This window comes from Dermabacter sp. HMSC06F07 (genome assembly GCF_001807345.1).
Classification (GTDB): Bacteria; Actinomycetota; Actinomycetes; order Actinomycetales; family Dermabacteraceae; genus Dermabacter; species Dermabacter hominis.
In genome coordinates, this window is record NZ_KV788588.1 from 230,687 (window position 1) to 461,372 (window position 230,686).

Annotated in this window: 206 protein-coding genes, 4 tRNA genes and 1 pseudogene (2 of these 211 cut by a window edge); 64 read left to right on the plus strand and 147 right to left on the minus strand. The window is 63.1% G+C overall.

The features are described from left to right. The 3 genes in view from zwf to aroD are tightly spaced (at most 55 nt apart) and all read left to right on the plus strand, a layout consistent with a single transcriptional unit that may run on beyond the window. Positions 1-759, plus strand: the 3' portion of a protein-coding gene (zwf, locus tag HMPREF3157_RS08140; protein WP_016664603.1) for a glucose-6-phosphate dehydrogenase. 780 nt of this gene lie to the left of the window's left edge; 759 of the gene's 1,539 nt are visible here — the last part of the coding sequence; its start codon lies off the left edge, out of view; it ends in the stop codon at positions 757-759. Next, the gene (gene pgl / locus HMPREF3157_RS08145; RefSeq protein WP_070436067.1) at positions 756-2,453 is read left to right on the plus strand and encodes a 6-phosphogluconolactonase; all 1,698 of its coding nucleotides are present in this window, start codon (positions 756-758) and stop codon (positions 2,451-2,453) included. Before zwf ends, pgl begins: the two co-directional genes overlap by 4 nt. Positions 2,454-2,508: 55 nt before the next feature. Then, entirely contained in the window at positions 2,509-3,285 is a 777-nt protein-coding gene (gene aroD / locus HMPREF3157_RS08150; protein WP_070436068.1) for a type I 3-dehydroquinate dehydratase, read from the plus strand. A gap of 160 nt (positions 3,286-3,445) precedes the next feature. Here the strand turns inward: aroD and secG are convergent, their stop codons facing one another. The 9 genes from secG to uvrA form a co-directional block, all read right to left on the minus strand. Then, complete coding sequence (secG, locus tag HMPREF3157_RS08155; RefSeq protein WP_061211971.1) at positions 3,446-3,688, minus strand: preprotein translocase subunit SecG; 243 nt, start codon at positions 3,686-3,688, stop codon at positions 3,446-3,448. A 108-nt stretch (positions 3,689-3,796) separates the two neighbouring features. After that, on the minus strand, positions 3,797-4,579 hold the full coding sequence (gene tpiA / locus HMPREF3157_RS08160; RefSeq protein WP_083288160.1) for a triose-phosphate isomerase: 783 nt from the start codon (positions 4,577-4,579) through the stop codon (positions 3,797-3,799). A gap of 2 nt (positions 4,580-4,581) precedes the next feature. After that, entirely contained in the window at positions 4,582-5,778 is a 1,197-nt protein-coding gene (gene pgk / locus HMPREF3157_RS08165; protein WP_070436069.1) for a phosphoglycerate kinase, read from the minus strand. A 147-nt stretch (positions 5,779-5,925) separates the two neighbouring features. Next, on the minus strand, positions 5,926-6,930 hold the full coding sequence (gap, locus tag HMPREF3157_RS08170; protein ID WP_061211973.1) for a type I glyceraldehyde-3-phosphate dehydrogenase: 1,005 nt from the start codon (positions 6,928-6,930) through the stop codon (positions 5,926-5,928). A gap of 163 nt (positions 6,931-7,093) precedes the next feature. Continuing rightward, entirely contained in the window at positions 7,094-8,077 is a 984-nt protein-coding gene (gene whiA, locus HMPREF3157_RS08175) for a DNA-binding protein WhiA (RefSeq protein ID WP_016664610.1), read from the minus strand. Between the two features lies 1 nt (position 8,078). Further along, positions 8,079-9,059 carry a gluconeogenesis factor YvcK family protein gene (yvcK, locus tag HMPREF3157_RS08180; protein ID WP_070436070.1) on the minus strand — a complete coding sequence of 327 codons (981 nt, stop codon included), beginning with the start codon at positions 9,057-9,059 and terminating at the stop codon, positions 8,079-8,081. A gap of 42 nt (positions 9,060-9,101) precedes the next feature. Next, positions 9,102-10,004, minus strand: a complete 903-nt coding sequence (gene rapZ, locus HMPREF3157_RS08185; RefSeq protein WP_070436267.1) for an RNase adapter RapZ — start codon at positions 10,002-10,004, stop codon at positions 9,102-9,104. A gap of 13 nt (positions 10,005-10,017) precedes the next feature. Beyond that, positions 10,018-11,934, minus strand: a complete 1,917-nt coding sequence (gene uvrC, locus HMPREF3157_RS08190) for an excinuclease ABC subunit UvrC (protein WP_070436071.1) — start codon at positions 11,932-11,934, stop codon at positions 10,018-10,020. Then, positions 11,934-14,768, minus strand: coding sequence for an excinuclease ABC subunit UvrA (gene uvrA, locus HMPREF3157_RS08195; RefSeq protein WP_070436072.1), 2,835 nt, complete (start codon positions 14,766-14,768; stop codon positions 11,934-11,936). The genes uvrC and uvrA overlap by 1 nt, the downstream gene beginning before the upstream one ends. A gap of 50 nt (positions 14,769-14,818) precedes the next feature. Between uvrA and HMPREF3157_RS08200 the strand changes: the two genes are divergently transcribed. Continuing rightward, positions 14,819-15,511, plus strand: coding sequence for an MBL fold metallo-hydrolase (locus HMPREF3157_RS08200; protein WP_016664615.1), 693 nt, complete (start codon positions 14,819-14,821; stop codon positions 15,509-15,511). Between the two features lie 108 nt (positions 15,512-15,619). Here HMPREF3157_RS08200 and HMPREF3157_RS08205 read toward each other — a convergent pair whose 3' ends face one another. The 3 genes from HMPREF3157_RS08205 to coaE form a co-directional block, all read right to left on the minus strand. Next, a complete protein-coding gene (locus HMPREF3157_RS08205) occupies positions 15,620-15,994 on the minus strand; it encodes a YbhB/YbcL family Raf kinase inhibitor-like protein (RefSeq protein ID WP_210386284.1) in 375 nt (124 codons plus the stop codon). 91 nt (positions 15,995-16,085) lie between these two features. Next, the gene (gene uvrB / locus HMPREF3157_RS08210; RefSeq protein ID WP_070436073.1) at positions 16,086-18,185 is read right to left on the minus strand and encodes an excinuclease ABC subunit UvrB; all 2,100 of its coding nucleotides are present in this window, start codon (positions 18,183-18,185) and stop codon (positions 16,086-16,088) included. A 22-nt stretch (positions 18,186-18,207) separates the two neighbouring features. Continuing rightward, positions 18,208-18,882 (minus strand): dephospho-CoA kinase, encoded by a 675-nt coding sequence (gene coaE / locus HMPREF3157_RS08215; RefSeq protein ID WP_070436074.1) that lies wholly within the window; start codon positions 18,880-18,882, stop codon positions 18,208-18,210. A 79-nt stretch (positions 18,883-18,961) separates the two neighbouring features. Here coaE and HMPREF3157_RS08220 point away from each other — a divergent pair, with 79 nt between their 5' ends. Further along, positions 18,962-19,768 carry a trimeric intracellular cation channel family protein gene (locus tag HMPREF3157_RS08220; protein WP_070436075.1) on the plus strand — a complete coding sequence of 269 codons (807 nt, stop codon included), beginning with the start codon at positions 18,962-18,964 and terminating at the stop codon, positions 19,766-19,768. Positions 19,769-19,784: 16 nt separating this feature from the next. Here the strand turns inward: HMPREF3157_RS08220 and aroB are convergent, their stop codons facing one another. The 5 genes from aroB to polA all read right to left on the minus strand — a co-directional run bounded on the left by aroB (position 19,785) and on the right by polA (position 27,352). Beyond that, positions 19,785-20,882 carry a 3-dehydroquinate synthase gene (aroB, locus tag HMPREF3157_RS08225; RefSeq protein WP_082738753.1) on the minus strand — a complete coding sequence of 366 codons (1,098 nt, stop codon included), beginning with the start codon at positions 20,880-20,882 and terminating at the stop codon, positions 19,785-19,787. Positions 20,883-20,894: 12 nt separating this feature from the next. Then, positions 20,895-21,488, minus strand: coding sequence for a shikimate kinase (locus HMPREF3157_RS08230; RefSeq protein WP_061211982.1), 594 nt, complete (start codon positions 21,486-21,488; stop codon positions 20,895-20,897). Then, complete coding sequence (aroC, locus tag HMPREF3157_RS08235; protein ID WP_070436076.1) at positions 21,485-22,720, minus strand: chorismate synthase; 1,236 nt, start codon at positions 22,718-22,720, stop codon at positions 21,485-21,487. Before aroC ends, HMPREF3157_RS08230 begins: the two co-directional genes overlap by 4 nt. Before the next feature lie 129 nt (positions 22,721-22,849). Continuing rightward, positions 22,850-24,313 carry a 30S ribosomal protein S1 gene (gene rpsA, locus HMPREF3157_RS08240; RefSeq protein ID WP_061211984.1) on the minus strand — a complete coding sequence of 488 codons (1,464 nt, stop codon included), beginning with the start codon at positions 24,311-24,313 and terminating at the stop codon, positions 22,850-22,852. 354 nt (positions 24,314-24,667) lie between these two features. Continuing rightward, positions 24,668-27,352 carry a DNA polymerase I gene (gene polA, locus HMPREF3157_RS08245; protein WP_070436077.1) on the minus strand — a complete coding sequence of 895 codons (2,685 nt, stop codon included), beginning with the start codon at positions 27,350-27,352 and terminating at the stop codon, positions 24,668-24,670. Positions 27,353-27,377: 25 nt separating this feature from the next. On the opposite strand from polA, the gene HMPREF3157_RS08250 reads away from it, so the two are divergent. Then, positions 27,378-27,842 carry a PaaI family thioesterase gene (locus HMPREF3157_RS08250; RefSeq protein WP_051120656.1) on the plus strand — a complete coding sequence of 155 codons (465 nt, stop codon included), beginning with the start codon at positions 27,378-27,380 and terminating at the stop codon, positions 27,840-27,842. Here HMPREF3157_RS08250 and HMPREF3157_RS08255 read toward each other — a convergent pair. Beyond that, the gene (locus tag HMPREF3157_RS08255; RefSeq protein ID WP_051120657.1) at positions 27,839-28,477 is read right to left on the minus strand and encodes an ANTAR domain-containing response regulator; all 639 of its coding nucleotides are present in this window, start codon (positions 28,475-28,477) and stop codon (positions 27,839-27,841) included. The genes HMPREF3157_RS08250 and HMPREF3157_RS08255 overlap by 4 nt on opposite strands. Before the next feature lie 206 nt (positions 28,478-28,683). Here HMPREF3157_RS08255 and HMPREF3157_RS08260 point away from each other — a divergent pair. Further along, positions 28,684-28,765 (plus strand) — tRNA-Leu (locus HMPREF3157_RS08260). Between the two features lie 59 nt (positions 28,766-28,824). Here HMPREF3157_RS08260 and pyk read toward each other — a convergent pair. The 17 genes from pyk to abc-f form a co-directional block, all read right to left on the minus strand. Continuing rightward, positions 28,825-30,303 carry a pyruvate kinase gene (gene pyk / locus HMPREF3157_RS08265; RefSeq protein WP_070436078.1) on the minus strand — a complete coding sequence of 493 codons (1,479 nt, stop codon included), beginning with the start codon at positions 30,301-30,303 and terminating at the stop codon, positions 28,825-28,827. A gap of 141 nt (positions 30,304-30,444) precedes the next feature. Next, positions 30,445-31,380, minus strand: coding sequence for a prolipoprotein diacylglyceryl transferase (gene lgt / locus HMPREF3157_RS08270; RefSeq protein WP_016664628.1), 936 nt, complete (start codon positions 31,378-31,380; stop codon positions 30,445-30,447). Beyond that, positions 31,377-32,183 (minus strand): tryptophan synthase subunit alpha, encoded by an 807-nt coding sequence (gene trpA, locus HMPREF3157_RS08275; protein WP_016664629.1) that lies wholly within the window; start codon positions 32,181-32,183, stop codon positions 31,377-31,379. Before trpA ends, lgt begins: the two co-directional genes overlap by 4 nt. A gap of 1 nt (position 32,184) precedes the next feature. Beyond that, positions 32,185-33,456 (minus strand): tryptophan synthase subunit beta, encoded by a 1,272-nt coding sequence (gene trpB / locus HMPREF3157_RS08280; protein WP_016664630.1) that lies wholly within the window; start codon positions 33,454-33,456, stop codon positions 32,185-32,187. 31 nt (positions 33,457-33,487) lie between these two features. After that, complete coding sequence (gene trpC / locus HMPREF3157_RS08285; protein WP_070436079.1) at positions 33,488-34,291, minus strand: indole-3-glycerol phosphate synthase TrpC; 804 nt, start codon at positions 34,289-34,291, stop codon at positions 33,488-33,490. A 93-nt stretch (positions 34,292-34,384) separates the two neighbouring features. Further along, a complete protein-coding gene (locus tag HMPREF3157_RS08290; protein ID WP_070436080.1) occupies positions 34,385-34,612 on the minus strand; it encodes an HGxxPAAW family protein in 228 nt (75 codons plus the stop codon). Between the two features lie 102 nt (positions 34,613-34,714). Further along, the gene (locus HMPREF3157_RS08295) at positions 34,715-35,335 is read right to left on the minus strand and encodes a Trp biosynthesis-associated membrane protein (protein WP_070436081.1); all 621 of its coding nucleotides are present in this window, start codon (positions 35,333-35,335) and stop codon (positions 34,715-34,717) included. Then, entirely contained in the window at positions 35,335-36,921 is a 1,587-nt protein-coding gene (locus tag HMPREF3157_RS08300; protein WP_371440686.1) for an anthranilate synthase component I, read from the minus strand. Before HMPREF3157_RS08300 ends, HMPREF3157_RS08295 begins: the two co-directional genes overlap by 1 nt. Before the next feature lie 32 nt (positions 36,922-36,953). Next, complete coding sequence (gene metK / locus HMPREF3157_RS08305) at positions 36,954-38,159, minus strand: methionine adenosyltransferase (protein WP_034373288.1); 1,206 nt, start codon at positions 38,157-38,159, stop codon at positions 36,954-36,956. A gap of 52 nt (positions 38,160-38,211) precedes the next feature. Then, positions 38,212-39,474: a bifunctional phosphopantothenoylcysteine decarboxylase/phosphopantothenate--cysteine ligase CoaBC gene (gene coaBC, locus HMPREF3157_RS08310; protein WP_070436082.1), complete on the minus strand. Its 1,263-nt coding sequence runs from the start codon at positions 39,472-39,474 to the stop codon at positions 38,212-38,214. 15 nt (positions 39,475-39,489) lie between these two features. Next, positions 39,490-39,831 carry a DNA-directed RNA polymerase subunit omega gene (gene rpoZ, locus HMPREF3157_RS08315; protein ID WP_016664637.1) on the minus strand — a complete coding sequence of 114 codons (342 nt, stop codon included), beginning with the start codon at positions 39,829-39,831 and terminating at the stop codon, positions 39,490-39,492. Between the two features lie 114 nt (positions 39,832-39,945). Continuing rightward, a complete protein-coding gene (gene gmk / locus HMPREF3157_RS08320) occupies positions 39,946-40,533 on the minus strand; it encodes a guanylate kinase (protein WP_141740659.1) in 588 nt (195 codons plus the stop codon). Continuing rightward, positions 40,530-40,856, minus strand: coding sequence for an integration host factor, actinobacterial type (gene mihF / locus HMPREF3157_RS08325; RefSeq protein WP_016664639.1), 327 nt, complete (start codon positions 40,854-40,856; stop codon positions 40,530-40,532). Before mihF ends, gmk begins: the two co-directional genes overlap by 4 nt. A gap of 253 nt (positions 40,857-41,109) precedes the next feature. Next, positions 41,110-41,679 carry a bifunctional pyr operon transcriptional regulator/uracil phosphoribosyltransferase PyrR gene (gene pyrR / locus HMPREF3157_RS08330; protein ID WP_070436083.1) on the minus strand — a complete coding sequence of 190 codons (570 nt, stop codon included), beginning with the start codon at positions 41,677-41,679 and terminating at the stop codon, positions 41,110-41,112. Between the two features lie 14 nt (positions 41,680-41,693). Further along, positions 41,694-42,197, minus strand: coding sequence for a transcription antitermination factor NusB (nusB, locus tag HMPREF3157_RS08335; protein ID WP_016664641.1), 504 nt, complete (start codon positions 42,195-42,197; stop codon positions 41,694-41,696). A gap of 1 nt (position 42,198) precedes the next feature. Continuing rightward, complete coding sequence (gene efp, locus HMPREF3157_RS08340) at positions 42,199-42,756, minus strand: elongation factor P (RefSeq protein WP_016664642.1); 558 nt, start codon at positions 42,754-42,756, stop codon at positions 42,199-42,201. Positions 42,757-42,877: 121 nt separating this feature from the next. Beyond that, entirely contained in the window at positions 42,878-44,482 is a 1,605-nt protein-coding gene (gene abc-f / locus HMPREF3157_RS08345) for a ribosomal protection-like ABC-F family protein (protein ID WP_016664643.1), read from the minus strand. Positions 44,483-44,719: 237 nt separating this feature from the next. On the opposite strand from abc-f, the gene ald reads away from it, so the two are divergent. Both ald and HMPREF3157_RS08355 read left to right on the plus strand, forming a co-directional pair. Then, a complete protein-coding gene (gene ald / locus HMPREF3157_RS08350) occupies positions 44,720-45,847 on the plus strand; it encodes an alanine dehydrogenase (RefSeq protein ID WP_342668113.1) in 1,128 nt (375 codons plus the stop codon). Between the two features lie 138 nt (positions 45,848-45,985). Beyond that, the gene (locus HMPREF3157_RS08355; RefSeq protein ID WP_016664645.1) at positions 45,986-47,251 is read left to right on the plus strand and encodes a dicarboxylate/amino acid:cation symporter; all 1,266 of its coding nucleotides are present in this window, start codon (positions 45,986-45,988) and stop codon (positions 47,249-47,251) included. Positions 47,252-47,330: 79 nt separating this feature from the next. On the opposite strand, the gene HMPREF3157_RS08360 is transcribed toward HMPREF3157_RS08355, so the two are convergent. The 6 genes from HMPREF3157_RS08360 to HMPREF3157_RS08385 are packed head-to-tail and all read right to left on the minus strand — an operon-like array spanning position 47,331 to position 52,211. Further along, positions 47,331-47,651, minus strand: a complete 321-nt coding sequence (locus tag HMPREF3157_RS08360) for a metal-sulfur cluster assembly factor (RefSeq protein WP_016664646.1) — start codon at positions 47,649-47,651, stop codon at positions 47,331-47,333. 32 nt (positions 47,652-47,683) lie between these two features. Beyond that, positions 47,684-48,436 (minus strand): Fe-S cluster assembly ATPase SufC, encoded by a 753-nt coding sequence (sufC, locus tag HMPREF3157_RS08365; RefSeq protein WP_016664647.1) that lies wholly within the window; start codon positions 48,434-48,436, stop codon positions 47,684-47,686. A 15-nt stretch (positions 48,437-48,451) separates the two neighbouring features. Beyond that, a complete protein-coding gene (locus HMPREF3157_RS08370; protein WP_034373298.1) occupies positions 48,452-48,787 on the minus strand; it encodes a non-heme iron oxygenase ferredoxin subunit in 336 nt (111 codons plus the stop codon). Next, the gene (sufD, locus tag HMPREF3157_RS08375) at positions 48,788-49,981 is read right to left on the minus strand and encodes a Fe-S cluster assembly protein SufD (protein ID WP_034373302.1); all 1,194 of its coding nucleotides are present in this window, start codon (positions 49,979-49,981) and stop codon (positions 48,788-48,790) included. Beyond that, positions 49,981-51,408, minus strand: a complete 1,428-nt coding sequence (gene sufB / locus HMPREF3157_RS08380) for a Fe-S cluster assembly protein SufB (RefSeq protein WP_016664650.1) — start codon at positions 51,406-51,408, stop codon at positions 49,981-49,983. The genes sufD and sufB overlap by 1 nt, the downstream gene beginning before the upstream one ends. Beyond that, positions 51,405-52,211 carry a helix-turn-helix transcriptional regulator gene (locus HMPREF3157_RS08385; RefSeq protein ID WP_070436084.1) on the minus strand — a complete coding sequence of 269 codons (807 nt, stop codon included), beginning with the start codon at positions 52,209-52,211 and terminating at the stop codon, positions 51,405-51,407. The genes sufB and HMPREF3157_RS08385 overlap by 4 nt, the downstream gene beginning before the upstream one ends. A 185-nt stretch (positions 52,212-52,396) precedes the next feature. Here HMPREF3157_RS08385 and HMPREF3157_RS08390 point away from each other — a divergent pair, with 185 nt between their 5' ends. From HMPREF3157_RS08390 to HMPREF3157_RS08410, 5 genes are all read left to right on the plus strand, one after another. Then, positions 52,397-53,293, plus strand: a complete 897-nt coding sequence (locus tag HMPREF3157_RS08390) for an ABC transporter ATP-binding protein (protein WP_070436085.1) — start codon at positions 52,397-52,399, stop codon at positions 53,291-53,293. Then, a complete protein-coding gene (locus HMPREF3157_RS08395) occupies positions 53,290-54,081 on the plus strand; it encodes an ABC transporter permease (protein WP_016664653.1) in 792 nt (263 codons plus the stop codon). Before HMPREF3157_RS08390 ends, HMPREF3157_RS08395 begins: the two co-directional genes overlap by 4 nt. A 37-nt stretch (positions 54,082-54,118) precedes the next feature. Continuing rightward, the gene (locus tag HMPREF3157_RS08400) at positions 54,119-55,087 is read left to right on the plus strand and encodes a COX15/CtaA family protein (RefSeq protein WP_016664654.1); all 969 of its coding nucleotides are present in this window, start codon (positions 54,119-54,121) and stop codon (positions 55,085-55,087) included. After that, entirely contained in the window at positions 55,084-55,872 is a 789-nt protein-coding gene (gene map, locus HMPREF3157_RS08405) for a type I methionyl aminopeptidase (protein ID WP_016664655.1), read from the plus strand. Before HMPREF3157_RS08400 ends, map begins: the two co-directional genes overlap by 4 nt. Before the next feature lie 265 nt (positions 55,873-56,137). Then, on the plus strand, positions 56,138-58,378 hold the full coding sequence (locus HMPREF3157_RS08410; RefSeq protein WP_016664656.1) for a CAP domain-containing protein: 2,241 nt from the start codon (positions 56,138-56,140) through the stop codon (positions 58,376-58,378). A gap of 502 nt (positions 58,379-58,880) precedes the next feature. Here the strand turns inward: HMPREF3157_RS08410 and acnA are convergent. Genes acnA through HMPREF3157_RS08425 form a run of 3 tightly spaced genes read right to left on the minus strand, consistent with a single transcriptional unit; the run spans position 58,881 to position 64,912 of the window. After that, positions 58,881-61,541: an aconitate hydratase AcnA gene (gene acnA, locus HMPREF3157_RS08415; RefSeq protein WP_070436086.1), complete on the minus strand. Its 2,661-nt coding sequence runs from the start codon at positions 61,539-61,541 to the stop codon at positions 58,881-58,883. 39 nt (positions 61,542-61,580) lie between these two features. Further along, positions 61,581-62,906, minus strand: coding sequence for a class I SAM-dependent RNA methyltransferase (locus HMPREF3157_RS08420; protein ID WP_070436087.1), 1,326 nt, complete (start codon positions 62,904-62,906; stop codon positions 61,581-61,583). A 41-nt stretch (positions 62,907-62,947) separates the two neighbouring features. Beyond that, positions 62,948-64,912 (minus strand): APC family permease, encoded by a 1,965-nt coding sequence (locus HMPREF3157_RS08425; RefSeq protein ID WP_070436088.1) that lies wholly within the window; start codon positions 64,910-64,912, stop codon positions 62,948-62,950. 144 nt (positions 64,913-65,056) lie between these two features. Here HMPREF3157_RS08425 and HMPREF3157_RS08430 point away from each other — a divergent pair, with 144 nt between their 5' ends. Together HMPREF3157_RS08430 and HMPREF3157_RS08435 are read left to right on the plus strand one after the other, a co-directional pair. Next, positions 65,057-65,725 (plus strand): potassium channel family protein, encoded by a 669-nt coding sequence (locus HMPREF3157_RS08430; RefSeq protein WP_016664660.1) that lies wholly within the window; start codon positions 65,057-65,059, stop codon positions 65,723-65,725. Then, the gene (locus HMPREF3157_RS08435) at positions 65,722-66,432 is read left to right on the plus strand and encodes a potassium channel family protein (protein WP_034373330.1); all 711 of its coding nucleotides are present in this window, start codon (positions 65,722-65,724) and stop codon (positions 66,430-66,432) included. The genes HMPREF3157_RS08430 and HMPREF3157_RS08435 overlap by 4 nt, the downstream gene beginning before the upstream one ends. A 40-nt stretch (positions 66,433-66,472) precedes the next feature. Here the strand turns inward: HMPREF3157_RS08435 and HMPREF3157_RS08440 are convergent, their stop codons facing one another. The 4 genes from HMPREF3157_RS08440 to dut are packed head-to-tail and all read right to left on the minus strand — an operon-like array spanning position 66,473 to position 68,720. Continuing rightward, entirely contained in the window at positions 66,473-67,171 is a 699-nt protein-coding gene (locus tag HMPREF3157_RS08440; protein ID WP_016664662.1) for a DUF3159 domain-containing protein, read from the minus strand. Continuing rightward, complete coding sequence (locus HMPREF3157_RS08445) at positions 67,168-67,530, minus strand: OB-fold nucleic acid binding domain-containing protein (RefSeq protein WP_070436089.1); 363 nt, start codon at positions 67,528-67,530, stop codon at positions 67,168-67,170. The genes HMPREF3157_RS08440 and HMPREF3157_RS08445 overlap by 4 nt, the downstream gene beginning before the upstream one ends. 3 nt (positions 67,531-67,533) lie before the next feature. Beyond that, complete coding sequence (locus HMPREF3157_RS08450) at positions 67,534-68,217, minus strand: DUF3710 domain-containing protein (RefSeq protein WP_034373338.1); 684 nt, start codon at positions 68,215-68,217, stop codon at positions 67,534-67,536. Between the two features lie 2 nt (positions 68,218-68,219). Beyond that, entirely contained in the window at positions 68,220-68,720 is a 501-nt protein-coding gene (gene dut, locus HMPREF3157_RS08455) for a dUTP diphosphatase (RefSeq protein WP_034373341.1), read from the minus strand. Positions 68,721-68,834: 114 nt separating this feature from the next. Here dut and HMPREF3157_RS08460 point away from each other — a divergent pair, with 114 nt between their 5' ends. After that, positions 68,835-69,323: a DUF3093 domain-containing protein gene (locus HMPREF3157_RS08460; RefSeq protein ID WP_070436090.1), complete on the plus strand. Its 489-nt coding sequence runs from the start codon at positions 68,835-68,837 to the stop codon at positions 69,321-69,323. Between the two features lie 14 nt (positions 69,324-69,337). On the opposite strand, the gene HMPREF3157_RS08465 is transcribed toward HMPREF3157_RS08460, so the two are convergent. Then, entirely contained in the window at positions 69,338-69,640 is a 303-nt protein-coding gene (locus HMPREF3157_RS08465; RefSeq protein WP_016664667.1) for a DUF4193 domain-containing protein, read from the minus strand. Between the two features lie 244 nt (positions 69,641-69,884). Here HMPREF3157_RS08465 and sepH point away from each other — a divergent pair, with 244 nt between their 5' ends. Next, complete coding sequence (gene sepH / locus HMPREF3157_RS08470; RefSeq protein ID WP_070436091.1) at positions 69,885-71,168, plus strand: septation protein SepH; 1,284 nt, start codon at positions 69,885-69,887, stop codon at positions 71,166-71,168. Positions 71,169-71,190: 22 nt separating this feature from the next. Here sepH and HMPREF3157_RS08475 read toward each other — a convergent pair whose 3' ends face one another. From HMPREF3157_RS08475 to HMPREF3157_RS08485, 3 genes are read right to left on the minus strand one after another with little or no spacing between them, the layout of a single operon-like run. Next, positions 71,191-72,285, minus strand: a complete 1,095-nt coding sequence (locus tag HMPREF3157_RS08475; protein ID WP_070436092.1) for an alkaline phosphatase family protein — start codon at positions 72,283-72,285, stop codon at positions 71,191-71,193. Then, entirely contained in the window at positions 72,282-72,839 is a 558-nt protein-coding gene (locus tag HMPREF3157_RS08480) for a DUF5998 family protein (protein ID WP_016664670.1), read from the minus strand. The genes HMPREF3157_RS08475 and HMPREF3157_RS08480 overlap by 4 nt, the downstream gene beginning before the upstream one ends. After that, positions 72,836-75,283, minus strand: a complete 2,448-nt coding sequence (locus HMPREF3157_RS08485; protein WP_070436093.1) for a GNAT family N-acetyltransferase — start codon at positions 75,281-75,283, stop codon at positions 72,836-72,838. The genes HMPREF3157_RS08480 and HMPREF3157_RS08485 overlap by 4 nt, the downstream gene beginning before the upstream one ends. A gap of 62 nt (positions 75,284-75,345) precedes the next feature. On the opposite strand from HMPREF3157_RS08485, the gene HMPREF3157_RS08490 reads away from it, so the two are divergent. Together HMPREF3157_RS08490 and HMPREF3157_RS08495 are read left to right on the plus strand one after the other, a co-directional pair. Continuing rightward, positions 75,346-77,808 (plus strand): DNA gyrase/topoisomerase IV subunit A, encoded by a 2,463-nt coding sequence (locus HMPREF3157_RS08490; RefSeq protein ID WP_070436094.1) that lies wholly within the window; start codon positions 75,346-75,348, stop codon positions 77,806-77,808. Beyond that, the gene (locus tag HMPREF3157_RS08495; protein WP_070436095.1) at positions 77,805-78,674 is read left to right on the plus strand and encodes a D-hexose-6-phosphate mutarotase; all 870 of its coding nucleotides are present in this window, start codon (positions 77,805-77,807) and stop codon (positions 78,672-78,674) included. Before HMPREF3157_RS08490 ends, HMPREF3157_RS08495 begins: the two co-directional genes overlap by 4 nt. A gap of 3 nt (positions 78,675-78,677) precedes the next feature. On the opposite strand, the gene HMPREF3157_RS08500 is transcribed toward HMPREF3157_RS08495, so the two are convergent. Beyond that, a complete protein-coding gene (locus HMPREF3157_RS08500) occupies positions 78,678-80,795 on the minus strand; it encodes a DNA gyrase/topoisomerase IV subunit B (RefSeq protein ID WP_070436096.1) in 2,118 nt (705 codons plus the stop codon). A gap of 150 nt (positions 80,796-80,945) precedes the next feature. Between HMPREF3157_RS08500 and HMPREF3157_RS08505 the strand changes: the two genes are divergently transcribed. Beyond that, on the plus strand, positions 80,946-81,146 hold the full coding sequence (locus HMPREF3157_RS08505; RefSeq protein WP_070436097.1) for a DUF7455 domain-containing protein: 201 nt from the start codon (positions 80,946-80,948) through the stop codon (positions 81,144-81,146). Between the two features lie 90 nt (positions 81,147-81,236). On the opposite strand, the gene HMPREF3157_RS08510 is transcribed toward HMPREF3157_RS08505, so the two are convergent. From HMPREF3157_RS08510 to HMPREF3157_RS08520, 3 genes are all read right to left on the minus strand, one after another. After that, positions 81,237-82,760, minus strand: a complete 1,524-nt coding sequence (locus tag HMPREF3157_RS08510; RefSeq protein WP_168161704.1) for an RNA polymerase sigma factor — start codon at positions 82,758-82,760, stop codon at positions 81,237-81,239. 127 nt (positions 82,761-82,887) lie between these two features. Beyond that, positions 82,888-83,313 carry a universal stress protein gene (locus HMPREF3157_RS08515; RefSeq protein WP_070436098.1) on the minus strand — a complete coding sequence of 142 codons (426 nt, stop codon included), beginning with the start codon at positions 83,311-83,313 and terminating at the stop codon, positions 82,888-82,890. A 138-nt stretch (positions 83,314-83,451) separates the two neighbouring features. Further along, the gene (locus HMPREF3157_RS08520) at positions 83,452-84,684 is read right to left on the minus strand and encodes a hypothetical protein (protein WP_070436099.1); all 1,233 of its coding nucleotides are present in this window, start codon (positions 84,682-84,684) and stop codon (positions 83,452-83,454) included. A gap of 161 nt (positions 84,685-84,845) precedes the next feature. Between HMPREF3157_RS08520 and HMPREF3157_RS08525 the strand changes: the two genes are divergently transcribed. Then, positions 84,846-85,928: a polyprenyl synthetase family protein gene (locus HMPREF3157_RS08525; RefSeq protein WP_070436100.1), complete on the plus strand. Its 1,083-nt coding sequence runs from the start codon at positions 84,846-84,848 to the stop codon at positions 85,926-85,928. A gap of 51 nt (positions 85,929-85,979) precedes the next feature. Here the strand turns inward: HMPREF3157_RS08525 and HMPREF3157_RS08530 are convergent, their stop codons facing one another. Next, positions 85,980-86,354, minus strand: a complete 375-nt coding sequence (locus HMPREF3157_RS08530; RefSeq protein WP_246816562.1) for an Rv2175c family DNA-binding protein — start codon at positions 86,352-86,354, stop codon at positions 85,980-85,982. A 64-nt stretch (positions 86,355-86,418) separates the two neighbouring features. On the opposite strand from HMPREF3157_RS08530, the gene pknB reads away from it, so the two are divergent. Continuing rightward, positions 86,419-88,548: a Stk1 family PASTA domain-containing Ser/Thr kinase gene (pknB, locus tag HMPREF3157_RS08535; RefSeq protein WP_070436101.1), complete on the plus strand. Its 2,130-nt coding sequence runs from the start codon at positions 86,419-86,421 to the stop codon at positions 88,546-88,548. A gap of 6 nt (positions 88,549-88,554) precedes the next feature. On the opposite strand, the gene HMPREF3157_RS08540 is transcribed toward pknB, so the two are convergent. Both HMPREF3157_RS08540 and HMPREF3157_RS08545 read right to left on the minus strand, forming a co-directional pair. Further along, on the minus strand, positions 88,555-89,955 hold the full coding sequence (locus HMPREF3157_RS08540; RefSeq protein ID WP_034374929.1) for a class II 3-deoxy-7-phosphoheptulonate synthase: 1,401 nt from the start codon (positions 89,953-89,955) through the stop codon (positions 88,555-88,557). Positions 89,956-90,025: 70 nt separating this feature from the next. Next, on the minus strand, positions 90,026-90,751 hold the full coding sequence (locus HMPREF3157_RS08545) for a lysophospholipid acyltransferase family protein (RefSeq protein ID WP_070436102.1): 726 nt from the start codon (positions 90,749-90,751) through the stop codon (positions 90,026-90,028). A gap of 133 nt (positions 90,752-90,884) precedes the next feature. Here HMPREF3157_RS08545 and HMPREF3157_RS08550 point away from each other — a divergent pair, with 133 nt between their 5' ends. Together HMPREF3157_RS08550 and HMPREF3157_RS08555 are read left to right on the plus strand one after the other, a co-directional pair. Then, positions 90,885-92,684, plus strand: a complete 1,800-nt coding sequence (locus HMPREF3157_RS08550; protein WP_070436103.1) for an AMP-dependent synthetase/ligase — start codon at positions 90,885-90,887, stop codon at positions 92,682-92,684. Between the two features lie 24 nt (positions 92,685-92,708). Further along, positions 92,709-94,469 carry a DEDD exonuclease domain-containing protein gene (locus HMPREF3157_RS08555; RefSeq protein ID WP_083288128.1) on the plus strand — a complete coding sequence of 587 codons (1,761 nt, stop codon included), beginning with the start codon at positions 92,709-92,711 and terminating at the stop codon, positions 94,467-94,469. Here HMPREF3157_RS08555 and trpD read toward each other — a convergent pair. After that, positions 94,420-95,517: an anthranilate phosphoribosyltransferase gene (gene trpD, locus HMPREF3157_RS08560; RefSeq protein ID WP_141740662.1), complete on the minus strand. Its 1,098-nt coding sequence runs from the start codon at positions 95,515-95,517 to the stop codon at positions 94,420-94,422. The genes HMPREF3157_RS08555 and trpD overlap by 50 nt on opposite strands. A 228-nt stretch (positions 95,518-95,745) precedes the next feature. On the opposite strand from trpD, the gene HMPREF3157_RS08565 reads away from it, so the two are divergent. From HMPREF3157_RS08565 to HMPREF3157_RS08580, 4 genes are read left to right on the plus strand one after another with little or no spacing between them, the layout of a single operon-like run. After that, on the plus strand, positions 95,746-96,432 hold the full coding sequence (locus HMPREF3157_RS08565; RefSeq protein ID WP_016664687.1) for an aa3-type cytochrome oxidase subunit III: 687 nt from the start codon (positions 95,746-95,748) through the stop codon (positions 96,430-96,432). 48 nt (positions 96,433-96,480) lie between these two features. Then, positions 96,481-97,281 carry a cytochrome bc1 complex diheme cytochrome c subunit gene (locus HMPREF3157_RS08570; RefSeq protein ID WP_016664688.1) on the plus strand — a complete coding sequence of 267 codons (801 nt, stop codon included), beginning with the start codon at positions 96,481-96,483 and terminating at the stop codon, positions 97,279-97,281. 5 nt (positions 97,282-97,286) lie between these two features. Beyond that, positions 97,287-98,363 carry a cytochrome bc1 complex Rieske iron-sulfur subunit gene (locus tag HMPREF3157_RS08575; RefSeq protein ID WP_070436274.1) on the plus strand — a complete coding sequence of 359 codons (1,077 nt, stop codon included), beginning with the start codon at positions 97,287-97,289 and terminating at the stop codon, positions 98,361-98,363. A 6-nt stretch (positions 98,364-98,369) separates the two neighbouring features. Beyond that, on the plus strand, positions 98,370-100,001 hold the full coding sequence (locus tag HMPREF3157_RS08580) for a cytochrome bc1 complex cytochrome b subunit (RefSeq protein WP_070436104.1): 1,632 nt from the start codon (positions 98,370-98,372) through the stop codon (positions 99,999-100,001). An 844-nt stretch (positions 100,002-100,845) separates the two neighbouring features. Here HMPREF3157_RS08580 and HMPREF3157_RS08585 read toward each other — a convergent pair. The 5 genes from HMPREF3157_RS08585 to HMPREF3157_RS08605 form a co-directional block, all read right to left on the minus strand. Next, on the minus strand, positions 100,846-101,262 hold the full coding sequence (locus HMPREF3157_RS08585) for an aa3-type cytochrome oxidase subunit IV (RefSeq protein ID WP_016664693.1): 417 nt from the start codon (positions 101,260-101,262) through the stop codon (positions 100,846-100,848). 2 nt (positions 101,263-101,264) lie between these two features. After that, positions 101,265-102,977, minus strand: coding sequence for an aa3-type cytochrome oxidase subunit I (ctaD, locus tag HMPREF3157_RS08590; RefSeq protein ID WP_070436105.1), 1,713 nt, complete (start codon positions 102,975-102,977; stop codon positions 101,265-101,267). Beyond that, complete coding sequence (coxB, locus tag HMPREF3157_RS08595) at positions 102,974-103,882, minus strand: aa3-type cytochrome oxidase subunit II (protein WP_070436106.1); 909 nt, start codon at positions 103,880-103,882, stop codon at positions 102,974-102,976. Before coxB ends, ctaD begins: the two co-directional genes overlap by 4 nt. A gap of 336 nt (positions 103,883-104,218) precedes the next feature. Next, entirely contained in the window at positions 104,219-104,575 is a 357-nt protein-coding gene (locus HMPREF3157_RS08600) for a HesB/IscA family protein (RefSeq protein ID WP_016664696.1), read from the minus strand. A gap of 43 nt (positions 104,576-104,618) precedes the next feature. Then, positions 104,619-105,992 (minus strand): dipeptidase, encoded by a 1,374-nt coding sequence (locus HMPREF3157_RS08605; RefSeq protein WP_070436107.1) that lies wholly within the window; start codon positions 105,990-105,992, stop codon positions 104,619-104,621. Positions 105,993-106,124: 132 nt separating this feature from the next. Here HMPREF3157_RS08605 and HMPREF3157_RS08610 point away from each other — a divergent pair, with 132 nt between their 5' ends. Beyond that, entirely contained in the window at positions 106,125-106,724 is a 600-nt protein-coding gene (locus HMPREF3157_RS08610) for a DUF3043 domain-containing protein (RefSeq protein WP_016664698.1), read from the plus strand. A gap of 74 nt (positions 106,725-106,798) precedes the next feature. Here HMPREF3157_RS08610 and aspS read toward each other — a convergent pair whose 3' ends face one another. Then, the gene (gene aspS / locus HMPREF3157_RS08615; protein ID WP_070436108.1) at positions 106,799-108,610 is read right to left on the minus strand and encodes an aspartate--tRNA ligase; all 1,812 of its coding nucleotides are present in this window, start codon (positions 108,608-108,610) and stop codon (positions 106,799-106,801) included. 930 nt (positions 108,611-109,540) lie between these two features. Here aspS and HMPREF3157_RS08625 point away from each other — a divergent pair. Then, positions 109,541-111,439 (plus strand): DEAD/DEAH box helicase, encoded by a 1,899-nt coding sequence (locus HMPREF3157_RS08625; RefSeq protein WP_070436275.1) that lies wholly within the window; start codon positions 109,541-109,543, stop codon positions 111,437-111,439. 99 nt (positions 111,440-111,538) lie between these two features. Here the strand turns inward: HMPREF3157_RS08625 and HMPREF3157_RS08630 are convergent, their stop codons facing one another. Further along, positions 111,539-111,892, minus strand: a complete 354-nt coding sequence (locus HMPREF3157_RS08630; RefSeq protein ID WP_070436109.1) for a sigma factor-like helix-turn-helix DNA-binding protein — start codon at positions 111,890-111,892, stop codon at positions 111,539-111,541. Positions 111,893-112,045: 153 nt separating this feature from the next. Here HMPREF3157_RS08630 and HMPREF3157_RS10560 point away from each other — a divergent pair, with 153 nt between their 5' ends. Together HMPREF3157_RS10560 and HMPREF3157_RS08635 are read left to right on the plus strand one after the other, a co-directional pair. Next, on the plus strand, positions 112,046-112,210 hold the full coding sequence (locus tag HMPREF3157_RS10560) for a hypothetical protein (RefSeq protein ID WP_016664704.1): 165 nt from the start codon (positions 112,046-112,048) through the stop codon (positions 112,208-112,210). 14 nt (positions 112,211-112,224) lie between these two features. Further along, complete coding sequence (locus HMPREF3157_RS08635) at positions 112,225-113,058, plus strand: SDR family NAD(P)-dependent oxidoreductase (RefSeq protein WP_070436110.1); 834 nt, start codon at positions 112,225-112,227, stop codon at positions 113,056-113,058. Between the two features lie 59 nt (positions 113,059-113,117). On the opposite strand, the gene HMPREF3157_RS08640 is transcribed toward HMPREF3157_RS08635, so the two are convergent. Together HMPREF3157_RS08640 and HMPREF3157_RS10825 are read right to left on the minus strand one after the other, a co-directional pair. After that, positions 113,118-113,714, minus strand: coding sequence for a cation diffusion facilitator family transporter (locus HMPREF3157_RS08640; RefSeq protein ID WP_246816563.1), 597 nt, complete (start codon positions 113,712-113,714; stop codon positions 113,118-113,120). Continuing rightward, on the minus strand, positions 113,711-114,142 hold the full coding sequence (locus tag HMPREF3157_RS10825; protein WP_070436112.1) for a pyrimidine dimer DNA glycosylase/endonuclease V: 432 nt from the start codon (positions 114,140-114,142) through the stop codon (positions 113,711-113,713). Before HMPREF3157_RS10825 ends, HMPREF3157_RS08640 begins: the two co-directional genes overlap by 4 nt. 152 nt (positions 114,143-114,294) lie before the next feature. On the opposite strand from HMPREF3157_RS10825, the gene HMPREF3157_RS08650 reads away from it, so the two are divergent. Genes HMPREF3157_RS08650 through pepT form a run of 3 tightly spaced genes read left to right on the plus strand, consistent with a single transcriptional unit; the run spans position 114,295 to position 116,917 of the window. Further along, positions 114,295-114,975 (plus strand): hypothetical protein, encoded by a 681-nt coding sequence (locus tag HMPREF3157_RS08650; protein ID WP_070436113.1) that lies wholly within the window; start codon positions 114,295-114,297, stop codon positions 114,973-114,975. A gap of 35 nt (positions 114,976-115,010) precedes the next feature. Beyond that, positions 115,011-115,637 carry a hypothetical protein gene (locus HMPREF3157_RS08655; RefSeq protein WP_141740665.1) on the plus strand — a complete coding sequence of 209 codons (627 nt, stop codon included), beginning with the start codon at positions 115,011-115,013 and terminating at the stop codon, positions 115,635-115,637. Between the two features lie 26 nt (positions 115,638-115,663). After that, on the plus strand, positions 115,664-116,917 hold the full coding sequence (gene pepT, locus HMPREF3157_RS08660; protein WP_070436115.1) for a peptidase T: 1,254 nt from the start codon (positions 115,664-115,666) through the stop codon (positions 116,915-116,917). Positions 116,918-116,996: 79 nt separating this feature from the next. Here pepT and HMPREF3157_RS08665 read toward each other — a convergent pair whose 3' ends face one another. The 18 genes from HMPREF3157_RS08665 to HMPREF3157_RS08750 form a co-directional block, all read right to left on the minus strand. Then, complete coding sequence (locus HMPREF3157_RS08665; protein WP_070436116.1) at positions 116,997-119,651, minus strand: esterase-like activity of phytase family protein; 2,655 nt, start codon at positions 119,649-119,651, stop codon at positions 116,997-116,999. A 193-nt stretch (positions 119,652-119,844) separates the two neighbouring features. Beyond that, on the minus strand, positions 119,845-121,872 hold the full coding sequence (locus HMPREF3157_RS08670) for a S9 family peptidase (RefSeq protein WP_070436117.1): 2,028 nt from the start codon (positions 121,870-121,872) through the stop codon (positions 119,845-119,847). Between the two features lie 138 nt (positions 121,873-122,010). Then, a complete protein-coding gene (locus tag HMPREF3157_RS10940) occupies positions 122,011-122,625 on the minus strand; it encodes a S8 family serine peptidase (RefSeq protein WP_371440688.1) in 615 nt (204 codons plus the stop codon). A 158-nt stretch (positions 122,626-122,783) separates the two neighbouring features. After that, complete coding sequence (locus HMPREF3157_RS08680) at positions 122,784-123,035, minus strand: hypothetical protein (RefSeq protein ID WP_141740666.1); 252 nt, start codon at positions 123,033-123,035, stop codon at positions 122,784-122,786. A gap of 66 nt (positions 123,036-123,101) precedes the next feature. Beyond that, positions 123,102-123,887 (minus strand): hypothetical protein, encoded by a 786-nt coding sequence (locus HMPREF3157_RS08685; protein ID WP_070436120.1) that lies wholly within the window; start codon positions 123,885-123,887, stop codon positions 123,102-123,104. A gap of 365 nt (positions 123,888-124,252) precedes the next feature. Continuing rightward, positions 124,253-124,528, minus strand: a complete 276-nt coding sequence (locus HMPREF3157_RS08690) for a hypothetical protein (RefSeq protein WP_210386285.1) — start codon at positions 124,526-124,528, stop codon at positions 124,253-124,255. 22 nt (positions 124,529-124,550) lie between these two features. Further along, positions 124,551-124,623 (minus strand) — tRNA-Ala (locus tag HMPREF3157_RS08695). A 45-nt stretch (positions 124,624-124,668) separates the two neighbouring features. Next, positions 124,669-125,310, minus strand: a complete 642-nt coding sequence (locus tag HMPREF3157_RS08700; protein ID WP_070436121.1) for a histidine phosphatase family protein — start codon at positions 125,308-125,310, stop codon at positions 124,669-124,671. Continuing rightward, positions 125,310-125,699 carry a ribosome silencing factor gene (rsfS, locus tag HMPREF3157_RS08705; RefSeq protein WP_061211780.1) on the minus strand — a complete coding sequence of 130 codons (390 nt, stop codon included), beginning with the start codon at positions 125,697-125,699 and terminating at the stop codon, positions 125,310-125,312. The genes HMPREF3157_RS08700 and rsfS overlap by 1 nt, the downstream gene beginning before the upstream one ends. After that, a complete protein-coding gene (locus HMPREF3157_RS08710) occupies positions 125,696-126,724 on the minus strand; it encodes a hypothetical protein (RefSeq protein ID WP_070436122.1) in 1,029 nt (342 codons plus the stop codon). Before HMPREF3157_RS08710 ends, rsfS begins: the two co-directional genes overlap by 4 nt. Further along, positions 126,711-127,319, minus strand: a complete 609-nt coding sequence (gene nadD / locus HMPREF3157_RS08715) for a nicotinate-nucleotide adenylyltransferase (RefSeq protein ID WP_074296568.1) — start codon at positions 127,317-127,319, stop codon at positions 126,711-126,713. Before nadD ends, HMPREF3157_RS08710 begins: the two co-directional genes overlap by 14 nt. Positions 127,320-127,329: 10 nt before the next feature. After that, positions 127,330-127,539, minus strand: a complete 210-nt coding sequence (locus HMPREF3157_RS08720) for a hypothetical protein (RefSeq protein ID WP_070436123.1) — start codon at positions 127,537-127,539, stop codon at positions 127,330-127,332. Between the two features lie 88 nt (positions 127,540-127,627). Continuing rightward, on the minus strand, positions 127,628-128,908 hold the full coding sequence (locus HMPREF3157_RS08725) for a glutamate-5-semialdehyde dehydrogenase (RefSeq protein WP_070436276.1): 1,281 nt from the start codon (positions 128,906-128,908) through the stop codon (positions 127,628-127,630). Between the two features lie 37 nt (positions 128,909-128,945). Continuing rightward, positions 128,946-130,118, minus strand: coding sequence for a glutamate 5-kinase (proB, locus tag HMPREF3157_RS08730; RefSeq protein WP_070436124.1), 1,173 nt, complete (start codon positions 130,116-130,118; stop codon positions 128,946-128,948). Then, positions 130,118-131,656, minus strand: a complete 1,539-nt coding sequence (gene obgE / locus HMPREF3157_RS08735) for a GTPase ObgE (RefSeq protein WP_070436125.1) — start codon at positions 131,654-131,656, stop codon at positions 130,118-130,120. The genes proB and obgE overlap by 1 nt, the downstream gene beginning before the upstream one ends. A 148-nt stretch (positions 131,657-131,804) precedes the next feature. After that, positions 131,805-132,059, minus strand: a complete 255-nt coding sequence (gene rpmA, locus HMPREF3157_RS08740; RefSeq protein WP_034373440.1) for a 50S ribosomal protein L27 — start codon at positions 132,057-132,059, stop codon at positions 131,805-131,807. Between the two features lie 33 nt (positions 132,060-132,092). Then, positions 132,093-132,401, minus strand: a complete 309-nt coding sequence (gene rplU / locus HMPREF3157_RS08745; RefSeq protein WP_016664727.1) for a 50S ribosomal protein L21 — start codon at positions 132,399-132,401, stop codon at positions 132,093-132,095. A 241-nt stretch (positions 132,402-132,642) separates the two neighbouring features. Continuing rightward, entirely contained in the window at positions 132,643-135,609 is a 2,967-nt protein-coding gene (locus tag HMPREF3157_RS08750) for an Rne/Rng family ribonuclease (RefSeq protein ID WP_070436126.1), read from the minus strand. A gap of 513 nt (positions 135,610-136,122) precedes the next feature. Between HMPREF3157_RS08750 and HMPREF3157_RS08755 the strand changes: the two genes are divergently transcribed. The 5 genes from HMPREF3157_RS08755 to HMPREF3157_RS08775 all read left to right on the plus strand — a co-directional run bounded on the left by HMPREF3157_RS08755 (position 136,123) and on the right by HMPREF3157_RS08775 (position 143,537). Then, on the plus strand, positions 136,123-137,697 hold the full coding sequence (locus tag HMPREF3157_RS08755; RefSeq protein ID WP_070436127.1) for a cytochrome ubiquinol oxidase subunit I: 1,575 nt from the start codon (positions 136,123-136,125) through the stop codon (positions 137,695-137,697). A 19-nt stretch (positions 137,698-137,716) separates the two neighbouring features. Then, positions 137,717-138,805, plus strand: a complete 1,089-nt coding sequence (gene cydB, locus HMPREF3157_RS08760) for a cytochrome d ubiquinol oxidase subunit II (RefSeq protein ID WP_070436128.1) — start codon at positions 137,717-137,719, stop codon at positions 138,803-138,805. Positions 138,806-138,878: 73 nt separating this feature from the next. Further along, complete coding sequence (gene cydD, locus HMPREF3157_RS08765) at positions 138,879-140,531, plus strand: thiol reductant ABC exporter subunit CydD (RefSeq protein WP_083288163.1); 1,653 nt, start codon at positions 138,879-138,881, stop codon at positions 140,529-140,531. Next, positions 140,528-142,381 (plus strand): thiol reductant ABC exporter subunit CydC, encoded by a 1,854-nt coding sequence (cydC, locus tag HMPREF3157_RS08770; protein ID WP_070436130.1) that lies wholly within the window; start codon positions 140,528-140,530, stop codon positions 142,379-142,381. The genes cydD and cydC overlap by 4 nt, the downstream gene beginning before the upstream one ends. Continuing rightward, positions 142,356-143,537, plus strand: a complete 1,182-nt coding sequence (locus tag HMPREF3157_RS08775) for a sensor histidine kinase (protein WP_070436131.1) — start codon at positions 142,356-142,358, stop codon at positions 143,535-143,537. Before cydC ends, HMPREF3157_RS08775 begins: the two co-directional genes overlap by 26 nt. Positions 143,538-143,552: 15 nt before the next feature. On the opposite strand, the gene HMPREF3157_RS08780 is transcribed toward HMPREF3157_RS08775, so the two are convergent. The 4 genes from HMPREF3157_RS08780 to HMPREF3157_RS08790 all read right to left on the minus strand — a co-directional run bounded on the left by HMPREF3157_RS08780 (position 143,553) and on the right by HMPREF3157_RS08790 (position 146,497). Further along, entirely contained in the window at positions 143,553-144,143 is a 591-nt protein-coding gene (locus tag HMPREF3157_RS08780) for a response regulator (RefSeq protein ID WP_070436277.1), read from the minus strand. Positions 144,144-144,329: 186 nt separating this feature from the next. After that, on the minus strand, positions 144,330-144,569 hold the full coding sequence (locus tag HMPREF3157_RS10945) for a zinc finger domain-containing protein (protein ID WP_083288130.1): 240 nt from the start codon (positions 144,567-144,569) through the stop codon (positions 144,330-144,332). Between the two features lie 479 nt (positions 144,570-145,048). Then, positions 145,049-145,966 (minus strand): cytochrome c biogenesis CcdA family protein, encoded by a 918-nt coding sequence (locus tag HMPREF3157_RS08785; protein ID WP_070436132.1) that lies wholly within the window; start codon positions 145,964-145,966, stop codon positions 145,049-145,051. Between the two features lie 3 nt (positions 145,967-145,969). After that, positions 145,970-146,497, minus strand: a complete 528-nt coding sequence (locus tag HMPREF3157_RS08790; RefSeq protein ID WP_070436133.1) for a TlpA family protein disulfide reductase — start codon at positions 146,495-146,497, stop codon at positions 145,970-145,972. Positions 146,498-146,571: 74 nt separating this feature from the next. On the opposite strand from HMPREF3157_RS08790, the gene HMPREF3157_RS10565 reads away from it, so the two are divergent. Next, positions 146,572-146,784, plus strand: coding sequence for a hypothetical protein (locus HMPREF3157_RS10565; RefSeq protein WP_070436134.1), 213 nt, complete (start codon positions 146,572-146,574; stop codon positions 146,782-146,784). A gap of 35 nt (positions 146,785-146,819) precedes the next feature. On the opposite strand, the gene merB is transcribed toward HMPREF3157_RS10565, so the two are convergent. Both merB and merA read right to left on the minus strand, forming a co-directional pair. Further along, the gene (merB, locus tag HMPREF3157_RS08800) at positions 146,820-147,482 is read right to left on the minus strand and encodes an organomercurial lyase MerB (protein WP_070436135.1); all 663 of its coding nucleotides are present in this window, start codon (positions 147,480-147,482) and stop codon (positions 146,820-146,822) included. A gap of 50 nt (positions 147,483-147,532) precedes the next feature. Continuing rightward, positions 147,533-148,954, minus strand: coding sequence for a mercury(II) reductase (merA, locus tag HMPREF3157_RS08805; RefSeq protein WP_070436136.1), 1,422 nt, complete (start codon positions 148,952-148,954; stop codon positions 147,533-147,535). Positions 148,955-149,058: 104 nt separating this feature from the next. On the opposite strand from merA, the gene HMPREF3157_RS08810 reads away from it, so the two are divergent. Next, positions 149,059-149,448, plus strand: coding sequence for a heavy metal-responsive transcriptional regulator (locus HMPREF3157_RS08810; protein WP_070436137.1), 390 nt, complete (start codon positions 149,059-149,061; stop codon positions 149,446-149,448). Between the two features lie 327 nt (positions 149,449-149,775). Here the strand turns inward: HMPREF3157_RS08810 and mutM (HMPREF3157_RS08815) are convergent. The 7 genes and pseudogenes from mutM (HMPREF3157_RS08815) to HMPREF3157_RS08845 all read right to left on the minus strand — a co-directional run bounded on the left by mutM (HMPREF3157_RS08815) (position 149,776) and on the right by HMPREF3157_RS08845 (position 156,363). Next, a pseudogene (gene mutM, locus HMPREF3157_RS08815) lies at positions 149,776-150,614 on the minus strand (bifunctional DNA-formamidopyrimidine glycosylase/DNA-(apurinic or apyrimidinic site) lyase). Then, positions 150,607-151,650, minus strand: a complete 1,044-nt coding sequence (gene mutM / locus HMPREF3157_RS08820) for a bifunctional DNA-formamidopyrimidine glycosylase/DNA-(apurinic or apyrimidinic site) lyase (protein ID WP_246816565.1) — start codon at positions 151,648-151,650, stop codon at positions 150,607-150,609. Before mutM (HMPREF3157_RS08820) ends, mutM (HMPREF3157_RS08815) begins: the two are co-directional and overlap by 8 nt. Before the next feature lie 12 nt (positions 151,651-151,662). Further along, complete coding sequence (gene rnc / locus HMPREF3157_RS08825; protein ID WP_083288132.1) at positions 151,663-152,412, minus strand: ribonuclease III; 750 nt, start codon at positions 152,410-152,412, stop codon at positions 151,663-151,665. Continuing rightward, on the minus strand, positions 152,409-153,029 hold the full coding sequence (locus HMPREF3157_RS08830; RefSeq protein WP_083288133.1) for a YceD family protein: 621 nt from the start codon (positions 153,027-153,029) through the stop codon (positions 152,409-152,411). The genes rnc and HMPREF3157_RS08830 overlap by 4 nt, the downstream gene beginning before the upstream one ends. Then, entirely contained in the window at positions 153,026-153,541 is a 516-nt protein-coding gene (coaD, locus tag HMPREF3157_RS08835; RefSeq protein ID WP_070436138.1) for a pantetheine-phosphate adenylyltransferase, read from the minus strand. The genes HMPREF3157_RS08830 and coaD overlap by 4 nt, the downstream gene beginning before the upstream one ends. Before the next feature lie 9 nt (positions 153,542-153,550). After that, positions 153,551-154,132: an RsmD family RNA methyltransferase gene (locus HMPREF3157_RS08840; RefSeq protein ID WP_070436139.1), complete on the minus strand. Its 582-nt coding sequence runs from the start codon at positions 154,130-154,132 to the stop codon at positions 153,551-153,553. A gap of 2 nt (positions 154,133-154,134) precedes the next feature. Beyond that, positions 154,135-156,363 carry an ATP-dependent DNA helicase RecG gene (locus tag HMPREF3157_RS08845; protein ID WP_070436140.1) on the minus strand — a complete coding sequence of 743 codons (2,229 nt, stop codon included), beginning with the start codon at positions 156,361-156,363 and terminating at the stop codon, positions 154,135-154,137. A 213-nt stretch (positions 156,364-156,576) separates the two neighbouring features. On the opposite strand from HMPREF3157_RS08845, the gene rpmB reads away from it, so the two are divergent. Next, a complete protein-coding gene (gene rpmB / locus HMPREF3157_RS08850) occupies positions 156,577-156,768 on the plus strand; it encodes a 50S ribosomal protein L28 (RefSeq protein WP_016664741.1) in 192 nt (63 codons plus the stop codon). A gap of 131 nt (positions 156,769-156,899) precedes the next feature. On the opposite strand, the gene HMPREF3157_RS08855 is transcribed toward rpmB, so the two are convergent. From HMPREF3157_RS08855 to HMPREF3157_RS08865, 3 genes are read right to left on the minus strand one after another with little or no spacing between them, the layout of a single operon-like run. Beyond that, complete coding sequence (locus HMPREF3157_RS08855) at positions 156,900-157,559, minus strand: class I SAM-dependent DNA methyltransferase (protein ID WP_083288134.1); 660 nt, start codon at positions 157,557-157,559, stop codon at positions 156,900-156,902. A gap of 9 nt (positions 157,560-157,568) precedes the next feature. Next, positions 157,569-158,597, minus strand: coding sequence for a thiamine-phosphate kinase (gene thiL / locus HMPREF3157_RS08860; protein WP_070436141.1), 1,029 nt, complete (start codon positions 158,595-158,597; stop codon positions 157,569-157,571). Beyond that, complete coding sequence (locus HMPREF3157_RS08865) at positions 158,598-159,689, minus strand: GNAT family N-acetyltransferase (RefSeq protein WP_051120663.1); 1,092 nt, start codon at positions 159,687-159,689, stop codon at positions 158,598-158,600. 66 nt (positions 159,690-159,755) lie between these two features. Here HMPREF3157_RS08865 and HMPREF3157_RS08870 point away from each other — a divergent pair, with 66 nt between their 5' ends. After that, positions 159,756-160,286 (plus strand): DUF3515 family protein, encoded by a 531-nt coding sequence (locus HMPREF3157_RS08870; RefSeq protein WP_070436281.1) that lies wholly within the window; start codon positions 159,756-159,758, stop codon positions 160,284-160,286. A 3-nt stretch (positions 160,287-160,289) separates the two neighbouring features. Here the strand turns inward: HMPREF3157_RS08870 and HMPREF3157_RS08875 are convergent, their stop codons facing one another. The 6 genes from HMPREF3157_RS08875 to leuC all read right to left on the minus strand — a co-directional run bounded on the left by HMPREF3157_RS08875 (position 160,290) and on the right by leuC (position 166,545). Next, positions 160,290-161,390: a D-alanine--D-alanine ligase family protein gene (locus tag HMPREF3157_RS08875; protein ID WP_070436142.1), complete on the minus strand. Its 1,101-nt coding sequence runs from the start codon at positions 161,388-161,390 to the stop codon at positions 160,290-160,292. A 10-nt stretch (positions 161,391-161,400) separates the two neighbouring features. Further along, positions 161,401-162,420, minus strand: a complete 1,020-nt coding sequence (locus HMPREF3157_RS08880; protein WP_256365835.1) for an NAD(P)H-dependent glycerol-3-phosphate dehydrogenase — start codon at positions 162,418-162,420, stop codon at positions 161,401-161,403. Then, on the minus strand, positions 162,404-162,997 hold the full coding sequence (locus tag HMPREF3157_RS08885) for a hypothetical protein (RefSeq protein WP_070436143.1): 594 nt from the start codon (positions 162,995-162,997) through the stop codon (positions 162,404-162,406). The genes HMPREF3157_RS08880 and HMPREF3157_RS08885 overlap by 17 nt, the downstream gene beginning before the upstream one ends. Before the next feature lie 33 nt (positions 162,998-163,030). Further along, the gene (gene murA / locus HMPREF3157_RS08890; protein ID WP_016664749.1) at positions 163,031-164,347 is read right to left on the minus strand and encodes a UDP-N-acetylglucosamine 1-carboxyvinyltransferase; all 1,317 of its coding nucleotides are present in this window, start codon (positions 164,345-164,347) and stop codon (positions 163,031-163,033) included. A 116-nt stretch (positions 164,348-164,463) separates the two neighbouring features. Beyond that, the gene (leuD, locus tag HMPREF3157_RS08895; protein ID WP_070436144.1) at positions 164,464-165,075 is read right to left on the minus strand and encodes a 3-isopropylmalate dehydratase small subunit; all 612 of its coding nucleotides are present in this window, start codon (positions 165,073-165,075) and stop codon (positions 164,464-164,466) included. Between the two features lie 33 nt (positions 165,076-165,108). Further along, positions 165,109-166,545: a 3-isopropylmalate dehydratase large subunit gene (gene leuC / locus HMPREF3157_RS08900; protein WP_070436145.1), complete on the minus strand. Its 1,437-nt coding sequence runs from the start codon at positions 166,543-166,545 to the stop codon at positions 165,109-165,111. Positions 166,546-166,691: 146 nt separating this feature from the next. Here leuC and HMPREF3157_RS08905 point away from each other — a divergent pair, with 146 nt between their 5' ends. Continuing rightward, positions 166,692-167,411 (plus strand): IclR family transcriptional regulator, encoded by a 720-nt coding sequence (locus HMPREF3157_RS08905; RefSeq protein WP_040387009.1) that lies wholly within the window; start codon positions 166,692-166,694, stop codon positions 167,409-167,411. Between the two features lie 26 nt (positions 167,412-167,437). Here HMPREF3157_RS08905 and HMPREF3157_RS08910 read toward each other — a convergent pair whose 3' ends face one another. From HMPREF3157_RS08910 to HMPREF3157_RS08960, 11 genes are all read right to left on the minus strand, one after another. Then, entirely contained in the window at positions 167,438-168,256 is an 819-nt protein-coding gene (locus HMPREF3157_RS08910; protein ID WP_070436146.1) for a universal stress protein, read from the minus strand. Between the two features lie 128 nt (positions 168,257-168,384). After that, positions 168,385-168,457, minus strand: a tRNA-Glu gene (locus HMPREF3157_RS08915). Positions 168,458-168,533: 76 nt separating this feature from the next. Next, positions 168,534-168,605 (minus strand) — tRNA-Gln (locus HMPREF3157_RS08920). A gap of 138 nt (positions 168,606-168,743) precedes the next feature. Beyond that, on the minus strand, positions 168,744-169,904 hold the full coding sequence (locus HMPREF3157_RS08925) for a hydroxymethylglutaryl-CoA synthase (RefSeq protein ID WP_070436147.1): 1,161 nt from the start codon (positions 169,902-169,904) through the stop codon (positions 168,744-168,746). Further along, positions 169,901-170,962 (minus strand): hydroxymethylglutaryl-CoA reductase, encoded by a 1,062-nt coding sequence (locus HMPREF3157_RS08930; RefSeq protein WP_070436148.1) that lies wholly within the window; start codon positions 170,960-170,962, stop codon positions 169,901-169,903. The genes HMPREF3157_RS08925 and HMPREF3157_RS08930 overlap by 4 nt, the downstream gene beginning before the upstream one ends. Beyond that, a complete protein-coding gene (gene fni, locus HMPREF3157_RS08935) occupies positions 170,955-172,040 on the minus strand; it encodes a type 2 isopentenyl-diphosphate Delta-isomerase (RefSeq protein ID WP_070436149.1) in 1,086 nt (361 codons plus the stop codon). Before fni ends, HMPREF3157_RS08930 begins: the two co-directional genes overlap by 8 nt. Next, positions 172,033-173,160 carry a phosphomevalonate kinase gene (locus HMPREF3157_RS08940; RefSeq protein ID WP_061211747.1) on the minus strand — a complete coding sequence of 376 codons (1,128 nt, stop codon included), beginning with the start codon at positions 173,158-173,160 and terminating at the stop codon, positions 172,033-172,035. The genes fni and HMPREF3157_RS08940 overlap by 8 nt, the downstream gene beginning before the upstream one ends. After that, positions 173,157-174,149, minus strand: coding sequence for a diphosphomevalonate decarboxylase (mvaD, locus tag HMPREF3157_RS08945; RefSeq protein ID WP_061211746.1), 993 nt, complete (start codon positions 174,147-174,149; stop codon positions 173,157-173,159). Before mvaD ends, HMPREF3157_RS08940 begins: the two co-directional genes overlap by 4 nt. After that, the gene (mvk, locus tag HMPREF3157_RS08950; protein WP_070436150.1) at positions 174,146-175,318 is read right to left on the minus strand and encodes a mevalonate kinase; all 1,173 of its coding nucleotides are present in this window, start codon (positions 175,316-175,318) and stop codon (positions 174,146-174,148) included. Before mvk ends, mvaD begins: the two co-directional genes overlap by 4 nt. After that, complete coding sequence (gene gltX, locus HMPREF3157_RS08955) at positions 175,315-176,841, minus strand: glutamate--tRNA ligase (protein WP_070436283.1); 1,527 nt, start codon at positions 176,839-176,841, stop codon at positions 175,315-175,317. Before gltX ends, mvk begins: the two co-directional genes overlap by 4 nt. Before the next feature lie 66 nt (positions 176,842-176,907). After that, the gene (locus tag HMPREF3157_RS08960) at positions 176,908-177,699 is read right to left on the minus strand and encodes a fumarylacetoacetate hydrolase family protein (protein WP_070436151.1); all 792 of its coding nucleotides are present in this window, start codon (positions 177,697-177,699) and stop codon (positions 176,908-176,910) included. 219 nt (positions 177,700-177,918) lie between these two features. On the opposite strand from HMPREF3157_RS08960, the gene HMPREF3157_RS08965 reads away from it, so the two are divergent. The 9 genes from HMPREF3157_RS08965 (at position 177,919) to HMPREF3157_RS09005 (ending at position 186,971) form a co-directional block, all read left to right on the plus strand. Then, positions 177,919-178,845, plus strand: a complete 927-nt coding sequence (locus HMPREF3157_RS08965) for a 3-methyladenine DNA glycosylase (RefSeq protein WP_070436284.1) — start codon at positions 177,919-177,921, stop codon at positions 178,843-178,845. Positions 178,846-178,893: 48 nt separating this feature from the next. Next, a complete protein-coding gene (locus HMPREF3157_RS08970; protein ID WP_016664763.1) occupies positions 178,894-179,715 on the plus strand; it encodes an endonuclease/exonuclease/phosphatase family protein in 822 nt (273 codons plus the stop codon). Between the two features lie 34 nt (positions 179,716-179,749). Next, positions 179,750-182,305, plus strand: a complete 2,556-nt coding sequence (locus HMPREF3157_RS08975; RefSeq protein WP_070436152.1) for a DEAD/DEAH box helicase — start codon at positions 179,750-179,752, stop codon at positions 182,303-182,305. Continuing rightward, the gene (locus HMPREF3157_RS08980) at positions 182,302-182,820 is read left to right on the plus strand and encodes a PTS sugar transporter subunit IIA (protein WP_070436153.1); all 519 of its coding nucleotides are present in this window, start codon (positions 182,302-182,304) and stop codon (positions 182,818-182,820) included. Before HMPREF3157_RS08975 ends, HMPREF3157_RS08980 begins: the two co-directional genes overlap by 4 nt. A gap of 38 nt (positions 182,821-182,858) precedes the next feature. Continuing rightward, a complete protein-coding gene (locus tag HMPREF3157_RS10570; protein ID WP_083288139.1) occupies positions 182,859-183,533 on the plus strand; it encodes a LexA family protein in 675 nt (224 codons plus the stop codon). Between the two features lie 743 nt (positions 183,534-184,276). Further along, entirely contained in the window at positions 184,277-184,636 is a 360-nt protein-coding gene (locus HMPREF3157_RS08990; RefSeq protein WP_070436154.1) for a Cd(II)/Pb(II)-sensing metalloregulatory transcriptional regulator CmtR, read from the plus strand. Continuing rightward, entirely contained in the window at positions 184,633-185,235 is a 603-nt protein-coding gene (locus HMPREF3157_RS08995) for a cadmium resistance transporter (RefSeq protein ID WP_070436155.1), read from the plus strand. The genes HMPREF3157_RS08990 and HMPREF3157_RS08995 overlap by 4 nt, the downstream gene beginning before the upstream one ends. A gap of 429 nt (positions 185,236-185,664) precedes the next feature. After that, positions 185,665-186,039, plus strand: coding sequence for an ArsR/SmtB family transcription factor (locus HMPREF3157_RS09000; protein WP_070436156.1), 375 nt, complete (start codon positions 185,665-185,667; stop codon positions 186,037-186,039). Continuing rightward, positions 186,039-186,971 (plus strand): cation diffusion facilitator family transporter, encoded by a 933-nt coding sequence (locus HMPREF3157_RS09005; RefSeq protein ID WP_070436157.1) that lies wholly within the window; start codon positions 186,039-186,041, stop codon positions 186,969-186,971. Before HMPREF3157_RS09000 ends, HMPREF3157_RS09005 begins: the two co-directional genes overlap by 1 nt. A 102-nt stretch (positions 186,972-187,073) precedes the next feature. Here the strand turns inward: HMPREF3157_RS09005 and HMPREF3157_RS10950 are convergent, their stop codons facing one another. The 15 genes from HMPREF3157_RS10950 to HMPREF3157_RS09080 all read right to left on the minus strand — a co-directional run bounded on the left by HMPREF3157_RS10950 (position 187,074) and on the right by HMPREF3157_RS09080 (position 207,613). Beyond that, positions 187,074-187,538, minus strand: a complete 465-nt coding sequence (locus HMPREF3157_RS10950; RefSeq protein ID WP_275438549.1) for a C40 family peptidase — start codon at positions 187,536-187,538, stop codon at positions 187,074-187,076. A gap of 446 nt (positions 187,539-187,984) precedes the next feature. Next, the gene (cimA, locus tag HMPREF3157_RS09015; RefSeq protein ID WP_070436158.1) at positions 187,985-189,598 is read right to left on the minus strand and encodes a citramalate synthase; all 1,614 of its coding nucleotides are present in this window, start codon (positions 189,596-189,598) and stop codon (positions 187,985-187,987) included. 52 nt (positions 189,599-189,650) lie between these two features. Further along, positions 189,651-190,733: a branched-chain amino acid aminotransferase gene (locus tag HMPREF3157_RS09020; RefSeq protein WP_070436159.1), complete on the minus strand. Its 1,083-nt coding sequence runs from the start codon at positions 190,731-190,733 to the stop codon at positions 189,651-189,653. A gap of 41 nt (positions 190,734-190,774) precedes the next feature. Further along, on the minus strand, positions 190,775-191,830 hold the full coding sequence (locus tag HMPREF3157_RS09025; protein ID WP_070436160.1) for a 3-isopropylmalate dehydrogenase: 1,056 nt from the start codon (positions 191,828-191,830) through the stop codon (positions 190,775-190,777). A 44-nt stretch (positions 191,831-191,874) separates the two neighbouring features. Next, positions 191,875-192,897, minus strand: coding sequence for a ketol-acid reductoisomerase (ilvC, locus tag HMPREF3157_RS09030; RefSeq protein ID WP_371440689.1), 1,023 nt, complete (start codon positions 192,895-192,897; stop codon positions 191,875-191,877). 138 nt (positions 192,898-193,035) lie between these two features. Then, positions 193,036-193,566, minus strand: coding sequence for an acetolactate synthase small subunit (gene ilvN, locus HMPREF3157_RS09035; RefSeq protein ID WP_034373537.1), 531 nt, complete (start codon positions 193,564-193,566; stop codon positions 193,036-193,038). Positions 193,567-193,568: 2 nt separating this feature from the next. Further along, positions 193,569-195,323: an acetolactate synthase large subunit gene (locus HMPREF3157_RS09040; RefSeq protein WP_070436162.1), complete on the minus strand. Its 1,755-nt coding sequence runs from the start codon at positions 195,321-195,323 to the stop codon at positions 193,569-193,571. A 218-nt stretch (positions 195,324-195,541) separates the two neighbouring features. After that, a complete protein-coding gene (gene ilvD, locus HMPREF3157_RS09045) occupies positions 195,542-197,374 on the minus strand; it encodes a dihydroxy-acid dehydratase (protein WP_070436163.1) in 1,833 nt (610 codons plus the stop codon). 89 nt (positions 197,375-197,463) lie between these two features. Continuing rightward, positions 197,464-199,059, minus strand: a complete 1,596-nt coding sequence (locus HMPREF3157_RS09050; RefSeq protein ID WP_070436164.1) for an alanine/glycine:cation symporter family protein — start codon at positions 199,057-199,059, stop codon at positions 197,464-197,466. A 248-nt stretch (positions 199,060-199,307) separates the two neighbouring features. After that, complete coding sequence (locus tag HMPREF3157_RS09055) at positions 199,308-200,897, minus strand: alanine/glycine:cation symporter family protein (protein ID WP_070436165.1); 1,590 nt, start codon at positions 200,895-200,897, stop codon at positions 199,308-199,310. A 117-nt stretch (positions 200,898-201,014) separates the two neighbouring features. Further along, the gene (gene gatB / locus HMPREF3157_RS09060) at positions 201,015-202,526 is read right to left on the minus strand and encodes an Asp-tRNA(Asn)/Glu-tRNA(Gln) amidotransferase subunit GatB (protein ID WP_083286219.1); all 1,512 of its coding nucleotides are present in this window, start codon (positions 202,524-202,526) and stop codon (positions 201,015-201,017) included. Continuing rightward, positions 202,523-204,028, minus strand: a complete 1,506-nt coding sequence (gene gatA / locus HMPREF3157_RS09065; protein ID WP_070436166.1) for an Asp-tRNA(Asn)/Glu-tRNA(Gln) amidotransferase subunit GatA — start codon at positions 204,026-204,028, stop codon at positions 202,523-202,525. The genes gatB and gatA overlap by 4 nt, the downstream gene beginning before the upstream one ends. 3 nt (positions 204,029-204,031) lie before the next feature. Continuing rightward, the gene (gene gatC, locus HMPREF3157_RS09070; protein ID WP_034374975.1) at positions 204,032-204,328 is read right to left on the minus strand and encodes an Asp-tRNA(Asn)/Glu-tRNA(Gln) amidotransferase subunit GatC; all 297 of its coding nucleotides are present in this window, start codon (positions 204,326-204,328) and stop codon (positions 204,032-204,034) included. A 17-nt stretch (positions 204,329-204,345) separates the two neighbouring features. Then, complete coding sequence (gene ligA / locus HMPREF3157_RS09075; protein WP_083288140.1) at positions 204,346-206,760, minus strand: NAD-dependent DNA ligase LigA; 2,415 nt, start codon at positions 206,758-206,760, stop codon at positions 204,346-204,348. 4 nt (positions 206,761-206,764) lie between these two features. Then, on the minus strand, positions 206,765-207,613 hold the full coding sequence (locus tag HMPREF3157_RS09080) for a hypothetical protein (protein ID WP_070436167.1): 849 nt from the start codon (positions 207,611-207,613) through the stop codon (positions 206,765-206,767). A gap of 160 nt (positions 207,614-207,773) precedes the next feature. Here HMPREF3157_RS09080 and HMPREF3157_RS09085 point away from each other — a divergent pair, with 160 nt between their 5' ends. From HMPREF3157_RS09085 to HMPREF3157_RS09105, 5 genes are read left to right on the plus strand one after another with little or no spacing between them, the layout of a single operon-like run. Continuing rightward, on the plus strand, positions 207,774-208,490 hold the full coding sequence (locus HMPREF3157_RS09085; RefSeq protein WP_070436168.1) for a DUF4129 domain-containing protein: 717 nt from the start codon (positions 207,774-207,776) through the stop codon (positions 208,488-208,490). Beyond that, positions 208,487-209,050 (plus strand): hypothetical protein, encoded by a 564-nt coding sequence (locus HMPREF3157_RS09090; RefSeq protein ID WP_070436169.1) that lies wholly within the window; start codon positions 208,487-208,489, stop codon positions 209,048-209,050. Before HMPREF3157_RS09085 ends, HMPREF3157_RS09090 begins: the two co-directional genes overlap by 4 nt. Next, positions 209,047-210,012, plus strand: coding sequence for an AAA family ATPase (locus HMPREF3157_RS09095; RefSeq protein ID WP_016664789.1), 966 nt, complete (start codon positions 209,047-209,049; stop codon positions 210,010-210,012). Before HMPREF3157_RS09090 ends, HMPREF3157_RS09095 begins: the two co-directional genes overlap by 4 nt. A gap of 2 nt (positions 210,013-210,014) precedes the next feature. Continuing rightward, positions 210,015-211,244 (plus strand): DUF58 domain-containing protein, encoded by a 1,230-nt coding sequence (locus HMPREF3157_RS09100; RefSeq protein ID WP_070436170.1) that lies wholly within the window; start codon positions 210,015-210,017, stop codon positions 211,242-211,244. Beyond that, on the plus strand, positions 211,241-211,822 hold the full coding sequence (locus HMPREF3157_RS09105; protein WP_070436171.1) for a hypothetical protein: 582 nt from the start codon (positions 211,241-211,243) through the stop codon (positions 211,820-211,822). The genes HMPREF3157_RS09100 and HMPREF3157_RS09105 overlap by 4 nt, the downstream gene beginning before the upstream one ends. A 23-nt stretch (positions 211,823-211,845) precedes the next feature. Here HMPREF3157_RS09105 and HMPREF3157_RS09110 read toward each other — a convergent pair whose 3' ends face one another. The 9 genes from HMPREF3157_RS09110 to HMPREF3157_RS09150 form a co-directional block, all read right to left on the minus strand. Continuing rightward, on the minus strand, positions 211,846-212,934 hold the full coding sequence (locus tag HMPREF3157_RS09110; RefSeq protein WP_070436172.1) for a hypothetical protein: 1,089 nt from the start codon (positions 212,932-212,934) through the stop codon (positions 211,846-211,848). Further along, on the minus strand, positions 212,931-214,034 hold the full coding sequence (mnmA, locus tag HMPREF3157_RS09115; protein WP_070436173.1) for a tRNA 2-thiouridine(34) synthase MnmA: 1,104 nt from the start codon (positions 214,032-214,034) through the stop codon (positions 212,931-212,933). Before mnmA ends, HMPREF3157_RS09110 begins: the two co-directional genes overlap by 4 nt. Positions 214,035-214,128: 94 nt before the next feature. After that, positions 214,129-215,262, minus strand: coding sequence for a cysteine desulfurase family protein (locus HMPREF3157_RS09120; RefSeq protein WP_070436174.1), 1,134 nt, complete (start codon positions 215,260-215,262; stop codon positions 214,129-214,131). Next, positions 215,256-216,137: a hypothetical protein gene (locus tag HMPREF3157_RS09125; RefSeq protein WP_070436175.1), complete on the minus strand. Its 882-nt coding sequence runs from the start codon at positions 216,135-216,137 to the stop codon at positions 215,256-215,258. The genes HMPREF3157_RS09120 and HMPREF3157_RS09125 overlap by 7 nt, the downstream gene beginning before the upstream one ends. A gap of 2 nt (positions 216,138-216,139) precedes the next feature. Then, complete coding sequence (locus HMPREF3157_RS09130; RefSeq protein WP_070436176.1) at positions 216,140-217,150, minus strand: vWA domain-containing protein; 1,011 nt, start codon at positions 217,148-217,150, stop codon at positions 216,140-216,142. Further along, complete coding sequence (locus HMPREF3157_RS09135; protein ID WP_246816566.1) at positions 217,147-218,163, minus strand: vWA domain-containing protein; 1,017 nt, start codon at positions 218,161-218,163, stop codon at positions 217,147-217,149. Before HMPREF3157_RS09135 ends, HMPREF3157_RS09130 begins: the two co-directional genes overlap by 4 nt. After that, positions 218,160-218,624 carry a hypothetical protein gene (locus HMPREF3157_RS09140; protein ID WP_070436177.1) on the minus strand — a complete coding sequence of 155 codons (465 nt, stop codon included), beginning with the start codon at positions 218,622-218,624 and terminating at the stop codon, positions 218,160-218,162. Before HMPREF3157_RS09140 ends, HMPREF3157_RS09135 begins: the two co-directional genes overlap by 4 nt. Further along, entirely contained in the window at positions 218,611-219,504 is an 894-nt protein-coding gene (locus tag HMPREF3157_RS09145; RefSeq protein WP_016664799.1) for a DUF58 domain-containing protein, read from the minus strand. The genes HMPREF3157_RS09140 and HMPREF3157_RS09145 overlap by 14 nt, the downstream gene beginning before the upstream one ends. Positions 219,505-219,512: 8 nt before the next feature. Beyond that, a complete protein-coding gene (locus HMPREF3157_RS09150; RefSeq protein WP_070436178.1) occupies positions 219,513-220,580 on the minus strand; it encodes an AAA family ATPase in 1,068 nt (355 codons plus the stop codon). A 134-nt stretch (positions 220,581-220,714) separates the two neighbouring features. Here HMPREF3157_RS09150 and glgX point away from each other — a divergent pair, with 134 nt between their 5' ends. The 3 genes from glgX to glgB are packed head-to-tail and all read left to right on the plus strand — an operon-like array spanning position 220,715 to position 227,201. Continuing rightward, positions 220,715-222,916 carry a glycogen debranching protein GlgX gene (glgX, locus tag HMPREF3157_RS09155; RefSeq protein WP_083288142.1) on the plus strand — a complete coding sequence of 734 codons (2,202 nt, stop codon included), beginning with the start codon at positions 220,715-220,717 and terminating at the stop codon, positions 222,914-222,916. 37 nt (positions 222,917-222,953) lie between these two features. Continuing rightward, entirely contained in the window at positions 222,954-224,972 is a 2,019-nt protein-coding gene (locus tag HMPREF3157_RS09160) for an alpha-1,4-glucan--maltose-1-phosphate maltosyltransferase (RefSeq protein WP_070436180.1), read from the plus strand. 24 nt (positions 224,973-224,996) lie between these two features. Then, positions 224,997-227,201, plus strand: a complete 2,205-nt coding sequence (gene glgB, locus HMPREF3157_RS09165) for a 1,4-alpha-glucan branching protein GlgB (protein ID WP_016664803.1) — start codon at positions 224,997-224,999, stop codon at positions 227,199-227,201. 79 nt (positions 227,202-227,280) lie between these two features. Here the strand turns inward: glgB and HMPREF3157_RS09170 are convergent, their stop codons facing one another. From HMPREF3157_RS09170 to HMPREF3157_RS09180, 3 genes are read right to left on the minus strand one after another with little or no spacing between them, the layout of a single operon-like run. Then, positions 227,281-228,153: a co-chaperone YbbN gene (locus HMPREF3157_RS09170; protein WP_016664804.1), complete on the minus strand. Its 873-nt coding sequence runs from the start codon at positions 228,151-228,153 to the stop codon at positions 227,281-227,283. Between the two features lie 34 nt (positions 228,154-228,187). Further along, positions 228,188-229,222, minus strand: coding sequence for a DUF8094 domain-containing protein (locus tag HMPREF3157_RS09175; RefSeq protein ID WP_016664805.1), 1,035 nt, complete (start codon positions 229,220-229,222; stop codon positions 228,188-228,190). After that, positions 229,219-230,436 (minus strand): hypothetical protein, encoded by a 1,218-nt coding sequence (locus tag HMPREF3157_RS09180; protein ID WP_016664806.1) that lies wholly within the window; start codon positions 230,434-230,436, stop codon positions 229,219-229,221. Before HMPREF3157_RS09180 ends, HMPREF3157_RS09175 begins: the two co-directional genes overlap by 4 nt. Positions 230,437-230,601: 165 nt before the next feature. On the opposite strand from HMPREF3157_RS09180, the gene nucS reads away from it, so the two are divergent. Then, positions 230,602-230,686: the 5' portion of an endonuclease NucS gene (gene nucS / locus HMPREF3157_RS09185; protein WP_040386579.1), read on the plus strand. The gene runs 599 nt beyond the window's last position; 85 of the gene's 684 nt are visible here — the first part of the coding sequence; its start codon is at positions 230,602-230,604; the stop codon falls past the right edge of the window.

Consider the following 230,686-nt stretch of genomic DNA (forward strand, 5'->3'; position numbering starts at 1 on the left):
GACGTCATCCAGAACCACTTGCTCCAGCTTCTTGCCCTGACGGCCATGGAAGAACCCATCACGTTCGATGCTGCCGAGCTTCGTAATGAAAAAGAAAAGGTCCTCGCCGCAGTCGAACTGCCAGAGGATCTCGCCGAAGGCACCGCCCGTGGTCAGTACGTCGGCGGCTGGCAAGGCGGCGAACAGGTCAACGGCTACCTCGAAGAGAACGGTATCTCGCCCGACTCGACTACCGAGACTTTCGCGGCGATCAAGCTCAAGGTCAATACTCGCCGCTGGGCCGGCGTGCCGTTCTACCTCCGTGCGGGCAAGCGCCTCGGGCGGCGCGTCACGGAAATCGCGATTGTCTATAAGCAGGTGCCGTTCCTTCCCTTCCGCGATACCGACACCGTAGACCTCGGCCAAAACGCGGTCGTCATCCGCGTCCAGCCGGATGAAGGTGTGACAATGCGTTTTGGCTCGAAGGTTCCCGGTACCCAAATGGAAGTGCGCGATGTCAACATGGACTTCGCGTACGGATCGACATTCACGGAGGAATCCCCCGAGGCCTATGAACGCCTCATTCTTGACGTTCTGCGTGGCGCTCCCCCTCTCTTCCCCCGTCAAAAGGAAGTGGAGCTCTCCTGGAAGATCCTCGACCCCATCCTCGAGTTCTGGGATGAGCATATGCCGCCCGCCCCGTACCGTTCAGGCACATGGGGCCCGCAGACTGCACACGACATGATGGCCCGCGACGGCCGCACTTGGAGGCGTCCATGATTTCGACACTTGAGAACACGACAGCTTCGCAGATCGGCGCTAAGCTTCGCGATTTGCGCGAAGAGGACGGACTCATTTCCCTCAACCGCGTCGCGACGCTCGTCATCGTGACGCACACCGGCTCGCTCGACGAGCCGATCCAAGCCGCGGTGCGGGCAAGCCAAGAGCATCCAGCACGGATCATTGTGATCGTGACCGAGCACGACTCGGATCGCGATGCCCTCGATGCGGAAATCCGGGTGGGTACGGATGCCGGCGCGGGCGAGGTCATCATTTTGCGCGCGCACGGACGCGTGAATGCTGGCCTCGACACGCTCATCACGCCGCTTCTACTTCCCGATGCCCCCATCGTCACGTGGTGGCCTTACACTCCGCCGGCCTCACCGTCGCAGGATCCGCTCGGTGCAATCGCGCAGCGCCGCATCACCGACGTCTACCAGTGTGAAAGCCCGAAGTCGTCCCTTCTGCGTCTCGCCCGCGGCTACAAGTCGGGCGATTCCGATCTGTCGTGGTCGCGCATCACCAACTGGCGCGGTCTCGTCGCAACCGCGTACGACTACCCGCCCGCAGGTACGCCGAAAGCCATCACTATCGAAGGGCTCGAAAACAATCCGTCGTCGCTGCTCATGCAGGCCTGGCTCCAGCGCTCGCTCGGCGAAGATGTTCCGGTCGAATTTAAGGTCGTCAAAGCCGATCACGGCCTGAGCGCCGTGACCCTTCACCGCGACGACGGCGATATCCGCCTTATGCGCTCGAGTGAGGAGGGCATCACGATGAGCCTTCCCGGCAACAATGACGACCAGTTCGTGACGATGCCGAAGCGCACCATGTACGACCTGCTGAGCGAGGAGCTTCGCCGTCTCGACCCCGATGACGTGTACGGCGATGTCCTCGCCGCGGCATTCCCGCTGACCGGTGACCCGAACAGTTTCGCGGTGGGCAAGCCCGAGTCGTCCAACGTTGTCTCGGACGATATGGATGCCGTCGTGAAGGCCGTGGCGAAGGATGCCGTGGCTCGGATCGCCGCCGCTATTGAGGAGCGCGGTATCGCCCACCTCGTTCTCACGGGCGGGCGTGCAGGAACGGCGACGGCGGAGCGCATCGCTATCTCGCTTGAGTTCGCTGAGGTCGACACGTCGAAGCTGCACGTCTGGTGGGGTGACGAACGCTTCGTCGCGACGAAGTCCTCGGACCGCAACGATCGCCCCGTGATCTCGGCGTTGACGACCGGCGCGGGTATCCCCGTGTACAACGTGCATACGATTCCCGGTTCCGACGCCGGTATGAGCCTTAATGAGGCGGCCGCGTGGTACGGGCAGCAGCTCACGATCCAGGGAAGCGATTCAGCGTTCACGACACAGGGCGAGGCCTACTTCGATGTGCTTTTGCTCGGGGTCGGCCCTGACGGCCACGTCGCCTCGCTTTTCCCGGAGCACCGGGATGCTCGGGCGACATCGGCCTACGCGGTTCCCGTGCGCAATTCCCCGAAGCCACCGTCGGAGCGCATTTCGCTTTCTTGGCCTGTGCTCAATAGCGCGCGTCACGTGTCCTTCCTTGTCGCGGGTTTCGATAAGGCGCAGGCGGTAAAGACGGCGCATGGGAAGGTCGATGCTGCGGCCTGCCCGGCCTCGGCGGTGCGGGGTACGGAATCGACGACGTGGTTCCTGGACAAGGAAGCAGCGCACTTCCTGTAAGCCACGAGTGCGAGCCACAGCTGTGGATCGCGGTGAAGAAAGGCGAACGAAAGTCATGACGACGGGCGTGATGATTGGCGAAGTCAGCCTCGGTGAAGGCCACAGGACGGCGATCATCGCGCCCGTGCTCGGTTCAAGCGTGAGCGTACTAAGGGAGCACGCGGCGCTGGCGCGAGAGGTACCCGTGGACATCCTCGAGGTGCGTCTCGATCATCTCCTGGGCGGGGCCGACGTTCCCTTGGCCCAGGCCGAGAGCACCATTATCGATGCGCTCCGCGCTGTTCGCGCGGCCGCTCCCTCGCATCCGCTGCTCGCGACGATCCGCACCGCGAGCGAGGGTGGCACGTGGAGCGTTACCGACGACGTTTACGCCGAACTGCTCGGGGCAATCGCGAAATCCGGTCTCGCCGAGGCACTCGATGTCGAGATCGCGCGGCATCCCGCTGCCATCAGCTCCGTTCTCGAAGCTACCGAGACCTCTGGCATTCCCGTTGTCCTCTCGCGTCACTACTTCGAGTCCACTCCCCCGCGCGAGGCGATGCTCGCGATGCTCGAATACATGACGACCCTCGCACCCCCGCAGCGGGCCATCGCGAAACTCGCGGTGATGCCGCAATGTCCCGAGGATGTCCTCGCCCTTCTCAGCGCAAGCCTCGACGCGAAGAGGCGCCTTGAGCACCCGCTCATCACGATAGCGATGGGGCATCTAGGCAGGGTAAGCCGGCTCGCAGGCGAAGTATTCGGATCCGACGCAAGCTTTGCCACCGTCGGAGCTCAATCCGCCCCGGGGCAGCTCAGCGCCAGCACCCTCGCGCTTTTGCTTGATCGGTAGTCTTTCTTTCCCGGGGCCCACTCCGATCAGCCGATTGAAGGGGCGCAGAGGAGAGTGAAAACTGGCTCGAGGGAAAGAAAAACACCCGGGTGACATCGAAGTACACCCGGGTGCAAAAAGAATCAGTGTGGGAGAAACGGCGCGAGGCGCGCCAGGATCCCTACATGAATCGCTCAACCACGGCGATACCGATCGCCGAGCCAAGCCACACCACGCCCACGACGGTCGTAATGATGTTGAGGTTGCGTTCCGCAACGCCCGAAGAGCCCGCACCGGTCGAAATGCCGCCGCCGAACATGTCGGAGAGGCCACCGCCACGCCCCTTGTGCATGAGGATAAACATCATGAGCAAGAGGCTCGTGATCGCAAGAACCACGAAGAGAGCGATCTTGAGAATTTCCATGACCGGGAGATTCCTTCGGTTGACATAGGGGAAACGAGGTTAACAATACGCTACACGGCCCAGCGTAAGGCCGAGCCGCGTAGCGAGGTTCTCACTTCGTGAGGGAAATCAATCAGCGACGTTGTAGGTGGCGATCTTCGCGAACTCATCGGCCTTGAGCGATGCACCACCAACGAGTGCACCGTCAACGTCAGCCTGCTGCATGAGGTCAACGATCGAGGAGGACTTCACGGAGCCGCCGTAGAGCACGCGCACCGAATCGGCAACCTCGTCGCCGAACTTCGTACGGAGCAGATCGCGGATCTCGCAGCACACTTCCTGCGCGTCTTCGCTCGTCGCGACTTCGCCGGTGCCGATCGCCCACACGGGCTCGTAGGCAATGACGATCTTCTTGACGTCCTCGGCCGAGAGGCCTTCGATGCCACCTTCGACCTGAGCGAGGGTGTATTCGACGTGCTTGCCGGCCTTGCGCTCCTCGAGCGGCTCGCCTACGCAGAGAATCGGCGAAAGATCGTTCGCGAGTGCAGCCCTGACCTTGGCATTGGTCACCTGCTCGGTCTCGCCGTGGTACTGCCGGCGCTCCGAGTGGCCAACAGCTGCGTAGGTTGCACCGAGAGCCTTGAGCATCGCGCCCGAGACTTCGCCCGTGTACGCGCCAGATTCGTGCTCGGAAATGTCCTGACCGCCGTACACAATCCCGGAACCCGAACCATCGAGAACAGTCTGAACAGTGCGGATGTCAACAAACGGAGGAAGAACAGCAACCTCGATGGCATCGGCCTTGTGGCCGGCCTCCTTGAGGTTCTCGACGAGGTCCTCAAGGAGCGCCTGCGCCTCGATGTAGGTGAGGTTCATCTTCCAGTTGCCTGCAATAAGCGGTGTACGAGTCATGATCACTTCTCCTCAAGAATGGCGATACCCGGCAGCTCCTTGCCCTCGATAAGCTCGAGGCTCGCACCGCCACCGGTGGAAATGTGCGAGTAGCGCGCTTCGTCGAAGCCGAGGTTGCGGATCGCGGACGCGGAATCGCCGCCACCCACGACCGTGTAGCCCGGGCAGTCGGCGAGCGCTTCGGCGATAGCTTTGGTGCCGTCTGCGTAGAGTTCAAACTCGAATACGCCCATCGGGCCGTTCCAGAAGACCGTGCCGGCATCGCCGAGCTTCGAGGCGAACAGCTCGCGGGTCTTCGGGCCGATGTCGAGGCCTTCCTTTTCGGCCGGGATTTCGTTCGAGGGCACGACGTCGGCGGGGCCGTCCGGCCCGAAGTTCTCGGACACGACGTTGTCGACCGGAAGGACAATCTCGACGCCCGATTCCTCGGCGCGCTTGAGGTAGCCCTTCACCGTCTCCACCTGGTCATCTTCAAGGAGCGACTTGCCTACCTCGTGGCCAAGGGCCTTCTGGAAGGTGTAGCTCATGCCGCCGCCGATCAGGAGGCGATCGGCTTTCCCGAGGAGGTTATCGATCACGCCGAGCTTGTCGGAAACCTTCGAGCCGCCGAGAATCACGACGAACGGGCGTGCCGGCTCATCGGTCACCTTGCGAAGCGACGCGACCTCCTTTTCGACGAGCGAGCCCGCCGCAGCCGGCAGGAGCTTAGCCACGTCGTACACGGACGCCTGCTTGCGGTGGACAACACCGAAACCGTCGGAAACGAAGGCGTCAGCGAGCGCGGCGAGTTCCTTCGCGAAGGCCTCGCGCTCTGCCTGGTCCTTGCTCGTTTCGCCGGCGTTGAAGCGGACGTTTTCGAGAACGGCCACATCGCCGTCGCCGAGGCTTTCGACCGTCTGCTTGGCGCTCTCGCCAACGGTGTCCGTCGCAAACGCGACCGGCGCCTCGAGGAGCTCGCTCAGCCGATCCACGGCGGGCTTGAGGGAGAACTTGGGATCCGGCGCGCCCTTGGGACGGCCGAGGTGAGCGGTCACAATGACACGCGCGCCCTTCTCGCGAAGAGCGTTGATGGTCGGCAGCGAAGCACGAATACGGCCATCATCCGTGATGGTCGTGCCGTCGAGCGGAACGTTGAGATCGGCGCGTACGAGAACGCGCTTGCCGGCGAGATCGCCGAGTGAATCGATGGTCTTAAGCATGGGTCACATCCTCATAAAAAGGGCGGGGTGGCGATTGCGCACCCCGGTGGGGCCTTTCAGCCCCAGGTGAACGAAGGGCCCGCGCCCACAGCGCTGCCGTGACGCGGACCCTTCGTTGAGGTACTCAAGAATGAGCGGAGGGGAGAATCAGAGCTTCTCGCCCATAAGGACGGTCAGGTCAACGAGGCGGTTCGAGTAACCCCACTCGTTGTCGTACCACGACACGACCTTGACCTGGTTGCCGATGACCTTGGTGCAGCCGGCATCGAAGATCGAGCTGTGCGGATCGGTCTCGATGTCCTTCGAGACGATCGGATCCTCGGTGTAGGCGAGAACGCCCTTGAGCGGGCCCTCTGCGGCCTTCTTCACGGCAGCGTTGATCTCCTCGACGGAAACCTCGCGCTCAGCCTCGAAGGTGAGGTCGACGACCGAGCCGGTCGGCGTGGGAACGCGGAGCGCGTAACCGTCGAACTTGCCCTTGAGCTCGGGGAGCACGAGAGCAACCGCAGCAGCGGCGCCGGTCTTCGTGGGGATGATGTTGAGGGCTGCGGCGCGAGCACGGCGCAGGTCCTTATGGGGCGCATCGAGGATGCGCTGGTCACCCGTGTACGCGTGCACCGTCGTCATAAGGCCCTTGACGATGCCGAATTCATCGTTGAGAACCTTTGCGAGCGGGGCGAGGCAGTTGGTCGTGCACGAGGCGTTCGAGACCACGTGATGGTTCTCAGCGTCGTAGTCGCCCTCGTTCACGCCAACGACGAAGGTCGCGTCAACGTTCTTGCCGGGAGCCGAGATGATGACCTTCTTGACGGTATCGCCGAGGTGAGCCTTGGCCTTCTCAGCATCGGTGAAGAGACCGGTCGACTCAACGACGACCTCAGCGCCAACCGACGCCCAATCGATAGCAGCCGGATCCTTTTCCGAGAACACCTTGATCGACTTGCCGTCGATGGTGATCGAATCCTCGGTGGACTCAACCTCGCCGTCGAAGCGGCCAAGGATCGAGTCGTACTTCACGAGGTGCGAGAGGGTCTTGGTGTCGGTGAGGTCGTTGACAGCAACGATCTCGATGTCGGCGCCCTGCTCGAATGCAGCGCGCGCGAAGTTACGGCCGATACGACCGAATCCGTTAATACCAACCTTTACGGTCACAGTTCCTCCTTGGTGCACGGCGGCGTTTCCGCCGTGTGGGACTGGGCTTCGCGCACCTCCTTGTACGCATGGATCCCGCGTGTGCGGGTTGGCTCGATTCTATCAACATTGTGATGCGAGGCTCATAGGAACCTGGGGAGCCACAAGCGGCTCAGCGCGCTTTTTATTCCGCATCTAACATTTCGGGACCAAGGTTTGCCTCGGTTCCAGGAATGCCGCGTTCCTCGGCAGTTTTATCAGCGAGGGCGAGAAGCCGACGGATCCTCCCTGCCACGGCGTCCTTGGTCATGGGCGGATCGGCGAGTTGGCCGAGTTCCTCGAGACTTGCCTGACGGTGTTCGAGGCGGAGAAGACCTGCGGCACGTAAGTGATCGGGAATGTCGTCGCCGAGAATTTCGATCGCCCTTTCGACGCGGGCGCCTGCGGCAACGGCGGCACGCGCCGACCGGCGCAGATTTGCATCGTCAAAATTGGCGAGGCGGTTTGCGGTCGCCCGCACTTCCCGCTTTGAGCGCTTGTCGTTCCAGAGCGCCGCAGTTTTTTCGGCCCCCATGAGCGCGAGCATGTGGCCGATTGCTTCGCCGTCGCGAATCACCACGCGGTCTGTCCCGCGTACTTCTTTCGATTTCGCTTGGATGCCGAGCCTCCGGGCCGATCCCACCATCGCGAGTGCGACTTCGGAGCCGGGGCACGTGAGTTCAAGCGCGGCACTTCGGCCTGGTTCGGTGAGACTTCCGTGAGCGAGGAAAGCTCCTCGCCATGCAGCAGCCTGATCCTCTGTGCTCCCGCCAACGACGAGCGGCGGCAGGCCCCGTACGGGCCTCGACCGCGCATCGAGAAGGCCGGTTTGTTTCGCGAAGATCGCGCCATCGGAAAGCACGCGCACGATGTAGCGCGTCGAGCGTCGGATCCCCGACGCAGCGAGGACGGTGACTTCGCTCGGGTGCCCGTAGAGATCGGCGACGTAGGTCTTGAGTCGGCGGGCACTCGCCGACTGGTCGAGTTCGGCCTCGATCGACACCCGGCCACCAACGAGGTGGAGGCCTCCCGCAAAGCGCAAAAGGGTCGCCACCTCGGCTTTACGTGCGCTTACGCGAGTCACGTCGAGGTGGGAAAGCTCCTCCTTGACATCGGCAGTCAGGGCCATCTCAGTCCTTCCATGGGTGGGTGAAAACGCCATTAAACACGTCGCGATACGCGGTGGCGAGCCGAAGCGGATCGTGAGTGGGGGCTCCGTCATCCGTGGACACCGTGCGCATGAGAACGTCGATTCCACGTTCGTGGGCGGCGGCAACGAGCGCCTTTCCGCCGTCGCGTTCGACGGAAGGATCGGCGACGAGCGCATTGAACCTGAGCTCCGGGGCCGCGTCACACACGATGGCGAGCAGATCAGTGCTCGTGAGGCCGACGGTTTCCGAGCGCCCCGCGGCGAGGTTCATCGTCAGCACTTTGCGTGCGTTCGTGTGCGTAATGGCGTCACGAAGTTCAGCGATCTTCACGTGCGGGAGGACGGAGGTGTACCAGCTACCGGGACCGATCACGAGCCATTCGGCCTCGTCGATCGAGTCGAGCACCTCGCGTGCGATCTGAGGTTCGGGCGGAATGATGCGCAGGTCCTCGACGTGGCCGGTGGTGGCGGCGACATCCGCCTGGCCGCGGATCGTGCGAAGTTCTTCGCCCGGGAAAGATACGAGCGCCTCGATATCGAGGGGCTCGAGCGCCATCGGAAGAACACGACCGGAAGTACCAAGAAGCTCCCCGACGTAGTCGAGTGCGGCGATGGGATCGTCGAGTAGCTGCCAGAGGGCGACGATGAGAAGGTTTCCGAGCGAGTGGCCATTGATCTCACCATCCGAGGTGAAGCGATGCTGCACGACATCGCGCCACGTCACTCCCCACTCCGAGTCCTCGCACAGGGCCGACAGCGCCATGCGGAGGTCGCCGGGTGGAAGGATCGGGAGCTCGGCACGCAGCCGGCCCGAGGAACCGCCGTTGTCCGCGACGGTCACCACTGCGGTGAGATCACGGGTGAGGTGGCGCAGCGCGTTAAGACTCGCTGATAGGCCGTGACCGCCGCCAAAGGCCACCACTTTGGGCCCCCGCGTGCGCGAACGCAGGGGCGTGGGCATGAGTGAGGACGTACGCCTCGGGACGTTGGCATTCACGGCGCTTTACTCTCTACCGAGATCGCGGTGGCGCACGCGCACCGGGTAGCCAAGCTTCCGAAGCTCATCGCCGATGGTCTCCGCGACCGCAACGGAGCGGTGCTTACCTCCCGTACAACCGATGGCGACGGCGGCGAATTGCTTGTTTTCCTCGCGGTAGCCGCGCAGTACGGGAATCAACATCTCGACGTAACGACTGATGAATTCCTTTGCGTTCGCTTGCTCCAAAACGTAGTCGGCAACCTCGCTATCGATGCCGCGCTTGTCGCGAAGCTCCGGCACCCAGTACGGGTTCGGAAGAAATCGCACGTCGGCAACGTAGTCCGATTCGATGGGTATGCCGTATTTAAAGCCGAAGCTCATGACGTTGACAGTCACGGTGTGGTCGTCCCCTTTGCCGAACTCCTTGCGCATGCGCATCGAGAGCTGGTGGACGTTCAGCGGCGAGGTGTCGATGACGATATCGGCCATCCGTCGCAGCGGAGCAAGCTGCTCTCGTTCGCGGCGGATCCCTTCGAGCACGCCCTCCTCGCCCTGGAGAGGGTGGGGGCGGCGAACCGAGTCGAACCGGCGCACGAGCGTGTTCTGATCGGCGCTGAGGAACACGAGGCGCGTGCGCACTTCCTGTTTCCGGAGGTCCTCGATAACTTCGGGAAGGTCATTGAAGAAGGGGCCGGAACGCGGGTCGGTGACGACGGCGAATCGATTCGCGCGACCGACGGCCTGAGACTGAAGGTCGAACAGGGTGCGGATCAGTTGCGGCGCGATGTTGTACACGACGTACCAGCCCATGTCTTCGAGAGCATGGGCTGCCGTCTCCCTGCCTGCACCCGCAAGCCCAGTGATGATCACGATTTCCGGGGCAATACCGCTCTGGTCCGACGGCTGCTCTGTCTCACCGTTGCCCAGCTCTTGCTTGTTCTCACTCAAGAATCTCTCCCGTCGTCATGTTCACCGCGGGGGCCCGCTCTTCGGATTGTAGTGCGGCGTGGATATTCGCCGCGAGTGCAGGGCCAATTCCAGGGACGCCTTCGAGGTCCTCGACTCGCGCCTTGCGAATCGCGTCGACGGTCGTGAAACGGTCAAGGAGCGCACGTCGCCGACTGGGCCCCAGGCCGGGGATCTCATCGAGCACGCTTTCGTGCATCGAGCGGCCTCGTTTGGAGCGGTGAAACGTGATGGCAAAGCGGTGTGCTTCGTCGCGCAGGCGCTGGATGAGAAAGAGCGCTTCGGATGTGCGCGGGAGAATGAGCGGGTAGTCCTCATCGGGCAGCCACACTTCCTCGAGACGCTTAGCGATGCCGATCAGGGCAATATCGGTGACACCCAGTTCATCCATGACGCGTTTGGCGGCATTGACCTGAGGTAAGCCACCGTCAACGATGATGAGGTTCGGTGGGTAAGCGAATCGAGTCGCGGACGGATCAACCACGTCACCGTTTGCCCGGGCTTCCTTCTGCTCGAGGTGGTGGCGAAGCCGCCGACGCAGCACGTCCTGCATGCTCGCCGTGTCGTCACGCGCTGCGTCCCCGGAGATCGAGAAACGGCGATACTCGCTCTTGCGTGGGAGACCGTCTTCGAACACGACCATCGAGCCGACGACGTTTGTGCCCTGCGAATGCGAGATATCGAAGCATTCGATGCGAAGCGGCGCGTCTTCCATATCGAGCGCTTCGCCGAGATCTTCGAGCGCTTTGGAACGGGAGGTGAGGTCGCCTGTCCGGCGCAGTTTCCCGAGTCGCATGGCTTCCTTCGCATTTGCGCTTACCGTCTCAAGAAGCGCTTTCTTTTCACCCCGCCGAGGCACCCGTATATCGATGCTTTGACGGCCAAGGAGCGCGCGAATCTCATCGGGACGGGACGGCATGTGTGTCACGAGAATCTCGTGCGGTGCGCGCGTATCGGTCCCCTCGTAGAGCTGCGTGAGTGCCCGTTCCATGAGCTCAGCCGGGCTTGAATCATCCAAGAGCTCGGCAACCCACCCTCGTTGGCCCCGGATGCGCCCGCCTCTCACGTGAAAGACCTGCACGCTTGCCTCGAGCTCGTCGAGTTCGAGAGCGACGAGATCGGCATCGGTCGCGTCTGCAAGCACCACCGAGTTCTTTTCCATGACCTTTTCGAGCGCGGCAAGATCGTCGCGATACCGGGCTGCGGCCTCGTAGTCCAGCGCGGCGGCAGCTTCCTTCATTTTGGTACGCCGTTCGCGAACAAAAGCCCCGGTATTGCCGTCCATAAACGCCACGAGGTTTTCGGCGAGTGCCCGGTGCTCCTCGATACTCACGTTGCCTACGCACGGCGCGGCGCATTTGCCAATGAAGCCGAGCAGGCACGGCCTGCCCGAGCGTTCCGCCCGGTTGTACACGCCCTGGGTACACGTGCGCACGGGAAAGACTCGCAACAGAAGGTCGAGAGTTTCGCGAATGGCCCACACGTGTGCGTACGGTCCAAAGGAACGATCCGTTTTGTGGCGCTCTTTGCGCGTGATCATCGCGCGCGGCACCTGATTACCCATCGTCACGACGAGGAACGGGTACGACTTGTCATCGCGGAACTTCACGTTGAAGCGCGGGTCAAATTCCTTGATCCAGGTGTATTCGAGCGTGAGTGCCTCGACATCGCTCGTGACGACCGTCCACTGCACCTGGCTTGCGGTGGTCACCATTTTCTGGGTGCGCGGGTGGAGGTTCGCGAGATCCTGAAAATAGTTGCCGAGCCTTTGGCGAAGATTCTTCGCCTTCCCCACGTAGATGACCCTCGAATCGGGGTCGAGGAACCGGTAGACGCCAGGATCCGTCGGAATAGACCCCGGCGCCGGCCGGTACGTCGCCGGATCCGCCATTACAGGAGCTCCCGCAGGAACTGCCCCGTAAACGACTCGTCGACCTTCGCGACGTCTTCGGGCGTGCCGGTCGCGATCACACGGCCGCCCCCGCTGCCGCCCTCCGGACCGAGGTCGATGAGGTAGTCAGCGCTCTTAATAACGTCGAGATTGTGCTCGATCACGACGACCGAGTTGCCCTTGTCCACGAGTCCCTGAAGCACCGAAAGGAGCTTCTTGATGTCCTCGAAGTGCAAGCCGGTCGTCGGCTCGTCCAGCACGTAAATCGTCCGACCCTTCGAGCGCTTGTGCAGTTCGGCAGCGAGCTTCACACGCTGCGCTTCGCCGCCCGAGAGCGTCGTCGCGGACTGCCCGAGCCGCACATACCCGAGGCCAACCTCGACGAGCGTCGACAACTGGCGGTGGATGGCGGGAACCGCCTCGAAAAACTCGACGGCCTCCGAGATCGGCATGTCGAGCACCTCGGCCACGTTCTTGCCTTTGAAGCGCACCTGGAGTGTTTCTGAGTTGTAGCGCGCGCCATGGCACACCTCGCACTTCACGTACACGTCCGGAAGGAAGTTCATCTCGATCTTGATCGTTCCGTCACCGGCGCAGTTCTCGCATCGCCCGCCCTTGACGTTGAACGAGAAGCGTCCGGCCTTGTAACCGCGCACCTTCGCCTCGCTCGTTTGAGCAAAGAGGGTACGAATGCGATCCCAAACCCCCGTATACGTGGCCGGATTCGAGCGCGGCGTACGGCCGATCGGGGACTGGTCGACGTGGACGACCTTGTCGAGGTGCTCGAGGCCTTCGACACGCGTATGCCGGCCGGGGACGACGCGAGCGCGGTTGAGGTTCTTTGCGAGCACCCGGTAAAGAATGTCGTTGACGAGGGTCGACTTACCCGATCCGGACACTCCTGTCACGGCTGTGAAAAGGCCGAGCGGCACCGTCACATTCACGCCCTGAAGGTTGTTTTCGCGCGCATTCACGACCTTCAACACACGACCGGGGTCCACCTTCCGGCGCTCTTTCGGTACATCGATCGTGCGCTCACCACTCAGGTACTGCCCGGTGATAGAGCGGGACTCCTCGAGGAGCCCCTCGTACGCGCCCGAATACACAACCTCGCCGCCGTATTCACCGGCGTTGGGGCCGATATCGACGATCCAGTCGGCCGTGCGGAGCGTGTCCTCATCGTGCTCGACAACGATGAGGGTATTGCCGAGGTCGCGAAGCCGAACGAGGGTGTGGATGAGCCTCTGGTTATCGCGCTGGTGGAGCCCGATCGATGGCTCATCGAGCACATACAAAACTCCCACGAGGCCCGAGCCAATCTGAGTCGCGAGGCGGATGCGCTGCGCCTCTCCCCCGGACAGGGTTCCGGCGGCACGCGAGAGGTTGAGGTAGTTCAGTCCCACGTCGACGAGGAAGCCGAGCCGTGCGTGGATTTCGCGGAGAATCTCGTCGGCAATCACGAGGTCGCGCGAGGAGAACTCGACGCCCTCGAGGAAGGCCTTCGCCTCGCCAATCGGAAGATCCGAGAACTCGGCGATCGACTTTCCACCGATGGTGATGGACAGGACTTCGGGGCGAAGCCTGCGACCCTGGCACGCGGGGCACGGCGCGTGCCGCATGAACTGCTCGTAGCGTTCGCGGGCCCAATCGGATTCGGTGTCCTCGTGACGGCGCTTGAGGTAGTACATGACTCCCTCAAAGCCTGTCGAATAGCGGCGCTCGCGCCCGAACCGGTTGCGGTAGCGCACGTGCACTTTGAAATTGTGTCCGTTGAGAAGAGCGTCCTTGGCGTCGTCCGGGAGATCCTTCCACGGCGTGTCCATCGAGAAACCAAGCTCGCTCGCAAGGGCACTCATCACCTGCTGGTGGTGGTCGGCGCTGCCGAGGGTCCACGGCGCAATCGCCCCTTCCGCGAGCGTCGCCGATTCATCAGGGATCACGAGGTCCGGGTCGATTTCAAGTCGCGTGCCGATACCCGCACATTCGGGACACGCGCCGTAGGGGGCGTTAAAGGAGAACGACCGCGGCTCGATTTCCTCGAGCTCGAGCGGGTGCTCGTTGGGGCACGCGCGCTTCTCAGAAAATCGGCGCGTGCGCTCGGGCGAGCCCTCCTCTTCATCCACGAAGTCAGCGATGACAACGCCGTCTGCAAGCCGTGTCGCGGTTTCCACCGAGTCCGTTAGTCGCGTGCGCGACCCGCTCTTCACCGCAAGGCGATCAACGATGACCTCGATCGTGTGCTTCTTCGTTTTCGCGAGCGAGATGTCCTCCGAAAGACGCATCACCTCGCCGTCAATGCGTGCACGGGAGAAGCCCTGCGATTGAAGGGAGCTTAAAAGGTCGGTGTGTTCGCCTTTGCGGCCCTTAATGACGGGCGCAAGAAGCTGGAAACGGGTGCCTTCGGGATAGGCAAGAAGAGCATCGACCATTTGCTCTGCGCTCTGAGAAGAGATCTCAGCCCCGCACGTCGGGCAGTGCTGCACGCCCGTGCGCGCATAGAGCAAACGCAGGTAGTCATGAATTTCCGTGATCGTGCCCACGGTCGAGCGCGGGTTGCGGTTCGTCGACTTCTGGTCGATCGACACTGCGGGCGAAAGCCCCTCGATAAACTCGACCTTCGGCTTGTCCATCTGGCCAAGGAACTGGCGCGCGTAGCTTGAGAGGGACTCGACGTATCGGCGCTGCCCCTCGGCAAAAATCGTATCGAAGGCAAGAGAGGACTTTCCCGAGCCGGAAAGCCCAGAAAACACCACGAGCGCATTGCGGGGGATCTCGAGGTCGACGTTCTTGAGGTTGTGTTCGCGCGCACCGCGCACAATCAATGCATCAGTCACCTGGACAATTCTAGGAGCCGCTTCTGAAAAGCGAAGGTGCTCGCCGTAGCATGGTGAGTATGAGCACCCTCAAAAATCAGTACACGGGCAGCGTCACGAGCGGCGGGGAAAGCGACGTGCGAACCCTTGGCTCGCTCGTCATTCGCAAAGCCTCCGTCGGCCCCCTCGACAACAATGCGTACCTTCTCACGTGCAGGGTCTCGGGCGCCCAGCTCCTGATCGACGCCGCGGCCGATGCCCCGCGTCTCATGCGCCTCATCAGGGAGGGCTCCCCCACTTCCCGCCTCGACTCGATCCTCACGACTCACTCGCACCACGATCACGTTGGCGCGCTCGCGCAGGTGCGCGCTGCGACCCAGGCAAAAACTTTCGCGGGCGCCAAGGACGCCCCGGAGATCCCGACGCCGACGGATGTTCCGCTGAAGAACGGCGACACCATCAGAGTCGGCGTGAACGATCTCGAGATCGTCGCACTTCGCGGCCACACTCCCGGTTCGGTAGCCGCCATCTACTGGGGGCAGGCCGACGGCACCCACGTTTTTACCGGCGACTCCCTTTTTCCCGGCGGCGTGGGCGCCACGCGGGGGGATTCTGAGCGCTTTACCTCGCTGCTCAACGATGTCGAAGAGCGCCTTTTCGACGTGTTGCCTGACGAAACGTGGGTGTATCCGGGGCATGGCGAGGACACCACGATTGGTGCCGAGCGCCCGCATCTTGCCGAGTGGCGCGAGCGCGGCTGGTGAGTCGCCTCCCTAGTTGGCGCTGCCGGTCAGTTTGAACCTACCGGTGATGCTCGCCGAGTCGAGTTGGTTCGCAAAGATCGCGAAACGAACCTGGGCCTGCGTAGCTCCCTAGGGAATCTCGAGTTTCTCGACTGAGAGTGCGTGAACGGTGTGGATGTAGCGGTGCACGCGCCCTTCGGGTGGGCATGGTCCGCCGTAGCCTGAAAAGCCGTAGTCGTTCGCCCATTCACGGGCCGCCTCGGGCAGGCTCTCCCCCTCGGCAAGACCTGCCATGCTTGCGGGGATATCGAAGGCGATCCAGTGCCAGAAGCCGGAGCCTGTAGGAGCATCCGGGTCGAAAACGGTGAGAGCGAACGAACGTGTCCCCTCGGGGGCGTCAGTCCACGAGAGGTCGGGGTGGAGATTGTCGCCACCCGCGGCGTGCTCAGCAAAACGCACGGGAATTGTCTCGCCCTCGCCAAAAGCTTGAGTGGTAATACGCATGGGTCTCCTTGCATACGGTCGATGTGTGGGAGCCGAGCGGCGCTGCACGGAGTAATCCGGACATCGTACTCGGTTATGCGTTCATTGCCACCTAAGCTCCCGTGAACTGACGAAGTTCCTTCTTGAGTTCCGTCACCTCGTCGCGGATGCGCGCCGCAACTTCAAACTGGAGATTCTCCGCGGCCTGGTGCATATTCGCGGTGAGTTCCTCAATCATCTCGCGCAGCGCCTTTTCGGGGTTATCCCCCAGTTCAAGTGCACGATTGCCGGTCGTGCCACCTCGCTCGGGCGAGCTAGAGCCCTTCGTGCGTTCCTTGCCCTTGCGATAGTCGGTCGCAAGCAGCGTCTCGGTGTCGATATCCTCGCGCGCAAGCATGTCTGTGACATCGGCGATTTTCTTGCGTAGCGGCTGCGGATCGATACCGTTTTCCTTGTTGTACGCGATTTGGATCTCACGGCGACGATTGGTCTCATCGATGGCTTCGCGCATCGAATCGGTGATCGAATCAGCATACATGTGCACTTGGCCAGAGACGTTACGGGCTGCACGCCCGATGGTCTGGATAAGCGAGGTACGCGAGCGGAGAAAACCTTCCTTGTCGGCATCGAGGATGGCCACGAGCGAAACCTCGGGAAGGTCGAGGCCCTCACGCAGGAGGTTGATACCGACGAGGACGTCGAATTCGCCCTGACGCAGTTCGCGCAGCAGTTCAACGCGCCGAAGAGTGTCGACATCGGAATGCAGGTATTGGACGCGCACACCGTTCTCGAGGAGGTAGTCCGTGAGGTCCTCCGCCATGCGCTTTGTCAGCGTCGTCACGAGTACGCGCTCGTTCTTCTCGACGCGTTTTTCGATCTCGGCGCGAAGATCGTCGATTTGCCCGCGCACGGGTTTGACGATCACTTCGGGATCAACGAGACCGGTGGGGCGAATGATCTGCTCGACATAGCCGTTGGCGCGTTCCAGTTCGTACTGGGCGGGCGTCGCCGAGAGGTAAACGGTCTGCCCGGTGCGCTCAATAAACTCGTCGAAGCGCAGAGGCCGGTTATCGAGTGCCGACGGCAACCTGAAACCAAAGTCAACGAGCGTGCGCTTGCGCGAGCGATCCCCCTCGAACATCGCGCCGATCTGAGGCACAGTCACGTGTGACTCGTCGATGATGAGTACGAAATCTTCGGGGAAATAATCGAGCAGGGTATTCGGGGGCGTTCCGGGGCCGCGGCCGTCAAAGTGACGCGAATAGTTTTCAACGCCATTCGTCGTTCCGGTTTGGCGCAGCATCTCGATGTCGTGAGTCGTGCGCATGCGCAAGCGCTGTGCCTCGAGCAACTTATTTTCACCCTCGAGTTCCTCGAGGCGTTCGGCAAGCTCGGCTTCGATGTCCTTGATGGCGCGCTGAAGCCGCTCGGGGCCGGCGACGTAGTGGGAGGCGGGGAAGATGTGCATCTGCTTTTCCTCGCGGATCACTTCGCCGGTCACGGGGTGCAGGGTGTAGAGCGCGTCGATCTCGTCACCGAAAAATTCAATGCGGATCGCGAGCTCTTCATACATGGGGATGATCTCGACGGTATCGCCGCGCACACGGAACGTCCCGCGCACAAACGCGACGTCGTTGCGGTCGTACTGCATGTCGATGAACTTGCGAAGGAGAGCATCGCGCTCGATCTCCTCGCCGACGCTTAGACGCACCATACGATCCACGTACTCTTGCGGTGTACCGAGACCGTAAATGCAGCTCACTGAACTCACGACGACCACGTCTCGGCGAGTCAGAAGTGAGTTCGTGGCGCTGTGACGCAGCCGCTCCACTTCGGCGTTGATCGAGGAGTCCTTCTCGATATAGGTATCCGATTGCGGAACGTACGCCTCTGGCTGGTAGTAGTCGTAGTAGCTCACGAAGTACTCGACCGCGTTATTCGGAAGAAGCTCGCGAAATTCGCTCGCGAGCTGAGCGGCGAGGGGCTTGTTGTGCGCCATGACGAGGGTGGGGCGTTGAAGCTTTTCGATCAACCACGCCGCGGTCGCGCTCTTACCCGTTCCTGTCGCCCCGAGGAGAACAACATCCTGTTCTCCTGCGTTGATGCGCGCTGCGAGTTCCTCAATAGCCTTCGGCTGATCGCCCGCAGGCTTGTATTCGGAAACAACTTCGAAGGGCTTGACTGCACGGGACAGTTCGGTAACGGGACGCATGCCTTAACCCTAGCCCTCGCCCCTAGTCGAGGGCATGGAGTCGATCGTCGATGATGTCGCACGCCTCGGCGAGGGCGGCGTTGGCGCGCTCGTCAAGATGTTCGGGTGCCCCCGCATTGTCGATGAACACGTCTGCCCTCGCGCGTCGCTCCTCATCGTTGACCTGCGCACGGATGACACCCTCGACGTATTCGCGGGACTTGCCGCGCTCGCGGACGACTCGGTCAATGCGCTCACGCTCGGGTGTCAAAACAGCGACAATGGCACGGTAGTGGCGGTCGTGCTCCAGCTCGAGAAGCAGGGGCGAATCGTGGATGACGAGAATGCGCGTGCCGTCAGCCGCGCGTGAGGCAATGGCCGCCTCGAGCCGGCCGACTTCCGCCCACAAATGGCGGTGCACAATCCGTTCGAGATCGGCACGCGAATCAGGATCGTTGAAGACGAGTTCGGCAAGTGCCGCACGGTCGATCGTCCCGGTCTCGGAGTTTCGATAGCTCTCGCCGAAACGTGCGATGGCCTCCTCGAGGCCTTCGCCGGGCTGGTCGAGGACGGCTCGAGAGAGCGCATCAAGATCAATCACGTGGTGGCCTTTTCGGGCCCATATTTTTCCGACGGTGGACTTGCCCGAACCGATTCCTCCCGTGAGGCCGATACGAAGCACTCCGGTCGGGGCATCGGGGACGGAAACGTGTGTCATGTGAGTTCACTCCTATCCGCGAGAGAGTTCGGCAACAACCTGCTTCTGGCCCTCGGGCCTGCTCCAATAGATTAGTGGAGTGAACACCACGCCCGATCACTTTCTCCTCACGAATCAGCTGCTTATCGCGATCGACCTCATCGGCGTGTTTGTCATGGGCATCGTCGGCGGCTCCCTCGCTCGCCGCCTTCAATTCGATGCGGTGGGATACGCCGTGCTCGGCGTCATCTCAGGCCTCGGCGGCGGCATCATTCGCGACCTCATCCTCAACTACGGCATCCCCGCGGCCTTCGCCAACCCCCTCTACCTCACCGTCGGCCTTGCCGGATCGGCGATTGCCTACTTCGTTTCCTCTGAGGGCGCCATGTGGCGCCACACCACGACCGTTCTCGACTGTATTGCGCTCGGGCTTTGGGCAGCCATCGGCACAGCGAAATCTATGCTCGTGGGCCTCTCCCCTCTTCCCGCGGTCATGCTCGGCGTCACGACCGGTGTCGGCGGCGGCGTCATTCGTGACATGGCGGTGGGGCGTATCCCCGTGGTGTTTGGTGGCGGTCCGCTCTACGCGACCGCTGCTCTCCTCACCTCGGTGCTCACATGGCTCGTCTACTACTTCGACCTGCCTGCCTGGACCGTGCTTATCGCCGCCTCTTGCGGCACTCTCCTCGCGATCTTCGCGCAGTGGAAGCAGTGGAAGCTGCCTACCAATGCTCCCGATCTCGCGGTCACGATGAGCCCAAGCCAGCTTCGCGCCTTCGCCCGCCGTGTACGCAAGGCTGAAAGGCGCCGCGTAGCGATCGAGACCGGTGCGATCCCCGTCGTCAACATCGACAACGACGACCTCGCGCGGGACATCCTCGAAAATCCACCGGAAGTAGAACCGTAACCCCTACCGGAGCTGCTTACGCGGTGATGGCGGCGTAGCTTTCCTCGAGAAGCGCTTCGCTCGGCCCCTCAAGGCGGATCGGCGCGCCGACTGCATCGAGGATGACGAAACGTAGCAGCGCCCCTCGCGCTTTCTTGTCGCGCGCCATCGCTTCGCGCAATGCTCCCCACTGACCGTCCCGGTAGCGCGTGGGCAGCGCAAGCGATTCGAGAACATTCCGGTGGCGGGCGAGCAGAGCGCTACTCAGATGGCCGGCCCGGTGGGAAAGCTCGGCGGCAAACACCATCCCGACGGCGACGGCGTCGCCGTGTCGCCACGTGTACTTTTCATGGCGTTCGATCGCGTGAGCGAGGGTATGACCGTAATTGAGAATCTCGCGGCGTCCCTTTTCAGTGAGATCCTCGCTCACGACCTCAGCTTTCACCGTGATCGACCTGGTGAGGATTTCGGCAAACTCACTTGAGCGGGTATCGCGGACCCGGTCCAGTCCGCTTTCAATGATGTCGAGAATGCTGGGATCGGCAATAAATCCAGCCTTCACGACCTCCGCGAGGCCCGCGGAGACATCGTGCGCTGGCAGCTCTTCAAGCGCGTCGAGGTCCGCAATCACTGCACGGGGAGCATGAAATGCCCCCACAAGGTTCTTCCCCTCCGCAGTGTTGATGCCGGTCTTGCCACCAACCGCCGCATCAACCATTCCCGCAACCGTCGTCGGCACGTGAATGACGTCGATGCCGCGAAGCCAGGTTGCGGCAGCGAAGCCTGCGAGGTCCGTCGCTGCGCCGCCTCCCATCCCAATGATCAGGTCGCTTCGCGTGAAGTCGCGTGAGCCGAGCACGCGCCACAGCTCGCTCAGCGTGTCGATCCCCTTGGCCTGCTCGGCGTCGGGGATGGCGACGGTAAGAGCCTCGCGACCGTCGGACTCGAGCGCCGCGGCAAGCCTGCGGGCCCGCTGTGCGACGGGAGCTTGGTGGACGATGAGAACGCGGAGCACTCGCTCGGGGATCGCGGTGAGGAGAGTGCGTTCAAGCCCCCTGCCCACCGTCACGTCGTAGGAGCTCGATCCCCGACCGACGGTGATGCAAGTCGGCATCGCTGTGTCGAAACCTGTCACGTCGTGTCCCCTTTAGTCGAGAGTAGTGGTGGGCTGCGGTGACGTCAGTTCGCGCGCGAGCGTGGCCGCGAGCTCATCCGGTGAAGCTTCACAAGTGTTGAGTGCCCATACCGCGACCTGGGCGAACAGTGGTTCTCGCTCCTTACTGACCTGAATCCACCGCGCGTGCGGGTCATCACCTGCGAGTACGGGCCTTCCCATGCCCGAACCAATACGTTCACGCGCATGATCAGCGTCGAGAAAAAGACGCACGACGAGCCTATCGCGCAGACGTTCGCGAGTGGCGGGTGATGTCACCGCCCCACCCCCGAGGGCAAGGATTCCCTCATGCTCCGCTAGAAGGCGCGCAATGACTCTCTCTTCGAGCGCCCGAAAGTACTGCTCACCCTCGGAGGCGAAAATCTCCGGAATCGAGCGAGCAGCCTCGCGCTCGATCTCGCGATCGGAATCGACGAAGGCGAGCCCCAGCCGGTTGGCAACACGTGTGCCAACCGTCGTTTTTCCCGAACCCATAGGCCCGACGAGTACGAGCCGCGGTCCCCCTTCATGCAGTTCGGGAGTGCGTAGGCGTGCAAGCTTCGGGAGCGCCTGTTCTCGTTCGCTCACCGATCAGCACCATCTGCACGCGCCACGGCACACTCGCGCACGCTCGACACACGAGGGGCGATTTCGGTCACGCTGTCTCCCCCAACCTTTTCGAGGAGAGCGTCGGCGAGAGTGATCGCGACCATCGCTTGAGCGATCACGGCCGCCGGCGCCACTGCACACACGTCGGAACGCTGATGGTTCGCGGTCGCTTCCTCACCGGTGGCCGTGTCGATCGTTCGCAGCGCCCGCGGCACCGTCGAAATCGGCTTGAGGGCACCACGAACGGCAATGAGTTCGGCGTTCGAGATTCCGCCCTCGGTTCCCCCCGCGCGATTCGAGGCGCGGCGCGTACCAGCCGGGCCTGCTCCCTCGCCGAGAATCTCATCATGAGCGAGGCTTCCACGGCGGCCCGCGTTCGCGAAACCCTCACCGATTTCCACACCCTTCATCGCCTGGATACTCATGATTGCCTGGGCGAGGCGAGCATCAAGACGACGGTTCCATTGCGTGTGAGAGCCGAGACCGGCCGGAACGTTATAGGCGAGCACTTCGACGACGCCGCCCAGAGTGTCGCCGTCCTTCTTCGCCGCATCGATCTCGTCGACCATCGCCTGAGAGGTGTCGGCATCAAAACAGCGCAGGGGGTCCGCATCGAGGGCCGAGGCATCGGCGGAAGTAGGCAGCGCGCTACCTTCGGGCACGCGCGCTTGCCCCACCTGCAACGTGTGTGCCACGAGCGTAATGCCCGCGGCCTGTTCAAGGAGTGCCTCACACAACGCGCCGATCACCACGCGCGCAGCGGTTTCCCGAGCGCTCGCACGCTCAAGAACGTTTCGTGCATCCTCATGGCCGTACTTGGCCATGCCTGCAAGATCAGCGTGGCCGGGGCGCGGCCTCGTGAGGGGTTTGTTGCGCGCAATCTCGCGTTCATCGCCCGTACCCGCATCGATCATGAGATCCTCGCGCGAGACGGGATCGGCGCTCATGACCTTTTCCCACTTCGGCCACTCCGTGTTTCGAATTTCCACGGCGATCGGTGAACCTAGGGTTCGACCGTGCCGCACGCCAGAAAGAATGCGAACCTCGTCCTGCTCAAACTTCTGCCGTGCTCCGCGGCCGTAACCGAGCCGGCGCCGCGCAAGCGCATCCCGCAACGCTTCGTGCGTAATCTCGACTCCCGCGGGGAAACCGTCGATCATTGCCACGAGCGAGGGGCCGTGTGACTCCCCCGCGGTCATCCAATTCAGCACAGGTGGCCTTTCGCTTAGGAGGTAAGGCACAGGGCATGCGCCCGTTGCCGATGCCATTCAGGTTAAAGGCGAAAGCGCCCCTCGCAAAACGAGGAGCGCTTTCGTGAGATCGCTAGGCGATCACGTCAATCAGTTGTTGCCCGTGAGCTTCTCGCGAAGAGCCGCGAGTGCCTCATCGGAAGCGAGGGTGCCCTCGTCGCTCGAGGAGGACTGGAACGAAGTCGGTGCGGCCTCGCTCGCTGCCGGAGCAGCGGCCTGAGCCTCGGCGTCGGCCTTCGCAGCCTCGGCCACCTGAGCCTTGTGCTGGGTCCAGCGCTCGTAGGCACGTGCGTAGTCGGCCTCCCAAGCCTCGCGCTGAGCCTCGTAGCCCTCGAGCCACTCGTTGGTCTCGGGATCGAAGCCCTCGGGGTACTTGTACTCGCCGTTTTCGTCGTACTCGGCGGCCATACCGTAGAGAGCCGGATCGAACGTCGAGTCGTCGCCCTCGGGGTCGACGCCCTCGTTCGCCTGCTTGAGGGACAGCGAGATGCGACGGCGTTCGAGATCGATGTCGATGACCTTGACAAAGACTTCCTGGTCGACGCTCACAACCTGCTCGGGCAGGTCAACGTGGCGCTGGGCAAGCTCGGAAATGTGCACGAGGCCCTCGATGCCGTCCTCGACGCGCACGAACGCACCGAACGGAACGAGCTTCGTGACCTTACCCGGCACGACCTGGCCGATGGCGTGGGTGCGAGCGAAGAGCTGCCACGGGTCTTCCTGAGTGGCCTTGAGCGAAAGCGACACGCGCTCGCGATCCATCTCGACCGAGAGAACCTCGACCTTGACGGGCTGGCCAACCTCGACAACCTCGCTCGGGTGGTCGATGTGCTTCCAGGAGAGCTCGGAAACGTGGACCAGGCCGTCGACACCGCCGAGGTCCACGAACGCACCGAAGTTGACGATCGAGGAGACGTGGCCCTCGCGAACCTGACCCTTCTGGAGGGTCTGGAGGAAGTCGGTGCGAACCGAAGCCTGGGTCTCTTCGAGGTAGGCGCGGCGCGAGAGCACGACGTTGTTGCGGTTCTTGTCGAGCTCGATGATCTTCGCTTCGAGCTCCTGGCCGATGTACGGCTGAAGGTCGCGCACGCGGCGCATCTCGACGAGCGAAGCGGGGAGGAAGCCGCGAAGGCCGATGTCAACGATGAGGCCGCCCTTGACGACCTCGATGACGGTGCCGGTGACGACACCTTCGTTCTCCTTGATGTCCTCGATCGAGCCCCACGCACGCTCGTACTGCGCGCGCTTCTTCGAGAGGATCAGGCGGCCTTCCTTGTCCTCCTTCTGGAGAACGAGCGCCTCGACCTCGTCGCCAACCTCGACAACCTCATCGGGGTCAACGTCGTGCTTGATCGAGAGTTCGCGCGAGGGGATAACACCCTCGGTCTTGTAGCCGATGTCAAGAAGAACCTCGTCCCGGTCAACCTTGACGACGGTGCCCTCGACGATGTCGCCATCGTTGAAGTACTTGATGGTCGAATCGATAGCGGCGAGAAGTTCCTCTTCGCTACCGATATCGTTGATGGCGATCTGAGGTGCGTTGTTCGTGGTCATGTAGTAAATGGCTCCGTCGGGACAGGTAGTAGATGGTACAGAAACACGTGTGAGCGAAGCGCACACACCTGGTCTAGCCTACCGGTCATTGCATCCACGGGTCAACGAAAAAAGCTCCGAAAACCCCGCTCTCGACGTCGAGGTGACCAATCCAACATCGAACGCTGTTCTATGGGGCGCCCACAACGTTTTCTTGACTGCCGCAACGATGATCTAGCGTGGCTCGCGGCCGTGATCCGATCCAAACGGGCGGGTTAATGGTGCGGCATCGCGATCGCGGGCGACGAGTGAGTCACCTGCCATTCAAACCCCCATAACCCCTATGCAATTCAGAAGTGGGGACGGAAATGGGGTTTAGTGCGCAGCCTCCAGCCAGGAGTGCCCAACGCCCACCGAAACGTCCATGGGCACGGAAAGCTCATAGGCTCCCTCCATGCCCTCGCGCACGACGTCACGCACGAGGTCGATTTCGCCGGGAGCGACATCGACGATGAGCTCATCGTGAACCTGGAGCACGAGACGCGAGGCGGCGCCGGTCTTCTTCAGCGCATGGTCAACGCGCAGCATCGCGAGTTTGATGATGTCGGCGGCGCTGCCCTGAATCGGCGAGTTGAGCGCCACACGCTCCGCATTTTCCCGCCGCTGTCGGCTATCGCTCGTGAGTTCGGGAAGGTAGCGGCGGCGCCCAAGAAGAGTTTCCGTGTAGCCGAGTGAACGTGCTCTCTCGACGCTTTCATGCAGGTAGTCCTGGACGCCCCCGAAGCGTTCAAAGTACTGTGCGCGAAGCGCTTGCGCTTCGCTTTGCGGAATGTGGAGCTGGCGAGCGAGACCAAAAGCGGAAAGACCGTAGGCGAGGCCGTAGCTGATCGCCTTCGTTTTCGAACGTTCTTCGCTCGTCACCTGATCGACCGGGATGCCGAACACTTGCGAGGCGACGAAGCTGTGGAGGTCTTCGCCGTCACGGAAAGCCTGGATGAGCCCCTCGTCGCCGGACAGGTGCGCCATGATGCGCATCTCGATCTGGGAATAGTCCGCGGTAAGAAGCGACTCGAAGCCTTCGCTCGCGTGGAAGGCGCCGCGGATTTGGCGGCCGGCCTCGGTGCGCGCCGGAATGTTCTGCAGGTTCGGGTTGGACGAGGCAAGGCGCCCGGTGGCCGCGACATTCTGCGAAAGGGTCGTGTGGATACGACCCTCCTCGCTCACGGATTTGCGCAGCGTTTCGATGATCTGGCGCAATTTCGTGACGTCGCGGTGTTCGAGGAGCGCCTGCACGAAGGGGTGGCCAGTCTTCGCGTAAAGATCCGTGAGGGACTCGGCGTCGGTCGAATGTCCCGTCTTAGTTTTGCGGGTCGGCGGCATCCCGAGCCGGTCAAACAGCACGGTTTGAAGCTGCTTCGGTGAGCCGAGATTGATCTCCTCGCCACCGATTTCCGCGAAGGCCCGAGTTGCGACCTCAGACTGCCGTTCGGCATGCATCGAGTCGAGCCGGTCAAGCTCGGAAGCGTCGACGGCGATGCCCGACTCCTCCATCTGCGTCAGCACACGCGCAAGCGGGAGTTCGAGATCATCGTGAATGGCACGGGTCTCGTGCGCATCCATGTCTTTCACGAGGATAGGGGTCAGACGGTACTCCGCCCTCACGCGACCCAAAAGATCCTCGTGCAGCGCCTGCGCCGTGGGCTTCTTGTCGAGCTTAGGGAATTCCTCGTGAAGGTGGCGCATCGCGAGGCCGGCGACATCTGCGGGACGCTGCCCAGGCCTGCACAGGAACTCCGCGAGGGAGAGATCAACATCGAGGCCGCGAATGTCGAAGCCCGCACCGCTAAGAATATGCGCGAGCTCCTTAGAGTCGAGCGTCCATTTCGGGATGACCGAGTTTCGCAGCCATCGGTCGAGCTCACGGCGGTCCTGTTCGTTCATGCGCGAGGAATTGATGTCGAGGCTTGCGCTGCCGGTGGCAATCACCAGGCCGCGAAACTCCGCCTCCCCCATCGCCCAGGCGCCGTCGGCCTCAAGAGCGCCTCCCAAAGCGGCATGCTCCGCAAGGAGCGCGCCAAGCTGCCCGGCCTCCGGCTCAATCACGGGAAGGGTGGGGTTGGCGACGATAGGCTCGGCTTCCTCGGCTCCGCTATCCCCGGCGGGGAGGAGGCCTGCGGGAATGTCCCGACGGATTCCCGGCCCAAAGGCGAGTTCATCGAAGCGCGCGTTGATCGCAACCCTGTCCCCTCGTCCAAGGAGATAAGCGTCGAAGTCCTTAGGCAAGTCAAGGTCACGCACGGCTTCGTTCATGCGTCGATTGCGCACCACATCCTCGACGTGATCGCGAAGCGACTGCCCCGCCTTGCCTTTAATCTCGTCGCGGTGTTCAAGGATGCCGTCGAGTGTGCCGTACAGTCCAAGCCACTTCGCGGCGGTTTTGGGTCCTACACCGGGAACGCCCGGAAGATTATCGGCGCTCTCCCCCACCAGAGCCGCGAGATCCGGATACAGGGTCGGGGAAACGAGGTACTTCTCTTCGACAGCCTCGGGAGTCATGCGGCGAAGCTCCGTGACGCCCTTCACCGGCTGCAAAAGCGTAATCGTCTCATCAACGAGCTGGATCGCGTCGCGATCACTCGTGACGAGCAGAGGCTGCACCCCGGCGTCTTTCGCGTACGTCGCGATTGTCGCAACGATGTCATCAGCCTCGTAATCCTCGACACTGAAATGCGCGATGCCCATAGCCTCGAGCACCTGCTGAATAAGGGCGACCTGCCCCTTGAACGCCGCGGGAGTGGCCTCACGGCCACCCTTGTATTCGCTATAGATGCGATCACGGAAAGTGCCGCCCGGAAGATCGAACGCGACCGCCATGTGAGTGGGCTTCTCGTTCTTCACGATGTTGAAGATCATCCGGCAGAAACCGTACACCGAGTTCGTCGCCTGCCCCGCGCTGTTCACGAACGACTCCGGTGGCAGGGCAAAGAAGGCACGGAAGGCCATCGCATGGCCATCGATCACAACGATGCGCCTCTCAGGGGCGTTTTCGATCTCGCTCATGCCTCAAGTGTGTCACGCTAGGCGAATGGACACGAATGCACGCGCAGCTAGCGCGACACAGGATGCACTCACACGCGTACGCGAGGAGCTCAAGGGAACACTGTGCGAGCGCATGGGAATGGACGTGCTCTCACTGACCGCGAGCACAGCACACCTCAGTATGCCGGTTGCTCCAAATCGCCAGCCCCAAGGGTTCCTCCACGGAGGCGCGAGTATCGCGCTCGCGGAAACCGCCGTCTCACTCGCCGCACGCACCCACGCGGAATGTCTTTACGGCGAGGGCGCAGGCGCCGTCGGACTCTCCTTCACCGCAACGCACCACGCGCCCGCTCGCGAAGGCTTCGTTCACGTGACCGCTCACGCACAGCACCTGGGCCGCACTCACGCGAGTTATCTCGCCGAGATACGACACGAGGACGGCACTCTCGTGAGCACCGTCCTCGGATCCGCGCGGCTCTTTTCACCGCGAGACGAGAGTCCTGCGCGTTAGTCCTTATGCGGGCCGAGCTGGTCGATGACAGCGTCGGCAACCTCGCGCATCGTCAGACGGCGATCCATCGACGTCTTCTGGATCCAGCGGAAGGCATCCGGCTCGCTCAGGTTCATGTTCGTCTGCAAGAGCCCCTTCGCACGGTCCACGCGCTTGCGGGTCTCGAAGCGTTCCTCAAGATCGCGAATCTCCTCGTTGAGCGAGGTGATCTGCTGGTAACGCGACAGTGCGATCTCGATAGCCGGCAGAAGATCATTAGGCGTGAAGGGCTTGACGACAAACGCCATCGCGCCCGCATCCCGCGCGCGCTCCACGATTTCCTGCTGCGAGAACGCCGTCAGCATGACGACGGGGGCAAGATGCTCCTTGCCAATTGCCTCCGCTGCGGAGACGCCGTCCATCTGCGGCATTTTGACGTCCATGACCACAATATCGGGCCGAAGCTCACGGACCTTCTCCACCGCGCTCGCACCATCGCCAACGGCGGCAATGACCTCGTAGCCCGCTTCGGTGAGGGTCTCGACGATATCCATGCGAATGAGGCTCTCATCCTCAGCCACAACAGCCGTGCGCGCCACGAGACCGGAATCCTGGCCCCTTTCAGCGGTCTCTTCCACAGCTTCGTTCTCGTTCATGGCATCCAATCTTTCGCCTGTGTCTTCGTGGTTGTGCGGCAAGCGCACTCCATATCCATAGTGCAGCACATCGGCTTCCAAAGCGGCATTTGTCGCTCCCCTGAACGATATTACTCACGTACACCGGGCAAGGAACGGCTCGTGCCAGTTAGGCAAGCGCGAACTCGTTGGTTATTCTATAGGGCGTGCCTCAAGACAGGCACATGGCCGGGTTGGCGGAATTGGTAGACGCGGCGCACTCAAAATGCGTTGTCTTCGGACGTACGGGTTCGAGTCCCGTACCCGGTACAGAACAAGGGTGGGGAGCAGCGTGCTCCCCACCCTTTCTATGCGCAGCTACGTGAGGCTCAGGCCTCCGGAATAGCCTTGCCCTTCGCAATGCTGTCGGCTTCAACGCGCGCGGCCTCGGTGCCGTCAAGGTCACCGATACGGTGGACGCGCAGCGTGTTGGTCGAGCCATGAACACCCGGGGGCGAGCCTGCAGCGATGATCACGAGATCGCCAGGCTGCAGCCCCTTCTTCTCACGCAGCAGCTCGTCGACTACCTTCACCATCTGATCGGTGTCGGTCTGCATGTCAACGAGGTGCGCCTCGATGCCCCAGCTAAGGGCGAGCTGATGCTGAACCTTTTCGTACGGAGTGAGGGCGAGAAGGGGAATAGTGGGACGCAGTCGCGAAAGACGGCGAGCGGTGTCACCCGACTCGGTGAAGGTCACGAGATACTGCGCCGAGAGCTGATCGCCGATCTCCGCCGCTGCACGCGTGATCGCGCCACCGCGAGTATGCGGGATGGTGCCGAGCTCAGAGATGCGGTCCGCACCGTTTTCCTCGGTGTTCGTGACGATGCGCGCCATGGTGCGCACAGCCTCAAACGGGAATGCGCCGACGGAGGTCTCGCCCGAAAGCATGACGGCGTCTGCACCGTCGAGGATGGCATTCGCACAGTCGGAAGCTTCGGCGCGAGTGGGGCGCGGGTTCGTAATCATCGACTCGAGCACCTGGGTCGCAACGATGACGGGCTTAGCGTTGCGGCGGGCAAGCTCGATCGTGCGCTTCTGGACGAGCGGGACCTGCTCGAGAGGAAGCTCAACGCCGAGGTCGCCGCGGGCCACCATGATGCCGTCGAACGCGCCGACGATACCGCGCAGGGCGCGAACCGCCTGTGGCTTCTCGATCTTGGCGACCACGGGGAGACGAATGCCTTCTTCGTCCATCACGCGGTGAACATCTTCGATGTCGTGCGCGTCGCGCACGAAGCTCAGTGCGATGAGGTCAGCGCCAAGGTGGAGACCCCAGCGGAGGTCGGCAATGTCCTTTTCACTCATCGCGGGAACTGAAACGGCAACGCCGGGAAGGTTGATGCCCTTGTTGTTCGACACGGGGCCGGGAACCTCGACCACGGTCTTGACGTCGGTGTCGGTCACCTCGACGACGCGAACGCCGACCTTGCCGTCGTCAATGAGAAGCGTATCGCCGGGGCGGCAGTCGCCGGGCAGTCCCTTGAAGGTCGTGCTCACACGCTCCTTGGTGCCGACGATGTCGTCGGTCGTGATGGTGAAGATGTCGCCGACCGCGAGATCGTGGGGGCCGTCCTCGAACTTGCCAAGGCGGATCTTAGGGCCCTGGAGGTCCACGAGAACTGCGACGTTCTTACCGAGATCCTCGGAAGCCTTGCGGATATTGGCGTACACAGCCTCGTGGTCCGCGTAGGTGCCGTGGCTGAGGTTCATGCGGGCGACGTTCATGCCCGACTCGATAAGCGTGCGGATCTGCTCATACGAATTCGTTGCAGGTCCCAATGTGCACACAATTTTTGCTTTACGCATGTCTACCCATCTGTAGCTTTGAAAGGCGGGACCCACGCGCTGTGTGTGCTCGGGAGCGAGCGCACAGGGGCGCGGGTCGCATCGCCGAGATCCACATCTCACCCTACAATTAAGTAATCGGGACCACTCCCAGATTCAGCCTTATTTCGCGGGGTTTTTGAGATTTTCTCCCTGGTCATGCGGGACAGCCACCGTCTCACTACCCGCGCGCCCTTCCGGCCGCGGCAGCGGATCGCCGTTAATCGTGTCGTAAGCACTGCGCGCCTCGCCCTTCTTGCGCGCACGGACCGTGAGCCACGCAAACACGCCGATCGCCACGAGACCCGTGATGATGTAAATGACCATGTGGATTCGCAAGCCAAAAACCATGGTTGAGGGTTCCGTGCGCATCGTTTCCATGAGGGTCCGGCCCGCAGAGTACGCGATGATGTACATGAGGAATATGCGCCCGCCAGCGATGGCGAACCGTTTCGCGAGAAGCAGCACCACGACGCAGGCGGCGATATTCCACAGCCCCTCGTAGAGGAAGGTCGGCTGATAGGTTCCGGGCACACAGCCAACGATCGTTTTGCCGTTGGTTTCACACGTAATCTCCAGAGCCCACGGCAGCGTGCTTGGCTCGCCGTGAAGTTCCTGATTAGCCCAATTTCCAAGCCTCCCAATGGCTTGCGCGACGAAAAGAGTAGGCGCGATCGAATCAGCCAGGGCGAGGAACTGCACGCCTTTGCGCCGAGTCATGACGAACGCCGCAAGGCCTCCTCCCGCGACCGCGCCCCAAATGCCGAGGCCACCTTCCCACATGCGAAGCGCACTCAGCGGATCCTTGCCGGGACCGAAGTAGTCCGGGATATTGACGCCCACGTGGTACATGCGCGCACCGATGATCCCCACGATGATCGTCACGAAGACGATGTCGAAGTAGTCGTCACGGTCACCATCGCGAGCGATCCAGCGCTGCAGCGACCACCAGTAGGCGATAGCGATGCCGGTCAGAATGAATAGTGCGTAAAAATGGATTGTGACCGGGCCGATGCTGAACGAGCTAACGGGCGGACTCGGAATAGTCGCTGAGATCATGCGCGCGCCTCCTCAATTCCGGAACGGAGTTCAATTGCGAGAGCTTCGAGAGAACGGAGCCCCTCCGACGGTGTCTGCGCTTCGAGGAGCCTTCGTACGAAAGCGCTTCCCACGATCACGCCGTCGGCATAGGTGCCCACTTCCGCGGCCTGTTCCCCGTTTGACACACCGAGACCAACGCACACCCGTTCGGCGCCAGCGCGCCGCGTGCGATCCACGAGGGTGTGCGCGGCATCGCCGACGCTCGAGCGAAGGCCCGTGACGCCCATCGTCGAGGCGGCGTAGACGAAGCCCGTGCTCGACTCGGTCACGAGGCGCAATCGCTCCTCGGGCGAGCTAGGTGCGGCGAGGAAAATGCGCTCAACGTTTCTCGTGCCAGAGGCCTCGATCCAGTCACCGCCGGAATCGGGCGTGAGGTCCGGTGTGATGACCCCAGCGCCACCCGCTGCGGCGAGGTCGCGCGCAAAAGCGTCGAGCCCGTACTTGAGGATGGGGTTGTAATAACTCATGACAAGAAGCGCGGCATCGAGATCGCTCACCGCATCGATCGCCGTCATCACATGCGCGGGGCGCGTACCGTGCGAAAGAGCTCGATCCGCCGCTTCCTGGATCACGGGGCCATCCATAACGGGGTCCGTGTAGGGGATCCCAAACTCGATTGCATCGACGCCCGAGCCGACAAGGGCGCGAACGGCTTCGATGCACCCGTCGAAGGTGGGAAAGCCCACGGGAAGGTAGGCCACGAGTGCGGCGCGCCCCTCCCCCTTGGCTCGGTCAATGACCTCTGCTGAAAGATGCCGCATGTCAGTTTCCTCCCTCACGCGCAAGCGCCGTGCGGATCTTCTCTTTGATGTCGTTGATGTCTGCGCGCTTGTCGTTACCGATGAGCCCGAACCAGGTTGAGGCTGTCGTGACGTCCTTGTCACCACGGCCCGAAAGGTTCGCAACGATCACCGCACCTTCGCCGAGCTCGCGCCCGAGGGCGAGGGCACCGGCAAGGGCATGGGCGGATTCAAGTGCGGGCATGATGCCTTCGGTCATCGACAGCAACGCGAAGGCTTCCATGGCTTCGTTGTCGTTGATCGCCCGGTATTCGGCGCGTCCCGTATCGGCTAGATAGGCATGTTCGGGGCCGACGCTCGGGTAGTCGAGACCCGCGCTCACGGAGTGCGATTCGATCGTTTGGCCGTCCTCGTCTTGCATCACGTAGGAGCAGGCGCCGTGCAAAACACCGGGGCTGCCCGCGGTGATCGTTGCCGAGTGCTTGCCGGATGCGATACCGGAGCCCCCGGCCTCGCATCCCACGATTCGCACCGATGCGTCCTCGAGGAAGGCGTGAAATAGCCCCATGGCATTTGAGCCTCCGCCCACGCACGCAACAATCGCGTCGGGAAGGCGGCCCGCTTGCGCGAGGACCTGTTCGCGAGCTTCTCGACCGATCATGGCGTGGAACTCGCGCACCATGGTCGGGTAGGGGTGAGGCCCCGTCACCGTGCCGAGCAGGTAATGGGTGGATTCCACGTTGGTAACCCAGTCGCGAAAGGCCTCGTTAATCGCATCCTTGAGAGTGCGAGAGCCGTGAGTGACGGGAATGACTTCTGCCCCGAGCAGACGCATACGCGCGACGTTGAGGGCCTGGCGTTCAGTATCGACCTCACCCATGTAGATCCGGCAATCAAGCCCCAACAGTGCCGCTGCCGTCGCCGTCGCAACTCCGTGCTGGCCGGCCCCGGTCTCGGCGATCACGCGGGTCTTTCCCATACGTTTCGTGAGAAGCGCTTGCGCAAGCACGTTGTTGATCTTGTGGCTTCCCGTGTGATTGAGATCCTCTCGCTTGAGGAAAATTCGGGCGCCGCCGGCAACGGCAGAAAATCGAGGAACTTCCGTGAGGAGCGAGGGACGGCCCGTGTATTCGCGGTTGAGCCGTTCGAGCTCGCTCGAGAAGGACGGGTCAGCTTTGGCCTCGTGCCACGCCTGTGTCAGTTCGTCGAGAGCGGGAACGAGCGCCTCGGGCAGAAACCTCCCGCCGAAATCGCCAAAGTCAGGTCCGTCCTGTGGGACAAAGGCATCTGTCACTTTCCACTCCTCTTGTTCCAACGTGCGCGTATCAGCGCCCTGCTCGGCGCTGCCGCTCAACACTGCAAAAGTCGCGCGCCGCCTTCGTGGGATCCGCGTGCCGCACGAGTGCCTCACCGACGAGAACGGCATCAGCTCCGGCACGTGCATAGGCCTCAACGTCGCGGATAGTTGCCACGGCCGACTCCCCCACGGCAAGGCGGTCGGAGGGCACCGACTCGAGCAGCGCACACGCATAGTGAAGGTCGACGTCGAGAGTCTTAAGATTGCGCGCATTCACACCGATGAGCTCAGCGTCGCTTGCGAGGGCCCGCTCGAGCTCTTCCGGCGTATGCGTTTCGACGAGAACCCGCATACCGAGAGACCTCGCGAGCGAGTACATATCGTCAAGTTGGGCGTCACACAGCGCCGCCACGATCAACAACACGACATCGGCGCCATGCGCTCGCGCTTCGAAAATCTGATAGTCCTCGACCATAAAGTCCTTGCGCAGCACGGGGACGCTTACGCGCTCACGAACAGCGTCGAGGTCACGGAGCGAACCCGAGAAGCGGCGCTCCTCGGTCAGTACGCTGATCGCCGTGGCACCGCCATCTTCATACGCGGTCGCGAGGTGAGCAGGATCGGGGATATCCGCAAGAGATCCTTTCGAGGGCGATGACCGCTTAACCTCGGCGAACAGACCGTGCGTCTCACGCTCGCGCAGGCGCTCAACGACGTCGAGAGCAGGCTTCGCCTCCCGAGCGAGACGCTCGACTTCGGCCCCGCTAACGTCGGACTTTCGCCGCCCCACATCCGCACGTACCCCCGCGATGATTTCCTCAAGAACGCTCACGCGCCGCACTCCTCTTCGTACTCTCCCCCGCCTTCACAGCACAACGCCCTGCACGAAGAGCAAGTCATTCGTACAGGGCGGTGAGCGGACACGTCAGCGCTTAGCTTTCTGGCCGAAACCCGCGGCTCGCAGGACGAAGCCTACGACGAGCGCGAGAAGAACAGACGCGAGACCAACGATAAGGAGGGTGTTCTGGCTAGTGATCATTGCGAGGGCAATGAGCACTGAACCGAGGAGGACAAACGCCGAAAATACCCAGGCAGCCACGGTTTTGCCTTCGTTCTGCGGCGGGGCGGGGGGAACAAGGTAAGTCTTCGGCATTCTTCACTCCGGTCGAAAGTAGTTCTGAGGCATTCGCGCGCACGGGCGCGTCAAACTGCGTCTTTCATTGTGCCATGTTTTAGCGCAAGCGTCCTCGCGCCTTCACACTCCGCGCTGCTCGTCGCTCGGGTCCGCACCGAGACTGAGCATGTCCCACGCTTCCGCATCGGTGTGCGGCACCGCTCCGGCGCCTTCTCCGGATCGCGTAGTAGCAGGGCGCGTATAGCGAGTGCGCGATGCTCCTTCCCCGCGTATACGTGTGTTCATCGTCAATCGAGCTCCGACGAACGCGATCAGAACGCCTGACACGATCGACAGCCACACGGGCCACGATGCCGAAACAGTGACGGGTGCATTCACCACACCGGTGGCTTCGAGTGCTGCGCTCGCGACCGCGTGTGCCGGATCAAGGGCAACCAGCACACCTCCCACGACAATCCCCACACCGGCCAGGGTGGACACAATCGCGCACGCGAGGGCAAGGCCGCGCCTCGACAGTGCAAGGGCGCCCGCCGCAGCAACCGCCACGAGAGCGCATGCAAGCGAGAGTGGGGAAGCCTTCGCCCCCGCAATGCTGAGTTCAGACACGTTACCGGCAAGGCCCACGACCTCGCCCTCAACCCACGTGGGTTGGGTGAGTACCGCACCCACACCCCCTGCGACGACGAGCGCGAGAATGAGCGGGGAACGGGAGGAGAAAGCATCCGACGATCGACCAGCCATCACTGTTCCCTTAGCGTCTCGGCACTCGCCACAGCGCGTTGAGCAGCAGCAGCCTTGGACAGCGATTCACGATGTTCCATCGTGGGGATCGAATCAGCGACGACACCACCCCCGGCTTGAACGTGCGCACGGCCGTCTTTCATGACGGCTGTTCGGATTGCGATCGCCATGTCGAGGTCGCCAGCGAAATCGAGGTAGCCGACGGTGCCACCATAGATCCCCCGCGACACGGGCTCAAGCTCATCGATGAGTTGCATCGCGCGCGGCTTGGGTGCACCCGTGAGCGTGCCGGCCGGAAAGGTTGCCGCGAGAGCGTCAAAGGCGCTCAAGCCTTCTTTGAGCGTTCCCGTGACCGTCGAAATCACGTGCATGATGTGGGAATACTTCACGACACTCATGAAATCTCGCACGATCACGCTTCCCGGCTCGCAAACCTTCTGCAGGTCGTTACGGCCGAGATCGACAAGCATGAGGTGCTCGGATCGATCTTTCGGATCGGCGAGGAGCTCGCTTTTTATCCTCTCATCCTCTTCGGCGTTAGTCCCACGCGGGCGCGAACCCGCGATCGGGTGCGTGCTCGCGTGGCGGCCGCGCACAGTGACGAGTGTTTCGGGACTCGCTCCCACCACATCCATCGATTTGCCATCTCCATCGTGAGCGCGCACGAGAAACATGTACGGCGAAGGGTTGAGCCTGCGCAGCACGCGGTAGACGTCGAGGGGGTCGGCGCTCGTTGCCTGCGTGTGTCGCTGCGACGGCACGACCTGGAAGATTTCACCGTCGATGATGTTCTGGATCGCCGTCTCAACTGACGCTTCAAAATCCGTCTGGTTCGTGCGAGCGGTACTCGACGGCCGCTGCACGGCAGAATAGACGACGGGGTTCGTCTCGACGTGCGTGCGAAGCGAATCGCGCATCGTGTCGATTCTGGCGAGGGCATCCTCGTAGGCTGCCTCTGCGCCGCTGTCTGCACCGTTGAGGTTGAGCGCGTTTGCCACGAGCAGAACCGTCGCGTCGCGGTGGTCGTACACGGCAACGTCTTGTGCGAGGAGCATGCATAGCTCGGGCGTACCGATCTCGTCTACGGGCTTGTGCGGGAGATTCTCGAAGCGCCGCACAGCGTCATAGCTTACGAAGCCCACAAGCCCGCCCGTAAACGGTGGTAGATGCGCCATCCGCGCGGATTTGAACTCAGCGGCGGTAGCCCTGAGCGCCTCGAGCGGGTCGCCCGATGTGGGAACCGAGGCCGGGACATCGCCAAACCAGCGCGCGTTGCCGTCTTTCTCGGTGAGAGAGGCGCGAGCGTTTACCCCAATGATGGACAAGCGGGAATCCTCCCCCTGGCCTGCGGACTCAAGAAGGAAACTGCCCGCGGGGCCCGACGGTGCCGTGAGCTTTCTGTACAGAGAGATCGGAGTGTCCTGGTCGGCCAAAAGCCGAATCACGACGGGCACGATGCGCTGTGTACGCGCGAGATCGAGGAAGGTTTTTCGGTCCGGCCAAATCTCGCCAAGCGTCTCGCCCTCGAGACCCTGAACAGTTTCGGGGTAAATATCGCGCTCGAACACGCGCCCTCCTTTCCTCATTGCTTAGCGAAACGATCGCGCAGATCGGCGCGTCATAGAGCGCGGGTGAGCTCTTCAGTTCTGTTGGTCTTTTCCCACTCAAATTCCGCAAGGGGGCGGCCGAAGTGGCCAAAAACCGACGTTTTGCGGTAGATGGGTCGCAGAAGATCGAGCTCCTCAACGATTGCCTGCGGGCGCAGGTCGAAGACCTTTTCGATAGCCCGAGCAAGTTGATGCTCGGGAACCTTGCCCGTTCCAAACGTTTCAACGTAAAGGCCCACGGGGGCAGCGCGACCAATCGCGTAGGCAACCTGAATCTCGCACCGCTCGGCTAGACCCGCTGCAACCACGTTCTTGGCGACCCAACGCAGGGCGTAGGCGGCGCTACGGTCGACCTTCGACGGGTCCTTACCCGAAAAAGCGCCGCCGCCGTGACGCGCCATCCCGCCGTAGGTATCCACGATGATCTTTCTACCCGTGAGTCCGGCATCGCCTTTCGGGCCGCCGACGACGAAACGTCCCGTTGGGTTGATGTGACGCTTGACCCCTGTAATGTCCAGTCCAAGCTCGGCGAGTTCCTCGAGAACAGGCTGGATCACCACACGGGAGATCGCCTCGGTGAGTTGCCCCGCAACATCGACGTCCTCGGCATGTTGACTCGATACGACGACCGCATTCACGCTGCGCGCGACAAAATCGTCGTCATATCCAATCGTCACTTGCGATTTGCCGTCGGGGCGCAGATACGGGAGTACGCCGTCTCGGCGTGCGTTCGACAGGTTTTGCGCGAGCTTATGCGCCGCGTAGATCGGCAGCGGCATGAGCTCCTTCGTGTCAGCGCACGCGTACCCGAACATGAGGCCCTGATCACCGGCGCCAAGTTGAAAACCCTGCTCGACGCTTCCGCCCTTGAACTCCTCGGAATTATCGACCCCGAGCGCGATATCGGCCGATTGCGAGCCGATCGACACCTCGATGCCGCACGAGTCCGCATCGAAGCCCTTCTCGGAGGAGTCGTAGCCGATCGACCTGATCACGTCACGAACGATCGAGTTGACGTCACTGTAGCCTTCGGTGCGCACCTCTCCGGCAACATGGACGAGGCCCGTCGTCACAAGAGTCTCGACTGCGACGCGAGAGTTGAGATCCTGCGCGATCATGTCGTCGAGAATTGCATCGGAAATCTGGTCGCAGATTTTGTCCGGGTGGCCTTCCGTAACCGATTCGGAAGTGAAGTACCGCAAATCATTGAGTGTCATGTGCTGCCTTATCTGCGAGAGGTGGTGACGGAATCAAAGGAGTCGCCCGAGGCTAGCTGCGCTCGCGTTTGAGGAGAGAGGCGACGTGGTCAAGCATTGCGTGGGAAACCTCGTCTTTCGTCCCGCGTGCGGCTCCGCGAATTTCACCAGCGGCATCAAGAAACGTCAATGCGTTCGTGTCGGCCCCGAAAGCGTTCTCACTGACATCGTTGAACGCGAGGAGGTCTGCGCCCTTGGCGCGTGCCTTCCTGGTCGCGTGCGCGAGGGCGCTCGAATGCTCATCCCCCGTCTCGGCAGCGAATCCGCAAATCACGAACGGACGCTCACCGGCCTGCCGGCGTTCGACGAGGCCGCGGAGAATATCCTCGGTCTCCATCAAGTGAAGGGTGAGGCCCGACTCGCCCGCTTTTTTCTTGATTTTGCTGCGCGATGGCTCAGGCGTGAAATCGGAAACGGCAGCGGCCATGATCAGCACATCTGCGCTGCTTTCACGCTCCCGTACCGCGGCCGCAAGCTCTTTCGCCGATTCCACCCGCACGACGTCTACGCCCGCGGGAGGTTCGATGTGTGAACCCGCCAGGACGAGGCTCAGGCTCGCTCCTCGAACGTACGCCGCGCGCGCAAGCGCCGCCCCCTGTTTACCGCTCGAGTGATTGGTGAGCACGCGCACCGGATCAAGGGCCTCGCGCGTCCCCCCTGCGGTGATCACCACGTGCGTGCCTTCGAGGTCGCACGTGCGCGACCCTGCCGCGAGGACTGACTCAACATAGTGCACAATCACTTCGGGCTCGGGCAGTCGCCCTACACCGGTATCGGTTCCGGTGAGGCGCCCACTCGCAGGTTCAATCACGCGCACGCCACGTGATCGGAGCACGTCGACATTTTCGCGCGTTGCGGGATGCTCCCACATCTCCGTGTGCATCGCCGGGGCGAGGATGACGGGTGCTCGAGTGACGAGGAGCGTGGCTGTAAGGAGGTCGTCGGCCCTTCCCATACGTGCCCGGGCCATGAAATCTGCTGTTGCCGGGACCACGACGACGGCGTCGGCCTCCTGGCCGAGACGCACGTGGGCAACCGAGTCCACATCGTCGAAGACAGAGGTGCGCACGGGATTATGGCTAAGTGCTTCCCACGTCGAGATGCCAACGAACTCGAGCGAAGCCTTCGTCGGAACAACGCGCACATCGGCGCCCCGTTCGGTCAAGCCGCGCACCACGTGAGCTGCCTTATATGCAGCGATGCCCGCACACACTCCAACGATGACGCGAAGACCCTCGAGGGGACGCGGCGCCACAGAAGGAGGCGATGCGGGCATCGTCAAAGCTTCGATTTAGAGGTTGAAGTCGATCGGCACCTCGGGGGCGTCGTCCCCGAGCGTGAGCGGCTCGCGCGCGGGAGGCTTGGGAGCGTTCTCGTCGATCTCCTTGGCCTCGAGCAGACCTTCGTCGATCTCGCGAAGTGCGATCGAAAGAGACTTCTCCTGGGGCTCGGTGTCAACCAGAGGTCCGACATGCTCGAGGAGGCCGTCTTCGACCTGCGAGTAGTAAGCGTTGATCTGACGCGCACGCTTCGCCGAGTACAGCACGAGGGCGTACTTCGAATCAACGGACTCGAGCAGCCGATCGATGGGCGGGTTGGTAATGCCTTCGGGCTGGGCAACGGTTCCAGGCACGAAACGTCCCTTCCTAGTGTGAAGTCAGATATCGGCGCTCGCGCATGACGAGCGCGCAGGGTCCCATCCTACCGGAAATAGCGCCCTAGCGACGGCGAAGGTCGGTGATGTCATTCACGCGATAGCGAGCCCAGCTTCGCGTGCGAGCGCGTCGACGGCCTCATCGAGATCGTCGTTCACGATCGTCACGTCAAACTCTTTTTCAGCGGCCATTTCCACCCGCGCGGTTTCAAGTCGCCGCTCCTGCTCCTCAGGGCTTTCTGTTCCCCGCCCCACGAGACGCTCAACAAGGACGTCCCAACTGGGCGGAGCCAAGAACACGAAGCGCGCATCCGGCATCGAGGAACGCACTTGGCGAGCCCCCTCAAGGTCGATCTCAAGGATGACCGCACGCCCCTCGGCCCGGGCCGCTTCGACGGCGCTCCTCGGAGTTCCGTAACGATTGCGACCGTGCACGAGGGCCCATTCGAGCATGTCGCCGTCTTTCACGGCATCGTCGAACTGTTCGGGACTCCAGAAAAAATAGTGGATCCCGTCCACTTCGCCGGGGCGCGGATCACGCGTGGTCGCGGAGACCGATAGATAGACCTCGGGGTGTTTCTCGAGAAGTCTGCGCGTAACAGTGCCCTTGCCGACGGCGGTCGGACCGGCGACGACAACGACGCGCCCGCGGGGCACGTCGAGCGACTGCGCCGGGCTCACTCTGCGAAGTGCTGAATAAGCTTTTCCGCCTGATGGCGGCCGAGGCCCCGCATCTTGCGCGAGGGCGAGATGCCGATCTCGTCCATAATCTGCGCAGCCTTGACCTTGCCAATGCCCGGGAGAGATTCGAGCATTGCGGAAACCTTAAGGCGAGCGACAGCCTCGCTCGTCTTCGCTTCTTCGATAAGGTTCGCGATTTCCTCACCGCGGTTGCCGGTCGAGTTCTTGAGGCGGTTCTTCACCTGCGCACGCTCCTGGCGGAGCTGTGCAGCCTTCTCGAGTGCGGCCTTGCGCGCTTCGGGGGTCAAAGTGGGGAGAGCCACGTGTCTACCTCTTCAATCTATTCGTGGGATGGTACCCATTCTCATGAATCTTCATGACGAAGCCCCAGAGAATTTGCAAACACTCTTCCGCGTCGCGACTGGCACTCAACGAGCAAACCGCTCGGCTTGGAGCTACGTATAGAGTTACCCACCAAGTTGATAAAGTCTTGAAGAACGCTGAAAAACCGCGAAATCGTGACCTATTTGTCACCTTGAGCAGGCATATCGTGTGTTTTTTGCGTTCGGGACGGGATCAGCACCCGCCTGTTACTGATCTTTCAAGAACAATGGAGTCCGCGCCATCGCACTCCTCTAGCAACACGTTGACCCGCTCTCGCCGCGACGTCGGCAGATTCTTGCCGACGAAATCTGCGCGAATTGGCAGCTCCCTGTGGCCTCGATCGACCAAAATCGCCAGTCGAACAGCGGCCGGTCGACCGAGCGCGCTCAGGGTATCGAGCGCCGCGCGTACCGTACGACCTGAATAGAGCACATCGTCGACGAGAATAACCGTGCGGCCTTCGATCCCTCCCTCGGGAAGGCGCGTCTCTCGTTCCTCCCGCGCAGGCTTCGACGAGCGATCATCGCGAAAACGCGTGATGTCGAGCTCCCCCACGATGCTCGCGGGGTCGCGCTCGGTGTTGCCGGCACGCGCAATCGCCTCGGCGATGCGGTAGGCAAGGGGCACGCCACGGCTGTGAATCCCCATGAGCACGAAATCGTCGACACCTTTTTCACCTTCGACAATCTCGTAGCCGATCCGGGTCAACGCGCGGCGAATGTCGCCCGCCTTGAACACTTCCGTGCGGAGATCCTCAGCCATCGACGTCTCCCTTCTTAACCGAGTAGATCCTTCGCGTCCGCGATTCGCTGGAGAAGCGCATTGACGAACGATGCCGAATCTTCCGTCGACAGCTCGGCGGCAACGCTCGTGTACTCCTTGAGCAGCACAGGAGCATCGACTCCGGTGCCGTGAAGAATCTCGGCCGCTCCCATACGCAAGATCGCTCGGTCGACAGCGGGCATGCGTTCGAGCGTCCACGCCTCCGAGTGCGAAGCAATCGTGTCGTCAATGTCAGCGGCGTGCGCGGCATACATAAGCGCAAAACGCTTCGCTGCCTCGGGCAGCGGGGTCTGCGCGGTTGAGGTGACGGTGCGCTGCTCGGCTAGTTCCTCGACACCCACCTGGCGGGCGTCGGCCTCAAACAACACGTCAATCGCGCGCACGCGCGCACGCGTCACTGCACCAAATTTATGCGTCCGCGACGGGAGGGTCTTGACGAGTTCAACTTCGTCCCCCTCGCGCCCCGGCAGCGGAAGATCCAGCGGATCGAACGGCATATCAGGCACGTCCGAGGTAGTCGCCGGTGCGGGTGTCGACCTTAACCTTGGTGTTCTGCTCGAGGAAGAGAGGCACCTGGATTTCGAGGCCGGTCTCGAGGGTTGCGGGCTTCGTGCCGCCCGAGCTGCGATCACCCTGGAGGCCGGGCTCGGTGTGGGTAATTTCGAGAACGACCGAGGCGGGAAGCTCAACGAAAAGTACCGTGCCCTCGTGGAACGCCACGACGGCGTCCTGGCCCTCGAGCATGTAGTCCTTGGCGTCGCCAACGATCTCCGCGGTCACGTTGGTCTGCTCCCAGGTCGTGGTGTCCATGAATACGAAGAGGTCGCCATCCATGTACGAGTACTGCATGTCGCGGCGGTCGATCGTTGCGGTCTCGACCTTGACGCCCGCATTGAAGGTCTTGTCAACGGTCTTGCCCGAGAGAACGTTCTTGAGCTTGGTGCGAACGAACGCCGGGCCCTTGCCGGGCTTCACGTGCTGGAATTCGACAACGCTCCACAGGCCGTTCTCGAGCTTCAGGACCATGCCGTTCTTCAGATCGTTAGTGCTTGCCATGATTCTCCGTTCGGGGTTGCATTTGCGCACGCGCCCCTTCGAGGACGCACACAATCCTTAATTTTAGCGCCCTTCGGGCGCGGGAAATTTCCGACGGTTGCCGGTTTCCCCTTGATCCTTCTCACGCGAGCGCGATGAGCTCCTCGTATTCGGCGTTCCAGAGGTCTTCGACAGCATCGGGCATCATCAGCACTCGTTCGGGATCGAGCGCCGCGACGGCACCCGGGTCGTGACTCACGAGCACGATCGCTCCCTCGAAGGCGCTGAGCGCACCGAGGATTTCTTCGCGGCTCGCCGGGTCGAGGTTGTTTGTGGGCTCGTCAAGGAGAAGAACGTTCGCGCTGGAGACGACAAGGGTCGCGAGCGCGAGACGGGTCTTTTCGCCACCCGAAAGAACGCCTGCGGACTTGTGCACGTCGTCGCCCTGGAAGAGGAATGAACCGAGGATCTTGCGCACCTCGACTTCGGGCAAGTCCCCCGCAGCGCGCTGCATGTTGTCGAGAACCGTGCGCTCAAGTTCGAGCGTGTCATGTTCCTGGGCAAAGTAGCCGAGTTTTAACCCGTGACCGGCAATGATCTCTCCGGTGTCCGGGGTTTCGACGCCCGCGAGCAGACGCAAAAGGGTCGTCTTACCCGCACCGTTGAGTCCGAGAACGACAACGCGCGAGCCACGATCGATCGCGAGATTCACGTCGGTAAAAATCTCGAGGCTCCCGTAGCTTTTCGAAAGCCCCTCTGCCCTGAGAGGGGTCTTGCCGCTCGGGGCCGGTTTCGGAAAGCGAAGCTTCGCGACGCGTTCAACCTGACGTTCCTCCTCAAGGGAGTCGAGAAGCTTTTCGGCGCGGCGGAGCATCTGCTGGGCAGCAACCGCTTTCGTCGCCTTCGCCCGCATTTTTTCGCCCTGGGCCTGAAGGGTTGCGGCCTTCTTTTCAGCGTTGGCACGCTCACGTTTACGACGCTTCTCGTCGTCCTCGCGCTGACGCAGGTAATTCTTCCAACCCATGTTGTAGACGTCGATGACCTGGCGATTTGCGTCGAGATAGAACACCTTATTGACGACGTGCTCAACGAGCTGGATGTCGTGGGAGATAATGATCATTCCGCCCGGGTACTGCATGAGGAACTCGCGAAGCCACACGATTGAGTCAGCATCGAGGTGGTTGGTCGGCTCATCGAGCACGAGTGTTTCCGCCTGCGAGAAAAGGATACGTGCGAGTTCGACGCGGCGACGCTGACCGCCAGAGAGCGTGCCGAGTTCGGCCTCGAGCAGGCGGTTATCGACCCCGAGGTTTGCCGCGAGTTGCTTCGCCTCCGCCTCGGCCGCGTAACCTCCCTGTGCTTCAAGTTCGTTGTTGAAGCGCACGTAGCGATCCATCGCCTTCTCGCGCTTTGTCTCACTGAGGCTCATATCGGCCATATCCCGCTCGCTTTGCGCGAGTTTTTCGAAAATGCGGGCGAGGTTTCGCGCTTCAAGAATGCGCGCGAGCACCTTTTGCTTCGGATCCCCCTCGGTTGTGTCCTGAGGGAGGAAGCCGATCTGCCCGCGGATATCGATCGAACCCGCCGCGGCTTCGCGCTCGCCCGCCAACGTGCGAGTGAGGGTCGTTTTACCGGCACCATTGCGGCCAACAAGCCCCACGCGGTCGCCTTTCGCGACCTGAAAGTCCACGCCGCTCATAAGCATGCGTGCACCCACGCGGATCTCGAGGTCATGAACCGTGATCATGGTGTCCTTTACAAACTGACGAAGAAGGGCTCGACCCCTGGGGCCGCGTACAAGTCTAGTAATGCGTGGCCGATTCGGGCCCTGCAGCCGTCGGACTCCCCGCCCCGGGGTAGCGGATTGCACAAGCGCCCTGCACATCACGAACGTTTTGTGTAAGCCCCTTGAGCGAGAGCGTGGACTGCGTAAGCATGGAAGGAACGTGAATTCGGTGCGAAGGAGCGCCACGACGCAAAGGAGATGAACGTGAAAATCGGTATCGTGAGGGAAATCAAGAACAACGAATATCGTGTGGCGATGCACCACGCCGGCGTCGAGGAGCTGATCCGTTCCGGGCATGAGGTCGTTGTTGAGAAGGACGCGGGTGTCAACGCTGGTTTCACCAACACGGATTATGAGGGGGCCGGCGCACAGATCGCCGACACGGCCGAATCCGTCTGGGGCGAGGCCGATCTCCTCCTCAAGGTCAAGGAGCCTCTCGAGAGCGAGTACGGGTACCTCCGGGAGGATCAGATTCTCTTCACCTACCTCCATCTCGCGGCTTCACGCTCGCTCACGCAGGCACTCCTCGCTGCGAAAACTCCCGCGCTTGCCTACGAGATGGTGAAGGGTTCCGACGGTTCGCTTCCCCTCCTCGCACCCATGAGCATCATCGCCGGTCGGCTCTCCGCACAGGTCGCCGCCCATCAGCTCATGTCGCCGTTTGGCGGAACCGGTGTTCTCATGGGAGGCGCGCCCGGCACGGCGCGTGCCAAAGTTCTCGTCGTGGGTGGCGGCGTCGTCGGCGAGCAGGCTGCGATCGTCGCCGCTGGCATGGGCGCGAGCGTGACCGTGCTCGACATTAATTCCGCGCGGCTTGCCGATCTCGATCGCACGCATGGCACGCGTATCTCAACCGGATTCTCTAATGCGCAAGCCATCGATACCCTCGCGCGCGAAGCCGATGTCGTCGTTGGCTCTGTTCTCCTACCCGGACGAGCGGCCCCGAAGCTCATCAAACGTGAAACGATTGAGGCGATGCGACCCGGATCAATCGTCATCGATGTCGCGATCGACCAGGGCGGCTGTACCGAGGTCTCTCGTCCTACAACGCACGACGACCCAACCTTCCGTGTGGGTAATGCGACGGTCTATTGCGTCGCAAACATGCCCGGTGCCGTTGCCCGCACTGCAAGCGTTGCCCTTGCGGGGGCCAGCCTTCCCTACGTGCGTGCTCTCGCAAACGGAGGTATTGAGGGGATCGCCGGACACCCGGGTTTGCTTTCGGGATTCTCGACCTTCCGCGGCGAGCTCCTTCATGAAGAAGTGGCTGAGGCACATGGTCTTCCTTATCGGAGCGCTCGGGATGTACTCGCACACGAGCGGTAACGCCGTGCGCCCTCTGCAAAGGTCATCCCGCAGAGGGCGCCAAGCCGCTTGCTAAAAACGAGAGTGTGCGAGATATATCCCAGGTGCAGACGGCCCTCAATGCTGCTTTCAGCTGGCCAAAGCTGGAATAATGCACCCATGTTGCGTAATTACCGATTCCCTCTCATCATCCTGGCGTGCGTCGTTCTCGGCGCAATCGCCGGACTTGTTTTCGGGCCCGACGCCGCGGTTGTGAAGCCCTTCGGCGTTGTGTTCGTGAACATGATGTTCACGCTCGTCGTGCCGCTCGTCTTCTTCTCAATCGCGTCCTCGGTCGCCGCCATGGATTCGGCCAAACGGCTTGGGAAAATCATGGGGTCGATGATGCTCGTGTTCATTTCCACGGGAATCGTCGCCGCGATCATCATGCTCACGGTACTGTGGATCTTCCGTTCAAGTGAGCCGCTCAACATCACACTCACCGATCCAGGGACCGTCGAAAAGCCCGAATCGATTGGTGATCAGATCGTGCAAACTCTCACCGTGAACGAGTTCGGCGAGCTCCTCTCCCCCTCCAACATGCTCGCGCTCATCATCTTTGCGGTACTCGTCGGGTTCGCCACGAGTGGCATTGGAAAAGCTGGCGACGCGTTCCGCGAGTTCCTCTCGTCCGCTAGCGCCGTATTCCTGAAGCTCGTCTCGCTCATCATGTACTACGCGCCGATCGGTCTTGGCGCTTACTTCGCCGCGCTCATCGGCGAACTTGGTCCGCAACTCGTGGGCGGGTACGTACGTGCATTCGTCATCTATTTCCCCGTCACCATCGTCTACTTCTGCGTCGCATTCACGCTCTACGCCTACATTGCGGGCGGCACCAAGGGCATCAAACGCTTTTGGAGCAACATCCTCGAGCCCACCGCGATCGCGCTTGGCACCGGTTCCTCCGTGGCGTGTCTCCCGGCGAACCTCAAGGCCGCGCAGCGCACAGGTGTGCCGCGGGACATTCGAGAAACGATCATCCCGATCGGCGCGACGATCCATATGGAAGGATCAGTCCTTTCCGCGATCCTCAAGATCTCGTTCCTCTTCACCCTGTTCCAACGCGATCTCTTCACGATCGAGAACCTTCTCATCGCCGTCGGCATCGCGCTCCTCAGCGGCATGGTGATGAGCGGCATCCCTTCGGGCGGCTTCGTCGGAGAACTCATGATTATTACTCTCTACGGTTTTCCCACCACTGCGCTGCCGGTCATTTCGATCATCGGGACAATCATCGACGCTCCCGCAACCACGATCAATGCGGTCGGCGACAACTCCTCCTCTATGCTCGTGGCCCGCATGATTGACGGCAAAGACTGGATGGATAAGGGCGATCGCGAACGCGCCGAAGACGAGGCCCTCGCGGCCGCACCACGTACCGCGTAGGCTTCATCACGCCTCACAAGGGCGGGGCCCGGTTCACCGTGAAGTGAGCCGGGCCCCGCCCTTTCATAAGCCGCGCAGGTTAGAGGTTGAAGCCGATCGCGCGAAGCTGATCTTTGCCGTCCTCAGTAATGCGTTCCATGCCCCACGGCGGCATCCACACCCAGTTAATCCGGTGCGTCTCCGTAATCGGGTCGAGCGCAGCAAAAGTCTGCTCCTCGAGCACGTCTTGAAGCGGACACGCGGCACTCGTCAGGGTCATGTCGACAACGGCATTGCCGTTCTCGACGGTCACGCCATAGACGAGGCCGAGGTCAACGACGTTAATCCCGAGCTCGGGATCGATGACGTCCTTCAGTGCTTCGGTGACGTCCTGTACGCTGACGTCTTTCGATTCGGACATTGCTTAAGCCGTCCTTCCGGTGGTCGTGAGGCCTACGCCGTGAGGTAACGGTCGTAGCCCTCGGCCTCGAGGCGCTCGGCGAGCTCAGGGCCGCCTTCTTCCGCCACGCGACCATTCACAAAGACGTGCACGAAATCCGGCTTGATGTACTTGAGGATGCGCGTGTAGTGCGTGATGAGCATGACGCCGAGATCAGTCTCGTCCTTCACACGATTCACGCCCTCCGAAACGACGCGAAGAGCATCGACGTCAAGTCCGGAATCGGTCTCGTCGAGGATCGCGATCTTCGGGCGCAGCAGCTCCATCTGGAGAATCTCGTGACGCTTCTTCTCGCCTCCCGAGAACCCTTCGTTCACGTTACGCTGCGCAAAATGCGGGTCCATACGGAGCTTTTCCATCGCGGCGTTCACATCTTTGACCCACTCGCGCAGCTTCGGGGCCTCGCCCTCGACCGCCGTCTTAGCGGTGCGCAGGAAGTTCGAGACGGTCACGCCGGGAACCTCGACCGGGTACTGCATCGCGAGGAAGAGCCCGGCCTTTGCGCGCTCATCGACGCTCATCTCGAGAACGTCTTCGCCATCGAGGAGGACTTCACCCGAGGTGATTTCGTACTTGGGGTGACCGGCGAGCGAGTACGCGAGCGTGGACTTGCCCGAGCCATTCGGGCCCATGATCGCGTGAGTTTCACCGGAGCGGAGCGTGAGGTTCACGCCCTTGAGGATCTCCTTGGTGCCTTCGGGAGTTTCCACGGTTGCGTGGAGGTCCTTGATTTCAAGAACGGACATGGTGTTCCTTTCAAGTCAGGAAAGTTCGATGGGGTCGAGCGAAACGCTGATCGTGCCGCTCGCCTGGTCAATCGTGACGGGGTATACGGGTGTTGCGACATGCGCGGGAAGCTGCCTAGGCACGCCGGTACGTAAATCAAACTGACTACCGTGCTTCCAGCATTCCAAGGCGCCGTCCTCGACGTCGCCATCAGAGAGATTGACGTTGCGGTGGGTACAAAGGTCGCCGAGTGCGTGCACGGTTCCATCCGTGTCGCGCGCAAGGGCAATCTCGATACCGCCCACCTCGATGCCCATCACGGATCCAGGCGCGAGGTCATCAAGGTGTGCTACCGCGTGTGTCGTGGACATTTAGTTCATGCTCCGCTGCAGCTCGATCTCGATCTGCTCCGTGAGGTAGTCACGTACCTCTGGAACCTCGATTCTCTGGATGAGCTCCTGGAAGAAGCCGCGAACGACGAGACGGCGCGCCTCGATCTCGGAGATGCCGCGCGCCATGAGGTAGAACAGCTGCTCGTCATCGAAACGCCCGGTCGCAGCGGCGTGCCCCGCCCCTTCAATTTCGCCGGTCTCGATCTCGAGGTTCGGAACTGAATCGGCACGGGCCCCCTCGGTAAGAACGAGGTTGCGGTTCATTTCGTACGTCTCGGTGCCTTCGGCTTCCTTGCGGATGAGCACGTCTCCCACCCACACACTGCGCGCACCGCGCCCCTGGAGGGCGCCCTTGTACAGGACGTTCGATGTGCACTTCGGCGCGGCGTGATCCACGAACAGTCGGTGCTCGAGGTGCTGGCCTTCGTCGGAAAAGTACAGGCCGTCCTGCTCAACTTCGCCACCGGGGCCGGCGAACGTCGCGGTTGAATTCACGCGCACCGCCTTGCCGCCGAGCGTCACGACGATGTGCTTGAGGCGAGCGTCCTTCCCGATCTTCGCGACGTGAGTGGCGACGTGCACGGCATCGTCGGCCCAGTCATGGATCGCGATCACGGTCATCTCGGAGCCCTCGTCGAGGACCATCTCGACGTTCTGCGCGTACAGCGCGGAGCCCGTGTGGTTGATGACGTAGGTCGCGCGCGCATTAGCTTCGGTGTGCAGCACGATCTCGCCGTGGCTGGCGATGGATGCGTCGTGTCCAGAAACTTCCACGCGCGCCGGTTCGCTAGCCTCGGTGTTCGCAGGGGCCTTGAGGTACAGTGCGTTCGCGGTCAGCTCCGCGGCTGCCGCGGCGATGCGGTCCTCGGGGAGGATCGCCGTGTGGCGCGGGGCTTCCTTCTCCCCGAGCGAATCGACGACGAGCCCTTCGGGGGACTCGACCTCGTAGCTCACGACGCTTTCCTCGACGTGGGTCTCGCGTGCCTCAAAAAGCGGGGCGAGCTGCCGCAAGCTCGCAAAGCGCCACTCTTCTTCGCGGCCGGTCGGGATCTCGTGGTTGTCGATCCCGAACGCGGCGTGGCGGGTCGCGCGAGAGAGGAGGCCGCTGCGCTCACCCGGAAGGGCAATACCTTCCGATTCGAGCTGTGCCTTCGAATGATCCGTCGTGGTCATTAACCCACGGCTCCTTCCATCTGCAGTTCAATGAGGCGGTTGAGCTCGAGCGCGTACTCCATGGGGAGCTCACGCGCGATCGGCTCGATAAATCCGCGCACGATCATCGCCATTGCCTCGGTTTCTTCGAGGCCGCGACTCATGAGGTAGAACAGCTGTTCTTCGCTGACCTTGGACACCGTTGCCTCGTGTCCCATCTGTACGTCATCCACGCGAACGTCGACGTATGGATAGGTATCGGTTCGAGAGACCTGGTCGACAAGGAGCGCATCGCAAAGGACGTTAGAGGCGGAGTGGTGCGCACCCTCATTGACCTGGACGAGGCCGCGATACGAGGAGCGGCCGCCACCGCGAGAAACCGACTTCGACACGATCGAACTCGAGGTGTGGGGCGCCATGTGGACCATCTTCGAGCCGGTGTCTTGGTGCTGCCCCTCGCCTGCGAAGGCGATCGAGAGAGTCTCACCGCGCGCGTGCTCACCCTGGAGCCAAACCGCGGGGTACTTCATGGTGACCTTTGAACCGATGTTGCCATCGACCCATTCCATCGTTCCGCCCTCTTCGACGGTCGTGCGCTTCGTGACGAGGTTGTACACGTTGTTCGACCAGTTCTGAATGGTCGTGTAGCGAACGCGCGCATCCTTTTTCACGACGATCTCAACGACCGCGGAGTGGAGCGAGTCCGACTTGTAGATCGGCGCCGTGCAGCCTTCGACGTAGTGCACGTACGAGCCCTCGTCGGCAATGATGAGCGTGCGCTCGAACTGCCCCATGTTCTCGGTATTGATGCGGAAATAGGCCTGGAGCGGGATTTCCACGTGGACGCCCTTCGGAACGTACACGAATGAGCCGCCCGACCACACCGCGGTGTTGAGCGCCGCGAACTTGTTGTCGCCGGCAGGAATCACGGTGCCGAAGTACTCCTCGAAGATCTCGGGGTACTCGCGAAGGCCCGTGTCGGTGTCGACGAAGATGACGCCCTGTTTTTCGAGATCCTCGCGGATCTGGTGGTACACGACCTCGGACTCATACTGAGCGGCGACGCCGGCGACGAGGCGCTCCTTTTCTGCCTCGGGAATACCAAGGCGATCATAGGTCGCCTTGATGTCTTCAGGCAGGTCTTCCCAGCTCTTCGCCTGCCCCTCTGTCGAGCGCACAAAATACTTGATGTTGTCGAAATCGATCTCGCTAAGATCCGCGCCCCACGTGGGAAGCGGCTTCCTTTCAAAGAGCGAGAGTGCGCGCAGTCGGCGCTTGAGCATCCATTCGGGCTCGTTCTTCAGGTGCGAGATGTTGCGCACGACTTCTTCACTCAGCCCTCGCTGAGCAGTGGCGCCGGCGGTATCCGAATCGTGCCAGCCATATTCGTAGCTGCCGATCGACGCGATGATCTCGTCCTGACTGAGCTGCTCTGGTGCAGTCGTCATGGCTTCCTTCCTTCTGTGAGCAAATCTGTGGTGACGTCCGAGGCAAGTTCCCCTTCGGCCATGGACTCGGCAATTGCCGCGCTCATGGCCGGGGTTAAGTGGGTGGTGCACACGTGCGCACCCGCCGCTCGAGTCGCGAGGCGCTGAACGGGAACGCCGAGCATTCTCGAAAGCGCAGCCGTTTCAACCTCGCACAGCTCCGGGTGCTTCGCGGCGATGTCTTGGACCGGGCAGCGTCCCTGGCACATCTGCACCGTCGTGAGGGTCCGCGACGGGGCACCGTCTCGCCCGAGAGAGCCGACGCTCACCGTGACCGGCCTGAGCGATGCGGCATAGCCGAGTTCTTTGAGAAGGTCGATCACGAGGCGCACGCGGCGCGCCGGCGTCACCTCACCTTCATCGCTTTCACGCGCATAGCGCCGCTCGAACTCCGCTTCCCACTCGGCGGTGCGCGCCTTCGCGAGCGCGACGAGGGCCTCGTGCCCGCCAGCGCGTTCGAGTTCTTTCATCGCCAGTAGAGCGAGGCTTTCGCACTCTCTCGAGGCTGCATCAGCGTCCGGGGCGGTCGAGGCGAGCACGAATTCTTTGCGCGGGCGCCCGCGCCCTCGGGGCCTGTGGGACGATTCCTTTTCCTCAATGATGCCCTCGGCGTGCAATTGGGATAGGTGCCGACGGATGGCAGCGCCGGTGAGGTGAAAACGTTCGGCGAGGTCGCCTGCGGCGATGGGACCGTCGATACTAATAGCCTCGATGAGGCGTTCGCGCGTCGAATCATTGGCGGACGCTTCGGTGCGAGTATTCACGACATCCTCCTTTCGCCAAACCGGTGGACGTTGCGATTCTACAAACCGTGAGTTTCGAAAAGATAGAGAGGGTTACCTAAGTCCCGACGGAGCGCGGCGTATGTCACACGCATCGCGAAAGCCAGCCGACCGTCGGCCCCCTCCCGCCCCTCCACGAGGCTGCGCGCGCACTACCATGATGTGCCATGAGCACTCACACTGCGAACGCAGCCGGGCGAGCGGCCACACCACCGCCGGCACTCGAAATCACTCACCTGCGTAAACAATTCGGTTCCGTCACGGCGTGCGAAAACGTGAGTCTCTCGGCGAAATTCGGGGAGATCACCGCGCTGCTGGGCCCAAACGGCGCCGGCAAATCCACAACGATCGCGTGCGCGACCGGGCTCCTCTCCCCCGATGCAGGCGAGGTACAACTCCTCGCCGCCGACCCTCTCACTCACGACGCCGAAACGCGCGCGAGGGTCGGCGTCATGCTTCAGGACGGCGGCCTCACCTCAGGAGCCACCCCAGCGCAGCTTCTCGCCTACGCCTCATCTCTCTACGCGCGGCCCCGGGATTGGCGCGCCCTTTCCCGCGAACTCGGTATCGATTCCTTCTCATCGACCCTCGTGCGCCGACTCTCCGGTGGTCAACGGCAGCGTTTGAGCCTCGCTCTTTCACTGCTCGGCGTGCCCGACGTTCTTTTTCTCGACGAACCGACCGCCGGCATGGATGTCGCGGTCAAGCGACGCACGCGAGAGCTTATCCGAGCCGAAGCGGAGCGAGGCGCCGCCGTCATCCTCACCTCTCACGCGCTCGACGACATCGCCTCGCTCGCGGATCGCGTCATCGTCATCGCCGAAGGCTCCGTGAAGGCCGACGGCACCCTCGCTGACGTCGAACGCACGCTCGGGAGCCAATCCCCGCTCTCGATCGATATTGCTGCGAGTGCCCCTTCGGAGGAGCGCCTCGTGGCGTTTGAACAGGCAGTACGTAACGCCGCCGAAATCCAAGGGGTCACTCTCGCCATCGAACACGGCCCCGATTCCCTCGAGGACATTCTCGTGTCGCTGTCGAACACGCGAGCAAAGGAGACGAAGTGAGCACGGACCCGCACTCGGTAATGTCCGATTCGCGCCGCGCCGCCCGCACCCCTCGGCGCATCGCCGCGCACGCACAACTTGAAGCACGGGCGATTCTCACCAACGGAGAGCAGCTCATGGTTTCGCTCATGCTGCCTGCAATGGTTCTTCTTGGCTTGCGGTTCGTCCCCGTTTCGCCCGCTCTTTTTGGCGGCAAGTCGCCGTCAATGACCGACGCCGTTGCCGCGACAGCGGTGACCGCCATCATTGCCACTTCCCTCACCTCACAGGCAATCGCCACCGGCTTCGACCGTCGAAATGGGGTGCTGCGTTGGATCGCCACGACACCTCTCGGTCGCGGCGGTTACATGCTTGGCAAATTGGGTGCGATGGCAATCGTGCACATCCTGCAGATCGTTGCGCTCGGCGCCCTGTCGTTCGCACTTGGCTGGCGGCCCACCGCTGGTGAAATCCTGTTGTCGATTCCCGTGTGGATTCTTGCCACGTGTGCCTTCGGGGGGCTCGGTCTTTTGATCGCCGGCACGCTTCGCACTGAGGCCGTACTCGCGCTGTCAAACATCATTTTTATTCTCCTCATCGCCGTCGGTGGGGTGGCGATCCCCGCGAACGGATTTCCCGCGCCATTCGACACTCTCGTCTCAGTGCTGCCGTCGGCTGCTGCATCGAGCGCACTCACCGAGACGCTATCGGGGCACGCACCCTCCCTCGCCGCGCTCGGGCTCCTCGCCCTGTGGGCCGCGGTCTTTGGGAGTTTGACGGTGAGATTCTTCCGCTGGACGAGCGCCTGATTCACCGATCCTGCCCCGCCTTTCTTACACTGAGCGCATGACAGCACACACGAACGCCCCCAGCTCCCTTCCACGGGAACGCAAACGCTGGATCACGGCCATTTTTTGGATCAATCTCGCGTGCCAAATCGGCATTATCGCGACCGGGGGCATCGTGCGTCTCACGAAGTCCGGGCTCGGGTGTTCGTCGTGGCCGCACTGCGAGCCGGGTGAGTTCACTCCTCGTTATCACCCTGAATCCGGGCTGCGCCCCTTCATCGAATTTGGCAACCGTGCCCTCACGCTCGTTCTGCTCGTGTTCGCAATCCTCGTGCTCGTGGCGACTTACAAGCATCTGCGGACCAAAGGCAAGGGGTTTGTGCGCCTTTCCTGGGTCCCGCTCATCCTTACCGTGTTCCAGGCAGTGTGGGGCATGCTTGTCGTGTATTTGCACTTGCACCCGTTCTTCGTGTCGGTGCACTTCATCGTCTCGCCAATCCTCGTGGCGTCCTCCGCGGTACTGGTGTACCGGCTTTATGAAGGCAATGGTTCCGCGAGGCTTGCCGTGAACCGCGGAGCACAGTTCGTGTATTGGCCGCTCGCTGCCGTCGGATTTATCGTGCTGATTCTCGGCACCCTCACGACCGGTTCGGGCCCCCACTCCGGTGACGCCAATACTCCACAGCGTTTCCCTTTTAACCCCGCGAAAATTGCGTGGCTCCACGCCGACTTCGTGTGGCTGTTCTGCGGTCTCCTGCTTGGCGTGGCAATCGTCCTGATGGTGACAAAAGCTCACGCCCGATCAAAGAGGGCCCTTGTCGCGCTCACGATCGTCACGCTCCTCCAGGCCGTGATTGGTTATATCCAGTACTTCACCGGACTCCCCGAAGCTCTCGTGGGACTCCACATGCTCGGAGCCGCGCTCCTTTCGGCGAGTATCGCTTGGCTCGGCGCCAGCCTGTTCACGTGGTACCCCCTCGGTGAAGGCACAGCCCCGGACGACTACTCGAAGGATGCCCAGTCATGAGGGGCTTTCGCACTCACCGCTACCCCACCCCCGAACAGATTCGCCCCGCCGGCGAGTTCGTTGCGGGCGTGCTCTCCTCGCTTCGTCGAACCGTGTCCGTAGGCGACAACCTTCTCGAGATTGATGCCGAAGTCCACCGCATGATTCGCGAAGCTGGCGCCACATCGTGCTACCTCGACTATCACCCGAGTTTCGGCGCTTCGCCGTTCGGGAAAGTCATTTGTCTGAGCGTGAACAACGCGGTGCTTCACGGCCGCCCCTACGATCGCACCTTGGAGAGCGGGGACCTGCTTTCCATGGACTTCGCGATCGAGCTCGAGGGCTGGGTTGCTGACTCTTCACTCTCGATTGTCGTGGGCGAGCAGCGAGAGGATCACCTGAAACTTATTCGCGATACAGAAAGCGTCATGTGGGCAGGTATTGGTGCTGCCCGGGCGGGCAATACAGTCGGCGATATCGGCCACGCGGTTGAGACCCGGGCCGCGGAGCTGGGTTACACGATTAATCACGAGTTTGGCGGCCACGGCGTTGGCCGTACCATGCACGAAGCGCCGTTCGTGCCGAATTTCGGTGCCCCGGGCTCAGGCCAGAAACTCCGCGAGGGAATGGCAATCACGGTCGAACCGTTTTTGACGCCGACGACCGACGTCATGACCATCACCGAGCGTGATGGCTGGACCGTCGAATCGGGCGACGGCTCAACAGGGGCCCACGCCGAACACACCCTCATCGTGACAAAGGGTGAGCCGATCATCGTCACGGCGCGCTCCGACGACCCAGCCTAATCGAGTCCCCTAGAATCTGCGCCGAGTAGACCGTCCGCAGGGGCTCTGGCGCGACGCGGAAGAAGAGTTCACCGTATTGTTACGATTTTGTAACGCCCTCGTCGCTCTTCGCCTACGTAAAAATATACGCGGATAGTAGTATCCCTAGCGGCCCAAGCCGATGAGCGGACGCAGATCCACCGTCTCCACTCCCGCGTTCCCTGGCAACCGATGCACAGGTTGAGTGCAGTGGCGGTAACCGTGACGAACAGAAAAGAGAATCCCTATGACCTTCACCCGTAAGAAGCTTGGGCCGGTGATCGGCCTTGGTCTTTCTTTGTCGCTATTAGCCGCATGTTCGGGCGGAAGCGCGGCCAACCACGCCGCCTCGCGGCCTTCCCCGAGTATGTCGACGTCTGCCGACTCCTCTTCGAGCGCGTCGACGTCACCGAATGGCACAAGCGACAACCAAGCGGGCTCTGGCGCTGCGGCAACCGAATCGACGCAGTCAGGAGAAGACGACGAGGACCACTCAAACGAATCTCTCGCCCAGCGGTGGGCGAGGAAGAAAAACCGTTCTTTCGGTCAGGATGCCAGCCGCATCGGTGAATCGGGCAACAGCGGCGTAGACAACAACTCCGAACTGAACGCCGGCAAAGCCCCCACGGATGGCCGCGGCAACGACAACAAGTCCGGTTTTGAGATCACCCCGGAGACCGCACTCGCTCGCAGCGAATCGGATACGCCCATTCCGCCCGCGAAAACCCCCGACCAGAACTCCACTCCGGTCGAGGACAATCCCGCCTCGAAACCGGCGGCACCGAAGCCGGCTCAAGACAACACTGGCGGCGAGAAGAACGGGACGATCGTCGCGGCTCCCGAGCCGAATAAGCCAGGCGATCACCGCGGCGATTCGGGTAAGCCTGGTAGGAAGCCAGGTAAGTCTGACGGCACCTCTCAGCCGGAGCGCCCGAGTAACCCGAGCAAGCCGAATAAGCCAAAGAAGACCGTCACTATCGCAGCCTTTGACGAAGAAGGCTACAACGCCGCGCTCAAGGATTGGAACAACAATCTCCAGTCAGCTCGCAACGCGTCCGCTCGCGCTAACACCGAGCTCGATAGGGCGCGCCGTGAGGCAGAATCCTCGCGTGCAAAGGCCGAAGAATCGAGGGCTGCCTACGAACGCGAGAAGGCGAAACTCGATGAGCTGATCGCGGCAATGCCGGGTGACGGCGATCTTGCAGCAAAGCGCGATCTCGCCGCTAAGCTCAAGGTTGAGGCTGAGAAGGCTGCCGCCGACGTCGAGGCTGCTGACGCAAAGCTCGCCGCGGCTCAGAAGGCTAAGCAGGATGCTGATCGGAAGCTTGGCGACGCCACGAAGCAGCTTGCGGCGCTTTCGGGCGAGCGGGAGCAGCTCGAACAGGGCAGCTCAGTTCTGTACTCGGCGCTCGATGAGCAAAATCAGCTTCGCGCCCTCTCGGATGCTGTCGCCGAACGCATCAATGCGTACCGTGTGAAGAACGGTTTGAACGAGCTCGTTTACGCGCCCGTGTTCAACGATGAGGCTGCCAAGTGGTCCACAAGCATGGCGACGAGCAAGGAGCTCAAGCACTCCAACAAGGACAAAACTGGCTACAGCGGCGAAAACGTCATTCAGGCGACGTGTGACCTGGATGCGTCCAGCGTCGATGAGTGCGCCGACGATCTGTTCAAGAAGTGGCACGATTCCGATGCCCACAACGCGAACATGCTGGACGAACGATTCTCTCACGCTGGTCTCGGCCTTGCGAAGAGCGATGACGGCCAGGTGTACGGCACCAACATGTTCTACATCAAGGAAGACGCGCGCCTCGCGAACTCCGACACCCGTGAGCCGAAGTCGAAGGCGATGCCTGAAAATCTCGAAGGCGAGTACGTGCCCGACGGCGCAATCGCTGCCACCGGCGGCTCGAAGCTCACCTACGAGGTCGACGATCGCAATACCACCGAATATGAGAAGTGGGAAGGCGGCAAGGAAGGCCTCGACTACACCAAGGGTGTGCAGCGCGGGGTGGATGAGCGCATCTCTTCACTGAGTGACGCTCCAAAGATCGAGGAGCTCAAGGATCTCGACTCCAAGATCGCTGACGCTCGGACCGAGGTCGACGAGGCGCAGGCCGAAGCCGATAAGAGCGCGAAGGAAGTCGCGGACGCCGAAGCCGCTAAGCAGGACGCTGAGCAGCGCAATACCGAGAGCACCGAGGCTTCGACGACCGCCGATCATGAACTCGCTGATGCGGAAGCTGCCGCTCCCGAAGCTGAGAAGGCACGTGCTGCGCAGCAGGCTAAGGTCGATAGGCAGACCGAGTCTGTGGGTAAAGCAGAGTCGAAAGCCGGCGCTGACAGCCAAGCCGCGTTGAAGGCTGAGAACGAACTCAAGGACGCTCAGGCTAAGGCCGATGAGGCAGCGAAGGCAGAGGCCGGCGTTGAGGCCGACAAGCCTACCGAGAAGGATTTCACCTCCTACCACGAGATCCCTGCGGAATGATCTAACGATTGCGCTTCCCGCACGGGATCCTTCGAAGGGGCCGCTTCATCACGAAGCGGCCCCTTTCGATACCCGTTTTACCCCTCCGCCGTCCTCACGATTGTGGAGACATCAGTGTAATCCTCGAAATCAGGAGCCTTGAGCGCCGCATTCTCCGGAGGAAGATTCGCTGTGCGAGAGGACTCTTCCCCACCGCCGTCACTAGCACCGCCGCCGTTCGAGCCGGCAGCATCGCTACTGGTCGAAGAGGCCGATGGAGTCGCGGCAAGCGTCGGACCGCCAGCAGACTCACCCCCACCACAGCCGACCAACCCCGCCGCCACCAACGCGACAACACTAAAAACACCACAAGCCCGCGCTCGCCCGCTCAACATGCACTCCCCCGATCCGGTCCACTATCACCCCACTCCCCCGAGCGAGGCCCATGTCACATAGCCAACCAGAACGCTACAGTCCGCGCAACAAGTGTCGCGCGGACTGTGGACAAGCGGAGCGTGTGCTCTTATTGGGCGAGCGAGCGAAGCACGTACTGGAGGATACCTCCGGCACGGAAGTAGTCGGCCTCGCCCGGGGTATCGATGCGCACGATCGCCTCGAACTCGATGGGCTCTGCACCTTCGCGTGTTGCGCGTACGGAGACGGTTTTCGGGGTGATGCCTTCGTTGAGAGCGCTCGCGCCAGAAATGGAGAAGGTTTCTTCGCCCGTGAGGTCGAGGCTTTCAGCCGACTCGCCAGCGGGGTACTGCAGCGGCAGCACGCCCATGCCAATCAGGTTTGAGCGGTGAATGCGCTCGTAGCTCTCGGCGATGACCGCGCGCACGCCCAGCAGCTTCGTGCCTTTGGCTGCCCAGTCGCGAGACGAGCCGGTGCCGTACTCCTTGCCGGCGAGGACGACGAGCGGGATTCCCGCTTCGGCGTAGTCCTGCGCGGCATCGTAAATGAAGCTCTGCTCACCGGTGAGGAAGTTCCTCGTGTATCCACCTTCGACGCCGTCGAGAAGAAGGTTTTTGAGACGGATGTTCGCGAAGGTGCCACGGATCATGACCTCGTGGTTGCCGCGGCGCGAGCCGTAGGAGTTGAAATCCTTGCGGTCCACGCCGTGCTCACGCAGGTACCGCCCGGCGGGCGAGTCGGCCTTGATGGCGCCGGCAGGCGAGATATGGTCGGTCGTCGTCGAGTCGCCAACCTTCACGAGTACGCGCGCACCTTCGATGTCACGAATGGCATCAAGCTCCATACTCATCCCCTCGAAGTACGGAGGTTTGCGCACGTAGGTCGAGTCTTCGCTCCACTCGAACGTGTCACCGTCGGGAGTGTCGAGGCCGCGCCAGCGTTCATCGCCGGCGAAGACATCGGAGTAGTCGTTTTCGAACATCTCCTGCGTGATGTTCTCGGCGATCGTCCGCTCGACCTCGGTGGGGTTTGGCCAGATGTCTCGCAAAAAGACCTCGTTGCCGTCGGCATCGCGCCCGAGCGGGTCGGTGTCGAAGTCGAAGTCCATGGTGCCCGCGAGGGCGTAGGCGATGACAAGGGGCGGCGAGGCCAGGTAGTTCATCTTGACGTCCGGGTTGATACGCCCCTCGAAGTTGCGGTTGCCCGACAGCACAGCGGTCACGGCAAGATCACCCTCGGCAATGGCTTCGGAGATCTCAGGGGCGAGGGGGCCGGAGTTGCCGATGCAGGTTGTACAGCCGTACCCGACGAGGTGGAAACCGAGTTTCTCGAGGAACGGCCATAGGCCGGCCTTCTCGTAGTAGTCGGTGACGACCTTCGAGCCTGGCGCCATGGAGGTCTTCACCCAGGGCTTTACTTCGAGGCCGCGCTCAGTCGCGTTCTTCGCCAGCAACCCTGCGGCCATCATAACCGATGGGTTCGAGGTGTTAGTGCACGACGTGATCGAGGCGATCGAGACGATGCCGTGGTCGATCGTGTAATCAGCTCCCTTGACCGCTGTGGGATTCGAGGTGTTCTCGGCATAGGCCGGCAGGGATTTCGCGAAGCTTTCTTTGGCGTCGGTGAGCACGATGCGGTCCTGCGGGCGCTTTGGTCCGGCGATCGAGGGGACGACGGTTGCAAGGTCAAGCTCGAGGTACTCGGAGTACTCCGCTTCCCGCTTCGGGTCATGCCAAAGCCCCTGACGTTTTGCGTAGGCCTCCACAAGGGCGACGTGTTCGTCGTCGCGACCCGTGAGGCGAAGGTAGTCCAGGGTGATGTCGTCGATTGGGAAAATGGCGGCGGTCGAACCAAACTCGGGGCTCATATTCCCGATCGTGGCGCGGTTGGCGAGGGGAACCTGCGCGACACCTTCGCCGTAGAACTCCACGAACTTGCCGACGACACCGTGCGCACGCAGCATTTCGGTGATGGTAAGAACCACGTCGGTAGCGGTGGCCGCGGGCGGAATCTCTCCCGTGAGCTTGAAGCCGACGACTCGCGGGATAAGCATCGAGACGGGCTGGCCGAGCATCGCTGCTTCTGCTTCGATACCGCCAACACCCCAGCCGAGCACGCCGAGGCCGTTAACCATGGTCGTGTGGGAATCAGTGCCCACGCACGAATCGGGATAGGCGCGCAAGGCGCCGTCGACTTCGCGGGTCATAACGGTCCGGGCGAGGTACTCGATGTTGACCTGGTGGACGATGCCCGTGCCCGGCGGGACAACCTTGAAGTCATCGAAGGCGCCCTGGCCCCAACGAAGGAACTGGTAGCGTTCGCGGTTGCGTTCAAACTCGAGGTCCATATTGAGCTCGAGTGCATCGACGCGGCCGGCGACGTCGATCATGACGGAGTGGTCGATCACCATTTCCGCAGGGGCGAGCGGATTGATTTTCGAGGGGTCTCCGCCGAGCTCACTCATGGCTTCGCGCATTGTTGCCAGGTCGACGATGCACGGCACGCCGGTGAAGTCTTGCATGATGACGCGCGCCGGCGTGAATTGGATTTCTTCGCTCGGCTCAGCGTTCGGGTCCCATCCGGCGAGAGCCTGGACGTGCGCCGCAGTGATGTTTTCGCCGTCCTCGGTGCGCAGGAGGTTTTCGAGCAGCACTTTCAAACTGTAGGGAAGCCGACGGTAACCTTCGACGGCATCGAGGGCATAAATCTCGTATTCGCGCGCATTGACGGTCAGGGATGTCTTGGCACCGAATGAATTCACCGTGCTCATGGGGTCTCCAATCGATAGTGGGGTCGATCGTTATCAGAATTATCGCGCGGCTCGTTCGAGCTTCACGACGCATTCCATGTGGTGGGTGTGGGGGTAGAGGTCGAAGACCTGGAAGTCAGTGATGGCCCACCCTTCGTGCTCGGCAACGCGCAGGTCACGGGCGAGGGTCGAGGGTTCGCACGACACGTACACCATGCGCGTTCGCGTGAGCTCGGCGAGGCGTGCCATCGCGGCTTCGCCGACGCCTGCGCGCGGCGGATCCATGACGACGCGGTCGGCACCCTCGGTGGAGCGAGCGAGGAAGTCGCGAACGTCAGCACTCACGGTCCTGGCCTGGGGGTATGCGGCAAGGTTGGAAGCGGCGTCAGCGCTCGCTCGCTCCGCGCCTTCGACGCTCACGAGTTCGCCTTCAGCTCCAACCGCGCGGGCGGCAGGGACGGAGAAGAGGCCCGCCCCGGCGTATAGATCCCAGACGCACTCGCCTTCGCGGGCGTCGAGGGCCTGTCCGACGGCGGCTGTGAGGAGGCGAGGCGCATCGACATGCACCTGCCAGAAACCACCGGCGTAGAGCGTGAAAGTCTCGTCGCCGACTATTTCGCGAACGGTGTCGTCGCCTCGAAGCGTGGTCGTGGCCGCGCGGGTGGTGAGCAGAACACTCGCCTTGTCGCAGCCTGCGGGGAGGTTAAGCTCCTCGAGACTCAACTCTTTTTCGGCGCGCACAATGATCGCGGGGCTGCTTCCGCTCGGGGCTGCGACATCGACTGCTACGACCCCGCTCGGGGCCTTCCATACCCCGATGCCGAGGCCCTGGATGACGGGGTGGGCAAGCGGGTTGGAGCCGACTGCGTGAATGTCATGGGAGCGCCATCCGCGCATGCCCACCTTGCCGTTGTCGACGGCAAACCGAACGCGGGAGCGCCAGCCGAGGCCCGTGTGGTCGTCACGCGCGGGTTCGATCTGAATGTCTTCGATCGGGTAGCTGGTGATTCGCGCGCGAGTCATAAGTTCCTGAAGAACTTCGGTTTTGATGCGCCGCTGGGCTTCGATACGGATGTGGGCGTAGTCGGCCCCACCGATCCCTTCGTAACCGGATTCAGGCCATGCGCTCGGTACTCGGTCAGGGCCGGCCTCGATCACGTCGATTGTTTCGGCACGCCAAAAGCGCGCATTCGAGCTCGACTCGGGAAGGAGCTCAGCGACGACCGTTTCTCCGGGGCAAGCGCCGCGAACGAAAACAACGCGGCCGTCGTGCCGGGCGACGAACGTTCCTCCATGCGCGGGCTTGTCGACCGTCACCGTGATGAGCCGCCCCTCCCCTGCGAGCTCCTGGACTTCTTCGGGACGCTCAGACGCAGGATGGGTCATGGGGTGCACTCCTTGACGACAGTGGTCGGGATGGTCACGATCTATGCGCTGTGCTCGGGATCGTTGAGATCCCAGGGGACCGGGCAAATAGACACACGCTCGTACTTATCGAGCCGCGTCGTCACTCGCCTGAGCACGTGATTGTGCATGATCGACTCCCACCAGTGTCCCACGAGATATTCCGGAATGTAGACAACGACAGCGTCGCGCGGATAGGTGCGTGTAAAAGATCGCACGTAATCGTCGAGAGGCGCGAGCAGATCACGATATGGCGAGTTAATGACGCGAAGCGGGATGGGAATTTCGCGCCGGAGCCATTCAGAGCTGAGCTTGTCGATCGCCGAGTCGTTGGTTCTCACCGCGACAGCTTGGAGACTCAGGTGCGGCGAGCTCATCGCCTTCTTAATGGCATGAACCGCTGGCCTGTTGAGCTGCGTGAGGAGCACGATTCCGCGCGTGGGGTCCTTGCCATCGAGGGGTGCGGGTGCGGCGATAGGCCAGCGGCCGCAGTCGTCGTTTTTTTCGAGAGCGAGGCGCGAGGAGATCCGTGCGTAGTAACGACTCACGATCGTCATCACGCCCCACATAAGGGCGACGGCACTGAGCGTGACCCAGGCTCCGAGGAGGAAGTTTGCGGTCGCGACGGTAAGCAGCACCACAGTCAGGCACACGGCAGCAACGATGCTCACGACGCGTTTACGGCCGTAGCGCTGGCGTTCCTTGAGCCGTACCGCGAGGCGGTATTTCTTCGTGTAGTGACGGAACATGCCGAACTGGCCGATCGTGAAGGTGGTAAACACACCCACGACGTACATGTGAATCAGCAGCGTGATGTTGGCTCCGGTCGCGAGAACGACAACGCCCGCGAGTGCTGCGAGAAGCAAAATACCGTTGGAGTATACGAGCCTGTCGCCCCGTGCGGCAAAGACGCGAGGGACATACCCGGTGCGCGCGAGAGCAGCCGTCAGAACGGGGAGACCCGTGAACGCAGTGTTCGCAGCGATGCAGAGCACGAGAGTTGCCATCGCGAGCATTGCAATGGCCATGATCGACCCTGGCCCGAAGATCGCTTCGGCGATCTGCCCGAGGACCGGGATCGCTTCACTCACGCGAGCCCCGCCCGCTTGGCGAGGAGAAAGGGATACCCCGGTGGCACTGGCAAGGACCATCACCCCGACGAAAAGTGTCGCCGTGAGCGCACCGGAGATGACGAGAGTGATCCGCGCGTTGCGAGCCTTCGGTGGTTGAAAGACGGGCACGGTGTTGGTGATGGCTTTGATCCCTGACACGACGGGCAGACCGCTGGAGAAGGCTCGTGCGAGAACCAGGATTCCCCCGAGTACGGTGAGGGCAGCCGGCGCCCCCTCTCCCGGTTCTGGGATGCTACCGGCCTGCGGCGACATGCCGAGAGTTCCACGCATTGCTTCAATTCCGCCCCACATGAGTGTCACAGCTATGAGGCCGATGAAGCCGTACACGGGCAGACTTACGAAACGCGCTGACTCCCGCGCTCCTCGGAGGTTCACGAGAGCGAGGAGCGCAACGATCGCGATCGCAATGCCGGTTTGGAAAGGGGCGAGGGCGCTCATGGCACCGCCGATGTACGCGCCGGCCTGCGAGGTGGCGACAGCGACCGTGAGCACATAGTCGGTCACGAGTGCGGCGCCAGCGAGACGCCCCGCATGGGGTCCAAGGGTTGTGCGAGCAACAACAAAGTCGCTGCCACCGCCCGGAAACTCCTCGATCACATTGATGTGGGCCGTCACCACGATGGCCATAACGGCAACAACGGCGAGAGCTACCCACGGGCTTAGTGCGAGAAGGCCGACGCCTGACAAGCCGAGCGTGAGGATGATTTCGTCTGGTGCGTACGCGAGTGCGCTGACGGTATCGGCGGCAAAGGAGGGGATTGCAAAGCGTTTGGGAAGGCGCTGGCGCGCAAGGCGATCGGAACTGAACGGACGCCCGATGACGATGCGTTTGACAGAAGCAAAGGGGCCAAGCACACGATTAATCTACTCCGCGCCCACGTCAGACGCACATCCGCACCGCTTGCACACATCCCTTCGCCGATGTGCGCGCTAGGCTGGGCGATGCACGGGCACTACCCGTCACGCTCTAGACATCCGCATCTGCGCGAGGATCACTCAATGCATATCGTCATCATGGGCTGCGGCCGCGTCGGCGCCACGCTCGCCACGAAGCTCCAGGCAATTGGGCATTCGGTAGCGATCATTGACCGCAACGACAAGGCCTTCCGTATGCTCCCCGATGATTTCACGGGCCTCAAAGTCCACGGAATTGGTTTCGATCGCCGCTCCCTCGAACGCGCGCGATGCGACGAAGCGGTCGCGTTCGCCGCCGTTGCGGGCGGGGACAACTCGAACATTATCGCGGCACGTGCAGCGAGACAGCTGTACGGGATCCGCAACGTTGTCGCTCGCATCTACGACCCCAAACGCGCCGAGGTCTACGAACGCCTTGGCATCGCGACGGTGCCCACGGCCCGCTGGACGACGAACCAGATGCTCACGCGACTCATCCCCGGGCAGTCAGCTCGCGAATTTCAAGACATCTCCGGGAACGTGTCGATTCTTGCGTGCGATTTCCACTCAAGTTGGGTAGGCACGACCCTTGCAGACCTCGAGGAGCTGACCGCTTCGCGCGTCGCGTTCGTCACCCGATACGGCGAGGGAACCCTGCCCGCTCGCGACTACCGCATCCAGGAAGAGGACATCGTTCACCTCGCACTCGAAACGACCCGCGAGGGTGAAGTCACCGCGCTTCTCACCCACCGATTCGAGGAGGAAGCCGAATGAAAATCGTCATCGTAGGCGCAGGAAGCGTCGGTCGGAGTATCGCGCGCGAGCTCATCGATAAAGGCCGCACCGTTACCCTGGTCGACCTTGAAGAGGCACGGCCCGGCCTCGAGGACGTCTCGTGGGTACAGGGCGATGCCGCTGAGCTCGATGTCCTCGAGCGTGCGCAGCTCGCCGAGGCGGACGTCGTCGTTGCAGCGACGGGCGATGACAAGGTCAACCTCGTCGTCTCGCTTCTCGCCAAGACAGAGTTCGGGGTTCCCCGCACCGTCGGTCGCGTCAACCACCCTCGCAACGAGTGGATGTTCGACGACGCCTGGGGCGTTGACGTTGCGGTCTCGACCCCGCGCATCATGACGTCCCTCGTTGAGGAAGCCGTGAGCGTCGGCACCGTTGTCACCATGTTTTCGTTCGCAAAGTCCGAGACGGACATGGTCGAAATTACGGTTCCGGAAACCTCCCCGATCGTCGGCAAGGACATCGGCGACGTCACGTGGCCATCAAGCGCGACGCTCGTGGGCGTCGTACGCGAGGGGCATCCGCGCCCCCCGGCGCAGTCCGAAGCCCTTGAGCCGCGCGATGAACTCCTCTTTCTCGCACACCGCTCGTGCCTGACCACGCTCCAGCACACGGTCGTCCCCCGCGATCTTGAAGAAACCACCGCAGCGCTTCCAGTCGTTCGCGACGCGGATGAGGACGACGACTAGACGCCGCGCGGATGAGCCACGAGCCCGGCGCTCGCAGGCTTCACGCGCTCGGCGCAGAAGGGTGTGAGGCGCGGGAGGCGTCGGATTCCATACGCCCCACGAGCGCTCGGTGCTGCAGAAAAACCGCGTAGGTCACGAGCACAAACGCGGGTATTCCCATGAGCAGTTTGGCTACGCCGAGCGCGTCCGTCGCTCCCGCGAAATACAGCGGGGCCTGCACCGCGACCTTGAGCACGAAAAGTCCTGCAAAAAGGAGCGTGGAAGAGGTGTAGGTGTGCATGCCCGCTTTTGACGATCGCCACTGGGCCACGCGCGGGTCAACGATCGCTGCGACATAGCCCACGGCGGGATGTCTCACGAGCACAGAGAGCAGAAGTCCGATGGCGTACACGGCGTTCGTGACAAGGCCCGGCACATAAAAGCCGCTTCCGTTGCCGCTTTTAATGGCGATGAACGCCCCAAGAGCCACCCCAATTGCGCCGCTTATCGCCGGCGTGACCTGGCTTTTCGTGACAATCCGCCAGATGAGGGCAATAGCCACAACGGCAAGCGAGGCGGCGCTTGCGATGACGACGTTGCGAGTGAGCAAGAACAGGATGACGAAAAGGAGAGTCGGCACGACCGACTCGACTAGCCCGCGCACACCGCCGATCGCGTCCACGACGCTGTATTCCTTGGAGGAAAAACTCGCCTTGAGGCCGGTTGCGGGTGGCTCGGGAGCAGAAGAAGGAGAGGTCACTGGCCGTCGTCCTTTACACCGTGGATTGCGTAGCGCGGGTTGTACATGAGGCGTTTGCGGCCGCGAAGACCCACAAACCCCTCGACTTCGAGACGTGTCCCAGGCTCGATGCCTGCGATTGATTGCCGCCCGAGCCAGACGAGTGCGAGCCTTCCCGTGCCGTCGTGTAGCTCGACGTCGAGCTTCGGGTCGCGGCCGGCCGGCTGCACGACGATCGAGCTCACCGTGCCGAGGCAGCGGGCGCGGCGACGCGAGGTGATCGAACCAATCTCATCGCGATCCGCGAGGCCGTCATCCTCATCATCGGTGACCGCCGATGAGACGTTCAGGATTTCCTTCGCCTTCGCAAAGACGCTCACGCGCTACCTCACTTCGGCGATTGTGGGCCCCTGACCGAGCGGGTCGGTTTCATCCGGGAGCGCAGTCGCAGCACCTTCCCCAGGAATCGTCAACTCGAGTACCTCGCGGGGTGCCTTCGCCATCGAACCGCGAACGACGACGATTGAGCGAATGATGTCCTCGATCTCTTCGCGGATCGGTCCCGCCTGCAGTGCGGCACCGGAAATGACAGCGCGCAAGAACCAGCGGGGACCATCGATACCCACGAAACGCATGGGTCGGTGCGCGCGCGAGTTCGATCCCTTGACGGCGATCGGGATACGAGCGTAAAGCTCGGTGCCGAACGTCCCCTCGCGCGTTTCAGTTGTCCCGCCTTGCGACGCGATCGATTCGCGCAAGGACTTCCGGATCTCATCCCACAGCCCTTCGCTTTTGGGAGCCGCGAACGCATTGACCTGGACCTGGGAATCCCCGTAGGTCAGGGTGAGGCCCGTGACAGCCCTCGAGCGTTGCTCGACCTCAACGGCGATGCTCATACCCTCGCGTGCGGGGATCTGCAGCGATCCGAAATCGAGTCGCTCGTCGTCGGGCGCGTCCGCGATGTCGTAAGGTCCCTTCACCTCTTCTGGTTCAGGGGCGTGATCCTCAGAAGCCTGCACGTTTTCAGCGGGCGCAGCCTTCCTCTTTGAGCGTCCAAAAAGTCCCATGACTATGCCTCGTTTCCTGTGCTGACAGCGGTCGAAGAAAAGCCGCCGCTCGAGCCAAAACCTGCTTCGCCTCGCTCTGCTTCGTCGAGAGAATCCACGTCCACGATGCGCGGGCGCAGAATCGGGACGATCACGAGTTGCGCGATGCGATCACCGCGGGAAATGCGAAGAGTGTCGCTCCGGTCCGTGTTGAGAAGGGCAACCTTGAGTTCGCCACGGTAGCCCTCATCCACAATCCCGGGACCATTCACAATTGTGATGCCATGCTTTGCGGCGAGCCCCGAACGGGGGCACACAAGTCCGACGGTAGCCGACGGAAGCGCGATCCTCACTCCCGTGGGAATGAGAGCGCGTTCACCGGGGGCGAGCTCGTAGTCAATGGCACTCGCGAGATCAAGTCCCGCGTCGTCGGCGTGCGCTCGTGTGAGCGAGAGTTCTGGAGCGTCGCACACGGTCTGAAGTTCGACCGCCGACGCCGTGGATGCCGTGGCGTTTTCACTCATGTCTCAAGCCTATCCCCGCGCGGGTTCTTCTCGCTGATTCCTGGGTGCGTGGTGCGGCACGTATAGAGACGAGCCCAAGGCGCGACGCGTGTACGCCTCGAGGCATGTGAGACGATGGCAGCCATGACCTCCCTGTTTCATGAGCGCCTCCATCCCGGCCCATTTGTCGTGTGCATCGCGATTATCTTCGGTGTTTTGCTGGGGGCGATTCTTACTCCATTGAGCGAGATCGTCGGTATTGCCACCGCCATCACCCTCGGGGCTTTCTTTCCGGCGCTTCTCGTCGCCTCCTCGCCCGTGGTGGAGGTCCGCGCGGATGTGGTTGCCGCAGGCCCCGCGCGCATCGAGGTGGATGTTCTCGGTGAACCGCGCATCCTGAACAAAGCGGATTTCGAAAAAATTCTGGGGCCGGACATTCGCCCTCTTGATTTTCGAGTTGTACGCGGATGGATTTCGACCGGCGTTGAAGTACCGGTTATCGACCCCGACGACCCGACACCCGCACTCGTGTTATCGCTACGACGCCCCGAAGATTTTGCCTTGGCTCTCAAAACCGCGCAGAAAAAACGGGCGCACGAGGATTCTTCCTCGCACACCCGCTAAAGGTTCGCAGGGTTTCAGTCGCCCGAGCATTCTTTACAAATGATGAGCTTGCCCTCGACGTGATCGATCTGGCTGCGGTGCTTCACAAGGAAGCACGAGCCACACGTGAATTCGTCAACCTGACGAGGCAGCACGGTTACCGAGAGTTCCTCGTTGGAAAGGTCGGCACCGGGAAGTTCGAACCCCTCGGCAGCTTCGGCTTCGTCTTCGTCAACGGCAGGCGAGGCGTTATCGTTCCGGCGCCCCTTGAGTTCCTCAATCGAGTCCTCGCTCGAGTCGTCGTCCTTCTTGAATGGGGCGTCGTAATCGGTGGCCATGATTCTCTTTCACGGGGGTCTGGGGCGCTGGGGGTTTGGCGCCAAATGCGGAGTTGAGCAACGGCGGGAATTCTCCCAGGTTGGCTCTCACTTTGCAAGCTGTCCGAAGAAGATACCAGAGTTCCGCTCCTCGCGCCTCTATGGCCGCGATCGCTCTGACCTCGACGTGTCAGCAGTATTTTTCGAGGCCGGCCCTTTAGTATTGGCAGCACGCGAGACCTCGACAGAGAAAGAAGGCCGTTTAATGCGCGAGCTCACACTCGGCGGATTGCACGAGAACTCCGATCACCTCATTCTGCTCGATGCTGAGGGCGAGCGGTACACGGTGCGCATTGATGAGGCTTTGCGCGCGGCGGTGCGCCGCGATGCCTCGTCCGTTGGCCTCATTCAGCAGTCCCATTCGTCCGCGCTGCGACCGAAAGACATCCAAGCCATGCTCAGGGGTGGCTCGACAGTCGAGTCGATCGCCGAGCTTGCGGACATGGATGTTGAGCATGTGAAGCGCTACGAGGGGCCCGTGCGAGCAGAACGCGATCACACGGCCCGTCGTGCTCAAGAATTCCGCACGTCCAAAGGCGGAACAGAAAAACTCATCGATGTTGTTGAGCCTCGCCTCCGTGCGCGAGGGGTTGAAGACGACATCGACTGGGACGCGTGGCGCCGAAGCGACGGTACCTGGACTCTCCAGCTCACCTTCGTCGCGGGTGGTCGCTCGCGCATCGCAACGTGGCAGGCCGATCTTCCGAACCGCGTCGTGACAGCCGAGGACAACGAGGCCCGCTGGCTTTCGGATTCCGAAGTGGCACCCGAGGCTCCCTCCGCGCGCCCCCGCTTCAAGGCGCAGCGCGCACACGTGTTCAACGTCGAAGAGGGCGAATCACCTCGTTCGGCCCAGACTCCTGCGACGACCACCCCCATTTCAGAGCGTGAGCTCGATGAGCTCAATGCGCGCCGCGGCACGCCGTCTGTCGACCACGGCCAGCAGGCACCCGTGTCACAGCCCGAGCCGCAGCTCGAGCACTCGACCGACGCCACAGAAACCTCGCCCTGGCAGAGCCTCGAGGAATACACGCCAGAAGAACCATCCGATCCGGCTCCTTCGGCCAGCGAGGAACCCGAACCTGTGAGCGAGGAACGCCCCGCCCCCGTGCGTATCGTGCCGATTACCGCGCGGCACCATGACCGCAAGGTTCACGCTGATTCTTTCGACACCGAGGAAGTCTCCTATGTCGAGGCTCCCGAGGATCTGAGCGAAGCTCCTGACCCCGCGCACGACCCCTCGGCCTCCGAAGAGGACCCTCGCGAAGACGAGACTCCCGAGGGCGAAGAGCCGGCCGAGGACGCCGCAGAAACCGCACCGGCCGCCGATGGCACCGAAGAGTCAGCCGAAGAAGGCGGAGACGAGGACTCTCAGCTCACACCACTTCCGGGCTTTGACGATGAGCCAAAGAAGCCAGCGAAGAAGCCCAAGCGCCAGCGCGCTTCGATTCCGTCATGGGATGACATCGTCTTCGGGCACAGGGACTGACACCTCCACCTCAAGACGCCACTCACACCTCGATTTGAAGGAACGGCACGAAAAGTTCGGCCTCGCTCAGCGAGCCGTGCACGCCGCGCTGCTCGAGAGAGGCCGCTGACACGAAGCCGGTGTGAGTGAATTGGTGGTGTCCCCGCGCAAAGATGAGGGCATCTCCGAGGCGTTCGTGCACCACCCGCGAATCGGCGAAACCCGGGTCGCCGAGCAGACCGCTCGAAAGCATCTGTTCGGCGTCGAGAACGAGGCCCCGCTCCCCTACCCAGTCGCGAAGATCGGCGAGGGGTGGGCTACCGTCGGAACTGTTGAACCGAACCATGAGTGCGCGCCCCTCCCCCGCGACGCCCGTGCACCGCGAAAGCGGAGCGGGCGCCTGGGCGAGATCGGCAATGTGGTCAAAGTTGGCGGGGATCATGCCGTGATCAGCGGTGATACTCACCCGGGTCCGTGGAGGAAGCGCACGCATGAGCGTGCCGAGGAACCTATCCGTATCCTCGAGAGCGTCGAGCCACGCGGTTGAGCCTGGCCCATAGCGATGCCCAGCCTTGTCGATTTCAGGAGCGTGAAGATAGCACGCACCGTTATCGCCCACGTGAGCGAGTGCCTTTCGCAGGGCACCGATCCGGCCTCCGGGTGAGGAGTAGCCGAAGAAGTCCCAGTGTTCGGCGGGCTGGAGCATTCCCGTGAGGAAGCTCGTGCGGTAGCGTGCGGGCCCCACGTGCGCGACCCGCCGCTGCTGGCGCTGCTCGGAAATATCCACGCGAATCCACTCGCGCGGCCCAAGGTCCTTAGCACCCGTAAGATTGTTGACTCGGGAGCCGCTCGCCGTAAGCCCTTCATAGCCGAGGATGCCGTGGCTGAGCGGCGCGAGCCCCGTGAAGAGTGAGGCGAGCACGCTCGTCGTGGTCGCGGGCGCGATGGTCGTCTCTCGTTCGATCTCCCTCGCGTGGGCACGGAAAAACCGAGCGTGTGCCCTCGCACGCTCAAGCGCCTCAAAGCCTAGGCCGTCGACGAGGATCAAGAGGTCGCGCCCTGAACCGTCCTCGAGCGCGTCACGCCACTTTCGCACGAGGCGGGGCGTGCCCTCGCGCCAATCGACGGGGGCGGTCATTGCGTAGCGTCGTAGAGAGAATCGAAAAACGCGAGTGCGTCGGCGATGGCCTGCTCGCCGTCGGCGAGTGCGCTCACCCTCAGCACGAGGTCGGCCTCGCGACTCTCACCCGTGTAGCCGTGGTCGGCGCTGCATTGGGGGTCATCGCACCATGCGGGCTGCACATCGAGCCTGCGGTTCGCGCCCCAACTGAGGCCGAGCGTCACCTCTGCTTCGCGCGGTGCGATCGCGGTTCCGTCAGTGTCGTACGCCTGGGCAAGCGCGAGATTGCCCACGCGAGCAAGTTTCACGCGTTCGGTCGACACAATGACCTGGGTGGGATTGAGTGCATCCGCGCTCTCATCGTCGAGATGCACGATGAGCAAATGGTCGTCCGTGAGCGCGAGGATCGTGAGGTGACGTCGCACTTCCGGCCCGTCGAATGTGGTCTCGGGCCTCACGAGATAGCTGCGGATTCGGGCATCGCGCACCGCACGCTCAAGAGCGGCGCGGGCCGTGTCGGGAAAATATCCGGCAAGCTCAAGTTCCGTGAGAAGTGTCGGTGGAAGGCTCATGGTTCCAGTGTAGTGAGGTCAGGCGTGCTCAGGTGGCGTGGTCCGACGGTTGCCTCGCATCCGCTGATCTCTATCCCACGGGCATTCACTCGCACTGGGCTCAGAGTGAGCGACGTGAGGTCTTCAAGCTCGAGGAATGCAGAAGCGAGAGTATCGATGGCGCTCGTGAGAAGCGCGCGGCCATGCGAACCACGTGGAGCGGCGGCATCAAGCACGCTCACCGCGACAAGTTCCTCGAGCATGGCCTCCGCTGTGCCGCCGTGAAGCGGTAAGCGCGCATAGGACGCATCGCCAAAGACCTCGTAGGCGATTCCGGTGAGTGCGAGAGAGAGGATCGGTCCGAGGGCTTCATCCCGGTCGAGCCGAATACGAAGCTCGCACTCGTGCTCGCGAGCCCTGCGCACATCGTTATACGGGAGGTTGAGAGCGCTGAGGAGGGCTCGTGGAAATTGGGATGACGCAAGGGCCGTGCGCGCGTCATCGAGTTGAGCGGCGGTCAGGGTTCGAGGAGCGTGCGCAGAGGGGCGCCTGTGTGCACGCGTGTGCGCAGCCCGCAGCGACGTGGCCAGAGCCTCGCTTGCACGGGATGCAGTGGCGAATACCGGCGGCAGGTTCGGGTTTTCGCGAAGCGCGGACCTGAGCACGCGAACGCGGGGCTCATCGCTCACGACGACCATGAGCACCTGGACGGCGGAGCCGGAGGCGAGGGTCGCGAGAGCCTCGGCGAGATGGATGAGATCCACGCGCTGAGTGTCCAGAATCGCGGCGATAACGCAGTCCACTCCCCCGGGCGCGGCCATCGCCGTGAAGGCGCGCGAAACGAACCGGTCGTCGCCGACGATCGGCACGCGGAAGTTCTCACTTCGCACGTCGAGTCCAGCCTCGTGCGCGGCGGCGCGCAAGGTCGCACCAAGCGCACTCGAATTCGAGAGAAGGCCCACGCGAGTGCCGTGCGCGCGCCCCTCGCGGGATAGCAGAGCAAGGGTATCGAGGAGGTGGTCGACACTCTGGGTGCGCAAGGCTCCGGCACGGTCGAGGATCTGATTAATCGCGTCATCGGGAAGCGTCGAGGACTGACGCGCGGTGTCGGCGGGCCCTCGCTCAGGTTCGTTCGGCGGGCGCACGATGAGCACGGGCACGCGCGCCGAAAGGGCCTCTATGTGGGAGATGAGGCGCGCTGGGTCGCCGAGGGACTCGAGCGAGAGTGCGACGAGCTCGATGTCCTCATCCTCGCGCCAGCGTTCAAGAGCGTCCGTCAGGGATAGGTCTGCGCGATTTCCCGCGGAAAGAAATTCCTTCACCCGCAAGCCACGTGAATCAGCCCCCGCGAGGATCATCGCGCTGAGCGCCGTTGACTGCCCCGCCATCGCGATCGTTCCACGTTCCGAGGTTCGTGGAGACAAAGATACGTTGAGGGGGTTCTCCCCCGTTCTAAAGAAGCCGAGGGACGAGGGGCCCAGAATGCGGATTCCGTGCTTTCGAGCAGCGTGCACGAGCGCTTCTTGCGCGGCATAGCCTTCATCGCCCGCGTCGGCAAAACCTGCGCTCACCACGACCGCTGCCTTCACGCCGCGGTCCGCGAGATCATCTATGGCCGAGATACAACGGTCGGGCCGGAGGGCGAGGACAGCGAGGTCGACGGGGCCTGGCACATCGGCGATGCTTCCAAAACTCTTCAACCCGTTGATCTCGTAAGCCTCGGGATTCACGGGGAAAATAGTGCCGTTGAAACCGCTTGCGATAAGCCCGCGAATGATCTGCGCCCCTACTTGGTCGCGCCGTCGACTTGCCCCAACGACCATGATCGACGTCGCGTCAAACAACAGCGACATGGATGCGGCCTCGGCTCGACGTACGCGATCGCGGCGCGCCTCATCGGTGGCAGCCGTCGGAACCGCGCTCCATGAAAGGGCCACGGCCCCTTCTTCCGCCTCGCCACGCTCGAGAGCGAAACCCAAACGCTCGAGGACGCGGAACATCGCGTCGTTGTCAGCGAGGACATCTGCGGTGAAGGTCTCGACCCCAACCGAACGTGCGAGTTCGGTGAGGCGCTCGAGAAGTACTGTACCAAATCCCTGCCCCTGGAGATGGTCGGCCACGACGCACGCGAGGTCCGCAACCGTGGGAGCGGTCCGGGTGAAACGCGCGACGCCGACGATCTGTTCCCCCCGGAACGCACCGAGGGCGATGCGATCACGTCCATCGACGCGCGTGAGCCGCTTGAGCTCATCGCGGCTAAGCGACTGCTTCGACGTGAAAAACCGCTGATACCGCGTTCGCTGAGATAAAACGCCGTAAAAGGCCTCGAGTGCACGGGCATCCGCGGGCGTGAGAGGCCGAACGAGGATGCCCATGCCGTTTGCCGCGCATTCGTAGGAGGACCACCACTCGGGGTAGAGCCCACCGTGTGCGCGCCCTTTCGCACTTCGCCTTCCTCGTGCCATGTGACAATTCTACGTTCGCCGCCTGCGCCGTATGTGGGATTGACGCTGGCACAATGGTTTGCATGGCCTCACGTACCTCTACGCCCGCCCCGGAGCCGATCAAGGAAAACATCGTCGACATCGACGTCACGAGCGAGATGGAGACGTCCTTCCTTGAGTACGCGTATTCGGTGATCTACTCCCGCGCGCTCCCCGACGCCCGCGATGGCCTCAAGCCTGTTCAGCGCAGGATTCTCTACACGATGGACAACATGGGCCTTCGCCCCGATAAGGGGCACGTGAAGAGCCAGCGTGTGGTCGGCGATGTGATGGGTAAGCTCCACCCGCACGGTGACTCCGCGATCTACGACGCACTCGTGAGGCTCGCGCAAGACTTCAACATGCGCCTGCCCCTCGTGGATGGCCACGGCAACTTTGGCTCGCTCGACAACGGCCCCGCGGCCGCCCGCTACACCGAGGCGCGCATGGCTAAGGCCGCGCTCCTGATGACGGCCTCGCTCGACGAGGACGTCGTCACCATGGTGCCGAACTACGACAATCAGCTTCTCCAGCCGGAAGTCCTGCCCGCCCAATACCCGAACCTCCTCGTCAACGGCGCCGCGGGTATCGCGGTGGGCATGGCCACCAACATGGCGCCCCACAACCTCGTCGAGGTCATCGCGGCTGCGCGTCACCTCCTCGACAATCCAGAGGCCTCGCTCGAGGACCTTATGCGCTTCGTTCCCGGCCCCGATCTTCCAAGCGGTGGCCGCATCGTAGGGCTCGACGGTATCCGTGACGCCTACGAGACCGGCCGCGGAACTTTCAAGATGCGCGCGACCACCAAAGTCGAGAATGTCACGAGCCGCAAGAAGGCGATCGTCGTGACCGAACTGCCCTACCAGATCGGCCCGGAGAAAATCGCCGAAAAGCTCCGCGATGCAGTGCAGGCCAAGAAGGTCCAGGGCATTAGCGACTACCAGGACCTCTCCGACCGCAAGAACGGAATGCGGCTCGTGCTCACCCTCAAGAGCGGCTTCAATCCCGAGGCAGTCCTCCAGCAGCTGTACAAGCACACCCCCATGGAGGATTCCTTCGGCATTAACAATGTCGCGCTCGTGAACGGGCAACCCCGCACGCTCGGCCTCAAACCGCTCTTGCGCGTCTTCCTCGATCACCGCATCGACGTCGTGCGTCGCCGCACTGAGTTCCGTCTCGGCAAGCGGCGCGATCGTCTCCACCTCGTTGAGGGCCTCCTCATCGCGATCGTCGACATCGACGAGGTCATTCAGATCATTCGCTCCTCGGACACGGTCGAGAGTGCGCGCGAGCGCCTCATGGCCGTCTTCGACCTTTCGAGTGCACAGGCCGAATACATTCTCGAACTGCGTCTTCGCCGACTCACAAAGTTCTCGCGGCTCGAGCTCGAGTCAGAGCGCGACGAACTCGAACGCGAGATCGCAGAGCTGCTGGAAATTCTCTCCGAGGAGGCTGCGCTCCACCGCGTTGTGAGCGCAGAGCTTCAGGCCGTCGCCGAAGAGCATGGAACGCCGCGCCGAACGATCCTCCTCGAGGCCGATGCCGCGAAGGCCAAAGCCACGCCCGCGAGCCTCGAGATCGAAGACGCGCCGTGCGATGTCCTCCTGTCCGGAACCGGACTCGTTGCCAGGGTCCCGCGCATCGACGCCGTAAATGCCGATGCGCACACGCGCTCGCAACACGATGTCATCCGTGCACGCGTGAGCACAACGACACGCTCCGTGATTGGCGCCGTCACCGACCTCGGTCGTCTCCTCCACGTCGATGTCGTCGACCTTCCTGCGCTCGCACCTTCGGCTGGATCCTCGTCGATCGCGGGCGGAACACGCTTGACCGACCTCCTCTCGCTCGAGAAAGGTGAAACGGTCGTGGGCCTCGTGCGGCTCGACCTTCCCGAAGGTGAAACCGACAAAGGCGGCATCGCGCTCGGTACCGCGAACGGCGTCGTCAAGCGCGTCAACAGAGACTTCCCGAAGTCGGACGGTTTCGACATCTTGACGCTCAAGGGTGACGACCGTGTCGTGGGCGTCGTCGACATGCGCGACGATGCCGACATGGATCTGGTCTTTATCACCGCCCACGCTCACCTCCTCCACTTCCCCGCCTCGGGCGTGCGTCCCCAGGGACGCAGCGGCTCGGGCGTCGCCGGTATCAAGCTCGGCGAGGGCGACGCGGTCATCGGATTCGGCGCCTTCGATGTCACGAAACCCGGCGAAGTCGTGACCGTCGCGGGCTCCTCGAGCGCACTCGACGGAGTCCAATCAGGCTCGCTCAAGGTTTCCGCCGCCTCGGAATACCCGGCGAAGGGACGAGCGACAGGTGGCGTTCGCTGCCATCGCTTCCTGCGCGGCGAAGACGTGCTGATCTCCGCATGGATCGTCAATTCGCCCGCACTCGCATGTTCGGATGCCGGCGCTCCCATCGACCTTCCTTCGCCGATCGCCAGGCGAGACGGATCCGGCTCGCCCCTCACGCTCCCGATCGCCTCGGTAGGCTCCCTGTCATGACGCCACTAACCATTCCCGACGGCGTGACGCTCAGCGAGCGCGAGGGCGCCACCGTACTGAGCGCCCGCACTCACGCATGCGCCCTCGATCTCTCGCTGTCCGGCGGCCACGTGACGAGCTGGATCCCGAACGGTCATGACGAGACCCTGTGTCTCTCGCCCCTTGCGACGTTCACTCCCGGGCATCACATCCGCGGCGGAGTCCCGCTCATAGGCCCGTGGTTTGGCCGCGGAAACTCGGGCACCGAAGAGCCACAACACGGATGGTTCCGGCGTGCCCAGTGGAAGCTTGCAAGCGTTGAGGTCACCCCCGACGGCACCATCAACGTCTCCCTCGACCTCGCTGAGATCCGCAACTATCTCGGGTTCGAAGTAGAAGCGGCCAGGCTGCACGTCCGTGCGGGCGCGACACTCGAGCTCAGCCTGGACGTCACCGCAGGCGGCACACCCCTCGACCTTGAGGCGGCGTTCCACACGTATTTCCTCGTGAGCGACGTGCGCGAGGCAACCGTCGGAGGCCTCGAGAACGTTCCCTACACCGATGCTGCCCGCTCTCGCACCGCGGGCCTAGGCCCCTCGGTCCTCCGCTTCTGCGCCCCCACCGACCTGGTCTTCGAAGCAGCACCGCCGCTCGTGTTGACCGACCCCGGTGCCGCGCGTCGGATGGTCATCGACCAGCACGGCGCAAGCCGCACGGTCGTGTGGACGCCTTGGCAGGCGGACGTCGCCGCCACCGCCGACATTCCCGACAGCGAATGGACGCGATTCGTGTGCGTCGAAACTGCGGTGAGCGAAGGCGGAACTGTGCATCTCGCCCCAGGAACGACGCACACTCTCACGGCGCGCTATACCCTCGAGCACAACTGAGCTCTAGGCGTCGATCCTCTCGACGTCGAGTTCTTCCGCGCCTTCGACGATGAACTGCTTGCGAGGGGCGACCTCGGAGCCCATGAGGAGCTCGAACACGCGATCGGCCGATTCGGCATCCTGAATCGTCACGCGACGAAGCAGGCGCTGCGACGGGTCCATGGTCGTGTCCGCGAGCTGGTCGGCGTCCATTTCACCAAGGCCCTTGTAGCGCTGAATAGGCTCCTTGTACCGCTTCTTCGAACGCTCGAGCTTCTTGAGAAGCTGTTGCAGTTCCTTCTCGGAGTACGTGTACACGTATTCGTTCTTTTTCGAACCGCCGTGAATGATCTCGACGCGGTGCAGAGGGGGCACTGCCGCGTAGATGCGGCCTTGCTCGATGAGCGGGCGCATGTAGCGGTGGAAAAGCGTGAGCAGGAGGGTGCGAATATGGGCGCCGTCGACGTCGGCGTCGGTCATCATGACGATTTTGCCGTAGCGCGCCTGCTCAATATCGAATGTGCGCCCAGAGCCGGCCCCAATCACCTGGATGATATTGGCGCATTCGGCGTTCTTGAGCATGTCCGTAATCGAGGCTTTTTGAACGTTGAGGATCTTGCCGCGGATCGGCAGGAGCGCCTGAAATTCCGAGTCGCGTGCGCTTTTCGCGGTGCCGAGTGCCGAGTCACCCTCGACGATGAACAGCTCGGAGCGGTCGATCCCGGTGTGGCGGCAGTCGGCGAGCTTCGTGGGCATGGTCGAGGATTCGAGCGCGTTCTTGCGGCGCGAAACTTCCTTGTGCATGCGTGCGGCCACGCGCGCCCGCATCTCGCTCACGACCTTGTCCACAACGAGCGCCGCCTGCTCTTTTTCGCCCTTCTTGGTCGATGCGAGGAATGCGCCGAGTTCACGCTCGACGACTTTCGCGACGATCTGACGCGCGGCGGGGGTCCCGAGGACTTCTTTCGTTTGGCCCTCGAACTGTGGTTCATCGATACGGACGGTGACCACCGCGGTGAGGCCCGCGAGGGTGTCGTCCTTTTCGATCTTTTCTTTCTTCGCGTTGAATTTCACGCGGCGCGATTGCGCATCGACGGCCTTACGGACGACCTTGACGAGCGCCTGCTCAAAGCCGGTGACGTGGGTTCCGCCCTTGGGCGTTGCGACAATGTTGACGAAACTCCGAACGGTCGTGTCGTAATCCGCACCCCACCGCAAAGCGATATCGACTTCGCACGTACGGCTCACGTCCTTGGAGACCATGTGGCCGCTCTTATCGAGAACCGGCACGGTTTCCGTGTAGTCGCCCGATCCCGTCAGCCGAATCACGTCGGTGATTTTCTGGTCCTTCGCGAGATAGTCGACAAATTCGGAGATACCGCCCGCGTAGTGGAAGACGGTGCGCTCGCTCTGTTCGGGGGTGCGCTCTTCGCGCCTATCGAGAAGAACGATTGTGAGCCCTGGGACGAGGAACGCCGTTTGGCGGGCGCGGCGCTGAATCTCGTCGAGGACGACGTGGGCTCCTTTGATAAAGATCTGCGAATCGACCCAGTAGCGCACGCGCGTGCCAGTGACGCCTCGCTTGACCTTGCCGATCTCGCGCAATTCACCTGCGCCTGTGAACTTCGTAAACGGCGAGGCAGGATCGGGCGCGCCCTGATCGTCAAAAGTGCCCGCGATGCCTCGCTGGAAACTCATGGCGTAGGTTTTGCCGCCTCGGTCAACCTCGACGTCCATGCGAGAACTCAGCGCGTTGACGACCGATGCACCGACGCCGTGGAGGCCGCCCGAATTCGAGTATGAACCGCCGCCGAACTTCCCACCCGCGTGCAGCTTGGTGTAAACGACTTCGACGCCCGTGAGCCCCGTGCGCGGCTCCTTGTCGATCGGGACGCCTCGCGCTTTGTCCTGAACTTCGATCGAGCCGTCGGGGTGGAGGATGATCGTGATCTCGTCGCCAAAACCGCCGAGGGCCTCGTCAACCGCGTTATCAAGAATCTCCCACAGGCAGTGCATAAGGCCGCGCGAATCCGTCGAGCCGATGTACATACCTGGGCGTTTACGTACGGCTTCGAGGCCTTCGAGGACTTGAAGGTTCGCTGCATCGTAGGCTGCCGTCTGGGAGTTTGTCTTTTGTGCCACGCCCCGATCTTAGGCGGGAACGCCCCTGTTTCGGTGGATTTTTGGGCCCGACGATTGCCCCGCGTTAGGCGTACCACAGGCGATTGCGCTGCGAGCGAACCGGGATCGTTACTGCTCGCTTCGAGGGCGCGTCAAGGCGAGAATGGGGGCATGGAAACGATGCTTGAAGAACGCACTTTGACCGCGCACGATCGCTGCGATCGCTGCGGCGCGCAGGCTTACGTGAAGTTCGAACTTGAGGTGGGCGGCGAGCTTCTGTTTTGCGCCCACCACGCGCGCGCAAACGCCGAGGCGCTCGAGGGAATCGCCCCTCGCGTTGTCGACGAAACCGAGCGCTTGAGCGCCGAATAGGGCGCAGTGACTGCGGGAAGCCCAAAAGCCCTTAGAAAAGAACAGTGGCCGCACCACACGGTGCGGCCACTGTTCTTCTCTTGACTCGACTTAATCGAGGTAATCGCGAAGGACCTGCGAGCGCGACGGGTGCCGGAGCTTGCTCATGGTCTTCGACTCGATCTGGCGGATACGCTCGCGCGTCACTCCGTAGACCTTGCCGATTTCATCGAGGGTCTTGGGCTGGCCGTCCTCGAGGCCGAAACGCATCGCGACCACACCGGATTCGCGCTCGCTGAGCGTATCGAGTACGGAGTGAAGCTGTTCCTGCAAAAGCGTGAAGCTCACGGCATCTGCGGGCACAACGGCTTCGGAGTCTTCGATGAGGTCACCGAACTCGCTGTCGCCATCCTCGCCAAGCGGGGTGTGCAGCGAGATGGGCTCGCGGCCGTATTTCTGGACCTCGACGACCTTTTCGGGGGTCATATCGAGTTCCTTCGCGAGTTCTTCTGGAAGCGGCTCGCGGCCGAGATCCTGGAGCATCTGGCGCTGAACGCGTGCGAGTTTATTGATGACCTCGACCATGTGAACCGGGATGCGGATCGTGCGGGCCTGGTCTGCCATCGCACGTGTGATCGCCTGACGAATCCACCAGGTCGCGTAGGTCGAGAACTTGTAGCCCTTCGCGTAGTCGAACTTCTCTACGGCGCGAATGAGACCGAGGTTGCCTTCCTGAATGAGGTCAAGGAAGAGCATGCCGCGGCCCGTATACCGCTTTGCCAGCGACACGACGAGTCGGAGGTTTGCCTCGAGCAGGTGGTCCTTAGCTGCCTTGCCGTCAGCAACGATAAGTTCGAGGTCGCGGCCCTCGATGCTCTTCTTGAGCGATGGATCTTGCTTAAGCTTGTGCTCGGCATAGAGCCCGGCCTCGATGCGTTCGGCGAGCTCAACCTCCTGGACGGCATTGAGCAGCGCGACCTTGCCGATTTGCTTGAGGTAGTCCTTCACCGGGTCGGCAGTGGCGCCGGCGGTCACAACCTGCTGAGCCGGCGAATCATCATCGTCGTTCGTGAGCGCGAAGCCCTTGCTCGGATCGTCGTCGTCGGCGGAGTCAGTGTCGTCTGCGCCGCTGGAGCCTTCCGCAGCGGAATCTTCTTTCTTGGTGCCGCGTTTGCCGGCCTTCTTCGCCGACGTGCGCTTGGCAGCCCTCTTGCGTGAGGCCTTCGATTCTGTTTCTTCGGAGCCGTCCTTTTCACGAGGAGCGTCTTGCTCGGCCGTCTCCGCTTCGGGCTCGCTATGCGCACTCGGGGCAGTCTTCTTCGAGGTGTCCTTTTTCGACGCAGCTTTCTTGCCGCTCTTCGGGGCCTCGGCGGAATCAGCGGCATCGCCCTTACTCGCGCCGCTGCTCTTCGAGGCTGCCTTCTTCTTGCGGGAGTCGCTCGGGCGGTCGAGGATCTCGATCCCGGCCTCCTCGAGCTTGTTGGAGAGCGATGCAACCTTGTACGGGGAGATACCGAGGGACTTGGCGGAGGCCTTGAGCGCCTCGTAGCTCACCGAAGTCGCTCCATCGAGAGCCGACGCGAGGGCCTCGATGTTCTTCGTGACTTCTTCTTTCTTAGACGTGCTCGTCGACACAGGCTTCCTTCAGTTGGGATCCGAGGGTGGTGTGCGGGCTCAGCTCTCGCACCGTGTGGCGGCGGGCGAATCGCGCACGAACCGTACAATTATAACGGCCCGATATTCGGATCTATTCCAGGCGCACCTAGTCTTTTGTCACGAGAACGGGGCACGGCGCCTCGAGTAGGAGACGTTTCACGGTTTGACCGAGCATGAGTCTGCCTACGGGGGCGCTGTGCCGAAGGCCAATGACGATGACGCTCGCGTTCTCCTCGCGCGCAACCCGCAGAAGAAAATCACCGATGTCTCTGCTGCTTTCAGCTCCCGCCTCACGCACGCGCACCTTGAGAGTTTCGAGGTAGGCGCGCTCGTCGTGGCTCATGCGTGCAGACACGCGGTTGATCGCTTCCTGGACTTCCTCGGCGTTCGCGCAGCACGCACCTTCGAAAGGATCCGCGTACGGGAACGAGGCCACGAGGAGCTCGCGGTCAGTGACGGCCACGTCGCGGATCGCAGCCTCGAGCGCGGCATCTCCCTGAGACGTCGGGGCATAGGCGGCGACGACAACCATGGCGATCCTTTCTACAGACAGCGCGCTCGAGTAGTGAGCACGCGGGGGAAGCTCAATGATCGTGCGGACCAAGTCTACTGAGTTTCGGCCCGATTCGTCACACGTACACGCGGTCCCGGACTCTCGCTCTGGCCACAGTCATCCATGAGTGGAGGCATACGTTTTTTCAAGCCAAAGCGGGCATATTCCCGCATGCGCAAGCCCCAGGACGAGTTCAGCCATATCGCAGTGGTCTCCGGCTGCGAGGATGTCATCCGCCAAGCGGAAGGCCTCCCCCATACGCCCGCTGAACCACAGGAGGAAGGCGGCGATCGCCCCAAGATTGGCGAGAGCCTCGCGGTAGCGAGGCGAACAATCCCACGCATTCGACGTTCGCCACAGGCCTTTAAACACTTCGATCACACGATCGCCCTGGCCGCCGGGCATGAGATGCGGCCCCGGAAGAAAATCTGGGTCCTCGAACACTGAAGCGATGGCTTCCGAGGGGCTCACAAAAGCATCCTGTTCAGATCCCACGACGTGCGCGATGATGTGGTCACGCCCGGGCCCCAATGCCGCTAGCGATGCGAGCACGTGAACGGCGTCCTGAAGGCGCTTGGAGTCACCATCCCCCATGCGCCCACCCTCTCGTTCTTGGCGCGTGTGCTGAGCACTCAATTCCTCGAGCGCGCTACGACTCGGCCCCTCGAGACACGTGAAGGTGCGAAAGTCGCTGTCGCTCTCACACAGCGAGCGAACGGCGGCAAGGAAAGCATCGTCCATCGCTTCCCTCTCGACTTTTTCGCGAAAGGGAATGCCGCTTGCGACCGCGCTCGCGGCGAACTGACTTTCTTCGAGCAGACCAAGGTGCGCGACCTTCCAGTAGTCGCCATCTGCCGTTGTGCTGAGCGCCCACGGCCCTTCATAGGCGTGTAAGGCACAGGGGATAGTGAGACCGCGCATGAGGCACGCCTCGGCGACAAGGTCGCACAGCGCAACGAGCAGATCGATGGTCTGCGTGTCGTGACGATCTCTATCGAAGCATTCGGCCCTCTCCCCCGGGCACTCTGTGCATTCGCCGGGAACCGGCGAACCCGTAGCGAGGACGGCGAGGTGAGTTGCGCCGAGCGCCTGGAGGTTGAGTGCGAGCCGCGACACCTCAAAGGCTGCCCATTCGGGCTCTGTGCCCTCGTCAATGCGCATCCTGCTGAGCATGACCCCCGCCTCGCCATTTGGACTCGCACCACATCCAAAGACGATGAGTGAGGAATCGATATCAAGACGGTCAAAGTGCATGGCGACTGCCGCAAAAACATCGCGTGCATCAAGCAGATTAACGGTGGGAGCAAGCGCTTGCGACTCGCATGAATAATGCTGTGTTTTGTGTGTCATGCCTCAAGAGTTGTCGCTATTGACCGAGCGTGCAGGCCTGAGATCCTCGCTTGTGGAGGGCTGCGTCTGTGGGGCCCAAACCGCAGTTCGTCGCTCTGTGGCACGATGGAAATTCACACAGCACGGCGAGAGCACACCACACCGAGCCGAGGAGGATCCGCGTGTATCACCCCCCTTTCGACGACGTTCGCGAGAGCGTCACCACAGCCCTCACGCGCTTCCTCGAAACCGAGGGCGACGCCCTGGGGGCAATCGCGCCGGAAGCTGCAGATCTTGCCGCGCTCCTCACGGGTTTTCTTGAGGGAGGCAAGTGCCTGCGACCAATGTTCGTGCACGCGGGCGCGTGTGCTGCCAACCCTTCGCACGGCGCCGCAGATGCGAAAGACGTGGCGACACTCGGCGCGGCCGTCGAACTCGTGCAAGCAGCGGCCCTCATCCACGACGATGTTCTCGATCACTCGCCGACCCGCAGGGGGCGCCCCGCTATTCATGCCGCCGCCACGCACGCACACGAGGCACGCAACCTCGCGGGAAGCGCGGAGGATTTCGGTATCGCGACCGCGGTCATCCTCGGCGACCTTGCCCTTGCGCTCGCCCATCAGCTTGCCTCTCACGCTTTCGCCGGAGCCGACGACCGCGCTCATTTCCAGGCGCTGTGTGCAGAGGTGATGGCCGGCCAGTACCTCGACATCTTGAACCAGTCCGGCGCCATCACCTCCACCGAATCGGCAGCGAATTCCGCCTCCCTCGTGACGCGCTGGAAGACCGTCTCCTACACGGTCCACAGGCCTCTCATGATCGGCGCGACTCGCTGCGGCGCTTCTCCCGCGCTCCTCGAATCCCTCGGCGCCTACGCACTTCCCGCTGGCGAAGCTTTCCAGCTCCGCGACGACCTCGACGGAGTCTTCGGGGACGAGGCCGCCCTTGGGAAATCCACAAGCTCAGACATCCGTGAAGGCAAGCGCACGATGCTCCTCGCCCTCGCGCAGGAGCGCGCAGGCGAAACCGAACGCAGCGTTCTCGCAGCAACCGTCGGAAACTCTGACGCAGATACGGAGAGCATCGAACGCGTGCGCGAGATCATGACGGCCACGGGCGCACGCGAGAGCGTCGAGAACCTCATTCGTCAACGCGAGGACGACGCGCGCGAAGTTATCGCGAACGAACTCTCATCGCTCACCTCGAGCGAATCGTGCGAACTCCTCGACTTGCTCGTGCGAAAACTCGCCCGAACCGACCGCTGAGCCCCTTTCCCACATGAGTGAAGACGCGCGGGCCGTGCCCGAAAAATACGGCTAAAACCCGAGCGACTGGGCGCGCCGGCGCACCTCGCCACGCTGCCCGCTTCGCAAATGGTCGATAGGTCGACCGGGCAAAGAGGCATCGTCGGTAAAGAGCCACTCGATGATCTCGTGGTCGGCAAAATGCTGGTCGTGGAGAAGCATGATCGTGCCTCGAAGGTGCGGAAGGACCGCCCCGTCACGAAGGAATTCGGCGGGCACAGAACGGACCTTATGGGTTCCGCGGCGCACCTCGACGAGGTGGAAGTCCTCAATCAAGCGCTGCACCTTGGTCACCGAGATACCGAGGATCTCCGCGACGTCGGGCAGTGGAAGCCACGCCTCTACGAGAGAGTCGAGCCGGTCGATGTCGTCAGCTGAGATATTCACACCTTCAGCATATTCCAGGGTGTCGTGCGCGAGCACCCGGCGGCTGCCCGCATAGACTTGCGGCGTGAGTACCGAGTCTTCTTCCCCAGACATCGGCCTCGTCCTTAGCAACCGCTACCGCGTCGAGCACCTGATCGCACGCGGTGGCATGGCCACGGTGTATCGCGGCTTCGACGAGCGCCTGCATCGCCCTGTCGCGCTCAAAATCATGCACCCGCATCTCGCGGATAACCCTGAATTCATCTCGCGCTTCTCCCGCGAAGCCCGAAGCGCGGCCCGGCTCACCCACCCCCACGTGGTCAATGTCTACGACCAGGGCGAAGACCAGGGGCGCGTGTACCTTGCCATGCAACTCGTCGAGGGCGAGACACTGCGCGACGAACTCCGCCGCGACAAAACCCTCAGCCTCAAACGCGCGCTGCGTGTGGGCCGCGACGTCCTCGCCGCGCTCGATGCCGCACACCGCTCCGGAATTATCCATCGTGACATCAAGCCTGAAAACGTTCTCGTGAACGCCGAGCGCGACATCCTCGTCGCCGACTTTGGCCTCGCACGCGCCGTTGGATCCGCGACGACCTCCGCCACCGGCACCTTGCTCGGTACGGTCGCGTATGTCAGCCCAGAGGTTGTCACACGCGGCGTGAGCGATGCCCGAAGCGACCTGTACTCGTGGGGCATCATGATGTTCGAAATGCTCGTGGGCCGCACTCCTTTCCAGGGCGACTCGGCCGTGCATATCGCCTACCAGCACGCGCATGAGGACATCCCCGCACCGTCACAATTTGCGTCGGGCATCCCCGCCTCTGTTGACTCCATCATCACGTGGGCGGCCTCGCGTTTGCCCGCCTCGAGGCCCACGCGCGCCCACGAAGTACTCCTCGCCCTTGACGAGGCTCTCGACACACTAAGCCCCACCGAACTCGCCTACCGTGCGCATCCCGCACCGAACGTCAAGGCCAATGCCGAGACGGCCGGCGTTCCTCGACTCACACGCCAGTTCTCGCCCTCAACGGCGCGCACCGATTCCGCTTCGTCACCAGCCTCCCCGGTATCACCGGTATCCCCGGCATCGCCGTCGAACGAAGCCCTCCTCGATGACAAAACCTCAGAAAAGTTCTGGGAAAACGACACCTCAGGTCGCGAACTTTCCACGACCGGAAGCGGTGCGGGAGCGGCGGTCAGGAAAAAGTTCGAGCTCCGCGAGCAGCCGTCGGACTCCCCCGATGCCGATGAAAGCATCCGAGAAGTAACCCTCACGGGCCCTCGCCGCTCGCGCGGTGCCCATGCGAGCGAGTCCCACCCCTCGCCAGCCCTGCGCCTCCTCGCACTCGCAAGCGTCCTTGCACTCGTCGCAGCGCTCGTCTTTGGCGGCGTACGCTGGTACGACACAGAAGGCCCTGGCGGCGCGCGCACCGTGCCGCTCGTTGCGGGCGCAACTCTCAGCGACGCTGAAGCCGCGCTAACGGCGCAACAACTTACGGTGACAACGGCACAGGCCTACAGCGACGACGTCCCGAAGGGCCACGTCATATCCTCGGATCCCGCCACGGGAGCGGAGGTCCGCAAAGGCAGTTCCGTGCGCCTCACTATTTCCCTCGGGCAGGAACTCTTTGACGTTCCGCAGGTGAAAGGGCAGGCGGTTTCCGACGCCACCTCAGCCCTCACTGACGCAGGTTTTCAGGTCAACGAGACCCGCGAATACTCGGCCGACGTGCCGAAAGACATCGTGATCAGCCAAGACCCCGCAGACGCGTCACTGCCCGCGGGCACGCACGTCACGCTCACGGTCAGTGACGGACCCGAGCCGGTCGAGGTTCCGAGCGTCGCGGGAAGTGAGCGCAAAGCGGCAATCAAAGCCATTGAAGGCGCGGGCCTCGTGCCAAAAGTGAACGAGCAGTACAACTCGAACGTGCCCGCCGGCCAGGTCATCTCGCAAGATCCCGCCGGGGCCACGTCGGTGCTTCCAGGCAGCGAAGTCAAGATCTCCATCTCGCTCGGCCCCAACCTCGTGGGGGTTCCCGACGTTTTCCGCAAGAGCGAAGCCGACGCCCGCGCGGCGCTCGAAAAAGCCGGGCTCAAGGTCCAGGTCGTCTACGAGCGAGGCACGCCCGTCTTTGGCCTCGTGTCCCAGCAGTCGCAGCCGGGCGGCACCAAAGTACCGCGCGGCTCGACCGTGACGATCACGGTGTACTAGCGGTGATCAGCTCGGCCGATCGCCAAGCATGTCGGCGACGAGAAACGCGAGTTCAAGCGACTGCGAGTGATTGAGGCGCGGGTCGACGAGCGTCTCATAGCGGCGGTGCAAGCCCTCTTCGTCAAGCTCGCTGGAACCGCCTAGAACCTCGGTGACGTCATCGCCCGTGAGCTCCATGTGAAGACCAGCAGGGTTTGTGCCGACCTCCCAGTGCGCCTCAAAAAAGCCGCGCACCTCATCCATGATGTCGTCGAAACGGCGAGTCTTATAGCCGTTCGAGCTCGTGATCGTGTTGCCGTGCATCGGGTCTGTCACCCACACGGCTTCAATTCCTTCACGCTTTGCTGCCGTGAGCAGCACGGGAAGCTTCTCGCGCACGTTCGTGGCGCCCATGCGGGTCACAAACGTGAGACGGCCCGGTTCGCGCTCCGGATCAAGGACCTCTGCGAGCCGAAGCATGTCATCCGCGCTCGCGTTCGGGCCGAGCTTCACGCCGATCGGGTTGCGCAGTTGCGACATAAAGTGCACGTGGGCGCCGTCGAGCTGGCGGGTTCGCTCACCGATCCACAGGAAGTGGCCAGAGCATCCGTAGATCTCACCCGTGCGCGAGTCGACGCGCGCGAGGGCCTCCTCGTAGTCGAGGAGAAGTGCCTCGTGAGACGAATAAAACTCGACCATGCGAATCGGGTCGAAGTCCACACCGATGGCCTCCATGAAACGCACGGCTCGCTCAATATCATCCGCGACTCGCACGTACTTCGAGTAGGCGTCGGACTCCACGAACCCCTTGTTCCAGGCCTGCACCTGCCGCAGATCCGCGAAGCCGCCGCCCGTGAACGCGCGCAGAAGATTGAGGGTCTGCGAAGCGGTCGTGTACATCTTCCACAGGCGCGAGGGATCGGGCGTGCGGGATTCGGAGGTGAACTCGTAGCCGTTGACCGCATCGCCGCGGTAACTCGGGAGGCTCACGCCGTCGATCGTCTCGGTGTCGCTCGAGCGAGGCTTCGCGAACTGACCGGCCATGCGCCCCATCTTGATCGTGGGAAGCGAGGCGCCGTAGGTCAGGATTGCTGCCATCTGGAGGATCGTCTGCACCTTGTTCTTGATGCGGTCGGCAGTCGAGTCCGCAAAGGTTTCTGCGCAGTCGCCTCCCTGAAGGAGGAATGCCTCGCCACGCGCTGCTTTAGCGAGGTGGGTGCGAAGAAGGTCAACTTCGCCCGCGAACACGAGTGGGGGCGCGGCCCTCAGTTCATCAAAGACCCGTGCCCGCTCCTGCTCGTTCGGCCACGTTGGTTGCTGGACCCTCGGATATTCGCGCCACGACGAAAGCGCCTCGAGATGGGCGGATGATTCGGAAAGCTCGAACGGGTGGAATGTCGCGGCAACGTTACGGTTCTGATAACTCACCCGGACATAGTAGGCGAAAGTCACGAGCGCGACATGTGGGTCCGCTCAGCAGCACTCTCGCGACCGGAACTTACGAGGCGTTCGCGTCCTTGAGTCTTTTCTTCACGTCCGCGGCGTACTCGTCCACATACTCCTGGCCGGATAGCTCGCGAATCGCCTCCATGAGCGAGCGCGTGAGCGTGCGAAGTTCTTCGCGCGTGGCGGGTGCGTCGCTCGGCTTGTCTGCCCTCAACGTCGCCAGCTGCGCGCGCATGTCGATCGTTGGACCGATCTGTGTATGGAGCTTTGAACGGAGCTTCGGCACGATGGAATTCTTCGAGCGTTGCGCCTCAAAGGCGCCAAGTTCGGCGACGGGGAGGATGGGCGCACCCGTCGCGAGCGCGAGACGTACAGCGCCTGTCTTACCGCGATACATTCGCCCGTCATGGCTCCTCGTGCCCTCGGGGAACACGCCGAGGGCGTGCTCACCTTCGAGCACCGCGATCCCCGCGTCGAGCGCCGAGCTCGCGCCACCGCTTCCCGAACGATCGACGGGAATCACATTGACCGAGCGCATGAGCCATGCAAAAAACTTCCCCGGTACCCCCTTGCCCTTGAAAAGAGCATCCTTTCCAAGCCAGTGAATCTCGCGCGGAATCATGCACGGCACAAAATAAGTTTCGAACGCGGAGGTGTGATTGCACGCCATGATCATGCGCCCCGAAGACGGAACGTGCTGGAGGCCCGCAACTGTGGGGCGCCAGAAGAGCGTGAGCAGAAATTTAACGATCGGCTGCAAGACGGGATAGAGATGCACGGGGATAACCCTATAGGGCCACACCCACCGTGAGGGAGGGAACGCGCCACACGAGGCCTCCTCCATGCCTCGATGCACGTAAGGCGCGTACACTCGAGTGCAACCCCGCCTCGAAGTCAAGGAGCATTCCCCCGTGTCACGCGAGTTCGAAACGCCGCAAATCGCAGAGTCGAAGCCAGACGAAAACATCACCGACTTCCTCCTTCTACGCCGCACCAAGTACGCCGACATTCCCCTGTGGGAGCGTCAGCTCACGCCCGGCACATGGTCACCCATGTACGCACCGGAATTCATCACGCTCGTGAAGCGTCTCGCACAGGGGCTTATCAACGAAGGCGTCAAGCCCGGCGACCGAGTCGCGATCATGTCTCGCACGCGCTTCGAATGGGTACTCATCGACTGGGCGTTGTGGTTCACCGGGGCGATCAGCGTGCCGATCTACGAAACGTCCTCCCCCGGCCAGATCGAATGGATCGCTTCCGATTCCGGTGCGCGCTTCATTTTTTGCGAAAACGCCGGCCATGCGCAGGACATCGACGAAGTCCGCTCTTCGCTCTCGGATCTCGAGCAGGTGTGGGTCATCGAAGAGGGCATCATCGAGCAGCTCTCCGTCGCAGAAGCCGATATCAACGACGACGCGATTGAAAAGTCACGCAAGAGCCGGCACAAGTCAGACACCGCGACAATCGTCTATACCTCCGGCACGACCGGCCGACCCAAGGGCGTAGAGCTCACGCACGCGAACTTCATGGATCAATCCCTCAACGCAGTGGGTCTTCTGGGCGAGGCGGTTATGCCCCCTGGATCGCGCCTGCTGATGTTCCTTCCGCTCGCGCACGTGTTCGCCCGCGACATCACGTTCATCACGATCGTGACGGCATGCACGACCGGGTTCTCTCCCGACGCAAAGCACCTTCTTGACGACCTCGCCTCGTTCAAGCCCACCGTTCTCCTCGCTGTGCCGCGCGTTTTCGAGAAGGTGTATAACGGCGCTGAGCAGAAGGCTGTTGGCGACGGTAAGGGCAAGATTTTCCACCGTGCCGTCGAGGTTGCCATCCAGTATTCAAAGGGCCTCAACACGGGCAAGATTCCCCTGCACGTGAAAGCCCAATACAAGCTGTTCGACGCGCTCGTGTACTCGAAGCTGCGCAATCTCATGGGTGGCAAACTCACCTACGCAATCTCGGGTGGTGCACCGCTTGGCGATCGCCTCCCCCATTTCTTCCGCGGGATCGGCGTGACCATTCTCGAAGGCTACGGGCTTACGGAAACAACCGCTCCCGTGGGGGTCAACAACCCGTGGAACGTGAAAATTGGCACCGTTGGTCCACCTTTCCCCGGCTCCAAGGTCAAGCTCAACGACAAGGGCGAGCTGCTCGTCAAAGGCGTCATGGTATTCAAGGGCTACTGGAACAACCCCGAAGCCACCGCGCAGGCCCTCCAGGACGGCTGGTTTAACACGGGCGACACCGCGAGCATCGATGAGGACGGCTACATCACGATCACGGGCCGTTCAAAAGAAATCATCGTCACCGCAGGAGGCAAGAACGTGTCGCCGGCCCAGCTCGAGGACACCGTTCGCCAGAGCCCCGTCGTTGGCCAGTGCATCGTTCTTGGCGACCAAAAGCCGTTCGTGTCCGCAATCGTGACTCTCGACCGCGAAATGCTCCCCCGGTGGCTCAAAAACCAGGGGCTCGGGTCGATGTCGCTTGCCGAAGCCATTACGAACGAGCAGGTCATCGCCGAGGTCCAGAGGGTCGTTGACGAAGCGAACACCTCGGTCTCCCGCGCAGAGTCGATCCGCAAGTTCGAGATCATCGATGCGGATTTCACGGAGGAAAACGGTTACCTCACCCCGTCGTTCAAGCTCAAGCGTGCCGCTGTTGTGAAGGACTTCTCCGAGGTCATCGACCGCATTTACACGAAGAAGTAAGGCGGCAACGCCATCACTCGAGCCGTGCAGCGGGCATTCGAGGATCTCGGCCCGGAGCTCATCGACGTCGAGTTCGTCGTCGTCGACCTCGAGACCACCGGAACGAATACCGAGCTGGATGCCATCACGGAAATTGGCGCCGTACGGGTTGTGGGTGGCGAGGTTGTCGAGGAGTTTCAAACCTTCATCAACCCAGAGCGCCCGATCCCCGCATACATTGCCGCGCTCACGGGGATCTCTGACCACATGGTTCGCGATGCGCCGTCCGCAGAAGCGGCCATCCCCGCTTTCCTCGAGTTCGCACGCACCTCGGTGCTCGTCGCACACAACGCACGCTTCGACATCGGTTTTTTGAAGGCGGCCGCTCTTCAACTCGACTACCGGTGGCCCCCTTTCGAGGTCGTCGATACGCTCACACTCGCGCGCCGCGTTTTCGGACGTGACGAAGTGAAGAACCACAAGCTTTCGACTCTCGCGGGAGCGGTTGGGGCAACGACGGTGCCCAACCACCGCGCGCTGTCGGATGCGCGCGCAACGGTCGATGTTCTCCACGAGATCATCGCGCGACTTTCTGCCGGTGGCGCAAGCCACCTCTCGGATCTCACCTCAAACGGGAAGAAAGCAAGCCCCGCCCAAATCCGTAAACGCCACCTCGCGGCGGACATCCCGCCCGTGCCCGGCGTGTACTCCTTCGTCGACGCCAACGGTTCAACGCTGTACATCGGCAAGTCGGGCAATCTCCGCTCGCGAGTGCGCACCTACTTTTCACCGAACGAGACCAGGCGAGCCGTCCTCGATATCATTCCCGTCACCGAGCGTATAGACATTGTGCAGTGTTCAAGCGACGCCGAAGCTGCAATCCGCGAGCTGCGCGCAATCGCGAGTGAGCGCCCCATCGCCAATCGCCAGGGAATCCGCCCTTCCAAGGGCAATTGGCTTCGAGTCACCCACGATGGGCTGCGCCTTGCGCGCACTGTGAAAAGCGAAACGTCGCTCCACGCCTATATCGGCCCGCTCCGCTCGCGCCACGACGTCGAGCCGATTCGCTCCCTCGTGTACGCGGCACTGACTGCGGCCATCGGGGCTGAAGAGGAGAACGCTGGTGCTGCGGAAGGTCGCACCGGGACCGAAAGTCCGACGGTTCCCCGGGAACCGTCGGCAGCCGCGGGTGGGTTGCCGGTGCCGCCGGTTCATGGACCGACGTTTGTCGCAGAACCGTCGGAGCCCGTGCGCAGCAGCGCAGGCTTCCACGCACGAATGCACCGGGCCCTCACCGAGGATCCGAGCGATGTTTTTGAGTACGCGGCGAAGAAGATGCGGGCGCTCGTGGGGAGGGGCCTCTACGAGAACGCCGAGGCGTTGCGCACGAGGGTCGAGTTGTTTGCTGATGCCGCGCGACGTGCCGCACGATTGCGATCCATCGCGGAGGTTCCATTCCTCGTCGCGGCGCGCAAAATCTCGTGCCACGATGCTTCGACTCAATCGCCCTGGCAGTGGGAGGTTCTTGCCGTACGGCACGGGCGGCTCGGGGCAGCGCGCACGATGCCGGCGTGGAGCGACCCGCTTTCGGCTATCGAGGCACTTGCTCGCGAAAGCGAAGCGGAGGCCGCCCTGCGCGCCCCGCTGTGCTTCGGCTACCACCACGAGGCTGAGCTCATCCTCGAATGGCTCGCGAAACCTGGCATCCGGATCGTTCACGTGGAGGGCGAGTGGTCGATGCCGTCTACCGCCCGCTTTACGATCGAAGAGTTTCAGCGGGTGTTTCGACGCTCTGCGAGACGTTGATCCACCGCTCAAGCGCAGCCTTGGCGGCTCCGGAATCGAGTGAGTCTTCGGCCCGTTTCACCGCGCGGAGCATTCGCTCGGCGAAGGCAGGGCTGGCGTCGGAACTTTCCTTGAGCCCCTCGGCTGCGACAATGCCCGAAGCGGCATTGAGCACGACGGCATCTCGCACGGGCCCAGTCTTGCCGGCAAGCAGGTCTCGCGCCACCTGGGCATTGTAGGAGGGGTCGCCACCGCGCAACGCATCGATACGTGCGCGTGAGAGTCCGTAGTCTTCGGGGGCGACAACGTGCGACGTAACGGACCCGTCCCTTACCTCCCACACATCGGTTTCGGCGGCGATACTCAGCTCGTCGAGGCCGTCGCGCCCGCGCACGACGATGGCGGACGCGCCGCGGTCTGCAAAGACACCTGCGATGACAGGCGCCATCTCCTCGAATGCCACGCCGACGGAATGGGCACGAACCCCGGCGGGATTGGTGATGGGACCGAGCACATTGAAAACCGTGGGCAGTTTGAGACCGGCTCGGGCAACCGCACCATGTTTCATCGACGGGTGAAAAACCTGGGCGAAACAAAACGAGATTCCCGCTTCGTCAAGCACGCGCTGCACGCCCTCCACGGGAAGATTCAGGCGCACCCCGAGCGCTTCGAGTACGTCCGCCGAACCCGATTTCGAACTCACGGCACGGTTGCCGTGCTTTGCCACAGGAATCCCCGCGCCGCGGATCACGAGCGAGGCCATGGTCGAGATATTGACGGTATGGGCGCCGTCTCCGCCCGTCCCCACGATGTCGACGGCACCAAAGGGTGCACTAATGCTTCTCGAGTGCTCGAGCATGGAGGAGGAGAGTGCGTTGACCTCATGGGTCACCGCTCCCTTCGCCTGAAGCGCCACGAGGAAACCGGCGAGAGGGACCGGATCGACGTCGCCGCGCATGATCTGCTGCATTGCCCACCACGCCTCTTCGGACGTGAGATCGCGCCCTTTGATGAGGGCGTGGGTCAGCGCGGGCCACGTATAGATTTCTTGATCCGTCATGGCGCCCATATTAAGGCGTGAACGCTCGTGACGTAGAGCAAGCCCACCAGACGGAACACGGCTTAGATCACGGAAAAAACCGGGACAAAAGCCCCGTTCGATTCAACAATCGCGCTTCCAACAGGTATGCTGAAAAAACCTGCGCACGGACTTTTGTCCCAGCAGGGCCGCACGGGCCTTGCCCGCAGCGGCCGAGACCATGTGCCGTGCATGGCCTCGCAACCCGACCAACGACGAATGAGAACCGTGACAACTGCGACTCTTTCCTCCGCCCCTCGCACCTCCCCCGTGAGCAGGCCGAACACCACTCAGGTCGGCACCATCGTGTGGCTCGCGAGCGAAATCATGTTCTTCGGTGCGCTCTTTGCTATGTACTTCACGCTGTACGGCGTCGTACCCGAGGTTTTCTACGAGGGCCAGAAGAACTTCACGCTCAACTTCGCCATCACCAACACGCTCATCCTGGTCACGAGCTCAATCACGTGCCAGATGGGTGTATTCGCCGCAGAAAAGCGCCGCAAGCGCCGCACCGGCTCGATCGTCAACATCGCCGGCTGGGGCCTCATCGAGTGGTACACCCTCACCTTCATTCTCGGCGCGATCTTCGTGTCGGGCCAGGCCTTCGAATATGCCGAGCTCGTGCATAAGGGCCTCACCATCTCGAGCACGCCTCATGGCTCAATCTTCTACCTCGCCACGGGCTTCCACGGCCTCCACGTCCTTGGCGGGCTTATCGCCTTCCTCTTCGTTCTCGCGCGCGCCTACTCCGCGAAGAATTTCACGCACCACGAAGAGGTCAGCGCGATTTGCGTGTCGTACTACTGGCACTTCGTCGACGTCATCTGGGTAGCCCTCTTCTTCGTGGTCTACCTGCTTGACCCGCTCGTTCTCCACACCGTTGAAGGCAACTGGGCCTTCTTCTAAAGCTCCCCTACTCGGATTCGCACCCTTTACCGAAACGAGGTCCTCACAGTGAAGGCTCTGGCCACACACCGCCATCACCCGATGGCGCTCCTTGCCATCATCTTGATGGCGTTGATCGCCACGGGCGGTTTGTTTGCCGTCCTCTCCCCCAAAGACGCATCCGCTGAGGCCTTCTCGGCCTCCGACGTCGCCGAAGGGAAGAAGCTCTTCGTCTCGAACTGCGCGACGTGCCACGGCATGAACGGCGAAGGTCGCAAAGACAGTGACGGCAACACGGTTGGCTCGTCGCTCATCGGCGTTGGCGCCGCTGCCGTTGATTTCCAGGTGGGCACGGGCCGCATGCCCATGCAGGAGTCCGGCCCGCAGGCGCAGCGCAAGCCCGTGCAGTTCACCGATAAGCAGATCTCGCAGCTTGCCGCATACGTGGCCTCGCTGGGCCCCGGCCCGTCGATCCCCACTGAGGAGCAGCTGAGCAAGGAAGGCGCCGACGTCACCAAAGGTGGCGAGATCTTCCGCATCAACTGCGCCATGTGCCACAGCGCGTCTGCTGCCGGCGGCGCACTTACGGAAGGCAAGTGGGCCCCGACTCTTCGCGGTGTCGAGGACAAGCACATCTACGAAGCCATGGAATCCGGCCCGCAGAACATGCCGGTGTTTAACGACAACAACCTGAGCCCCGAAGACAAACGCGACGTCATCGCCTACCTCAACCAGCTTGAAGAGAACGGCTCGCCCGGCGGCTACTCGCTCGGCGCACTCGGCCCGGTCACCGAGGGCCTCTTCGCCTGGACGGCGATTCTCGCGATTCTGCTCGGCTGCGCTATCTGGTTGGGAGCTAAGGCAAAGTGAACGAACTGACACACAACATCGACGGCACCTCGCCGCGCAAGGGCGTAAGCACCGTCGCGCGCGCCGAAGAGGGCGGTTTCCGCAACCCCGGCCTGCCGCCGCACGAATACCGGCAGGCGGACCTAGATCCGAAGGCCGAAAAGCGCGCCGAGCGCATCGTCTCGCTGCTGTTCGTCCTCTCGATTCTCGGCACGGCGTTCTTTATCGCCTCCTACTTCCTGTTCAGCCCCACGGGCACGAACCTCCTTGCAGAAGAAGGCACCCTCGCAGCGGTGCACTGGTCAACTCTCACCATGGGCATTGGCCTCGCTGTTGGCATCTTCTTCATCGGTGCAGGTGCGATCCACTGGGCAAAGACCCTCATGCCCGATCACGAAGTCACCGAGGAGCGTCACGCACAGCGCGGCGATGAAGAAACGCGCGAGGCCGCGTCGAAGATTCTTGTCGACGGCATCGATGAGTCCGGTATCGCCCGCCGTCCGCTGGTCGTCGCCTCTCTCGTAGGTGCGCTGGCAGCCCTTCCTATCGCCGTTCTCTTTCCGATCTCGACCCTCGGCCCCCTTCCCGGCAATAAGCTCCACCACACGTTCTGGGGCCGTGCCACGGAAAACAAGAAGCGCGTTCGCATCGCCCGCGACCATGACCAGACGCCCATCAAGGCTTCGGACGTCACCGTCGGCTCGATTTTCCACGTGATGCCCGAGGGCCTCACCGAGGAGACTCCCGACTGGATCGAGGAGCGCGCGAAAGCAGCAGCTATTCTCGTGCGCATCGATCCTGCAGACGGCAAGAATGAGGCCTCGCTCGAGGCTGGCCACGAGGGAATCCTCGCATTCTCGAAGATCTGCACGCACGTCGGTTGCCCCGTCGCGCTCTACGAACAGCAGACCCACCACATGCTGTGCCCGTGCCACCAGTCGACCTTCGATGTCACCGACGGCGCCAAGGTTGTCTTCGGCCCGGCGCACCGTCCGCTCCCGCAGCTTCCCATCGAGGTTGACGACGAGGGCTACCTTGTCGCAACCGGCGATTTCCCCGAGCCCATCGGTCCCAGCTTCTGGGACATTCACAAGGAGAAGTAATTCCTCATGAGTGACACCCAGACCACCGGCCTCGACCGCAACTCGAAGGCCTTCAAGCTCGGCTCGGTAGGCGCTAGCTGGCTCGATGAGCGTACGAGCGGCGCCAACATCGTCAAAGGTTTCGCACGGAAGATTTTCCCCGACCACTGGTCGTTCATGTTCGGCGAAGTCGCGCTCTATAGCTTCGTTGTTCTCGTAATCTCGGGCATCTTCCTCACGATGTTCTTCGTTCCCTCGATGAATGAAGTCGTCTACGAAGGCTCTTACTCGGCGCTCCAGGGAGCGCACATGTCAGCAGCGTTCAACTCGACGCTGCACCTGTCATTCGACGTGTGGGGTGGCCTCCTCTTCAGGCAGATCCACCACTGGGCAGCGCTCACGTTCATGGTGGCGATCTTCGTGCACATGTTCCGCGTCTTCTTCACGGGTGCTTTCCGCAAGCCGCGTGAGCTCAACTGGCTCATCGGCTTCGGCCTCATGGTGCTCGCGATGCTCGCTGGCTTCTCCGGGTACTCGCTTCCCGACGACGTCCTCTCGGGCAACGGTTTGCGTATTGCCGACGGTGTCATGAAGGCCATTCCGATCCTCGGCACCTACGGCTCGATGCTCATGTTTGGCGGTGAATTCCCGGGCCACGACATCATCCCGCGGCTTTTCACCGTCCACATCCTCCTCATCCCCGGTGCGATCCTCGCGCTCATCGCGCTGCACATGTTCTTCCTCGTGATGCACAAGCACACGCAGTACCCCGGCCCGGGCCGCACCGATCGCAACGTGGTCGGCTACCCGCTCTTCCCCGTTTACACGGCAAAAGCCGGCGGCTTCTTCTTCATCGTGTTCGGTGTACTCACCCTCGTGGGCGCCACCGTCGCCATGAACCCGGTCTGGAACTACGGTCCTTACGACCCCTCCCCCGTGTCGGCTGGTTCACAGCCCGACTGGTACATGCTGTTCCTCGAAGGCTCGCTGCGCCTCATGCCGGGCTGGGAGCCCACCATCTTCGGCTACCCAATCTCGCTCAACATCATCATTCCCGGCATGTTTTTCCCGGGCATCATGTTCGGCAGCCTCGCGCTGTATCCGTTCATTGAACAGTGGGTCACCGGCGACGACCGCGAACACCACGTTCTCGACCTTCCGTACAACACGCCCGTGCGCACGGGCTTCGGTGTCGCCTGGATTTCTGCCTACGTCGTCTCGATGCTTGCCGGCGCGAACGACCTCATGGCCGTCGCCTTCCACATGTCGCTGAACAACCTCACGTGGTTCTTCCGCATCGGCATCTTCGCGATCCCGGTCATCTCGTTCATCGTGACGAAGCGCGTGTGCCTCTCAATCCAGAAGCACAAGAAGCAGATCGCCCTCCACGGCGTTGAAACCGGCAAGGTTGTGCGCATGGAGAACGGTGAAACGCTCGAGATCCACGAGCCTCTCAGCGAGTATGATCGCTGGGTTCTCGTGAGCTACGACAACCACCGCCCGCTCAAGAAGGGCGAGGGCGTCTCGTCGCTTCGGGCAAAGGCCTCGAGCTTCTTCTTCAAGGACCGTGTGGAGCCTGCGACGCCTGCGGAGCTTCGCGAGGCGCTCGAGCACTCGGGCCACGAGGAGCATAAGATCAAGGCTCTCGTCGGCAGCTGATCGAGCACCCTTCCCGAATTCCATAGAGGTTGTGGGGGTTTGCCACTGAGCTTCGGCTCGGGCAGGCCCCCACTTCTGTGCGCGCTCCCCGCAGGAGGGCATGTTTCCTCACCCCCTCGAAAACAAGGACATTGCAACTATCTCCCTCGGCACGGACCCAATTTTTACTTCGCATCGACCGAAACCGATCGCGCACGACGTGAATCCGTACGGCCCCCGGGAGGCGGAACCCTGCCTGCACTCCCGACGCAACGCCGAGTCCTATAGCCACGGCACAACCAACCGCCAGTGCTGGCGGGCTTCGTCAGCGCCGCTCCCCGGAGTTTGGCTCCATCGACTGCGTGGCGAAGAATCGACCGCTGCTTGGAACATGCGAACCGACCTAGATACGGCGCCGGTGCGAGTACACCTCATCGGCCTCATGGCGTGAATAGCTAGCGGTGTCACGCTGCGCAATCGTCGGCTATCCAGGACTGCCCTCCTTGGAGACGGCCGTTTTCCGGGAGTTCGTTCATTAGCACTTCAAAACTCGGTTTCTCCGGGAATCCGGTCGTGCTTCACAAGCGGGGCTTTCCAAAATTTCAGTACTGCCGAGAGCCTTGCCGCTGCACGCCCGCAGCACGGCTCTCAGCGCACGGAGCGGGAGCCGACGGCTACCTGGAGCCGTCAGCCGCATTCTCATAGCTGTCCTGCGCCCGCGCGTTTAGCGCGTACGGGTAGTCCCGTTCCCTTTCATTGAATGTGCGAATGCCCGGCGGACTCTCTTAGAGCCTGCCGGGCATTCGACAGCGTGGGTTCTATGTCTTCAGGCTGCCCCGCGGAACGCGGTCATGTACCTGAATTTTCAGTGGCTGTTGTGCCCCACCGAGTAGGCCATAACCCACATGATGACGCCGATCATGCCGATCACGATTCCGAGCGCGGTGATCCAGTAAGCGATTGGGAAACCGCCAAACGCGAGGGAAGCACCGACCGCACACACGAGGGGCGCCCAGCTGTAGGGAGCGAAGACGCCCTTGTGGCCAGCTTCTTCGTGGACTTCGGCGTTGTCGTCGTCTTGGGCACCGCCACCGAAGCGGCGCTCGCTCATCCATACGTAGATGGCGATCATCCAGCACATTGCTGCGAGAGCAAAGAGTGCGGGAACACCGACCCACTCGATGCCGCCGGGATCGACGTTGAGGGTGAGGAGGGTATAAACAACGCCGACGACGGTCACGAAGCAGCCGATGAGGGCGAAGATGATGACGTTGGTGCGCATTCTTACTTACCTCCGTGGGCGCTAACGAGGGCTGTCTCGTCGCGGTTGACGTGGACCTGGTCGATCGCGGCGACTTCCGGGAACTTCTGGTCGAAGGCCGGACGTTCGGAGCGGATGCGCGGCAGCTCGACGAAGTTATGGCGCGGCGGCGGGCACGAGGTTGCCCACTCGAGGGAAGCGCCGTAGCCCCAGGGGTCGTTCACGGTGACCTTCTCGCCCTTCATGTGGGTGAGGATCACGTTGAGGAAGAACGGAAGAGTCGAGGCACCGAGAATGAAGGCACCGATCGTGGAGAACTGGTTCATCCACTGGAAACCGTCCTCGGAGAGGTAGTTCATGTAACGGCGCGGAGCACCCTCGACACCCATGAAGTGCTGGATGAGGAAGGTCATGTGGAAGCCGACGAGTAGGAGCCAGAAGTGCACCTTTGCGAGGTCTTCGCGGAGCTTGTAGCCGAACATCTTGGGCCACCAGAAGTAGAAGCCCGCAAACATTTCGAAGGCCACCGTGCCGAAGATGACGTAGTGGAAGTGTGCGACGACGAAGTAGGTGTCGCTCAGGTGGAAATCGAGAACAGGGGTGGAGAGGATGACGCCGGTGAGGCCACCAAAGAGGAAGGTGGTCATGAAGCCGAGCGTGAACAACATTGGCGATTCAAAGGTGAGGGAACCGCGCCACATGGTGCCGACCCAGTTGAAGAACTTCACGCCTGTGGGAACCGCGATCATCATGGTCATGAAGGCGAAGAAGTCGAGCATCACTGCGCCGGTTGTGAACATGTGGTGCGCCCACACGGTCACGGAGAGGGCAGCGATCGAGATCGTCGCATAGACGAGGGTCTTGTAGCCGAAGATGGGCTTGCGGCTGAAGACGGGGATGATTTCAGAGGCGATACCGAAGAACGGCAGTGCGAGAACGTAAACCTCGGGGTGGCCAAAGAACCAGAAGAGGTGCTGCCAGAGGATTGGCCCGCCGTTGGCAGGGTCAAAGACATTGGCGTCGAGCACGCGGTCAGCGCCGAGGGCGAAAAGCGCGGCTGCGAGCGGCGGGAAGACCATGAGGATGAGGATCGACGTGATGAGGACGTTCCACGTGAAGATCGGCATGCGGAACATGGTCATGCCGGGCATGCGCATTGTGATGATGGTCGTGATGAAGTTGACCGCACCGAGGATGGTGCCGAAGCCCTGCATGCACAACCCGAAGGCCCACAGGTCGCCGCCGAGCCCCGGAGTAAAGGTTGTGTCGGAAAGCGGCGCGTAGGCGAACCAGCCGAAGGAGGCCGCACCCTGCGGTGTAAGGAATCCGGCGCAGGCAATGAGTGAGCCGAATCCGGTGAGCCAGTACGAGAACATGTTCAGGCGCGGGAACGCCATGTCGACTGCACCGATTTGAAGCGGCAAAAGGTAGTTTGCGAAGCCGGCAAAGAGCGGTGTGCCGAACATGAGGAGCATGATCGTGCCGTGCATCGTGAAGAGCTGGTTGTACTGCCCCTTGGACACGACCACCTGCAGGCCTGGCTCCCACAGTTCGGCACGAATGAGCAGTGCGAGCACGCCACCGAAGCAGAAGAAGAAAAAGGCGGTAGCCATGTACATGATGCCGATCGTCTTGTGATCGGTCGTGGTGAGCAGCTTGAAGAGCTGGTTGCCCTTCTTCGTCTCAGGCGTGGCCGGGGTGAAGCGGCTCGTGGTCTCTGCGGTTGTAGTGCTCACTTTTTGGCATCCTCACGACGGTTTTCGATGCGGCGGTCGGAATCGTCCTTCATGTTCCAGGACTTTTGGAGGCGGTTGAGGTCGTTCGACAGCTGACCCGTGTTCCCCTTCGCGCGCAGCTCTTCCATGTGCGCTTCGAACTCTTGCTTGGAGACAACCTTGACGTTAAAGAGCATGTCGGAGTGGAACTCACCGCACAGCTCGGCGCATTTGCCGGCGTAGGTGCCTTCGATCTGCGGGGTCACCTGGAAGGCGGTGGTGTGACCGGGGAACATGTCTTTCTTGTAGAGGAAGTCCACGACCCAGAACGAGTGGATGACGTCGCGCGAGTCGAGCTGGAACTCAACGGTTTCGCCAACGGGAAGGTAAAGAGTGGGGAGGTCTTCAGCGGCGCCTTCTTCACCTGTGCGGAACGACTGGACGCCTGGATCTTCGTGGACATCTGCGTCAACGTAGTTGAAGTCCCAGCTCCACTGCTTCGCAACGACGTTGACGGTGACATCCGGGTTCGGTTCGAGACGTTCGATCTCGGAGATATCACGCTGCGTGAAGTAGAAGAGGGTCATGATCATGATGACCGGAATGAGCGTGAACGTCAGCTCGATCGGAACGTGATAGCGCAGCTGGACGGGGAAGCCCTTGTCGCCCTTCTTGCGGCGGTAGGCGATGGCGCACCAGAAGATCAAGCCCCACACGAGAAGGCCGACGGCGAGGAGGGTAATCCACGAACCGGTCCACATTGTGATGATGCGGTCTGTCTGGTTCGTGATCTGGTGAGTGGTGTCACCGGGGAGGAATCCTCGCTGCTGCTCTTCCGTGCAGCCCACGAGAGCAAGCGCCGTCAGGGCAAAGGCGGCGATGGCCTTCGGCATTCGGCGGCTGCGTGCCGGGGTTTGGGGGATCACAGGCTGACCTTCCATGTATCGCGTGGCGAATCGGTTGTGGGGAGATTCGCTCTCGATTGTGCGGTTGTTTCTGGCTACCTCGCTCCCGGTGTGGCACGGGGTGTGCACACTAATCGGGACGAGAGTCCTTAGTCATCATACGCGACTTGCCACCAAATGTTGCCTTCACCGTCGCTTTTTGCAGATTCCGTGGGGTTTGCTCAGTCACGTTTGGGCCGCTCGGGACGGGCAAGCAGGTCCAGCGCGAGGTTTTGGGTCCGACGGATGCCCGATTAACGCGCGAGTGGGCCACCGCGTGCGCGGCAGCCCACTCGCGAACTGAACGAACGAGCGCGTTTAGGCGAAGGAGTCTCCGCATGCGCACGAGCTCGACGCATTGGGGTTGTCGATCGTGAAGCCCTGCTTCTCGATGGTGTCGGAGAAGTCGATCGTTGCTCCCGACAGGAACGGGATCGAATTCTTGTCGACAACGACCTCGACGCCGTTGAAGTCAACGGTCGCATCGCCCTCAAGGAGACGTTCATCGAAGTAGAGCTGATAGATGAGCCCCGAGCAGCCGCCAGGCTGAACGGCGATACGAAGGCGCAGGTCATCGCGACCTTCTTGCGCGAGAAGCTGTTTCACCTTGTCGGATGCAACCTCGGTGAGGGTCACACCGTGTGCGGGAACAGCTTTAGTTGCGGTGTCGGTCATTGGTCCTCCGTGGTGGTCCGGTATGTCACGTGTGCGTCAAAGCCTACGCGGTTTCTTTCGGTTCGAGCTCGGCGGCGCCGAGCAGGATGAGTGCTTCAGCGACGCAGACGCGTTCGAAGTCGCCGAGGTGGAGCGACTCGTCGACGCCGTGGGCGCGCGAATCCGGGTCTTCAACACCGGTCACGAGCACATCCGCTTTCGGGAACAGCTCGAGAAGATCGGAGATGAAGGGGATCGAGCCACCGAGGCCCGTATCGACGGGTTCGACGCCCCACGAGTCATGAAACGCGCGGCGAGCCAGATCCATTCCCGCGCTGCTCGCGGGCGCAAGGAATGGTTTGCCTGCATCGACGGGCGTGAACGTGACCTTCGCGGCGGCCGGCGTGTGGGCTTCAACGTGCTTTTTAAGAACCTCGGTGGCGTGTGCGGGGTCTTCGCCAGGCGCGATGCGCACGCTGACCTTCGCGCGAGCCTTCGATACGAGCGTGTTCGAGGCTTGCTGCACGGCCGGTGCGTCGATGCCGATGACCGAGATCGCGGGCTTCGTCCACAGACGCGAGGTGATCGATCCGTCGCCGGCGAGCGGCAGTCCTTCGGGGACACCGGCGTCGCGGCGGAAGTCCGCTTCGTCCATGTCAACTTCGGGGGCATCGGCCACGTGAAGACCGTCGACGGCGATCGTGCCGTCGTCGTTGTGGAAGGTCGTGAGGACGCGCGAGAGCTGGGTAAGAGCATCGATCACGGGCCCACCGAACATGCCCGAGTGCACGGAGTAGTCGAGAACTTGAACGTCAAGCTCGAAGGCAACAACGCCGCGAAGGCTCGTCGTGAGGGCAGGGCGGCCAACGGCCCAGTTCGAGGAGTCGGCGACGACGATGATGTCGCTGCGCATGATGTCCTGGTGCTTTTCGAGGAATGGGCGGAAGGTCTCACTTCCGTATTCCTCTTCACCTTCCACAAACACGACGATGCCGACGCCGGATTCTTCGAGCTCGTCCTTGAGCGCACGCAGGGCGGTCACGTGGGCCATAACGCCGGCCTTGTCGTCGGCAGCGCCGCGGCCGTACAGGCGGCCGTTGCGCTCGGTCGCTTCAAACGGCGGAGTCGTCCATTCGGCTTCATCGCCGACGGGCTGCACGTCGTGGTGGGCGTACAGCATGACCGTCGGCTTACCTGGCTTCGCGGGACGTCGCGCGAGAACGGCCGGCGCGCCGCCCTCGACGGACTCGATGTTCACCTCGGGCATACCGGCGTCCTTGAGGAGCGCGGCTACCTTTTCGGCACTAGCCCTCACGTGCGACTGGTCGTAACCGTCAAAAGCGATTGAGGGAATCGCGACGAGTGCCGTGAGGTCCTCGAGTGCTTGCGGTTGAAGGGCTTTGACCTTCTCATTGATGGCGTCGACGCTGAGCGACATTCCTCTTCTCCTTCCGCGCCGCTGGCGCGTTAATGGTCTTTGCTCCACCGTATCCCTGCAACCGTCGGAATTCCTCACGAAACCCCGTGCCTACTGTGCGTGTCCGGGCGCCGGGAGTCTAGAATTGGATGGGTGAATACCGACACGACTTCCGCTAACTCCGCCAGCCCTGCCCCAGCCGAGCATTCTGCGACGACCCCGAAGAAGGGGCGCCCGACCCGCTCGCGTAAGGACGCCCAGGCTGCGCGCCGCACGCCGCTCGTTCCGAAGGATCGCAAGGAGGCGAAGCGCCGTTCTAAGCAGAAGGACCGCGCGGCGGCCAATCGCGAGCACCAGGCTCTCCTCACCGGCGATGAGGCGCACTACCCCGTACAGCACCGTGGTGCCGATCGCCGACTCGTGCGTGACGTCGTCGACTCGCGCCATAACGTCGCCGAGTATTTCTTGCCACTCGCCCTGATCGCGATGCTGTTCCCCTTCGTGATGCAGCTCATCGACCCGGTAAAGTTCCAGGTCGTTTCGATTGTGTTCCTCGCCGTGCTGTGGGCAGGCATCATCGTCGTGGTGATCGATACGTTCCTCGTGCGGCGCAAAATCCGCAAGGCACTCATGGAACGGTTCGGCGTGGTCCCGGCGGGAATGGTGTCGTACGGGCTCCTTCGTTCAACGAACATCCGCCCGTGGCGCATGCCCAAACCGCAGATCAAACACGGCGAGGACCCCCGTCCATAAATTTTCTTCGCCCACGCGAAAGCCCCCGGCCCGAACATGTCGTTCGGTAACCGGGGGCTTTGTGCAGGGCCGGGTTACTTGGCGTTGTCCGACGGCTGCTCGGCCTTTGCCGAGTCCTTAGCTTTTGCCTTCTTCTCCGGCTTGAAGTCAACGCCTGCCTCTTTACGCTGCTGCGGCGTGATGGGCGCCGGGGCTGCCGTCAGCGGGTCGTAACCGTTACCGGTCTTCGGGAAGGCGATGACATCGCGGATCGAGTCGGTCTTCGCGAGGATCGACACGATGCGATCCCAGCCGAACGCGATGCCGCCGTGGGGCGGCGCACCGAACTTGAACGCCTCGAGGAGGAAGCCGAACTTCTCCTGCGCTTCTTCTTCGCTGATGCCCATCAGTGCGAAGACGCGCTGCTGCACGTCGGCCTGGTGGATACGAATCGAGCCGCCGCCAATCTCGTTGCCGTTGCATACGATGTCGTAGCCGTAGCTGAGCGCCGAGCCAGGGTCGGTGTCAAACGTGTCAAGGAACTCAGGCTTCGGGGACGTGAAGGCGTGGTGAACGGCGGTCCATTCGCCGTGACCAACCGCGACGTCGCCGGCCGCTTCGGCGTCGCCGGCGGGCTCGAACATGGGCGCATCCACGACCCACACGAAAGCGAACTCGTCGGGGTTGATCAGCCCGAGGCGGTCGCCAATCTCGTTGCGCACGGCGCCAAGAAGGGCGCGCGAGCTCTTGGCCTCGCCGGCTGCGAAGAACACGCAGTCGCCAGCGCTCGCGCCGACCTTGTCGGCGAGGCCGGCCTTCTCCTCGTCGGAGAGGTTCTTGGCAACGGGGCCGCCGAGCGAACCATCCTCCTGGAAGAGGACGTAAGCGAGGCCCTTTGCGCCGCGCTGCTTCGCGAACTCCTGCCACGCATCGAGGGTACGGCGAGGCTGCGAGGCGCCGCCTTTCATGACGATCGCGCCAACGTACGGCGCCTGGAACACGCGGAACGGCGTGTCCTTGAAGAACTCGGTCATCTCGGTGATCTCGAGATCGAAACGGAGGTCTGGCTTATCGGAGCCGTAGCGGGCCATCGATTCGCGGTAGGTGATGCGCTTGATCGGCGTTTCAATGTCGTAGCCGATTTGCTTCCACACGTTCACGAGAATCTTCTCGGCAAGCGCGATCACGTCTTCCTGATCGGCGAAGCTCATTTCGACGTCAAGCTGCGTGAACTCGGGCTGACGGTCGGCGCGGAAGTCTTCGTCGCGGTAGCAGCGAGCGAGCTGGAAGTAGCGCTCCATGCCGCCCACCATGAGCAGCTGCTTGAAAAGCTGCGGAGACTGCGGAAGTGCGTACCACGATCCGGGAGCGAGACGTGCCGGCACGAGGAAGTCGCGCGCCCCCTCGGGGGTCGAGCGGGTAAGGGTTGGCGTTTCGATCTCGACGAAGTCTTCGTTGAGGAGCACCTCGCGCGCGGCCTGATTGACTTTCGAGCGCAGGCGCAACGCATATGCCGTTTCCGCACGGCGCATGTCGAGGTAGCGGTAGCGCAAGCGAGCTTCCTCGCCCACCTCACTGTGCTCATCGAGCTGGAACGGAAGCGCAGCGGCGGGGTTGAGCACCTCAACCTCGGAGGCGATGACCTCGATGTCGCCCGTGGGAAGGGCCGGGTTTTCGTTGCCTTCGGGTCGGCGCTCGACCTTTCCCGTGACCTTGAGCACGAACTCGTTTCGCAGGTGGTGCGCGTCTTCCTCGCGAACAACGACCTGCGACACCCCCGAGGCGTCACGCAGATCGAGGAAGGCCACACCGCCGTGGTCACGGCGCCTTCCAATCCAGCCGGCGAGAGTGACGTCCTGGCCGATGTGATCTGCCCTCAGATCACCGGCGCGGTGGGTGCGAAGCATGAAGATTCCTTTGACTTCGGGGTGGTCGGTCGTGTGCGGCGCATGCATGCGCGGGCACCGTACGGGTGCGGTGCGCTCGGCGATCAGCCGCAATCCGCACCAGTTTAGCGCGCACGGCTAGCGAGTGCAGTCCGACGGTTGCCGCGCAACCGTCGGACCTGCCCCAAATCTCTTTGTCGTCTACCCCTGCCCGACACTTTGCCCCTTCCTCCGGTGTCTCCTCCCCTCCAGCGAACTCCAACTCCCCCAGCCCATCTCTCCCATTCTTCCTCCCCTCCAGCCGCACCCCCTTGCCCCCTTCTTCCGTCTCTCCTCCCCTCTAACTGCACTCTCAACTCCCCTGCCCGTCTCTCCTGCCCTCCGGCGGCACTCCCCCTGCCCGTCTCTCCTCGCTCCTTGGGTCGCCCCTGTCTCCGTTCCACGCCGCTCCCGCAACGAAAGTGGTGATTTTTGGCGTAAAGGACCTGATAAGCATCGTGAGGCGGCGATTTTTCACCACTTTCACCGAATCTTCTGGGGCGATAGGAACGAGGCGGCCCCAGGGACGAGAGGGGTTGGAGCCCAAGTGGGGGGCGAGGGCGAGCGGGGGAAAGCAATGGGCGAGCAGCAAGAGCAAGAGGTGATGCAAGAGAAATGGGGCCAAAAGCCACACGAACGATGCGCGAGGCCAGTAGAGAAATCTTGCGGAGGTGACCATTGTCGCGCCCTTCCCCCTCCCCTTGCGCCCCTGTTTTCCGTAAGCTGGTTCCAGCACGTGTGAGCGCCATGTGGGCGCGATGAGGACTTAGCGCCGATCCGGACGGCGCATTTTTTTGTGCGGGATTCCCGCGGGGACGTGCTCGACAGAATGAGGGGCCGATGAGCGGCCCGAAAGTGTTCACGTGCGTATTCCGGGGCGGGCGTGTGTGATGGCCCGGAAGGACCCGAATGATGACGACCGACAACCACAACGACACGGAAATTGCCCTGGAAAACCGCGAAGAAATCGCGGAAGCGCTCGAGATGGATGGCATGGCGCAGGCCGGTACAGACGCCGCAGACGGCGGCACGGATACAGACACCCCCGAAGAACCAGCCAACGACGAGCGCATGCGCTTCGATGAACTCGGCCTTCCGCCGGAGCTTCTCGCGGCCGTCCACGACCTTGGGTTCACGCATCCCTCCCCCATCCAAGAGCGCGCCATTCCCGCACTGCTCGAAGGGCGAAGCGTCCTCGGCGTCGCCCAGACCGGTACGGGTAAAACCGCCGCGTTTGGTCTGCCGCTGCTCGCTGAAATCCGAGCTTCGAACCGCTCTACCCAGGGACTCGTTCTTGCCCCAACGCGAGAACTCGCCATGCAGGTGGCCGATGCAATCCAGTCGTTCGCCGCGAAGCTCGATGGGGTGAACGTCGTGAGCGTGTATGGCGGCGCCCCGTACGGCCCACAGGAAAGAGCGCTCGAGCGCGGCGCCCATGTCATTGTCGGCACGCCCGGGCGCGTCATCGACCATCTCAAGCGCGGCAATATCGTGCTTGACGACCTCTCGACACTCGTGCTGGACGAGGCCGATGAAATGCTCCGCATGGGCTTTGCCGAGGACGTCGACGAAATCCTCGGTTTCGCCCCGAAGCAGAAGCGCATGGCACTTTTCAGCGCAACCATGCCTCCCGCGATTAAGCGCGTTGCGGAGGAGCACATGCCCGATGCGGTCAGCGTCGCCGTCGCCCGACAGTCGACAACCGTCACGAGCGTCGACCAGAAGTACGCGGTCGTGCCGTTCCGCCACAAGACGGGCGCCCTCACCCGCATCGTTGAGACGACGGATGCCGATGCCACGATCGTGTTTGTGCGCACGCGTAGCGCGGCTGAAGAAGTAGGAACGGCGCTCATTGCTCGCGGCATCGTGGCTGCGACCATCTCGGGCGACGTCCCACAAAAGGAGCGCGAGCGTATCGTCGAGCGCCTGCGCGACGGTTCACTCACGGTCCTCGTCGCGACCGACGTTGCAGCCCGAGGTCTAGACGTCGAACGCATCGGCCTCGTGGTCAATTTTGACATTCCCTCGGAACCCGAGGCATACGTCCACCGCATTGGCCGCACCGGCCGCGCTGGCCGCACCGGGCAGGCGATTACTTTCGTCGCACCTCACGAAAAGCGAAAGCTACGCAACATCGAGCGCACGACTCGTCAGGAACTTGAGGAAGTGCAGATCCCCTCACCGCTCGACGTCTCGCGCCACAAGATGAAAAAGGTGCTGAGTGAGGTACCCGCGCGTCTCGAGAAGGGACGCCTCAACCTCTACTACGACCTCCTCAACGAGTTCTTGAGCGAAAACAATGTCTCGATTGAACAGGTAGCAGCGGCGCTCGGTGCGATGACGGTCGGCGACGACGGCCCACGCGCGAGCGATGATGAGTTCACGGGTGCAAGCTTCCGCGATAAGGGAGCCAAGGGCGATCGCGGCGATCGCAAAGATCGTGGCGATCGGGGAGATCGCAACCGCGGCGAGAAGCGCTCACGCCGCTCGAGTGCTGGCTTCACGACCTACCGCATCGCAGTCGGTAAGAATAATGGCGTGCGCCCGCAGGCAATCGTTGGAGCAATCGCCGGCGAGGGCGGACTCAATGGTCAGGATGTTGGCAAGATCGATCTCTTCCCCTCGTTCTCGCTCGTCGAGCTTCGCGATGGCGTCGACGAGGCAGCGCTCGCGCGCATTGGCCGCGCGCGCGTGGGTGGCAAGCCGATGCGTATTCAGGTCGATCAGGGTCCAAAGAAGGGCGGAAAATTCAAGACCCGCAAGGGCAAGCGATTCGAGGACCGCGGCGCAAAGAAGTCCAATCGCTGGTAAAGAGGCGAGACTCTTCACGCCCCTACCGTTCGAATGCAGTCGCGCAGTTAATCCTGTGCAGGTCCTCGGGGTCGGGTGACGCCCTTTTTGCGTGGGGCGTCAGCTGCTCAGCTGAGAGACGCGTTGCCTCGAGATCCCGAGGATCGCGCCGATGTCGTCCTGACTAAGGCCGTCGGCTCGCATTTTTCTGATGATCGAACGGCGGATTTCCGAGGCCATTTTTGCCGCTGCCTCCGCTTCTGCGCTTGCGTGGTCGGCTCCGCGTTTGGCGTCGTCGTACTCGGTTACCACGCGCACCTCTCGCCCGGTGTGACCGGCGTCCGCGAGAGCGCGCTGCACGAGGGGCCTGATCTGCGCGAACGTACGAGCACCGACTCGGATGCTCTCGCCGCCTATAGAGAGGGTCGCATCCCACTCTCGTCCGCTTCGCGTGGCCTTGACCTCGATCGCCATCGATTCGTCTCCTTTTGCTTACCCGCTCACCACAATCATGCCACACCCTCTTGCGCACCTATCGCAACCGCACCTAGCACATTGGGGGCATAAAGGAGGGTATGACGCGACCGGTAGAGTGGAGGCATCACCCCAACCGAGAAGGAGGCGCCCATGACCCCGCCGAAGTACGCCCAGGCGTTCCCGAGCGCGACCGCCGAGCAGAACATCACCGCCGCCAACGCTCGAGTCGAGGCGCGAATCGCAGGTAAGGGTGCGATCACTCCCCCTCAGTTCGCAACGCTCCTTCAGGCGTGGCGGCTCGAGAAGCTCGCGTGAGAGGCAAAGGCACCATGAGCACATATCTCTCCCCGGAAGGGCTGCGCGGCAAAGTCGCCTTCGTGACGGGCGCGTCCGGCGCACTTGGTTCCGACGCCGCCCGGGCCCTCAGCGCCCGCGGAGTTCGGCTCGCTCTCCTGGGCCGCAACACCGACAAGCTCGAGACTCTCGCCCGCGAGCTCGGTGGCCCTGAGAAGGCTCTCGCGATCGAGATGAACGTGCGCAACCTCGCCTCGGTCGAGGCTGCGGCGAAGAGCGCCGCCGACCATTTTGGCGGCATCGATATCCTCGTCGCCGGCGCAGGCATGGTGACGACTGAACTGGTCGAGGACTACTCGGCGACAGGCTTCGTGGATGACGTTGACACCAACCTCAACGGGGTATGGCGCACCATTAAGGCCACGCTCCCCTATATTCGCGAAGCGAAGGGGCACGTGTGTATCATTGCGTCCCTCGCCTCGTTCATTCACATGCCGGAGATGTCCGCATATTCAGCCTCGAAGGCCGGAGTGCTCGCGCTCGCTAATTCACTCAGGCTTGAGCTCGATGGAAGCGGAGTGAGCGTCGGAACCATTCACCCCTCGTTCTTCGAATCTGCTCTCGGGGACGCGCTCACCACCTCTCCGCTCCTGAATCGCGCAAGCGGTAACTTCGGCGGGCTCTTCACCCCAATCAAACGCGAGGACGTCGTTGCCGCGATCGTCAAAAACATCGAGCGTCGCTCACGGGTCGTGGTGCTACCGAAGGCGTTTTCGGCCCTCGCCCTCGTACCTGGTCTCGGCCAGCGCGTAATCGAACCGTATCTCACGCACAATCTTCGAAAGACGGCCCAGAAACTCTCGCGTTAGCGGGCGATCCCCCAGCTCTCAAGGGTCCGATCAATCATTCCGTGACGCCAACGAGCGCCCTAAGCCTCCAGCTCCGGCTCCTCCGCTCGGGCCTGCTCGAACACCTCTTTTGCCGCACCGAGATTGACGAGCCCAATGACGATGCCCACGGCGACGTCGGGGAGAACCGAAGGCCACACGAGGGTGAGAACGCCTGCCGCAATGATGAGGACGTTCGCGAGCACATCGTTGCGGGCGGCGAGCCATGCGCCGCGCACGAGCGCGTTGTGACCCGCGCGCAGGCGCACGAGGAGCACGGCACAGCAAGCGTTAATCACGAGCGCTGCAAGGGCTGTTCCGGAAAGCGCAAACGGTTCCGGCGGCAGTCCCGTGAGGAGCTTGTGAATCGCCATCGCGAACGCAGCGCCCGCCGGAATAAGGATGAGTCCTGCGAGCGCGTAGGAGGCTTTCCGTCTGCTCTCCAGCGGCCATGCGAGGGCGAGGAGAACGAGGGAGTTGATGAGGAAATCCTCGAGAAAGTCTGCCGCATCGGCAAGCAGAGAGGCGGAGCCGATCGTGAAGGCGAGTATCGCCTCGCCGAGGCAGCCGGCAAGGTTCAGGATTGCGACGATGAGTATTATTCGACGCGCACGAGCGTCAAGCTCCGGTGTATTCACGGCCTCTCCCACGATTCAAGGTGTCCTTCCCTCACGCGAAAAAGGGGATGGGGCTCAAGCACAGCCCCCTCGGGCGGGACCCCTTGCCAGCCTGGTTCGCGTTCTCGCACCTTCCTTCGTAAGTGTTCGGCTTCAAACGTTAGCTGCCCGGTAGTAACCGACAGAGAGCCGTCGAGTTGCCCGGGCGCGTGAATTTTCGAATGATCAAACGAGTATCCACGGGAATCTGCCTCACGTGCGATCCCTAAAAGGAATGCCCCGATGCTCCCTTGGGGATCGGCGCTCTCTCGAAAACGTTCGAGTTGGGGATGCTTCGTGTACCCCTTAGTGAGGCCCGCGAGCACCTTTTGCGCCAAGAGTGCCTCACGCCAGCAGGCGACGAGTGCCATCCGATCAAGGTAGGCGGGATGCAAAGACCACAGCCGCAAGTGACACCCCCTTTCGTGGCGAAGAGAAATGCAAGCCTCTAGCTATTCGAACCGTGCTGTGGCCTAATAACCAGTTACCCGGGTAGTCTGTGACGTAACCGACGTTTTCCGGCTTCGTTCAAGCGGCGCCACGCGGGTTGAAAGGGAAGGCGATGTCAACACAGCAACCACCCCAGCAAACGCAGGGCTACCCGCAACCGCCACTTGGGCCCGAAAAGTCGTCGGGAAGGCGAGCAGTCGTCATCTGGTCGTGTATCGCGGCAGCGGCCCTCTTCCTCATTCTTGCGGTGGTGGCAGTCGTTGCATTTCTATTGTGGAACGGCTCGAAAGAAGAGCCTCCAGCTGCACCCACGACGACTCAAACGTCGCCGTCACCGGCACCCTCTGACCCCACCTCCGAGGGCCCCACTTCCCCGCCCGACGAAACTGAATCGCCGACGCCTGTCGCACCACCAACGACCAACACGCCCTCCGCACCGACCCCGAAGTCTGCTGAAGAGGCGAAGGCGGCACTGCACTCGGCACTGCCGGAGAAGATCGAAAACTGGGTCCTCAAGGATGTTGGTGGGGACAAGATCTATAAGGACGGGGATCGTCGGATCAGCTTCTTGGTGGTCAGCCTTTCCGAGGATCCATCGAACCCCTCGCAGGGCCGTGAGGGTGAACAGGTGTTTGAGCGCGGCAGCTGCGGCCTAAATGCCCACAACCCCGAGGCGATCACCTGCCTTATTTTTCCGCGCGCAACGGGAAACACCGCGTATTACATGACGTCGAAGTACTCCGATATGGAGGAAATGGTTCGCGTTTCGAAAGCTGTGATCGAGGGCAAGTAGCCCCACGAAGCGCGCGTAAAGATAAGGGGGAAACCATGGCTGGCCCGCACAACCTGCAGAATCGGACACGATCGCCGCTGGCGATTACTTTTGCGGCCTGCGGCTGCCTCATCGCCGCAGGTGTAACAGGGATCATGGTCGCGGTCGCCGCGATCATCATCGGTATGCCCAAAGCCGCAAACCCGCCGGCACCAACGTCTAGTACGTCGACGTCATCGTTTAGCCCGTCGGCGTCGGCCGATGAAACCTCACACCCACCTGCCTCCCCAACGCCTGGCGTCCCTCAGCCGACGCAGGGCCGTCCGTCAACGAACACGGGAGATAACACCGACGACACCATAAACGCCCGCCTTCCCGACACCGTCGGTGAGTGGGATCTCGCCCACATCGGCACAAGGCCCATCTACGCGCGAGGCGAAAACACCATTTCGATCCTCCTCACCGACATCGCCGACGGCAAAGCCACTGCGGAAAATCCCTCGTGGGGAATCGAAGGTGAGAAGATTTTCGACCGCGGTGTGTGCGCGCCGCATCCCGATGGCCGCGGAGGCTTCATGTGTTGGGTATGGCCCAAGGACCTCCCCGACACCGTGTTTTCAGTGCAGTCTCGCGAGGCGTCGATGGAGGAAATCATTAAGGTCGCGGAGGCCGTCCGAGGCTGACCCCGACTCGTACGAAAGAACCGGCGATGACAGCAAAGTCAATCCAAGATGCCCTCGCCGAGCGTTTCCTGCGGTACTCGGCGATTTCGAGCCAGTCCGATGCCTCTTCGACAGCCGTTCCCACAAGTGAGGGGCAGTGGGAGCTTGCGCGTTTGCTCGAGAGCGAACTCGAGGAGGCAGGGGCCGAGGCGATTCACCTCAGCGACACATGTGTGCTCACCGCGAAGGTTCCCTCGAACCTTCCCGGTGATGCCGCGGCCCCCGCGATTGGTTTTTGCACCCACCTCGACACGGTCGATGTGAATCTTTCCCCTGAGGTAAAAGCCCGCGTGATCGAGTACGACGGCGGGGACGTGTGCCTCAATGAGGCAAACGACGTCTGGATGCGCGAGAGTGAGCACCCCGAGATCGCCCGTTACAAGGGAGAAAAAATCCTCGTGACGGACGGTACGAGCGTTCTCGGCGCGGACGATAAGGCGGGGGTCACGTCAGTCATGGAGGCAGCGGTGCGTCTGCTGCAGGATCCGACGGTCCCTCACGGCGACGTGTACCTGAGCTTCGTGCCGGACGAGGAGATTGGCTTGCGGGGCGTGCGGACGATGGACCTCGCGCGCTTCCCAGTCGAGTACGCGTTCACGCTCGATTCGTGCGAGCTTGGGGAGGTTGTGGAGTCGACCTTCAACGCGGCGAGCGTAAGAATCGACATCGTTGGTGTTTCCGCTCACCCCATGAACTCGAAGGGGAACATGGTCAACCCCATTTTGATCGCGCACGACATCATTGCGCAGTTCGATCGGCGGGAGACCCCGGAGTGCACGGAGGGCCGCGAGTCCTACATTTGGGTGAACGCGATTGAGGGGAATCAGACCACGGCGCACATCGGTATCGCTGTGCGGGACCACGACCGTGCGGGCTACGAAGAAAAGAAGCAGCGTATCCGCGATATTGCGGCGCGCGTGGCGCAAGCGCATCCTCGCGCGAAGGTCACCGTCGACATTGAGGACGTGTACGGAAACATCGAGGATGCGAAAACAGAAGAGAACGCGGTCGCAACCGACAATATTGTGAAGGCATTGGCACAGCTCGGCATTGAGCCGATCCACCTGTCGATGCGCGGCGGCACGGACGGTTCGTGGCTTTCGCGTCAGGGAATATTCACACCGAACTTCTTTACGGGCGCGCATAATTTCCACTCGGTGTTCGAGTTTTTGCCGCTTAACGCCTTTGAGAAGAGTTTCGAGATGGTCAATACGCTCATTCGACAGGCGGCGCAGCAGTAACGCCCGCGTTCTGAGCCGTGAAAGGGCCGGCGGCCTCCCCGGGGAGATCGCCGGCCCTCGTGTTCGCGGGAAAGACCGCTTAGCGCTTGCGTACGGAGCGAGCGACGAGCGTTCCGCCAACGCCGAGCAGCACGAGAGCTCCGAGCGCGGTCACGAGGTAGGCGCTGCCTTCAACGCCTGTACGCGGAAGCGGCACGTGGCTCTTCTTCTTTCCTTGACTTGTCAGGCGAGTGGGTTCATCAGCCTTCGCCGGTGTCTTCGCTGGCGCTTCGACCGAGTTCGACGGCCCATCGGCAGGCGCGGGGGCAGGCTTCTCAGGTGCTTCACCCGCGCCCTCATCCTCACCTGTTTCGTCATCGGCGGGATCGGCAGGGCGGTCTTCCGACGGCTGCGTGCCTTCATCGGAGGCGACATCGAAGGCGTCACCGACCTTGCCGAGGCGGAGGAAGAGCGTCTCGCCAGTTGCGTCATCGAGGCCGTCGTTATCGGTGACGGCGTACATCGAGCCGTCCTTTGCGACGGTGAAGCCTTCGAGCTTTTCCTGGGTCCAGCCGTTGGTTGCACGCAGCTTCGGCAGAACATCGAGGACCTTGCCCTTATCGAGCGCGATCGGCACGCCGTTCGCGGCTGCGACTTCGTCTTCGCTGGGAAGCGATACCTGAACGAGCTGCTTCACCTCGGCGTCGGGGCCGTTGAGCTTATCGCGTTCGATGAGCACGAGTGTGTCGCCGACGATGGTGAGCTCAGAAAGGCCCATCCAGTCGCCCTTCGTGTCGGTCGCGGCGAGCTCGACCGTGTACCAGTTCCATGCTTTGGTCGTGGTGTTGTAGCGACCGATGCGTGCGACGTTTCCCTCCTGGGCCTCGAGAGGCTTCGCACTCGCGTCTTTCCACAGCGGACGTTGGATCGCGACGAAGACCTCTTCTTCGCCCTTCTCGTTGATGCGTGCGTCGATGCCTTCGAGCCCCCACTTGCCAATGTGCGCGGAAACGTCCTCGGGAAGTGCGATTTCTTCCTGGATGTTGAGGTCGGCATCGGTGCGCACGAGGCGGTTCTCAGCACCGCTCTTGCCTTCGGACGCGAGCCAAAAGCCGCCGTCGTCGCGCGGGCTGAGTCCCTCGATGTCGAGGCCTTCGGCAACTGCGCCATCGCGCTTGACGGCGCGCCGCTCGGTGATGAGAGCAGGTTCTTTCGAGGCATCGATCGTGTAGACGTAGGCGACATCAAGTGCCGCGTCGGACGCTGCGTAAAGCGTGGAGGCGTCGGACTTGCTCGCGGCAAGGGAACCGAGCGCCGTCCACGGAACCGCGTGGCCGTCTTCGGATTTCGCAGAGACAATGCTCGGCTGAGCGGTTTCGGGGGCATCGGCACCGAGCTTGTACAGGTTCACGGCGCTGCGCACGCGAGCGGAAGCGTCGTCGGTTTCGCTCGAGACGGCGAGAAGATTGCGGCCGGGGATCGGCAGAATTCCTTCGGGGCCGTTCGTTGTGAACAGCAACTGCTCGAAGGTGGGTGCGGCCGGGTTCTCCACGTTGTAGACGGCAACGAAGTTGGAACGCTCGGAAGCAACGAAGGCGTAGCGCACGCCTTCGATTTCAGCCACGGCGAGCCCTTCAATTTCGGGCCCCTTTTTGCCGGCGCGGTTTTCGTTGTGCAGACCGTACTTGTTTGCGATTTCCTCGATCGAATTGCCGGCATCCCACACGACGGTGCCCTTGGTGTCGAAGACGGTCCAGCCTCGCGAGCCGCCCTTCCAGTCGCCTTCGTTCGCGGTGGCAACGTGCTCGTCATCGATCCACGCAATGGCGTCGGGCTCGCGTGGAATGTCGCGGAGCTGCCCGGTCGGCTGGATATCGCCGTCCTTCTTCGTGTCGATGCCGTCGAGGTTCACCGTGCCGGCGGTGAACACGCTCGTGATCTCGTTCGTGTTGAGATCGATAATCGCGACGCCGTTGTTTTCCTGGAGCGTGACGGCGAGCTCGTTCTTCGAGTTGATCGACACGTACTCGGGCTCGAGGTCCTCGGGCGTGTTGAGGCCGGCCTTCTTCACGATGTCGAGAACCTCACCGTTGCTGTCTGTGAAGCGCACAGGGACGGTCGTCCAGGTCGAGGGGTCGCCATCAAGCTTGAGTGTTTGCACGAAACCGGTGGGCATTTGCGGCAAACCGCCCTCGACGTCCTTGCGTTCTTCATCGCGCTGGTTCTCGATCGCAATTGCGGCAATCGAGCCATCCTTGTTGATAGCGATCGAGTCGGGCTGGCCTTCGAGGTCGATCGAGGCGACCTTTTCTCGCGTGCTGACCTTGAGTACGTCGACGCGTCCCTTCGGCTGCGTGAAGTTCCCTCCCGTCTCGTCGATCACCACGAGCACGTATTCCCTGGCGACAGCAACCGAGGTCGGCTGGTCGTCGGCGTGGCCGAGTTCGGCCAGGGATACGCTGCCGGCTCCCTTGGGGTTATGGGGGTCGCTGATGTCGAGGAAACCGATGCGCTTGCCCGCCGCATCGGTGTAGATGAGGGTGTTGCCGTCTTCACTCACGGTCGAAATTTCGGCGACGGTTTCATCCGCGGCATCAACCCCCTCGGGGGCATTCATATACACCGGGTAAGTCGCGGTGCGTGCGAAGGGGCTTTCGACGTTCTCGTCACCCTCGGCGAGAGCGGGGATAGCAAGGCCGAGGCCGAGCGAGCACACGAGGGCACTTGCCGCGAAGATTGAGGAGGTACGCTTCACGTCTTTGACTTTCTAAGAGATGCGGGATCGTTCACGCGCGCCGGGGAAAATTTCACGCACCCCCATCTTTGTCCCGTCCGGTAAACGCACGGTTACGCAGCGGCGAGTGTTGGTTGAATCGCTCCGCTTGCAGCAGGAAAAACGCGGCCCGACGGCACCCTAGGAACCGTCGAGCCGCGCAGCGGGTCTCGCTCTAACCGAGCAGGTCTGGGTAGTCGGTCTCTACCCCTTTGACGTGGCGGTCCACGAACGCGAGGACAGTCGAGTACCACGTGAATGCATTGTTCGGCGTCAGCACCCAGTGGTTCTCATTCGGGAAGTAGAGGAACCTGTGAGGGTTCTCCTCCGGGCTCTTGCCCGAGGCCTCAAGCAGCTCGTACCAGAGACGCAGACCCTCTCCGATCGGAACACGGTAATCCTTATCGCCGTGGATCACGAGCATGGGCGCGACAATCTCCCCCACTGAATCAGCGGGGTTGTAATCGGCCACATGAGCATCATCGAGGTGGGCTCCCCAGTGCTGGCCAGCGTCGGTCGTGTGGCGGAACTGGTCGATGTTCCACAGGGACGCATGCGTGACGATGCAGTCGAAGAAGTCTCCCGTATGGCCCGCCACCCAATTCGCCATGTAGCCGCCGTAGGATCCGCCAAGCGCAGCCTTCTTCGTCTCATCGATTTCGGGGCGTTCAAGCGCGGCTTTGGTGGCTCGCATGATGTCGTCGAACGGGCTCCCACCAAGCTGATCCCAACCGCGGTCGATCATCTGCTGGCCGTACCCGGTTGAGATGGCGGGATCGGGAAGAAGCACTGCGTAGCCACGGGCGACGGCCGTCCACGGGTTCCAGCGCCAACTCCAGCTGTTCCACGAGCCGAAGGGGCCACCGTGAATCCACAAAAGAAGCGGCGCAGGGTTTGTTTCACTCGCGTTTTTCGGCACGCACAGCCACGAGCGCACGCTCGTGCCGTCTTCTGCCTCGATGCTGAACTCGGTGAGGTCGCCCGGAACCGCCGGGGCCTCAAGCGCAGCATCGATGCGGCTCACCTCGCGTGTGTCGGGATCGAGCCGCACGGGAAGCGGAGGCTGATCGATTGCATCTTGAAGGGCGACGAGGCTCCCGTCGCGCTCGGCGAGCGCGACGGCGTCGTAGTGGAAATTTCCCTCGGTGAGAAGCTCAACCGTTCCCTTATCGACATCGAGACGGAAGATTCCGCCGCGACCCTCATGGTCGGCCGTAAAGTAGATGCTCTTGCCGCAAGGCGTGATCGCGACGCAGCCAATCCAGTCGGAGAAATTCGTCGCCGTAGCTGTGCGCTCGCCGGTTTCAAGGTTGTAGATCGAATACTCGAGCTTCAGCGGCACCGTTCGGCTCACGGCCTGCTCACGGGCGAGGAGGAGGTAATCCCCCGCGGGGCTCACCGCTTCGAGCATGTGATGGGCGCCGTCTTCTTCGGCAAGTGTCGTGACGGATCCCGACTCAACGTCGATCTTCACCACGGTACTGAAAGAGTTGATCCCGCGCACCGTGCGATTCAGCGTCGCGTAAATGAAGCGACCGTCGGAACTAATCTGGGCACCCGAGACCCGTTCATGAGGGGCAAAGTGGGTGAGCTGGCGAAGCTCGAGCTCGGCGTCGCCGTCCTCGGTATCGAGCGGCTCGGCAACGAAGATCTGGCTCACGGTAGGGCCAAGGTCGTGATCCCATGCCCGCACGGGATAGCCGGTGTGGAGGATGCCCGTAAACTTCTTGTCTTCGCGCTCTTTCGCGATGCGAGCGTCGTCTTCGGCGTCCTTCGCGTGAGGATGCACCCCGCTCACGAGCGCGATGCGACCGCTTTCGCGCGCAACGCTAAGACCACCAAAGCCCGAGTGCCGCTTCGCGACGACGCGGGCCTCTCCCCCGCCGCTCGGAAGAAGAAAGAGGCGCTGTTCGCTGTCGTCATCGCCCGTGTCGCGCTTTGCCGTGAAGAGAATGTCGCCCTCATTGGTGATGCCCGCGAGGGCCTCCCCTTCGAGGCCGCGCGTGAGACGGCGTGGCTTTCGGGTGTCACCTCCGCCGCACGGAAGCTCCCACAGAGCACTCACGTACGCGTTTTTCTTCTGATTGAGTTCGGTGCGTACCGCAATGAGGCGGTCCCCTGCGGGAGAAAGCGCCAGGCCCGAAAAGCGCGGCTCGGCAACGAACTGTTTCAGGTCATGAAAAATTGATGCTGTCTCAGTCATGGAGCAAGCCTAGCGAGGAAAGCGCACAATGTGCTGCGCGTCTCACCTAGAGGAAGTCGGCCCGTCCAACGGAAAACCCCAGGCGCCTGGACCGGCAACCTGGGGTTTTTACGTCGAAATGGACCTAGCGGCGGGCGCCTACGCTACTGCCGGGGCCCTGAAAGCTGTGCCCCGGCAGGTTCGCGCCGGACACGTGTGGCCCGCGCGAAGATGAACGGTTTCGAACTCTGACGTGGAACCATCCGGCCGCAGCAAGTCACGTTGTCGGCATGCCAGCGCGTCGACTGATGCGGACCACAGTGTTGGCTCGCCCGGCTCGTCGGGATCGATACTCAGTGTCAAACAGAAGGTGCGACGCCGATCTGGTCGAGCCACCTCCGGATGCGACACCGCTTCGACAGTCGCCCTTCCGTAGTCGAGCGGATCGATCCGCTGCTCGCCTGGTCCCGGCTGCATCCGTACTAACTCCAGCCGGTGGCGAAGCGCAACGTGAGCCCGTCCTGTGAGGAGCGGTTCGATATTCCCGAACAACGCGAGACTGGCCATCAAGGTGCCGTGCCCATGTGGGTGAACGTCGGCTCCTGGTCCGCCGAAGATCGAGTGACGGTCGCTGGGCGCCAAGGACCCTTCAAGGAGAGTGCGGGCACGAAGCACTCCCGTGTCCAGATGGCACACGGCTGGCGCATCTGCCGAAGCATGGGTGACGCGTTGGACGAGGTCCTCAACATACTCGGTCTGTTCGCCTGCGCCCATGTCTTCCACTGTGTCGATGAATTGGGGATGTCGGATCTCGGTCAGAGGCACTGAGGTGAACGGGAGGATCTGCAGCTGGACCCATGAAGCTTCAACCCAGACGACAAGGCGGTCTCCAAAACGGAATTCGCTGCGACCAGCCTGGAGCTGGTGGGCAGTTACGAAGCGCTCCCAGTCGGCGAGGCGCGCGCTACTTCCATGAAGCCATAGTTCCCACCAATACCTTCCAGACTTGGGGGGTGTATCTTCGAAGTCCAGAGGTCATCAAGAACTGCCTCGCGAATACGCGAGATTTTCGCGACGAGGTCCTCGTTCTTCGGCCGCCCCTTCTTGGTGTTCTTCTCATCGTTAAGGTAGTCCTCGAAGATCTCGACGCCCACGTTGCCGCCCTCGAACAAGCCGCGATCCAAGCCAACTCCAAAACCTGGTTCCTCGCCGGACAACATGCCAAAGCCTTCACCGCAGCGGCCCTACCCCTATGCCACCAAGTCTGACCCATCTGATTGCGACGACAGCCGGATAGCTCCAGTTGGCTGCTGCGAACGGGCGAGTTCTTGCGCGAACCGTCGCTTGGTATCTGAGTACGCATCAGACTCTGTTGTGAAGAGCCAGGATGCGGCGCCTATGACTGGCCCGATGACGATGAACGCCAAGGCGAAACCCGTCATGATCACGACTGCGCCTGCGCTCGCCACCATGTGAGCGAATCTGGCTCCTGCCGCATCGAGAAGGCTGTGCATCTGGAGTCTGCGGGCAGCAACATAGGCCAGCCCTAGAAGCAAAGCGGCCACGACGGCAACAATCACAGCAACATACGCTTGTGAACGCACCCACTCAGCCACCCACGCTATGGACGCGAATTGAGCAGCAAACATGAGGAACACCCATGTCGTGACGGCTGCGCGCGAGCCCATGAGACCTCGGGCCTGAAGATCAATAGGCCAGTCGTCACGTTTGGCGTTGAAGAATGGTTTGATCAGCATCGTCAGGACTGCCAATGCTGAGAGGAACGCGAGGGTGCGGCTTGCGTCAACATTCGGCTCGGCAAGTAAGGGTGGGAGACCGGACTCGAACCATCCTCCGACGCCCGAAGCTCCAATGGCGTTCATAGCGGCTGCGAGAACGTCACTGGGACGTTGCTCACGAACGTGCGCGGAAATTGTCAGCACTCCAGCGAAGCATCCGAGGAGTTGGTAGATCAGATCACTGTTGGTCTTCCAGTCCTTAATGAGCCTGGGCAGAGCCTTGACGGTCTCGATCACGTCTTCTCCTCTCTGCGCTGTCCTCAGTCTGACGGCCACCACTGACGTATTCCGCGTGCAGCTTAGCGCACCCCCTCGTAGACAATCCGCTTATGCGAAGAGAGAACTTTTGGGATGGCGACGGTTGTTGATCCGGTTGCTGATGCTGCTGGGGCCCATGAGGGGGTGCCGGGTTGACGCACGCGACTCACACGTTTGAGGATCCGGCTGACACGTACCGGGTGTTGGGTGAAGTGTCGGATTCAGTACGGCTGTTGCGACAGGTCCGGAACCAGCTGTCTCGTGCTCATGCTGATCGCCGATCGACCGCGTTCACCGACGACCGCGTGCCGGCGGAGGCAGTGGCGTTGGCCACGGCTGATGAGTTACATCACGCCGCCGACGGGCCTGATAAGGCCGGGGACCGGGCGATGCGCGCGCACGAAGCGTCGGGCAAGATAGCCGAACTCTACAACCAGTGCGAACCAACCGAACGACGCATCCTCAACCGCGTCGTGATCACTCACATCACCATCGACGACGATGAGAACGCCACCTACACACCCGACAAGACCACCGCCAGCACCCTCGCCCACACCAACATCAACGCCCCGGCGCACCTCACCGCCGAAACAAAACTGCCCCGCCATCAGGCGGGGCAAGTTTCGATTTTCTCATCTTACGTGGAGCTAACGGGATTCGAACCCGTGACCTTCTGCATGCCATGCAGACGCGCTACCAACTGCGCCATAGCCCCAAATTTTTTGGGCGTCGCCGTAGCGACTCCAGCAATATTACACGCTCATTGGGCGGCAGCGAAATCCGGCGGGAGGTTCAGTGATGTGAGCCTCACCCACCCAGCGCCCTCGCGCGATCGCCTGACCTCCACAACAGCGCGGTGGCAGTTGCCCATACTCGCAAGGCCATAAAAATCGCCTAGACCCGCGCCAATCATCGCGGACAGGCCAAGAGAAATCGCAGCGCCGTGCGCAACTACGACGACGGTGCCGGTCTCGTGTCGATCACTGAATTCGCGACAGGCGGCATCGAACCGGCGCGCGACATCCGCCCTGTGCTCGACTCGAGCTTTCTCGAGCCCGCTCGAGACACCGGCGCGCCACAGCGCAAACTCGAGAGGCCACCCCTTTTCGATCTCCTCGCGGGTCAGCCCCTCCCAGTCGCCAAAACCGCGTTCGCGCAGGCGAGCGTCGGATGAAACCTCTAACCCGTGAGACGCCGCGATTGACTCCGCCGTCGCCATCGCACGCCCAAGCGGTGAGGAGTACACGGCCGTGATGCTCTTATCCCTCGCAAGGGACTCTCCCACCGCACGCGCTTGAGCGAGGCCCGCCTCGTTGAGGGGGATATCGGAGGCACCTTGAATGCGGCCGGCATAGTTGTAGTCAGTTTGCCCGTGACGAACGAGGATGAGGCGAGAAGCCATTACTTCTCCTGCGCCTCCGCATCGGGACCGAGGTCAAGATCCAAGTCGATCGCCGGGGCATCACGCCACAGGCGTTCAAGGGCGTAAAACGCGCGGTCCTCCGCGTGCTGGACGTGCACGACGATGTCGGTAAAGTCGAGAAGGATCCAGCGAGCATCCTTCTCGCCCTCGCGCCGCTTCGGCTTGTAGCCCGCTTTGAACATTTCCTCTTCCACGCCATTGACGATCGCGTTCACCTGGCGTTCCGAGTCACCCGAGCACACGACGAACACGTCGGTGATGACGAGCTGCTCAGACACGTCGAGTGCGATCACGTTGCCCGCAAGCTTGTCGGCCGCGGCCTGCCCGGCGATGCGGGCCATGTCAATGGATTCCTGAGTTGCGGTCACGAAGCGAGTCCTCCGGAAAGGTCATAGGGAACGGTCTCGGGAATGGGGGCGATTGCTTTCGCGATGCCGGGGCCAATCACGCCCGTCATGAGAAGCACAACGAGGGTAATCGCGATCGCTGCGACGAGCAACCACGTGATCCACATGCCGATTCCACCGGAGGTGCGACTCGGCTTGTCGAGCACCGTCCCGTCGAAGCGGGCCGCGGGCTTGGGCTCAGGTGCCTGATCGGCGGGAAGGTCACCAACCTCGAGCCACTCGGAGGCGTCGGAGAGCGGTGTCCCGTCGCTCGTCTCGTATACGAGGGCGGGTTCAGTTTCAGGATCGGCAGGCTTGGGTGCGAGAGCCTCGGAAGCGCTCGGCACCGACGTTTCAGGATCGGCGGGTACGGAGGTCCAGGCCGACGCCTGCCGAGCCTCGGCTGGTTCTTGCGCCGTGGGTTCGAGGACGGGTTCTGCGGGTGCGGTCTCGGCGCATTCGGCCCCGTCGATGGCGTCGCTCGCGTCGGGAGTGTCCGCACCCTCGGCGTCGTCGAGCTCTTGAGGATCGAAAATCGCGGTCTCGTACGCGTCAGTCGCGGGTTCGTCAGGGGTTACGGCTTCTCGGCCGAAGCGGGCACCGGGCCATGAACCCTTCTTCGTTCCGACGCTAGCCGCGGGAAGATCGTCACTCAGGGGGCCCGGGGTAGCTACCGAAACCTCCTGAGGCGCGGCCTGCTCCGTAGCCTTGTCATCTTCGGTCTCCACGGCCGCGACTGGCTCGGAGGGTACGTGCGCTTCAGCCTTGGCCTCAACCGCGGGCTCCACGGGGACGTCGGCGCGGCGCTTTGCGCGCTTGCCGGTGTAGTGCTTCAGCTCGGGAAGCTGATCGTCTGCGACCGGAGGGATCACCGCCGTGCGGCGCGCATAAAGCGTGAGATCGCCCGTCACGCCGCGAGTTGCCGACGTGTTGTTCTCGTCTCCGCTCACTGCACGAGCGCGGCGCCCGTGCCGACGACCGGAAAGCTGCGTCTCAGTTCCCGTCATGCTCACTTCCTAGATAGAGCTTGTATTTGTTGATGTATTGCACGACGCCGTCGGGGACGAGGTACCACACCGGTACCCCCCGCTTGACGCGTGTGCGGCAGTCAGTTGACGAAATCGCCATCGCGGGAACCTCGATGAGAGTCACCCCGCTTGGCGGGAGGCCATCGGTGTTGATGTCGTGGCCGGGGCGCGTGACCCCCACGAAGTGCGCGAGGTCAAAAATCTCGCTGTAATCCTTCCACGTAAGGATGTTCGTGAGGGCGTCCGCTCCCGTAATGAAGAACAGGTCATCGTGTGGCAATTGCGCGCGAAGGTCACGAAGCGTATCGATCGTGTAGGTCTGCCCCGGTCGATCGATATCGACGCGCGAAACCGTAAAGCGCGGGTTCGCAGCCGTTGCCACGACCGTCATGAGGTAACGGTGTTCGGGGTCGGAAATCTCCTTATCCGACTTCTGCCACGGGCGCCCAGTGGGGACGAAGATCACCTGGTCAAGGCCGAAAACCGACTGGACTTCGCTCGCGGCAACGAGGTGGCCGTGATGGATCGGATCAAAAGTCCCACCCATCACGCCAATCCGGCGCTTTGCGCTCATGTGGAAGGTCTCAGCGGGAGGTGCCGCGGCGGTGCTCGTGCTCAACCTCGGCGACAGTCTTCGCGCTCGAGGACGGTTCCTGGTGGAGACCGCTGAAGAGCGACGTGATCACAAGCAAAAGCATGAGGATCACAAACGCCGCGACGCCGAACACGGCGGGGTGCGGCCCGTGAGAATGTGCGGCGGCCTCTTCGGCGAGGATCAGAAAATCAGCGTGCATGCCAGACCTTTCGCAATCGTTCATCCCATCGAGGGGCTATGCCATTGTTCCACACATTGCCCCGCGCGCGAGGGTTACGCCGCGAAGCTCACCCCCTCACGTGGCCTTCGCCTCGCACAATCCACGTGGTGCTCGTGAGCTCACGCAGGGCCATGGGCCCGCGCGCGTGCAACTTTTGCGTGGAGATTCCGATCTCCGCGCCGAAACCAAACTCGCCACCGTCGCTAAAGCGCGTCGACGCATTGACCATGATGACAGCGGAGTCGAGTCCCGCGATAAAGGCCCGTTCACTCTCAATCGAGGCAGTGAGGATTGATTCGGTATGCCCGCTCGTGTGAAGACGGATGTGCTCCACCGCTTCGTGCACATCGGCAACGACCTTGATAGCGAGGTCCAGCGAAAGGTACTCGGTGAAGAAGTCCTCCTCTCGAGCTTCCACGACGCGCGCGGGCCCGCCGTGGAGCATCGCATAGGAGCGAGCATCCGCGTGCAGCACCACGTTTTTCGGGGCGAGCGCCTCGGCTAGACGCGGCAGGAAATCCTGGGCGATGCGTTCGTGGACGAGGAGGTTTTCGAGCGCATTGCACACCCCCACGCGCTGAGTTTTCGCATTGACCACGATGGCGATCGCGCGGTCCAGATCCGCGCTTTCATCGACAAAAATGTGCGTGTTTCCCGTTCCGGTCTCGATCGTCGGCACAAGGCTCTCCTCGACGACACGGGAGATGAGGCCCGCCCCGCCGCGAGGAATGAGGACATCGACGAGACCTCGAGCGCGCATGAGGGCACTGACGCCCTCACGCCCGAGGGCATCGAGGGAGGCCACGAGTTCCGCGGGAAACCCTTCGTTCGTGAGCGCGGTCCTGATCGACTCCACCAGGGCGCGATTCGTGGACGATGCGGCGCTTCCTCCCCGAAGGATGACGGCATTGCCCGACTTGAGTGCGAGGGCTGCCGCGTCAACGGTGACGTTGGGCCTGGCCTCATAGATCATGCCGATCACCCCGAGCGGAACGCGAACTTCGGTGAGCGAAAGCCCGTTCTCGAGCACCCCGCCACGCACAACCTCGCCGACCGGATCGGCAAGGGCGGTGGTCGCGCGCACCTGGGCGGCAATCGCCTTCACGCGAGACGGGTTCAACGCGAGGCGATCTCTCAGGCCCCGATCGATTCCGCTCTCATCCGCGCGGGCAAGATCCTCGGCATTCGCCTCGAGGATTCGCGCGCAATCCGCGTCAAGCTTCGCGGCTATCGCACGCAGAAGGGAATCCTTTCGCGCGCGATTCTCGCGTGCAATCGTGCGTTGGGCGCGCTTGGCGCGCGCAGCAATGTCATGGACCCTCTCGGTCACCGTGGACTGCTCATTCATGAGCACCACTTATAGCGCATTTCTCCCACCAAAGCGTCTATTTCAGCAGCACGAGATCGTCCCTGTGCACAACCGTGTGCACCCCGATCTCGCTTTCGCGCGCGGCAATCTCTTCCGATGTGAGCCCCATGATGCGCGAGATAGCGTCGGAAGAAAAATACGTGAGCCCGCGTGCCCGTACCCGCCCCGAGCCGTCAGCGATGTCCACGGGAGATCCGGCCGCGAAGGTGCCCTCCACGCGCGTGATCCCCACGGGAAGAAGCGAACGCCTCTGCTCGACAACCGCGTGCACTGCCCCTTCGTCGAGCACAAGGGTGCCCTCCCCGCGACTCGCATACGTGAGCCACATGAGTCGAGAACGCCTGCGGCCCGTGGTGCGCGCCGGAAAGAACGTGCCGAAATCTTCACCTGCGAGAACGGCATCGAATCTCGCGGGGAGAGTGAGAACGCACGCGGTTCCCGTAATGGTGGCGTCATGCGCGGCGGAAAGCTTCGTCACCATCCCACCGGTTCCGACGGTTGACCCGCGTGAGCCGATTTCGACCCCTTCGAGTTTCGCCGCATCCTTCACGCAGGCGATTCTCTCGGCCCCTGGTTCCTTAGGCGGGCGTGTGAAAAGGCCATCGACATCGGTGAGAAGAACGAGGAGGTCGGCTCCCGTCACTTGCGCGACGAGGCTCGCGAGGCGGTCGTTGTCGCCGAAGTGGATCTCGCGAGTGGCGACCGTGTCGTTCTCATTGACGATGGGGACCGCCCCTGCGGCGAGCAGTGCGTTGAGCGATGCCCGCACGTTCCTATATTTCTCGGGGTGAACCATGTCGTCCTCGGTGAGCAACACCTGCCCCACGAGCACGTTGCTCATGCCGAAGGCCTGCGACCATTCACGAATGAGCATGCCTTGCCCGACCGAAGCGAGCGCCTGGCTATCGGTGATCGACTCGGGTCGCGCGTTAAACCCCATCGGGCGAAGCGCCGCGGCGATCGCGCCCGAGCTGACAATGACGACCTCGCGCCCCTCGTGAACGAGGCGCGACACGCTCGAGGCCAGTGCCCAAATCGCGTTGCGGTTGAGGTCACCGCTTGGAAGCGTGAGCGAACTCGAACCGATTTTCACCACGATGCGCTGTGCGCGCGTGAGAGAGGCTCGCGTATCGAGCCGTGCGGGGTCGTGAACACCGTGCCCGATACGTACCTTGTCGATTCGCGTCATTAGTCGTCTTTCGAAGGATCGGACCAGTGCCCTGCTTGACGTTCCGCCTCCATTGCACTGATGCGGTCCATGCGTTCCTTTACACGCACGCGGCGCACCTCGCGCTTTTCCTGACGCGTCGGGCGGGTACGCTCCTCGAGCCGCATGTCTGTACCGCGCTGGCCGAGGAATTCCGCACCTGTGACCATGGTCGGCTCCCAATCAAACACCACCGCGTCATCTCCTGGGCCGATCACGACCGTGTCTCCGGCTTTCGCGCCCTTCTTGAAGAGTTCGTCCTCGATACCGAGGCGATTGAGACGGTCGGCGAGGTACCCCACAGCCTCGTCATTTGCGAAGGCCGTCTGACGCACCCATCGCTCGGGTTTGTCACCGCGGATGCGGTACACGCGCTGCCCCTCGAACTCCTCCGGGGTGATCGTAAACCCACCCGAATCCTGGTCCTCGGGGGTAATCGCGATCGTGGGGCGCTCGTCGCGCTCGGGGTCGGGATTTTCGAGGCGCTGGCGCTCCACGAGGGCTCCGAGGGTCAGCGCAAGCTCGCGAAGACCCGCGCGGGTCAGGGCGGACACTTCGAGAACGGGAACACCACCCTCCTTGAGCTCTTCGCGCACCATATCGGCCATGTCTGAGCCGTCCGGCATATCAACTTTGTTGAGCACGATGACCGTCGGGCGCTCCATGAGGGGCGGGAGGCCAAGCCGACTCGACTCAGAATCGAGCCGTTCAGCGTACGTACGCAGCTCGTTTTCGATGAGCTCGAGATCGTGGACCGGATTGCGCTCCGCTTCCATCGTCGCGGCGTCGAGCACGTGGACGATCACGTGACAACGCTCGATATGCCGAAGAAAGTCGAGGCCGAGCCCCTTGCCTTCGGACGCGCCGGGGATGAGCCCGGGAACGTCAGCCATCGTGAAGCGGAACTGCTCTTGCTCAACCACCCCGAGATTCGGGGTGAGAGTCGTGAACGGGTAATCCGCAATCTTCGGGCGCGCCGCACTCATCGCGGCAATGAGCGAACTTTTACCCGCGCTCGGGAAGCCCACGAGGGCGACGTCGGCGATGGACTTCATCTCGAGAACGAGGGAACGTTCCTCACCTGGTTCGCCTAGGAGAGCAAAGCCGGGCGCCTTGCGCTTCGAACTCGCGAGGGCTGCGTTTCCGAGGCCGCCTTTACCGCCACGCGCCGCAACGAACCGCGTACCTTCGCCGACGAGGTCCGCGAGGAAGTTTCCTTCCTTGTCGCGCACGACGGTACCTTCGGGGACCTGGAGCACGAGATCCGCGCCTTTCGTCCCCTCGCGGAAGTCTCCCTTCCCAAATCCGCCCGACTCGGCGCGACGGTGAGGGAGGTGGTGAAAGTCCATGAGCGTCGTGACATTGCGCGAGACCTCGAGGATGACGTTGCCGCCGTCGCCTCCGTTGGCGCCGTCGGGCCCCGCGAGAGGCTTGAACTTTTCACGCTTGATCGAGGCGCAGCCATTGCCACCATCACCGCCGGTGATGTGGAGAACAGCGCGGTCAATGAAGGTTGCCATGGTGGCCTTTCGACGCGAGCGGATGCGCGAAGAGCGCTCTTGGCACCAGCCTAAGCTGATCCGCTCTGGAGTGCAGGGAGGTTAAACGTGAGGCGGGGAAGGGCCCCGCTGGGCACTTCCCCGCCTCACCTGTGAAAGTGGGCCAGCCTCAGGCCGAGGCCACCACGTTCACCACGTTACGGTCGCGCTTACGCGCGAACTCGACGACGCCCTCGGTGAGAGCGAAAAGCGTGTCGTCGCCGCCACGGCCAACGCCCTGGCCCGGGTGGAAGCGGGTGCCGCGCTGGCGAACGATGATCTCGCCCGCGCCAACTTCCTGGCCCGCGAAGCGCTTCACGCCGAGGCGCTGAGCGTTCGAGTCGCGGCCGTTCTTCGAGGAGCTAACGCCCTTCTTTGATGCCATGAGTCAGTACCTTCTCTCGATATTTGAGATCGCTCAGGCGATCTTCGTGACCTTGAGCCGAGTCAGTTCCTGACGGTGGCCCTGGCGCTTCGTGTAGCCGGTCTTGTTCTTAAACTTGAGGATGCGAACCTTGGAACCGCGGAAGTCTTCGATCTTCTCAGCGGTCACGGTGACCTTCTCGAGGTCTTCCTTCGCGGAGGTCACCTTGTCACCGTCAACCAGGAGGACGGGAGCGAACTCTACGGTGTCGCCCGCCTCGCCGGCCACGCGGTTGATCACGATGGTGTCACCAACCGACACCTTCTCCTGACGACCGCCTGCGCGGACGATTGCGTACACCACGTCACTGCTCTTTTCTCGTTGCTGACAATTATGCTGGGTGTTTTCCCTCAAACCGCGCGGGCCACCAGTTGAGGCTTTACGGTCACTGCCGAAAGCGCGACCGCGAGAACCGCTGCGGGAGGGAAAAGTCTACGGCACGAAATGCACCGACGTATAGCTTACGAAATGCATTCCCCAGAATCAACCGTTGCAGGCATCGCGACCTGCGAAAACGCTCGACAATCCTGTGGAACTCATCACGTCACTCGCCCTGCGAGTCCCCGCTGTGACCCACGGCAGTGTCCTCGGTCTCAGTGGAGGCGCCCACGGGGGCCTCGGCAGTCGTGGGCCGCTCCGCTGATTCAACGGGTTCGCCAACCTCAGCCGGCGCGATGACCTGACCGTCGACAGTCACCTCGGGGGCCGAATGGCCGGTGCTCGCCGCGGCAATCGAGGCAATCGTTGCGCGCGCGAGGGCACGCGAAGCCTCGTTGTCTTCAAGCCTGTGAACGTCCGAAGCATTCTTTGAATCGACGAGATCCTGCACGGCGTCTTTCGCCGAGGCGGCTTTCTCCTCGGCGGACTGCCCCTTTGACTCTCGCTTCGCCGACTTATTCGAATCGCCGTCTGAGTTGCGCGACTTCTTGGAGCGCCTGCGCGACTTCTTGGGCTCATCGTCGAAGGCGGGCGGCTCGTGATGATGCTGGCCGTCGAGATCGATTTGAATGCCACGCCCATTGCAGGCTTCACACATGGTCGAGAACGTTTCAACGAGGCCCGCGCCCACGCGCTTGCGGGTCATCTGCACGAGCCCAAGGCTCGTGACTTCCGCGACCTGATGCTTGGTGCGGTCACGCGAGAGGCACTCGATCATGCGGCGCAGCACAAGATCGCGATTGGCTTCGAGGACCATATCGATGAAGTCCACCACGATAATGCCGCCGATGTCGCGAAGGCGAAGTTGGCGAACGATCTCCTCGGCCGCCTCGAGGTTGTTACGGGTCACGGTTTCTTCGAGCGAACCGCCAGTTCCCGTGAACTTGCCCGTGTTGACGTCAACGACGGTCATGGCCTCGGTGCGATCGATGACGAGCGAACCACCGGAGGGCAGGTAGACCTTGCGATCCATCGCCTTCATGAGCTGCTCGTCCACGCGATATTTGGCGAAGGAATCCTTCTCCCCCACGTGTTTCGTGACTCGCTCGAGAAGATCGGGGGCGACCTCGCTGATGTATTCGTGCAGCTCCCTGTAGACGCTTTCGCCTTCGACGATGAGCGACGTGAAATCTTCATTGAAGATGTCACGCACGACCTTGATCGCGAGATCCGGTTCGGTTGAGAGCGCGGTCGGGGCATTCTTGCCCTTGGCGCTCGCTTTTTCGATCTTCTCCCACTGCTTCTGGAGTCGCTCGACGTCACGCTTGAGTTCGTCTTCGCTCGCGCCTTCAGCCGCGGTGCGCACGATAACGCCCGCTTCCGCCGGAACGATCGACTTGAGGATCTTCTTGAGGCGCGCACGCTCCTTGTCGGGAAGCTTGCGGCTAATGCCGGTCATCGATCCACCCGGAACGTAAACGAGGTATCGTCCAGGCAGAGAGATCTGGCTCGTCAGGCGCGCGCCCTTGTGGCCGATTGGATCCTTTGTCACCTGGACGAGCACGGGATCGCCCGCCTTGAGAGCGGATTCGATGCGGCGCGGCTGCCCCTCGAGGCCAGCGGCATCCCAATTGACCTCGCCGGCGTAGAGCACGGCGTTGCGGCCGCGACCGATATCAACGAAGGCGGCTTCCATCGACGGGAGAACGTTTTGGACCTTACCGAGGTAGACGTTGCCCACCATCGACGTGTGCGATTTCTGCGCCACGTAGTGCTCGACGAGGATGTTGTCTTCGAGCACCACGATCTGGGTACGGCCCGGTCGTTCGCGCACGATCATCGTGCGCTTGACGGACTCGCGGCGAGCGAGGAACTCCGACTCGGTAATCGAGTGGCGCCTACGGCCGGATTCGCGGCCCTCGCGACGGCGCTGCTTCTTCGCTTCCAGGCGAGTCGAGCCTTTGACAGCCTTGACTTCGTCCCGCGCCTCGCGAACCCTGACGACGGTGTTCGGCGGATCGTCGGGGTGGGGCTCATCAGAGCCGCCTGAGCTGCCCGTGCGGCGGCGGCGACGGCGGCGACGGCTCGACGTGCCGCCCTCGTCATCGCTGTCATCCGCATCGGTCGACGAGTCGCGATCGGTGGCGTCCTTGGGCTCCTCTTCGCCATTCTCGTCCTGGGGCGAGTCGTCCTCACTCTTGCTTCCGCGACCGCGACGGCCGCGTCCGCCACGGCGGCGACGTCGGCGCGAGCTTCGCTGCGTGCCTTCACCGTCGGATTCTTCGGACTTTTCGGTGTCGCTTGCGCCCGTCTCCGCATCATCTTCGCTCGCGGATTCCGAATCGGAGCCCTTTTTCTTCGCGCTGCGTTCAGTGCGGGCAGCCTCGCGCGACTCGCGCTCGGCACGCTCGATAGCTGCACGACGTGCGGCTTCGAGATCGGGAGCGCCAAAAGTAATGTCAACGGAGGCTTCGGCGAACGGATCGCTGGCCTCTTCGCTATCGTCGATATCGCTCGCGGTCACGCGCTGTTCCGAGGTCGGGGTGGGGGCCTGGAAGAGAAGCGAGGCAAAGCCGTGCATGTCGGGGGTCGACGGCTCTTCGGCTACCTCGACGCTCTGACGAGAGTCGGCGAGGGCCTTGAGATCACTCGAAATGTCGTGAGCCCCGGAGGAGCCTTCTTCGCGGTCGTCAGTTTCTCGCGAGTCAGTGCCAGGTGCGGATTCGGATGCCTCGCTCGACGCACTCTCTTCATGGTCCGTACGCCCCTCATCGAAGGCTGCGGGCTCACTCTCGTTTTCCGCGACTGAGCTTTGGGCGGCCGGCTCAGGCGAATCAGAACGTGCGGCATCGCTCGCGGGAATACTTGTTGCCGACCTCCCTGCCTTCTCTGCCTCTTTCTTGGCAGCCCGCTCGGCGAGCCGACGCTCACGAAGATTGAGGGGCTTGGCGTCGCTCACGACGGCACTGCCTTGAGCGGCAACGCTCGTGTGCGCACTCGAGGAAGGAGCCGTGTGCTCCGGAGCGACAGAAGGCGCCCCTGCGGGCGCTCCTGCGGCGCGTCGGACACGACGGCGCGGGCGCGAGGCGCCCTGACTACTCGACGATTCGTTATAGGAATCCACTTCAGCCATGTGGCTGCTCCGTTCTAGGGCGGCCCAGCGCATCCTGGAGCCGCCATATGTCATCGCCCGTGGGCGGAAGCCGAATTAACCCTCCCCCTTCGCGCTGCTCTTCACGAGCGCTGCGACACCCGAAGCCTTGCGTCACGGCCAAAGCGTGGCCGGAGCGACAACCGGATAGCGGGGGATCCTTTACGCCGGATGCGTCGGCGCAAACATCACTCCAAGTATCGCACACGATGACACGAATCGCTCGCAGGTAGGCAGCCGTCGGACGCCTCTCGAACGGCGGCGCGGCGCAGCAATAGCCCCGCAACCAGCGGCGCACCAGCCGCGGCAGCGTACTTTTCGCGAGGCGCCCATTGCATAAAACAATGGGGGCGACACGCAAAAACCGCAGGCCAGAAACGCCTTAGGGGCGTAGAATGGCAATCAGCAAAGCCGGGCCCAAGGTCCCGACCATGCACCCTCGAGGTTTCTAACCTGAGGGTGAACCACCCTGTCCCTCTCTAGAAAAGGACGCCCATGGACGCGCTCGATCTCGCGCGGTGGCAGTTCGGTATCACGACCGTCTACCACTTCATTTTCGTGCCGCTCACGATCGGTCTTTCGCTGCTCGTCGCGATCATGCAAACGATCGCTGTACGCGCAAAAGACCCCGTGAAGGCCGATTCGTGGACGCGCATCACGAAATTCTTTGGCTCAATGCTCATCGTGAACTTCGGCATCGGTATCGCGACCGGTATCGTCCAGGAGTTCCAGTTTGGCCTGAACTGGTCTGAGTACTCCCGCTTCATGGGCGACATCTTCGGAGCGCCGCTCGCGCTCGAAGGCCTCGCCGCCTTCTTCATGGAGTCAACCTTCCTCGGCCTGTGGATCTTCGGCTGGAACCGCCTCCCGAAGGGCCTGCACCTCCTCACGATCTGGATGGTGGCAATTGGCACAACTCTTTCGGCGTACTTCATCATTGCCGCGAACTCGTTCATGCAGCACCCCGTCGCTGCAGTGTTCAACCCTGAAACCGGCCGTGCGGAGCTCGACCCCTCGCAGGGCGGCATTTTCGCGCTCCTGACGAACGTCACGACTCTCGCGGCCTTCCCTCACGTGATTGCTGGCGCATGGCTCGTGGCCGGCTGCTTTGTCACCGGCATTGCCGCATGGCACATGGTGAAAAACCACAAGCGCGCCGAGGACCAGACCCTCTCGGGCGAGGAACAGGCCGCTGCCGGCCATCTCGCGAAGAACGTCTGGCGTCCGGCAACCCGCTTCGGAGTCCTCGTCATGGTGCTGTCCGCCGTCGGTCTCCTGGCATCGGGCGACTTCCAGGGCAAGCTCATGTTCGAGCAGCAGCCCATGAAGATGGCCTCGGCGGAGGCCCTGTGCCACACCGAAACGGGCGCGAGCTTCTCGATCCTCTCGGTCGCGGGTCCCCGCGCGTTCTCTCAGGACTGCACCGACATCTCGCACATCATCGAAATCCCGTACGTGACCTCGATCCTCGCGACGAATGACCCAAACGCAACGCTCAAGGGCGTGACTGAGCTCAACGCTGAATACAAAGAAAAGTTCGGTGCCACGGCCGTCGATGCGAGCGGCAAGACCGTCGACGTCGACTACCGCCCGAACCTCTTCGTCACCTACTGGTCCTTCCGTCTCATGATCGGCTTCGCGATCTTCTCGGGCATCCTTGCCGTCTGGGCTTTCTGGGTCACGCGTGGCAAGGGCGAGAAGGCACGCACCTCGGGCTCGACCTGGTTTGCGCGCTTTGCCCTGTTTGCGATCCCCATGCCGTTCATCGCCAACGCCTTCGGCTGGATCTTCACCGAGATGGGCCGCCAGCCGTGGATCGTCGCACCGTCCCCCACCGGCGACCCGCTCGTACGGCTGCTCACGATGCAGGGCGTCTCCGGCCACGAAGGCTGGCAGGTAATCGTTTCGCTCGTGGTCTTCACGCTTCTGTACGGCGTGCTTGCGGTCGTGTGGTACTACCTCATGCGCAACCAGGCCCGCAAGGACATCAAGGCTCCGCGCTCGCTCTCCGCGAAGGCGAGTGCAGCTCCCGCTGAGATCGATACCCCGACCATCAGCTTCGGCTACTGAGAGAAAGGAGTAGACAATCATGGAAGCAACGTTCCTACAGACCCTGTGGTTCATTCTCGTCGCAGTGCTGTTCCTCGGCTACTTCATTCTCGAGGGCTTCGACTTCGGCGTGGGCATGAACGTCTTCGCGCTCGGCAAGGGCGAGGAGAAGCGGAAGAATCAGATCATCACGACTATTGGTCCCGTGTGGGACGCCAACGAGGTGTGGATCCTCGTGGGTGGTGGCGCGCTGTTTGCCGCGTTCCCGGAGTGGTACGCGACGATGTTCTCGGGCTTCTACCTCGCGCTCATCATCATTCTCGTGGCCCTCATCGTTCGCGTCTGCGCGTTCAAGTACCGCAATAAGGTTGAGAGCGCGTCGTGGAAGTTCGCGTGGGACATCTGCCACTTCATCGGTGGCCTCGTGCCCGCGCTCATTTGGGGCGTGGCCGTGGGCAACATCGTGCGTGGCGTCAACATGGAGGCGAATGCCGGCGGCAAGAGCGTCGTCACTGATTCGCTCTTTGATCTCCTGAACCCGTTCGCGCTTCTCGCAGGTGTGGTGTTCGTGCTCCTCTTCTGGCTGCACGGCACGCTGTTCCTCGCGCTTCGCACCACGGGCGAGGTTCGACACGACGCGAACAAGCTCGCGGGCGTCATCGCCATCCCGACCATCGTCGCAGCGGCAGCGTGGGTCCTGTGGGCCCAGCTCGCCTACTCGAACAACGCCTGGACGTGGATCCCGCTCGTCATCGCAGCGCTCGCCCTTATCGGTGCGTTTGTGCTGAACCGCGCAGGGCGCGAGGGCCTCGCGTTCGCTTCGACGTCGGTCGCTATCGGCTTCGCCACTATCATGGCCTTCGGCGCGATCTTCCCGAACGTGCTCCCCGCCGCCAATGATCCGGCTCTCTCGCTGACCGTCATGAACGCCTCGAGCACCGAGTACACTCTTCGGGTCATGACGATCGCGACCGTCATTTTGCTCCCGATCGTTCTCGCCTACCAGGCTTGGGCCTACTGGGTCTTCCGCGCTCGCGTTACGGGCGAGGGCTTCCCGTCCGCCCACGCGGCGAACCTCGCGCGAAAGGCGAAAGAGGGCTACCGCGAAGCCTTCGACACGGAAAGCTAAAGCACCTTTGGCAAAGCGACAGCCTCCACTTGATCCGAGACTCCTCCGTCACGTTCACAGCGCTCGCGCGCACGTGATCCGCACGGTTGTCTTGGGCCTCGTGGAGGCTGTTTGCGCAATCACGACCGCATGGTGCGTCGCCTCGCTCGGCGCGGATCTCCTCGCCAACCGAACATGGCCGCACGAAAACCCCCTCCCACTTGTCGTGCTCGCGATCGCGCTTGTGATTCGTGCAAGCGCCGTGTGGTACACGCAAGCCACGGGCCACCGTGCAGCGACCGAAACGATCGGGGAACTGAGGCGGGCCGTCGTCGAGACGAACGCGCGTCTCGGCCCGCGCGGACGCGCCGGCGAAGCCGCCTCGACAGCCGCACTCGCCACCGCGGGGCTCGAAAACCTCCGCCCCTACCTCACGGGGTACGTCCCGCAGCTTGCACTTTCAGCGACGGTCACCCCACTCGCACTGACCGCGATCGCAGTATGGGATCTCACCAGTGCGATCGTCGCGTGTATCGCCCTTCCGCTCATCCCCATCTTCATGATCCTCATCGGGAAAATGACTGAAGGCTCCTCGGCCCGCTCTCTCGCGACCATGCGCACGCTGTGGGCCGAGACTCTCGATCTGGTCGAGGGGCTCCCGACGCTACGTGCGCTCGGCCGCGCACAGGGGTCCGAGCGCATCGTCGCGGACCTCGGCGCGCGACACAAGAAGTCCGCAATGACGACGCTTGCGTGGGCGTTCCTTTCGAGCTTTGCTCTCGAACTCATCGCTACCCTAGGCGTCGCGCTCATCGCCGTCTCCATCGGTTTGCGCCTCGTGGGCGGCGCAATGGAGCTTTTCCCGGCAATCGCCGTGCTCGTCCTCGCCGCCGAGGTGTATCTCCCCTTGCGCCTCGTGGGCCAGCAGTTTCACGCCTCAACAGATGGCCTTGCGGCCGTCGACGCCGCCTTCGAGATCCTCAATGCCCCCGCAGCTGCAGGCAAAGTGGAAACCGGTGACGAGGCCACCCGCCCCGCTGCCCCCTCGCTATCACGCACGAGCATTGTCCTGCGTGATCTGAGCGTTGCGGGGCGCGACCGTCTCGCGCCTGCCCACCTCACTGACGTCATCCCACCCGGCCAGATCACTGCCCTTCGCGGCGCGAGTGGCGAGGGAAAATCGACGACGATCGCCGCCATCCTCGGGCTCCTCACGCCGACCACGGGCAGCGTCCTGCTTCGCACTGAGGAAGGCAACGGTATTGCCATCAGCGAGATCGATCGAGAAAGCCTCTGGGCGCAGATCGCGTGGCTGCCTCAGCGACCCGTCGTGGGCCCTGGCACCCTGCGCGAGATCCTCCACGAGTCCCTTCCCGCGGGGATTGCCCCGGGAACCGAAGAGGCACACGCCCTCATTACGAGGGCGTCACGTGCGACCGGTCTCGACACACACGTCGCGGATGTTCACGGCTGGGACGTCGAACTTGGCCGCGGTGGAACCGGGCTTTCCGTCGGTCAGCGCCAGCGCGTCGCCCTCACAACCGCCCTCCTCGAGGCGAAACCACTCGTTATTCTCGACGAACCCACTTCGCACCTCGACGGGGCGAGCGAGGCGATGATCGTTCGCCTGCTCGAGACGCTGCGCGAACAGGGTTCGAGCGTTCTCGTGACCGCTCATAGGCAGGCTCTCCTCGATGTCGCCGACCAGGTGATCGATGTGCATGCCGCGGAGGTGTCCGTCCCGTGAAAATATCGTCGCGCGCTCTTTCGCGCATGCATGAGCTCATGGAGATCGCCCCGCGTCAGCTCACATCAGCGGTCGCCGCAGGTGCAGCGACACTCGCGAGCGCCTTTGCCCTCGCGGTTGTGTCGGGCTACCTCATTGCGAAGTCGTGGACGATGCCGCCAGTTCTCGACCTTTCCGTTGCCGTCGTGTCCGTGCGTGCTCTTGGCATCTCCCGCGGCGTCTTTCGGTATTTCGAGCGCCTGCTCACGCACGATGCCGCCCTCACCGGCGTCGCGCGCCTGCGTACCAACATGTACGCGGGGCTTGCGAGCGCCCCCTCACCCCTCGCGGGGCGACTCAAACGCGGCGATCTACTCGCGCGTATCGGCGATGACGCCGAAGACATGGCGAACGATGTCATTCGTGCCGTGGTGCCTGCCCTCGTCGCGCTCGTCATGGCGGTCGCGATCCTTGCGACCATCGCCCCGTTCTCGCCGATTGCGGCACTCGCCATGCTTGTGGGCCTCGCCTTCGCGACGATCATCGCCCCGTTCTTCGCCTTCAAGGCGGCGCTCGTGGCGGAGCGCGAACTCGTCGAGGCCCGCTCGCGTCTCAATACACTCTCACTTTTTGCCCTCGACAACGCTGATGTCCTTCGAGTAAAGGGGCAGTGGAGCAGCACCCTCGCTGACCTGGACGCCGCTCAGGAACAGTTTGATGCGGCCCTCGACAAAGCGGCCGTGCCCTCGGCGTTCGCACGTAGCAGCACCCAGATCGCTATGATCCCCGCGCTTCTCGGCTCGATTCTCGCCGCGGGCGCCGTCTACAACCTCGAAACCACGGGGTTGCTTGGCGGCCTCATGGGCCACACGGCGGGCATCATCGGCGTCATCATTCTCGCCCCGTTGTCGAGCTTTGAAGCGGCATCTGTTCTCCCGCAAGCAGCCAGTCAGCGCGCACGCTCGATCGTCGCCGCTGAACGCCTCCACGAACTCGATCCAGGCAACGCCCCGATCGCTTCAGCGTTCGACACTCGGGCAGGCTCGAGCGTGCGCGACGCTCTGCGCGCTGCGACAGAAGACGCGCAGTCGGCGATCGAAGGCCGCCGAGCCGTCGGGCTCGCCTCTCACGAAGTCGCCCCCGCACCCGCACGCGCTGAACGCCCCTCCCCCGCAGTAATGAGTGCATCTGGACTGACGACGGGCTGGAGTGCCGAGCATCCACTCGCACACGGGCTTGACCTGAGCTTTGCCCCGGGAAGTCGCACGCTCGTGTACGGCGCTTCGGGCCGCGGAAAGTCGACTCTTGGCCTGACCCTTGCGGGGCTCCTCACCCCGCTGAGCGGGCGAGTTCTGTATGGCGATGCTCCCCTCACGTCATTCACTCCGGCCGCGCTCGCCTCACGTGTGTCGTTTTACGCCGAAGACGCGCACGTGTTTGCGACGAGCCTTCGCGAGAATATTCGTGTTGTGCGCGGCGATCTCACCGACGCAGAAATCCATCGCGCCCTCGACCTCGCGGGCCTCGGTCCATGGGCTTCGGGGTTCGCTTCGGGGCTCGATACAATCCTTGGCAGTGGCGGCGAGGACGTCTCCGGTGGCGAGCGGCGAAGGCTTCTTCTCGCCCGCGCGATCGCGCACGGCGCTCCCGTGACGATCCTCGATGAACCTACCGAACACCTCAACCTTGACCTGGCGGCCGAGCTCATGGACGGTATTCTGACCCCTGGCGCGTTCTTCGCGGCCGATGCGACCGTCATCGTGATTACGCACGATCAGCGCTTCAAGGAATCGGGAGCGGCGGTGCTCGACCTCGACGCCCACACGACTCACGAAGGGAGCGCCCATGTCGAACGCCACGAAAATCAGTGAGCTGACAGCGGCGGTCCTCAATGCCGAGGACCCCGACGATATCCTCGACCTCTTGGCCGATTCCACGTTCGAGATTCTTTCGCCCGACTCGCTCCTCGTGCTTCTCCCCCTGAACGATTCGACGTGGGTGTGCGAGCTTGTTCGGGGGCGGTATCAAGCGGAACTCCTCGGAGCGTCCGTCTCCCACTCATCGGAAGCAGCCGATTCGGCGCCCCTGCCTTTCGTACTCGATCACGACTCACAGGAGGCACTCGCGACTCTCACGTGGGGTGACCTCACGCGCGCTCTTGCCGACGAGGACCTCCCGGCTCCCGAGGGATCGACGAGCGCACTCGTGGCGTTTCCGATCGATGCGGGCGCCGCAAGGCGCGGATTACTCATCGCCGTCCGGTTCGCGGGCGAGGACTCCGACGCCACCGCAGCTTTTACCGACGCCGAGAACGTGAGCGCCGCTTCGCTCGCCTCTCTCTTTTCGTTCGCGCTCAATGGGTCAACGGGGCGCAGCGCCATCGAGGATGACCTCAATAACGAGCGAAACCGCATCGCCCGCGACCTTCACGATCTCGCCATCCAAGAGCTTTTCGGTGTGGGCATGCAGCTCGAGACCGTGATGTCGCAAGCCTCGCGTTTTCCTGAATACTCAGACGACGGGCCGGTCGCAACGAGCCTTAAGGATTCCGTCGCGGGCATCGAGCGTTCGATCGCGGAAATCCGCGGGATCGTCCAGTCGCTGCGGAATGAGACAGTCGAGGTGACGCTCTCTCAGCGCCTTCGCCACGAGTGCGGGCTCGCGATCGCAGGCCTCGGCTTTGTGCCGTCGCTGCACCTTCAGGCACCGGTCGCCGAGCTCGACGCGATCGAGGGCGAACTTAAAGAAGATGTCGTCGCGGTCGTGAAGGAGTGCCTGGCAAACGTTGCGCGCCACGCGCACGCGAGCGCGGTCTCCGTGAGCATCACGCTCTTCAAAGAGGGCGTGGATACGGTCATCCAGGTGAACGTGAGCGACAACGGGCGCGGCATCGATCCCAGTATCACGCGCCGCTCGGGGCTCGCGAACATGGGTGCACGCGCGCGGCGCCACCTCGGCTGGGTTGATTTTTACAGCCTCGACCCGGGGACGATGGTGAGCTGGCGCGCGACCATCATCGCCGAGTAGTGCGGCGCCGGGCCGTTACTTCCAGCCGGCTCGACGGCGCGAGACGACCCAGGCCGCGACCTGGGTGCGACGCTGCAGCCCCATTTTGTGGAGGATACCCGTGATGCGGTTCTTGACGGTCTTTTCGGCGACGCCGAGTTGATCGGCGATTTCGCGGTTCGCGAGCCCGTCACCGATGTACTCGACGATGCGGCGTTCGACGGCGGAGAAGTCGAATTCGTCTTCGCTCGTGCCGCCCGCGGGCCACGCGGTTTCGCCGTTCGCCACCTTGAGGATCGTCGAGATGATCTCGGCCGAGCGCACAGATTTGAGGAGGAGCCCCGAGGCGCCCGCGGCGCGGGATTCGCGGATCGCCGCATCGTCGTTGAACGAGGTGAGCACGAGCATGGTCTGGTTCTCGTTCTCCTGGCGAGCCGCGTTCATGACGTCGATTCCGGTACCGTCGGGAAGCTGGAGGTCCGTGACGAGGATGTCTGGCTGGACGGCGGGAAGCCGACGCTTGGCTTCGCCAACGGTGCTTGCCTCGGCGACAACGCTGAGGCGGGCATCCGCGTCAATGACGGCAACGATGCCGCGACGCACAACTTCGTGGTCGTCGACAATCATGACGCGGTACTGATCGCCGCTTACTTCGCTCACGCGGTATTCTCCAGTTCGTTTGATCGGGATCCTCACATGTCCTACCCAGACATCCTAGCCGAACGGGGACCAAATGCCCCACTACAACACCTGCCTACGGGCGTATAGGGGCGTCGGCCACCCGCTCGCACGCTCCGTGCTCCTGCAGGCTCTCTAGCGCAGGCGCTGGCAATAGGGGCAGAAATGGCTCGAGCGGTTCTGGAATTGCGCCCGCACGAGGGCACGATTGCACCGTGGGCACGGGGTGCCGTGCGTGCCGTAGGCCTTCAGCGACCGAGCGAAATAGCCCAACTTCCCACGATAGATACATTGAAAAACTGGGAGCCTCTGAAGGTGGCGTTTCCGCTGGTCAGAGGATACTTCACGGTGAGACGACGCGTGAAGGACGCGCACTGCCTACACACCAGAGTACGGCCTCAGGACTTCAACATGTCAACGGCCCGGTCGAAGGAAGAATCGGGCATCCGTGACCGTGGGCACAGGATGCCTCCGCCAACGAAGATGGGCACTGCGTCGGCTACGACGCAGTCCCGGCCTCCCCTTCTCTTCTTCTCTTGGCGTCCTGTTCGAGCAGGTGGTCCGTGAAGACCTTGGCGATGAACGTCGTCTGCTCCCGCGTCAGCGGCGGCGCGGCCTGGCGGATCTTCCGGACGTGCTCGGCGTGCGCGGTCAGGCCGAACGCCCGGGTCCAGGTCGGAGACCCGGATCAGCGTCTTGATGACCATGCGTCCGTCGCGTCCGTCCACCTTCTCGGTCCGGGCGGGGAGCCTGCCCTGCCAGACGCGCCGCCAGCTGCTCTTGCTGCAGCCGTGGCGGTCTGCCGAGGCGGCGACGTCGAGCCATTCGTCCACGGCCATCGGCCAGGGTTGTGGTCACTCGGTTTCTGCGCTCTGCCGGTCGTCGGCAGAGCGCGCTAGCTCCGGGGCGCAGCAGTCTGCCTCAGTCTTCCGGAGGCTGGCGCGGCGGCGACGGCTGAGGGTCCCGATCAGCAGCACGACGATCACGGCGGCGACGGACACTCCGGTGACGACACTGACGTGTCCTTGGACCCAGCCCGACACCGCAGTGGCGACTCCGGCGACGGCGTTGGTGCGACTGGAGGCGGCAGCGTCGCCGGTGGCGGCCGGGTACCAGTACCAGGCCAGATAGGCACCGGTGAGTACGAGGACGAAGGCAGTAATCCTGGGCCCATAGCGCGCCAGCGATGCGATGCGTCGCGACAGCGCCGAACCTGCTGCGGCGGCGGCAACGGCGACGATCAGCAAGACGGTGGCAGAGCCCGCGGCGTACACGCCGAACACGAGGAGCAGCCCTGCGAAGCTGGCTGTGGCCTGGGCCTGCGCGATGACGGCCAGGAGTACGCCGAAGGTGCACGACAGCGACGCCGCGGCGTAGCCGACCCCGAAGACGACCATGCGTGCGGTGCTCGGCGGACGCGCCGTGACCCGGCTGGGGATGCCGGGCAGCCGGAGCGAGAACGAGCGACCGGCCAGCATCGCCGCGCCGAACAGGACGAGCACGACGCCGACGGCGAGCCCCAGTGCTGGAGCGGCCTGGATCAGGCTCCGAGCTCCGGCGCTCACAGCGATACCCGCCAGCGCCAGCGTGCCTGCGAACCCGATCGTCACGGCGAGGCCTGCCCGCAGCGATCGCAGGAGGCGCACCGGGGCCGAGGAGGATGCGGCGTCGCCCAGCGCGTGGGTGATCCACGCCGGGAGCAGGGCAAAGCCGCAGGGATTGACCGGGGCGATCATCCCGGCGGCGAAAGCGAGCGCGAGAAGTCCACCCATGGCTCAGACCCCGGCCTTCTCGAGCTCGGCGACGATCGTGTCGGCGGCGGGGTCGGTGGCGCGGAATGTCACCTTGCCGTCGGCGTCGACGATGATCAGGGTGGACAGCGCGGCGACGTCGAAGCGTTGCGACAGGACCGCGCCCTCGTCGATGGCGGCGGGGACGTGTTCGGCCTCGACGTACTCCATGAAGCCCTCAATGGTCTCCTTGGGCTCGCGCGGATCCATGTCGACGGCGAGGAACTGTGCATCAGTGCCGTTGTCCTCGGCGCTGGCGGCGGCTTCACCGAGGGACCGGACGCCGCCGACGCATTCGCCGCAGCCGACGGAGAAGAAGAACACGGCGGTGGGCTTCCCAGCGGCTGGCAGGCTGATTTGCTGGCCGTCGATACTGGTCACGGGTGCGGGCGAGCCGGCGTCTGCGGAGGACCTGTCCTCGTCGGCGCTACCACAGGCACTCAAGGCCAGAGAACCCACGATCAGGAGGCCTGCGAGCGAAAGGGTTGTGCGGCGGGTGAGAGATATCGTCATCGGTTCTGGTCGTCCTTCGGGTCGGCGGGGTGGGTGGGGTCGGTCGGCAGGCAGCAGTCGGGTCCGGTGCGGCCGTGGCGGGCTCGGCGGCGGGCGACGACCAGCAGGACGAGCGCGACGAGCGCGATGCCCGCACCGATCACCCAGGGGCTGCCGAGGAGGCCTCCGACGCCGGCGAGCACTCCCCCGGCTATGAGCAATGGCAGTGCGCAGCAGACGGCCATGAGCAGCACTACACCTGCCCCGAAGAGCAGGCCTCCGCCACCTGGCCGGTCATAGTGTTCTGATGTCATCTGTATCTCGAATCTCTCGAAGCCTTGGGTCAGCAGCAGCGGCGGCAGTCGTCGGCCGCCGAGACATCACCCTGGGACCGGTCGAGCAGGCGCGCGGCGAGTTCGGCTCCGATCCGATGCGCCTCGGCCACCGGCACCGCCTCGGCCCCGGGATGCTCGGCGAGCCACTCGGCAGCGTCGCCAACAGAGGTGAAGTAGTGCACCTGGTTGCAGAACGACGATCGGATCGAGGTGATCTGGTCCGGATTCATCAGCGAGACCACGGCAGTGGCGGGCTCGATGCTTATGGCTCCGGCGACCGGATCGACGGCGACGCGGATCATCTCGCCGCTGGCCGGGGAGACCGACTCCACGCGCGTTGGGCGGCCGAGAAGCGCCGGGAAGACCAGGGTGTCCAGCGCGCACCAGGTGTAGAGCCCTTCTCCTGACGCGGTGAACCGGTGCGGGGTGGGCCGCAGGGTGAGGCCCTGGCCGACGATCCGACCCAGGTCGTCGTACTCGGTGTCGGGCACCGCTGCCAGCCCGCTCCTGACCTGCTCGGGTGTGCGGCCCGCGGCCGTGGCGAGCTGCTCGACCGTGACGGGATCGCCGTCGGCGAGAAGCCGAAGCAGCGGGATCAGCAGGCCGGGATCGAGGCCGGTCTCCTCGGTCCGGCTGAGCCGCTCGGGCAGTCGTGTGCTGAGATCGGTCATTGCGGATTCCTCCAGTTCTGGGTTCGGCTATTCGCTGTCTTCAGGACGGGTCATGCGCAGCAGGACAGCTTGGCGACGTCGGCGGTGAAGGCCTTGGCGACGATCCGGATGCCCTCGGCCATGGTCAGGTAGGGTGCCCAGGCGTCGGCGACCTCGGCGATGGTCTTGCCGAGCACGTGGACCCCGGCGGCGGCCAGCTCCCCCGCGTCCTTGGCGACCGCGGTCAGCCCCAGGATCTCCCCGGTGTCCGCGTCGGCGACCATCTTGATGAAGCCGCGGGTGTCGCGATTGACCAGCGCGCGGGGCACGTAGTGCAGGGGCAGGACGCGGCAGTCGCAGCGGATCCCCGCCTCGAGGACCTGCTTCTCGGTCATACCGACCGCGCCGATGGCAGGAGAGGTGAACGTCACCCGGGGCAGCCTCGCGTAGTCCACCGGCTTTTGGGCATCTGTGAACGCGTTCTCAGCCACGAGGGTGCCGTGGTGGGCGGCGACATAGACGAACTCGGGGTGCCCGGTGACGTCCCCCGCGGCCCAGACCCGGGGGTTGGACGACTGCAGCTGGTCAGAGACGACGATCTGCCCGGCGTCGCCAGTCTTCACCTCCACCGCCTCGAGGTTGAGTCCCTCGGTGACCGGCCGTCGGCCGAGCGCGACCAGAACCTGGTCGGCGCGGAAGTCCTGCGATCCGCCGGACACGTCGGCGGTGACGACGACCTGTCCGTCCGCGTCGCGGGCGACGCGGGTCGGGACCACTCGGCGGACCACTCGGATGCCCTCGTCGGAGAAGACCTCGGCCAGGGCATTGGACACCTCCAGCTCCTCCTTCGACGCCAGCCGGGAACGGACCAGCAGGGTCACCTTCGCCCCGAGACGCGCATACAGCTGGGCCTGCTCCAGCGCCACGTAGCCGCCGCCGAGCACCAGCAGCGACTTCGGCACCGCCGTCAGCTCCATCGCCGTGGTCGAGGTCAGGTACCCGGCCTCTTCCAGGCCCTCGATCGGCGGGGCCCATGGCTGGGATCCGGTCGCGACCAGGTACTGGTCAGCCTCGATGGTCCCGACGGCCCCGTCGGGTCCGACGACCTCCAGGACCGGCGCGTCGGGGGTGCCGGCGAACGAGGCGTCGCCCTTGCGGACGTGCCATCCGTACGCCTCGGCGACATCGACGTACTTCTCGCCTCGCAGGCCCTCGACCAGGTCCTGCTTGCTCCCGATCAGCGCCGGCATGTCCACCGGATCCGCCGACGTTTCGATCCCCGGGAAACGGTCGGCGGCGTCGGCCGCGGAGTGCCGCGCGTCGGCGGCGGCGATGAGCGCCTTCGACGGCACGCAGCCGGTGTTCACGCAGGTTCCGCCGAGCGTCCCGCGCTCGATCATCACCACCGACTTGCCGAGCGTGTTCGCACGGATCGCGGCGGCGAACGCTCCGCCGCCCGATCCGATGATGGCGAGGTCGTACTTCGTAGGCATCCCTGCTCCTGTCAGTCCCTGGTCTTCTGTTCCGTCATCAACTATGCTGGACCTTCCAGTACAGGGGAAGGTCAAGTACGGCCGCGACACGATCGGAGGACGGCGTGAAGATCGGGGAGCTCGCACAGGCGGCCGGCACCACGGCCAAGACCCTGAGGTTCTACGAGGAGCAGGGGCTGCTACCGCCGCCCGGCAGGACGTCGTCGGGGTACCGTGACTACCCGCCGGACGCGATCGCACGTGTCGACTTCGTCCACCGCGGCCAGGCCGCCGGCCTCACCCTCGCCCAGATCCGCCAGATCATGGACATCCGCGACGCCGGACGTGCCCCGTGCGACCACGTGCGCGACCTGCTCGACGCGCGCCTGCACGACATCGAGCAGCAGATCTCCCAGCTGTCCGCACTGCGCGACACCATCACGGACCTCCGGGACGATGCAGCGCACCCCGAGCCGGAGACCTGCAGCGCCGATCAGGTGTGTCGCTACCTGTAGGTCCTCGTCAGACGTCGAAAGTTGTGAAAGGAAGACCGTCAGTCAGCCTCGACGGCTTCGTCGATTGAACGGGTCTCATGGACCGCCGCTGCAAGTCAGTGCCCACCCCGAACTGGGCAAATCGCCCTGTCCTCATCACTGCCGGTTCGTGCCGTGGAACTGCAGTGTCCGCATCGACGCCCACGCGCGGTGCGAGAGAATACCGTGACCGGAGCGCTTCTGGAGCGACGGTGATCGTCCTACATTGACGTATCGGGAAACGAGGCGACGCCATGGCGATGTAGCCCGATCCCCTGTTTGTGATCGCGTCGCAGGCGACCGATCGAACTAGCGTTTCCGCTGGCAGACAGGGCAGAAGAAACTCGATCGGTTCATGAACTTCTCCCGCACGATCGACGTCCCGCAGCGCATGCAAGGCTGGCCAGCAAGACCGTAGGCATTCAGGCTGCGGGCAAAATAGCCGCTGCTGCCGGCCACGTCGACATAGAGGGAGTCGAACGATGTACCGCCCTGGGCAAGAGCAGCGGCCATGACCTCCCGCGCCGCATCGACCAGCGCTGAGATCCTTGGCTTGCTCAACGACGAGGCTGCCGTCTCCCCTGCTCCTTGGCAGCCCACAGTGCCTCGTCGGCGTAGATGTTCCCGATGCCGGACACCACCGTCTGGTCCAGCAACACGCGCTTGATCCCGGTGCTCCTGGCCTTGATCCGCGCGACCGCCGCCGGCTGGTCGAACTGCGGGTCGAAGGGATCCCTCGCGATGTGGGCGATCAGCGAGGGCAGCACCGCTCCGCCCTCGTCGTACAGCAGATGGCCGAACGTGCGCTGGTCGTCGAACCGCAGATCGTGGCCTCCGTCGGTGAAGGTGAAGCGCGCCCGCTCGTGCGCGGCGACTGCGGCATCAGGAGACGAAATGAGCATCTGCCCGCTCATCCCCAGATGCATCAGCAACGCATCTGCACCGTCCAGGATCAGCCACAGGTACTTGCCGCGGCGCGCAGTCCCCGTGATCGTCGCACCGACCATCCGTGCTGCGAGATCCGCCGGACCGCCCACATGACGTCGCGCCGCACGCGGATGCAGAACAGTCGCCGAGGCGATCGTCCGGCCACGGACATGATCGTCGATCCCCCGACGCACGACCTCGACCTCAGGCAATTCAGGCACAGGCCACACCTCGCAGACTCCGCGACCCGACTTTGTGTCGGTGCGCTACTAAATGGGCTGGACCGTTGAGCTGCTTGTCCAGAGCCCTTCGTGCCAGGTCAGACCGCAATATCGCTTGTCGACGCATGGCCGATGCCCGGCACAGACAATCGCGACCTTCGTGTGCACGGCTTCCTTCGACTCGCTCTACGTCAATGTCGAGGTAGCCGCTTCGGCCGTCGACGTTCACGTATAGCGCATCGAAGCTCGTGCCGCCCACCTCGAGAGCGCGCTGCATCACATCGCGGCAGACCCTCAGAAGCTCTTTGACCTTTCGACTCGAGATCCCGATCGCGGGGCGCGCGAAATGCAGCCGTGCCTCCCACAGGCCCTCATCAGCGTAGATATTCCCGATCCCGCTGAGGGTGCTTTGATCCAGGATGACGGATTTGATGGGGGCCGTGCGCATACGGATCCGACGCACGAGGTTGCCCTCGTCGAGAAACGGATCGAGTAGGTCACGGGCAATATGGGCCGCGCTTTGCGGGATAAGCGGAAGATCGGTGCCCTCGCCCCCTGCACGAGCATCGGCCGTACCGATCAGCGGGCTCACGTGCATCCCGCCAAAAATCCGCTGATCCACAAAATCGATGCGCGCACCGCCCTCCATGTGAAGGCGAATGCGAAGGTGGGTCACGGGATCCGGCGCGGGCCCCTCGCTCACGTGCGGTTCCGACGCTTGAGGCGCCCCACTCACTGCCCCGTCGCGAACACGAAGCTGGCCACTCATGCCCAGATGCATGACGAGCGCTTCGCCGTACGGTGAAGGATTCGAGGGAGCGCTGCCGGCGTCGGACAGCGGCGCCCACAGGAACTTCCCTCGCCTCGCAACCGAGCGAACGCGGCGTCCCTCGAGCTGACGCACGAAATTCTCTTCACCGCCAGCGTGGCGCTTGAGCGAGCGCGCATCGAACACTTCGACGCGTTCGATCACGCGCGAGGCCATGAATGGCTCGAGGCCACGACGAACGACCTCAACCTCGGGAAGCTCGGGCACCGCGGGCCTGCCCTACTCTTCGAACATCGTGAATGTCTCGCCGCGTGCGCTGTAGTACGCGAGGACGGCCCTGCGGGCGGCTTCCATCTCGGCCCCCTTCTTGCTCGTGCCTTCGCCTGTCCCCGCGAGGGTTTCGCCAACGCTCACGTGCGCGCGGAAGTGTTCGGTATCGCCCGCTGTCCATTCCTCGTACGTGTAGGCGGGGACAGCGCCGAGAAGTGCGCCGATCTCCTGCAGCCGCGACTTGTAGTCGAATGCGCCGAGCATGAACGTGTCGTCGTCGAGGATCGGAGAAAGGAGGTCGAGCACGAATACGCGGGCCGCTTCAGCGCCGAGGCTCAGGTGCACGGCTCCGATAATCGCTTCGACGGCATCCTCGAGCACGGAATCTCGGTCCCGCCCGCCCGTAAGGGACTCGCCCTTGCCGAGTTTGAGGTAGGCGCCGAGGTTATGCAGGCGTGCGATGTGTGAAAGGGCGCGCGTGCTCACAACGGTCGAGCGGCGGCGGGAAAGAGAACCCTGGGATGCGTCCGGGTAGGTGCGGTACAGGTGGTCGGCGACGGCGAGGCTCAGCACCGCGTCGCCGAGGTACTCGAGGCGTTCATTTTGCGGGCACTCGTCGTTTTCAAAACTGTAAGAGCGGTGGGTGAGCGCGAGGTCGAGCAGGTCGGGATCGAGCTCGCCCTTCAGCGGGAGCGAAGCCAACAGACCGCTGCGATCCTCGAGGTGCGGGATAGGTTGCCGTTTGCGCTTACGGCTCACTTCTCCTCACCCTCGCGATCGTCGTCCTGCTCGAGCAGTCCGGCGAGCGCCGCAAAACGCGGGTCGTAGATGACGTGCTCGTGGTCGGGATCGTCTTCCATACGCATACCGCACTGAGAGCACAGGCCCGGGCAGTCTTCGCGGCACAAAGGTTGGTAGGGCGCGGCCATCGCAAAAGCGTCGTGAACCAGAGGGCCGAGGTCGACCACATCGCCCTCGAGTACGGGGACGTCCTCGTCTTCAAGCTCGGCCGGAACCTTCTCGGGGTAGCTAAACAGTTCGTCGAAGCGCACGTCGAGATGGTCGTCAACGGGGTCGAGGCAGCGCGAGCACTCGGCGTGGACGTCCGCGTGTGCCGTCCCGGTCACGTAGATGCCTTCATCGACCGATTCGAGGCTCGCCTCGACCGTGATGTCGTCGCCGGGCCTCACGGCAAATTCGGGGTCGCCCACGGGCTGCGTGGAGGTTGCCGTGCGCGAAATGGTGCGCTGCGAGCCGATTTTATGGATGAGATCGATCGCGTCGATCTCAAGATCGAGCCCCGCGTTGAAGGGTTTTTCGGCCTGGGCGTCCTTCTTTCGGGGGCGCGGGGTGCTCTTGCCCTTCGCGTCGGTCATGATTGCTCCTTTGAGTCTACGGCTGGTGTGGTGCATGCAGCGGCGAGGGCGCGCATTGACGCATCCGGAAGATAGCGGCTCGCATCACCGCCGAGCGAGTAAATCTCTCGAACGAGCGAGCTCGAGATGTGCGCGAGTGCGGGATCGGTCAAGAGGAAGAGCGTGTCCAACCCGCCGAGGTCCATATTGGCCCGCGCCATGGGTTCCTCGTACGCGAGGTCCTGGGCGTTTCGTATTCCTTTGACGAGGTGGGTTGCGCCGAGTTTCTTCGCGCCTTCGACAAGGAGGCCGCCCGGCAGCGTGTCAACACTCGCTCTATCGGCAAGGCCCTCGCGGGCAAGCGTCTCACGAATAGCTTCGCAGCGCGCGTCGAAGGGGATGCGCGCGCTCTTATGGGGGTTGTGGGCGACTGCCACGATCACGCGGTCGCTGAGCGCATACGCGCGCCTCACGAGATCGAGGTGCCCGAGAGTGAACGGATCGAATGACCCCGGGATAAGGGCGGTGAGCATGCGTTAAGCCTACCGGCTTGCCTCCGTGATCGCTGGATCGAGGTAGGTGAAGTATTCGACTCTCGTGTCCCCGAAATCTCGCGCTCCCTCGTCAACGAAATAGGAGGGTAGCGGAGTTTTTTCGCTTCGCGCGGAGCGTTCGAGCACGATTGTCGCCTCATCGGCAAGCTGGCCGGCTGTACCGAGGCCGGTCACGAGGCGCGCAAGCTCTTCGGTCGCAACGGCGTAGGGCGGGTCGGCGCACACGAGCGTAAAGGGGGCCTCTCGGCGGGGTCCGACGCTTGCCTGGCCACACTCGACCCTCAGGCTTTCATCGAGGCCGAGAGTTCGGGCGGCCTCGCCGATGGCTTTTGCCGTGGGGCGATGCGCCTCGACGAGGACGGCGAAGTCCGCGCCTCGCGATAGTGCCTCGAAGGCGAGCGCCCCGGTTCCGGCGTAGAGGTCGAGAACCGTCGAGCCGCGCACGGCGCCCCACGAGTCGAGCCTTGAGAAGACTGCTTCGCGCACGCGATCACTCGTGGGCCGGGTGCGGTTCGTGGGAGGTGACGGCACGGTGCGTCCGCCGAGTCGTCCGGCGATAATGCGGGGCACGGTCAGCTCCTTTCGAGATTGTCGACGCCGCGAGCACTGTGGCGCGCAATCGCGGCATCGAGGGCATCGTGTTCGCTCGCGGATGGCGCCTCGAGGCTACTTGTCGTAAGCGCCCCGCGAGATAGGGCTTCGGTTACGAGAGCGTCTTCGCGGGCCTCGAGGATCATACGCGCGTCGCGGCCCACGTCGAGGAATCGCACGGCTACGGACGTTCCCGATTGAATATCGCCGACGAGGTCGCCGCCGCCGCGACGCTCGAGATCCAGCTCGGCGAGGGCAAACCCGTCGGTTGTGGAGGCGAGTTCTACGAGCCCGTCGTGCTGCGCGCTCTGGCGGGGGAACCGCGTGGCGAAGAACGCGATTCCCGGATGCGCGCCTCGACCAATACGGCCGCGGAGCTGGTGAAGTTGGGCGAGGCCGAAGCGCTCGGCATCGAGCACGAGCATGACGCTCGCATTCGGCACGTCGACTCCGACTTCGATCACGGTCGTCGCCACGAGCACGTCGATGTCACCGGCGGCAAACGCCTCCATGCGCTCGCGTTTAATGTCGCTTGGAAGCCGGCCGTGCAATTCCTCGATGCGAAGCGCGTCAAAGCCTGGTTTCGCCCGCAGCATCTCGAGCGTGGGAGTGACCGCGTGGAGTGGGTGTTCGCTCCCGAACGGATCTGCGGGAGTAGCGGCCTGTGCTGGATCCTCCGGATCGATGCGCGGACACACGACGAATGCCTGGCGGCCGGCGTGGACTTCCTCGAGGACGCGCTCCCACATGCGCTCGCGCCACGCGGTATCGCCCAGGGGCACGACAAATGAGGACACCTCGGCACCCTCGCGGGGACGCCCCTCGAGCGTGAGCAAATCGAGGTCACCGACGAGGGCGAGCGCAGCCGATCGAGGGATCGGGGTCGCGGTCATCACCATCATGTGCGGGCGCAGGTCGCCGGGTCCCTTGGACCGCAGTTGGCGGCGGTGATCCACGCCGAAGCGATGCTGTTCATCGATAATCACGAGGCCGAGCTTCAAAAAGTCGACGCCCTCGGTCAGCAGTGCGTGTGTTCCCACGGCGATCCCAGCCTCGCCACTCATGAGATCGAGAAGGCTCTCGCGTCGCTCGGAGGCCTTCTGGGCGCCAACGAGCAAGCGAACGCGAGTCGCCGACTCGTGCGCATCAAGGTGACCGCGGCGCGCAAGGTCGCCAAGCATCGCCGTGATGGTCGAGTAATGCTGCCGTGCGAGTACTTCCGTCGGGGCGAGGAGCACGGCTTGGAATCCGGAATCGACGGCACGCACCATCGCGCGCAGCGCCACCACGGTTTTTCCCGAGCCCACGTCTCCCTGGAGCAGGAGCGACGTGGGGTGGGGTGCAGCAATCCTCTCGGCGATCTGCTCCCCCACGTCCTTTTGCGACGAGGTCAAGGTGAACGGCAACCGCCCATCGAGTGCCCGGCTGAGGTCCCCGTAAGTCCCGAGCTGTGGGGCGGCGTCCTGAACGTCTTGTGCTCGGCGCCTGGCGAAAATCGACTGGATGACAAAAGCCTCTTCGAAGCGGAAATACCGCAGGGCGCGTTCGACCTCCGTTTGGTCGTGAGGCGCGTGGAGCATCCTCGCCGCCTCAGCGATCGTGGGCAGGTCGCGCTCACGCCTAATCGCGGCGGGAATGACGTCGCGCAGCTCGTCGACGTGCCGCAGCGCTTTTGTCAATAGTGAGCGCATGAGCTTCTGCGTCGCTGCACCGCGAAGTGGATACACGGGGGCGGGCTCGAGCGCAGCGGCGACCGCCCGGGCCTCCTCCGGCGAGGGGTCGCTTGCAAGCAGAAGGTAGTCGGGGTGCGCGATCTGGTTTTCCCCCCGAAAACGCGAAACTGTTCCGCTCACAAGCACGCGCGTACCCTCGCGCAGCCTGCTCATATGCCAGTTGACGAGGTGCGCCTTGAAAAGAAAGAACGTGAGTTGGATGGTTTCGCCCTCGTCGTCGCACACGCGCACATCAAGGAGGGTGCCCTTGCGATTCTTCATCGCGCGCTCACGCACGCGTTCGACGGTCGCGATGACGGAAATGTCGTCGCCCTCGCTCAAATGGCGCAGGTCGCGCAAGGGGCCGGGCGAGGCATAGCGGCGTGGCGGAATGCGCACGAGGTCCTCGACATCCCCCGCACCCAGTGCGCGCGCGGCGGCGATTTCCTTGGGAGTCAAGAGGCCCGCGGGGAAACCGTCGGCCTTCGCCTTCACCACGATCGCTCCTTTCGCCCCGCCAACACTGACGGCATTCTTTCACGACCGACGTCGCGATGTGGCTGACTACACAGGGGTTATGGAGGCATCCCTATCGCTCTTCGCGCGCGAGTGGGCTATGCTTTTGGGGTTGCCCAGCGCCACGCGGCTCGATCCGCTGCATGAGCCTCGGCGCACAAATCAAGTACGTTAGCGATTATTCAGGAGAACACCGTGGCTTCCAAGTGTGACATTTGCGCCAAGGGCCCGAGCTTCGGCAAGAGCGTTTCCCACTCGCACCGTCGCACCTCGCGCCGCTGGAGCCCCAACATCCAGTCCGTGCGCACCGTGATCGGCGGCACCTCGAAGCGCCTCAACGTGTGCACCTCGTGCCTCAAGGCCGGCAAGGTTCAGCGCGCCGCCTGAGCATCCGGGCACTGCCCGAGCGAAAGCTTAGTAAAAGGACCTTCCCTCGGGGAGGTCCTTTTCGCATGCCCAAGAGACATCCGCCGTGGCACCACACACGAGGTGCCCGGGGAAGTCCCACCGAGGTTGCTCTACTTGCCCTCGCCCTTCACCGAGATGACAACGGCGAATCCAGGGTCATCGCTCGCCGGGCGTAAATCCCACGTCGAAAACACCTGGGGCACCTCGAAGCCCGCGGCGGCAGCATCCGCCACATAGCTCTCGAGCGAATACCCGCGGCCCGTTCCAAAACCGGCGACGATGCGACCTCCCGGACGCAAGAGCCTCGCGAAGTTCTCGAGAACGCGGCGCCTATCGCTTTCGGCAACAAACGTGACAACGTTGCCCGCCGTGACAACCACGTCGAATGTTCCGAGTGAGTCCTCACCGAGAATCGCGCACGCCTCGGCTAGGTCGCCTGTAATCCAGCGGGGACCTGGCGAGGTGCGCTCCGCATAGGCGACGAGGGTTGGGTCAAGGTCGATCCCCACAACGTCGTGGCCGCGACGAGCAAGCTCTGCACCGACGCGCCCGGTTCCGCTCCCGGCATCGAGCACGAGGGCGCCGCGAGGCGCGAGTGCATCGATGAGTCGCGCTTCCCCATCGATGTCCTTGCCTTCGGCGCGCATCCGCTCCCAGCGCTCGATGTACCACTGGGAGTGGCCAGGATTGCGTTCGAGGTTGCGCGTCCACTGTGATTTCCCGGGAGAGCCGGGCGTGGGATTCATGGGCATGATCGGCATAGAAGGCATCCATCCACCCTAAACGGAAAAATGGTCCCAACCGTACATGGCGAGTGGCACGCCGTCGAGACGCACGTCGCCATCGCCCTCGGCAGCGCGCACGCACCCAATCTCGCGGAATGCGGCACGCACCTGAGCGTTTTCGTCCCACACCGACCGAGGGAACGTCGCGAGCATGAGGTGCTCCTCCCCCGAACCCAGGACCCACTCCATGGGATCGACGCCAAACACATTGGCAAGCGGCGCGAGAAGCGCACGATCACTCTCAAGCGCCGCCCGCGACAGATCGAGGTTTACTCCACTTGCGCGAGCGATTCGGCTCGCATCCCTCACGAGTCCATCGGAGATATCGATCATCGCGCTCGCCAATCGCCCCGCGCCCCACCCCGCTGAGAGGTCAGGCTCGGGTGCGAGGTGCCACGACAGTGCACGGCCCGCAATGCTCGCCACGCCTTTGCCCCGAGACTCGAGGTCGGGCAGTGTGGCGTCGGACTTCCCGAGCACCTGGGCGAGCCCGGCGCTGCTGAGCCCGAGTACCTCCCCGCCGACCGCAAGAACATCCCCTTCTGTCGCGCCCGAGCGCATGACTGCCGTACCCGGCCGCGCAAGTTCGCCGATCGCCGTGATCGAAACCGTGAGTTCGCGAGCGGTGCCAAGGTCCCCGCCGATCACCGACGCGCCGAGCGGGTGTGCCTCGCGCGCTATGCCCTCGGCGATGCCCTCGAGGACCGCGATCGGTGTGCCTTTGCCCGCGAGAACGGTCGTCAGCAGCCAGCGCGGCTGCGCCCCCATCGAGGCGACATCCGCGAGGTTCTGCACGGCAGCCTTGCGGCCGATGCTCACGGGATCGGAAATACCGAGTATGAAGTCGTATCCCTCGACGATCGCATCGGTCGTGAACACGAGCTCCCCGGCGGCGCGGACAACGGCGCAGTCATCACCAGGGCCCACGATGACCGCATCATCGCGATGCTGAAAAAACGGGACGATTCGCTCGAGGATCCCCGCCTCACCAAGCTCGCCGAGGCTTGTCTCGTGCTGCCGCACTCAGATCCCTCGAAGCTTTCCTTCGAAGGTGATCTCTTTCGCGACCGTGCGATAGCCAAGGCGTTCGTTGATGGCATTCATGTGGGTGTTGGTGTGGTTCGTGTACGTGCGCAGCACATCGACTTTTGACTCAGTTTCGGTCAGGAGGCGATGCGTCATGAGCTTAAGCGCGAGGCCAAGGTTATGCCCGCGGTGCTCGGGCATGACCAGGGTGATGGCCTGCTCGCCAAGTCGCGAACCATCCTCGCGAAACATCACGTATGACGTCCCAGCAAACGTGCCGTTCGACGCGAGGGCGACCGCCGTGAGGCGGCGATAGCCACGCTCAGCGATCCTCGCTTCGATCGCTCGGACCCGCTCCTCGTCGTACTCGGGCTTCTCAAGCGAAGAATCCTCAGTCGGGGCATCCGCGACCATCTGATTCAGCAGCACACACCACTGCTCCATGTGCTCCTCAGGGACGTCCCCTTCCCAGGTAATGATGCGGTACTTGCCAAGGGAAGCTTCGACCTCGACGTGGAGGTCCTCGACGAGGTCGCGATCGAGCGGGAGCGAAACCGTGCTCACGAACTCCGTGGCGACCTTCGCGAGGCCAAGCCGGGTCGCGATCCTTGAAGCCGGAAGCTCGTTTTCCGCCTGAGTTGAATCCACGTGGGTGAGCGCATAGCCGAAAGCCTTCGGACGCTCCTCGTGCGTCATAATGTCCCGGAGCGCATCCGTGAGCATCGTGCCAATACCTTTGCCTCGCCACGCGGGATACACAACGAGCTCGATCTCTTGCGTATCAGTGTTCTCAGTGAGAGGGAGCTGAAGCTCGGCGAGACCGGCGATCATGCGTGCGCCTTCAAGGCTCTCGACCTCGGCCACGAGCTGATATGAACGTTTGTGGTCGGTGTCTGCGTGTTCGGCACGAAGCTGGCCGGGCGTGCGGCGCTCGTGAGCGTCGCAAAATTCCTCGTCAAGAACGCGGTAGAGATCCCAATACTGCTTAAGCTCCGCGTCGCTCGAATGATCGAGGAATCGCACCGTGACATGCGGCCCTTCGGGGAAAAGCTGCTCGGTGCGGGGTGTCAGTGCGTACTTCTCGCTCATGGTCACCAAGATTATCAGCTTCCGTCCAGGCACTCACGATCCAGACAGAGAGTTAGGGTGGTGTTCATGATGCATACGCCCCCGGCCCAGCCCCTGGCATGCGCGCTCCGGCGCGCGCTCGTCGCCTCGCTCGCGATCGGGAGCACCCTGGCACTCGCCGCGTGTGGAGCCGTCGCCGTACCCCCGCCCGAAGCCGACGCCACCAATCCCCGTTGCGCCGAGATCATCGTGTCGCTTCCCGATACCCTTCTGGGCCTCGATCGCAGCGAAACCACGGCCCAATCAACAGCCGCATGGGGTCACGGCGACAGTACGATCGTGCTTCGCTGCGGTGTGACCCCTCCCCCGCCCACGACCGATCTGTGCACCACGATCGCCGCGCGCAACGGCAAGGAGATCGACTGGATCGTGAAAGAAGACGACAAGCGCGGGATCGTGCACATGACGACCTACGGGCGAGAACCGGCAATTGACATCACCGTGCCTCGCTCGGTCGCCCCCGACCAGCCGAGCGCCGCGGCCATCGAACTCGCGAGCCTCATTGCGCAGGTCCCTCAATCGGGTGGTCGCTGCCTCGCATTCGACGACGCGCAATAGCCCCTAGCGCAGCCCTACGCCACGCTCGAGGGCATTGTCGATCAGGCGAGAGATCAGGTCGGCGTAGGAAATCCCCATGTTCTCCCACAGCACGGGGAACATCGAGATCTGGGTGAAGCCCGGCATCGTGTTGACCTCGTTGACGATCACCTCGCCCGTCCCGGTCACGAACACATCCACGCGCGCGAGTCCCTCGAGTTCGAGGGCTTCGAACGCACGCGCGGCCACCTCTCGCACTGCCGCCACGTACTGCTCGGGAATCGCCGCGGGGATATCGATCGTGACGGTGCCCTTACCGAAATATTTCGACTCGTAGTCATAGAAAGCGAGGTCCTCGCCGATGACGACCTCGCCCGGAAGACTCGTGCGCGGTGCCTGTCCATTCTCTCCCTGGAGAACGCCGCATTCCACCTCGCGCCCCTCGATCCCCTGCTCGATGAGTACCTTCGGGTCGAAGCGGAAGGCTTCGTCAAGCGCCGCATCGAGCTGCTCGGGGGCGTCCACCTTCGTCACTCCGAAACTCGAACCCGCACGCGCCGGTTTGACGAACAGCGGATAAGTAAGGCTCGATGCGCGCTCGCGCACCGCCGCTCGAGGTTCACTCGCGCGCACGACGACGCCGCGGGCAACGTTGAGACCCGCGCCTTCGAGAATGCGCTTCGTGAAGTCCTTATCCATCGAAGCTGCGGAAGCAAGCACGCCCGACCCGACGTAGGGCACATCCCAGAGCTCGAATAGTCCTTGGATCGTGCCGTCCTCGCCGTAGGGCCCGTGCAAAAGAGGAAACACCGCGTCAATATGTGCGAGGTGCTCAATACGACCGCCGTCGCGCACGACGCGAAGCTCGACCTTTCCCTGCCCGAGTCGCGACTGCTGGAGGATGATTTCGTCACCCGAATCGGGCACGTGAGGGGCGAGCCCGTTCGTGATTTGCCAGTGCTCGGGATCCCCCGTGACCTCGACAAAGCGGCCATCGCTCGTAACGCCGATGGGCACTACGTCAAAACGCGAGCGGTCAATCTGGCGCAAAATACCGCCGGCGGTCACGCATGAAATGCCGTGTTCGCTCGAACGGCCGCCGAAAATCAGCGCGATGGTGTGCACGTGGGCTCCTCTATTCGAATCGGACAGAACGCGAAAGAAGTGCGCTCGTCACTTCGGCAATATTACGCCCGCGATCAACGACATCGACGAGGGCACGGGTGATGGGCAGGTCCAGCTGCGAGCGCTCGGCAAGCTCTGCGACGGCGCGGGCGGTAGGGACGCCTTCGGCGGTTTGTCCGACGCTTGCTCTGGCCTCCTCCAGGCTTTGACCTTCGCCAAGGGCCTTCCCAAGCCTGAAATTCCTCGAAAGCGGAGAGGCGCACGTCGCGACGAGGTCGCCCATCCCGGCGAGCCCAGCAAACGTGGACGTTTCCGCACCGAGGGCAACGCCGAGCCGCGTAATTTCCGCGAGGCCGCGCGTAATGAGCGATGCGCGCGTGTTGTCGCCGTAACCGAGCCCGGCGGCGGCACCCACGGCGATCGCAATAACATTCTTCATCGCGCCCGCAACCTCGACGCCCGTCACATCGCGGCTCACGTAGGCGCGGAAATAGGGCGCCGCACACCACGAGGCCACTTCTCGCGCCGTCTCCTCGCTTGCTGAGGCGATAACCGAGGCGCACGGTTGCTCGCGGGCGATCTCCCGCGCGAGGTTCGGGCCTGACAGCACCGCGATGCGGCTCTCACTAATGCCGCCGGTTGTCGCAAGAATCTGTGACATGCGCTCGTCGCTGCCGCGCTCGATGCCTTTGATGAGCGAGACGACGGGCAGGTGGGCAATGGATGGCCAGGCCTCGAGATTCGCGCGCAAGGACTGGGCGGGGACGGCGAGGACGATGCCACGTGCCCCTTGGATAACGTCCTCGGTATCGCTCGAGGCCCAGACGGAGGCGGGAAGCTTAAGACCGGGAACGTAGCTCGCGTTCTCGTGGTTGTCGTTGATCTGCGAAGCGAGTTCCGCTCGGCGCGCCCACAGGCGCACGCGATTGCCGCCTCGCGCGAGCATGTGCGAGAAAACCGTGCCCCACGATCCTGCGCCGAGAACCGCGATGTGGCCTTCGCTCTCGCCCGCCCTACTTCGAGCGTTCACCGTCGCCCGAGGGGAGCTGCCGGTTGCGACGGATACCGCGCGTCAATCCCGCGCGACGCGCCCGAGGCGAGGTGAGACGCGCTGTTTCGCGGCGCCTGAGCGTCGCAGGGGCGCGCTTAGCGAGAGTATGAATCGCCGATGCGTGCATCATGCGCCGCGGGCCAAAGGTGAGGCGACCGCGGATCGTACGGTACTTGACCGCCGTCGTGATCCGCACGAGCTCACCACCGGGCTCGACGGCAACGCCGATGCGGATCATGAGCGAGGGCGTATCGTCGATAATGAGAGCCTCCGAGCCCATGACCTCGCTCACATAGCGTTCGCGTTCGGGCGGCGGCACGAGGTCGAAAAGGCGAATGGCCTCATCCCTTACGGCCCGGGCACCACGCGAGGTCAGCGTCGCGTTCTCGTGAGAGAAAATCGCCTCGGCCCACACGCGCGGATCCGGTTCATCAACGCCCTTGGTTGGCACGATCACGACATCGCAATAGTCCGGAAGCGGAATATCGCGAAGTGCGAGAGACGTGTACCGCTCGTGCGACGCACCGGTCGCGTGCGTCGAGGGATTCTCTGTCACCGTTGGCTCCTTACCTCGAGCGTTGATTCGTTCTCACTCTTCCCAGAAATCGGCACCGAGCTTCGTGAGCTTGTCCCTGAAGGATTCGTAGCCACGATCGATGAGGTCGATGCCGTGGATCTGCGAGACGCCGTCAGCCCCGAGAGCTGCGATCAGGTAGCTGAACCCGCCGCGCAGGTCCGGGACCGTGATCTCGGCACCCTCAAGCGGGCGCGGTCCGTTCACAACCGCCGAGTGATTGTAGTTGCGCTGACCGAAGCGGCAGCGGGAGCCGCCGAGGCACTCGCGATACACCTGGATCTGCGCGCCCATGTCATTGAGCGCGCTCGTGAAGCCAAGGCGGTTCTCGTACACGGTCTCGTGGACAATCGAAATACCGTTGGCCTGAGTCAACAACACGACGAGAGGCTGTTGCCAGTCCGTCATGAAGCCAGGGTGGACGTCGGTCTCGATCGCTGCCGAGGAGAGGCCTTTACCCGTGTCGTAGAACCGAATCCCGTCGTCGTGAATATCGACGCCGGCACCGATCTTGCGCAGCACGTTGAGGAAGGTGCCCATCGCCTTCTGCTCGGCCCCGCGGACGAACACGTCGCCGTGAGTCACGAGGGCAGCGCAGGCCCAGCTCGCCGCCTCGATGCGGTCGGGAATGCAGCGGTGACGGTAGCCATTGAGCTTCTCGACGCCCTCGATCACGATTGTGCGATCGGTGCGCAGCGAAATGATCGCGCCCATCTTTTGCAAAACGGCGATGAGATCCTCGATCTCGGGCTCGACGGCCGCGTTCTCGAGTTCAGTGATGCCCTTCGCCCGTACTGCCGTGAGGAGCACCTGCTCGGTCGCACCAACACTCGGGTACTCGAGGCGGATTTTTGCACCACGAAGACCATCCGGTGCCGTGATGTAGATGCCGTGCTCGCGCTTATCGACACGAGCACCGAAGTTGCGCAGCACGTCGAGGTGATAGTTGATCGGGCGCGTGCCGATGCGGCAACCGCCCAGATCGGGGATCACGGCCTCACCGAGGCGGTGCAGAAGCGGGCCGCAGAAGAGGATCGGGATGCGCGAGCTTCCCGCGTGAGCGTCGATGTCCGCCACGTGCGCACGCTCGACGTTCGACGGGTCCATGCGGAGGGTTCCCGCTTCCGTATCGCGCTCGATTTTTACGCCGTGCACGCGAAGAAGCTCGCTCACGATCCTCACGTCGCTGATGTCGGGGACACTCGTGAGGAAGCTTTCGGTCTCACCGAGAAGCGCGGCAACCATGGCCTTCGAGACCAGGTTCTTTGCACCACGAACGGTGATCTCACCCTCGAGCGGCTTTCCGCCGCGCACATAGAAGCTTGAGGTCATAGTGGAGTTGATTCCTTTTCCGGGACGAGCCCACAGGTAACCGTCTCACCATACCGAACAGCGCTTTGAAAAGAACTGCACACGCGCCGGTGTACGCCGAGGGCGCAAAAGCTCCGCTACTGGTCGTCGGCAGTGCGCGCGGGAAGCGTCTTCGGGAGCCAGGAGGGCCGACGCTTTTCAAACTCCGCGATGTCTGCTTCGTGCCGCATCGTGAGCCCGATGTCATCGAAGCCCTCCATGAGGCGCCAACGGGTGTAGTCGTCGATTTCGAACGAGAAGGTCGAATCGGCTACCTCAACCACTCGATTTTCGAGATCGACGGTGATGTCGGTTCCCGGCGCGTTCTCGAGGATCTTCCAGATCTGTTCGATATCCGACTGCGAGAGGACTGCGGCAACGAGGCCCTGCTTACCGGCGTTGCCTCGGAAAATATCCGCGAATCGGCTCGAGAGCACCGCTTTGAAACCGTAGTCGCGAAGCGCCCACACGGCATGCTCGCGCGAGGAACCGGTACCAAACTCCTCTCCCGCAACAAGAACGGAGCCTCGCGAGTAGGGATCGCGGTTGAGCACAAAATCTGGATCCTGACGCCACGCGCTAAAGAGACCGTCATCGAAACCCGTCTTCGTCACGCGCTTGAGGTACACGGCGGGGATGATTTGGTCGGTATCGACGTTGGAGCGTCGCAGCGGAACACCGATACCCGTGTGCGAGGTGAACTTTTCCATGGTGTGAGTCCTTTCCCAGCGTCCTCGCGGCCCTCAGGCACGCACCGAGGCGTCGGCTTGTTCGAGATTGTCGAGGTCAGCGGGTGATGAAAGGGTTCCCCGCACGGCCGTCGCGGCCGCGACGACGGGCGACACGAGGTGGGTGCGCCCGCCCTTGCCCTGGCGCCCCTCGAAGTTGCGGTTCGAGGTCGAGGCGGAGCGCTCCCCCGGGGCGAGCTGGTCGGGGTTCATGCCAAGGCACATCGAGCATCCCGCATTTCGCCACTCGGCGCCAAAGGCCAGGATCTCCTTGTCGAGTCCTTCGGCTTCGGCCTGGAGTCGCACGCGCGCCGAGCCGGGAACGACGAGAACACGAACATTCGGATCCTTCGTGCGGCCTCGGATCACATCGGTGAAAGCGCGCAGGTCTTCGATTCGACCGTTCGTGCACGAGCCCATAAAGACCGTGTCGACGCGAATGTCCTTGAGCGCGGTCCCGGGCTCGAGGTCCATGTATTCGAGCGCGCGCTCGCACGCGGCTTTCGCGTTGTCGTCGGCGAAGTCCTCTGGGGCGGGAACGGCGCCCGAGAGCGGCAGGCCTTGACCGGGGTTCGTGCCCCACGTGACGAATGGCTCGAGTTCGTCGGCGTTGATCACAACTTCAGCATCGAAGGTCGCGTCGTCGTCGCTCCTGAGGCTCTTCCAGTACTCGACCGCTTCGTCCCACGCCTCCCCCGTCGGCGCATGGGGGCGTCCCTTGACATACTCAAAGGTCGTCTCGTCGGGAGCGATCATGCCGGCCCGGGCACCCGCTTCGATAGACATGTTGCAGATCGTCATGCGCCCCTCCATGGAGAGGTTTCGGATGGCTTCTCCGCGGTATTCGAGCACGTATCCCTGCCCGCCACCGGTACCGATCTTCGCGATGACCGCAAGGATGATGTCTTTAGCGCTCACGCCCGGTTTAAGCGATCCTTCGACCGTAATCGCCATGGTCTTGAAGGGCTTGAGGGGCAGGGTCTGCGTTGCGAGGACGTGCTCAACTTCGGAGGTACCGATGCCGAAGGCAAGCGCGCCGAATGCACCGTGGGTCGAGGTGTGCGAGTCGCCACACACGACCGTAATTCCCGGCATCGTGAGGCCGAGCTGCGGCCCCACGACGTGGACGATGCCCTGGTCAACGTCGCCGAGCGAGTGGATACGCACACCGAATTCCTCGGCATTGGCACGCAGGGTGTTGATCTGGGTGCGGCTTGTGAGGTCGGCAATTGGTTTGTCGATATCGACGGTCGGCGTGTTGTGATCCTCCGTCGCGAGGGTTTGGTCAACGCGGCGCGGCAAGCGCCCCTCGAGCCGCAGCCCCTCGAATGCCTGCGGGGAGGTCACCTCGTGAAGCAGGTGAAGGTCAATGTACAGGAGGTCCGGCTCTCCGCCTTCGCCCTTGCGGACTACGTGGTCCTGCCAAACCTTTTCCGCGAGAGTTCCCGCCATGTGAGTGACTCCTCGATCGTCGTCTCCCCGCGTCGCTCCTTTGCGTGAAGCGCACGGCTCGTTGGCACCAAGTTTCGCGAAGGGGCAGTGGCGAAGCACTCGCATTTCACATCGCGAGACGATAGTCTTATTCCATGAACATTCAGATCGAAGAGGGAAGCGGCGTCGGTGTGATCGACAAAGCCGCCACGGTACTCGGCGCGCTTGAAGCGGGGCCCGCAACGCTCGCAACTCTCGTGAGCACAACCGGGCTCGCCCGGCCGACGGCTCACCGGCTCGCGGTCGCGCTCGAACACCACAGGCTCGTCGCGCGCGATATCCAAGGTCGCTTCATCCTCGGGCCTCGCCTGACGGAACTCGCCGCCGCCGCTGGCGAGGACCGCCTCCTCGCCTCCGCCGGGCCCGTTCTTGCCGAGCTCAGGGACCGCTCCGGAGAATCGGCGCAGCTCTATCGTCGCCAAGCCGAACACCGCGTGTGCGTCGCGACGGCCGAGCGCCCAAGCGGCCTGCGCGATACCGTCCCACTAGGCTCAACGCTCACGATGCGAGCCGGTTCCGCCGCACAGATTCTTCTCGCCTGGGAAGAGCCAGACCGCCTCCACCGCGGCCTTCACGGGGCACGCTTCACAGCCTCAATGCTGTCGGCCGTGCGCAGACGCGGGTGGGCGCAAAGCGTCGGCGAACGCGAATCGGGCGTTGCGTCCGTGAGTGCGCCGGTTCGGGGCCCGAGCGACCGCGTCATTGCCGCCCTCTCAATCTCGGGCCCGATCGACCGCATGACGCGACAGCCCGGAAAAATCCACGCCACTCTCGTCATGAGCTACGCGGAGAAACTTAGCGAACTCGTGCGCCAGGGCGGCCATTAGAAGTCCACTGGACGGGCTCAAGTGGCTTACTGCCTCTCGAGCCACACGGGGGTGTTCGCGTACTGCAAGAAAGCGGTATTCGACACGACGGGCTGACGCTCAAGTTCCCCGTGCTTGCCGCGCGCGTTCGCAACGATAAGCCTCGTGCCCTCGCTGCGGCGGATCAACTCTTTCGCCGTGTGCTGGCGACCGTACTCGGTGATCTCCACGTCCACCTCGGGCGCAACCTCGCGCAAGTGACGTTGAGCGCTCTCGAGAATGCCCGCCCATTTCTCCTCGGGAATCACGATCGAGGGAATAACGCGGACGCCGGTGCCGTACACCTTCGCAAACTCGGCGGCGCGCTCGAGCGCGCACTCAAAGGCCGTCCCACCGTCGTAAAACACTGCCACGGGGCCATCTGCGGCAATATCGCCGCGAACGACAACGATCGAACATTTCGAGCGTGTGAGGAGCGCCGAACTGGTCGATCCCACAATGATCGAGAGGAAGCGACCGAGCCCGCGCGAGCCGACCACGAGCGCATCTGCGGTCGCTGACTGCTGAATGAGCACGTCCACCGCGCGGCCGTCGACAATCTGGGTCGTCACTTCGCAGCCGGGGGCAACTTCGTGGGCGATCTGAGCCGCTTCATCGAGCAAGCGTTGCGCGGCGACCTTGAGGCCCGACCCACTCACGCCGGGAACGGGATCGACATCGACCCCCATGAGCGGCCACACGAATGCGTGCACAAGATGCAGGGGCTTATTCAGGGCGAGGGCATTGTGCGCCGCCCAGCGGATTGCGTGATCGGATTCCTCGGTGTCTTCGACGCCGACAACGATCCGGCCTTCATTTGCACTCATGGTTTTCTTCCTTCCACGGCCGGGCTCACGCTTTTGTGAGCCAAACTCCCTGCTCGCTTTAAGGATACGCCGGAAAGGTCCCAGGCACGAAAAAGCCCGACCACCGAAGTGGTCGGGCTTTCGCTCTGTACCCCGTACCGGATTTGAACCGGTGTTACCGCCGTGAGAGGGCGACGTCCTAGGCCGCTAGACGAACGGGGCCTTGCCTTAATGAGGCCTTAGAAACTTTAGCAAAGCTGCTGACTGTTTCCAAATCCAGGCCATGTGACCTGCATCGCTGGGGTACCAGGACTCGAACCTAGAACAACTGAACCAGAATCAGCCGTGTTGCCAATTACACCATACCCCAAGGGTTTTGCCCGGCGAGCCGAACGAAATACAACAGTAGTCCAGCGCGAAAGCCCCGGCAACTTTTCCTTCGTCCTTTGTGGAAGCTTTCACACGAATGCGATTCCGACGCTGGCCCTGCAACCGTCGGACCCCTTTTTCACGCTTTTTCGTACACCCGAATCGACTCGCGCACACCCGCTAAACGGAATGGGCCCTCACTCTCCGCACGCGTTTCATAATCGTCCGTGCGATCCGCGCGGATGTGCCGTTCGCGATATTCCTCATAGCCGATTTCTCGGCGCGCATCGAGCTGGGCCGTGAGCGCACCTGGGCGCACATGTTCGCGATACCCTTCGACGAGCGTACCGGCGAAAAACTCGGCGACCGCGCCCGAGCCGTAGCTGAAGATTCCAATCCGCTCGCCTGCACGAAGCTCGGCGTTCTCGAGAAGTGACAAGAGCCCCATGTACACCGATGCCGTGTACGTATTGCCGAGGCGGCGGTTGTGAATCATGGTCTCCTCAAGTGAGGACACGGCGCTCGCGACCGACTGGGCGCCCGCGTGCTTCGCGAGGGTCTGCATGGCCTTCGCCGCCATCTTGGTGAACGGCTGGTGGAAGCACATGCGCGCGATGGAGGAGAACTCCGCTCCCCCGCGGCGCACGTAGTCGTCGTATGCCTCTGTCACGGCGCGCAAGTAGACGGTCACGGAGAAACGGCCGTCGACGAGGGCGGTCGTGCGGTCATTGGGACGCCAGAAGTCATGGACGTTTTCGGTGAAAAGACCCGAAGCGGGCTCGATTGCCATGATCGCGGGGTCAGCGCTCACGAGCATCGCTAGCGCACCCGCCCCCTGGGTTGCCTCACCACTCGAATCAAGCTCGTACCGGGCAATATCGCTCGCGATCACGAGAATTTTTTCATCGGGGTTGCGCGCCACGATTCCGAGCGCAAACTGGAGCGCTGCGGTTGCCGAATAGCATGCCTCTTTGAGCTCGACGACTCGGGCATTGTGCTCGAGGCCGAGGAGTTCGTGCACGTAGATGCCCGCCGCTTTCGACTGGTCGATGCCTGTCTCTGTCGCGAGCACGAGCGTGCGGATCTCCTTGGTGCCGTGGCGCTCGATAATGGGCGCAGCTGCCCGGGCTGCGAGAGTGACAATGTCTTCGTCGTCGCCCGGCACGCTCATCTCATGCTGGCCAATTCCGCGCAAATACTTACCGGGACTCGTGCCCTGTGCTTCGGCGAGCGAAGTGAGGGAGAAGAAGAGCGAGGTCGTCGCCGCTGAGATATCGGTGATGCCGATCGCGTGCGTCATCGCGAACTCCTTTCAAACTGGACGTGGGCGGCCATGAGCTCGCCGGGATTGGTCTGCGCGGCCATGAGCGAGAGCTCGCCGCACAGGACGGTTGCGGCAGCGAGTCCCGCGAGACGTCGGGCGTTCTCCCCCGGCTCGCGTTCCTCACGGCATCCCAGGCGCGCGAGATTGTCACTCACGAAATCAAGCCCTTTGCCGTTGCCCACGGACCCGACAATGAGATGCGGGATCGTGCACGAGAAGTAGAGATCCTCGCCGTCTCGGCCCCGGCGTTCGGTGTGCGTGATGCCCTGGCTGCCTTCAACGATGTTTGCGGCGTCCTGGCCCGTCGCGAGATAGAACCCGAGCAGCATGTTGGCGTAGTGCGCATTGGCACTCCTGAGGGAGCCTGCGGCGATGCCACCCACAAGGTTCTTGCGCACGTTGAGGTCCGCCATACGTTCGGCGCTCGTGCGCAGTCGCCGGCGCAAAACCTCTTCGGGAAGGACGATCTCCGCGATCACATTCTTGCCGCGCCCTCGAATTCCGTTCACGGCCGAGGTTTTCTTGTCGGTGCAGTAGTTGCCGGAGATGCTCGCGTATCGCAAAGCGCTCTCGCGGTTCGCGATGTGCGCCATGAGGGCGTCCGCGGCGAGGGTCACCATGTTGTGGCCAGCAGCATCGCCCGTGAGGAACTCGAGGCGCAAATACAGGAGATTACCGACGATCTCGGGGACGATATCGATCAGACGCGCAAAGCGGCTCGTACCGGCAACAACCTCCTGAAGCGAGGACAGATCCGCGCACACGCGCCTCGCCGAGTCGTAGGCATCGGCCGCCGAATCTGCTTCGAAAAGGATCGAGCGGGTCATGCGTTCGTCAACGAGGGTCGTGCGGATTCCGCCCTCGACGAGCCGGGATACCGTCGCCCCACGCTTGACCGAGGGAAACAGGGTCGTCTCGTAGGTGGCGAGGGGGACCTCGACCTCGCCTTCGGCCACGTTTCCGCTGATCCTCAGGGGACCGAGCCATTTCATGGGAATCTGCGCGAAAGCGCCCTGCTCGCGTGTGTCACTCATGAGTGCCTCCATTCGCCGTTCCGCTGCGCCGCGCGTAGGGGGAAAGATCGATGCCTCTCGCTTCCGCGTACTCGCGCACGCGCCCCGTGAGCACGAGGTCTGTGCGCGTGAGCGCGTCGACGTTTCGTGCGCCCACGAGCGCCATCATCGACCGCAGTTGCTCTTTCCACGTTCGGATTTCACCAATGAGCGCATCGGGTCCGTGGTCGCGCACGATCGCGAGAAAACCGCCCGCGACTCCCACGGCCTTCGCCCCTAGCGCGAGGCATTTGAGGACATCGAGGCTCGTGCGAACACCTCCGCTCGCGAGAAGCGGGAGCCCCGTGTCGCGCGACGCCCCGCGCGCATCGATCAGGCTCTCGACGGCGCTTTGACCCCAGCCATTGAGGTGGGAGAACTGATCGGTGCGGCGCGCGCTCTCGATGCGTGCGAAGTCAGTGCCACCATTGCCAGCCACGTCCACAAAGGCAACACCGAGTGAGGACAGCGTGCGTGCGCTAGCCCCCGTCATCCCGAAGCCCACCTCCTTCACGATCACGGGAACATCGACGGCCCGTGCGATCGCCTCGATGTGCTGGGCCCAGTGCTCGAATTCGCGATCTCCCTCGGGCATCACGATTTCTTGGACGGCATTCACATGGATTTGAAGTGCATCGGCATCGATGAGCTCGACCGCCTCGCAGGCCTGCTCGGGGCTTGCGTTCGCTGAAAGGTTCGCCATGAGGAAGCCGTGTGGGTTTTCGTCACGAAGAACGGTGAAACTCGGCGCGCACGATGGATCTTTGAAGTAGGCGCTCATGGACCCTGAGGCCATCGCGATACCCGTGTCCGCAGCGGCGATCGCGAGTGCCTGATTAATCTTGCCGGTGAACTCGCTACCGCCGGTCATGCCGTTGATGTAGAACGGCAGAGGCCACGTGCGCTCTCCTATTTCAACCTCGAGACTCACGGTCTCGACATTGACGGCGCTCAGGGCGTGATGAAGCACGCGCACGTCATCGAAGTCCCGTGAGCGGCGGTGGGCGGTCTCTTGCTCCATCGCAAGCCGAACGTGATCGTCTTTGCGGGAACTACTCATGGGCGCTTCCTTGCTTTTCGGTCGTCACATGTGTGCGGGCGTGGAGGTCCGACGGCTCTACGCCCACGTTGAGCGCGGTCATTCCCGCTCGCCGCCAGGCTTGTCTCACTGCCGTCGCGACGTCGGCATTCGGGGCGAGGGCAAGAACGCAGTCCCCGCCGCCAGCTCCCGAGAGTTTTGCGGCGGCACCGTGTGCGACGGCGATCTCGGTCATAGCGCGCAGCTCTGGCGTTTCGATGCCGAGCGGCCCCTCGCTTCCTCCTGCCGCAGCGTCGAGGTCACGCAATTGAGCGAGGACGCATTCGAGCACGCGCATGGCGTCAATCGTCGAGCCCGTGCGCACCGCCTCGACGAAACGCTCCACATGCGCGGCGTTCTCGCGCGCGAATGCTTCGAAGTCGATGCGTCCAGCGCGGGCAGCATCGTCGACTTGCGCTACGAGCGAGCGGGTCGACGCAGGCGCACCGCTCCAGCCGATGACGGTCTTGAGCGCGTGTGGCACGTCGAGCGGCTCAAGAGCAAGGCCCGGCCACTGCGCGGCGAGCGCGCTCTTGACGCCTTCGCGTGCGCGCAGATCGCGCACGGCCTCCCGATCGAATGATCGGTACAGGACCCAGCCACCGAGCACACTCGTGGCGACGTCTGCACACGAGGCGCGCACATTACCGTCGAGCACGGCGAGAGCCGAAAGTTTGAAGAGTTCTCGCGGGCTGAGAGCGATGTTGAGGGCGCGAGCCGCGGCGCCAATGGTCGCGACGACAACGGCGCCGGAAGAGCCGAAGCCATACTTTCGACCGTCACTGTCATCAAGGGTTGACGACACGTGGATATCAAGGGCGGGCAGAGGCCCGTAATACTCCACGAAAACGTCGAGAGCGCGGAAAATAGGTTCTCGCTGCTGCTCGGATGCTGGCGCCTCGGCGCTCACGGGAGCATAGTCGCGCTCCTCGCCCCACTGCTCGCTCGCGACGCGCACGCCGTAGGCGCGGCGCACGGGACTCACGCGGGCCGTGACCGCGCGATCCACGGCGATCAACACCGCGGGATTACCAGCGCGCACAACCCCGTACTCGCCAGCGACGAAAAGCTTTCCCGGGGCGCGGAATTCGAAAGCGCTCATGCTTCGCTCGGGCGCTCACCCTCATCGAGGAGGTAGGCACCGGGGCCGGCGTTCGCAACATGCATCTTCACGTCCTCGATCCTCTCACGCAGGCGCTCGGTAACGAGAGCGGCCTCGCGCGAGCGACACAGAATCTTCACGTTGGGCCCGGCATCGGCGCTCGCGTATGCCTCGATCCCCTGCTCTCGCAGCTCCTGGACCGCATCGATCATCGCGAAGCTCGTGCCCGTCAGGTATCGCACAGGCGGCTCCGCGCCGAGCATCGAGGCGTGCATGCGAAGGGCGCTCATCTCCGCGATCTCGCCGAGGCTCGTGAAATCCGCATCGTGCACGGCGCGCGACGCGCGCTCCAAAAGCACGGCGTTCGACGATACCCATCCCTCGAAATAGGGAGAGGTCTCCACGGTGTGGTTCATGCCGGCGCGGCTGCCGATCTTCTTGCGCGCGCTTGAGATGACCGCGACGACCATCGAAAGGGGCTCGCCGCTCCACTCGAGGGGCTCGGCAATACTCGTGTCGTCACTCGTGCCCTTATTCCAGCGTGCGAGCCCGCCGAAAATTGAGCGGCACGCCGATCCGGAGCCACGGCGCGCGAGGCGCGAAAGCTCCGCATCGCTCAGCGAAAGCCCGTACGCGACACTCGAAGCCTTCGCGAGCGCCGCGAAAGCGGCCGCGCTCGAGGCGAGCCCGGCAGCCGTCGGAACCGTGTTCGTGGAGGTGACATGTGCGTGCGCCTCCGAACCCGCGAGCTCACGCACAAGACTGAGGACCGTGCGCACGCGCGCAGATTCCTCACCGGACAGCTCAACCCCGTCGAGGACGACCCGGTCGAAGGGATCGTCCGTCACCTCGACCGTCGTGGTCGTCGGGAATATGTCGAGAGTCAGCGACAGTGATCCGGTCGCGGGCAGATTGAGCTCGCGATCCGTTTTCCCCCAGTACTTCACGAGTGCAATGTTGGGGTGTGCGACGGCGGTAGCGCGGGTCATGAGCTCTCCTCACTCGCGGGGTTGATTGACCACACATTCTTCGCACCGGCAGCCGAAAGCGCACGCGAAAGCGCGGGGACAGCGCCGTGAGAAGGAGCGAGGGCGATGATGCAGCCGCCCAGGCCTCCACCCGTGAGCTTCGCACCGAGTGCACCTGCATCGCGTGCCGCCCCCACGAGGTGTTCGAGCCGCGAATGCGATACCCCGAGCTCCGTCAAAATCTCCTGGCAGTCGTTCATTGCGCGACCCACGCTGCTCATATCGCCGATACGCAGCGCTTCGCGTGTGGTGTGCGCGAGCGAAGCGATCGTCTCGAGCGCAAGATCCACGAGTCGGGGATCGCGTTCACGCCGCTCGCGGATGCCGCGAACCGCATCGAGGGTGTGCCCGGGAAGCCCCGTGTCAGCCACGACGAGCGCCGGCGCGTGAGCAAGTTCGAGCGGTTCCGCCTTGCCTGCCTGGAACCACAGTGGGCCATCCGCCATGGTCTGGTACGCGTCAAGACCACTCGGGGTTCCATGCGCGATGCGTTCGACGAACTGCACGAGCTCGAACCGTTCCTCGCTCGTGAGTTCGTGACCGTATAGGCGCGCAACGGCAACGGCGATCGCGCTCGCCATCGCGGCACTCGACCCGAGGCCGCGTGCCGTGGGGATGCTTCCCTCGACCGTGACTTCGGCGCGTCCAGGCTTCTCGCCCACGTGACTGAGAATTGTCCGCAGTGCCGACTGGGCCAGTTCGTCCTCGGCCTCTTCCGTATCGACGTCGAGGTAGATCGCGCCCGTGGAAGGGTCGCCGACGGTTGCAATGCGCCGCTTTCCACGCCGCTTCCCCGTGCGCGACGAGGGCACATCGAGCGTGAGGCCGCTCTCGAAACGCACCTCGTCGCCGGGAACGGTCTGATCATCGAACGAGAAACCTTCGGTCAGCGAGTACGAGCCGCTGATCGTCCCGAGCCCCTCGGCGGAGACGGATCCCTCGATGCGTCCGGCGTGAGTACTGACCGAATCCGGATAGGGCAAAAGCCTGGCCGTTGCCGTGAGGCTCAAGTGGGAAATGGGAAAGGCGATCGCGGGATGCCCGTACACGACAGCGTGCTCGCCAATCAGAATCGTCTTGGCGTGCGCGCTGCCGTGCCCGGTCGCGTACTCGAACGTCTCTTCGCTCACCGGGATGCGAGCAGATCGGCGAACGACGAAAGGCGGGCGATGGTGGATTCGTAGCCGAGAAGCTCCATCGATTCAAACAGCGGCGGGCTCACGCGACGGCCAGAGATGCCCGAACGAAGCGGCCCGAACGCAAGCCGGGGCTTGACGCCCATGCCGTCGATAATCGCTTCGCGCAGCGACGACTCAAGCGTCTCGGTCGTGAAGTTCTCCTTGCCGCCTTCCTCGATGACCTCGATGGCGCGGCGCACAACGGAAACGGGATCGTCTCCAAGCTTCTTGAGGGCGTCCTCTTCAATCACGAGATCGGCATCGTCGATGAAGAGGAAGCGCAGCATCCCCGGGGCCTCACCGAGGAGATTCATGCGCGGCTGCACGAGTGGCGTGGCCTTCGCGAGGAGGGCGCGCTGGTCCTCGGTGATGGGGGTTTCGACGACCCCGGCCTTCTCGAGGTACGGGATCATGCGCTCGGTGAACTCGGCCTCGTCGAGCATTCGCATGTGGTCGGTGTTAATCGCGAGCGCCTTCTTGTAGTCAACGCGAGCGGGGTTCGGGTTCACGTCGGCAACATCAAACTTCGCGACGAACTGCTCGCGCGTGAAGATATCCTGATCGCCGCTGTAGCCCCAGCCAAGCAGCGAGAGGTAGTTGATCATTCCCTCGGGCACGAAGCCCTCGTCACGGTAGAGGAAAAGGCTCGACTCGGGGTCGCGCTTGGACAGCTTCTTATTGCCCTCCCCCATCACGTAGGGAAGGTGGGCGTATTCGGGCGTGAACTTCGCGATGCCGATCTTCTTGAGCGCTTCGAACAGTACGATCTGCCGGGGCGTCGAGCTGAGGATGTCTTCGCCGCGCAGAATGTGGGTGATTCCCATGAGGGCGTCGTCGACGGGGTTCGTGAGGGGGTAGAGCGGCTGGCCGTTCGCGCGCACGACGACGTAGTCGGGGGTCGAACCGGCTTTGAACGTGATTTCGCCGCGTACGAGGTCGTTGAACGTGATGTCTTCATCGGGCATTCGCACACGCCACACGGGCTCACGTCCTTCGGCGCGGAACGCTGCCTTCTGCTCTTCGGTCAGGTCACGATCGAAACCGTCGTACCCCGATTCCTTCGGGCGGCCAGCGGCAATGTGGCGCTGCTGGATTTCCTCGGGAGTCGAAAACGACTCGTAGATGTAGCCGCCGTCCTTGAGCTTTTGGATGACGTCCTGGTAAATCTCGCCGCGCTGCGACTGGCGGTAGGGACCGTCTTCGCCGCCCGCGTCCACGCCTTCATCCCATGTGATGCCAAGCCAGCGCATCGCCTCGAGAAGCTGGTTGTAGCTTTCTTCGCTATCGCGCGCTTGGTCGGTGTCCTCGATGCGGAACACGAGCGTGCCACCCGTGCGTTTCGCGTAGGCCCAGTTGAACAGGGCCGTGCGCACCATGCCGATGTGCGGCGTGCCGGTGGGCGACGGGCAAAAGCGGACGCGGACCTCACTGTGGCCGCGCGTGCTGTCGAGGGTGGGAAGGCTCGCGAGATCGATGTTCTCAGCGCTCACGTGGGTGTTCTCCTTCGAGAGGTTGGCGGGGTGAGATCCCCGGATGTGGTCTTAGGCCTCGAGATCTTCGGGCGAAACAATGCGGTTCGTGAGGGTGCCAATTCCGTCGATGTCGATGTCGACGGTGTCACCGACGTCCACGAGCCCGACGCCCGCGGGCGTGCCGGTGAGGATGACGTCGCCGGGAAGGAGGGTCGTCGAGCGCGTGATCTCCTCGATGAGCTCGGGGATGCGGCGCAGCATGTCGGCGCTCGTGCCGTCCTGTTTGACCTCGCCGTTTACGCGCGAGCGGATGCGCGCGTTCGCGGTATCAAGGTCCGTTTCGATCCACGGCCCGAGCGGGCACGAGGTGTCGAAGGCTTTCGCGCGGAACCACTGGGACTCTTCGCGCTGGGCATCGCGCACCGTGAGATCATTCGCGCACGTGTAGCCCAGGATGACGTCCGAGGCGCGCTCGGCCGGGATGTTTTTCGCGAGGGTTTTGATAACGACCGCGAGCTCGGCCTCAAAGCTGAGCTCCGCGGCATCAGCGGGGTAAACGATCGGATCGTTAGGGCCGATCACCGACGTGTTCGGCTTGAGGAACAGCAGCGGTCGTTCGGGAGCTTCGCCGCCCATCTCACGCGCGTGCTCCGCGTAGTTCTTGCCAACGCCAACGACCTTCGACCTCGGGATCACAGGGGCGAGGAGGCGGACGTCCTCGAGCGGGAGAATCGTGCCGTTAGGTTGAATCTGGGTGTACAGCGGGTCTCCCGAGATTCCGTACACCATGTCCACGCCGTCCTTTTCCTGGACGATGCCGAACATCGGGTTCGAGCCAGTGGTGAATCGTGCAATGCGCATGCCCTCAGTCTAGTAGCGCGCTTTGGCTTGCACGGGCTATGCCTCTATGCCCTTGGCCACCCCTCACTCTTTCTTCACATCCGCAGCCCGTGCGCAGCCCGCCCCACACGTATCGGCACGTAAACTCAATGAGTGTTTTCTTCATCGCGTTCGTCTTCGTCATCGATCTCGCCTGCTGCCCCCGGTCGCTTCGTCGCCGTGATGTCGGCGGAAGAAGCGATGCATGCACGCGAGGAGCACGAGGCACGCGCGGATCGTTTGAGCGCCCCGCACCGAGAGCGAAAGGCACGCGGCGAGAAGCACCCGATCGAGGGTTTTCTGCACACGTACTACCCCTTCAGCCCGGGGCAGCTTCGGCGCTGGCATCCGGGCTGGCAGGTGGGTTACGAAGCCTCGGCGGATCAGGCACACAGCGGGGTTGGGGATGTCGATTCCGACGGCTGCCGGCGCTGGTATAGCGACATGCAGCTCCAATCGGGCGGCGCTTCGGGTGCGGTGCGCGCGGCGGACCTCGAGCGATTTGCACGCGAGCGAGGCGATGCCGCCTACTGGATTCACCGATTGCTGTCCAACTCGAGTTTTGCCGAAAAGCCCGGGAATTTTTCGTGTTTTGGTCTTCACGAATGGGCGATGGTGTACCGCCTCGGGCCGGGCGAGAAGCGGCATGAATCGCTTCCCTTGCGACTGAGCGCCGAGGAAACAAACCGCGTGGTTGAAGAGAACCGTCTCGTGTGCTCGCATATCGACGCGTTTCGTTTCTTTACGCCGCAGGCGGCTCCGCTCAATGCCTCGCGCCCCACTCGCGAGAGTCAGCCCATGAGGGATGACCCGGCGTGCCTTCACGTGGGTATGGACCTGTACAAGTGGTCGATGAAGCTCGCGCCGCTGCTGCCGAGCGATATCGCACTTGACTGCTTCGAGCACGCCCTGGATTTGAGGATTCTCGATATGGAGGCCTCCCCGTACGACTGCCGAGGATACGGATACGGGATCGTGCCCATCGAGACTGAGGAGGGTAAGCGCGAGTACGTGCGGCGCCAGCGGCTTCTCGCCGATCGTTCGGATGCGCTGCGCACGCGGATCCTCGCCGCCGTGGAACCTCTCGTGCCTCTATTTGCTAAGTCTTCTCGCCCCTGCGCGAGCTAAGTCTCCCAAACACCATTATTCTTCGACGTTTCGCGGCACAATAGATGTATGCCTGCTTCCCCGTCCACGTCCCCACGCACTGCGCGCGTCCGCGTCGCCACGTTCAACATTCATCACGGCGCTAATTCCCGCAACGTTCTCGATCTCGACGCGACCGCTTACGCCCTCGAGTCGCTCGAGGCCGATGTGATCGGCCTGCAGGAGGTCGACCGATTCTTCGGGACGCGCTCAGACTTCGTGGATCAGGCAGCGTGGCTCGCAGACCGCCTCCACATGCACGCCCAGTTCGCCCCCACGATCGATCTTGAGCCGTCGCGCCGTTCCGCGGAGCGGGTGGGGCTTAGCACGCGCAGGCAGTACGGGATCGCGGTGCTGTCCTCGTACCCGATTGTCGACTCGCACCTCGCACGTCTTCCCGAAAACCGACTGATCGAACGCCGTGCGGTGCTACGCACACGCATCGATGCCGATGGAACCCCCTTCTCGTTCGCCGTCACGCATCTCGCACTCGGCCCGGGGCGGACCAGACGCGCGCAGTTCCGAGCCGCGCGCGAGGTCGCATTCGCGGGCGAGGAGCCCGCAGTCCTCGTGGGAGATCTCAATTCCGCGCCCTCGCATGCGCGCGATTATTCCGTCTTCACGAAGGGGCTCACAGACGTGTGGGCCGCGAAGCATCGCTTCCCGCTCGCCAAGCGCTTCCTCGGCCGCACAAACCCCGTGATTCCCATTCCGTTACGACGTATCGACTACATTCTCGCGAGTCGTGACATTCGGCCGATCTCGGCGAAGACCCTCCGCACGCACGCGTCGGATCACCTCCCGGTCGTCGCGGAACTCGAGATCCCTCACGTCGATCTCGCCGCCGAATAGGCAGCGGCCCGGGCGGGGCTGCCACAATGGGGGCATGCCACTTCTTCACGACTTTCTCCCCACGTCCTCGAGCGAGGATGCGATCGTCGAGGGTTTCATCGCAGCGCAAGCCGAGGTTGGCCGCACCCTCTACTCCCATCAAGAGGAGGCGCTCCTCGCGATCGCCGCTGGCGACCACGTGATTGCCGCGACGCCCACCGGCTCGGGAAAGACAACGATTGCTTACGCGGCGCTCTACGCCGCGATGGCGCGCGGAGAAACCGCGTACTACACCGCCCCGATTAAGGCGCTCGTGAGCGAGAAGTTCTTCGAGATCGTCTCGATGTTTGGGGCTGAGAACGTCGGCATGATGACGGGCGATTCGTCCGTGAACCACGAGGCCCCGATCATCGTGTGCACAGCTGAGATTCTCGCGAATCATGCGCTTCGCGACGGTGAGACGAGCAGTATCGGCCTCGTCGTCATGGATGAGTTCCACTTCTACGACGATTCGCAGCGCGGCTGGGCCTGGCAGGTGCCTCTGATCGAGCTCCCGCGCACGCAATTCGTGCTCATGAGTGCGACCCTCGGTGACGTGACCTTCTTCGAAAAGGACCTCGCGACGCGCACAGGCAGGAGCGTGAGTACGATCGCGGGGGCCGAACGCCCCGTTCCCCTCGATTTCCGCTGGGCGACGACCGACCTTCCCGAGACGATCACAGAGATCCTCGAGAATCGCGACGCGCCCGTCTACATCGTCCACTTCACGCAAAAGGACGCCCTCGAGCAAGCGCAGCACCTTCTCGGCACAAAGATCCTTACACGCGAAGAGAAAGACAAGATTCGCGAGCTCATAGGCGACTTTCGGTTCTCGCGCGGTTTCGGCTCGATCCTCTCGAAACTCGTGCGCGAGGGCATCGGCGTGCACCACGCGGGCATGCTCCCCAAGTACCGCCGCCTCGTTGAACGGCTCGCGCAATCGGGTCTTCTCAAGGTCATTGCTGGAACCGACACGCTCGGCGTTGGCATCAACGTTCCGATCCGCACCGTGCTCATGACGGGACTCGCAAAGTTCGACGGACGCCGCCAACGTCTGCTCAACACACGGGAGTTTCTCCAGATCGCCGGTCGCGCCGGACGCGCGGGTTACGACACCGTGGGGCACGTCGTCGTCCAAGCTCCCGAATGGGCCGTCGAGTTTGAGAAAGAAAAGGAGCGCTTCGCGAAGCGAGCCGAAATGGGCTCGAAACCCAACAACGCGAAGAAGAAGCAGCGCGAACCGAAAATGCGTGTTCCAGAAGGCCGGGTGAACTGGACCGAGGAGAACCTCAGGAAGCTTAGTGAAGAGCAACCGTCGGAACTGAAACCCCACATGGCGATGACGAGCGCAATCCTGCTCGCGCTCATTTCCCGCCCGGGAAGCGCCCTCGAGGCTGCTCGGCACCTCATCGACGAAAGCCACCAAACGCGCGCCCAGAAATTTGCTCTCAAGCGCCGCGCTCTCGAGCTATTCCGCGGCCTCAAGGAAGCGGAGATCATCACGGTGCGCGAGGAGCCGGACCACCTCGGTCGCACCGTCACACTCGTGGACGACCTGCAGTGGGACTTCCAGATGAATCAGCCGCTCGCAGCGTTCGCGATCGCAGCCCTCGACATTCTTGACGAGGATTCGCCGAGCCTCACGATGGACTCGGTTTCGATCATCGAAGCGATCCTCGAGGACCCGTTCCAGATTCTGCTCGCGCAGCAGAATGCGGCGAAGAGTGCGCTGCTCGCCGAGCTCAAGGCTGACGGCGTCGACTACACCGAACGCATGGCGCGCCTCGACGAGGTCACATGGCCGAAGCCTCTCGAGGAAGAACTCTCGGCAGCCCTCGAGATCTATGCGAAGAATCGCCCCTGGATCAACGTGCACGACCTCTCCCCCAAGAAGATCGTGCGCGAGTTCTACGAGACGGGCGCGACGTTCAGTGAGTTCGTCTCACGGTACCAGCTCATGCGCTCGGAAGGCATCGTGCTGCGCTATCTTTCCGACGCTTACCAGGCCCTCCGGCGTACCCTCCCGGTCGAGCTGCGAACCGAGGAGCTCGAGGATGTCATCGAATGGCTCGGTGTCCTCGTCCGGGGTGTTGACTCCTCGCTTCTTGACGAGTGGGAGGCACTCACCAACCCCGACAGCGATACGGATGCCGCGAGCGAAGTACGCCCCGATTCGCCACGCAGTCTGAGCGCGCAGACCAAGGTGCTCACGCAAATGGTGCGCGCCGCGATGTGGCGACGAGTGGAAGACTTCGCGTTCGAGCGCGAGGAGCAACTCGGTGAACTCGATGGCGCGAGTGGGTGGGACGCGGATCGCTGGGGCGAAGCCATGGACGACTTCTACGACGCGCACGATCACGTCGTGATCGAGGGTCGCGCCCGCGCACACCAATACCTTCGACTCGAGCAAGAGTCGAAGCGTTGGCTCGTCACGCAGACCATCGTCGATCCCGAAGGCGATCACGACTTCGTGATGCAGGCGATCGTGGACCTCGAACAGACCGACGAGGAGGGCGAGCTCGCGCTCACCCTCGAGTACGTCGGGGACATCGTGAAGGCACCCTGGCGGTGACGCGGCCACGCCTATACGTGCTCGACGTCCCGAAAGGCGAGGGCACGAGCTTCGCCTCGCTCACCCGGTTCGTAGCGAGTCATCTCGAGGCCGACGGATGCGTGACGTCATCGTGGGTCGGGGCCGTACTCGCGCGCGAGCAGCTCTACCCCACCGGCCTCCCGCTCGAACCGCCCGTCGCGATACCCCACGCTGACACGACCCACACACTCAAGGACGCACTCGTGGTGGCAAGGCTCGCTGAGCCACTCGCGTTCGGTGCAATGGGAGATTCCGACGCCGGAGCGCTCCAGGTGCGCCTCGCCGTCTTTATCGTTGCCGGCAACGGGATGGCCCAGGTCGAGGCACTCGAAAGGCTCCTCAGCATCCTTGGCGACGGCGCGCGCCGCGAAAGGCTCGAAGCCGGCTCGGCCGAGAACGCACGGCGGTCCTTCGAAGCGATACTCGAACAACTCGGCGCACTCACCACAGCCCCCGACAAACCCCCACACCCGCAAAAACCGGTACAGACCTGATCCTTCAAGCCAAAGCCAACCGTGAACGCGCTCAGCGTATGCGCGCCCTCTCCGACGAGCTGGACGGCCTCAGCGTCGAAGAACTTGAACGCCACGACCCGTCCTACATCCAAGGTGTCCGCGTCCTCTACGACTCGGCAGGAGTCCCACAACGCGACGAAACAGCCTTCCGCCACGCACTCAAAACCGCACACCGCGCACACAAACGCGGCCAACGCCTCAAAGACAACCTCATCATCGACATATACGAACACGCCTACCGCATCGCCCACGCCCAAGACACCCTAGGCCGCCCCGACGAAATGCCCCCCATGCGCGACCGCCTCACCATGGCCCGCCGCGTCCGCGCCTACGCCACCACCAACAAGACCGTCAAAGAGGCCGGAACAGGCCTCAGCTCCACCCAACACGTCACCCCCACCGAACGCAGCGCACTACGCACCTTCGGCTCACGCGGCGGCAAAAAATCCGCACAACGCTGGACCGACCCCACCCAAACCGAGTACCACACCAACGCCCGCAAACCCCTCGAAGCCGCCAACAAACGCCGAGCGCAGCAGGCGAGGGCTTCGAAGGCCGAGGTGTTGGCGTTTCTCAGCAGGCAGATTGTCGAGTCGGGCACCCAGCCCACGCGACGGGAAGTCATGCAGGAATTTGGACTGTCTGAGTCCACCGCGAAGCGCTATCTCCGCGAGGTGCGGCATCTTCTCTAGGGGGGTCAGGCCGTAAGCATAGAAGGGTTCCCCCTCCCCCCTGGGAGGGCACACGGCTTTCCCTCTTTTCCTCACCCTTCTCCCGCGGCCCGGCGCCCTACCCAAGGGGGGGGTCAGGCCAAAGGCCTTTCGCGGATATCCTCGCGCGGCTCCGGTATTCCACGATGCCCTGCCGGCTCCCCGCTCCTGCGCCTCCATCCGAATCTCGCCAGGAGGGCCCAAGAAAAGGTCATTTGCCAGACCTCCCACCTAACGTCACCAGCGCAGGTCGCCACCCATGAGGGACAACACGACGAAGCCACCGTCTTTGGGGGCCTGGACTGACGCGGCGCTCGGTGAGCAGAGGTTGGACTCGAGGGGATGTTCAGCGGAAGTCGTAGTCGGGGTCCATCCCGCTGGAGAGATAGATGTCCTCAGCGTCGACTTCGCTGAGCATCTCGCTCATCGGAGAGTCGGCGCCAACATAGTGGTCTTCACCGATCATGCATCGGCATTCTTCGGCCCAGGTGTCGTCGGTCCCGTCTCCGACCTCTGTGTGCTTCCAGTGTTTTGGTCCTGTTGGCATGACCCAACTATAGAGGTCGAGGGGTGTTGGTTCGCGCTCAACGAGATGCTGTTGCAATGGGGTACCCCAGTAGGACAACCCTGCTGTGCCACGGAGCTGTAGCTTCTTGGGAGCAAGAGACCGAGAACACCAGGCCACCGGTCACGAACTGTTCAGTGCGCACTGTATAGTTCAGTGCATGCTGACTATTGCTTCGCGTCTGGACGTAATGAACCGCCTGGGTCGTACACTGGCCGACCCTACTCGATCCCGGATCATCTTGACCTTGCTCGACCATCCCGCTTACCCGGCGGAACTATCCCGAGATCTGGACCTAACACGCTCGAACGTGTCCAACCACCTGGCATGCTTGCGCGATTGTGGGATCGTCGTCTCCGAGCCCGAGGGTCGTCGGACACGATACGAGATCGCCGATTCGCACCTGGCGCAGGCGCTGACTACATTGGTCGATGCCACCCTGGCAGTGGACGAAGACGCCCCGTGCATCGATCCTGCCTGCTCGCTTCCCGAATGCAACGTAGCTGGGGTGGGCGCATGAATCTCACCACGGTCTTGCAGGCGATAGGCCTGTTCGCAGCTACCAACATCGACGACATCATCGTGCTCTCCCTCTTCTTCGCGCGAGGGGCACGCCAGAGCGGCACCACCGCCCGTATTTTGGCCGGCCAGTACCTCGGATTTGCCGGCATCCTCGGTGCCGCGATCCTTGTGACCATCGGTGCCGGAGCATTTCTGCCTCCGGCAGTCATTCCATATTTTGGTCTCATCCCGCTGGGCCTCGGCCTCTGGGCCGCATGGCAGGCTTGGCGCGGAGACGATGACGACGATGACGACGAGGCCAAGGTTGCCGGCAAGAAGGTCGGCGTTTGGACAGTCGCAGGCGTCACTTTTGCCAATGGCGGCGACAACATCGGTGTCTACACCCCTGTATTCCTTAGCGTGGAACCTCTCGCAGTAGTCGCCTACTGCATCGTCTTCCTCGCGCTCGTTGCGGTCCTGGTGGCCTTGGCAAAGTTCGTCGCCACCCGCCCCCCGATCGCGGAAGTGCTCGAACGCTGGGAGGACATCCTCTTTCCCATCGTTCTCATCGGCCTCGGCATCGTGATCCTCGTCAGCGGCGGAGCCTTCGGGCTCTGACGTAGCGACAGCGAGCCAACCAGCCCTGAGGGCGTGTCGGGGGTGTGCAACGGGTTGGCCCGGTTCGGACTCGACGAGGTTGCTGAGATCTTCGGAGGGTTGGTTCCTGGCTAGCCTGACCGGAGGTAGGTACGGCAGCGTCGGACAGGAGACAGCACAAGGTGTCGTGCGCGGAGGCCACCGGCAGCAGCCCCGGTGCGGCAAGCGGAAGAAGCACCGCACGTCTACTCGTCGTTGTGTCCACTGTCGCAACTCCCCTTCCCTAGTGCCCTCGCACGACCACGATGATCGTGCCCGCGGGGCGCATCGAGTCTAGTTCCGAGTCGCCCCGAGCTGGCCCTTGGCTCCGCACCGGGGCGCGCCCCAGCTCGCGCTGCCGCCAAGGACCACACCCCTTGCAATATCGCTTTATGACGATACTATCGGCACATGACGATAATTCCGGTGGTGGACAACGCTCCGTTCGAGGTCGCGGACGGCCATGCTGCGCTGTTCCATGCCCTGTCCGAGCCCACTCGATTGGCCCTCCTTCAGCACCTCTCGACCGATGAGCACCGGGTCCGTGGCCTCGTAGAGCACATGCACCTGGCGCAGTCCACCGTGAGTAAGCACCTGGCGTGCCTGCGTGACTGTGGTCTGGTCACCGTGCGCACTGAGGGACGGGCCTCGTGGTTCGCCCTGGCTGATCCGGCCCGGCTCACGGACCTGCTGGAGACCGCGGAGACGCTGCTGGCCGCTTCCGGGGCGTCGCTCTCCCTCAAAGCCCACTGTGACCACGCTGAGCTTGAGGAAGGGGAGCTGTGATGGCGAGCGAGGGAGAGCACTCCCACCACCATGCTTCACCGGACACGGCCCGGGTTCGCCTGGCGATCGCGTTTGGCATTACGTCTGTCATCATGCTCGCGCAAGCCCTCGGCAGTGTCGTCACCGGAAGCCTTGCTCTGCTCACCGACACGGCACACGTGCTGGTCGATGCCTCGGGGCTGCTGGTGGCCCTGATCGCGGCGACCATGATGCTGCGCCCGGCCAGCAGCAAACGCACCTGGGGATTCGCCCGCATCGAAGTGTTGGCCGCCCTGGCCCAGGCCACCCTCTTGATCGTGGTGGGAGCCTATACAGCAATCGAGGGCATCTCGCGGCTGACCGAGCCCCCCGAGGTCCCTTCCGGGGAGCTGCTCGCCTTCGGGGTGATCGGGCTGATCGCGAACATCGCTGCGATCCTCGTCCTGGCCGGGGGGAAGAACTCCAGCCTGAACATGCGCGCCGCGTTCCTCGAGGTCCTCAACGATGCCCTCGGATCGCTCGGCGTCATCACGGCCGCGCTGGTCATCCAGTTCACCGGGTTCCAGCAGGCCGACGCTCTGGCAGGGCTGTTCATCGCTGCGCTGATCGTGCCCCGAGCGTTCCGCATCCTGCGCGCGACGGTGCACATCCTCATGGAGTACACCCCCCAGGGGGTCGATCTCGATCAAGTTCGCGAGCACATCCTCGCCCTGGATCACGTCCAGGACGTTCACGACCTGCATGCCTCCGCGATCGGCAGTAACCTGCCCGTCATCTCGGCCCACGTCGTGGTCAGCGAGGAGTGCTTCGAATCCGCCCACGCGCTGCGGATCCTCGAAGACGTCCACCTCTGCGTCAGAACACACTTCCCGGTGGCGATCGAGCACGCCACCATCCAGTTGGAGAGCCCGTCCGTGCATGAACGCGAGGCCGCAGGCAGCCTCCACACCTAACCCCACCGAGCTGCCCACCCCTTCCCCCCGGAGCGGCAACCCGACACAGAGGGGGCGCGGACCACCGGGAGGCGGTCCGCGCCCCGTCGGTGTCGCTGGTGCTCAGCGGAAGCTGATGAAGGTGGGGGATCCCCAGATCGTGCGCTCGGTGACGGCGCCCGCGGAGCGGCCCGCGTCGACGACCTTGTCACCGCCGGCGTAGACGCCGATGTGACCGGGCCAGACCACCAGATCGCCGGACTGGGCCGCGGACTTCGAGATCGAGGTGCCGGCGTTGACCTGCTGACCGGAGGTGCGCGGCAGATCGATGCCGGCCTGCTTGTAGGCGTACTGGGTCAGCCCCGAGCAGTCGAAGCCCACCCCCGGGCTGCTCGAGCTCCAGGAGTAGGAGGTGCCGATCTGGGTGCGAGCGGCGTCGACAATGCTCTGCCCGACGCTGCCCGAGGAGGAGGTGGAGGGCGTGGGGACCGACGTGCCCGTGCCCCCGATGGAGAGGCCTCCACCGTTGAGGGCGCCGCGCGCCCCCGCGCGAGCTGCGTACTGAACTGGGGCACCCCAGCATGACAGTTACTCGCGGGACTTTTACGGTTCCCAATGGGCCCAAAAGTGCACTTTTGCGACACATCTGTCGCACTGGGTACAGGGCAACGAGACGCGCGGTCGCATCCACCTCGACGTCTCCAGTAGCTATAGCGATACCGGACGTATACCACCCCGCCGCGAGATCTCGGAAGAAGTGGGCTGCACTCCCCGCACCGTTACGACGCACGTAGCGATGCTCCGAGAAGCTGGCTTGCTGCCCGCGAGTAGGGGTGGAAATGCCATAAGCACAGAACGGTTCCCCCTCCCCCTAGAGAGAGCACATGGCTTCCACCCTTCTTCACGCCCCACCACCACGGGCCTCCCGGCTCCCCTTCCGCCCTTCTCACTGCGGGCTTGAGATGTGGTCCCGCCTACCGCTGGCACTGCTATCCATTCAGGATCCACAAGCTGAAAGACCTCGAAGCGATGCTCTAGAGCGATCTTCCGCTTTCGCGCGCTGGGGCCACGCGGAGCTTGTGGAGGCCATACCAATAGGCGTCGAAAAGTGCCTCCCACGAGGCCTCGATAATGTTCGGGCCCACGCCAACCGTCGTGAAGCGGCCAAAGGGAGCCTGGCTCGTCACGAGCACGCGAGTCGTCGCGTCGGTGCCCTGCTGGGAGTCGAGGATACGCACCTTGAAGTCGACGAGTGCGAACGAGGCAATCTCGGGATAGGTGTCCACGAGCGCCTCACGAAGGGCCTTGTCGAGGGCATTCACGGGGCCGTTGCCTTCGGCGATCGTCACGCTTCGGTGACCGGGAGCCGTGCTGAGGCGCACGGTTGCTTCCGATTCGAGCGATCCGTCGCGGAGCTGGTGGGAGGAGGTGCGCCACGACTCCACCTCAACGTAGGTGGGAAGGTCCCCGAGAACGTGGAGCACGAGCATCTCGAAGGAGGCGTCGGCCGCCTCGTAGCTGTATCCCTCGGCTTCGCGCCCCTTGACTGTCTGGGCGAGCAGGGCGAGTGTGGCGTCCTCACCGGAGAGGTCGTAGCCGAGCTCGCGCCCCTTGAGTTCGATCGACGCCTTGCCCGCCATGTCCGAGATGATCATGCGCATGTCATTGCCCACGACCGTTGGATCCATGTGCTGGTACAGATCTGGATCCACGCGGATCGCGCTCGCGTGCAGGCCAGCCTTATGCGCGAATGCGCTCGCTCCCACGTACGGCGCGCGTGCGTACGCGGGAATATTCGCGATCTCCGCGATTGCGTGGGCGATCCGTGTCGCATCGCCAAGCTGTTCGGGGCTCACGAGCTTTCGCCCGAGCTTGAGCTGAAGATTGGCGAGAACCGGAATGAGATCGGCGTTGCCCGTCCGCTCGCCATAGCCGTTCACGCAGCCCTGAACATGCACCGCGCCCGCTTCTACGGCGGCGATCGTGTTCGCGATCGCGCAGCCGGAATCGTTATGCATGTGGGCACCGAGACGGTCGCTCTCGAGCCCTGCTTTTTCGAGCCGTGCACGCACATCCGTGATGATCGCACTCACCTGATGCGGGAGCATTCCTCCATTCGTATCGCATAGAACAACAATCGCCGCCCCGGCGCGCAAGGCTTCGGCAACGACGCGCACCGCGTAGTCGGCATCGTGAGCATAGCCGTCGAAAAAGTGCTCGGCGTCGATGAACACCTCGCGGCCGTAACCACGGAGAAACTCAATGCTCTCGCGCACCATCGCGAGGTTCTCCTCGGCGCTCGTGCGCAGCGCCGATTCGACGTGCCGAAGATCAGACTTTGCCACGAGAGTGACCGTCGGAGCCCCTGAATCCACGAGCTCCCGCAACTGCGGGTCCTCGCTCGCCGCACACCCCTTTTTGCGGGTCGCCCCGAAGGCCGCGAGTCGGGCGTTCTTCAACGAGAGCTCCTTTTTCGCACGCGCGAAAAACTCTGTATCCTTCGGAACCGCGCCCGGCCAGCCGCCCTCGATATAGGTCACGCCGAGCTCATCGAGGAGCCTTGCGACCTGGAGTTTGTCCTCGACGCTAAGCGTGAGTCCCTCTTGCTGAGAGCCGTCGCGCAGGGTCGTGTCGTACAGGTGAAACACTGGCCGTGACCTCCGAGGTGCTGAAGAAAGAAACGGATCGGGTAGTGCAGCGCTACACGAGGCGCGCGAGCCAGCCGTGGCGGTCCTCAACGCGGCCGTACTGAATGCCCGTCAGCTCTTCGCGAAGGGCCATCGTGACCTCGCCGCTGCCACCGTTGCCGATTGTCCACGTGGCCTTTTCATCACGCAGCTCGCCAATTGGGTTGATCACGGCGGCTGTGCCGCACGCAAACATTTCCGTCACGCGGCCCGCAGCGATATCGGCGGTGAGCGCCTCGTAGTTGACGGACTCTTCGCTGGGGCTAAGGCCACGATCGGCGGCGAGCGTAAGGATCGATTCGCGCGTCACGCCCGGAAGGATCGAGCCGGTGAGCGTGGGCGTCACGATGCGACCATCGGCGTAGACGACGAAAGTATTCATGCCCGAGAGCTCATCGATGTTCGAGTGTGTCTCCGAATCGAGGAACATGACCTCATCGGCCCCCGCCTTGGCAGCCTCGTACTTGCCCTGGAGCGAGCTCGCGTAGTTGCCACCGCACTTGGCAAAGCCCGTGCCGCCGCGGCCCGCGCGGGCGGCGAGCGGCGAGACCCAGACGACGAGCGGCTGCACGCCGCGCGGGAAGTAGTTACCGGCAGGCGAAGCGATCACGTAGTAGTCGACCGTGTGCGCCGCACGCACACCGAGGAAGCTTTCCGAGGCAAACATGAACGGGCGAAGGTAGAGACTCGACTCGCCACCCGTGGGAACCCACGGCTCATCGGCGCTCACGACGCCTCGCAGCGAGGCGAGGAAGTCCTCGGTCGAGATCTCGGGTAGCGCGAGGCGCCTCGCCGAGTTCTGGATACGCGCGGCGTTCTTCTCGGGGCGGAAGGTCCACACGCTTTCGTCGGCGTGCCGGAAGGCCTTGAGTCCCTCGAAAATTTCCTGAGCGTAGTGGAAAACCGCAGCGGCAGGTTGGAGTGAGAGGGGGCCGTACGGAAGAATCTCACCCTCGCTCCAGCCTTCGGCTTCGGTCCACCGCTGATGGGCCATGTAATCGGTGAAGTTGTCGCCGAAGCCGGGATCCTTGAGGATGCGCTCACGCTCCTCGTTCGAGATTCGACGCGGAGCCGAGCTTGCGCGGTATTCACCCATGGGCTTTATTCCTCTCACCTTTAATCGTTGATTTCCCCAGTTTACGAGGCTGCATGCGCCTTTTCCCGAACAGCCTGCGCGATTGCGTCCCCGATCTGCGCGCACGTACGCGCGGAGCCCGGGTTCTCCGCGAGATCCTCGGTCACGGCCTCGCGCACGCGCTGCGCGGCCGCGTCCTCACCGATTGACTCGAGAAGGAGCGCAACGGAGAGGATCGTCGCGGTGGGATTCGCAATGCCCTTGCCCGCGATGTCGGGGGCGCTTCCGTGCACGGGCTCAAACATCGACGGAAACTCACCCGTGGGGTTCAGGTTGCCGGAAGCCGAAAGCCCGATGCCGCCAGAGATCGCACCCGCAAGATCGGTAATGATGTCGCCAAAGAGGTTGTCCGTCACGATCACGTCGAAACGCGAAGGATCCTGAACGAGGTAGATCATCATCGCATCGATGTGCGAGTAATCAACCTCGACATCGGGATACTCGCCGGCCACGTTCTCGACGATGCGTTTCCAAAGACGCCCGGCGTGCACGAGCACGTTGTGCTTGTGCACGAGGGTGAGCTTCCCGCGGCGCTTTGCGGCAAGCTCGAAGGCATAGCGCACGACGCGCTCAACGCCGTGGGCAGTATTGATTGACACCTCGGTCGCAACCTCGTCAGCGCTCCCCTCGCGAAGCACCCCGCCGGCGCCAACGTACGCCCCCTCGGTTCCCTCGCGCACGACGACGAAGTCGACCGTGCCAGGGTTCGCAAGTGGGGAATCCACGTGCGGGAAGAGAGCCGTAGGGCGGAGGTTCACGTAGTGCTCGAACGCAAACCGGAGCTTGAGCAAGAGTCCGCGCTCGAGAACGCCCGAGGGCACGCTCGGGTGTCCGACGGCACCCAGTAGCAGGGCGTCGTGGCGCTTAAGCGCGTCCAGGTCCTCATCCGTCAGCGTTTCGCCGGTGTCGTGCCAGCGGCTCGCGCCGAGGTTGTAGTCGGTCGTGACGAGGTTACGCCCCGTGCTTTCCAGGGCCGCCCGAAGAACCTTGAGGCCCTCGGGTACAACTTCCTGCCCAATCCCATCTCCGGGGATGACAGCGAGGTCAAGTGTGCTCATGGTTTCTCCTTCGGTGGCGCGAGGGTGGTGCACGGGGCGGCGAATCAGCGTTGTGCGGTGCCCTCTGTGTAGTCGGCATCGAGCTGCTCGGCGCTCCAGGCAAACATCGTGCGAAGCTCCTTGCCGACCTTCTCGATCGGGTGCTCCTGCTCGCTCGCGCGCAGCTTCGTGAACTCGGGCGCACCTGCCTTTTGATCATCGACGAAGCGCTTCGCGAAGCTGCCGTTTTGAATGTCGTCCAAAACGGCCTTCATGGAGGCCTTGACGTGTTCGTCCACGACTCGCGGACCCGAGACGTAGTCGCCGAATTCGGCGGTATCTGAGATCGACCAGCGCTGCTTCGCGATGCCACCTTCGATCATGAGGTCCACGATGAGCTTGAGCTCGTGAAGCACCTCGAAGTAGGCGATCTCGGGCTGGTAGCCCGCCTCGGTCAGTGTCTCGAAGCCCGCCTGCACGAGGTGGCTCATGCCTCCGCACAGCACAGCCTGCTCACCAAAGAGGTCGGTTTCGGTTTCTTCCGTGAAGGTGGTTTTGATCGCGCCCGCGCGCAGGCCACCAATCGCCTTCGCGTATGACAGGGCGAGCGGCCAGGCCTCGCCCGACTCGTCGTTTTCCACTGCGATGATGCAGGGAACACCGCGCCCGGCGACGAACTCGCGGCGCACCGTATGGCCCGGGCCCTTCGGCGCGACGAGCGCGACGTCGACGCCCTTAGGCGCTTCGATGTAGTCGAAGCGGATGTTGAAGCCGTGCGCGAAGAAGAGCGCGTTACCCGCCTCGAGGTTGTCCTTGATCTCGTTCTCGTAGATCTCGGCCTGGTACTGGTCAGGAGCGAGGATCATGATGACGTCGGCCCACTTCGCGACCTCGGCGACGGTGTCCACGCCAAAGCCCTGCTCTTCGGCTTTTGCTCGCGATTTCGACCCTTCCTTGAGGCCGATGCGTACCTCGACGCCCGAGTCGCGAAGGTTGAGGGCGTGAGCGTGGCCCTGCGAGCCGAATCCTACGATGCCGACCTTCTTGGACTGGATGAGTGCAAGATCAGCGTTGTCGTCATAAAACATTTCCGCCACGGTGAACTCCTTCGGTTCTCATGTGTGATTCGGTTGTGGGCAGTCTAACCGCCCCTCGTCTTACTTACTGGATACGTGTCTCATATTGAGAAACGCCGGTGGGTGTGCACCCGTCGGACCCCACGCTGCCTACCCGAGCAGCGCGCGATCCGTAATCGAACGCGAGCCGCGCCCGATCGCGACCGCCCCCGACTTCACGATCTCCTTGACACCAAACTGCTCGAGCATGGACAGCAGCGCGGCAAGCTTATCGGCCGATCCCGTCGCCTCGATCGTGACGGAATCGGAGGCCGCATCGACGACCTTCGCTCGAAACATCTGCACTATTTCGAGAACCGACGTGCGGGTCTGGTTGTTGGCCTTAACTTTGACGAGCACAAGCTCACGCTCGACCGACTGCCGCGGCTCGAGCTGGACGATTTTCAGGACGTTCACGAGCTTATTGAGCTGCTTCGTGATCTGCTCAAGCGGCATCTGATCAACCTCGACCACGACGGTGATGCGAGAGATGCCCTCGTGCTCGGTAGGTCCTACCGCGAGCGATGCGATGTTGTAACCGCGCCTCGCAAAAAGCGCCGTAACGCGCGTGAGCACGCCGGGCTTGTTTTCGACGAGGACAGACAGCGTATGGTTCTTCTCCGGGTCGCGCGAAAAGTCCATGCTCAGATCTCCCTCTCCCATTCGGGCGTCATACCCTGCGCGATTTGAATCTCGTCATTGCTCACGCCAGCGGGCACCATGGGCCACACCATCGCGTCAGCACTCACCTGAAAATCGACCACGACGGGGCGATCGTTGATCGCCATCGCTTCGCCGATCACCCGGTCGATGTCCTCGTCGCGCTCGCACCGTAGCCCCACGGCACCGTAGGCCTCGGCGAGCTTCACGAAGTCGGGAACGCGGCGCGTGCCGTGCCCGGTATTGAGATCGGTATTGGAAAAACGCTGATCGTAGAAAAGGTTCTGCCACTGACGCACCATTCCGAGCGACGAATTATTGATGATCGCGACCTTGATCGGAATATCGTTGAGCACGCAGGTCGCGAGCTCCTGATTCGTCATTTGGAAGCAACCGTCGCCGTCGATCGACCACACGACCTTGCCGGGCTGTCCCACTTTCGCGCCCATCGCCGCGGGCAGTGAGTAGCCCATCGTGCCGAGGCCGCCGGAGTTGATCCACGAATACGGCTCCTCGAAGTCGATGAATTGGCTCGACCACATCTGGTGCTGGCCCACACCGGCAACGAAGATCGATTCGGGGCCACTGATGGCGCTGATGCGCGAAATCACGTGCTGCGGCGCCGTGTAGCCGTCGGCAGTCGCGGTCCACCCGAGCGGGTAGTTCTCGCGCAGCCCGTTCATGAGCTGCCACCAGGCTTCGTAGTCGCGTTCGTCGCCGTCTGCAAGGCGATCGGCGAGGGCCGCTAGAAGGGCGCGAGCGACATCCGCCGCATCGCCCACGATCGGCACGTCGGCGACTCGGTTTTTTGAAATCTCGGCGGGGTCGATATCGGCGTGCACAACCTTTGCTGCGGGCGCGAACGAGTCGAGCCTTCCCGTCACGCGGTCATCGAAGCGTGCCCCGATCGCGATAATCAGGTCACTGCGTTGGAGGGATGCGACCGCGGCGACGTCTCCGTGCATCCCGGGCATTCCCAGGTGCTGCGGGTGCGAGTCGGGAAGGGCGCCGCGCGCCATGAGAGTCGTCACGAACGGGGCGTTCGCCACTTCGACGAGCGCACGCACCTCCTCGTTCGCGCGCGAACGAAGCACACCACCGCCCAGGAGGAACACGGGGCGCTTCGCGTTCACGAGCAACTCGACCGCTTCGCGAATCTGCTTGCCGTTGGGGCGCCCCGGGACGCGATAGCCGGGAAGATTGAGCTCTTCGGGCCATTCGAAAACGGTTTCTGCCTGCTGCGCATCCTTCGTCACGTCTACGAGAACGACTCCAGGCCTGCCCGTCGAGGCGATGTGGAAAGCCTGCTTGATCGCGAGCGGAATGTCGTCCGCGTTCTTGACGAGGATGTTGTGCTTCGTCACGGGCATCGTCATGCCCACGATGTCGGCCTCTTGGAACGCGTCCGTACCAATAAAACTCGAACCCACCTGACCGGTGATGACCACCATGGGGATCGAGTCCATCTGGGCATCCGCAATCGCGGTGATGAGGTTTGTCGCGCCGGGCCCCGAGGTCGCGATACACACGCCTACCTTGCCGGTTGCATGCGCGTACCCGCTCGCCGCGTGGCCCGCCCCCTGCTCGTGACGCACGAGAATGTGCCGAAGCCCCTTCGCATCGAGAAGCGGATCGTAGGTCGGGAGGATCGCTCCCCCGGGCAGGCCAAACACGACGTCCGCCCCCGCCGCTTCAAGCGACATGATGAGCGATTGCGCTCCCGTGACTGCTCCAGCCATAACGCCTCCAATTATTCACTGACGAAAAAGCCCCTCGTCCCTTGCGGGAAATCGAGGGGCGCGGCTTATCGTGCGGGGGCGTTAGCCGCGCCCGGTCACAATAAGGAGAATGCTCTGCATGCGTCTCAAACTACCCGGATACAAATCTTGAAACGAAACGGTTCACATCTTGAGATCCGACGGCTCCTCCGAACCGTCGGCCCCACGGGGCCCGCCGCTTACGGGAGAGGCCTGCGCGTCGCGCCAAATGTTGCCGAGCGCACGTGATGGGCATACACCTTCAGTGCCTGACTCACCTCGCGGCGTCGATTCTGCGGCCGCCACGGAAGAGGCCCGCGCGATTCGCGGCGACGGTCAAGTTCTGCCTGCGGAACATCGAGCGTCAGCTCTCGCTTCGGGACGTCGATGACGATTCGGTCACCCGTCTCCACGAGACCGATCGCACCACCCTCGGCGGCTTCGGGCGAAATATGCCCGATTGAAAGGCCCGAGGTGCCGCCCGAGAACCGACCGTCGGTGATGAGCGCGCACGCCTTACCGAGCCCGCGTCCCTTGAGGTAGGAGGTGGGGTAGAGCATCTCTTGCATGCCCGGGCCACCCTGTGGTCCCTCGAACTGGATCACGACAACGTCGCCTTCCGCAACGGACTTATCGAGGATGCGTTGCACCGCTTCCTCTTGGGACTCGACAACAAAGGCGCGCCCCTCGAAATGGAAGAGTTCCTCGTCGATGCCCGCGCTCTTGATGACGGCGCCATCACTTGCGAGATTGCCACGAAGCACGCACAGACCGCCGTCTTTCGTGTGGGCGAACGGCACGGCGCGAATTACGCCCGATTCCTGGTCGAGATCGAGCTCCTCCCAGCGCATGTCCTGGCTGAACGGCACCGTCGTGCGTTTTCCGCCCGGTGCCGCGCTAAAGAGAGTGAAGGCCTCTTGCCCGGCTTCTCCCCCGCGGATATCCCACGTGGCGAGCCATTCGGCGAGGGAACGAGCGTGAATCGCGTGCACCGAGTGATCGAGCAGGCCCGCGCGATCAAGCTCGCCGAGGATCGCGGGAATCCCGCCGGCACGGTGCACGTCTTCGACGTGAGCAATTCCGTTCGGGGCGACCTTGGAGAGGCAGGGCACGTTCCGCGAAATCCGGTCGATGTCCTCGAGGCTAAAATCAACCTCACCCTCGATCGCTGCCGCAAGGATGTGCAGCACGGTGTTGGTCGAGCCGCCCATCGCGACATCGAGACTCATGGCGTTTTCAAACGCCGCTTTCGTAGCGATCGAGCGGGGCAGCACGCTCTCGTCGTCATCGTCGTAGTAGCGGCGGCACAGCTCGACGATTCGCTTTCCCGCCTCCACGAAGAGGTCGCGGCGGAACGCGTGCGTCGCGAGCGTCGTGCCATTTCCCGGAAGCGAAAGCCCCAGGGCCTCGGTGAGGCAGTTCATCGAGTTTGCCGTGAACATTCCCGAGCACGAGCCACACGTGGGACATGCATTGTTTTCGATCTGGGCGAGCTGGTCATCGCTTATGGACTCATCGACGGCGTAGCTGATTGCATCGACGAGATCGATGCTGTGGTCGATTACGCCCTCGACGGGTTTACCGGCTTCCATTGGTCCACCCGACACAAAGACGACGGGAATGTTGAGCCGCATGGCCGCCATGAGCATGCCGGGCGTGATCTTGTCACAGTTCGAGATGCACACGAGCGCATCGGCGCAGTGGGCGTTGACCATGTACTCGATGCTGTCGGCGATAACGTCTCGGCTCGGGAGAGAGTAGAGCATCCCCTGGTGCCCCATCGCAATGCCGTCGTCGACCGCGATGGTATTGAACTCCTTCGCCACTCCCCCGGCCTCGCGAATCGATTCGGCGACCATGTCGCCAACGTTTTTGAGGTGCACATGGCCAGGAACGAACTGTGTGTAGGAGTTCGCGGTCGCGATGATCGGCTTGCCGAAATCATTCGAGCCCATGCCGGTCGCGCGCCACAGGGCGCGTGCGCCGGCCATATTGCGGCCGTGGGTTGACGTGCGTGAACGAAGGTGAGGCATGGCCACAGCATAGGCAGAAACCCAAGACCCTCGCCCAAATATTGGACGAGGGTCTCAGAGTATGAACTGCCTGTTGTTAGAACGACCAATCAGCCTTCGCGATGCGGCCAACCGGGATCGTCCGCGAGGCGCTGCTTGAGCGCCTCATACTTGGCGTTTTCCTCCTCCTCGAGCGCGCGAGCTTCAGCGACCTGCTGCTCCGTGGGCTCGTGGTCACCCATGCCGACAGCGAGTGCCGGATCAACGACTGCGATCGCGCCCGTTTCAAGCTTCACCTTGTGGCGGAGAATCTCGTAACGCACAATCTTTGCGAGGAAGTAGATGCCGAGAAGGTTCGGAATCGTCATGAGGAAGAATACGGCATCCGAGAAGTTGATGACAGCGTCCATCGACACGGCCGAGCCGAGAATAACCGCGAGAATCCATACGATCTGGAAGCCGCGCTTCACGAAGGCCGACCGCCCGAAGAGGAACTCGGCGGCAAGGTTGCCGTAGTAGTAGTAGCTCAGGATCGTCGAGAACGCGAAGAGCGCCACCGACACGGTCAAAATATACGGGAACCAGCTTGCGACCGTCCCAAATGCATTCGCCGTCATGACGATGCCGTCGCCGCTACCGTCCTCATACACACCCGTCACGGTAATGGCGATCGCCGTGAGCGTGCAGACGATAACAGAGTCCACGAGCGGCTCCCACATCGCGGTGAAGCCTTCCGTCGCGGGCTCCTTGGTCTTCGAGGCCGAGTGCGCCATGCCGGCCGAGCCCACACCCGCAGCGTTCGAGAAGAGCGCGCGCTGGATACCAACGATGGCCACGCCGATCGCGCCACCGGTCACGCCCTCGCCGGTTACAGCCGTCGAGAAGATCTTGGCGACCGCCTCGGGCACCGCCTGAATATTCATGATGATGATCGCGAGCACGCACAGGAAGTACACGATTGCCATGAGAGGCGTGATGCGCGCCGTCCACGTACCGATCGACTGAATACCGCCGACGATCACGAGCGCCGCAAGCGCCGCCATAATCGCACCGATGGCCCAGCGGTTGTCCTGAAGGAAGGCAATGCCGAGCTGATCGCTAAGGATCGCCGCGCCCTGATTCGACTGGAAGAGGTTACCCGCACCAAACACGCCGATGAGCGTGAATGCCGCGTAGAGGAACGAGAGGACGATGCCGAACTTCTTGAAGCCGACGTCAGCAAGACCGTGCCTGAGGTAATACATGGGGCCGCCATGCGTGTGGCCGTCATCGTCAATCTCGCGGTACTTCGAACCTAGAGTCGCCTCGGCCATCTTTACGCTCATCGCGAGGAAGCCGAAGAGTACGATCCACAGCGCGGCACCGGGACCACCGATCGAAATGGCGACGGCGACACCGGCGATATTGCCGAGGCCAACGGTCCCCGAAAGCTCCGTTGCGAGAGCCTGGAAAGAGCTCACCTCACCCGGGTCGGTCTTACGGGTGTATTTGCCGCGAATGACACCAATCGAGTGCGCGAGACCCGTGATGGGCTGGAATCGAAGCCACACCGTGAGGAAGAGGGCGGCCGCGATCAGCCACAACACGATGATGGGAACCTCAACCCCGGCAATGGTGGGGGCGAAAAACACGATCGCCGACAGGAAATCGGCAAACGGTGCAAAGTAAGTATTTAAGAACTGGTCGATAGCACCAGAACTATGCATCAGTTACTCCTTGAAGGGGGAAAGCCAAACACGCTCCACCATTCGGAAAAGAACCGGCGGTTTCAAGCACATTCGGGAAAACGAATTCTTAGCGACAATTTTTTCTCGCACACTCAAGCGGACCTATTTGCACACTGACGCGGCGACAAAACCCCTGGTCACCAGCGGTACATAACAATCACCAGGAGTCTCGTCAAGTAATGACGGCCAACACGGCGCCTGTGACTAGCATCACTCGATGGCCTGCATCACTCGCCTTCGCGCTGCTGACCCCATTCGCCGTCTTCATAGAGGCGCTCTCGAATCTCATGCCATTCGCGCGCTTCCTCTTCATCACGATCACGCGCCTCAGCAATTTGATCTTCGGTGGGCTCGTGATCCCCCATCCCCACGGCGAGCTCAGGATCAATCTGCGGGATCGCTCCGGTTGTCACCTTCACCTTGTGGCGCAGGATCTCGTAGCGAACGATCTTGGCAAGCGCGTACACGCCGATGAGGTTCGGGATGGTCATGATGAAGATGAGCGCATCGGCAAGAGTGACAACGGAATCGATCGTGATGGCGGACCCGATGATGGTGAAGGCAATCCACACGACCTGGAAGCCGTGGGTCACCCATTTCGAGTTGCCGAGGATGTACTGGATCGCGCTCAGGCCGTAGTAGTAGTACGCGAGCACGGTTGAGAACGCGAACGGGACGACGATCACCATGAGGACATACGAGAACCACGGCGCAACGGTCGAGAAAGCCTTCGCGGTCATCACGATGCCGTCGGACTCACCGCTCTTATAGACGCCGGTCACGACCACGACAAGCGCGGTGATCATACACACGACGCACGAGTCGAGGAACGGGCTCCACATGCCCGTAAAGCCCTCGGTCGCGGGGTGGCGGGTTTTCGCCGCCGCGTGCGTCATGCCCGCGGTTCCGACGCCAGCGGCGTTCGAGAAGAGCGCACGCTGGATACCGATCACGGCGGCTCCAGCCGCGCCCCCGGCAACGCCCTTGGGCTGGAACGCTTCGGTCACGATCGTCATGAATGCCGAGGGGATCTGCGGGAGGTTGAAAAGAAGAATAAGGATTGCGCAGACGAGGTAGGTACCCGCCATGATCGGAACGGCTTTCGAGGTGATCTTGCCGATCGACTTCACGCCGCCGACCACGACGAGCGCGAGGAAGATGCCAAAGACCACACCCACGATCCAGCGGTGGTTGAGAAGGAAGTCCCAACCGAGCTGCTCACCGAGGATCATCGCGGTCTGGTTCGACTGAAACATGTTTCCGCCGCCGAACACGCCGAAGAAAGCCGAGATCGCGTAGAACATCGCGAGAACGCTGCCGGCCTTCGCCCAGCCGATCTCTTTGAACCCATATTTGAGGAAGTACATAGGGCCTGCGTGGACCGTTCCGTCTTCGTCGATCACGCGGTATTTCGTGCCCAGGGTCGCCTCGGCCATCTTGAGGCTCATCGCAAAGAAGCCGAAGATCGCGATCCACAGTGCAGCGCCCGGACCGCCGAGCCCAATCGCGACCGCGACGCCCGCGATGTTGCCGAGCCCGATCGCGCCCGAAATCTCGGTGGCAAGCGCCTGGAAGCTGCTCACCTCACCGGGGTCAGTTTTGCTCGCGTAACGCCCTCTCACGACGTCAATCGCATGCTTAAATCCCGTGATCGGCTGGAATCGCAACCACACCGTCATGAAGACGGCCGCCACTGCGAGCCAGACGACGATCAGTGGGATTTCAATGCCGCCGATATTCGGCGCGTAGAACACGACCGCGCTCATAAATTGAGCAATCGGTGCGATCAGCTGGTCAACGTACTGGTCGAAACTCATGAGTCCCTCTCGGTTGGCCCAGATCTGCTTCAGGCCGCAAAATGGGGCCCCGGTCACTAAAGCCCGAGGCCCCATTTCATACTAGGTAGTTCTTAATGACCCATTATGACCGGTGAGTTAGCCCACCTCAAGTTTGGCCATAATGATCTCACGAACGCGCCCGGCATCAGCCTGGCCGCGCGTCGCCTTCATGACCGGGCCGATAAGCGCGCCGATCGCCTGGACCTTGCCGCCCTTGATCTTCTCGACCACGTCGGGGTTATCAGCGATGGCCTGATCCACGGCGCCCTCGAGAACCGAGTCATCAGAGACAACCGCGAGGTTCTCCTTCTCCACGATGGCGGCGGGATCACCGTCACCATCGAGGACCTTCGCAAGCACCTGGCGGCCGATCTTGTCGTTGATCTTCTTGCCCTCGACGAGCGAGACGAGTTCGGCAACCTGAGCCGGAGTGACGCTGAGCTCCTCGAGCTCTTTCTCGGATTCCTTGGCGATGCGTGCGAGTTCACCCATCCACCACTTGCGTGCCGCCTGGGGCTTCGCACCCGCAGCGACCGTCCCCTCGATCAGGTCGAGCGCACCGGCGTTAATGACGTCGCGCATCTCGAGATCCGTGAAACCCCACTCACCGAGCAACCGTCGGCGACGAGCCGCGGGAAGCTCCGGAAGCGAGGAGCGCAGCTCCTCAACCCACTCGCGACTCGGGGCGACCGGCACGAGATCGGGCTCGGGGAAGTAGCGGTAGTCCTCGGCATCGCTCTTCACACGGCCCGGGCTCGTGTGGCCCGTGTCGTCGTGGAAGTGACGGGTCTCCTGGATGACCTCGGCACCGCTATCGAGCACTCCCGCCTGGCGGCTGATCTCAAAACGCACGGCGCGCTCGATTGCACGGAACGAGTTGACGTTCTTCGTTTCGGTACGTGTGCCAAGTGGCGCCTCTTTCGAGGGGCGAAGCGAGACGTTGATGTCGGCGCGCACGTTGCCGCGCTCCATGCGCGCTTCCGAAACTTCGAGGGTGCGGAAGATATCGCGGAGCGTGCGAACGTACGCCGCGGCGACCTCCGGTGCGCGGCCGCCCGTGTTCGGGATCGGGCGTGTCACGATCTCCACGAGGGGAACACCCGCGCGGTTGTAGTCGACCTGCGAGTGAGTCGCGCCCTGGATACGGCCGGTACCGCCGATGTGGGTGTTCTTGCCGGCGTCTTCTTCCATGTGCGCGCGCTCGATGTCGACGCGCACGATCTCGCCGTCGTCAAGTTCGACGTCGACGTACCCGTCGTAGGCGATCGGTTCGTCGTACTGCGAGGTCTGGAAGTTCTTCGTGAGATCCGGGTAGAAGTACTGCTTACGCGCGAAACGGCAGTGCTCGGCGATCGAGCAGTTCAGTGCGAGACCGATCTTGATCGCGTACTCCACTGCTTTCTCATTGACGACCGGCAACGTCCCCGGAAGACCGAGCGAGACGGGCGTGATCGCCGTATTGGGTTCGGCGGCAAAGACATTGGGGGCGCCATCGAACATCTTGGTCTTCGTGCCAAGTTCCACGTGGACCTCGATGCCGAGGACCGGGTCATACTTCTCGATCGCCTCGTCGTAGTCGAGGGGTTCGATATCCGTGTAGGCGTTCACTTGGCGCCTCCTTCCAGGGCCGGAGCGTTGTTCAGAATCGGCCCTCCCCAGGAGTCCTCGAGCAGCGCCTCGAGTGCGCCACCGGCGCGGTAGAGGCGGTCATCGGCCATCGCGGGAGCGAGGAACTGGAAGCCCGCGGGCATCGATTCCTCGGCGAGGCCACTCGGGAGCGAGAGGCCGGGGACACCCGCGAGGTTCGCGGGAATCGTCGCGATGTCGTTGAGGTACATCTTGAGGGGGTTGTCGGTGTTCTCACCGAGGCGGAAAGCGACGGTGGGAGCGGTCGGCGACGCGAGCACGTCGCACTTCTCGAAGGCCGCGGCGAAGTCGCGCTGCACGAGTGTGCGCACCTTCTGGGCGCTTCCGTAGTAGGCGTCGTAGTAGCCCGAGCTGAGCGCGTATGTACCGAGCAGGATGCGGCGCTTGACCTCGGCGCCGAAGCCCTGACCTCTGGTCGCGGCCATGACCTTTTCGGCGGTCGGGTGATCCTCGGGGACCACGCGAAGGCCAAAGCGCATGCCGTCAAACTTCGCGAGGTTGCTGCTCGCCTCCGAAGGCATGATGAGGTAGTAGGCGCCGAGCGCGTACTTGAAGTTCGGGCAGCTCACGCGAACAATTTCCGCGCCAGCCTTCTCGAGAAGCGCGAGCGATTCCTCGAAGCGCTGCTTGACGAGCGAGTCGAACCCTTCGCCCTCGAGCTCTTCAATGACGCCGATGCGCATGCCCTTGACGTCCTTTTCGCGCGCGGCCTCGACGAAGTTGCCGAAGCCGTCCTTGATCGAGGTCGAATCCTTCGGGTCGTAGCCGCCGATGACCTCGTGCAAAAGCGCGGCATCTTCGACCGTTCGCGTGCACGGGCCCGCTTGGTCGAGCGAGCTTGCCATCGCGATAAGCCCGTAGCGCGAGACCGAGCCGTACGTGGGCTTGACGCCGACCGTGCCGGTCACGGCCGCGGGCTGGCGGATCGAGCCACCCGTGTCGGTACCGATCGCGAGCGGAGCTTCGAACCCGGCGATAGCCGCCGAAGACCCGCCACCCGAACCGCCCGGGATGCGGTCCAGATCCCACGGGTTGTGGGTGTTGCCGTAGGCGCTCGTCTCGGTCGAGGAGCCCATCGCGAACTCGTCCATGTTGGTCTTGCCGAGAATCGGGAGCTTTGCCTCTTTGAGGTTCTCCACGAGGGTCGCGTCGTACGGAGGGATCCAACCTTCGAGGATCTTCGAGCCGGCGGTCGTCTGCGTGCCCTTCGTCACGACGACATCCTTAACCGCAACGGGAACACCCGCGAGCGGCGCGAGGTTCTCGCCCTTGGCGCGCGCCTCGTCAACGGCATCGGCCGTCGCCCGTGCGTCATCGCTTGTCACGGTCACGAAGGCGTTGAGCTGGCCCTCGACGGCCTCGATGCGTGCGAGATGCGCGTCGGTCAGCTCGCGCGCGCTGAACTCACCGCTTTCGAGCCCCTTCGCCATCTGCGCGGCGGAAAGCTTCACAAGGTCAGTCATCGGTTACTCCTCCCCCAAAATCTGCGGAACAACGAAGCGACCATCGGCGGCTTCGGGCGCGCCGGAAAGGGCTTCTTCTTGCGTGAGGGTTTCCGTGACCTCGTCCTTGCGGAACACGTTGGTCATGGGAATCGGGTGACTGGTGGCCGGGACGTCGTCGCTCGCGACTTCACTCACGGACGCAACTGCGTCCAAGATGGCGTCGAATTCGCCCGCAAAGCGAGCGATCTCGTCGTCGGTGAGCTCAATGCGAGCGAGGGACGCCAGGCGTGCGACTTCTTCAGAACTCATTGCTGGCATGGCATCCATTCTAGGCGCTACGCCAGTGCGCTTTCTCCACCCTCGAGGAGCGCTGTGAAACCTCCCTCATCGAGGATCGTGATCCCAAGTTCCTCTGCTTTGGTCGCCTTCGAGCCCGCGTTCTCGCCCACGACGACGTAGTTCGTCTTCTTCGAGACGCTGCCGGAGGCCTTGCCGCCTCGCTGCAGGATCGCCTCTTTCGCGCCATCGCGCGTGTAGCCCTCGAGAGAACCGGTGACAACGATCGTGAGCCCTTCGAGCGTCTTTTCGATTCCGCTCGTCGATTCGTCGACAACGACAACACCCGAGCGCTTCCACGCCTCAACGAGCTCGGCGTGCCATTCCTCCTGGAAAAACGCCGCGATGCTCGTCGCGATCGTCTCGCCGACGCCATCAGTTTTGGCCAGTTCCTCGACGCTTGCACTCGCGATCGCGTCGATAGAGCCCCAGGCCGTCGCGAGTGCGCGGGCGGCCGTCGGACCCACGTGGCGGATCGAGAGGGCCACGAGCACCCGCCAAAGCCCTGCCGATTTCGCCTTGTCGAGTTCGCTCATCAGCACCTCGGTGGTTTTTCCGACGGTCGCCGGCTTCACGAGGCTCCAGGATTTTCTGGACTTGTAGTAGCGCCACTGCGGGCGGTTCCAAAAGGCGCTCACGGTGCGCCAATCACCCGTTTCCTCACCGTCGCGGCGCACGCTCTGGTAGACCGTGACCTCGCGCAGGTCCTCGGGCGTGAGATCAAACAGATTCGCGCCCGTACGCACGACGCCTGAGCGTGGTGCGGGAATGCGGGGATCGTCGGGGTCGGTGATGCGGAGCATTGGAACTCCGTCCGCATCATCGGTTGCAACGCCGTTCTTGAGCGTCACAAACGCTGCGCTGTGGAAATCCTCTTCCGTAAGCACCGGCAGGTAGAGCGCGTGGCCGGCCTTGAGAGAGGCGAGGGCTTCGGCGCGGCGCTTATCGGGATCGGTGAGCGCAATTGCCGATTCATCGCCGAGGGCCTCGATGTCGAAGGCCCCGCGGCTCGCAGCGTGCGCGATACGACCGGTGACCTGGGAGGGGCAATCCTTCTGGTTGGGGCAACGCCAGTCTTTATCGCCCTCTTTTTCCGGCCGAATCTCTGCTCCACAGCTCGGGCAGTTCTTCGGCATGACGAACGGTTTTTCGGTTCCGTCGCGGAGCTTTTCGACGGGGCCGAGGATTTCGGGGATCACGTCGCCGGCCTTGCGAAGGAGGATCGTGTCGCCGATCAGCACGCCCTTTCGTTCGACATCGAATTGGTTGTGAAGGGTCGCCCGCGCGACGGTCGAGCCCGCAACCTTGACCGGTTCCATGACGCCGAAGGGGGTGACGCGGCCCGTGCGCCCCACGTCTACCTGAATGTCGAGCAGCTTTGTCGTGACCTCTTCGGGCGGGTACTTGTAGGCGATAGCCCACCGCGGTGCCCTGGACGTTGCTCCGAGAGCACGCTGATGAGCGAAGTCGTTGATCTTGATGACGATGCCGTCGATATCGTGCTCGAAGTCGTGGCGCTTGCGCCCCGCCCGTTCGATGTACTGCGTGACCTGCTCGAGCGAGTCGAGCACCTCGAAGTGAGGAGAAGTGGGAAGGCCCCACGAGGCGAGCATCTCGTAGACCTCACTTTGACTCTCGGGGTATCCGACGGCGCCTTCGTGCGCACCGATGCCGTGGACGTACACCTCGAGGGCGCGTGAGGCGGTGATGGAGGAGTCTTTCTGGCGAAGCGATCCCGCGGCGGTGTTGCGAGGGTTCGCGAACTCGCGAAGCCCCGCCTCGCGGCGCTCCTCATTGAGTTTTTCGAACTCGTCGACCGGGAAGAACACCTCGCCGCGCACTTCGAGAAGTGCGGGAGGCTTTTCAGTGCTCAGAGTGTGCGGCACGTTGCGGATCGTCTTGACATTCGCGGTGACGTCCTCGCCCACGCGACCGTCGCCGCGCGTCACGCCGCGCACGAGTGTGCCGTTTTCGTACACGAGCGAAATGGCGAGGCCGTCAATCTTGAGTTCCGTCAGGAACTGGGGCGTTCCGGGCGCATCCTCCTGGCAGCGCTTTGCCCACTCGCGAATCTCGTCGAGGCTGAAGGCGTTGTCGAGGCTCATCATGCGCTCGATGTGAGGAACCGAGGCGAATCCCTGGGCAACCGCGCCGCCCACGGTCTGGGTGGGTGACTCCTCGCTCGCAAACTCGGGAAACTCCGCCTCGAGACTCTTGAGCTCGCGTTCGAGGGCGTCGTATTCGCCGTCGGCCATGATCGGTGAGTCGTTCTCGTAGTATTCGACGCGTGCCTCTGCGAGGCGTTCGCGCAGGTCGAGAATGCGCCCTTCGGCCTCGAGCGCGGTCATCTCGGCGGGGTCGGCGGCTGCGGAGCTGTCTGAGGCGTTCGTGCTCGGTGTCTGCTCGGTACTCACGCGTTCAGTCTACGGGCCGCTCCGCTTCGCCTTCCTGCTCGCGCTTCGCTTTTCGCCACAGGAAGAACGAGGAGACTGCACCCACCGCAAAGATGGCGAGCCACAGCACGAGCGCTCCGATGCCAAAGGAACTCTGTCGCTCTCCGCTTATGTCCAAGGCCAGGAGGATGCCAGCGAGCACCATGAGTGCAAGCTGGAAGAAAAGCTTGCGTTTTGCGACCGTCGCGCGATCCTTCGGGAGGTTACGCGCGTATCGCACGGGATCGCCGCACTCCTCCCCCACGCTTCGGTGTGCAGATTCGGCACGGGCGTATGCGTCGTCTGCGAGCTTCTCGATGCGTTTTTCGGTGAGGTCCCCGCGCACGCGAGCGGCACGAATGAATTCTTCGCGCCAGTCGCCCCGATCCTCACCCGGGCCGAAGAGTCGCGACTCTTGCTTCTTTGGCGCGGGCCAGAGAGCGAGCACGGCCCACGCGAGAGCGCCATACACGGGCACGCCAATGAGATAGACGAACGGCGAAAGCTCATACCGCTGGTCGGTCAAGAGCTCGAAAACAGTCGCGCCCGCGAGGGCAAGCGCAAGAATGCTCGCGGCGACAACAACGCACATCCATGCAAACGGCAAGCGCCGACGCGTCGCGTCATACACTGCACCGGCGACCGCGATGAACATTCCGAGCATGAGCGGGGCGATGAGCCCGCCGAGCGAGATGTCGGCGCTCAAGCCATCTTTGAGAAGCCACACGATCGTGAAGAGTATGGAGAGGCCCGCGGCCGCGGTGAAGGCGAAGGCAGCCGTGAGGCGCGCCGTCAGGGGCGCGTCATCGTCAAAGGCCCAGCCGTTGTGGTTCATCGCCTCTCCTCGCGTGTCTCTCTCGCGTGCGTTTCCCCCTCAAGCTTTTCACACGATCGCCGGTGCGAGAATCCCCTTCAGGGCTCCGGTATAGGATTTCGGGACAAAGAACGCCGCGCCGCGCACGAATCACGAGGCCCGGAGTGAAGGGAGATTCGCGATGAAAGTTGAGCGGGTTTTTCCTGCGCTCATCGCGATCGTGTGCGCTCTCCTCTTCGGGTGTGCAACGGCCGCGCACATGCCTCCCCTCGTGGACATCGGCGCCGGCCCCTCGGCCCTCGATGTCCTCCCGCAGGAGAGCGCGACTGACCAGAAGGCACACGTCAATACGGAAATCTCCGCGGGGTTCGAGCAGTATCAACCCGAGGGCCCCAATCCCCTCGGCCCGACCCTCGAGATCATCGTGTGGGCGCTACTCGCGCTTGCAGGGCTGTGCTTACTCATCATTTGTGTGCGGGTAGGGCTACGCGCGCTTAGGACGCGGCGAACACTCACTCCTCAAAGCGAAAGTGGGGACGCGCCGAGCGAAGTCGAAGCCTCCGCTGTCGCGGCCTCTCTCCAGGCCGCGGCGCAAGCCCTTGAGAGGAGTGCGGTCGACGGCAACGCCATTGTCGCGGCATGGCTTGCGATCGAAGCCCGCCTCACGGAAGAGGGTTATGGTCGCTGTTCCTACGAAACCTCAAGCGAGTTTGTCGAGCGCGTCGTCGGCTCCGCTGGACTCGATAACTCTCGCCTCGCGCGCCTTGGGGAGCTCTACCGAACCGAACGCTACTCGAGCGCAGAAACTCGCCCCGCCAGCCTCGAAGAGGCACGAGACTTGCTCCGTGCCTTGAGAGGCGAATTGGACACGGCCCCGGCGGGAGGCGCACGTTCATGAAACGTCTCGTGCTCACCTTCGCCGTGACGGCGGCAGCGACGACGGCAATCGTTCTCGCGCTGCACCTCGTCGATATCCGCCTCAACCTCGCCTACGCGCTTATCTTTACACTCGGCGCACTGCTTGCGAGGGAGCTCAATGCCACGGGACTCACCGGAAGCGAGGCTCCCGAGTTTCCGCGAGTCCTCTATCGCGCAGCACCCGAGCTCGAAGCAGCAAAGGATCGCCGCGTGCGCCGTATCGAGGATGACCTCTACCGCACAATCGAGACAAAGCGGCAAGGCCCGCGCCTTCCCGCGACGTACCTCGCGGGCATCGCTCACGAACTAGAGACGCTCGCTGACACGCGCGGGGATAGCCTCGTGCTGTCGCAGCAAACGTCGGACATTATCGCCTGTGCGGAAGAGACCGACGCTGCCCACTCCCCTGCCAATGCCCCTCGACCGCGCACGAGGCAGGTCCGCCTCACACGTCGCGGCCTGGTCGCAGCGCTGCGCGACCTCGAGAGTGCATACGCACGACTGACCGCCCCCGCACCCCACGTCAAGGAGAGGCCATGACCGACACCTTCACCCCGAGCGAGGCCGCCGCACTCAGCACGCGCATCCTCGACGAGACAGAGCGCGCGATCGTCGGTAAGCGCGAAGCGCTCACGAAGCTCCTCGCGGGCATCTACGCGGGCGGGCACGTCCTCCTCGAGGACTACCCGGGCCTCGGCAAAACGCTCACGGCCCACTCGTTCGCTCTCGCTCTTGGACTCGAGTTTCGCCGCGCCCAATTCACGCCCGACCTCCTGCCTGCCGATCTCACGGGCTCCGAGGTGTTCAATCAAAAAACGAACGAGTTTGAGTTTCGGCCAGGTCCGGTATTCACGGGGCTCCTCCTTGCCGATGAAATCAACCGCACGCCTCCCAAAACTCAGGCTGCGCTCCTCGAGGCGATGCAGGAACGCCAGGTGAGTATCGAGGGCACGACGCACGCACTCCCGCGCCCATTTCACGTGCTCGCAACCGCCAATCCCGTCGAAACCGAAGGGACCTATCCCCTGCCCGAGGCCCAACTCGACCGTTTCCTCATGCGACTGACCTTCGGCTACCCGAGCGCCGACGACGAATGGGATGTCATCGCACGCCGAATCGAGCGCCGCGAGGAGAGCATCGACGTCGAGCGCGTGCTCCAGGCGGGCGAACTCGAAAAGCTGCAGCGCTCAGTCGAAACAATTCACGTGAGCGAGGCCGTTGGCCGCTACGCCGTCGCGCTCGTGCGCGAAACGCGAGAGCACAGCGAGACCGCGATGGGGTCTTCGCCTCGCGGCTCGCTCGCGCTCATTCAGTGCGCACGCGCGCTCGCGCTCATCCAGGGCCGCGAATTCGTGATTCCTGAAGACATCAAGACTTTGGCCCACGCGTGCCTCGAGCACCGCGTTGTGATCCGGCCCGAACTGTGGCTCCAGAACATTTCACCCGCGAGCGTGATCGACTCGATTCTCACGCGCGTTCCCGCCCCCGAAGCTGCCGCTTGAGAATGCGTACAACCCAGGCCTACACGCGCGCGGTACTCGCAGCCGCGGCGTTCATCCTGTACGGCGTGCTCGGCTCACGCCTCGACGCCCTCCTTGCTGGGTGTGCGCTCGTTGCCTGGATTGCGGTCGCCCACATCATGCGGCCGAGCGAGGCGAAGCCGGCAACGCTCGAGGCCGCGGAAGCCAAAGTCAACGAGGGTGAGAGCGTCACGGCGATCGCTCGCGGTGCTCGCGGAACACTCGTGACCGTGGGCGTCCACATGAACAGCGGGCTCGAGTATTCGCCTCGATGGGCGGTCATCACGGGTCTCGAAAGTACGTGGGTTCGGGCGACGCCCCGGGTGTGGGGCACGCACGAGTTCGGCCCGTTCACCGTGCAAGAAACCGATGCGCTCGGGGCGTTCCGACGCCACCGGCACCACGCAGCGCGCAACGTTTCTGCCGTCGCGAGTGCAACGGCGAAGCCTCGCCCCCTTCCCCTTGAGCGCGTCCTCGGTGTGAGCGGTCCCCATACTTCCCGCACGAAAGGTGAGGGGACGGCGCTCGCCGACATCCGCCCCTACCGCGCGGGCGATCGACTCAAAACAATCAACTGGCGCGTGACCTCACGCCGGGGAGTACTGCACACGAACGAGACCTTTTCCGAACGAGACACGGACGTCCTCATCGTCGTCGATACGATGGCCGATATCCGGCCGATCGGTGCCGAGCCCGGGGATGGCCGCGCCTCGAGTCTCGATATGAGTGTTGAAGCCGCGACGGTGCTCGCGCGTCACTACCTCTCGCTCGGCGACCGCGTGGGCCTGCACGATGCGGGAGCGTTAATCGGGTCGATCCCCTTCGGCACGGGCGAGCAACACATGCGACGCATCCTCGAGGCACTCTCGACCGTATCGCGCGACAAGTCCGTGTCTCCTCGTCTACGTCGGGCCCCGCGCATCCGCTCAGGCACACTCACCATCGCGTGCACCCCCCTCCTGAGCGAAGAGTTCATCGGGCAGATTGGCCTTCTGCGCGCGATCGGCGCGAACCTCACAATCATCGACACGCTTCCCGCAGAACTCACGAACACCGCACGCCTCACGGGTGCTCCCATGCGCCGCATCGACGGGATCGAGGACACGCACCTGTGGGACGAGGCATGGGTTATTCGCGGATTTGAGAGGCGCTTCGTCATCGCCGATCTTGAACGACGCGGGATTCCCGTGCGCCGCCTCGAGGAGGCTCTGTGATCCGTTCCCTCGCCGATCATCTTCTCGATGCTTTCGACCTCGTTCGGGCCGTCTCTCCCACTCAGTGGTGCGCGAGGCTCGGCGCGCTCGCCGCGCAAATCGCCGCTGCGCTCGTCGTCGCGGCGGGTGCAACGAATGGTTTTACGGCACCTCTCACGATGGGGCTCATACTGCCGTTCATCGCGCTCGCCGTACTCAACCTTCTTCAACTAGCCCAGCCGGGATCAGAGGCGGGACTGGTCACATTCGCGGCGTGGATCTTCGCTCTGTGGGCCTCACCTCCGCTTTCGCTCGCACCGGCAATCGCCTTCGCGATCCTTGTGCTCGCGTCGCATTCCCTGTGGGCACTCGCCGCGCGTTCGCCCGCCCACGGGCGAACGAGCACGAAGGCCCTGATTCGCGTCGTCGGCGCGCTGAGCCTCGTACTCGGTCTCGCCGCGGCGCTCATTGCAATCGCCCTCGTTCCAGTCGGCTTCATGCGCCCGGAAGCGATCCCGAGTGTCATGATCCTCGTCGCGATCCTCGCTGTTTTCGGAGCGCTCGCGTGGCTGCTTCTACCGCGGACGAGCTCGAAGTAGCGGGCGTCTCTCGCTTAATCGCGCTAGTCGCTCACGCGTTCGGCGAGGCTCGGCGCGGCGTGCATGATTTCGTCCATGTCGCACGGGCGCACGAAGGCCGACGCGCCATTTTCACGCGCGGGGTCGGCCGCCCGTCGCCGCGTCACCGCGAATGCGAAGCCGCGAGCCTCGCGAGCGGCGTAGCCAAGCTCGTTCCACGCGGCAAGGACGTGCCTCATCGATCTCTCGACCGCGCCCGCCGTCGCCAGGAAGCGAATCTCGACGCCTCTTTCTCGGGCGTCGGCAAGCGCCTCCCACGCGCCACCAACGGCCGCGAGGTCTCTCGAGAGTGGATCGAGGGCGATGCTACGCACCCCCGCGTCGAGGGCCGCACGCACGATCCCCACTCGCGCGTCAACGGCGAGCGTGAGTTCCTCCGTTCCAATCCCCCGCTCGGCGACCCCGGTTATGCAGGCGGAAAAGAGATCGGTGAGCCCCGTACGGCCTATGGCACGGTGGAAACGATAGCCGGAGGCGGTACGCACACGCCCCTCAACGGCCCGAAGTGCTCCTCGCTCATCGAGCATGACGCGCGGCCGTGCGCCGGGTACGCGTTCGCGAAGCACGGAAACCTCGGAGCCGATGCCCTCGGCAATGAGGGTGGGAAGCTCCCGCACGAGCCCCGCATCGGCGAGCGCGAGCTCGCCGGAGGCCATATACACCGAAGAGGCGCACGAAACGGGCCCGAGGCGCACGAGGCTCAACGGTCCCTCATACTCGAAAAACGCGAGGCGAGCCGCGTCGAGGCGCGCAAAGGCCGCATCGCGGTTGGCGCGCCATCGTGTGCCTTCGCCCGGGCCGATCCGCCAACCGTACGGGGCGAGGTCTCCCGACACCGGCAGCATCGCGAGGCTCGCCGGCAGAACGTGATCGAAGGAGTCCTCGCCTCCGAGCGCGAGCGACGGCTCCGCCTCTATACCGGTCTCAGGACTCGAACCGAGAAGGGAGCGCATCCGCGTCAATCGAGCCAGGAGCCGGCCACCATCAACGTCCGCGGCGGACTCAGTGAGAGCGAGGGTGCCGTCGGAAAAAATCGTCACGAGCGGATCGGGCGCTCCCCCGTGTGCTGTCATGCGCGCGCGTCGAGAGTTGCCGAGGCGAGCACGCGGTCGCCCGCGTACAGCACGAGGGTTTGACCGGGCGCGACCCCGCGGATCGGTCGAGCAAGCTCGACACTGACAGAGGCGATTTCTGCCTCGCCCTCCCGGTCGGCCTCGACGCCCGTGATGACGCCCGCAATTGCCTCGCCGTGTGCGCGAATCTGCGCCTCGACTTCGCGGCCCTTGTCAAGATCCTCGAACGGCACCACATCGCTAGCGATGAGCGTGCGCGTCGAGAGCAGTTCGGCGGCCCCCACGACGACCTGGCGCGCCTCGGGCTTGACGTCGAGTACATAGCGCGGCTTGCCATCGGCGGCTGGTCGGCCCAGGTTGAGCCCTTTACGCTGCCCCACGGTAAAGCCGTACGTGCCCGAGTGCTCGCCGAGCACCCGGCCGTCCGTATCAACGATCTCCCCGGGCTGCTCACCGAGCTCACGCTCGAGGAAACCGCGCGTGTCCCCGTCGGGAATAAAGCAAATGTCGTAGCTATCAGGCTTGTGGCCGACTCCGAGCCCACGCCGATCCGCCTCGGCACGCACCTCTGCCTTATCGGCGAAATCTCCGAGCGGGAACACCGAGCGCGCAAGCCCTTCGGGCCCCATCACCGCAAGCACGTAGCTTTGGTCCTTGAGCATGTTCGCGCTCCTGTGGAGCGAGCGCGCACCTTTCGGGCCTTCGTTCCGAATCGAGGCATAGTGGCCCGTGCACACCGCATCGAATCCAAGCAGACGAGCGCGGTCCATGAGCGCCGCAAACTTGATCCGCTCGTTACAGCGCACGCAGGGATTCGGGGTGCGGCCGCGCGAGTACTCCGAAAGGAAATCCTCCACCACGAGGTCGTGGAAGTCGTTAGAGAGGTCCCACACGTAATACGGAATCCCAATATGATCCGCCGCGCGGCGGGCATCCGAAGCGTCTTCGACCGTGCAGCACCCGCGCGAACCGTTGCGGGTCTGTTCGCGGTTTTTCGACAGCGCCATATGCACACCCACGACATCGTGGCCCTGCTCAACGGCGAGCGCCGCAGCCACAGCCGAATCGACACCGCCACTCATCGCGGCAAGAACCTTCACCTCGCGCCTTTCACTCGCATGCGTTGCAAACGCCTCCACTGTACAAAGCGAAAGCCCCGCACACACGATGTGCGCGGGGCATCTCACGAAAGAATCAGCGGTTCGACGCGACCGCTCGCGCCTGCTCGAGAACCCCCGGGAGGACGCGTACGAGCGCCTCGACATCCGCTCTCGTGCTCGTCCACCCGAGTGAGAACCGGATAGCGCCGCGCATCCGGGTCTCCGAGTACCCCATTGCGCTGAGCACGTGGGAGGTCTGCGTGACGCCAGCGTGGCAGGCCGATCCCGCCGAGCAGTCGATGCCTTCCTGGTCGAGGAGGAACAAGATCGCGTCCTGGTCGGCTCCCTCGAAGCACACGTGCACCACGTGCGCAGAACGCGGGGCATTGTCGGCCGTGAAATGGGCGCGGGGATCGATCTGGCGGATGCTCTCACGCAAATACCCGGCAAGCGCCTCCCTCTCCTCGCCTCGTGACTGGCGCTCCTCGGCGCTCTCGCGAAGCGCCACCGCGAGCGCGGCAGCGTGGGGTGCATCGAGTGTGCCTGAACGAATACCGCGCTGCTGCCCGCCACCTGTGCCGAAAGCCGAAAGCTTGATCGACGGGTCGGCGACGAGCAGGCCCGCGCCCACGGGTGCGCCGATCTTGTGGCCGGTAATCGAGCACAGCGGCACCTTCGCAAAATCCGGTGGCGCCATGTGTGCCATGGCCTGCACCGCGTCGGTGTGGACGACGGTGCCATAGCGGGAGGCAAGCTCGGAAAGCGCCTCGAGGTCCTGGATGACTCCGGTCTCGTTGTTCACGAGGGCCGCGCTCACGAGAGTGGCAGAGTCTCGTCCCTCGGAAGGCGCGAGGAGCCGCTCGGTCGCGGCGAGATCGAGACGGCCGTCGGAATCCACCGGCGCGAGATCCCCGCCGAGCGCACGCACCGTATCCACAACCGCGGGGTGATCCGTCGCAAGCCCAACGACGCGCCCTCCGATCCCGCGAAGGGCGAGGTTGTCGGCCTCCGTGCCACCGGAGGTCATGATGATCCAGCTGCGCGGAACGCCAAGGACATCCGCGATCTCCGCGACGGCGTCGTCGAAAATTCCGCGCACGCGGCGCCCCGAGGCGTGCTGGCTCGACGGGTTACCGAGGGTGCGGGCGGCCTGCGCGTACGCATCGAGCGCGCTTGGACGGATTGCCGTTGTCGCAGCGTGATCCAAATACACGCGAGTTCTTACCATGGTTTCGTTACTCCCTCGTCGTCGCCCTTGCCGTCATCGTCTCCCTCGCCGTTCGAGGGATCATCGCCGCCGTTCTGCTTCTTGAGCTCCTCCTGTTTCTTTTGCTCCTCGGGATCAGGCGTAGGGGTGTGGCCCTCGCTCCCCTTACCCTCCGGATCATTCTTCTTGGGGTCGTTTTCGGGGTTTTCCTCGTCGTTTTTCCCTTTGTCGCTGGGCCCCTCGCGCTCCTCGTTCCCGGCTTCGCGGTCGGCTTCCTTCCGCTCTTCCTCGATCTGTTTGCCCGTTTTCCCGGTCGATTCCTTATCCTCGTTGGAATCCGAGGAGCTTCCCCCGTTTTGGCACGGCTCGAGGATCTCTTCGGCCCTATACAGAAGGTCCGCGCGCTCATTCGGGTCTTCGATAGCCCTCGCTTCTCCAGCCATCGCGACCGCGAGGTTGTTGCGGATCTTGCACTCGGCATGCGGTGGCTTGTTGAGGTCCCTACCCGTCGTCCACTCGCTCAACGCCTTTTCAAGCTCTCCGCGCGCCTCGGCGAATCTATTTTCGCGCAGGAACGCGGTGCCTTTCGTGAGATGCGGAAGGTAGGGCTCGAAAAGGTTGAGCTTTTCGACGGGACCGAGACGGTCGCGCGTATCTTCGTACTGCTCGTTCGAATACGCTCCCAGAGCCCACGCCTGGGTGAGCGGCATCGACACGAAGCGCACGATACCCGCGAAAAGGAGGAGAACGGGGATCGCGATCAGAAACGTGCCGATCACCCGCAGGGTAAGAAAGCGCCCGCGATCAATTCCGTAGCCGCGCCCTTTGCGCGCTGAGCGGCGAAGGCCGAGGCGCTCTCGCACCGTGAGTCTCTGGTCGTGCGAGCCTTTCGACATGGCTATCTCCTTCCGACGCGCGCGACGTCGGCGCGAGACAGGGGCTTGGGCAGGCGCAGAGTGAGAGTGACAAGCTCCCACACCGCCAGGAGCGTGAGGAGAATCGAGGCGATCCAGTACCAATCCTCAAAGCTAGGCGTGGGCTGTTCCTCGGTCGAGTCGATGAACTCGAGTTTGAGGTCCTTCCACGTTTTCTCGAGGGCTGCTCCGTCCTCGCCACCGGTGCGGTGGACGTAGGCAACGCCCATTTGCTGCGCGATGAACTGGAGGTTCTTTTCATCGATTTTTGAAAGTCCCCGACCGCCCGCAGGGTCCTTAATGTATTCGCCATCATGCTCACCACCCACGGTTTTCATGGGACCGCCCGCGGCGGTGCCATAGCCGAGCACGGCGCCGCTGTCGAGCTTTCCGCCGAGCGCCCCGAAGGGCTCTGATTCCTTCTGGTCGGTGTTTTCGCCATCGCTCAAGAAATACACGATGACGCGCGAATCAGGGTCTTCCTTTTTGGTTTGATCCACGAGCTTCTGGAGGGCGCCTCGCGGGCGGTCAACGTTCGATCCGCGCGAGTAAGCGGTTGTTTCGGTGCGTGCCGTGTCGATCCACGACTTGACCGCGCCTGCATCGGTCGTGAGCGGAAGCTGCGCAGAGGCACTCGAATCAAACGTGAGAATCGAAAAACGCGCGCCTTTCATGCCCTCCATGATCCGAGCCATGTCGGCTTTGGCCCCCTCGAGGCGCGGCTTCGAGCCGTCGTAATCTTCGGCGTTCATCGAACCCGTGAGGTCCACAACGAAGATCACGTTCGCATTGAGGCGCTGGGTGCTCAGCGTTTCATCGCCCGTCACGGGCCGCAGAGCCACGACGGCGAGAACGAGCACCATAAGCAGGCGCCGCAACCAGTCGAGACGCGCCCCCTTGCGCACCCCGAGGAGCACGGCGCACGTGACCGCGAGCGGAACGAAAATGAGGGCGATAGCCCACCACGGCATGAGGGGATGCAGTCCAAGATTCATCGCTGCCTCCACCCTACGACGACCACTCCGATCAGCATTGCGAGGCAGAGCCCGAAGAACATGGCGGGATGGTCAGTGCGGATGACTCGCGCAATCGCGCCCATGTCCCGCGCCTGTGCCTTTTGAATCTGGGCGATAATCGCTGGAATCGCCCCCGGATCAGACGAGGCCCAGAAGCCACCGCCCGATCGTTCTGTCTCGCTTTTGAGTTCATCCGCGCAGTGTCCCTGGCAGGCCGACGCCCCCGGATAAAAGGTCCACATCGTGATGTCGCGCTCGATCAGGGTGTCGACGGCTCCGGGGAGTTCGTAAATGCCGGTGCCGCCCGGTTCGTTATCCGTTGCGAGGACCACGAAGCGCGAGCGCTCCTCTTCCGCGTGGTCGAACAACTGGCCGCACGAGGCGACACCGTTACCAATAAGCGAGGGCGGGTAGGTCTCCGAGTAGGTGCCGCCTACAAAGTCCCAAAACTTCTGGATGTCCTCGTCGCTGTACTGGGCCGTGCCGAGCCTATGGGCGACGGGATTGTAGTTGAGAGCTTCGATCCCCCGCTTGAGCTCGCGTCGGATCAGACCGTAGTCATTCGTGAGCGGGAAGACCGTGCGCGAGTTCGAGTTAAAGATCGACAGCCCGACGCGCTCTCCCTTGAAGCCATCAACAAGCTCGAGGTAGCTTTCGAGAATTTCACGGTCGAAGGGGAGCATCGAGCCGGAAATATCGAGGCACAGCACGATGTCGCGGTTCTTGAATGACGGGGTTTCAACGCGTTCGCTTGCGAGGCGCCCGGAAAGAAGCGCCCCGGACAGCACGAGTGTGCCCGCGAGCGCGACGCTCACGAGGCGCAGAATGCGCGAGGTTTTTTGTGCGCGCCGCACGCTCGGTAGGTGGTCGAGGTAGCTCGTGTTCGCGACGAACAGCGCGCGATTACGCACGGCACGGCGGTTGAGATAGGCGAAGGCCCACGCGATGAGGCCCGCGATCAGGAGGAGGCAGCTCACCCACCAGAAACTCATGACCATGCGCGCACCATCCCTCTAGCCGCGTGCAGACTTTCGGAAAGGCGCGTGCGACTGTCGCGGGCATAGCCTGCTTCGTGGGTGCGGGCGAGGAGATTTCCGACGGTCTGCGTGCGCGGGTCGGCCTGAATCCGTTCGACGGGTTCTTGGCGAATATCGAGCCCCTCGCTGCGAAGGACAAAGACGCGCAGGATGGCTTCGAGATCGCGATGTCCCTCGCGCGCGCTCTTCTCGCCTGCGTCGACGGCTTCCCCGAGAGCGTTGATCGAGCGGAGGAATTCGGCTTTGAGGGCGTCGGTTGCGCCGGGGCGCTTCGCGTAGGCGCGTCGCTCGACGAGCCAGCGGGTGAGCTTCACAAGGGTCGTGATGAGCGCGATGATGACGAGCGCGCACAGCACCGCGAGGATGAGCCACGCAATCGAATACTGCGGCGGGTCGATGATCTCAAGGCCGTCCATTACGTGCCCCCTGTCTGCGAAACATCGCGATCATGTCGTCAACGATCTGAGAGTCGCCGTCGGTAAGGGTGTGGACGATCCCGAGGGAGTCGAGCATCGCCGTGATGTCAGCTTCGCGCTTCTCGCGGAACGCGTCTGCTTCCTTTTGCACGGCCGCGACCGTGCGCGTGTGGCGAAGGATTTCGCGCGGGTAGCCGGGGTCGATGAGTGCGGCATCGAGGTCCAGGCGCCCGAGCGGGTCGGCGTCGCGGATGCGCACGACCAGCACGTCGTGGCGCGTCATGAGACGTCGAAGAGCCCCTTCACATTCTGGTCCGGGGTTCGCCTCGTCGGTGATGAGGAGCATGAGACTTGAGCGACGCGTGAGCCTGAGGGCCCGCGTGAGTGCCCATTCAACATTCGCGGGGGCCCCGCCGAGGACGGTGTTCTTCTGGAGAGTTCTGAGGAGGAGTTCGAGGTGGCCCCGCGAGCTGCGCGCAGGAAGCTGGAGCTGATCGCCCGGGGTCCCCGCAACGAGTCCCACGAGATCGCCGTTGGAGTGGGCGAGGTAGCACAGCAGGCCCGCGGCGGTCACGAGGGCGTCGCGCTTGGAGGTTCCGTCGGCGGCGCTCGCTGCCATCGCACCCGACGTATCGCCGATGACGCACAGGTAGCGTACGCGCTCCTCGTTGAATTGGCGGATGAGCGGCTCGCCGCTTCGCGCGGTCGCCTTCCAGTCGATATCGGAGATTTTGTCGCCGGGCTGGTAGTACTTGAGGTCGTCGAAGTCTTCGCCGCTGCCTTTAAACAGGGAGCGCCCGCGGCCCGAGATGAGACCACGCACCTTCTTGGTGGTCGTGATTTCTATCTTGGCCTTGACCTTTGTTAGAAGCGACGCCAAAGCGGCTCCTACGGAAGCGGAACCGCGGAGAACACCGCGTCGATGATCGTCTCAGGCGTAATTCCGCTCGCGAGTGCGTCGAAGGTCATCACGAGTCGGTGGCGCAACACCGAGTAGCGCAGGGCCCTCACGTCGTCGGGGGTAGCGTAGTCGCGTCCTTCGACGAGCGCGTGGGCCTGCGCGACGCGCATGAGTGCGAGCGAACCACGCGGCGAAGCACCGACGCGCACCGATTGGGTGATGTTTTGAATCGGGCGCGGGCCCGAGCCGCGGGTCGAGAACACGAGGTCGATGATGTAGCGCTTGACCGCGGCATCCACATACACGCGGTCGACCGCACGCTGAAGGAACTCGATGTCCTCGAGGCTCACGCTCGGCCTCGTGCTCTTTGGCGCAGCGAGCGTGCCCGAGGTCGAGCGATCGAGAATCTCATGCTCTTCCGCGGGCTTGGGATACGTGAGAATTTCCTTCATGAGGAAGCGGTCCATCTGGGCTTCGGGCAGCACGTAGGTGCCCTCTTCCTCGATGGGGTTCTGGGTCGCGAGCACCATGAACGGGTGCGGGAGTGGATAGACCTCACCGCCGATTGACGTCTGACGCTCCTGCATCGCTTCGAGCATCGCCGACTGGGTCTTTGCGCTCGAGCGATTGATCTCGTCGAGAAGGACGATGTTCGCGTGCACCGGGCCAAGCTGGGTCGTGAACTCACCGGTGCCATAGTTGAAGATCTGCGTACCGATAATGTCGTTCGGCATGAGGTCGGGCGTGCACTGGATTCGGCGGAACGAGCCGCCGATCGCGCTCGCGAGCGCCTGCGCGGCAGTTGTCTTCGCGAGACCGGGCACAGACTCGAGCAGCACGTGACCACCGGCGGCGAGGCTTGTGAGAAGCGCGAGCCGCAGACGCTCCTGGCCGACGACCCGCGTGCCGAACACCTCGGCGATACTCGCGACAATATGCGCCGCCCGTTCCCGCTCAGCGGGGCCGAGCACGGGGCTTTCCGGTTGGAACGTCCGCGTACGGGAGGGCCCCTGCCCCACCGGACGAGGCGAAGGCGCCTGACCATTCATACTCATGCACGTACCTCTTTTGCCGCTTCCCGATCGGTCACACGTGCGCGAGCGCGCGCACTACGGCATGACAATACCGAACCGGACTCGACGCCACGTCAAAAACACGGCAAACGCCAGATCTCTGAAACAATGTGTGCGTGACTGTCCCCCCTCCACCAACGACGCCCGGTCTCACCGTGAACGAGGCAGGCGTCGGAACGTATTCGATCCCTGCCCCGCGCGCCGAACGGATTGAGCTGTGCATATTCGACGCAGGCCGCGAGCGCCGCACCCCGCTCCCCCACGTCGACGCGGGCGTGCACTGGGGAGCCGTCGATGGCCTCACCGAAGGGACCCACTACGGACTACGCGCCTACGGTCCTTGGGCGCCCGAACTCGGCCTCGTATTCAATCCCAACAAGGTACTCGTCGATCCGTACGGGCACGGCATCGATCATGCCTCGGCGCTCCTCGAATCGATGTTCGCCCACACCGTCGATTCGGCACTTCGACCCACGCAGCCCCTCGAGCGCGATCCGCATGATAACGCCGACTCAGCGATCCACTCCGTCGTCACGCGCGTCAATCCCGACCGCTTCGACCCCGCGCTGCGCCCCCGCACCCCACTTCGGGACACCATCATCTACGAAGCGCACGTCCGCGGCTTCTCGAAGCTCAACCCGGATGTTCCACCCGAGCTTCGCGGCACCTACGCGGGCCTCGCCCACGAGGCCTCCATCGCCTACCTGCGCGAGCTGGGCATCACGGCGATCGAGCTGCTGCCGATCCACGCGGCCCTCGACGAAGTCCACCTCACGCGCCTCGGGCTGAGCAACTACTGGGGCTACAACACCCTCAGTTTCTTCGCCCCCAATCCGCGCTACGCCACCCAGGCCGCACGTGACGAGGGCCCGAGCGCAGTCCTCGCCGAAGTCCAGGACATGATCAACGCGCTTCACGCCGCCGGCGTCGAGGTCATCCTCGATGTCGTCTACAACCACACGGCTGAAGGCGCTAAAGACGGTCCGTGCGTGTCCTTCCGCGGGCTTGACGCGCGCGAATATTACTGGCAGGACTCGGGCCACCTCGCCGACTTCACCGGCACGGGCAATACCCTCGACGCGCGAAGCCCCTACGTCGTGGACCTCGTCATGCGCTCGCTGAGGTTCTGGGCAAACACCGTGGGAGTCGACGGGTTCCGCTTCGATCTCGCCACCACCCTCGCACGTGGTGAGCACGGCTTCGATGCACAGCACCCTCTTCTGACCGCCATGCGCACCGACCCCGCGCTCGCGGGCATCAAGCTCGTCGCCGAGCCGTGGGACGTGGGCAGCTTCGGGTGGCAAACGGGCAACTTCCCGGCGGGCATGAGTGAATGGAACGACTCCTACCGCGACGACATTCGAGGCTTTTGGCTCTCGAGCACCCGCGAGCTGAGCGAGAACGGCGCGCCGCAGCACCCCTATATTCGCGATCTCGCCACTCGGTTTGCGGGCTCCGCAGATATTTTTCGACGCGCCGATCCGCACGATCTACCCGAGGGTCGGTCGATGCGCTCGCCGCTCGCGTCGATCAACTTCGTGACCGCCCACGATGGCTTCACGCTCACTGACCTCACGACCTACAACGACAAGCACAACCTCGCCAACGGCGAGGACGGCCGCGATGGCACCGAGAACAACCGCTCCTTCCACCACGGCACGGAGGGTCCCGATGCGGCGCTCGAGGCCGTGCGCGATCGAAGCGCCCGCAACCTCCTCGCAACGCTCCTCACGAGCGCTGGCGTTCCTATGATCACCGCGGGTGACGAACGCTTGCGGACCCAAGAGGGAAACAACAACGCGTATTGCCACGACGGTCCTCTCACGTGGCTTTCGTGGGACTCGAGCGAGCGCATTGAACGCCACCTCGCCTTCACAAAAGCAGCGATCGCCGCTCGGCGCGCCCTCAGTTCCCTTCGCCCCTCCACCTTCTTCGACGACGCTAGCCTCGAGGATCGCGAGCCGGGAGGCATCAGGTGGCTCAAGGGCGATGCCTCGGCCATGAGCCACGCCGATTGGTTCAACCCCGAACGACGCCACTTGAGCATCGCGATCCCCAACCACGACGGCCTCACCATCGTGGTGATGAGTAACGAACAGGGACCTCGAGAGGTGCGCTTGCCCGCGAGCGCTTGGGGTGCCGGTCCGCTCAGCATCGCACTGGACTCTTCGCTCGGAGGCGCACGTCTCGACCGGGCGAACGAGAGCCTCCACCTCGACGGACCAACGGTCGTCGTCGTGCAATCCGACGGTTGGCGATCGCCCGCCTCTCGAGACGAAAGTGCAGACAATCTCCCAGCGCACCCCGATAAACTTTGAGGCGCAGATCACGACCATGCCGAGATTGGGAGGCACCATGGCCACGAAGGCGAAAGCAGCGATGACCACCGGGATCGGGCGAATCCCGATCACCTCTGTCTCACCGAACGTCGACGGCGGTCGCTTCCCCGTCAAAGCGGTCGTGGGCGAGCGCGTGCGCGTTCATGCCACGAGCTTTCGCGAGGGCCACGACCAGATGGGCGTGCAGCTCCTCGTGACGAATCCCGAGGGCGACACGGTTCGCTCCCCGATGACGTGCACGAATCCTGGACTCGACCACTGGGAGGGCAGCTTCCGCCCCGATCGTGAAGGCGAATGGTCGTACAGGGTCGAGGCCTTCGACGCCCCCTACCTCACGTGGGCCCACAACGCCGAGGTCAAAATCGCCGCTGGCGTCGACGAAGAACTCATGTGCGCCGAAGGCGTGATCGTCCTCAAGGCTGCGCTCGCCGAGATCCCCAAGAAAAAACGACCCAAAACGCACAGGGCCCGTCTCGAAGCAGCGATCGACGCTCTCACCAATACGAGCCTGCAGCCGTCGGCCCGCATCGCCCCAGCCCTCGCCGCCGACATGCACGAGGCGATGACCGAATACCCCCTACGCCGCTGGCCCACGCGTTCCGCAAAAATTGCCGTGAGAGTCGAGCGCGAACGTGCACTGTATGGCTCCTGGTACGAGTTCTTCCCGCGGTCAGAAGGCGCGCACTTCGACCCTGAACAGGGCGGCTGGACATCCGGCACACTCGAAAGCTCACTCCCGCAACTTGATCGCATCAAGCGCATGGGCTTCGACGTCGCCTACCTCACTCCCATCCACCCCATCGGCACAACGCACCGCAAAGGGCGCAACAACACGCTCACCGCGCTCGAAGGCGATCCGGGATCGCCCTACGCGATCGGCTCACCCGACGGTGGCCACGACGCCATTCACCCCGACCTCGGCACGATCGAGGACTTCGACCGTTTCGTCGCGCACGCGAAAAGCCTCGGCCTCGAAGTAGCCCTCGATATCGCGCTTCAGTGCTCCCCCGATCACCCGTGGGTCAAGGAGCACCCCGAATGGTTCGTCGTTCGTGCTGACGGCACGATCGCGTACGCCGAGAACCCACCGAAGAAGTATCAGGACATCTATCCCTTGAGCTTCGATACCGACTATCGCGGCCTGTACGAGGCGATTCGCGACGTCCTCGAATACTGGATTTCGCACGGCGTCACGCTCTTTCGCGTCGACAACCCGCACACGAAGCCCGTGCGCTTTTGGGAGGAGCTGCTCGCCGAGTTCCGCGAAACCCACCCCGAGGTGCTCTTCCTCGCCGAAGCCTTCACGAAGCCGGCGATGATGCACACGCTCGCCAAGGTCGGCTACCACCAGTCCTACACGTACTTCGCGTGGCGCCACAGTCCCGAAGAACTTCGCGAATACATGGAGGAACTCAAGGCCGCGGCCCACTACATGCGGCCGAGTTTCTGGCCCACGACCCACGACATTTTGACGCCTTTTATGTCCGACGGTGGCTGGAATGCATTCCGCCTCCGCGCGATCCTCGCGGCCACCCTCTCCCCCACGTGGGGAATCTACTCGGGCTTCGAGCTTGTCGAACACCAGCCGCGACCGGGGGCACAGGAGAACATCGATAACGAAAAGTACGAATACAAGCCACGTGACTACGAGGGTGCACTTCGCTCCGGTCGCTCGCTCGAGCCGCTCCTCACGCGGCTCAACGAGATCCGCAAGGCCCATCCCGCACTCCAGACCCTCACGACGACCCGCTTCCACGGCTCAGACGACGACCGTGTACTCGTGTTCTCCAAGCACGTCGAAGGGCGCGACACCGAAAGCGGTCTCGACGACACGATCATCGTCGTCTCGATGACCGAGACACACGGGGGCACGTCAACGTGGGTCCACCTCGACACCGAGGCGCTCAACATCCACTCCGACTTCATGGTCGAGGACCTGCTCACGGGTGAGCAGTTCCTGTGGGACCGCGACAGCTACGTCGAGTTGAACGCCGATTTCCGGCCTGCCCATATCCTCCGTGTTATTCGCTACTGAGCGCCGTCACCAAAGGAGATAGACATGAGCGCACCACTTCCCCTTCTGCCCGCGAGCGAACACGAACTCGGTTCAGTCGCGACCGGTTCGTACTATTCGCCGCATTCGATCCTCGGCCTGCACGAATACGAGGGCGGGTACACGATTCGCACGCTCAAACCGTTCGCCGACCAGGTTGTGGCCCTTGTACGCCTCGAAAACGGCGAACGCCTCGAGATCGAACTGCACCACGAGTACGACGGCATCTTTAGCGCCGCCTTCGAGGCTCCCGATTCCCCGATTGTGCTGCACCGCTTGCGCGTGACGTGGCCCGGTGGCGGCACCGAAATCGTGGACGAGCCCTACCGCTTCCTCCCGACGATCAGCGACTTCGACCTGCATCTCATCCGCGAAGGGAGGCACGAGGAGCTTTGGCGTGCGCTCGGCGCGCACGTACGCACCCTCGACGGCATTCAGGGCACAAGCTTCACCGTGTGGGCACCGAACGCCGCCGCCGTGCAGGTGATCGGCGACTTCAACGGGTGGAATGGCCGACGCACGGCAATGCGATCACTCGGCGATTCAGGCGTGTGGGAGATCTTCCTTCCCGGAGTGCGCGCGGGCGCGGTCTACAAGTTCCGCATCCTCGGAGCCGACAGGGTATGGCGAGAAAAGGCTGACCCGATGGCCCGCCTAGCCGAGGTGCCGCCCGCGACCGGAAGCGTCGTCGTCGAATCAGATTTCGAATGGAGCGACGATGCGTTCCTCGCCGAGCGCGCCGCGAAGAATCCACTCGAATCGCAAATGTCGATCTACGAGGTTCACCTCGCCTCGTGGCGCCCCTTCGCCTCCTACCGAGATATCGCCGAACCCCTCGTTAAGTACGTCAAGGGCATGGGCTACACGCACGTCGAGTTCCTTCCGCTCGCTGAACACCCCTTCGGCGGCTCGTGGGGTTACCAGGTCACGGGCTACTACGCGCCCACCTCACGCCTCGGTCACCCCGACGACCTCCGCTACCTCATCAACGCTCTGCACGAGGCAGGAATCGGGGTCATCATGGACTGGGTTCCCGCTCACTTCCCGAAGGACGAGTGGGCGCTCGGACGCTTCGATGGCACCGCGCTCTACGAACACGCCGATCCACGCAAGGGTGAGCACCCCGATTGGGGCACCTACATTTTCGACCTCGGCCGCACCGAAGTGCGCAACTTCCTCGTCGCCAACGCGTGCTACTGGCTCGAAGAATTCCACGTTGACGGTTTGCGCGTCGATGCCGTCGCATCGATGCTCTACCTCGACTATTCGCGAAACGAGGGCGAGTGGATCCCGAACCAATACGGTGGGCGCGAGAATCTCGAAGCGATTGACTTCCTCAAGGAGGTCAACGCCACCGCTTATAAGCGAGCCCCGGGCATCACGATGATCGCGGAGGAGTCGACCTCATTCCCAGGGGTCACGAAGCCCACCGACCAGGGAGGCCTCGGCTTCGGGTTCAAGTGGAACATGGGCTTTATGCACGACACGCTCGAATACCTTGGCCAGGACCCGATCTATCGGCAATACCGCCACCACGAGCTGACGTTCGCGATGGTCTACCAGTACTCGGAGAACTTCATCCTGCCGATCTCTCACGACGAGGTCGTTCACGGGAAGTCACCGCTGCTGCGCAAGGCCCCCGGCGATGACTGGCAGCAGGCGGCGAACCTCCGCGCCTACCTGAGTCTCATGTGGGCCCATCCGGGCAAGCAGCTACTGTTCATGGGCTGCGACTTCGCGCAGGGAACGGAGTGGAACGAGAACCAGGCACTTCCCTTCTGGCTCCTTGACTTCCCGCTCCATCAGGGCGTCAACGATTTCGTGCGTGACCTCAACCGCGTACAACGCACCTACCCGGCACTGTACGAGCTGGATCAGGAGGGTGCGGGTTTCCGATGGCTCGATGCTGATGCCGCGGGCCACTACCTCGTGGCGTTCGCACGCTTCGACCGCAAGGGCGATCCGGTCGTGGCAATCATCAACTTTTCACCCGAACCGTGGCGTGGCTTCCGGATCGGCCTTCCCGAGGGCGGCGCGTGGGCCGAGGTGCTCAACTCCGACGCTTTCGCTTATGGCGGCAGCGGCGTGGGGAACCTCGGCCGGGTCCAGGCGGAGCCTGTCCCGTACGGCGGCCTCGACTACTCGGTTCGCCTGAGCGTTCCGCCGCTCGGTGCGGTGTTCTTTGTTCCGGAGCGCGCGGCAAAACAGTAGCGTCGACGGATACGGAAAAGGCCTGCGCTCCCCGAGGGGCGCAGGCCTCTTCTCCAGGCGTTGCCGGTCTCTTGGTGCCTTAGAACATGAGGCGGCTGAGCTTCTTGCGGGCCTGAAGCACGCGCTCGTCTTCGACGCCTACGACGTCGAAAAGCTCGAGCAGACGCTCACGGATGCGATCGCGCTCCGAGGGAGCGTCGCGGAACGACGTCAGAAGGCGCGCGAAGGCATCATCGACGTGTCCCCCGAGCAGGTCGAGATCAGCGGCAAGGAGTTGAGCGTCGATGTCCTTCGGGTTCGAGGCCGCGGCCTCGCGCCCGGCCTGAAGATCGACGCTTTGCGTGCGGCGCATAAGGGCAATCACGGCGAGGCCCTTCTTCGCCTCCGAATCACCGGGGTGCTCATCGAGGTACGCGGTGAAGGCCGTCTCGGCGCCGTCCATGTCGCCGCTCTCCATCGCGGTGTAGGCCTTTTCAAGGGCTTCGGGCAGCGCGGCTTGCTCGGTCGTCTCGCGCGGGGCCTCTGTGTGCATGCCTTCCTTCGCGGCGAGCCCCGCGAGTTCCTCCATGACGGGGGCAAGCTGCTCTTTCGTGACCACGCCTTCGAACAGCGGCTGGACCTGTCCCTTCATGAGAAGCACGGCCGTGGGGAGCGACTGGATCCGAAGCGCCGCCGCGACGCGCGGCTGCTGATCCGCATCGAGGATCGCGAGACGGATCGTGCCAGCATGCTTAGCCAGAACCGAACGTAGATCGTCCGTGAAGGCTGCTCCCCCGTTGACGCGTGCGCTCGTCACAAAGAGGATCGTGAGGTGCTGATCGGAGTCTTTGATGAGGCTCTCGAGGTTCGCCTCATTGACAGCGACTTCGCCCTCGAGCGGATCGGAGGTGCCACCGGTCTGGTTTTCCTTTTTAAGCGTGTTGAAGTCCATCACGCCGTACGAGCTCGTCATCGTTTTCTCCTTTGTCGAGTCTTTCGTGGGGCGCTCAGCTGCCGGAAACCGACAGGAGCACCTTGTAGGCCCCGATTGGCTGGATCTTGGCGCCGGAGTCCGCCGCGGGAATGTGCATGAGTACGGTCGTGCCGTAGGTACGCACGAGCTCCTTCTCGAACTTCTTCGTACCCGCGAGCTTCGTGTAGAGGTTCTCCTCCGTGTAGGAGATCGATCCGGAATTCACGCTCACGCGCCGAGTCGAGGTGATGGTCCCCATGACAACGGCTCCGCCTTCGGCAGTGGCGAGGCCGAGGAACTCGCCGTCTTTGACCGCATATTCTTCGCGGACTGAGGCGACTTCATCCCAGTCCACGCCTTCGTTCATTTGCGCGCGCTCCCCTTGGATCTCGGCGTGGGCGCTCTGCTGGAACGGGTCCTCGTTAATGAGATCGTCCGGGTCGGCTTTATCGTGGCCGTCCGTGAGCACAGCCGCATACTTCGCGAGGGCTTCCTTGGGGGTCAGCACCAGTCCCTGCTGCTCGAGGTCGACCTGTGTGGTGCCGGCCTCGGCACTCGGCACGGTCGGCATCTCGATACCGGCAGCCTGGCGGGCCCAGCCCCACGAGGTGTAGTCGGAGCGAGCGTCTTTCTGCTGAAGTCCCACGAAGAAGCGTGCCTCGCCCGCGTTTGCGGCATCGTCCACGAGCGCGAGGGCATAGCGGGGAAAGCCTTCCGAAGTCGAGGCGATCGGCACGACGAGCTTGTCGCTAGGCCTTTGGAGGGCGCTTTCATGTTCGGGAACTTTGCTGATGATCGCGTAGGTTGCGCGGCGAAATTCCGCGGCACTTCCCGAAATACGCGGGGCGAGAAGATCCGCGTTTTTGCCGGCATCGGCTTTTTCGAGCGCCTTCGCGTATTGGGTGAGAATCTCCCCGAGTTTCGTCCCCGTGAGTTCCGGGGTCGGGCTCGCAAGTTTCGGCCCGGGATCGACCTTCGGCGGTTTCTTTTCGCTTCCGCACGCGGTGAGCGCACCTGCGGCAGTGAGCGCAGTCAGCCCGAGGAGGCTGCGCCGTGAAAGTCCTGTCATCGTTCCTCCTCGATTCGCGTCGCGATGGGGTCGGTCATTGTTGTCGTGGCGTCAGAACCGTCGGCGGCACGCCTGCGCCCATGCCGAGTGCTCACGCCGCTGCCACCCCTCTCGTGGTTCTCAAGTTCGAGCGCTTTGAGTCGGTCGGTCACATCGTCGGGAGTACCGCGGCGGCGCCCCTTACGCGCGACGGTGACGGGGGTGTCCACGTCGTCGTGAGCCGGGCGAGCGTTTGCGGTCTCCTGCGGCACTCCCAGTGCGGGCTCGGCTTGCTCGGCTGGCTCGGCGTCGCCAACGGGCTCTGTCGCGGTAGCCGGTTCCGTTTCGGAAACGCTCGCGGTTCCGACGGCAGCCTGCGCACGACGGGAGCCCTTACCTTCGGGGGCTTCTGTCGCCTCGTCGCTCTCGCCGCTGCCGGATTCACGGCTCGTGTTGTCGCTCTGTGCGTCGGTTCGCGCCGTCGCAGCGTCGTCGTTGACTGTCGCGTCGACCTCGGCGGAGCCAGCGTCGGACTCCCCTGCCTCCTCCTGCTGGCGGGCCTGGCGCTCACTCATCATTTCTTCAAGCACGTCGTCGTGCGTGGGTCGCGAGCGCGACGTGAGCGCGATCAAGAGCAGCACGAGGCCGATGATGAGCAGCACTGCGCCGGCAGCGTACGCATAGGGCGTCCACGCGTTCGTGGCGTTGCTCGGCCACGTGATCTCGACCTGCGTGATGGTCGAGGCATCGCCATCGTTAGCGAGGAGGATTGCGCGATACGGCTGCGGCTTCTTCGGGTCGAGCTCCGCCTTCGACCAGTCTTCGATCGTGAAGGACTCGCCCGTCTTCTTGGGCTTGATGTCGGTCCACAGATCCGAGTTCTGGATACCGGCGGTGCCCTCCTTCTTATCGGCATTTTCGGTGCCCGTCGCAAGAGTTGCCCAGTTCGATGCGCCCGTAATTGCCGTGTACTTCGAGTTTTCGAGGTAGCTCTTTACGGTGCCCTCGGGGGCGGAAATCATGTAGTAGTCACCGCTCGACGTAATCGTCACGGTGCCTTTCTTTCCACCCACATACAGCACACCAGGATTGATCACCACGGCTGCACCGGGATTCTCAAAGCTCGCGCGCGCGGTGTGGTTTTCCTTCGGCGCCCACACGGTCTGGCCGGCCCATCCAAGTGCAAGCCCCGCGAGACCCAGGAGGATGAGGACGCCCGCTAGCCACTTTCGCACGAGGACACGACCTTTCGCTCATTCGACGTCTACGACGCTGTCAAAAACAGTACTCACCCATTTTGGCGGAGTTTCCCGGCGGTGGGCTGAAGGCCACGAGATGCAGTGGGCAGGTCAACATTTCATGTAAAGAGCGCTCAAAGACCCATCGCGTAGTCTTTACCAGTGCGATTAGTTCTAGCGGAATGTTCTGTCAATTACGTCGGGCGGCTGACGGCGCACCTCGCGCGGGCCCCCCGGCTCCTCATGG

What these genes read in the sequence shown, in the direction of transcription:
- HMPREF3157_RS08865 (WP_051120663.1), bottom strand. Translation starts at nt 159,689, where the DNA reads ATGAGCGAGAAGTACGCACTGACACCCCGCACCGAGCAGCTTTTCCCC.
- HMPREF3157_RS09095 (WP_016664789.1), top strand. Translation starts at nt 209,047, where the DNA reads ATGACCGACACCTTCACCCCGAGCGAGGCCGCCGCACTCAGCACGCGC.
- HMPREF3157_RS09025 (WP_070436160.1), bottom strand. Translation starts at nt 191,830, where the DNA reads ATGAGCACACTTGACCTCGCTGTCATCCCCGGAGATGGGATTGGGCAG.
- HMPREF3157_RS08605 (WP_070436107.1), bottom strand. Translation starts at nt 105,992, where the DNA reads ATGTCGCTCAGCGTCGACGCCATCAATGAGAAGGTCAAAGCCCTTCAA.
- rpsA (WP_061211984.1), bottom strand. Translation starts at nt 24,313, where the DNA reads ATGACCACGAACAACGCACCTCAGATCGCCATCAACGATATCGGTAGC.
- HMPREF3157_RS09040 (WP_070436162.1), bottom strand. Translation starts at nt 195,323, where the DNA reads ATGGCTGGAGCAGTCACGGGAGCGCAATCGCTCATCATGTCGCTTGAA.
- HMPREF3157_RS08710 (WP_070436122.1), bottom strand. Translation starts at nt 126,724, where the DNA reads ATGACGGGAACTGAGACGCAGCTTTCCGGTCGTCGGCACGGGCGCCGC.
- HMPREF3157_RS09055 (WP_070436165.1), bottom strand. Translation starts at nt 200,897, where the DNA reads ATGAGTTTCGACCAGTACGTTGACCAGCTGATCGCACCGATTGCTCAA.
- HMPREF3157_RS08930 (WP_070436148.1), bottom strand. Translation starts at nt 170,962, where the DNA reads ATGAGTGACACACGCGAGCAGGGCGCTTTCGCGCAGATTCCCATGAAA.
- polA (WP_070436077.1), bottom strand. Translation starts at nt 27,352, where the DNA reads ATGAGCGAGATCGAAAACGCCCCTGAGAGGCGCATCGTTGTGATCGAT.
- sufB (WP_016664650.1), bottom strand. Translation starts at nt 51,408, where the DNA reads ATGACGACTGCACCAGAGCAGCTCAGTCAGGACGAGATCATCGCGTCG.
- HMPREF3157_RS08625 (WP_070436275.1), top strand. Translation starts at nt 109,541, where the DNA reads ATGACGACCGACAACCACAACGACACGGAAATTGCCCTGGAAAACCGC.
- trpA (WP_016664629.1), bottom strand. Translation starts at nt 32,183, where the DNA reads ATGCGGCATCTTTCAGCAGAGGTCATTGACCGAGCCAAGGGGGAGGGG.
- acnA (WP_070436086.1), bottom strand. Translation starts at nt 61,541, where the DNA reads ATGAGCACGGTGAATTCATTCGGTGCCAAGACATCCCTGACCGTCAAT.
- HMPREF3157_RS08200 (WP_016664615.1), top strand. Translation starts at nt 14,819, where the DNA reads ATGGTGAGTATGAGCACCCTCAAAAATCAGTACACGGGCAGCGTCACG.
- fni (WP_070436149.1), bottom strand. Translation starts at nt 172,040, where the DNA reads ATGAGTAGTTCCCGCAAAGACGATCACGTTCGGCTTGCGATGGAGCAA.
- coaE (WP_070436074.1), bottom strand. Translation starts at nt 18,882, where the DNA reads ATGACACACGTTTCCGTCCCCGATGCCCCGACCGGAGTGCTTCGTATC.
- HMPREF3157_RS08430 (WP_016664660.1), top strand. Translation starts at nt 65,057, where the DNA reads ATGCATATCGTCATCATGGGCTGCGGCCGCGTCGGCGCCACGCTCGCC.
- nadD (WP_074296568.1), bottom strand. Translation starts at nt 127,319, where the DNA reads ATGAGCGCAAAGCGCCGGATTGGCGTGATGGGTGGGACTTTTGATCCG.
- HMPREF3157_RS08520 (WP_070436099.1), bottom strand. Translation starts at nt 84,684, where the DNA reads ATGACACACAAAACACAGCATTATTCATGCGAGTCGCAAGCGCTTGCT.
- HMPREF3157_RS08750 (WP_070436126.1), bottom strand. Translation starts at nt 135,609, where the DNA reads ATGGCTGAAGTGGATTCCTATAACGAATCGTCGAGTAGTCAGGGCGCC.
- proB (WP_070436124.1), bottom strand. Translation starts at nt 130,118, where the DNA reads ATGACGCGAATCGACAAGGTACGTATCGGGCACGGTGTTCACGACCCC.
- HMPREF3157_RS10570 (WP_083288139.1), top strand. Translation starts at nt 182,859, where the DNA reads ATGCGCGCCCTCTCCGACGAGCTGGACGGCCTCAGCGTCGAAGAACTT.
- ald (WP_342668113.1), top strand. Translation starts at nt 44,720, where the DNA reads ATGAACGTGAAAATCGGTATCGTGAGGGAAATCAAGAACAACGAATAT.
- leuD (WP_070436144.1), bottom strand. Translation starts at nt 165,075, where the DNA reads ATGGAAAAGTTCACCTCGCACACGGGTATCGGTGTTCCGCTGCGACGC.
- HMPREF3157_RS08495 (WP_070436095.1), top strand. Translation starts at nt 77,805, where the DNA reads ATGACGCCACTAACCATTCCCGACGGCGTGACGCTCAGCGAGCGCGAG.
- HMPREF3157_RS09135 (WP_246816566.1), bottom strand. Translation starts at nt 218,163, where the DNA reads ATGAGTTTCTGGTGGGTGAGCTGCCTCCTCCTGATCGCGGGCCTCATC.
- HMPREF3157_RS09080 (WP_070436167.1), bottom strand. Translation starts at nt 207,613, where the DNA reads ATGAACCACAACGGCTGGGCCTTTGACGATGACGCGCCCCTGACGGCG.
- metK (WP_034373288.1), bottom strand. Translation starts at nt 38,159, where the DNA reads ATGACACTCAATGATTTGCGGTACTTCACTTCCGAATCGGTTACGGAA.
- coaBC (WP_070436082.1), bottom strand. Translation starts at nt 39,474, where the DNA reads ATGCCCGCATCGCCTCCTTCTGTGGCGCCGCGTCCCCTCGAGGGTCTT.
- HMPREF3157_RS08515 (WP_070436098.1), bottom strand. Translation starts at nt 83,313, where the DNA reads ATGGTTGTCGTCGCCGCCTATGCCCCGACGTCTCAGGGAGATGCCGCG.
- yvcK (WP_070436070.1), bottom strand. Translation starts at nt 9,059, where the DNA reads ATGCCCACGCCCCTGCGTTCGCGCACGCGGGGGCCCAAAGTGGTGGCC.
- murA (WP_016664749.1), bottom strand. Translation starts at nt 164,347, where the DNA reads ATGACCTCAAGCTTCTATGTGCGCGGCGGAAAGCCGCTCGAGGGTGAG.
- HMPREF3157_RS09110 (WP_070436172.1), bottom strand. Translation starts at nt 212,934, where the DNA reads ATGACAGCACACGGGGGAGCGCCCGATCCGCTCGTGACGATTTTTTCC.
- HMPREF3157_RS08995 (WP_070436155.1), top strand. Translation starts at nt 184,633, where the DNA reads ATGAATCTCACCACGGTCTTGCAGGCGATAGGCCTGTTCGCAGCTACC.
- HMPREF3157_RS08460 (WP_070436090.1), top strand. Translation starts at nt 68,835, where the DNA reads ATGGCAGCCATGACCTCCCTGTTTCATGAGCGCCTCCATCCCGGCCCA.
- secG (WP_061211971.1), bottom strand. Translation starts at nt 3,688, where the DNA reads ATGGAAATTCTCAAGATCGCTCTCTTCGTGGTTCTTGCGATCACGAGC.
- HMPREF3157_RS08780 (WP_070436277.1), bottom strand. Translation starts at nt 144,143, where the DNA reads ATGATTGTCGACGACCACGAAGTTGTGCGTCGCGGCATCGTTGCCGTC.
- HMPREF3157_RS08450 (WP_034373338.1), bottom strand. Translation starts at nt 68,217, where the DNA reads ATGGGACTTTTTGGACGCTCAAAGAGGAAGGCTGCGCCCGCTGAAAAC.
- leuC (WP_070436145.1), bottom strand. Translation starts at nt 166,545, where the DNA reads ATGGCGGGAACTCTCGCGGAAAAGGTTTGGCAGGACCACGTAGTCCGC.
- HMPREF3157_RS08925 (WP_070436147.1), bottom strand. Translation starts at nt 169,904, where the DNA reads ATGACGCACGCGATCGGCATCACCGATATCTCAGCGGCGACGACCTCG.
- HMPREF3157_RS09005 (WP_070436157.1), top strand. Translation starts at nt 186,039, where the DNA reads ATGGCGAGCGAGGGAGAGCACTCCCACCACCATGCTTCACCGGACACG.
- HMPREF3157_RS08670 (WP_070436117.1), bottom strand. Translation starts at nt 121,872, where the DNA reads ATGACTGAGACAGCATCAATTTTTCATGACCTGAAACAGTTCGTTGCC.
- nusB (WP_016664641.1), bottom strand. Translation starts at nt 42,197, where the DNA reads ATGCCGTTCGATCCGCTGGATCTTCCGCTGCCGGGGCGCGAGGGGGAC.
- HMPREF3157_RS09160 (WP_070436180.1), top strand. Translation starts at nt 222,954, where the DNA reads ATGGCCACGAAGGCGAAAGCAGCGATGACCACCGGGATCGGGCGAATC.
- HMPREF3157_RS08830 (WP_083288133.1), bottom strand. Translation starts at nt 153,029, where the DNA reads ATGACCGACGCGAAGGGCAAGAGCACCCCGCGCCCCCGAAAGAAGGAC.
- HMPREF3157_RS09100 (WP_070436170.1), top strand. Translation starts at nt 210,015, where the DNA reads ATGCGTACAACCCAGGCCTACACGCGCGCGGTACTCGCAGCCGCGGCG.
- gatC (WP_034374975.1), bottom strand. Translation starts at nt 204,328, where the DNA reads ATGCCAGCAATGAGTTCTGAAGAAGTCGCACGCCTGGCGTCCCTCGCT.
- HMPREF3157_RS08400 (WP_016664654.1), top strand. Translation starts at nt 54,119, where the DNA reads ATGACAGCACACACGAACGCCCCCAGCTCCCTTCCACGGGAACGCAAA.
- HMPREF3157_RS08250 (WP_051120656.1), top strand. Translation starts at nt 27,378, where the DNA reads ATGGACACGAATGCACGCGCAGCTAGCGCGACACAGGATGCACTCACA.
- HMPREF3157_RS09175 (WP_016664805.1), bottom strand. Translation starts at nt 229,222, where the DNA reads ATGACAGGACTTTCACGGCGCAGCCTCCTCGGGCTGACTGCGCTCACT.
- HMPREF3157_RS08465 (WP_016664667.1), bottom strand. Translation starts at nt 69,640, where the DNA reads ATGGCCACCGATTACGACGCCCCATTCAAGAAGGACGACGACTCGAGC.
- HMPREF3157_RS09130 (WP_070436176.1), bottom strand. Translation starts at nt 217,150, where the DNA reads ATGAATCTTGGACTGCATCCCCTCATGCCGTGGTGGGCTATCGCCCTC.
- HMPREF3157_RS08910 (WP_070436146.1), bottom strand. Translation starts at nt 168,256, where the DNA reads ATGAGTGCAAATGAAGGCCGGATCGTTGTCGGCGTCGAAGACACCGAG.
- HMPREF3157_RS09000 (WP_070436156.1), top strand. Translation starts at nt 185,665, where the DNA reads ATGACGATAATTCCGGTGGTGGACAACGCTCCGTTCGAGGTCGCGGAC.
- dut (WP_034373341.1), bottom strand. Translation starts at nt 68,720, where the DNA reads ATGAGTGAAAACGCCACGGCATCCACGGCGTCGGCGGTCGAACTTCAG.
- uvrB (WP_070436073.1), bottom strand. Translation starts at nt 18,185, where the DNA reads ATGCGTCCCGTTACCGAACTGTCCCGTGCAGTCAAGCCCTTCGAAGTT.
- pgk (WP_070436069.1), bottom strand. Translation starts at nt 5,778, where the DNA reads ATGCTTAAGACCATCGATTCACTCGGCGATCTCGCCGGCAAGCGCGTT.
- HMPREF3157_RS08480 (WP_016664670.1), bottom strand. Translation starts at nt 72,839, where the DNA reads ATGAGCCTTCCACCGACACTTCTCACGGAACTTGAGCTTGCCGGATAT.
- HMPREF3157_RS08965 (WP_070436284.1), top strand. Translation starts at nt 177,919, where the DNA reads ATGCATGCACGCGAGGAGCACGAGGCACGCGCGGATCGTTTGAGCGCC.
- HMPREF3157_RS08505 (WP_070436097.1), top strand. Translation starts at nt 80,946, where the DNA reads ATGGAAACGATGCTTGAAGAACGCACTTTGACCGCGCACGATCGCTGC.
- lgt (WP_016664628.1), bottom strand. Translation starts at nt 31,380, where the DNA reads ATGATCTCAGCGACTATTCCGAGTCCGCCCGTTAGCTCGTTCAGCATC.
- HMPREF3157_RS08600 (WP_016664696.1), bottom strand. Translation starts at nt 104,575, where the DNA reads ATGACCGACACCGCAACTAAAGCTGTTCCCGCACACGGTGTGACCCTC.
- ilvC (WP_371440689.1), bottom strand. Translation starts at nt 192,897, where the DNA reads ATGTTTTATGACGACAACGCTGATCTTGCACTCATCCAGTCCAAGAAG.
- HMPREF3157_RS08360 (WP_016664646.1), bottom strand. Translation starts at nt 47,651, where the DNA reads ATGTCCGAATCGAAAGACGTCAGCGTACAGGACGTCACCGAAGCACTG.
- HMPREF3157_RS08290 (WP_070436080.1), bottom strand. Translation starts at nt 34,612, where the DNA reads ATGCCGAAGACTTACCTTGTTCCCCCCGCCCCGCCGCAGAACGAAGGC.
- HMPREF3157_RS08635 (WP_070436110.1), top strand. Translation starts at nt 112,225, where the DNA reads ATGAGCACATATCTCTCCCCGGAAGGGCTGCGCGGCAAAGTCGCCTTC.
- HMPREF3157_RS08990 (WP_070436154.1), top strand. Translation starts at nt 184,277, where the DNA reads ATGCTGACTATTGCTTCGCGTCTGGACGTAATGAACCGCCTGGGTCGT.
- sufD (WP_034373302.1), bottom strand. Translation starts at nt 49,981, where the DNA reads ATGACCACGACGGATCATTCGAAGGCACAGCTCGAATCGGAAGGTATT.
- gatA (WP_070436166.1), bottom strand. Translation starts at nt 204,028, where the DNA reads ATGACTGACCTTGTGAAGCTTTCCGCCGCGCAGATGGCGAAGGGGCTC.
- HMPREF3157_RS10560 (WP_016664704.1), top strand. Translation starts at nt 112,046, where the DNA reads ATGACCCCGCCGAAGTACGCCCAGGCGTTCCCGAGCGCGACCGCCGAG.
- HMPREF3157_RS10940 (WP_371440688.1), bottom strand. Translation starts at nt 122,625, where the DNA reads ATGGGCGCAGGCGAACAGACCGAGTATGTTGAGGACCTCGTCCAACGC.
- pyrR (WP_070436083.1), bottom strand. Translation starts at nt 41,679, where the DNA reads ATGGCTGAGGATCTCCGCACGGAAGTGTTCAAGGCGGGCGACATTCGC.
- HMPREF3157_RS08300 (WP_371440686.1), bottom strand. Translation starts at nt 36,921, where the DNA reads ATGAGGAAAGGAGGGCGCGTGTTCGAGCGCGATATTTACCCCGAAACT.
- HMPREF3157_RS09125 (WP_070436175.1), bottom strand. Translation starts at nt 216,137, where the DNA reads ATGTCGAAAGGCTCGCACGACCAGAGACTCACGGTGCGAGAGCGCCTC.
- HMPREF3157_RS08970 (WP_016664763.1), top strand. Translation starts at nt 178,894, where the DNA reads ATGCCTGCTTCCCCGTCCACGTCCCCACGCACTGCGCGCGTCCGCGTC.
- merA (WP_070436136.1), bottom strand. Translation starts at nt 148,954, where the DNA reads ATGCCTACGAAGTACGACCTCGCCATCATCGGATCGGGCGGCGGAGCG.
- HMPREF3157_RS09150 (WP_070436178.1), bottom strand. Translation starts at nt 220,580, where the DNA reads ATGAGTATGAATGGTCAGGCGCCTTCGCCTCGTCCGGTGGGGCAGGGG.
- HMPREF3157_RS08565 (WP_016664687.1), top strand. Translation starts at nt 95,746, where the DNA reads ATGAGAACCGTGACAACTGCGACTCTTTCCTCCGCCCCTCGCACCTCC.
- glgB (WP_016664803.1), top strand. Translation starts at nt 224,997, where the DNA reads ATGAGCGCACCACTTCCCCTTCTGCCCGCGAGCGAACACGAACTCGGT.
- coaD (WP_070436138.1), bottom strand. Translation starts at nt 153,541, where the DNA reads ATGCTCACCGCCCTTATCCCGGGGTCATTCGATCCGTTCACTCTCGGG.
- HMPREF3157_RS08630 (WP_070436109.1), bottom strand. Translation starts at nt 111,892, where the DNA reads ATGGCGATCGAGGTCAAGGCCACGCGAAGCGGACGAGAGTGGGATGCG.
- HMPREF3157_RS08790 (WP_070436133.1), bottom strand. Translation starts at nt 146,497, where the DNA reads ATGACGATATCTCTCACCCGCCGCACAACCCTTTCGCTCGCAGGCCTC.
- HMPREF3157_RS09120 (WP_070436174.1), bottom strand. Translation starts at nt 215,262, where the DNA reads ATGGTAAGAACTCGCGTGTATTTGGATCACGCTGCGACAACGGCAATC.
- HMPREF3157_RS08650 (WP_070436113.1), top strand. Translation starts at nt 114,295, where the DNA reads ATGTCAACACAGCAACCACCCCAGCAAACGCAGGGCTACCCGCAACCG.
- tpiA (WP_083288160.1), bottom strand. Translation starts at nt 4,579, where the DNA reads ATGACTCGTACACCGCTTATTGCAGGCAACTGGAAGATGAACCTCACC.
- pyk (WP_070436078.1), bottom strand. Translation starts at nt 30,303, where the DNA reads ATGCGTAAAGCAAAAATTGTGTGCACATTGGGACCTGCAACGAATTCG.
- ilvN (WP_034373537.1), bottom strand. Translation starts at nt 193,566, where the DNA reads ATGGACTTTTCGCGCGACCCGGAGAAGAACCATACGCTGTCTGTCCTC.
- merB (WP_070436135.1), bottom strand. Translation starts at nt 147,482, where the DNA reads ATGACCGATCTCAGCACACGACTGCCCGAGCGGCTCAGCCGGACCGAG.
- HMPREF3157_RS08580 (WP_070436104.1), top strand. Translation starts at nt 98,370, where the DNA reads ATGAGTGACACCCAGACCACCGGCCTCGACCGCAACTCGAAGGCCTTC.
- HMPREF3157_RS08585 (WP_016664693.1), bottom strand. Translation starts at nt 101,262, where the DNA reads ATGCGCACCAACGTCATCATCTTCGCCCTCATCGGCTGCTTCGTGACC.
- HMPREF3157_RS08355 (WP_016664645.1), top strand. Translation starts at nt 45,986, where the DNA reads ATGTTGCGTAATTACCGATTCCCTCTCATCATCCTGGCGTGCGTCGTT.
- HMPREF3157_RS08975 (WP_070436152.1), top strand. Translation starts at nt 179,750, where the DNA reads ATGCCACTTCTTCACGACTTTCTCCCCACGTCCTCGAGCGAGGATGCG.
- abc-f (WP_016664643.1), bottom strand. Translation starts at nt 44,482, where the DNA reads ATGATCACGGTTCATGACCTCGAGATCCGCGTGGGTGCACGCATGCTT.
- HMPREF3157_RS08205 (WP_210386284.1), bottom strand. Translation starts at nt 15,994, where the DNA reads ATGCGTATTACCACTCAAGCTTTTGGCGAGGGCGAGACAATTCCCGTG.
- sufC (WP_016664647.1), bottom strand. Translation starts at nt 48,436, where the DNA reads ATGTCCGTTCTTGAAATCAAGGACCTCCACGCAACCGTGGAAACTCCC.
- HMPREF3157_RS08485 (WP_070436093.1), bottom strand. Translation starts at nt 75,283, where the DNA reads ATGGCACGAGGAAGGCGAAGTGCGAAAGGGCGCGCACACGGTGGGCTC.
- HMPREF3157_RS09085 (WP_070436168.1), top strand. Translation starts at nt 207,774, where the DNA reads ATGAAAGTTGAGCGGGTTTTTCCTGCGCTCATCGCGATCGTGTGCGCT.
- whiA (WP_016664610.1), bottom strand. Translation starts at nt 8,077, where the DNA reads ATGGCCCTGACTGCCGATGTCAAGGAGGAGCTTTCCCACCTCGACGTG.
- aspS (WP_070436108.1), bottom strand. Translation starts at nt 108,610, where the DNA reads ATGCTTCGCACCCACCGCGCCGGTGATCTGAGGGCAGATCACATCGGC.
- HMPREF3157_RS08475 (WP_070436092.1), bottom strand. Translation starts at nt 72,285, where the DNA reads ATGACCGCCCCCGTCGATTGGCGCGAGGGCACGCCCCGCCTCGTGCGA.
- HMPREF3157_RS09170 (WP_016664804.1), bottom strand. Translation starts at nt 228,153, where the DNA reads ATGACGAGCTCGTACGGCGTGATGGACTTCAACACGCTTAAAAAGGAA.
- HMPREF3157_RS08420 (WP_070436087.1), bottom strand. Translation starts at nt 62,906, where the DNA reads ATGACCCATCCTGCGTCTGAGCGTCCCGAAGAAGTCCAGGAGCTCGCA.
- HMPREF3157_RS08725 (WP_070436276.1), bottom strand. Translation starts at nt 128,908, where the DNA reads ATGAATGAGCAGTCCACGGTGACCGAGAGGGTCCATGACATTGCTGCG.
- HMPREF3157_RS08655 (WP_141740665.1), top strand. Translation starts at nt 115,011, where the DNA reads ATGGCTGGCCCGCACAACCTGCAGAATCGGACACGATCGCCGCTGGCG.
- HMPREF3157_RS08870 (WP_070436281.1), top strand. Translation starts at nt 159,756, where the DNA reads ATGATGCATACGCCCCCGGCCCAGCCCCTGGCATGCGCGCTCCGGCGC.
- HMPREF3157_RS08940 (WP_061211747.1), bottom strand. Translation starts at nt 173,160, where the DNA reads ATGAGCGCTTTCGAATTCCGCGCCCCGGGAAAGCTTTTCGTCGCTGGC.
- rpmA (WP_034373440.1), bottom strand. Translation starts at nt 132,059, where the DNA reads ATGGCATCAAAGAAGGGCGTTAGCTCCTCGAAGAACGGCCGCGACTCG.
- HMPREF3157_RS09140 (WP_070436177.1), bottom strand. Translation starts at nt 218,624, where the DNA reads ATGGACGGCCTTGAGATCATCGACCCGCCGCAGTATTCGATTGCGTGG.
- HMPREF3157_RS08785 (WP_070436132.1), bottom strand. Translation starts at nt 145,966, where the DNA reads ATGGGTGGACTTCTCGCGCTCGCTTTCGCCGCCGGGATGATCGCCCCG.
- uvrC (WP_070436071.1), bottom strand. Translation starts at nt 11,934, where the DNA reads ATGGCGGATCCGGCGACGTACCGGCCGGCGCCGGGGTCTATTCCGACG.
- cydB (WP_070436128.1), top strand. Translation starts at nt 137,717, where the DNA reads ATGGAAGCAACGTTCCTACAGACCCTGTGGTTCATTCTCGTCGCAGTG.
- HMPREF3157_RS08720 (WP_070436123.1), bottom strand. Translation starts at nt 127,539, where the DNA reads ATGCACGCTGATTTTCTGATCCTCGCCGAAGAGGCCGCCGCACATTCT.
- pepT (WP_070436115.1), top strand. Translation starts at nt 115,664, where the DNA reads ATGACAGCAAAGTCAATCCAAGATGCCCTCGCCGAGCGTTTCCTGCGG.
- HMPREF3157_RS08855 (WP_083288134.1), bottom strand. Translation starts at nt 157,559, where the DNA reads ATGCCTTCTATGCCGATCATGCCCATGAATCCCACGCCCGGCTCTCCC.
- HMPREF3157_RS08700 (WP_070436121.1), bottom strand. Translation starts at nt 125,310, where the DNA reads ATGGCTTCTCGCCTCATCCTCGTTCGTCACGGGCAAACTGACTACAAC.
- HMPREF3157_RS08410 (WP_016664656.1), top strand. Translation starts at nt 56,138, where the DNA reads ATGACCTTCACCCGTAAGAAGCTTGGGCCGGTGATCGGCCTTGGTCTT.
- HMPREF3157_RS08255 (WP_051120657.1), bottom strand. Translation starts at nt 28,477, where the DNA reads ATGAACGAGAACGAAGCTGTGGAAGAGACCGCTGAAAGGGGCCAGGAT.
- HMPREF3157_RS08775 (WP_070436131.1), top strand. Translation starts at nt 142,356, where the DNA reads ATGTCGAACGCCACGAAAATCAGTGAGCTGACAGCGGCGGTCCTCAAT.
- HMPREF3157_RS09020 (WP_070436159.1), bottom strand. Translation starts at nt 190,733, where the DNA reads ATGGGTGAATACCGCGCAAGCTCGGCTCCGCGTCGAATCTCGAACGAG.
- obgE (WP_070436125.1), bottom strand. Translation starts at nt 131,656, where the DNA reads ATGGCAACCTTCATTGACCGCGCTGTTCTCCACATCACCGGCGGTGAT.
- HMPREF3157_RS08960 (WP_070436151.1), bottom strand. Translation starts at nt 177,699, where the DNA reads ATGCGCATTGCACGATTCACCACTGGCTCGAACCCGATGTTCGGCATC.
- HMPREF3157_RS08490 (WP_070436094.1), top strand. Translation starts at nt 75,346, where the DNA reads ATGGCCTCACGTACCTCTACGCCCGCCCCGGAGCCGATCAAGGAAAAC.
- HMPREF3157_RS08370 (WP_034373298.1), bottom strand. Translation starts at nt 48,787, where the DNA reads ATGTCCACGACACACGCGGTAGCACACCTTGATGACCTCGCGCCTGGA.
- HMPREF3157_RS09090 (WP_070436169.1), top strand. Translation starts at nt 208,487, where the DNA reads ATGAAACGTCTCGTGCTCACCTTCGCCGTGACGGCGGCAGCGACGACG.
- map (WP_016664655.1), top strand. Translation starts at nt 55,084, where the DNA reads ATGAGGGGCTTTCGCACTCACCGCTACCCCACCCCCGAACAGATTCGC.
- efp (WP_016664642.1), bottom strand. Translation starts at nt 42,756, where the DNA reads ATGGCAAGCACTAACGATCTGAAGAACGGCATGGTCCTGAAGCTCGAG.
- HMPREF3157_RS08295 (WP_070436081.1), bottom strand. Translation starts at nt 35,335, where the DNA reads ATGGCTGGTCGATCGTCGGATGCTTTCTCCTCCCGTTCCCCGCTCATT.
- HMPREF3157_RS08755 (WP_070436127.1), top strand. Translation starts at nt 136,123, where the DNA reads ATGGACGCGCTCGATCTCGCGCGGTGGCAGTTCGGTATCACGACCGTC.
- ilvD (WP_070436163.1), bottom strand. Translation starts at nt 197,374, where the DNA reads ATGCCTCACCTTCGTTCACGCACGTCAACCCACGGCCGCAATATGGCC.
- HMPREF3157_RS08390 (WP_070436085.1), top strand. Translation starts at nt 52,397, where the DNA reads ATGAGCACTCACACTGCGAACGCAGCCGGGCGAGCGGCCACACCACCG.
- mvaD (WP_061211746.1), bottom strand. Translation starts at nt 174,149, where the DNA reads ATGACCCGCGCTACCGCCGTCGCACACCCCAACATTGCACTCGTGAAG.
- pgl (WP_070436067.1), top strand. Translation starts at nt 756, where the DNA reads ATGATTTCGACACTTGAGAACACGACAGCTTCGCAGATCGGCGCTAAG.
- HMPREF3157_RS08435 (WP_034373330.1), top strand. Translation starts at nt 65,722, where the DNA reads ATGAAAATCGTCATCGTAGGCGCAGGAAGCGTCGGTCGGAGTATCGCG.
- aroD (WP_070436068.1), top strand. Translation starts at nt 2,509, where the DNA reads ATGACGACGGGCGTGATGATTGGCGAAGTCAGCCTCGGTGAAGGCCAC.
- trpD (WP_141740662.1), bottom strand. Translation starts at nt 95,517, where the DNA reads ATGGGCGCCATGACGGATCAAGAAATCTATACGTGGCCCGCGCTGACC.
- sepH (WP_070436091.1), top strand. Translation starts at nt 69,885, where the DNA reads ATGCGCGAGCTCACACTCGGCGGATTGCACGAGAACTCCGATCACCTC.
- HMPREF3157_RS09050 (WP_070436164.1), bottom strand. Translation starts at nt 199,059, where the DNA reads ATGCATAGTTCTGGTGCTATCGACCAGTTCTTAAATACTTACTTTGCA.